The organism is Natrinema sp. 74 (assembly GCF_046097095.1).
Classification (GTDB): Archaea; Halobacteriota; Halobacteria; order Halobacteriales; family Natrialbaceae; genus Natrinema.
This window is the reverse complement of sequence record NZ_CP175698.1, coordinates 3,402,950-3,620,763: the sequence shown is the minus strand read 5'-3', so window position 1 is coordinate 3,620,763 and position 217,814 is coordinate 3,402,950. Positions and strand designations below refer to the sequence as shown.

209 protein-coding genes, 3 tRNA genes and 1 pseudogene (1 of these 213 cut by a window edge) are annotated in these 217,814 nt (G+C 64.0%); 103 read left to right on the top strand and 110 right to left on the bottom strand.

Annotated elements, in window-relative coordinates:
* Positions 1-88 precede the first annotated feature (88 nt).
* From ACJ70B_RS18025 to ACJ70B_RS18005, 5 genes are all read left to right on the top strand, one after another.
* Positions 89-385, top strand: coding sequence for a hypothetical protein (locus tag ACJ70B_RS18025; protein WP_408958369.1), 297 nt, complete (start codon positions 89-91; stop codon positions 383-385).
* A 107-nt stretch (positions 386-492) separates the two neighbouring features.
* Positions 493-1,890: a M14 family zinc carboxypeptidase gene (locus ACJ70B_RS18020; RefSeq protein WP_408958368.1), complete on the top strand. Its 1,398-nt coding sequence runs from the start codon at positions 493-495 to the stop codon at positions 1,888-1,890.
* A 145-nt stretch (positions 1,891-2,035) separates the two neighbouring features.
* Entirely contained in the window at positions 2,036-3,763 is a 1,728-nt protein-coding gene (locus ACJ70B_RS18015; protein ID WP_408958367.1) for an alkaline phosphatase D family protein, read from the top strand.
* A gap of 187 nt (positions 3,764-3,950) precedes the next feature.
* Positions 3,951-4,958 (top strand): TIGR04024 family LLM class F420-dependent oxidoreductase, encoded by a 1,008-nt coding sequence (locus ACJ70B_RS18010; RefSeq protein ID WP_408960135.1) that lies wholly within the window; start codon positions 3,951-3,953, stop codon positions 4,956-4,958.
* Between the two features lie 124 nt (positions 4,959-5,082).
* Positions 5,083-5,472, top strand: coding sequence for a hypothetical protein (locus ACJ70B_RS18005; protein WP_408958366.1), 390 nt, complete (start codon positions 5,083-5,085; stop codon positions 5,470-5,472).
* A 55-nt stretch (positions 5,473-5,527) separates the two neighbouring features.
* Here ACJ70B_RS18005 and ACJ70B_RS18000 read toward each other — a convergent pair whose 3' ends face one another.
* Entirely contained in the window at positions 5,528-6,493 is a 966-nt protein-coding gene (locus ACJ70B_RS18000) for an NADPH:quinone reductase (protein ID WP_408958365.1), read from the bottom strand.
* Between the two features lie 162 nt (positions 6,494-6,655).
* Here ACJ70B_RS18000 and ACJ70B_RS17995 point away from each other — a divergent pair, with 162 nt between their 5' ends.
* On the top strand, positions 6,656-7,216 hold the full coding sequence (locus ACJ70B_RS17995) for a DJ-1/PfpI/YhbO family deglycase/protease (RefSeq protein WP_408958364.1): 561 nt from the start codon (positions 6,656-6,658) through the stop codon (positions 7,214-7,216).
* Between the two features lie 137 nt (positions 7,217-7,353).
* Here the strand turns inward: ACJ70B_RS17995 and ACJ70B_RS17990 are convergent, their stop codons facing one another.
* The 4 genes from ACJ70B_RS17990 to ACJ70B_RS17975 all read right to left on the bottom strand — a co-directional run bounded on the left by ACJ70B_RS17990 (position 7,354) and on the right by ACJ70B_RS17975 (position 12,218).
* Entirely contained in the window at positions 7,354-8,475 is a 1,122-nt protein-coding gene (locus ACJ70B_RS17990) for a pyridoxal phosphate-dependent aminotransferase (RefSeq protein WP_408958363.1), read from the bottom strand.
* Between the two features lie 87 nt (positions 8,476-8,562).
* Positions 8,563-10,137: an aldehyde dehydrogenase family protein gene (locus ACJ70B_RS17985; RefSeq protein ID WP_408958362.1), complete on the bottom strand. Its 1,575-nt coding sequence runs from the start codon at positions 10,135-10,137 to the stop codon at positions 8,563-8,565.
* A 671-nt stretch (positions 10,138-10,808) separates the two neighbouring features.
* Positions 10,809-11,324, bottom strand: coding sequence for a hypothetical protein (locus tag ACJ70B_RS17980; protein WP_408958361.1), 516 nt, complete (start codon positions 11,322-11,324; stop codon positions 10,809-10,811).
* Between the two features lie 84 nt (positions 11,325-11,408).
* Entirely contained in the window at positions 11,409-12,218 is an 810-nt protein-coding gene (locus ACJ70B_RS17975) for an RIO1 family regulatory kinase/ATPase (RefSeq protein WP_408958360.1), read from the bottom strand.
* A 159-nt stretch (positions 12,219-12,377) separates the two neighbouring features.
* Here ACJ70B_RS17975 and ACJ70B_RS17970 point away from each other — a divergent pair, with 159 nt between their 5' ends.
* Both ACJ70B_RS17970 and ACJ70B_RS17965 read left to right on the top strand, forming a co-directional pair.
* On the top strand, positions 12,378-13,550 hold the full coding sequence (locus ACJ70B_RS17970; RefSeq protein WP_408958359.1) for a hypothetical protein: 1,173 nt from the start codon (positions 12,378-12,380) through the stop codon (positions 13,548-13,550).
* Between the two features lie 62 nt (positions 13,551-13,612).
* The gene (locus tag ACJ70B_RS17965) at positions 13,613-14,755 is read left to right on the top strand and encodes an acyl-CoA dehydrogenase family protein (RefSeq protein WP_408958358.1); all 1,143 of its coding nucleotides are present in this window, start codon (positions 13,613-13,615) and stop codon (positions 14,753-14,755) included.
* Positions 14,756-14,807: 52 nt separating this feature from the next.
* On the opposite strand, the gene ACJ70B_RS17960 is transcribed toward ACJ70B_RS17965, so the two are convergent.
* From ACJ70B_RS17960 to ACJ70B_RS17945, 4 genes are all read right to left on the bottom strand, one after another.
* Positions 14,808-15,629, bottom strand: coding sequence for a DUF6517 family protein (locus ACJ70B_RS17960; protein ID WP_408958357.1), 822 nt, complete (start codon positions 15,627-15,629; stop codon positions 14,808-14,810).
* 125 nt (positions 15,630-15,754) lie between these two features.
* Entirely contained in the window at positions 15,755-17,011 is a 1,257-nt protein-coding gene (locus ACJ70B_RS17955; RefSeq protein WP_408958356.1) for a Glu/Leu/Phe/Val family dehydrogenase, read from the bottom strand.
* 107 nt (positions 17,012-17,118) lie between these two features.
* Complete coding sequence (locus ACJ70B_RS17950) at positions 17,119-17,979, bottom strand: HpcH/HpaI aldolase/citrate lyase family protein (protein WP_408958355.1); 861 nt, start codon at positions 17,977-17,979, stop codon at positions 17,119-17,121.
* A gap of 81 nt (positions 17,980-18,060) precedes the next feature.
* Positions 18,061-18,273: a hypothetical protein gene (locus tag ACJ70B_RS17945; protein WP_408958354.1), complete on the bottom strand. Its 213-nt coding sequence runs from the start codon at positions 18,271-18,273 to the stop codon at positions 18,061-18,063.
* A 120-nt stretch (positions 18,274-18,393) separates the two neighbouring features.
* Between ACJ70B_RS17945 and ACJ70B_RS17940 the strand changes: the two genes are divergently transcribed.
* The gene (locus tag ACJ70B_RS17940; protein WP_408960134.1) at positions 18,394-19,794 is read left to right on the top strand and encodes an NAD-dependent succinate-semialdehyde dehydrogenase; all 1,401 of its coding nucleotides are present in this window, start codon (positions 18,394-18,396) and stop codon (positions 19,792-19,794) included.
* A gap of 55 nt (positions 19,795-19,849) precedes the next feature.
* On the opposite strand, the gene ACJ70B_RS17935 is transcribed toward ACJ70B_RS17940, so the two are convergent.
* Both ACJ70B_RS17935 and ACJ70B_RS17930 read right to left on the bottom strand, forming a co-directional pair.
* Positions 19,850-20,242, bottom strand: coding sequence for a hypothetical protein (locus ACJ70B_RS17935; RefSeq protein ID WP_408958353.1), 393 nt, complete (start codon positions 20,240-20,242; stop codon positions 19,850-19,852).
* Between the two features lie 169 nt (positions 20,243-20,411).
* Complete coding sequence (locus ACJ70B_RS17930; RefSeq protein ID WP_408958352.1) at positions 20,412-21,761, bottom strand: erythromycin esterase family protein; 1,350 nt, start codon at positions 21,759-21,761, stop codon at positions 20,412-20,414.
* 152 nt (positions 21,762-21,913) lie between these two features.
* Between ACJ70B_RS17930 and ACJ70B_RS17925 the strand changes: the two genes are divergently transcribed.
* The 3 genes from ACJ70B_RS17925 to ACJ70B_RS17915 are packed head-to-tail and all read left to right on the top strand — an operon-like array spanning position 21,914 to position 23,325.
* On the top strand, positions 21,914-22,090 hold the full coding sequence (locus tag ACJ70B_RS17925; RefSeq protein ID WP_408958351.1) for a hypothetical protein: 177 nt from the start codon (positions 21,914-21,916) through the stop codon (positions 22,088-22,090).
* 7 nt (positions 22,091-22,097) lie between these two features.
* Positions 22,098-22,700, top strand: coding sequence for a PH domain-containing protein (locus ACJ70B_RS17920; RefSeq protein ID WP_408958350.1), 603 nt, complete (start codon positions 22,098-22,100; stop codon positions 22,698-22,700).
* Positions 22,681-23,325: a PH domain-containing protein gene (locus ACJ70B_RS17915; protein ID WP_408958349.1), complete on the top strand. Its 645-nt coding sequence runs from the start codon at positions 22,681-22,683 to the stop codon at positions 23,323-23,325. Before ACJ70B_RS17920 ends, ACJ70B_RS17915 begins: the two co-directional genes overlap by 20 nt.
* Positions 23,326-23,343: 18 nt before the next feature.
* On the opposite strand, the gene ACJ70B_RS17910 is transcribed toward ACJ70B_RS17915, so the two are convergent.
* Positions 23,344-24,474 carry a hypothetical protein gene (locus ACJ70B_RS17910; protein ID WP_408958348.1) on the bottom strand — a complete coding sequence of 377 codons (1,131 nt, stop codon included), beginning with the start codon at positions 24,472-24,474 and terminating at the stop codon, positions 23,344-23,346.
* 59 nt (positions 24,475-24,533) lie between these two features.
* Positions 24,534-24,884, bottom strand: coding sequence for a DUF5658 family protein (locus tag ACJ70B_RS17905; protein ID WP_408958347.1), 351 nt, complete (start codon positions 24,882-24,884; stop codon positions 24,534-24,536).
* A gap of 759 nt (positions 24,885-25,643) precedes the next feature.
* On the opposite strand from ACJ70B_RS17905, the gene ACJ70B_RS17900 reads away from it, so the two are divergent.
* The gene (locus tag ACJ70B_RS17900) at positions 25,644-26,819 is read left to right on the top strand and encodes a hypothetical protein (protein ID WP_408958346.1); all 1,176 of its coding nucleotides are present in this window, start codon (positions 25,644-25,646) and stop codon (positions 26,817-26,819) included.
* 42 nt (positions 26,820-26,861) lie between these two features.
* Positions 26,862-27,098, top strand: a complete 237-nt coding sequence (locus ACJ70B_RS17895; protein WP_408958345.1) for a hypothetical protein — start codon at positions 26,862-26,864, stop codon at positions 27,096-27,098.
* Between the two features lie 27 nt (positions 27,099-27,125).
* Here the strand turns inward: ACJ70B_RS17895 and ACJ70B_RS17890 are convergent, their stop codons facing one another.
* From ACJ70B_RS17890 to ACJ70B_RS17880, 3 genes are all read right to left on the bottom strand, one after another.
* Positions 27,126-27,995: a class 1 fructose-bisphosphatase gene (locus ACJ70B_RS17890; protein ID WP_408958344.1), complete on the bottom strand. Its 870-nt coding sequence runs from the start codon at positions 27,993-27,995 to the stop codon at positions 27,126-27,128.
* Positions 27,996-27,997: 2 nt separating this feature from the next.
* A complete protein-coding gene (locus ACJ70B_RS17885; protein WP_408958343.1) occupies positions 27,998-28,792 on the bottom strand; it encodes a class I fructose-bisphosphate aldolase in 795 nt (264 codons plus the stop codon).
* Between the two features lie 127 nt (positions 28,793-28,919).
* Positions 28,920-29,657: a hypothetical protein gene (locus ACJ70B_RS17880; RefSeq protein WP_408958342.1), complete on the bottom strand. Its 738-nt coding sequence runs from the start codon at positions 29,655-29,657 to the stop codon at positions 28,920-28,922.
* 153 nt (positions 29,658-29,810) lie between these two features.
* Here ACJ70B_RS17880 and ACJ70B_RS17875 point away from each other — a divergent pair, with 153 nt between their 5' ends.
* Positions 29,811-30,668, top strand: a complete 858-nt coding sequence (locus tag ACJ70B_RS17875) for a 3-hydroxyacyl-CoA dehydrogenase family protein (RefSeq protein WP_408958341.1) — start codon at positions 29,811-29,813, stop codon at positions 30,666-30,668.
* A 59-nt stretch (positions 30,669-30,727) separates the two neighbouring features.
* Positions 30,728-32,059: a hypothetical protein gene (locus ACJ70B_RS17870; protein WP_408958340.1), complete on the top strand. Its 1,332-nt coding sequence runs from the start codon at positions 30,728-30,730 to the stop codon at positions 32,057-32,059.
* A gap of 21 nt (positions 32,060-32,080) precedes the next feature.
* On the opposite strand, the gene ACJ70B_RS17865 is transcribed toward ACJ70B_RS17870, so the two are convergent.
* Positions 32,081-32,503, bottom strand: coding sequence for a thiol-disulfide oxidoreductase DCC family protein (locus ACJ70B_RS17865; protein WP_408958339.1), 423 nt, complete (start codon positions 32,501-32,503; stop codon positions 32,081-32,083).
* Between the two features lie 82 nt (positions 32,504-32,585).
* Positions 32,586-33,632 (bottom strand): phytoene/squalene synthase family protein, encoded by a 1,047-nt coding sequence (locus ACJ70B_RS17860; RefSeq protein ID WP_408958338.1) that lies wholly within the window; start codon positions 33,630-33,632, stop codon positions 32,586-32,588.
* A 165-nt stretch (positions 33,633-33,797) separates the two neighbouring features.
* On the opposite strand from ACJ70B_RS17860, the gene ACJ70B_RS17855 reads away from it, so the two are divergent.
* From ACJ70B_RS17855 to ACJ70B_RS17845, 3 genes are all read left to right on the top strand, one after another.
* Positions 33,798-34,439 (top strand): SDR family oxidoreductase, encoded by a 642-nt coding sequence (locus ACJ70B_RS17855; protein ID WP_408958337.1) that lies wholly within the window; start codon positions 33,798-33,800, stop codon positions 34,437-34,439.
* A 156-nt stretch (positions 34,440-34,595) separates the two neighbouring features.
* Positions 34,596-35,789 carry an acyl-CoA dehydrogenase gene (locus ACJ70B_RS17850; protein WP_408958336.1) on the top strand — a complete coding sequence of 398 codons (1,194 nt, stop codon included), beginning with the start codon at positions 34,596-34,598 and terminating at the stop codon, positions 35,787-35,789.
* A 302-nt stretch (positions 35,790-36,091) separates the two neighbouring features.
* Positions 36,092-36,937 (top strand): hypothetical protein, encoded by an 846-nt coding sequence (locus ACJ70B_RS17845; RefSeq protein ID WP_408958335.1) that lies wholly within the window; start codon positions 36,092-36,094, stop codon positions 36,935-36,937.
* A gap of 40 nt (positions 36,938-36,977) precedes the next feature.
* On the opposite strand, the gene ACJ70B_RS17840 is transcribed toward ACJ70B_RS17845, so the two are convergent.
* The 3 genes from ACJ70B_RS17840 to ACJ70B_RS17830 form a co-directional block, all read right to left on the bottom strand.
* Positions 36,978-37,808 carry a hypothetical protein gene (locus ACJ70B_RS17840; protein WP_408958334.1) on the bottom strand — a complete coding sequence of 277 codons (831 nt, stop codon included), beginning with the start codon at positions 37,806-37,808 and terminating at the stop codon, positions 36,978-36,980.
* Positions 37,809-37,912: 104 nt separating this feature from the next.
* Entirely contained in the window at positions 37,913-38,212 is a 300-nt protein-coding gene (locus tag ACJ70B_RS17835; RefSeq protein ID WP_408958333.1) for a helix-turn-helix transcriptional regulator, read from the bottom strand.
* A gap of 61 nt (positions 38,213-38,273) precedes the next feature.
* Positions 38,274-39,182: a DUF3267 domain-containing protein gene (locus ACJ70B_RS17830; protein ID WP_408958332.1), complete on the bottom strand. Its 909-nt coding sequence runs from the start codon at positions 39,180-39,182 to the stop codon at positions 38,274-38,276.
* Between the two features lie 135 nt (positions 39,183-39,317).
* Between ACJ70B_RS17830 and ACJ70B_RS17825 the strand changes: the two genes are divergently transcribed.
* Positions 39,318-39,617, top strand: a complete 300-nt coding sequence (locus ACJ70B_RS17825; RefSeq protein WP_408958331.1) for a hypothetical protein — start codon at positions 39,318-39,320, stop codon at positions 39,615-39,617.
* Positions 39,618-39,620: 3 nt separating this feature from the next.
* Here ACJ70B_RS17825 and ACJ70B_RS17820 read toward each other — a convergent pair whose 3' ends face one another.
* Positions 39,621-39,890, bottom strand: coding sequence for a hypothetical protein (locus ACJ70B_RS17820; protein ID WP_408958330.1), 270 nt, complete (start codon positions 39,888-39,890; stop codon positions 39,621-39,623).
* Positions 39,891-40,148: 258 nt separating this feature from the next.
* Between ACJ70B_RS17820 and ACJ70B_RS17815 the strand changes: the two genes are divergently transcribed.
* Entirely contained in the window at positions 40,149-41,576 is a 1,428-nt protein-coding gene (locus tag ACJ70B_RS17815) for a heme o synthase (RefSeq protein ID WP_408958329.1), read from the top strand.
* A 396-nt stretch (positions 41,577-41,972) separates the two neighbouring features.
* On the opposite strand, the gene ACJ70B_RS17810 is transcribed toward ACJ70B_RS17815, so the two are convergent.
* The 3 genes from ACJ70B_RS17810 to ACJ70B_RS17800 form a co-directional block, all read right to left on the bottom strand.
* Positions 41,973-43,592 carry an SLC13 family permease gene (locus ACJ70B_RS17810; RefSeq protein WP_408958328.1) on the bottom strand — a complete coding sequence of 540 codons (1,620 nt, stop codon included), beginning with the start codon at positions 43,590-43,592 and terminating at the stop codon, positions 41,973-41,975.
* Between the two features lie 70 nt (positions 43,593-43,662).
* Positions 43,663-43,908, bottom strand: a complete 246-nt coding sequence (locus tag ACJ70B_RS17805; RefSeq protein ID WP_408958327.1) for a hypothetical protein — start codon at positions 43,906-43,908, stop codon at positions 43,663-43,665.
* A 134-nt stretch (positions 43,909-44,042) separates the two neighbouring features.
* On the bottom strand, positions 44,043-45,110 hold the full coding sequence (locus tag ACJ70B_RS17800) for a M42 family metallopeptidase (protein ID WP_408958326.1): 1,068 nt from the start codon (positions 45,108-45,110) through the stop codon (positions 44,043-44,045).
* 174 nt (positions 45,111-45,284) lie between these two features.
* On the opposite strand from ACJ70B_RS17800, the gene ACJ70B_RS17795 reads away from it, so the two are divergent.
* From ACJ70B_RS17795 to ACJ70B_RS17780, 4 genes are all read left to right on the top strand, one after another.
* Positions 45,285-46,454, top strand: a complete 1,170-nt coding sequence (locus tag ACJ70B_RS17795) for a thiolase C-terminal domain-containing protein (protein WP_408958325.1) — start codon at positions 45,285-45,287, stop codon at positions 46,452-46,454.
* On the top strand, positions 46,451-46,843 hold the full coding sequence (locus tag ACJ70B_RS17790; RefSeq protein WP_408958324.1) for a Zn-ribbon domain-containing OB-fold protein: 393 nt from the start codon (positions 46,451-46,453) through the stop codon (positions 46,841-46,843). Before ACJ70B_RS17795 ends, ACJ70B_RS17790 begins: the two co-directional genes overlap by 4 nt.
* A gap of 484 nt (positions 46,844-47,327) precedes the next feature.
* Complete coding sequence (locus ACJ70B_RS17785) at positions 47,328-48,167, top strand: hypothetical protein (RefSeq protein ID WP_408958323.1); 840 nt, start codon at positions 47,328-47,330, stop codon at positions 48,165-48,167.
* Between the two features lie 308 nt (positions 48,168-48,475).
* Entirely contained in the window at positions 48,476-49,120 is a 645-nt protein-coding gene (locus ACJ70B_RS17780; protein WP_408958322.1) for a DUF502 domain-containing protein, read from the top strand.
* 13 nt (positions 49,121-49,133) lie between these two features.
* On the opposite strand, the gene ACJ70B_RS17775 is transcribed toward ACJ70B_RS17780, so the two are convergent.
* From ACJ70B_RS17775 to ACJ70B_RS17765, 3 genes are all read right to left on the bottom strand, one after another.
* Entirely contained in the window at positions 49,134-50,072 is a 939-nt protein-coding gene (locus ACJ70B_RS17775) for an alpha/beta fold hydrolase (RefSeq protein WP_408958321.1), read from the bottom strand.
* 80 nt (positions 50,073-50,152) lie between these two features.
* On the bottom strand, positions 50,153-51,244 hold the full coding sequence (meaB, locus tag ACJ70B_RS17770) for a methylmalonyl Co-A mutase-associated GTPase MeaB (protein WP_408958320.1): 1,092 nt from the start codon (positions 51,242-51,244) through the stop codon (positions 50,153-50,155).
* Positions 51,241-51,657 carry a cobalamin B12-binding domain-containing protein gene (locus ACJ70B_RS17765; RefSeq protein ID WP_408958319.1) on the bottom strand — a complete coding sequence of 139 codons (417 nt, stop codon included), beginning with the start codon at positions 51,655-51,657 and terminating at the stop codon, positions 51,241-51,243. Before ACJ70B_RS17765 ends, meaB begins: the two co-directional genes overlap by 4 nt.
* A gap of 237 nt (positions 51,658-51,894) precedes the next feature.
* Between ACJ70B_RS17765 and ACJ70B_RS17760 the strand changes: the two genes are divergently transcribed.
* On the top strand, positions 51,895-52,569 hold the full coding sequence (locus tag ACJ70B_RS17760) for an HD domain-containing protein (protein ID WP_408958318.1): 675 nt from the start codon (positions 51,895-51,897) through the stop codon (positions 52,567-52,569).
* A gap of 167 nt (positions 52,570-52,736) precedes the next feature.
* Positions 52,737-53,312 carry a hypothetical protein gene (locus tag ACJ70B_RS17755; RefSeq protein WP_408958317.1) on the top strand — a complete coding sequence of 192 codons (576 nt, stop codon included), beginning with the start codon at positions 52,737-52,739 and terminating at the stop codon, positions 53,310-53,312.
* 9 nt (positions 53,313-53,321) lie between these two features.
* Here the strand turns inward: ACJ70B_RS17755 and ACJ70B_RS17750 are convergent, their stop codons facing one another.
* Positions 53,322-54,002, bottom strand: coding sequence for a LysE family translocator (locus ACJ70B_RS17750; RefSeq protein ID WP_408958316.1), 681 nt, complete (start codon positions 54,000-54,002; stop codon positions 53,322-53,324).
* 138 nt (positions 54,003-54,140) lie between these two features.
* On the opposite strand from ACJ70B_RS17750, the gene ACJ70B_RS17745 reads away from it, so the two are divergent.
* Complete coding sequence (locus ACJ70B_RS17745) at positions 54,141-57,266, top strand: Eco57I restriction-modification methylase domain-containing protein (protein WP_408958315.1); 3,126 nt, start codon at positions 54,141-54,143, stop codon at positions 57,264-57,266.
* Positions 57,267-57,470: 204 nt separating this feature from the next.
* Positions 57,471-58,139 (top strand): DUF6517 family protein, encoded by a 669-nt coding sequence (locus ACJ70B_RS17740; RefSeq protein WP_408958314.1) that lies wholly within the window; start codon positions 57,471-57,473, stop codon positions 58,137-58,139.
* A gap of 136 nt (positions 58,140-58,275) precedes the next feature.
* Here ACJ70B_RS17740 and ACJ70B_RS17735 read toward each other — a convergent pair whose 3' ends face one another.
* A complete protein-coding gene (locus tag ACJ70B_RS17735) occupies positions 58,276-59,142 on the bottom strand; it encodes a 2-oxoacid:ferredoxin oxidoreductase subunit beta (protein ID WP_408958313.1) in 867 nt (288 codons plus the stop codon).
* Complete coding sequence (locus tag ACJ70B_RS17730; protein ID WP_408958312.1) at positions 59,142-60,896, bottom strand: 2-oxoacid:acceptor oxidoreductase subunit alpha; 1,755 nt, start codon at positions 60,894-60,896, stop codon at positions 59,142-59,144. Before ACJ70B_RS17730 ends, ACJ70B_RS17735 begins: the two co-directional genes overlap by 1 nt.
* A 274-nt stretch (positions 60,897-61,170) precedes the next feature.
* On the opposite strand from ACJ70B_RS17730, the gene ACJ70B_RS17725 reads away from it, so the two are divergent.
* Together ACJ70B_RS17725 and ACJ70B_RS17720 are read left to right on the top strand one after the other, a co-directional pair.
* The gene (locus ACJ70B_RS17725; protein WP_408958311.1) at positions 61,171-61,809 is read left to right on the top strand and encodes an FAD-binding oxidoreductase; all 639 of its coding nucleotides are present in this window, start codon (positions 61,171-61,173) and stop codon (positions 61,807-61,809) included.
* 746 nt (positions 61,810-62,555) lie between these two features.
* Positions 62,556-63,434 (top strand): hypothetical protein, encoded by an 879-nt coding sequence (locus ACJ70B_RS17720; protein ID WP_408958310.1) that lies wholly within the window; start codon positions 62,556-62,558, stop codon positions 63,432-63,434.
* Between the two features lie 16 nt (positions 63,435-63,450).
* On the opposite strand, the gene mce is transcribed toward ACJ70B_RS17720, so the two are convergent.
* From mce to ACJ70B_RS17700, 4 genes are all read right to left on the bottom strand, one after another.
* The gene (gene mce / locus ACJ70B_RS17715; protein ID WP_408958309.1) at positions 63,451-63,837 is read right to left on the bottom strand and encodes a methylmalonyl-CoA epimerase; all 387 of its coding nucleotides are present in this window, start codon (positions 63,835-63,837) and stop codon (positions 63,451-63,453) included.
* A gap of 92 nt (positions 63,838-63,929) precedes the next feature.
* Positions 63,930-64,760, bottom strand: coding sequence for an aldo/keto reductase (locus ACJ70B_RS17710; RefSeq protein WP_408958308.1), 831 nt, complete (start codon positions 64,758-64,760; stop codon positions 63,930-63,932).
* A gap of 111 nt (positions 64,761-64,871) precedes the next feature.
* Positions 64,872-66,554 (bottom strand): methylmalonyl-CoA mutase, encoded by a 1,683-nt coding sequence (locus ACJ70B_RS17705; protein WP_408958307.1) that lies wholly within the window; start codon positions 66,552-66,554, stop codon positions 64,872-64,874.
* Between the two features lie 109 nt (positions 66,555-66,663).
* Positions 66,664-67,041: a hypothetical protein gene (locus ACJ70B_RS17700; RefSeq protein ID WP_408958306.1), complete on the bottom strand. Its 378-nt coding sequence runs from the start codon at positions 67,039-67,041 to the stop codon at positions 66,664-66,666.
* A gap of 56 nt (positions 67,042-67,097) precedes the next feature.
* On the opposite strand from ACJ70B_RS17700, the gene ACJ70B_RS17695 reads away from it, so the two are divergent.
* Complete coding sequence (locus ACJ70B_RS17695) at positions 67,098-67,337, top strand: hypothetical protein (RefSeq protein WP_408958305.1); 240 nt, start codon at positions 67,098-67,100, stop codon at positions 67,335-67,337.
* 45 nt (positions 67,338-67,382) lie between these two features.
* Here ACJ70B_RS17695 and ACJ70B_RS17690 read toward each other — a convergent pair whose 3' ends face one another.
* On the bottom strand, positions 67,383-67,967 hold the full coding sequence (locus ACJ70B_RS17690) for a GNAT family N-acetyltransferase (RefSeq protein ID WP_408958304.1): 585 nt from the start codon (positions 67,965-67,967) through the stop codon (positions 67,383-67,385).
* 46 nt (positions 67,968-68,013) lie between these two features.
* Complete coding sequence (locus tag ACJ70B_RS17685) at positions 68,014-68,955, bottom strand: M48 family metallopeptidase (protein ID WP_408958303.1); 942 nt, start codon at positions 68,953-68,955, stop codon at positions 68,014-68,016.
* Between the two features lie 125 nt (positions 68,956-69,080).
* Here ACJ70B_RS17685 and ACJ70B_RS17680 point away from each other — a divergent pair, with 125 nt between their 5' ends.
* The gene (locus ACJ70B_RS17680) at positions 69,081-69,545 is read left to right on the top strand and encodes a DoxX family membrane protein (RefSeq protein ID WP_408958302.1); all 465 of its coding nucleotides are present in this window, start codon (positions 69,081-69,083) and stop codon (positions 69,543-69,545) included.
* Positions 69,546-69,653: 108 nt separating this feature from the next.
* Positions 69,654-70,319, top strand: a complete 666-nt coding sequence (locus ACJ70B_RS17675) for an HD domain-containing protein (protein ID WP_408958301.1) — start codon at positions 69,654-69,656, stop codon at positions 70,317-70,319.
* A gap of 153 nt (positions 70,320-70,472) precedes the next feature.
* Here the strand turns inward: ACJ70B_RS17675 and ACJ70B_RS17670 are convergent, their stop codons facing one another.
* From ACJ70B_RS17670 to ACJ70B_RS17660, 3 genes are all read right to left on the bottom strand, one after another.
* The gene (locus tag ACJ70B_RS17670) at positions 70,473-70,682 is read right to left on the bottom strand and encodes a hypothetical protein (RefSeq protein ID WP_408958300.1); all 210 of its coding nucleotides are present in this window, start codon (positions 70,680-70,682) and stop codon (positions 70,473-70,475) included.
* Positions 70,683-70,771: 89 nt separating this feature from the next.
* Positions 70,772-71,701, bottom strand: coding sequence for a hypothetical protein (locus ACJ70B_RS17665; RefSeq protein WP_408958299.1), 930 nt, complete (start codon positions 71,699-71,701; stop codon positions 70,772-70,774).
* 59 nt (positions 71,702-71,760) lie between these two features.
* Entirely contained in the window at positions 71,761-72,411 is a 651-nt protein-coding gene (locus ACJ70B_RS17660; protein WP_408958298.1) for an HAD family hydrolase, read from the bottom strand.
* 108 nt (positions 72,412-72,519) lie between these two features.
* On the opposite strand from ACJ70B_RS17660, the gene ACJ70B_RS17655 reads away from it, so the two are divergent.
* Positions 72,520-74,199, top strand: a complete 1,680-nt coding sequence (locus ACJ70B_RS17655) for an aldehyde ferredoxin oxidoreductase C-terminal domain-containing protein (RefSeq protein WP_408958297.1) — start codon at positions 72,520-72,522, stop codon at positions 74,197-74,199.
* Between the two features lie 30 nt (positions 74,200-74,229).
* On the opposite strand, the gene ACJ70B_RS17650 is transcribed toward ACJ70B_RS17655, so the two are convergent.
* The 3 genes from ACJ70B_RS17650 to ACJ70B_RS17640 form a co-directional block, all read right to left on the bottom strand.
* Positions 74,230-74,511 (bottom strand): MoaD/ThiS family protein, encoded by a 282-nt coding sequence (locus ACJ70B_RS17650; RefSeq protein WP_408960133.1) that lies wholly within the window; start codon positions 74,509-74,511, stop codon positions 74,230-74,232.
* A 115-nt stretch (positions 74,512-74,626) separates the two neighbouring features.
* Complete coding sequence (locus ACJ70B_RS17645) at positions 74,627-75,130, bottom strand: ferritin-like domain-containing protein (RefSeq protein WP_408960132.1); 504 nt, start codon at positions 75,128-75,130, stop codon at positions 74,627-74,629.
* A 115-nt stretch (positions 75,131-75,245) separates the two neighbouring features.
* Entirely contained in the window at positions 75,246-75,818 is a 573-nt protein-coding gene (locus ACJ70B_RS17640; RefSeq protein WP_408958296.1) for an FAD-dependent oxidoreductase, read from the bottom strand.
* Between the two features lie 160 nt (positions 75,819-75,978).
* Between ACJ70B_RS17640 and ACJ70B_RS17635 the strand changes: the two genes are divergently transcribed.
* Positions 75,979-77,562 (top strand): FAD-dependent oxidoreductase, encoded by a 1,584-nt coding sequence (locus tag ACJ70B_RS17635; protein ID WP_408958295.1) that lies wholly within the window; start codon positions 75,979-75,981, stop codon positions 77,560-77,562.
* A gap of 28 nt (positions 77,563-77,590) precedes the next feature.
* Here the strand turns inward: ACJ70B_RS17635 and ACJ70B_RS17630 are convergent, their stop codons facing one another.
* The 7 genes from ACJ70B_RS17630 to ACJ70B_RS17600 form a co-directional block, all read right to left on the bottom strand.
* Positions 77,591-78,337, bottom strand: a complete 747-nt coding sequence (locus tag ACJ70B_RS17630; protein ID WP_408958294.1) for a hypothetical protein — start codon at positions 78,335-78,337, stop codon at positions 77,591-77,593.
* Positions 78,338-78,450: 113 nt separating this feature from the next.
* Positions 78,451-79,044, bottom strand: coding sequence for a DJ-1/PfpI family protein (locus ACJ70B_RS17625; RefSeq protein ID WP_408958293.1), 594 nt, complete (start codon positions 79,042-79,044; stop codon positions 78,451-78,453).
* Positions 79,045-79,186: 142 nt separating this feature from the next.
* Positions 79,187-80,173 (bottom strand): sugar-transfer associated ATP-grasp domain-containing protein, encoded by a 987-nt coding sequence (locus ACJ70B_RS17620; RefSeq protein ID WP_408958292.1) that lies wholly within the window; start codon positions 80,171-80,173, stop codon positions 79,187-79,189.
* 220 nt (positions 80,174-80,393) lie between these two features.
* Positions 80,394-81,572 (bottom strand): molecular chaperone DnaJ, encoded by a 1,179-nt coding sequence (gene dnaJ, locus ACJ70B_RS17615; RefSeq protein ID WP_408958291.1) that lies wholly within the window; start codon positions 81,570-81,572, stop codon positions 80,394-80,396.
* A gap of 341 nt (positions 81,573-81,913) precedes the next feature.
* Positions 81,914-83,863, bottom strand: a complete 1,950-nt coding sequence (dnaK, locus tag ACJ70B_RS17610) for a molecular chaperone DnaK (protein WP_408958290.1) — start codon at positions 83,861-83,863, stop codon at positions 81,914-81,916.
* Positions 83,864-84,049: 186 nt separating this feature from the next.
* Positions 84,050-85,183, bottom strand: a complete 1,134-nt coding sequence (gene grpE, locus ACJ70B_RS17605) for a nucleotide exchange factor GrpE (protein ID WP_408958289.1) — start codon at positions 85,181-85,183, stop codon at positions 84,050-84,052.
* Positions 85,184-85,350: 167 nt separating this feature from the next.
* Positions 85,351-86,136 (bottom strand): hypothetical protein, encoded by a 786-nt coding sequence (locus ACJ70B_RS17600; protein ID WP_408958288.1) that lies wholly within the window; start codon positions 86,134-86,136, stop codon positions 85,351-85,353.
* Between the two features lie 140 nt (positions 86,137-86,276).
* Here ACJ70B_RS17600 and ACJ70B_RS17595 point away from each other — a divergent pair, with 140 nt between their 5' ends.
* The 3 genes from ACJ70B_RS17595 (at position 86,277) to ACJ70B_RS17585 (ending at position 89,988) form a co-directional block, all read left to right on the top strand.
* Positions 86,277-86,669, top strand: coding sequence for an ArsR/SmtB family transcription factor (locus ACJ70B_RS17595; RefSeq protein WP_408958287.1), 393 nt, complete (start codon positions 86,277-86,279; stop codon positions 86,667-86,669).
* 78 nt (positions 86,670-86,747) lie between these two features.
* Entirely contained in the window at positions 86,748-88,193 is a 1,446-nt protein-coding gene (locus tag ACJ70B_RS17590; protein ID WP_408958286.1) for a DEAD/DEAH box helicase, read from the top strand.
* 214 nt (positions 88,194-88,407) lie between these two features.
* Positions 88,408-89,988 carry a trypsin-like peptidase domain-containing protein gene (locus tag ACJ70B_RS17585; RefSeq protein ID WP_408958285.1) on the top strand — a complete coding sequence of 527 codons (1,581 nt, stop codon included), beginning with the start codon at positions 88,408-88,410 and terminating at the stop codon, positions 89,986-89,988.
* 93 nt (positions 89,989-90,081) lie between these two features.
* On the opposite strand, the gene ACJ70B_RS17580 is transcribed toward ACJ70B_RS17585, so the two are convergent.
* Complete coding sequence (locus ACJ70B_RS17580; RefSeq protein WP_408958284.1) at positions 90,082-90,657, bottom strand: hypothetical protein; 576 nt, start codon at positions 90,655-90,657, stop codon at positions 90,082-90,084.
* 142 nt (positions 90,658-90,799) lie between these two features.
* Between ACJ70B_RS17580 and ACJ70B_RS17575 the strand changes: the two genes are divergently transcribed.
* The 4 genes from ACJ70B_RS17575 (at position 90,800) to ACJ70B_RS17560 (ending at position 94,602) form a co-directional block, all read left to right on the top strand.
* Positions 90,800-92,389 (top strand): DUF790 family protein, encoded by a 1,590-nt coding sequence (locus ACJ70B_RS17575; protein ID WP_408958283.1) that lies wholly within the window; start codon positions 90,800-90,802, stop codon positions 92,387-92,389.
* 446 nt (positions 92,390-92,835) lie between these two features.
* A complete protein-coding gene (locus ACJ70B_RS17570) occupies positions 92,836-93,288 on the top strand; it encodes a response regulator (RefSeq protein WP_408958282.1) in 453 nt (150 codons plus the stop codon).
* 219 nt (positions 93,289-93,507) lie between these two features.
* Positions 93,508-94,185 carry a DUF4396 domain-containing protein gene (locus tag ACJ70B_RS17565; RefSeq protein ID WP_408958281.1) on the top strand — a complete coding sequence of 226 codons (678 nt, stop codon included), beginning with the start codon at positions 93,508-93,510 and terminating at the stop codon, positions 94,183-94,185.
* 69 nt (positions 94,186-94,254) lie between these two features.
* On the top strand, positions 94,255-94,602 hold the full coding sequence (locus tag ACJ70B_RS17560) for a four-helix bundle copper-binding protein (protein ID WP_408958280.1): 348 nt from the start codon (positions 94,255-94,257) through the stop codon (positions 94,600-94,602).
* 54 nt (positions 94,603-94,656) lie between these two features.
* Here ACJ70B_RS17560 and ACJ70B_RS17555 read toward each other — a convergent pair whose 3' ends face one another.
* Together ACJ70B_RS17555 and ACJ70B_RS17550 are read right to left on the bottom strand one after the other, a co-directional pair.
* A complete protein-coding gene (locus ACJ70B_RS17555; RefSeq protein ID WP_408958279.1) occupies positions 94,657-95,205 on the bottom strand; it encodes a hypothetical protein in 549 nt (182 codons plus the stop codon).
* The gene (locus tag ACJ70B_RS17550) at positions 95,202-96,113 is read right to left on the bottom strand and encodes an NOL1/NOP2/sun family putative RNA methylase (protein WP_408958278.1); all 912 of its coding nucleotides are present in this window, start codon (positions 96,111-96,113) and stop codon (positions 95,202-95,204) included. Before ACJ70B_RS17550 ends, ACJ70B_RS17555 begins: the two co-directional genes overlap by 4 nt.
* Positions 96,114-96,288: 175 nt before the next feature.
* Here ACJ70B_RS17550 and ACJ70B_RS17545 point away from each other — a divergent pair, with 175 nt between their 5' ends.
* From ACJ70B_RS17545 to ACJ70B_RS17525, 5 genes are all read left to right on the top strand, one after another.
* A complete protein-coding gene (locus tag ACJ70B_RS17545) occupies positions 96,289-97,032 on the top strand; it encodes a proteasome assembly chaperone family protein (protein WP_408958277.1) in 744 nt (247 codons plus the stop codon).
* Positions 97,033-97,547: 515 nt separating this feature from the next.
* Positions 97,548-98,972, top strand: a complete 1,425-nt coding sequence (locus ACJ70B_RS17540; RefSeq protein ID WP_408958276.1) for an amidase — start codon at positions 97,548-97,550, stop codon at positions 98,970-98,972.
* A 125-nt stretch (positions 98,973-99,097) separates the two neighbouring features.
* Positions 99,098-99,940, top strand: coding sequence for an aldo/keto reductase (locus ACJ70B_RS17535; RefSeq protein ID WP_408958275.1), 843 nt, complete (start codon positions 99,098-99,100; stop codon positions 99,938-99,940).
* A 112-nt stretch (positions 99,941-100,052) separates the two neighbouring features.
* Complete coding sequence (locus ACJ70B_RS17530) at positions 100,053-100,823, top strand: hypothetical protein (protein WP_408958274.1); 771 nt, start codon at positions 100,053-100,055, stop codon at positions 100,821-100,823.
* Between the two features lie 82 nt (positions 100,824-100,905).
* Positions 100,906-101,103, top strand: coding sequence for a hypothetical protein (locus tag ACJ70B_RS17525; protein ID WP_408958273.1), 198 nt, complete (start codon positions 100,906-100,908; stop codon positions 101,101-101,103).
* Between the two features lie 138 nt (positions 101,104-101,241).
* On the opposite strand, the gene ACJ70B_RS17520 is transcribed toward ACJ70B_RS17525, so the two are convergent.
* The 3 genes from ACJ70B_RS17520 to ACJ70B_RS17510 all read right to left on the bottom strand — a co-directional run bounded on the left by ACJ70B_RS17520 (position 101,242) and on the right by ACJ70B_RS17510 (position 104,221).
* Positions 101,242-102,213, bottom strand: coding sequence for a phosphoadenosine phosphosulfate reductase family protein (locus tag ACJ70B_RS17520; RefSeq protein WP_408958272.1), 972 nt, complete (start codon positions 102,211-102,213; stop codon positions 101,242-101,244).
* Positions 102,214-102,485: 272 nt separating this feature from the next.
* A complete protein-coding gene (locus tag ACJ70B_RS17515) occupies positions 102,486-102,812 on the bottom strand; it encodes a zinc finger domain-containing protein (protein WP_408958271.1) in 327 nt (108 codons plus the stop codon).
* Positions 102,813-102,949: 137 nt separating this feature from the next.
* Positions 102,950-104,221, bottom strand: a complete 1,272-nt coding sequence (locus tag ACJ70B_RS17510) for a PQQ-dependent sugar dehydrogenase (RefSeq protein ID WP_408958270.1) — start codon at positions 104,219-104,221, stop codon at positions 102,950-102,952.
* Between the two features lie 354 nt (positions 104,222-104,575).
* Between ACJ70B_RS17510 and ACJ70B_RS17505 the strand changes: the two genes are divergently transcribed.
* Positions 104,576-105,940 carry a glycosyltransferase gene (locus tag ACJ70B_RS17505; protein ID WP_408958269.1) on the top strand — a complete coding sequence of 455 codons (1,365 nt, stop codon included), beginning with the start codon at positions 104,576-104,578 and terminating at the stop codon, positions 105,938-105,940.
* A gap of 86 nt (positions 105,941-106,026) precedes the next feature.
* Here the strand turns inward: ACJ70B_RS17505 and ACJ70B_RS17500 are convergent, their stop codons facing one another.
* The 5 genes from ACJ70B_RS17500 to ACJ70B_RS17480 form a co-directional block, all read right to left on the bottom strand.
* On the bottom strand, positions 106,027-107,013 hold the full coding sequence (locus tag ACJ70B_RS17500) for a patatin-like phospholipase family protein (protein ID WP_408958268.1): 987 nt from the start codon (positions 107,011-107,013) through the stop codon (positions 106,027-106,029).
* A 117-nt stretch (positions 107,014-107,130) separates the two neighbouring features.
* The gene (locus ACJ70B_RS17495; protein ID WP_408958267.1) at positions 107,131-107,715 is read right to left on the bottom strand and encodes a hypothetical protein; all 585 of its coding nucleotides are present in this window, start codon (positions 107,713-107,715) and stop codon (positions 107,131-107,133) included.
* A gap of 154 nt (positions 107,716-107,869) precedes the next feature.
* Positions 107,870-108,214 (bottom strand): glutaredoxin family protein, encoded by a 345-nt coding sequence (locus tag ACJ70B_RS17490; RefSeq protein WP_408958266.1) that lies wholly within the window; start codon positions 108,212-108,214, stop codon positions 107,870-107,872.
* 312 nt (positions 108,215-108,526) lie between these two features.
* A complete protein-coding gene (locus tag ACJ70B_RS17485; protein WP_408958265.1) occupies positions 108,527-110,098 on the bottom strand; it encodes a hypothetical protein in 1,572 nt (523 codons plus the stop codon).
* Between the two features lie 483 nt (positions 110,099-110,581).
* Positions 110,582-111,379 (bottom strand): succinylglutamate desuccinylase/aspartoacylase family protein, encoded by a 798-nt coding sequence (locus tag ACJ70B_RS17480; protein ID WP_408958264.1) that lies wholly within the window; start codon positions 111,377-111,379, stop codon positions 110,582-110,584.
* Between the two features lie 381 nt (positions 111,380-111,760).
* Between ACJ70B_RS17480 and ACJ70B_RS17475 the strand changes: the two genes are divergently transcribed.
* The 8 genes from ACJ70B_RS17475 (at position 111,761) to ACJ70B_RS17440 (ending at position 118,126) form a co-directional block, all read left to right on the top strand.
* The gene (locus ACJ70B_RS17475; protein WP_408958263.1) at positions 111,761-112,321 is read left to right on the top strand and encodes a hypothetical protein; all 561 of its coding nucleotides are present in this window, start codon (positions 111,761-111,763) and stop codon (positions 112,319-112,321) included.
* Between the two features lie 135 nt (positions 112,322-112,456).
* Positions 112,457-112,951 (top strand): DUF309 domain-containing protein, encoded by a 495-nt coding sequence (locus ACJ70B_RS17470; protein WP_408958262.1) that lies wholly within the window; start codon positions 112,457-112,459, stop codon positions 112,949-112,951.
* Positions 112,952-113,393: 442 nt separating this feature from the next.
* Positions 113,394-113,476: transfer RNA gene (locus ACJ70B_RS17465), tRNA-Leu, on the top strand.
* Between the two features lie 219 nt (positions 113,477-113,695).
* Positions 113,696-114,286, top strand: coding sequence for a protoglobin domain-containing protein (locus ACJ70B_RS17460; protein ID WP_408958261.1), 591 nt, complete (start codon positions 113,696-113,698; stop codon positions 114,284-114,286).
* 231 nt (positions 114,287-114,517) lie between these two features.
* Positions 114,518-115,321, top strand: coding sequence for an inositol monophosphatase family protein (locus tag ACJ70B_RS17455; RefSeq protein WP_408958260.1), 804 nt, complete (start codon positions 114,518-114,520; stop codon positions 115,319-115,321).
* 86 nt (positions 115,322-115,407) lie between these two features.
* Positions 115,408-116,535, top strand: coding sequence for a DUF63 family protein (locus ACJ70B_RS17450; protein WP_408958259.1), 1,128 nt, complete (start codon positions 115,408-115,410; stop codon positions 116,533-116,535).
* Positions 116,536-116,619: 84 nt separating this feature from the next.
* A complete protein-coding gene (locus ACJ70B_RS17445; RefSeq protein ID WP_408958258.1) occupies positions 116,620-117,501 on the top strand; it encodes an NOP5/NOP56 family protein in 882 nt (293 codons plus the stop codon).
* Positions 117,494-118,126, top strand: coding sequence for a fibrillarin-like rRNA/tRNA 2'-O-methyltransferase (locus ACJ70B_RS17440; protein ID WP_408958257.1), 633 nt, complete (start codon positions 117,494-117,496; stop codon positions 118,124-118,126). The genes ACJ70B_RS17445 and ACJ70B_RS17440 overlap by 8 nt, the downstream gene beginning before the upstream one ends.
* 66 nt (positions 118,127-118,192) lie before the next feature.
* On the opposite strand, the pseudogene ACJ70B_RS17435 reads toward ACJ70B_RS17440, so the two are convergent.
* Positions 118,193-119,176, bottom strand: a pseudogene (locus ACJ70B_RS17435) (S1C family serine protease).
* 580 nt (positions 119,177-119,756) lie between these two features.
* Here ACJ70B_RS17435 and ACJ70B_RS17430 point away from each other — a divergent pair.
* The 3 genes from ACJ70B_RS17430 to ACJ70B_RS17420 all read left to right on the top strand — a co-directional run bounded on the left by ACJ70B_RS17430 (position 119,757) and on the right by ACJ70B_RS17420 (position 123,310).
* A complete protein-coding gene (locus tag ACJ70B_RS17430) occupies positions 119,757-121,349 on the top strand; it encodes a fatty acid--CoA ligase (RefSeq protein WP_408958256.1) in 1,593 nt (530 codons plus the stop codon).
* Positions 121,350-121,444: 95 nt separating this feature from the next.
* Complete coding sequence (locus ACJ70B_RS17425) at positions 121,445-122,527, top strand: glutamate--cysteine ligase (RefSeq protein ID WP_408958255.1); 1,083 nt, start codon at positions 121,445-121,447, stop codon at positions 122,525-122,527.
* Between the two features lie 54 nt (positions 122,528-122,581).
* Positions 122,582-123,310: a helix-turn-helix domain-containing protein gene (locus ACJ70B_RS17420; RefSeq protein ID WP_408958254.1), complete on the top strand. Its 729-nt coding sequence runs from the start codon at positions 122,582-122,584 to the stop codon at positions 123,308-123,310.
* A gap of 21 nt (positions 123,311-123,331) precedes the next feature.
* On the opposite strand, the gene ACJ70B_RS17415 is transcribed toward ACJ70B_RS17420, so the two are convergent.
* The gene (locus ACJ70B_RS17415; protein WP_408958253.1) at positions 123,332-124,432 is read right to left on the bottom strand and encodes a M24 family metallopeptidase; all 1,101 of its coding nucleotides are present in this window, start codon (positions 124,430-124,432) and stop codon (positions 123,332-123,334) included.
* 187 nt (positions 124,433-124,619) lie between these two features.
* On the opposite strand from ACJ70B_RS17415, the gene ACJ70B_RS17410 reads away from it, so the two are divergent.
* The gene (locus ACJ70B_RS17410) at positions 124,620-125,498 is read left to right on the top strand and encodes a cytochrome oxidase assembly protein (RefSeq protein WP_408958252.1); all 879 of its coding nucleotides are present in this window, start codon (positions 124,620-124,622) and stop codon (positions 125,496-125,498) included.
* Positions 125,499-125,519: 21 nt separating this feature from the next.
* Here the strand turns inward: ACJ70B_RS17410 and ACJ70B_RS17405 are convergent, their stop codons facing one another.
* On the bottom strand, positions 125,520-126,011 hold the full coding sequence (locus ACJ70B_RS17405) for a metal-dependent hydrolase (RefSeq protein ID WP_408958251.1): 492 nt from the start codon (positions 126,009-126,011) through the stop codon (positions 125,520-125,522).
* 217 nt (positions 126,012-126,228) lie between these two features.
* Between ACJ70B_RS17405 and ACJ70B_RS17400 the strand changes: the two genes are divergently transcribed.
* The 4 genes from ACJ70B_RS17400 (at position 126,229) to ACJ70B_RS17385 (ending at position 131,005) form a co-directional block, all read left to right on the top strand.
* Positions 126,229-126,861: a uracil-DNA glycosylase family protein gene (locus ACJ70B_RS17400; protein ID WP_408958250.1), complete on the top strand. Its 633-nt coding sequence runs from the start codon at positions 126,229-126,231 to the stop codon at positions 126,859-126,861.
* Between the two features lie 295 nt (positions 126,862-127,156).
* Positions 127,157-128,518, top strand: coding sequence for an NAD-dependent succinate-semialdehyde dehydrogenase (locus tag ACJ70B_RS17395; protein ID WP_408958249.1), 1,362 nt, complete (start codon positions 127,157-127,159; stop codon positions 128,516-128,518).
* 85 nt (positions 128,519-128,603) lie between these two features.
* Entirely contained in the window at positions 128,604-129,686 is a 1,083-nt protein-coding gene (locus ACJ70B_RS17390) for a S1C family serine protease (RefSeq protein WP_408958248.1), read from the top strand.
* Between the two features lie 161 nt (positions 129,687-129,847).
* The gene (locus ACJ70B_RS17385) at positions 129,848-131,005 is read left to right on the top strand and encodes a multicopper oxidase domain-containing protein (RefSeq protein WP_408958247.1); all 1,158 of its coding nucleotides are present in this window, start codon (positions 129,848-129,850) and stop codon (positions 131,003-131,005) included.
* Between the two features lie 83 nt (positions 131,006-131,088).
* Here the strand turns inward: ACJ70B_RS17385 and ACJ70B_RS17380 are convergent, their stop codons facing one another.
* Together ACJ70B_RS17380 and ACJ70B_RS17375 are read right to left on the bottom strand one after the other, a co-directional pair.
* A complete protein-coding gene (locus ACJ70B_RS17380) occupies positions 131,089-131,355 on the bottom strand; it encodes a MarR family transcriptional regulator (RefSeq protein WP_408958246.1) in 267 nt (88 codons plus the stop codon).
* A complete protein-coding gene (locus tag ACJ70B_RS17375; protein ID WP_408958245.1) occupies positions 131,352-132,326 on the bottom strand; it encodes a transcription initiation factor IIB in 975 nt (324 codons plus the stop codon). The genes ACJ70B_RS17380 and ACJ70B_RS17375 overlap by 4 nt, the downstream gene beginning before the upstream one ends.
* Before the next feature lie 224 nt (positions 132,327-132,550).
* On the opposite strand from ACJ70B_RS17375, the gene ACJ70B_RS17370 reads away from it, so the two are divergent.
* Positions 132,551-132,973 (top strand): DUF5830 family protein, encoded by a 423-nt coding sequence (locus tag ACJ70B_RS17370; protein ID WP_408958244.1) that lies wholly within the window; start codon positions 132,551-132,553, stop codon positions 132,971-132,973.
* Here ACJ70B_RS17370 and ACJ70B_RS17365 read toward each other — a convergent pair.
* On the bottom strand, positions 132,970-134,130 hold the full coding sequence (locus tag ACJ70B_RS17365; RefSeq protein WP_408958243.1) for a hypothetical protein: 1,161 nt from the start codon (positions 134,128-134,130) through the stop codon (positions 132,970-132,972). The genes ACJ70B_RS17370 and ACJ70B_RS17365 overlap by 4 nt on opposite strands.
* A gap of 101 nt (positions 134,131-134,231) precedes the next feature.
* Here ACJ70B_RS17365 and ACJ70B_RS17360 point away from each other — a divergent pair.
* From ACJ70B_RS17360 to ACJ70B_RS17345, 4 genes are all read left to right on the top strand, one after another.
* Positions 134,232-134,383 (top strand) — tRNA-Met (locus ACJ70B_RS17360).
* Between the two features lie 320 nt (positions 134,384-134,703).
* Positions 134,704-134,862 (top strand): hypothetical protein, encoded by a 159-nt coding sequence (locus ACJ70B_RS17355; protein WP_408958242.1) that lies wholly within the window; start codon positions 134,704-134,706, stop codon positions 134,860-134,862.
* Positions 134,863-135,451: 589 nt separating this feature from the next.
* Positions 135,452-135,844, top strand: coding sequence for a ferritin-like domain-containing protein (locus tag ACJ70B_RS17350; RefSeq protein WP_408958241.1), 393 nt, complete (start codon positions 135,452-135,454; stop codon positions 135,842-135,844).
* 64 nt (positions 135,845-135,908) lie between these two features.
* Entirely contained in the window at positions 135,909-137,225 is a 1,317-nt protein-coding gene (locus ACJ70B_RS17345; RefSeq protein WP_408958240.1) for a cation:proton antiporter, read from the top strand.
* Between the two features lie 297 nt (positions 137,226-137,522).
* On the opposite strand, the gene ACJ70B_RS17340 is transcribed toward ACJ70B_RS17345, so the two are convergent.
* From ACJ70B_RS17340 to ACJ70B_RS17310, 7 genes are all read right to left on the bottom strand, one after another.
* Positions 137,523-137,846 carry a hypothetical protein gene (locus tag ACJ70B_RS17340; RefSeq protein WP_408958239.1) on the bottom strand — a complete coding sequence of 108 codons (324 nt, stop codon included), beginning with the start codon at positions 137,844-137,846 and terminating at the stop codon, positions 137,523-137,525.
* A 186-nt stretch (positions 137,847-138,032) separates the two neighbouring features.
* Positions 138,033-138,788, bottom strand: coding sequence for a proteasome assembly chaperone family protein (locus tag ACJ70B_RS17335; RefSeq protein WP_408958238.1), 756 nt, complete (start codon positions 138,786-138,788; stop codon positions 138,033-138,035).
* A gap of 282 nt (positions 138,789-139,070) precedes the next feature.
* Complete coding sequence (locus ACJ70B_RS17330) at positions 139,071-139,379, bottom strand: hypothetical protein (RefSeq protein WP_408958237.1); 309 nt, start codon at positions 139,377-139,379, stop codon at positions 139,071-139,073.
* A gap of 240 nt (positions 139,380-139,619) precedes the next feature.
* The gene (locus ACJ70B_RS17325) at positions 139,620-140,717 is read right to left on the bottom strand and encodes a glycosyltransferase (protein WP_408958236.1); all 1,098 of its coding nucleotides are present in this window, start codon (positions 140,715-140,717) and stop codon (positions 139,620-139,622) included.
* Entirely contained in the window at positions 140,718-141,701 is a 984-nt protein-coding gene (locus tag ACJ70B_RS17320; protein WP_408960131.1) for a glycosyltransferase family 4 protein, read from the bottom strand.
* Between the two features lie 114 nt (positions 141,702-141,815).
* A complete protein-coding gene (locus ACJ70B_RS17315) occupies positions 141,816-142,676 on the bottom strand; it encodes a hypothetical protein (RefSeq protein ID WP_408958235.1) in 861 nt (286 codons plus the stop codon).
* 129 nt (positions 142,677-142,805) lie between these two features.
* Complete coding sequence (locus tag ACJ70B_RS17310; protein ID WP_408958234.1) at positions 142,806-144,401, bottom strand: sulfatase; 1,596 nt, start codon at positions 144,399-144,401, stop codon at positions 142,806-142,808.
* Between the two features lie 124 nt (positions 144,402-144,525).
* Here ACJ70B_RS17310 and ACJ70B_RS17305 point away from each other — a divergent pair, with 124 nt between their 5' ends.
* Both ACJ70B_RS17305 and ACJ70B_RS17300 read left to right on the top strand, forming a co-directional pair.
* Positions 144,526-145,545 carry a YbhN family protein gene (locus tag ACJ70B_RS17305; RefSeq protein ID WP_408958233.1) on the top strand — a complete coding sequence of 340 codons (1,020 nt, stop codon included), beginning with the start codon at positions 144,526-144,528 and terminating at the stop codon, positions 145,543-145,545.
* Between the two features lie 97 nt (positions 145,546-145,642).
* On the top strand, positions 145,643-146,131 hold the full coding sequence (locus tag ACJ70B_RS17300) for a metal-dependent hydrolase (RefSeq protein WP_408958232.1): 489 nt from the start codon (positions 145,643-145,645) through the stop codon (positions 146,129-146,131).
* A gap of 23 nt (positions 146,132-146,154) precedes the next feature.
* Here ACJ70B_RS17300 and ACJ70B_RS17295 read toward each other — a convergent pair whose 3' ends face one another.
* Positions 146,155-146,607 (bottom strand): metal-dependent hydrolase, encoded by a 453-nt coding sequence (locus ACJ70B_RS17295; RefSeq protein ID WP_408960130.1) that lies wholly within the window; start codon positions 146,605-146,607, stop codon positions 146,155-146,157.
* Between the two features lie 180 nt (positions 146,608-146,787).
* On the opposite strand from ACJ70B_RS17295, the gene ACJ70B_RS17290 reads away from it, so the two are divergent.
* Positions 146,788-147,309: a DedA family protein gene (locus ACJ70B_RS17290; protein ID WP_408958231.1), complete on the top strand. Its 522-nt coding sequence runs from the start codon at positions 146,788-146,790 to the stop codon at positions 147,307-147,309.
* A 63-nt stretch (positions 147,310-147,372) separates the two neighbouring features.
* Here the strand turns inward: ACJ70B_RS17290 and ACJ70B_RS17285 are convergent, their stop codons facing one another.
* From ACJ70B_RS17285 to ACJ70B_RS17260, 6 genes are all read right to left on the bottom strand, one after another.
* Entirely contained in the window at positions 147,373-148,779 is a 1,407-nt protein-coding gene (locus ACJ70B_RS17285; protein ID WP_408958230.1) for an arylsulfotransferase family protein, read from the bottom strand.
* Between the two features lie 126 nt (positions 148,780-148,905).
* Complete coding sequence (locus tag ACJ70B_RS17280) at positions 148,906-149,790, bottom strand: universal stress protein (protein WP_408958229.1); 885 nt, start codon at positions 149,788-149,790, stop codon at positions 148,906-148,908.
* Between the two features lie 127 nt (positions 149,791-149,917).
* The gene (locus tag ACJ70B_RS17275) at positions 149,918-150,217 is read right to left on the bottom strand and encodes a HalOD1 output domain-containing protein (protein WP_408958228.1); all 300 of its coding nucleotides are present in this window, start codon (positions 150,215-150,217) and stop codon (positions 149,918-149,920) included.
* Between the two features lie 110 nt (positions 150,218-150,327).
* Complete coding sequence (locus ACJ70B_RS17270) at positions 150,328-153,486, bottom strand: PAS domain S-box protein (RefSeq protein WP_408958227.1); 3,159 nt, start codon at positions 153,484-153,486, stop codon at positions 150,328-150,330.
* A gap of 113 nt (positions 153,487-153,599) precedes the next feature.
* A complete protein-coding gene (locus ACJ70B_RS17265; RefSeq protein WP_408958226.1) occupies positions 153,600-154,652 on the bottom strand; it encodes a DNA-methyltransferase in 1,053 nt (350 codons plus the stop codon).
* A gap of 142 nt (positions 154,653-154,794) precedes the next feature.
* The gene (locus ACJ70B_RS17260) at positions 154,795-155,364 is read right to left on the bottom strand and encodes a hypothetical protein (protein WP_408960129.1); all 570 of its coding nucleotides are present in this window, start codon (positions 155,362-155,364) and stop codon (positions 154,795-154,797) included.
* 477 nt (positions 155,365-155,841) lie between these two features.
* Between ACJ70B_RS17260 and ACJ70B_RS17255 the strand changes: the two genes are divergently transcribed.
* The gene (locus ACJ70B_RS17255) at positions 155,842-156,486 is read left to right on the top strand and encodes a hypothetical protein (protein ID WP_408958225.1); all 645 of its coding nucleotides are present in this window, start codon (positions 155,842-155,844) and stop codon (positions 156,484-156,486) included.
* A 42-nt stretch (positions 156,487-156,528) separates the two neighbouring features.
* Here the strand turns inward: ACJ70B_RS17255 and ACJ70B_RS17250 are convergent, their stop codons facing one another.
* Both ACJ70B_RS17250 and ACJ70B_RS17245 read right to left on the bottom strand, forming a co-directional pair.
* Complete coding sequence (locus ACJ70B_RS17250) at positions 156,529-157,122, bottom strand: NADPH-dependent FMN reductase (RefSeq protein ID WP_408958224.1); 594 nt, start codon at positions 157,120-157,122, stop codon at positions 156,529-156,531.
* A 178-nt stretch (positions 157,123-157,300) separates the two neighbouring features.
* Positions 157,301-157,696 carry a hypothetical protein gene (locus ACJ70B_RS17245; RefSeq protein WP_408958223.1) on the bottom strand — a complete coding sequence of 132 codons (396 nt, stop codon included), beginning with the start codon at positions 157,694-157,696 and terminating at the stop codon, positions 157,301-157,303.
* 226 nt (positions 157,697-157,922) lie between these two features.
* Here ACJ70B_RS17245 and ACJ70B_RS17240 point away from each other — a divergent pair, with 226 nt between their 5' ends.
* The 3 genes from ACJ70B_RS17240 (at position 157,923) to ACJ70B_RS17230 (ending at position 159,508) form a co-directional block, all read left to right on the top strand.
* Positions 157,923-158,141 carry a hypothetical protein gene (locus ACJ70B_RS17240; RefSeq protein WP_408958222.1) on the top strand — a complete coding sequence of 73 codons (219 nt, stop codon included), beginning with the start codon at positions 157,923-157,925 and terminating at the stop codon, positions 158,139-158,141.
* A gap of 130 nt (positions 158,142-158,271) precedes the next feature.
* Positions 158,272-158,520, top strand: coding sequence for a hypothetical protein (locus ACJ70B_RS17235; protein WP_408958221.1), 249 nt, complete (start codon positions 158,272-158,274; stop codon positions 158,518-158,520).
* Positions 158,521-158,812: 292 nt separating this feature from the next.
* On the top strand, positions 158,813-159,508 hold the full coding sequence (locus tag ACJ70B_RS17230; RefSeq protein WP_408958220.1) for a TMEM165/GDT1 family protein: 696 nt from the start codon (positions 158,813-158,815) through the stop codon (positions 159,506-159,508).
* Positions 159,509-159,577: 69 nt separating this feature from the next.
* Here ACJ70B_RS17230 and ACJ70B_RS17225 read toward each other — a convergent pair whose 3' ends face one another.
* Both ACJ70B_RS17225 and ACJ70B_RS17220 read right to left on the bottom strand, forming a co-directional pair.
* Positions 159,578-160,288 (bottom strand): twin-arginine translocation signal domain-containing protein, encoded by a 711-nt coding sequence (locus ACJ70B_RS17225; RefSeq protein WP_408958219.1) that lies wholly within the window; start codon positions 160,286-160,288, stop codon positions 159,578-159,580.
* 281 nt (positions 160,289-160,569) lie between these two features.
* On the bottom strand, positions 160,570-162,636 hold the full coding sequence (locus ACJ70B_RS17220) for a PAS domain S-box protein (RefSeq protein ID WP_408958218.1): 2,067 nt from the start codon (positions 162,634-162,636) through the stop codon (positions 160,570-160,572).
* 343 nt (positions 162,637-162,979) lie between these two features.
* Here ACJ70B_RS17220 and ACJ70B_RS17215 point away from each other — a divergent pair, with 343 nt between their 5' ends.
* The 9 genes from ACJ70B_RS17215 to ACJ70B_RS17175 all read left to right on the top strand — a co-directional run bounded on the left by ACJ70B_RS17215 (position 162,980) and on the right by ACJ70B_RS17175 (position 174,582).
* Entirely contained in the window at positions 162,980-163,432 is a 453-nt protein-coding gene (locus ACJ70B_RS17215; protein ID WP_408958217.1) for an ester cyclase, read from the top strand.
* A gap of 296 nt (positions 163,433-163,728) precedes the next feature.
* The gene (locus tag ACJ70B_RS17210) at positions 163,729-164,580 is read left to right on the top strand and encodes a TatD family hydrolase (protein WP_408958216.1); all 852 of its coding nucleotides are present in this window, start codon (positions 163,729-163,731) and stop codon (positions 164,578-164,580) included.
* A gap of 201 nt (positions 164,581-164,781) precedes the next feature.
* Positions 164,782-165,360, top strand: a complete 579-nt coding sequence (locus tag ACJ70B_RS17205; RefSeq protein WP_408958215.1) for a DUF2150 family protein — start codon at positions 164,782-164,784, stop codon at positions 165,358-165,360.
* Between the two features lie 78 nt (positions 165,361-165,438).
* The gene (locus ACJ70B_RS17200) at positions 165,439-166,941 is read left to right on the top strand and encodes a hypothetical protein (protein WP_408958214.1); all 1,503 of its coding nucleotides are present in this window, start codon (positions 165,439-165,441) and stop codon (positions 166,939-166,941) included.
* Between the two features lie 108 nt (positions 166,942-167,049).
* On the top strand, positions 167,050-168,387 hold the full coding sequence (gene hmgB, locus ACJ70B_RS17195; RefSeq protein ID WP_408958213.1) for a hydroxymethylglutaryl-CoA synthase: 1,338 nt from the start codon (positions 167,050-167,052) through the stop codon (positions 168,385-168,387).
* A 168-nt stretch (positions 168,388-168,555) separates the two neighbouring features.
* Entirely contained in the window at positions 168,556-169,758 is a 1,203-nt protein-coding gene (locus ACJ70B_RS17190) for an AI-2E family transporter (protein WP_408958212.1), read from the top strand.
* A 150-nt stretch (positions 169,759-169,908) separates the two neighbouring features.
* A complete protein-coding gene (gene gcvPA, locus ACJ70B_RS17185; protein WP_408958211.1) occupies positions 169,909-171,246 on the top strand; it encodes an aminomethyl-transferring glycine dehydrogenase subunit GcvPA in 1,338 nt (445 codons plus the stop codon).
* Positions 171,243-172,799, top strand: a complete 1,557-nt coding sequence (gene gcvPB, locus ACJ70B_RS17180) for an aminomethyl-transferring glycine dehydrogenase subunit GcvPB (RefSeq protein WP_408958210.1) — start codon at positions 171,243-171,245, stop codon at positions 172,797-172,799. The genes gcvPA and gcvPB overlap by 4 nt, the downstream gene beginning before the upstream one ends.
* A gap of 268 nt (positions 172,800-173,067) precedes the next feature.
* Positions 173,068-174,582 carry an aldehyde dehydrogenase family protein gene (locus ACJ70B_RS17175; protein ID WP_408958209.1) on the top strand — a complete coding sequence of 505 codons (1,515 nt, stop codon included), beginning with the start codon at positions 173,068-173,070 and terminating at the stop codon, positions 174,580-174,582.
* 79 nt (positions 174,583-174,661) lie between these two features.
* On the opposite strand, the gene ACJ70B_RS17170 is transcribed toward ACJ70B_RS17175, so the two are convergent.
* Positions 174,662-174,838: a hypothetical protein gene (locus tag ACJ70B_RS17170; protein ID WP_408958208.1), complete on the bottom strand. Its 177-nt coding sequence runs from the start codon at positions 174,836-174,838 to the stop codon at positions 174,662-174,664.
* A 138-nt stretch (positions 174,839-174,976) separates the two neighbouring features.
* Between ACJ70B_RS17170 and ACJ70B_RS17165 the strand changes: the two genes are divergently transcribed.
* The 3 genes from ACJ70B_RS17165 to ACJ70B_RS17155 all read left to right on the top strand — a co-directional run bounded on the left by ACJ70B_RS17165 (position 174,977) and on the right by ACJ70B_RS17155 (position 176,857).
* Positions 174,977-175,510, top strand: a complete 534-nt coding sequence (locus tag ACJ70B_RS17165) for a cob(I)yrinic acid a,c-diamide adenosyltransferase (RefSeq protein ID WP_408958207.1) — start codon at positions 174,977-174,979, stop codon at positions 175,508-175,510.
* Between the two features lie 224 nt (positions 175,511-175,734).
* Positions 175,735-175,809 (top strand) — tRNA-Val (locus tag ACJ70B_RS17160).
* 265 nt (positions 175,810-176,074) lie between these two features.
* The gene (locus ACJ70B_RS17155) at positions 176,075-176,857 is read left to right on the top strand and encodes a thermonuclease family protein (protein ID WP_408958206.1); all 783 of its coding nucleotides are present in this window, start codon (positions 176,075-176,077) and stop codon (positions 176,855-176,857) included.
* Positions 176,858-176,913: 56 nt separating this feature from the next.
* Here ACJ70B_RS17155 and ACJ70B_RS17150 read toward each other — a convergent pair whose 3' ends face one another.
* The 3 genes from ACJ70B_RS17150 to rdfA all read right to left on the bottom strand — a co-directional run bounded on the left by ACJ70B_RS17150 (position 176,914) and on the right by rdfA (position 180,450).
* Positions 176,914-177,330 (bottom strand): hypothetical protein, encoded by a 417-nt coding sequence (locus tag ACJ70B_RS17150; protein WP_408958205.1) that lies wholly within the window; start codon positions 177,328-177,330, stop codon positions 176,914-176,916.
* Positions 177,331-177,792: 462 nt separating this feature from the next.
* Positions 177,793-179,760, bottom strand: a complete 1,968-nt coding sequence (locus ACJ70B_RS17145; protein ID WP_408958204.1) for an archaea-specific SMC-related protein — start codon at positions 179,758-179,760, stop codon at positions 177,793-177,795.
* Between the two features lie 63 nt (positions 179,761-179,823).
* Positions 179,824-180,450 carry a rod-determining factor RdfA gene (gene rdfA, locus ACJ70B_RS17140; protein ID WP_408958203.1) on the bottom strand — a complete coding sequence of 209 codons (627 nt, stop codon included), beginning with the start codon at positions 180,448-180,450 and terminating at the stop codon, positions 179,824-179,826.
* 1,009 nt (positions 180,451-181,459) lie between these two features.
* On the opposite strand from rdfA, the gene ACJ70B_RS17135 reads away from it, so the two are divergent.
* Complete coding sequence (locus ACJ70B_RS17135) at positions 181,460-183,715, top strand: NADP-dependent malic enzyme (RefSeq protein ID WP_408958202.1); 2,256 nt, start codon at positions 181,460-181,462, stop codon at positions 183,713-183,715.
* A gap of 51 nt (positions 183,716-183,766) precedes the next feature.
* Here the strand turns inward: ACJ70B_RS17135 and ACJ70B_RS17130 are convergent, their stop codons facing one another.
* From ACJ70B_RS17130 to ACJ70B_RS17115, 4 genes are all read right to left on the bottom strand, one after another.
* Positions 183,767-185,275, bottom strand: coding sequence for a family 43 glycosylhydrolase (locus ACJ70B_RS17130; protein WP_408958201.1), 1,509 nt, complete (start codon positions 185,273-185,275; stop codon positions 183,767-183,769).
* A gap of 274 nt (positions 185,276-185,549) precedes the next feature.
* Entirely contained in the window at positions 185,550-187,088 is a 1,539-nt protein-coding gene (locus ACJ70B_RS17125) for a family 43 glycosylhydrolase (RefSeq protein ID WP_408958200.1), read from the bottom strand.
* 146 nt (positions 187,089-187,234) lie between these two features.
* Complete coding sequence (gene gfo6, locus ACJ70B_RS17120; protein WP_408958199.1) at positions 187,235-188,308, bottom strand: D-xylose 1-dehydrogenase Gfo6; 1,074 nt, start codon at positions 188,306-188,308, stop codon at positions 187,235-187,237.
* 655 nt (positions 188,309-188,963) lie between these two features.
* Positions 188,964-190,403, bottom strand: coding sequence for an aldehyde dehydrogenase family protein (locus tag ACJ70B_RS17115; protein WP_408958198.1), 1,440 nt, complete (start codon positions 190,401-190,403; stop codon positions 188,964-188,966).
* Between the two features lie 110 nt (positions 190,404-190,513).
* Between ACJ70B_RS17115 and ACJ70B_RS17110 the strand changes: the two genes are divergently transcribed.
* Entirely contained in the window at positions 190,514-191,380 is an 867-nt protein-coding gene (locus ACJ70B_RS17110) for a fumarylacetoacetate hydrolase family protein (protein ID WP_408958197.1), read from the top strand.
* 228 nt (positions 191,381-191,608) lie between these two features.
* Entirely contained in the window at positions 191,609-193,018 is a 1,410-nt protein-coding gene (locus ACJ70B_RS17105) for a GntP family permease (protein ID WP_408958196.1), read from the top strand.
* 101 nt (positions 193,019-193,119) lie between these two features.
* Here ACJ70B_RS17105 and ACJ70B_RS17100 read toward each other — a convergent pair whose 3' ends face one another.
* From ACJ70B_RS17100 to ACJ70B_RS17070, 7 genes are all read right to left on the bottom strand, one after another.
* Positions 193,120-194,256 carry an ABC transporter ATP-binding protein gene (locus ACJ70B_RS17100; RefSeq protein ID WP_408958195.1) on the bottom strand — a complete coding sequence of 379 codons (1,137 nt, stop codon included), beginning with the start codon at positions 194,254-194,256 and terminating at the stop codon, positions 193,120-193,122.
* 1 nt (position 194,257) lies between these two features.
* Entirely contained in the window at positions 194,258-195,403 is a 1,146-nt protein-coding gene (locus tag ACJ70B_RS17095; RefSeq protein WP_408958194.1) for an ABC transporter ATP-binding protein, read from the bottom strand.
* Between the two features lie 2 nt (positions 195,404-195,405).
* Positions 195,406-196,338 carry a carbohydrate ABC transporter permease gene (locus ACJ70B_RS17090; RefSeq protein WP_408958193.1) on the bottom strand — a complete coding sequence of 311 codons (933 nt, stop codon included), beginning with the start codon at positions 196,336-196,338 and terminating at the stop codon, positions 195,406-195,408.
* A 2-nt stretch (positions 196,339-196,340) separates the two neighbouring features.
* Positions 196,341-197,294 (bottom strand): carbohydrate ABC transporter permease, encoded by a 954-nt coding sequence (locus ACJ70B_RS17085; protein WP_408958192.1) that lies wholly within the window; start codon positions 197,292-197,294, stop codon positions 196,341-196,343.
* A gap of 88 nt (positions 197,295-197,382) precedes the next feature.
* On the bottom strand, positions 197,383-198,684 hold the full coding sequence (locus ACJ70B_RS17080) for an ABC transporter substrate-binding protein (protein ID WP_408958191.1): 1,302 nt from the start codon (positions 198,682-198,684) through the stop codon (positions 197,383-197,385).
* Positions 198,685-199,031: 347 nt separating this feature from the next.
* Entirely contained in the window at positions 199,032-200,261 is a 1,230-nt protein-coding gene (locus ACJ70B_RS17075) for a mandelate racemase/muconate lactonizing enzyme family protein (protein WP_408958190.1), read from the bottom strand.
* Positions 200,262-200,419: 158 nt separating this feature from the next.
* A complete protein-coding gene (locus ACJ70B_RS17070) occupies positions 200,420-201,463 on the bottom strand; it encodes a zinc-binding dehydrogenase (RefSeq protein ID WP_408958189.1) in 1,044 nt (347 codons plus the stop codon).
* Between the two features lie 102 nt (positions 201,464-201,565).
* On the opposite strand from ACJ70B_RS17070, the gene ACJ70B_RS17065 reads away from it, so the two are divergent.
* Together ACJ70B_RS17065 and ACJ70B_RS17060 are read left to right on the top strand one after the other, a co-directional pair.
* Positions 201,566-202,339 carry an SDR family NAD(P)-dependent oxidoreductase gene (locus ACJ70B_RS17065; protein ID WP_408958188.1) on the top strand — a complete coding sequence of 258 codons (774 nt, stop codon included), beginning with the start codon at positions 201,566-201,568 and terminating at the stop codon, positions 202,337-202,339.
* Between the two features lie 64 nt (positions 202,340-202,403).
* Positions 202,404-203,372, top strand: coding sequence for an MBL fold metallo-hydrolase (locus ACJ70B_RS17060; RefSeq protein ID WP_408958187.1), 969 nt, complete (start codon positions 202,404-202,406; stop codon positions 203,370-203,372).
* A 69-nt stretch (positions 203,373-203,441) separates the two neighbouring features.
* Here ACJ70B_RS17060 and ACJ70B_RS17055 read toward each other — a convergent pair whose 3' ends face one another.
* On the bottom strand, positions 203,442-204,206 hold the full coding sequence (locus ACJ70B_RS17055) for an IclR family transcriptional regulator (protein ID WP_408958186.1): 765 nt from the start codon (positions 204,204-204,206) through the stop codon (positions 203,442-203,444).
* Positions 204,207-205,742: 1,536 nt separating this feature from the next.
* Here ACJ70B_RS17055 and ACJ70B_RS17050 point away from each other — a divergent pair.
* From ACJ70B_RS17050 to ACJ70B_RS17040, 3 genes are all read left to right on the top strand, one after another.
* Complete coding sequence (locus ACJ70B_RS17050; RefSeq protein ID WP_408958185.1) at positions 205,743-206,804, top strand: zinc-dependent alcohol dehydrogenase family protein; 1,062 nt, start codon at positions 205,743-205,745, stop codon at positions 206,802-206,804.
* A 636-nt stretch (positions 206,805-207,440) separates the two neighbouring features.
* A complete protein-coding gene (locus ACJ70B_RS17045) occupies positions 207,441-208,451 on the top strand; it encodes a Gfo/Idh/MocA family protein (RefSeq protein ID WP_408958184.1) in 1,011 nt (336 codons plus the stop codon).
* 359 nt (positions 208,452-208,810) lie between these two features.
* Positions 208,811-209,026, top strand: a complete 216-nt coding sequence (locus ACJ70B_RS17040; protein WP_408958183.1) for a hypothetical protein — start codon at positions 208,811-208,813, stop codon at positions 209,024-209,026.
* A 56-nt stretch (positions 209,027-209,082) separates the two neighbouring features.
* Here the strand turns inward: ACJ70B_RS17040 and gvpM are convergent, their stop codons facing one another.
* From gvpM to ACJ70B_RS17000, 8 genes are all read right to left on the bottom strand, one after another.
* A complete protein-coding gene (gene gvpM / locus ACJ70B_RS17035) occupies positions 209,083-209,406 on the bottom strand; it encodes a gas vesicle protein GvpM (protein WP_408958182.1) in 324 nt (107 codons plus the stop codon).
* On the bottom strand, positions 209,403-210,344 hold the full coding sequence (gene gvpL / locus ACJ70B_RS17030) for a gas vesicle protein GvpL (protein WP_408958181.1): 942 nt from the start codon (positions 210,342-210,344) through the stop codon (positions 209,403-209,405). The genes gvpM and gvpL overlap by 4 nt, the downstream gene beginning before the upstream one ends.
* Entirely contained in the window at positions 210,341-210,685 is a 345-nt protein-coding gene (locus ACJ70B_RS17025; RefSeq protein WP_408958180.1) for a gas vesicle protein K, read from the bottom strand. Before ACJ70B_RS17025 ends, gvpL begins: the two co-directional genes overlap by 4 nt.
* Positions 210,682-211,131: a gas vesicle protein GvpJ gene (gene gvpJ, locus ACJ70B_RS17020; protein WP_408958179.1), complete on the bottom strand. Its 450-nt coding sequence runs from the start codon at positions 211,129-211,131 to the stop codon at positions 210,682-210,684. Before gvpJ ends, ACJ70B_RS17025 begins: the two co-directional genes overlap by 4 nt.
* Before the next feature lie 71 nt (positions 211,132-211,202).
* Positions 211,203-212,099 (bottom strand): hypothetical protein, encoded by an 897-nt coding sequence (locus tag ACJ70B_RS17015; protein ID WP_408958178.1) that lies wholly within the window; start codon positions 212,097-212,099, stop codon positions 211,203-211,205.
* Positions 212,096-212,641 (bottom strand): Hsp20/alpha crystallin family protein, encoded by a 546-nt coding sequence (locus ACJ70B_RS17010; RefSeq protein WP_408958177.1) that lies wholly within the window; start codon positions 212,639-212,641, stop codon positions 212,096-212,098. The genes ACJ70B_RS17015 and ACJ70B_RS17010 overlap by 4 nt, the downstream gene beginning before the upstream one ends.
* On the bottom strand, positions 212,641-212,895 hold the full coding sequence (gene gvpF, locus ACJ70B_RS17005) for a gas vesicle protein GvpF (RefSeq protein WP_408958176.1): 255 nt from the start codon (positions 212,893-212,895) through the stop codon (positions 212,641-212,643). Before gvpF ends, ACJ70B_RS17010 begins: the two co-directional genes overlap by 1 nt.
* A 2-nt stretch (positions 212,896-212,897) precedes the next feature.
* Entirely contained in the window at positions 212,898-213,521 is a 624-nt protein-coding gene (locus ACJ70B_RS17000; protein ID WP_408958175.1) for a GvpL/GvpF family gas vesicle protein, read from the bottom strand.
* Between the two features lie 409 nt (positions 213,522-213,930).
* Between ACJ70B_RS17000 and gvpA the strand changes: the two genes are divergently transcribed.
* From gvpA to ACJ70B_RS16970, 6 genes are all read left to right on the top strand, one after another.
* Positions 213,931-214,194 carry a gas vesicle protein GvpA gene (gene gvpA / locus ACJ70B_RS16995; RefSeq protein ID WP_408958174.1) on the top strand — a complete coding sequence of 88 codons (264 nt, stop codon included), beginning with the start codon at positions 213,931-213,933 and terminating at the stop codon, positions 214,192-214,194.
* A gap of 8 nt (positions 214,195-214,202) precedes the next feature.
* The gene (gvpN, locus tag ACJ70B_RS16990; RefSeq protein ID WP_408958173.1) at positions 214,203-215,225 is read left to right on the top strand and encodes a gas vesicle protein GvpN; all 1,023 of its coding nucleotides are present in this window, start codon (positions 214,203-214,205) and stop codon (positions 215,223-215,225) included.
* Between the two features lie 54 nt (positions 215,226-215,279).
* Entirely contained in the window at positions 215,280-215,846 is a 567-nt protein-coding gene (gvpO, locus tag ACJ70B_RS16985; protein ID WP_408958172.1) for a gas vesicle protein GvpO, halophile-type, read from the top strand.
* Positions 215,847-216,357: 511 nt separating this feature from the next.
* Positions 216,358-216,699, top strand: a complete 342-nt coding sequence (locus ACJ70B_RS16980) for an ArsR/SmtB family transcription factor (protein ID WP_408958171.1) — start codon at positions 216,358-216,360, stop codon at positions 216,697-216,699.
* Positions 216,700-216,732: 33 nt separating this feature from the next.
* On the top strand, positions 216,733-217,038 hold the full coding sequence (locus ACJ70B_RS16975; RefSeq protein WP_408958170.1) for a hypothetical protein: 306 nt from the start codon (positions 216,733-216,735) through the stop codon (positions 217,036-217,038).
* Positions 217,039-217,330: 292 nt separating this feature from the next.
* A complete protein-coding gene (locus ACJ70B_RS16970) occupies positions 217,331-217,669 on the top strand; it encodes a CHY zinc finger protein (RefSeq protein ID WP_408958169.1) in 339 nt (112 codons plus the stop codon).
* A gap of 29 nt (positions 217,670-217,698) precedes the next feature.
* Here ACJ70B_RS16970 and ACJ70B_RS16965 read toward each other — a convergent pair whose 3' ends face one another.
* On the bottom strand, positions 217,699-217,814 hold the final stretch of the coding sequence (locus ACJ70B_RS16965) for a winged helix-turn-helix transcriptional regulator (protein ID WP_408958168.1). It continues 1,156 nt past the right edge of the window; the window shows 116 of its 1,272 coding nt (coding positions 1,157-1,272); the start codon falls outside the window, past its right edge — the gene reads right to left on this strand; it ends in the stop codon at positions 217,699-217,701.

Here is a 217,814-nt window from a genome sequence, read left to right as displayed (position 1 = left end):
CGTTGGTCAGGACCGGCATCAACGTTTCCCACCGGTTCGACGGCTGCTGACGGGAACCACTACGGGGCCCGCCGCCGTACCAGCGCCTATGACTGACGACTCGCTTCCAGCGCAGACCCGGCGACTCCATCGCCACCTCGAGGCGACCGCCGAGGTGCCGATCGATCGGACGGCGAACCGCTGGCTCGGCGAGGCCGAAGCAATCGCGGGAGACATCGCGAGCAACGATCTCGACCGGGAGACTACCCTCGAGCGTGTCGCGAAGATCCGCGGGCTGCTGGCGGAGATCGATGTAACCGGCCACGAGGGAGCCGACGAACACCTCGAGGCGGCCAAAGGAATCTGCGCGACGATTCTCGAGGGCGACGGGCCGACGCCTCCGTAGTCGCATTCAGTCCCATTCCGGCGCGATCCGACCGTACGACGCAGCATTCCTTTCTTTCATAAATTTCAGGTAGCACTTATGTCGGGACTCGTCGAACTCGAGTCTGCATGACAAGTCCTTCGTCGGCATCGTCGCGCACGTTCGAATGGATCGACGACGCAATTCCCCGCTACGAATCGTTTCTCACGGTCGACGAGCACCGCGATCGCGACCGAGCACTTGCGGCCGCCCACGACCACGTCGAGTACCGAGAACGCGGCGAGAGTGCGAACGGCGAGACGATCTGGACGGTGACCGTCGGCGACGGCGACCGGAGTGCGCTCCTGCTCGGCGCTCCCCATCCGAACGAACCGATCGGTTCGATGACGATCGACTTTCTGCTTCACGAACTCGCGACGAACGACGAGTTGCGAGCGTCGCTCGACTACGAGTTTCACTGTCTGCCCGTCGCCGATCCGGACGGCGTCCGGCTCAACGAAGGCTGGTTCGACGGGCCGTTCACGCTCTCGAACTACGCGCTGAACTTCTACCGAACGCCGCCGGACGAGCAGGTCGAGGCCACGTTCCCGGTCGACCACGAGGGTTACTCCTTCGACGAGCCAGCGCCGGAAACGCGAGTGCTGATGGATCTGATCGAGGCCCATCGCCCGGAGTTCGTCTACAGTTTCCACAACGCCGCGTTCGGCGGCTGTTATTACTACCTCTCCGAACCTCTCGAACCGCTCTCCGACGTGCTCTCGTCGCTCCCAAACGAGTACGATGTCCCACTACATCGAGGTGAACCAGAGTGGTTCACCATGGAGTCGTTCGACGACGCCATCTATCGGCTTCCGACCTTTGCAGATCAGTTCGACGATGTGAGAAATCACGACGATATCGACCCCGAAGAAGCGCTCCTCGGCGGCAACGTCTTCGATTACGCCAGGCGGTTCAACGACGATGTCGTCGAATTCGTCGTCGAACTACCGTACTTCCACGACCCGCAGATTCAGGACCGGACCGAATTGGACCGCACCCGAACGGATGTCATTCGCGAGGGCGTCCGAACTCAGCAGGCGCTCCTCAAGGAGATGCGAGACGGGGTCGAGGCCGTCGCTGCATACCTGCCGGACACGCCGATGGCTCGAGAAGCGGAGGGTGCCGTCCCCCACTTCGAGAACGAACTCGAGTCGAAACTCGAGTGGGTGGAATCGACTGTGGAGACAGACAGATCGGCAACCGTCGCCGAGCACGTCGACGAACGCTACCTCAGACAGTATCATCTACTGACCTACCTCGGCATGTTGTTGCGGTCGATCGACCACGCCGCGATGAGCGCCGACGAGGACGCTCGCGAGACGCTCACGGAGACGAAAGCATCGCTTGAGGGGACTTTCCGCGAGCGAATTGGAGCGATACGAGACCAGTTAGACTACGAGACGATTCCAATTTGGAAACTCGTCACGATCCAGGCTCGCGCTGGACTGCGCTGTCTAGACTACCGCCAGAACTGTTCCGAGGAGTGACGTCGCCCAGTCGTCGTTTTGCGCTTCCGCCCAAGACGTTCATCTGAACGCAAGCGTATATATACACAACTTATACAATACAAATATATTCTCCTAAATATATGAAATATAATATTTCATCACTGTTTTCTGCGAGTACTACCGTATGCCCGGACAAGATGGCACACGGCAACGGACGAACCGACGGGGAGTACTCGAGAGCATCGGCACCACCTCGGTCGCTGGCGGCCTCGCAGCGATCCTCGCCCAGCGCCACATCGTCCAGCCGGTGGCGGCACAGACGACCGACGATCGACGCGGCTTCGTGATCGACGAGACGGCCGATCCCGACGCGATCTTCCCGCAGTCGGTGGCCAGCGGCGGCCCGACCGAGAGCGGCGTCATCCTCTGGACGCGAGTCGCTCCCGACGCGGTCATCGCCGGGGAGCCACTCGGCGTCCAGGTCGCGGTCGACGACGGCTTCGAGACCGTTGTCTACGAGGGAACGGTCCCCGCCGACCGACTCTCGAGCGCACACGATTACACCGTCAAGGTCGACCTCGATGGGGCTCTCGAGTCGGCTCGGCGCTACTACTATCGGTTCGTCTACGACGGCGTTGCGACGCGGACCGGCCGCTGTCAGACGCTGCCGGCGGCCGACGCCAGCCCCGACTCGCTGTCGGTCGCGGTCCTGACCTGTCAGGATTACCAGAACGGGTATTACGGAGCCTACCGCCATATCGCGGCCGAAGACGTCGACTTCGTGGTCCACCTCGGGGACTTCATCTACGAGTCCGCCAACGGAGCCTACACCTCGCCGACGACGGACGTCAAAGACGGACGAGATTTCGACCTCCCCAGCGGAGCCGAGCTGGCCGAATCGCTGGCCGACTTCCGGACGCTCTACCGCATCTACAAGGGCAACGAGCACCTCCAGCGGGCCCTCGAGCGACACACCGTTATCCACGGCTGGGACGATCACGAGATCGGCAACAATCGCTACTGGGACGCCGACACCGACGCGCCGGTACTTCCCGATAAGGACGGCGGCGAGCGGCCGGAGACGGCGATGGAGATCACGGCTGACGGCATACAGGCCTGGATCGAGTACATCCCGGCCCGCGTCGAGTTCGATTCGACGGAGCCGGATTTACAGGACCAGCTCCGCCTGTGGCGAGACCTGCAGTTTGGCGACCTCGTGGATCTGACCGTCACCGACGAACGCCTCTTCCGCGACGGCCCTCCCTGTGGCAACGCACGACTCACCTGTACGGATGAGGAAGCACAGGGACGGACGATGCTCGGCGACGAGCAAAAGCGCTACTTCAAAGACTGGGTCGACGACTCGAGTGCCGTCTGGACGGTCTGGGCCAACGAGGTGCTGACGATGCCCCTGACCGTTGGCGACGGCTGGTCTCAGGCCGAACTGTTCCACGACTCGTGGGACGGCTTCCAGCACGAACGCTGGGAACTCATGCAACACGTCGCGGACGCCGAGCCGCGGAACTTCGTCGTGTTGACCGGCGACCTCCACGCGTCGCTGGCCGGCTACGTCGAGGCGGGCTACGGCGAAATCGAACCGTCCGAGACGGCCGACCGCATCGGCGTCGAACTGATGACGCCCGCGATCACGAGTGTTAACGCCGCTGATGTCGTCGACTTCCCCGGCGGCTGGGCGGCCGACGCGCTGGGCGAACTCGCCAAATCAGCCAACGACCACCTCGAGTACGTCGACTGGCACCGCCACGGCTACGCCGTCGTTGAGTTCACGCGAGATCACTGCACGTACACCGTCTGCGGCGTCGACAAGGACGCGGATCCGCTCGATGCCGACCGAACGACGGTCGCGCGCTATCGCACGCCCGACGGTGACTCGCAACTCGAGGACGTATAGCCTCTGATTGGCCGCTCGAGCGTCGCACCGGCGCTACCGCGAACGGCCTGCGATCGATCCGCGACCGCTCGAGCGCGCGATTGGACGGAAACGCTACCATTTTATGCGAATACGTGCCACGCTAACAGGTGATGGCAGCGAATCGATCGATTCTACCGACACCGATACCGACGCGGAGGGGAGCGCGATGAACGCCGAACTGGACCTGCTGATTCGCCTCGGCGACTACGACCGGCCTCAGGACGTCGGCGACCGTGCCGTTCAAGCGGAGGAATTGGGGTTCGACCGGCTCACGGTCGGCGAGACTACCGGCTGGAACATCGTGCCGCCGCTGACGCTGGCCGCCGACCGAACTGACGACCTCGGCATCTCCACCGACGTGATCTCGCCGTACGGGCGGACGCCGGCGATGCTCGCTCAGACGGCGCTGACGTTGCAGGCCGCGGCCGACGGCCGGTATCGGTTCGGGATCGGCCCGAGTTCGCCCGCGATTACCGAGCGCTGGCACGGTATGGAGTTCGACCGTCCGCTGCGCCGGACTCGCGAAGTGATCGAGATCATGCGCGCGGTCTTCGAGGAGGGTTCCCCCGCCTACGAGGGTGAGATCTTCGAGATTCCGGGGCTGGGCTACGAGCGCGGCCCGACCGAGAATCCGCCGCCGATCGATCTGGGCACCCTCGGCCCGAAGGCAACCGAGATGGCCGGTCGATTCGGCGACGGCTGGGCTCCCCAGCTGTTCACCGCTGACGGGCTTCGGACTCGGCTCGAGGACTTAGAGCGCGGTGCCGGACTGGCCGACAAGGACCTCGCTGACCTGCGGGTGGCCCCGATCGTCCGCTGTATCGCCGCCGAGGACCGCGAGGAGGCCCGTGCGAAAGCCCGCAGTACGGTCGCGTTCATGCTCGGAGCCTACGGCCCCTACTACGGCGACTCGGTCGCCGAACAGGGCTACCCCGACATCGTTGAGGAGATTCGGGCCGCCTGGGACGACCGCGATACTGACGCGATGGCCGCGGCACTGCCCGACGAACTGCTCGACGAGCTGGCACCCGCGGGCACCCCAGCAGAGGTCCGCGAATGGCTCGAGGAGTACGGCGAAATCGACGGGGTCGACGCCGTTCGAATCGGCTTCGTCGACGGGATGACCGAAGAAGACAAGCGGACGACGATGAAAGCGATCGCCGACCTCGCGTAGGGGATCGAACGCCGACCCTCAAACGGTCCTTCAGGCGCTCTCGGCGGCTCTCAGCCGACGAAGCGGCTTGTGTTTCGATTGCACTCACACGCCGTATAAGTACTCCGCGACCCCAACTGATGGTATGATCCCGCTACTCAACTCGCCCGAACGTCTCACCGCATTCGGCGACTCGGACGACATCGACACGGCGATGGATCTATTAGCAGATCGCCGACGACGCGCGCTGTTGCAGTATCTCGAGGATGTCGGCGGCTCGGCCCCTCTTCCGGAGGTGGCCGTCGTGATCGCGACGGAGGAAGCGGCCTCGGAGCCGAACGCAATCTCGGATCACGGCGACGTGTCGCCGCGAGACCGCCGTAAGGTACAGATTTCGTTACACCACACCCACATCCCGAAACTGACCGCAGCGGATGCAGTCGAGTTCGAGTCTGCGACGAAGACGGTCACGCTCACCGATCGCGGTCGAACGCTGCTCTCGCGCCAACCGGCCGTCTGCGACACGCCACAGTAGCCTCGGTTTTCGTTTCATCACCCACAGCGGAGCGCGGAAGTCGGGGTTCGAGGGATTATGGCACTACCACTAACTTCCCGAGGATGCTATCTTCCATGACCGCGCGCTGGGCGTCGGCGGCCTCCTCGAGGTCGTACGTCCGCGCCGCGTCGATCGAGAGGTCGCCCGTGTTCATCAGGTGGGCGACGCCGCGAAGCGGCACACGCAGATCCGGCGTGTTGAACATACTCATGAACTGATAGGAGACGTCCTTCGACCGGGCCACACCGTCGTTCGTAAAGCCCGGATCGGGGCTGTTCTCACCGATGCCGACGACGCGCGCGCCAGTCGCCGCGACCTCGGCGTCGAACTGCAGATACTCGTCCAGCCGGTGGTCTAACACGGCGTCAACGCCGCCGCTCGAGGCCTCGAGCACGGCGTCTGTCAGGTCGTCGCGGCCGTAGTCCAGTACCGTCTCGGCTCCGTAGTCGGCCAGCGCGTCGTGGTACTCCTCGGCCGCAGTGGTGATCACGCGTGCGCTGACCGCGGCCGCGATCTGGACCGCGACGTGGCCGACGCCGCCGGAGCCACCGTGGACGAGACAGTACTCCGCGGGCTCAAGGTCGGCGTGGTCGATCAGCGCGCGCCAGGCGGTGACGGCGGCGACGCCCGCCGCGCCCGCCTCGGTCATGTCGGCCCCATCGGGCAAGTGGACGACGCGGTCCGTGGGGACCGTCGCGTACTCGGCGTAGGAGCCCTGAAAGCCGCCGTTGCCGATTCCGGTCCCGAAGACACGGTCGCCCTCGTCGAACTCCTCGACGGCCGTGCCCGTCTCGGTGACGGTACCCGCGAAGTCGACACCGGGTGTAAACGGCACGTCGACCGGCGTGTACGAGCCGTCCCGGAAGTAGGTGTCGACCGGGTTGACGCCCGCGGCGGCGATTTCAACGAGTAGTTCGTCCTCGTCGGGTTCGGGGCGATCGATCTCGTCGACCTGCAGCACGTCCGCGTCACCGTGTTCGTGAAGGCGTACAGCGCGCATATCGTTCGAGACCACGGAACGGGGCGGCATAAGGGTACACGTGACGGGTCCGGAGACGAGCCGCCGTCGACCCGGTCTCGTCGCTCGCCGCGTCCGCGAACGCCGGCCGCTGTTGCACCAGCAAGTAGAACCCTTGTCGGCGCTCCGGCCGTCCGACTCGACATGAGTGACTCCGACAACCAGCCACTCGAGGGCGCGACGGTCGGCGTCTTCCTCGCGTCGGCGGGCACCGAAGAGATCGAGTTCACCGAATCGAGAGACGCCGTCGCCGACGCCGGAGCGACGGTCGACGTGCTCGGCAGCGAGTCGGGCGAGGGTCAAACCGTCAATAACGACCTCGAGGAGAGCGAGAGCTACGAGATCGATCGAACGTTCGATGCGGTCGCCGCAGACGACTACGACGCGCTGATCGTCCCCGGCGGCACCGTCGGTGCGGACACGCTCCGAACCGACGAGGACGGCGTCGAGTTGCTACGAGAGCACCTCGCAGACGGCAAGCCGGCGGGCGTGATCTGTCACGGCCCGTGGACGCTGATCGAAGCCGACGCCGTCGAGGGCCGCCGGCTGACCTCGTATCACAGCCTGCAGACCGATCTCCGCAACGCCGGCGGCGAGTGGGTCGACGAGGAGGTCGTCGTCGACGATGGACTGGTGACGAGCCGGAACCCGGACGACCTCGAGGCGTTCTGCGAGACGATCATAGATGTATTCGCCACTGAATAGGAGTTTCAGTCGACATAGCGAAGTTGATCGTAGAGGACAGTGGCATTTGGGAGACGTACAAGAGTATGTGTCGTCCCATCTGTCGCGGATACAATAGAAAGTCGACAACGATAGCACATTACGTGAGAGCTAAACGCCTACTGAACGGCTCGAGTCGCGTCGTCGATGATCTCGAGCGCTTCCTTCAGTTCCTCGGTGCCGGTCGCGTACGAGAGGCGGGCGTAGCCCTCGCCGTTTGACCCGAATGCGTCGCCGGGGACGACGACGACGCCGCGATCGATCACTTCGTCACACCAGCCCTCGGGGACCTTCGGCATCGCGTAGAAGGCTCCCTCTGGCGTGGGCACCTCGAGACCCGCATCCGTGAGCCCGTCGAGCACGAGATCGCGGCGCTCTTCGAACGTCTCGACCATCTCTTGGACCGGTTCCTGTGGTCCCGTCAGGGCGGCCTCGGCGGCGAACTGTGCGGGCGCGGAGGCACAGGCCTGCCCGTACTGGTGGACCCGGAGCATGCGCTCGATACGCCGATTTGATGCGACGACCCAGCCGAGCCGCCAGCCGGTCATCGAGTAGGTCTTCGAGCAGGCGCTGATGACGACCACGTTATCGGTCTCGGCGAACTCGAGCGGAGAGTGATGGTTCCCATCGAAGACGATGTGTTCGTACACCTCATCGGAGAGACAGAGCACGTCGTGTTCGTCCGCGATACGAGCGAACTCGCGCATGTCGGCCTCGCTCTGGACCGCGCCCGTCGGGTTTGCGGGGCTGTTGACGACGAACGCCGCCGTCTCCTCGGTGATGGCGTCCTCGACCGTCGCGGGGTCGAGGGTGAGATCCTCGCGCAGCGGGACGGGCTTCGGCGTCCCGTCGGCGAGCCGGGTCAGCGCGTCGTAGGAGACGAAGCCGGGATCCGGGAAGATCACTTCCTCGCCGGAGTCGACGTGGGCCTCGAGCGCGATGTGTAAGGCCTCACTGCCGCCCGAGGTGGCGATCACGTCCACGGGGTCGACCTCAAGGCCGTAGTCGCGGTCGTACTTCGCCGCAATCGCCTCTCGAAGCTGCGGGGTCCCTTTGTTGGAGGTGTAGGCGTCGACCTGTCCGGACTCGATGGCTTCGATCGCCCCTCGGCGGGCGTGGGCCGGCGTCGGGAAGTCGGGCTGGCCGAGCCCGAGGTTGATCGCGTCGTCGCCGGCGGCCTCGAACACCTTACGGATGCCGCTGATCGACACCTGCTCGACTCGCTCTGCGAACTCGGTCATGGCTATACGGGGGGTGTCGACCCCGATAACTCTTGATGTGTTCGACGGGTCGCCGACGCGGTCGGCGGCGGGTTCGATCGAACGCGCTCAGTCCTCGGACGTCTTGATGTCCGCCGACAGGCCCTGGGCCATCTCGATCTCGTCGGCGTTGTTCAGCGTCCAGGCGGTGCGCTCGGTGACGGCCTCGATGGCCTCGCGAGCGCTCGGATAGCCGTTGCCCGACTTCTTGACACCACCGAAGGGAAGTTGGACCTCCGCGCCGATACACGGCAGATTCGCGTACGCCAAGCCCACGTCGGCGTGGTCCCGGAAGTAGTTGAGCTGCCGGTACTCTTCGGAGATGATCGCGCCCGCCAGTCCGTAGGGGGTGTCGTCGTGGATCTCGACCGCGTCCTCAACGTCGCCCGAGTACTCGATGAGGGCGACATGGGGACCGAAACACTCCTCGTTCAGACAACGCAGGTCCGGTTCGTAGTCGATTTCGTAAACGAACGGGCCGACCCAGTGGCCCTCGGCGTGACCCTCCGGAATCTCGCTCTCCTCGAGTTCGAATCGGTCGACGAGGACGGTCGCGCCCTCCTCGCGGGCCAGTTCGTTGTACCGGCGGATCTTCTCGACGTGGTCGGCCTCGATCGCCGGTCCCATGAAGGTGTCTTCCTTGAGCGGGTCGCCCACCGAAATGTCCGCGGCGATGTCGACGAATCGCGCTTTGAACTCGTCGTAGATGTCCTCGTGGACGATCAGGCGCTCGCTCGAGACGCAGCGCTGGCCGGTCGTCTTGAAACTCGACATGATCGCCGCGTGAACCGCGGTGTCCATGTCGGCCTCTTCGGTGATGACGATCCCGTTCTTGCCGCCCATCTCGCAGGCCGCGAGCTTGCCGGGTTCGCCGCCGACTTTGCCCGCGATCTCGTGGCCGACTTCGGCGGAGCCGGTAAAGAGCACCGTATCGACGCGCCCGTCGTCGGTGATGGCCGCGCCGGCGTCGCCAAAGCCCTGAATCATGTTGAAGACGCCCTTGGGAACCCCAGCGTCGTCCATCATCTCGGCGATGATCTGGCCACACCACGGCGTCTGCTCGGCGGGCTTCCAGACGACGGTGTTGCCCTCGACCAGGGCGATGGCCATGTGCCAGAAGGGGATCGCGACCGGGAAGTTCCACGGCGTGATGCAGCCGACCACGCCCCGCGGCTTGCGCCGCATGGAGGAGTCTTTCCCCGCGACTTCGGAGGGAACCACGTCGCCGTGGGGGTGGCGCGCGTTGCCCGCCGCCCACTCGACCATGTGCCAGGCCTCGGTCACGTCCGCCTTCCCCTCGGAAATCTCCTTGCCACACTCCTTCGAGACGATCTCGCCGAGTTCCTCGTGGCGGTCCCGGAGTTCGTGGTAGATCTCCCAGAGATACTCTGCGCGGTCGATATACGACAGGTCGCGCCATTCCTCGAAGGCGTCATCGGCGGCCTCGAGTGCGGCGTCGACGTCCGCTTCCGTGCCGCGCTCGAACGTCGCCAGCGCCTCCCCGGTAGCGGGGTTCTCGCTCTCGAAGGTATCCCCCGTGCTGTCGTCGGACGTCGTCCGACTGCCCGCGGGACTCCGTCCTGTGTCGGTCCACTCGCCGCCGATGTAGTGACCGCGCCCCTGTTCGGTGACTTGCTGGCTCATACTGAGAACAAGGGCCGGCGCGCTGAAAATCTTGCTGGTAGTTCACATAGAACGAATACGGTCGCGGGGTTCGGGCGTCGAACCGGGGACTGACTAGTCGGCCACTGCCGAATGGCGGGAGATGGATGCCCAACGGGGGTCGGAATCAGGGCTAACTGGGTTCGACAGGTGACCGACGCGGACCGAGCGGACCGTCGCCTATCGGACACCGTGGGCTGAACTGTCACTCCATCGCACACAGCCAATCTGGCTAGCGATTCGCCTTATTTCGATCCCTGTTTAGGTCATCGATATGGAGGAGGATTCGTGTCCGAACTGCGGAGAACAGAACGCCAGCTGGCTTCTGGAACCGGGCGTCGAAGTCGAACTTACGTGTGTTAACTGTGGGCACAGCTGGACGACAAGAGGCTGAGCCGTCTCGCCTTCGAACGGACCGACAGGTTTCGGTCTTCAGTTCGGATCGCGACACGCGTCATTCGATGACCGAGATAGCGGCTCAGCTCTCGTTGAACGGTTCTCGATTCCAGTCGCGCAACGCCCGCTCGAGCCGCCGCTTTCGGGCCGACGGCGGTGGCAGTGTCGCCTGTCTGTCACTCCGACGACGGTGGCAGTGTTTTCTGTCTGTCACTCCCGCTATCGGGCCGGTCCGACCGAGTCCGTGGGTACGCGTCTCACTGATCCTCCTTCTCCCCACGCTCCGTCGTGACGGTTCGGTCTCCCTCCGGCGGTGCGTCCTCCTTGTCGGCGTGGCGCTCTTTTCCCGCCTCGTCCATCTCCTCGGTCGACGGCTCCATGTCCTGCCCGGACCGCCCCTCCACGCGCTCGGCCGGCTCGCCGGGATCGCCCGGCTCCGTCCCAAGCGTCCGCTGCTCGTCGCTGTCGACCCGGCCCTCGGTGCCCTCGTCGCGCTCGATGACCGGCTCGGTCCCGACGGCGTCGTCCGGCGACGCGCGCTCGTCCGTCAGTCGGATCGCCTCGTCGGTGATCTCGCTGACCGCGCTCTCGTCCATCGGAACGACCTTCTCGCCGGCGTCGGACTCGAGGATCGCCTGCACCGCACTCGCCGCGTCCTCGTCGGTGTCGACGTACGCCGTGTCCCCCTCGGTCATCCTGACAGCGCCGATCGGCTCGCCGCTTTCTGTCTCGACCCGCTTGCCGACGTCGTCGTCGGTGAACGTCGCGCACATACGTCGGCGTAGCGCCAGTCCGCGAAAACCGCTGGTGCCTGCAGTGGCCTGTGGGACGGCGTTCGGCGGCGCGTCGCGGCCACGTCACTGCTCGGTCAGGTCCGCCGCCTTCTCGAGTTCGCTACGCAGCGTCGTCGAGTCGAACTCGTGGTCGGGTCGGAGCCGGACGAAATCGAGGAACTCCCGCGCCGAGAGCAGCGTATCGCCGTCGTAGACGGTCGCGGCCGCGTCGACGGCGTCTCGCGGACCGATCCGGGGCTCGAGGACGGCCAGCGCGCAGGCCAGGTCGTATGCGGTCGTCTCTGGAACGCGGTCGTCGTGAACGCTGGTGGCATCGATGAAGTAGAACTCGTCGTCACAGAGCAGGATGTTCTCGGCCCGCAGGTCGCCATGGGCCAGCCCGTGATCGTGCAGCGTCGCGAGCATCTCGAACAGTTCCGGCGCGCGCTCGGCGACCACGTCGTCGGAGACATCGTCGAGCGACTCGAAATCGGGGAGGTACTCGAGGACGAGGACGCCGAGCCCGTTGACTTCGAAGGCGTCGATGGGCCGAGGCGCGTTGACGCCGATTTCGCGCATCCGCTCGGTCGCCGCGTACTCGTGTTCGACCATCTCGCGTGGCGTGTCGAACCGGTCGAAAAAGCCCTCCGTGCCCGAGGAGAACGCGCCGACATTCCGGCCCGTCGTCAGGACGGCGTGGACCAGCGCGTTCTGTCGAGAGACGATCTTGACGAACCACTCGTCGTCGATGACACAGGGTGTCGAGAGCCAGTTGTCCGCCTCGAGGAACTCCACGCGGACCCCGTCGCGGTCGTACCGATCCGCCAGCGTGCGAACGACACGCTCGATGCGGCTCCACTCCACGGTGCCACGTGCGAGCCGGCGGATGTCCATACATCGGAATCACGGCCGGCGGCGTTAAATGCGTCTCGAAGTGACATCGACTGAATGTGACATAGCATGTGACATATTGGAGCGAGAAACTGCCGTCCGCCGAGCGACTTGCGGGACGATACAACACTACTATCACCGCTGACATGGTATCTGAGGGAAATGTTTGCGATCGATACCCTGAGCGATGCGATCGACGTAACGCGGGAGTTTTTCGCACCGATCGATGCGGCCCAGTGGTTGCGCCTCGCGATCGTCGTCCTGTTCGTGACATCGTTCGGGTTCGGCGCACCGGCGTTGTCCGGCGGGAACGTCGGCCCGGTCACCGACGGCCCCGTACAAGACGATGGGCCATCCGAGATCGAAGAGCCCGCTCCGACGTCGCAACTACTGCTCTGGGGGCTCGTCGTGCTCGCGATCTTCCTCGTCCTCTGGCTCGGCTACGAATTTCTCTCCGCCGTCATGACGTTCGTCTTCCTCGAGTCGCTTCGGACGGGCGAGGTCCACATCAGACGCTACTTCGGGACCAACACCGGCCGCGGCCTGTCGCTGTTCCTATTTCGACTTGGACTCGGGCTCGCGGCGCTGCTCCTCCTTGGCGTGCCGATTCTGCTCGTCGTCTTTTTCGCGATGGGCGGGCAGGTCACGCTCTTGGTCGGCTCCGCTCTGGCGTTTCTCCCGTACGCGATCATCGTCGGATTGCTCTACGGGCTCCTGTCGCAGTTCACCTCCGCGTTCGTCGCGCCGATCATGCTGCTCAAGGATCGAGGCGTCCTCGGAGCCTGGCGTCGGTTCTGGGGGACGCTGCGTCCGAACTGGACCGAGTACCTCGTGTATCTACTGGTGGTCTGGATCCTCCAACTGGTCGCCGGGAGCGCGGTCTGGATCGTCGCCGGACTCGCCGCGCTCGTCCTCGTGGTCCCGTTCGTCATCGTCATCGCGCTCCTCGTGTTCGCGCTGGGCTCGCTCGGTGCGCTGCTCTCGATTCCCGTTGGCCTGCTCGGTGCGCTGCTCGGGTTGCTCCTGTTCGGCGCAGTCTGGGCACCGGTCGCCGCCTACTTCCAGTACTACGCGCTGTTGCTACTCGGAGACACGAACACAGCCCTCGATCTGATTCCCGATCGGCGCGCGGCGGCCCGCGAGGGGGCGGCAAACTGGCGTGCCCGTCCGAACGACCGCGATCCGACGAGTCGGCCCGACGAGTTCGATGACGAAACCGGCTGGGACGATGACCGCGGTCGGGACGACCCTGACGACGAGACGGACTGGGGTCGCTCGAGCGGCTGGGACGACACTGACGACGAGGACGACGACCAAAACGGCGGCTGGCGATAGCCCCGACCTCGGCGACCGAGTATCGGCAGTGGGCTTATCTCACAGACGATCGAGTATCACGTATGGCCGCCGATCTGCCCGACGAACACCGGATGATCCGGGAGACTGTCAGGGAGTTCTGCGAGACGGAGATCGAGCCGATCGCCCAGGAGATCGAGGACGAACACCGGTTCCCCACGGAAATCTTCGACCAGTTGGCCGAACTCGACATGATGGGCGTGCCGATCGCCGAGGAGTACGGCGGTCTCGGCGGCGAGACGCTCATGTACGCGCTGGTCGCCGAGGAACTCGGCCGTGTCTCCGGCGCGATCGGGCTCTCCTACGTCGCACACACGTCTCTTGCGTCGAAACCGATCGAACTGTTCGGCACCGAGGCCCAGAAAGAACGCTGGCTGCGCCCGCTCGCCGAGGGCGAGTACGTCGGCGGCTGGGCGCTGACCGAACCCGACAGCGGCTCCGACGCCTCCGATATGGATACTCGAGCCAAACGGGACGGCGACGAATGGGTGCTCAACGGGACCAAGCAGTTCATCACGAACGCCTCGGAGGCGGGCTCGGTCCTCGTCAAGGCCGTCACAGACCCCGACGCGGGCTCCGACGGCATCTCGACGTTCATCGTCGACCCCCGCGAGGACGACGGCTTCGAGGTGACGACGATCTGGGACAAGATGGGGCTCAACGCCTCGCCGACCTGCGAAATCTCGCTCGAGGACGTGCGCCTGCCCGCAGACCGCCTGCTCGGCGATGAAGGCGACGGCTGGGAGCAGACGAAGACGACCTTAGACGGCGGCCGAATCTCGATCGCCGCGCTCTCGACGGGGCTCGCACAGGGTGCGTACGAACACGCGAAAGCCTACAGCAAAGAGCGCGAGCAGTTCGGGCAGCCGATCTGTGAGTTCGACGCGATCCGGGACACGATCGTCGACATGTATCGCAAGACCGAGCGCGCGCGGCTGCTCACTCGGCAGGCCGCCCGGACATACGATCGGGGCGAGCCCGTGACTAGAGAGTCCGCGCTCGCGAAACTCGACGCCAGCGAGGCCGCTCGCGAGGTCGCAGAAGACGCCGTCCAGGTGCTCGGTGGCTACGGCTACACCACCGATTTCGCCCCCCAGCGCTTCTATCGCGACGCGAAGCTCATGGAGATCGGTGAGGGGACGAGCGAGATTCAACACCACGTCATCGGGCGCGAACTCGGTCTCTGATCGCTCGTGGCCCGTGGCTCGCAGCTCACGGCGGCTCCGGCACCGCGCGAACTCAGCCGAGGACGCCGCCGTCGCTTTCGTTCCCGTCGCTTTGATTGCCGTCCGAGTCTTGCTCGTCCGTACTGTTCGATTCACTGCTGCTCTCGTTTCCACCGCTATCGCCACTGCTCTCGTTTCCACCGCTATCGCCACTGCTCTCGTTTCCGCTGCCATCGCCGCCCGCGGTGCTTTCGTCGATCTCGGTCGTCACCGCTTTAGCGAGCGCCGTGACGTTTGGCTCCTCTTGCATCCGGAGCTGTTCGGGATAGACGCCGATCGTCACGATCAGGTCGCCGTTGGCCTCGACCGCTTTCGTGATGTGGAGGTCGACCGTGACGCTCTGGCCGTTGAATTTCGCGTCGGCGGTGAACCGCGAGCGGGTCGTTGTCTCCTCGAGGATCGTGATCTCGGTGTCTTCCTCGTGAGAGATGTTTCCGATGCCGTTGTAGTTGTTCTCGACGAGTTCGACGAGTTCCTTGGTCGACATCTCCTCGACGGGGTTGAACTGTTTGCCGAGGAGTTTGACTTTCGGGGTCGTCAGGACGTTGAAGACGGCCCCGCGCTTGCGCCCGAGCGGCCCCATGTCGACGGTCTTCTCGTGTTTCGTCATGTGGTTGGTCACCGAGACCGTTCCGGTGATGCCTCCGCCGGGAACCTCCTTCTTGACGCCGATCTCCTCGACGGCGGTCTGTTCGTAGCCCGTTTCCGCGCGGGTACTGCTCTTGACGCCCGCGGGTGCGGACTCGTGTTTGGCCATGCCGACCAGTCCAAGACAACCGGACAGGCTGGCGAGACCGGCGGCCCCGATCCCTGCCAGGACGCGTCGTCGATTCATTTCCCTGTAAATGACGGTCCGGTTGGTAAGTGTTTATTGGAACGGCGACCGTCTGTCAATACGAGAATAATCGGGCGCTCAGCCGGGAATCGGCCGGTGCCGCGAACCGACGGGCGGACGAGCGATCAGGGCCAGCTGCCGGCTTCCGCGAAGGCGTCGGCGACGCGCTGGATGGCGACGACGTAGGCCGCCGTTCGGGGGTTGTCGAGGTCGTTCTCCTCGTAGGCCTCGACCAGCGCGTCGAAGGCGTCGACGATGACCGTCTCGAGTTCCTCGTTGACGCGCTCTTCCGACCAGTAGAAGCGCTGGCGGTTCTGGACCCACTCGAAGTAGGAGACGGTGACGCCGCCCGCGTTCGCGAGGATGTCCGGGATGACGAAGACGTCCTTCTCCTTGAGGACTTCGTCGGCCGCGGGGGTCAACGGCCCGTTTGCCGCCTCCGAGATGACGTCGGCCGACACGTCCGCGGCGAGGTCCTCGTCGACCGCGTTCTCGAGTGCCGCGGGGATCAGCAGGTCGACGTCGAGCGTGAGCACCTCGTCGTTGGTGATCTCCTCCTCGCTTTCCTCGTAGCCGACGACGCTGCCGGTCTCGTTTTTGTGGTCTTTAGCCGCGACCGGGTCGAAGCCGTCGGGGTTGTAGATGCCGCCACTCGAGTCGCTGGCGGCGACGACGGTCGCGCCCATCTCGTCGATCAGTTTCGCAGCGATCCAGCCGGCGTTGCCGTAGCCCTGCACGGCGACGGTCGCGCCCTCGAGGTCCTTGTCGAGGTAGTCGAAGGCCTCGCGCGCGGCGATGACCGTCGAGCGGCCGGTGGCCTCGACGCGGCCCTCACTGCCGCCCGAGTCGAGCGCCTTGCCCGTGATGACGCCCGGTTCGGTCGTGTTCTCTAAGGTCTCGTAGGTGTCTTTGATCCAGTTCATCTCCCGCTGGCCCGTGTTCACGTCGGGCGCGGGCACGTCGCGGTCCTCGCCGATCATCGGTCGCAGTTCCTTCGCGAACGAGCGGGTGAGGCGCTCGAGCTCGCTCTCTGAGTAGTCGTCCGGATCGAGGATGATGCCGCCCTTGCCGCCGCCGAGCGGAATGTCGACGATCGCAGTCTTGTAGGTCATCCAGCCGGACAGCGCCCTGACCTCGTCGCGGGAGACCTGCGGGTGGTAGCGGATGCCGCCCTTGTACGGTCCGCGGTCGCCGTTGAACTGCGATCGGAAGGCTTTGAATCGCTCGAGGGTGCCGTCGTCGCGTTCGATCGTGAGGTTCGTCTCGAGGACGCGCTCGGGATATTTGAGGCGCTCGATCACGTCGTCGCCGATGTCGAGGTAGGTCGCGGCCTCGTCGATTTGCGACTGCAGGCTCTCGAACGGATTGGCTTCCTGGCTCATACGATAGGGGTTTCGTCGACTCGGGATAAGCGTAGCGAATGTCTACCATGGAAGGGTATGGGTGTCAACCTATGCGGATTTAATCACTATTTATACTGACTGTTTGGTCAGTTTTCGTCGGAAGCGGCATCGGCTCGGTCGCGGATCCGTTCGGCCCGGGCGATCAACGGTGCGTCGATCATCTCGCCGTCGACCGCGAAGACGCCGCGTCCTTCGGCATCGGCCTCGCGCTTGGCCGCGAGAACGCGCTCGGCCCATTCGCGGTCGTCGGCCGAGGGCGTGAACGCCTCGTTTATCGGGCCGACCTGTGCCGGGTGGATCGCCAACTTCCCGTCGTACCCGAGTTCGACGGCAAATTCGGCGTCCTCACGGAGCGCGGTCTCGTCTTCGAAATCGGAGACGATGGTGTCGATCGCCGCACAGTCGGCGGCCGCCGCCGCGAGCACGACGCGTTCGCGTGCATAGAGCACCTCGGTTCCGTCGGCGGTCCGCGTCGCGCCGATATCCGCCGCGAGATCCTCCGCGCCGAACACCACCGCGTCGGTCGCGGGAACGGCCGCGATTTCGGGCGCTGCAAGGATTCCGGCGGCGTTCTCGAGCAGCGCCAAGATCGGCAGCGATGAACCCGCGGCCTCGAGGTCGCTCGCGAGGTCGCGAACGTCGTCGGCGGAGCCGACCTTCGGCAGCATGAGGCTCTCGAGCGCGTCGGGAACTCCATCCGCGAACAGCGTCTCGAGGTCGTCGGCCCGTCCATCGTCGGCGGCGTTGACGCGAACGCAGACCTCACAGTCCGGGTCGAAGTCGGGCTCGGACAGCACGTCACGGACGGCCCCGCGGGCCTCGCCCTTGGACTGCGGGGCAACGGCGTCCTCGAGGTCGAAAATAATTACATCGGCCCCCGCCTCGGGAGCCTTGCGGCACATCTCGGGCCGGTCACCGGGTGTGAACAGTACACTTCTGCGGGCCATACAAACGGTCGTTTGTCCGGGAGTAAAGCCGTTGGCTCGATGGAACCTGAAACGCGATCGGAAGAGCGGACCGCGCTCGAGTTACGCCGCTTCGGCCGGATCGCACCGGGTCCGAGACCGGCGGTCGACAACGGTCCCGCAGGCGGGACAGACGAGCAGTCGATCGCCACGTTCCGTCGTCGCGTCCCAGTCGTCGGTGAGCGGGCCCTGATGATCACACTCGGGACAGAAGAGAACGGTCTTTCGCCGCTCGGGCGGCGGCTGCGAATCGTCGCGGTACGTGTACGTTGGCATGGGAGTTCCTAGGAATTCTGCGGATTTAGTGGTTGTGTGGCACGAACGACCGTGACGAACGGACTCATCCCGGAGTGGGCAGCCCCGCGTACTAAGCAGTTCGTCGTGGTCACTCGCTGCATGTCCATCGAGAGTACGAATCCGGCGACGGGAGACGTAGTCGACCGCTTCGAGGAAACGTCGGCCGACGAGCGAGACGACCATATTGCGCGGGCGGCCGAGACCTTCGAAGAGTGGGCCGAAACGCCGATCGAGACGCGCCAGCGGCTGCTCGCGAGGGCGGGCGAGGTGCTTCGAGAGAACGCCGACGAATACGCCGAACTGATGACCGAGGAGATGGGGAAACCCATCGCACAAGCCCACAGCGAGGTCGAGAAGTGCGCGTGGCTCTGTGACTACTACGCCGAAACCGCCGCCGAACATCTCCAGGACGAGGTGATCGCGAGCGACGAAGACGCGCGGACGGTCGTGGCCTACCAGCCCCTGGGACCGATTCTGGCGATCATGCCCTGGAACTTCCCGTTCTGGCAGGTGTTCCGGTTTGCCGCCCCCAACCTCGCGGCGGGCAACGTCGGGCTGCTGAAACACGCCTCGAACGTCCCCGGCTGCGCGCGGGCCATTCAGGACGTCTTCGAGGAGGCCGGCTTCCCCGAGGGCGCGTTTACCACGCTGTTGATCGGCTCTGACGAGATCGACGCGGTGATCGAGGACGATCGCATCGCGGGCGTCACCCTCACCGGCAGCGACGGTGCAGGCCGAGCGGTCGCCGAGAGCGCTGGCAGCCGGCTCAAAAAGACCGTCCTCGAGCTCGGCGGGAGCGACCCGTTCGTCGTGCTCGAGGACGCGCCGATGGACGAAACCGTCGAGACGGCGGTGCAGGCACGGCTGATCAACAACGGCCAGTCTTGTATCGCGGCCAAGCGGTTCGTCGTGGTCGACGAGATCTACGACGAATTCGTCGACCGGTTCGTCGAGGCAATGGACGCACAGACCGTCGGCGATCCGATGGACGAGGACACGGATATCGGGCCACAGGCCCGCGCTGACCTCATGGAAGACCTCCACAAGCAGGTCGAGGAGACCGTCGAGAAAGGCGGCGAGATCGAACTCGGCGGCGAGCCGATGGACCGCGAAGGCGCGTACTATCCGCCGACGGTGCTGACCGACGTGCCCGAAGATGCGCCCGCCGATCAGGAGGAACTGTTCGGCCCCGTCGCGACCGTCTTCCGGGTCCCCGACGAAGATGCCGCGATCGAGAAGGCCAACGACACCCGCTTCGGGCTCGGCGCGAGCGTCTGGACGGAAGACCTAGAGCGCGGCGAGCGCGTCGCCCGCGAGTTCGAGTCCGGGCTGGCGTTCGTCAACGAACTCGTCAAGTCCGATCCCCGACTCCCCTTCGGCGGCGTCAAGGACTCGGGCTACGGTCGAGAACTCTCGAGACACGGCATCCGGGAGTTCGTCAACACGAAGACGATCTGGGTCCAGCAAGACGCCGGCGAGGAGACAGGGATGGTCGAATAAGAACGGGAGTTCGACGGCCAGCGTCGAACTTGAGGAAGAGCGCAGAGATGCGGCCCTATCCGTCACTCCGCCGAGCGTCGCGGTAGCTGGCGACCGTTTCGGTGACGAGATACCCGCTGACGACGAGCGCCAGCACCGCGAACCCGATCGTCTCGAGCGTGACGGTCGCGATCGTTCGGTCGCCGCCGTAGACGAGCGCACCGCCACCGAGTAGCCCGCAGAGCATCGCCACGTAGCGCCACCGCGCCGCGACCGGAACCATCCCGTCGTCGCCCCGAAGCGCGAGATAGAGGTGCGCCCCGCCGAAAAGGACGCCGTTGAAGAGCAAGGTCACTGCGATCGCGGCCGGTCCCGTCCCGGTTCCAATGTCGAAGTACGCGGCGACGAGCAACACGATGACCGCGACGGACGCGGCACCGAGTTGGGCGGACAATTCTCGAGAGATCATGACGAGTCTTAGTGCGGGACTAATATCAAACGTTTCGAAAACGAAACTATTCGGGCCGTCGCACGGGTACCTACGAACCGTTGCGCTGTACGAACACTTACGACTAGTTCGCTCGAAAGGAGCACCGAGCCGTGGACTCGCGACGGTCGAACCGCGAAACCGACGGCTTTCAGACGCCCCAGGGATACGTCTCCGGCGGCGTCTCGCCACCCTCGATATCGAACGGGTGCAGCGCCTCGGTTTCGTCGACGTGGATGAACGCGTCGTAGCGGTCCGGTAACACCGTCCGGACGTAGTTGCCGCCCTCGTACGTAGGGTCATAAACCACGCCGATCGCCCGGTGGCCGCGAGGATCGGCCAGGGGGTCGTGATCCGGGTCACCTGCCGCGCCGTAGCCGCGATCGAACTCGAGGACGCAGTCTCCGATTCCGGCCCGATGAAACGCGTCCTCGTAGCTGTCGGCTTTGGCCTCAGGGACCCGCATCTGCTCCATCGGCGCGCCCCACTGGTCGCCGGCAACGACGCTCCCGCGGTGGGAGCCGAAGCCGATGACGGCGACGGCGGCGTCGTCCTCGCAGACCTCCTCACGGGCCAGCTGCCCGAGGTTGAGCTTGCCCCGATCCTGCATGGTCGTCGCGCGGGCGTCGCCGACGTGGGTGTTGTGCGCCCAGACGATCCCCGGCGCGTCGTGAAACTCGAGCAATCGCTCGAGGGTCTCGCTCATGTGGCGATCCCGGACGTTCCACGATTCGTCTCCGCCGCGGGCCATCGTGCGGTAGTAGGACTCGGCGTTTGTCGCAACGAGTGCGTTCTGCTCGGCGGCGAAATCGGCGACCGGATCGTCGCCGTCGTAGTCCGCGTAGCGGTCTGTCATTTCCTCGCGGAGTCCGCGGAGCACCTCGAGCACCTCGTCCTCGCAGTCTTCTGGCACCAGCCGGATCGAACTGGCGTACTCGCGGGCGTCCTCGCCGTACGGTTCGAAGCAGTGGTAGGCGTCCCGCGCGCGGTCGGCCAGTTCGGGATCGAGGTCCTGCAGGTAGTCGATCACGGCGGCCATCGACTCGTAGAGGCTGTAGACGTCGAGGCCGTAGAACCCCGCACGCTCGCCGACGGGACGGTCCGCGTTGTAGTCGGCCAGCCAGTCCGCGAACTCGGCGACCTCCCAGTTGGCCCACATCCACGTCGGCCAGCGCTCGAAATCGGCGAGCGCGTCGGCGGCGCTGTCGGCGTCGGTCCGACCGGTGACGTACCGGGTTACGTCGAAACAATCCGTCCAGTCGCCCTCGACCGCAACGAACTCGAACCCGTGGTGCTCGAGCAGGCGCGCCGTCAGCCGCGCCCGTAGCCGGTAGTACTCGGACGTGCCGTGAGAGGCTTCGCCTAACAGGACCACGTCCGCGTCGGCGACTCCTTCGACGAGCCCGTCGAACCCCTCTTCGAGCCCGGTCGCGCGCTCGGCGATCGCGTCCGCTACCCGGTCCGGGCCGGTGTCGGCCGTCTCGGATTGATGTGTGGTCACGTGACTCACCTACTCGGAGGTCACGCCCGAGTCAATTTCGAATTGACCCTTGCGTGCGTCGGTCGAACGGCGTCCGCCGCGTCTCGATGGAACGGATCGGCGGGACTCGAGCACTCGACGTGTTTTTGTGGTCGCTCTGTGACAGGACAGCCGTGACCGAACTGAACTACGAGGCGTTCGCGGGCGACACCGGGCTCGGCGAGCGCGAGGCCGTTACCATGCGCGTCGAGGCGTTCAAAACGAACGAGTCGGGCGAGCAACTCGTCTGCGAGTTCAATCGGACCGTCCGCTCGTTGAAACGCGACTACGCCGCGGGTGGCGGAGCGTGATCTCGCGATGAGCACGGACCCCACCGTCGACGCGGACTACGAATGGCTCTCGCTCGAGGATGACGAGGAGCTTCTTTGGGCCGGCGGCCCGGACCGGCGAGCGCTCATCCCTGGCATCGCGATTGGAATTCCGCTCTCGATCATCCTGATCGGGCTGGTCATCATCGCGAGCGAGTACCTCCGGGTGACGAACACCCACTACGTCGTGACGAACCGGGCGCTGTACAAGAAAACGGGCATCCTCTCACGGGACGTCAAACGGATCGAACACGAGAAGGTCCAGGACATCTCCTACAGCCAGAGCGCGCTCGGCACCCACTTTGGCTACGGGGACGTCGAGGTCAGCACCGCCGGCGGCTCCGGGGTCGAGCTGTCCTTCGACGCGGTGCCCGATCCGAAGGGCGTCCAACAGCGGATCAGCGAACGGATCGACCGCAAGCGAGGTGGATCCACGGCCGGCGAGTCGAGCGAGGACGTGCTCGACGAGATCCTCACCGAACTGCGAGCCATTCGCGTCACGCTCGAGGACGACGACCGTGTTCGATCGCACGCCGACGAGGCGGCCGACGACGACACCGGTGGCTCCGCCTATGAGCATGACGAGAACTGATGGATCCGAGTCGGCGACGGGAGTCGACTCGAGGGCGACTACCGGCGACTCGGCCCCCGATGACGAGCGATCGACCGCGACTCCGAGTCCGGCCTGGCTCCCGCTCGAGGACGAGGGGATCCGCTGGCAGGGTGGCCCGCGCATCCAAACCGTGCTGCCGTCGGCCGCGGTCGCCGTCATCGGGACGGTCGCGCTGTTGGCCGCGATCGCTCTCAAGGTAGTGCCGGTCGTCGCCGGCCTCAGTGTTCTGCTCGTCATCGTGCCGGCGCTGTGGCAGTACGCCCGCGTCTCGAATACGGCGTTCGTCATCACGGACGCGGTGGCTGCGACTCGTCACGGCGTGCTCGGGCGGACCGTCCGGACCGTCTCGCTCGACCGAATTCAGAACACGACCGTCGAGCAGGATCCGATCGGTCGATTCGTCGGCTACGGCACCGTCACGATCGAGACGGCCAGCGGCACCGAGATCACCTTCTGGAACGTCGAGGAGCCCGCGACGATTCGGGACCGACTTGAGGCCGAGCGCGAGCGCCTGACCGGCGGTGAGGTACCGGGATCGCGCGAGCAGTGGACGGCGGTCCTCGAGGAGGTTCGGGCGTGGCGACGGCACCTCGAGCGGCAGTGATTTCGGACGGGATTTCGGTTACCTGATCTCGATATCGCCGTTCATCGTCGGTGCGTGCGGTTCGCAGGCGTACCCCGCCAGTTCGTCGCTCGCGACGAATTCGAGCCACTGTGCTCCCGCCGGATCGGTCGTTAGCTCTGTCTCGAGTCCGCCGACGACCTCCTCGGTTTCATCTCTGAGCGCGAGATTGTGTACAGCGCCGTCGCCCTCGGACCAGCCGATCGCGTACGACTCACCCGACTCGAGGGCGAGTGGCGGGTTTTCGAGCCCCGCGATCGGCTCCGGTTTGAGTCCGACCCAGGCCGATGTCTGTGCCGACAGATCGATCCGCGTTCCGGGCTCGAGTTCGACGGCCGTGACGCCGGCTCGCTCGAGTTCGTCCACCCACTCGGGTTCGTCGACCGTCGTCTCCCCGAAGCCATGACACGTGAACCGAACCTCGAAGGTGACGAGCGTGTCCGCACGCGTTTCCGACTGTCGCAGTCTGACGCTGCGGAGTCGACCGTCCTCGTCGACGAGAAGCGTTCCCTCGTCGGTGACGCCGTCACCGGGGACGCCCGCAGCGTCGATCTCGGTCACGCGGATGCGATGTATCCGTTCGCCATCGATCGTCCCGATACCGTCGTACTCGCTCTCGACGCATCGGAGCCAGTCGCTAAGCGGATCGAAGGCCGTCTCGATCACGCCCTCGGCGGTCCGTTGCGTAACGGGTTCGTTGCCGCTGGTCGCACCCCGGTCACCGTCGATGTAGATGCCGCGGTCCATTTCGCGGTCGCCGCTTCCGTCGTGGTCGTACGTGACCTTCTCAACGCGTTCGGCGTCGGGGTCGGCCCAGAGCTCGAACGCCGCCATCAGCTGCGTCGTCGATCGCCCACCTCTGCTCGTCCAGCGGCGCCGTGTCGTATAGTCGGCGGTAAACGATGTCGCCGTGAGCGCGTTTCTGTGGCCCTCGAAAAGCGCCGCCGGATCGCCGATGCCGTCGGCGGTCACCCCCGCCGGAAACGTAAGCGAGCCCGACTCGAGATCGTCGGTCTCGTCAGCGTCCGGCCCGTCGGTGGAATCGCCGAGACAGCCGGCCAGCCCGACGGCTCCCAGCGAGCCACAGCCACGAAGCCACCGTCGCCTCGTTGCAGTGCGGTTGCCATCCATACACAGTTCTTCTAACAAAATATTAATAATAGTGCCGGTTTGATGAATCGGCCACGAAATCAGAGCGTCAACGAGATCGTATAGAGGTTCAACAGCGCGGCGACCAGCCACGGTACCGCAAGTCCAGCCGGGACGATCGACCGATACGCCTGCTCGAGTAAGCGCCGACAGATCAGTCCGACGCCGATCGCGAACGCCTTCAAGCCGACCATCCCGGCGACGCCGAACCCCTCGATCGCCCCGCGAGCGGCCGGATTGGATTCTGACAGCCCCAGGCGAAGCCCAACGAACGTCGTCGCGATATCGGCGAGCAGGGCGACGGCGACGAGCACCCACAGCAATCGCTCGAGACCGGCGGGTGTCACGTCGCCGGGCAATCGGCGGTGCAGGAACGCGCTCTCGGAACTCATACCCTCCCCACCGGAGTCGAACCGGATCACCGTGCCATCGGGAGCGAGCGTCGGTTCAACCACCACGGGTATTGTTATGGGAGTCGTAGAGACCGTTCCGTTACTGGTAAGACATTATAACCGACTGAAACGGTCCCAGATAGCCGCCAACTCGGTCGGCGACGAGTCGACCGGGCGACGTCGGTCCGGGCGTATGCAGTGCGTCTCTCCGGCTGTAATCGGAACGTACCTCGACGGACGGCCTCGAGTACCCCGCTCGTCGCCGGCCGCGGTCGCTCGAGCGGTCGGTCGCGGTCGGCCGGACACAGGGAAAGAGGAGACATCGGCTCGCGCCGAATCGATCGTCACCGATCGTTGGAGCTCGCCGCGAGGGATGAGGAGGGAGCGGATCGCGGTCGCGGCGCGGGCCGATCGAGAGTGCGTTTTGCCTCCGTGGTCACCAACACGGAGACAGCTATCAGTCGACGACCGTGGACCACGAACGCTCGCGTTCAGTCGTACAGTCTTTATCTCTGACTGCTATCGGGACGTGGGTCACGCTGGAACGAGGTCGACTCGATCGCGTCGAGCCGGTCGAGACCACGTCCACAGCATGTCGTCTGTCTCGTCAGTACCGGCGGGGATGACGCCCGGCGGCAATTGCAGGCAGAACCGCTTTCATCAATTTCGCCGTTCCATTCGACGGTAACCGATCCCGTGTCCGTAAACGGGTGTGTCGGCGGACCGGGGATAGTGGCGGCCGAACACCGATATCGCAGCATGGAAGACGAGTCAGAGATCGATCATCTCGTCCAGCGACTCGCAACGCTCGGCGACCGGGTCGAGACGGGAATGGATCGACGACGGTTTCTCCGAACTCTTGCCAGTGGCGGCTACGCGCTCGGCATGGCCCAGTGGCTCGGCGTCGACGACTTCCTCGCCGCCGACGACGGCACGGTCCCCGTCGTCACCGCACTCGTCAGGGACGACCCCGACGACCCGTGGTCTGTTCGCGAACAGACTCGAGACGTGCCCGCCGAATGGTACGCCGCCGTCACGAACGCCTTCGAGATCAACGAACGCCTCGCCGACATCGCCTTCACCGGGTATCTCGGCAGCGCCGTCGTCCCCGGCGACTACGACAGCGGGACCGCCGCCGTCTCCGTCGGCGTCTCGAGCGAGGGCCACTCCATCGGCGAACTGCTCGCGGACGTCGCAGAGGGGATCGATATCGACGTCAAGACGATTATCGAGATCGAGGACTTCGAGGACGGTGCCGAGGCCAGAGAACCGCGATTCGCAACCGGCGTCGCGGACGGCAACGTTCCCAGCGGCGTCGCCTGCGAGACCCCCTCGAGTCTGGCGACGCTCGCACCGGCGCTGTACCAGCCGGACGGCGAGCGACGCTTCTTCGTGACCGCCGAGCACGCCTTCGCCGAGGATCGCGAGACGACCGACGGCACCCTGATGCTCCCGCGAGAAGACGCAGACGCCGTCGAACTCGGGACGGTGACGACCTACCATCCCGTTCTGGACATCGCCGTGATCGAACCAAACGGCTTGCTCGGACCCGCCAGCAGGATCGACGCGCCGTCGCTGCCGCGCGTTCGCGGCCAGTTCACCAGGTTCGGCCTCGCCGATCTCATCGCACGGGACCGCGACCTCGAGAAGGTCGGTGCGCTGAGCGGTCACACAACGGGGAAGATTCAGGGCATCGACGCGGTGACCTGTTTCACTGACGAGTTCTGCCGCCGGGGACAGATCCGCTGGGGCGGCGAAATGGACCTGATCGACGGCGACAGCGGCTCCGTGAGCTACCACCGCGATCCTCAGGGCGAAGACGACGAGGTCCTCGTCGCCGGCTTCAACAACGCCCGCACCTGGTGGCCCGGACAGAGCTACGTCTGGGGCGTCGGCGCGTATCGACTGACCGAGGAATATGGCTACCACTTCTGACCGCACGAACCGCACTCGACGACAATTCAAACCACGACCACTATGAGTAACGATTCCGCCCACCCCTCACGAACCGACGCCGAGTCCGACTACAGCGTCCTCGCCGCGTTCACGAACGGCAGCCTCCGCCTTCTCGCTGACCTGCTCATCGTTTCACTATGGGTCCTGTTCCTGACGCTGCTCTTTCTCGAGACTGCCTGGCCGCGATGGGCGTTCTACGCGCTGTTGCTGGTCGGCGTCGGTGGCTACGTCAGCGTGACGGCGGAGTGGCTGGACTGACTGCGAAAACAGGCCCGGAACCGCTGGTTACTCGAGTGCCGTCTCGAGGCGCTCGATCAACTCCTCATTGCCGACGTGGAACGGCGCCCGGCCGTGGAGTCCGTCGGGATCGACTGCCAGCAGCGATCGATCACCGTTCGAGGAGTGACCGCCGGCCTGCTCGACGACGTAGCCGATCGGATTCCCCTCGAACTGGAGTCGGAGCTTCCCGTCGGGGTGTGACTCGAGGGCGGGATAGGCGAACGTTCCGCCGTACGTAAGCACCTGGTGTACGTCGCCGATCAGCGCGCCGCCATAGCGGAGTTTGAGTTCGCTCTCGATTTCGCGGGCGTACGCGCGGAAGTCGTCGGGCCAGTCGGGGACGCGGCCGCCGAAGCCGTAGACGACCGGTTCGTCGGGGATGGTCACGTCGTCGTCGACGATCGCCCGCTCGCCGCCGGAGAGTTCGTACTCGGCGACGGTCTCGTCGGTGGCGATCACCATCGTCGTGATCGGCCCGTAGAGGACGTAGCCGGCGGCGACGAGGGTCTCGCCGCGGGCGGGTAGCGCGTCGTCGTAGACGCCGAAGATCGTCCCCATCGTGTTGTTGGACTTGAGGTTCGACGAGCCGTCGAGTGGGTCGACCGCGACGGCGTAAGCGTCCGCGTCGGCGGGGTCGTCACCGCAGTCGATCACGTCGGCGCGCTCCTCGCTGGCGTACTCGCCGACGCCGTCAATCTCGGCGAGTCGGTCGGCGAGCAGCTCGTCGGCCCAGACGTCGGCCTCGGCCTGGGTCTCGCCGCTGGGGTTCTCCTCGTCGACCGTCCCCCGGCGGCCGATCAGCCCCTGCCGGATCTCGGTCGCCGAGCGGCCGATCGTCGACACGACCTCCTCGACGACTGGGTCCGAAACCGTCATCCCTATTCGGTCGCCTCGAGTGCGGCGTCGGCAGTTGCCTCCTCGTAGATGACCTTCTCGAGTGCGTCGAGCAGTTGCGTGGGATCCTCTCGCTGCCAGACGTTGCGGCCGACGGCCAGCCCCGTCGCGCCGGCGTCGATGACGGCCTCGACGGTCGAAAGGAACTCGTAGTCGGAGGTCTTCGACCCGCCGGACATGACGACGTTCATGTCGCCGGCACACTGCACCGCGTGGGCCATCGCGTCCTTGCTGCCGGGGTACTTGACCTTCGCGATGTCAGCGCCCAGCTCGAGGGCCAATCGGGTTGCGTAGGAGATCGTACTGGGCTTGGTGTCGTTTTTCAGCCCCTGTCCGCGCGGGTACGACCACATGACCATCGGGAGGTCGTATTCGCGGCCTTTCTCCTGGGCGTCGCGGAACTCCTCGACCATCTCGATCTCGTGGTTCGAGCCGCCGTAGACGGTAAAGCCGAGAGCGTCGGCACCGATTTCGGCCGCGTAGTCGACCGAGCAGTTGACCGCCGAGTCGGGCTCGCCCATCCAGAGATTCGAGGTCCCGTTTAGCTTCAACAGGAGGTTCACGTCGTCCTCGTAGCTAGGATAGTAGCCCTCCGCAATCCCCTTCTGGACGGCCATCGCGGTGACGGCATCGTGGGTCGCCGTCTCGAAGACCGTCGACGGATCGAGTTTCTCCGGGACGTCTTCGAAGTCGACCGGACCGTGCTCAAGTCCGTGGTCCATCGCCAGAATCAGTGACTTGCCGTCGCGAACGATCGGAGAGTCGTCGATCGGAATCATCTGTTAGACGGTCCAACAGTGCGCTATATATCTCTGATGGTCCTGATTACCGATATTACGTACAAGAGTAGTAATTACATTCGGCAGAAAGCGGCTGCGTGAGCGTCGAGCGACGGCGGTCGGGTCTTCACTCGAGTAACTCGCGGGCGTTGTGTCGCCACATCCGTACGTGTAAGACGTTCAGATCGAGCAGGTCAGCGACGGTCATTGCGTCGATGGTCGCCAGACGCTCGGCCGACTGAATCCCCGCGTCTGCCAGTGCGTCGGCGTCGTCGGGACCGACGCCCGTCACCGCCGTCGCCGGCGTCGGTTTCGGATACGGGCGCTCCGACGGGCGCGATCGCCCCGTCGAGACGGGGGCGGCGTGTTCGTACTCGAAGGTCTGCCAGTCTTCGTCTTCGCTGACGGCGATCCACTCGCGTTCGGCGTCGTCGAGTCCGCGCACCTCGCTCGAGCGCCGGTCGAGATCGCCGTCGGACGCGAACGACCACGGCAGCGAGAACCGTCTGCGGAGAGCGGCCGCGACCGATTCGTCGATGCCCTCGTCCAACAGGCAGCGGTAGGAATACTCCTTCTCGGCGACGGCCTCGGGATCGATGTCGCAGTCTGCGAGGGCCTCGCGTTCGTCGGACTCGATCGTCGATTCAGTCCGCCGGTCGGGGATGCCGTCGGTGTCGCACTCGGTGTCGGCCGCCTCGAGACGGTCGGCCTCGTCGAACGCGAGTTCGATATCGGCGTCAGTGTCGGCATCGCCGTCGTCCGTCCCGACATCGACGGTGATCCCGATGTCGACGATGCGGCCCTCGCCGGGTTCGGTGTCGCTCGCCGTCTCGCTCGAGTTGCGGGCGACGTCGTTCTTGCTCACACAGTTCACCAGTTGCCGATAGCTCTCACTGTCTCGTCTTGAAAGTTGTCCTCTTCGGTCGGTGACATTCCGACGGGGTCGACCCGATCGAACCGTCGGACAATATCCGAAAATCACCAGCACGCTTACGGCTTAGACGGCGAAAGCGTCCGTATGGTTCGCACCGAGATCGACCAGATCGGCGTTGTCGGCGCGGGAACGATGGGCAGCGGCATCGCACAGGTCGCGGCGACCGCCGGCTACGACGTGGTGATGCGCGACATCGAACGCGAGTTCGTCGAAAACGGGTTCGACACCATCGACGATAGCCTCGGACGCCTCGCAAACCGGGAGAGCCTCGCAGAAGAGCCCGACACAATCCGCGACCGGATCGAGGGAACGACGCTCCTCGACGACCTCGCGGACTGCGACCTCGTGGTCGAGGCGGCCCTCGAGGAACTGGACGTGAAACGAGAGGTGTTCGCCGACTTAGAGCGGGTCTGTGACGACGATATCCTGCTCGCGACGAACACGAGCACGCTCTCGATCACGTCGATCGCGGCCGACCTCGAGCACCCCGAGCGCGTGATCGGACTGCACTTCATGAACCCTGTGCCGATCATGGAGGGCGTCGAGGTCGTCGTCGGCGAGAAGACGGCCGACGCGGCGACCGAACTGGCCCACGGCCTCGCCGAGGAGTTAGAGAAGACGACCTGGGAGGCCGACGACAAACCCGGATTCGTCACGAACCGCATCTTGATGCCGTGGATCAACGAGGGAATTCGGGCCTACGACGAGGGCGTCGCCACGAAGGAGGACATCGATACGGGAATGGAACTCGGGACGAACGTCCCGATGGGACCGCTGACGCTCGCCGATCACATCGGGCTGGACGTGTGTCTACACGCCTCCGAGACGCTTCACGAGGAGTTAGGCGACCGCTATAAACCAGCCTACCTCCTCAAGCGAAAGGTCGAGGCGGGCGACCTCGGAAAGAAGACGGGAGCCGGATTCTACGACTACGAGGAGTAGCACCCCGTCGTTTCATACCGTCGTAATTTATTTGTCGCTGACATCCGTTCCCGTGGACGATGCGCCCCGCTCGCCCCACCCGCCTTGTCCGCCTCGCCGCGATCGCCCTCTGTTGTAGCCTCGTCGGTGTCGCCGCCGTCACCGCCGTCGTCGCCGCCCCTCCGCCGGCACCGGTCTGTGGCGTCTGCGGTTCCAGCGTCGAAAACGTCAGCGTTTCCGGCGCGACCGGCTCCGGGACACTCGATATCTACGTCGACGAGACCGGCGACTCGCTGTGGCACGCTCGCGTTCCCGTCACCGAGTCGGCCGCCGAACGGTACCGGACAAACGCGACCGCACTCAAGGCCGCGGTCGAACGTGCGTGGCCCCGGTATCACGTCGCCGACGGCGATATTCGAACGGTCGAGACGGCGCTCGAGGATGGAACCGTCGTCGTCAACTACACCGTCGACGACATCGCCCGACGCGGCGTCGGCGAGTCGTGGGTCGTCGACTACTTTCACGAGAAGGACCTGGCGACCAATTACGACCAGCAGGCCCGACGAGTGACGCTTCACACGCCAGACGGGACGGTCGTGACGAATCGTCCGACCGACGCAAGCGTCGACGGAAACGCCGCGACGTGGACCAGAGACAGCACGGGCGCAAGCGATCGCGACTTCGACGAAGCCGTGTACGTCACCTACGGCGAGGACAGCCTTCTCGGCACCGCGAGCGGCCACGCGACGATTGCACTCACTGTCGGACCGCCGGCGTTGCGGCAGGGGCTGATCGCCGGCACCGGCCCTGGACTACTGATCGGGATCGTCGGCGTCGGGATCGGCCGATTCGTGGCTGGGGGTCGTGCTGATGTCGACACCGCAGCGCTCGAGCGAGCCATCGCCGTAATTGGTGTCGTCGGTGGCCTCGGCTTCGTCCTCGTCGGGACGCTCACGTCGGCCCAACGGGTTCCGCCCGGCGTTGTCACGCTGGCGATGCTCGGGTTCGGCTACGCCTCGCTGGGAAGCGCGGCCCGCCGAGTCGGCGGTCGACTCGAGACGGGCGGCCTGACCGGGCTTGCAGTGCTCGCGACGATCGTCACCGGCGGCGTCACCGTCGCGCTTGCCGGGCCGCCGATCTACGCGTCTCCGCTGTTGTTCGGCCTCGCTACTGCGCTCTTTCTGCCGATCGGATACGCCATCGAACGCGGCCGAACACCGGTCGTTCCGCTCGCGATCGGCGCGATCACCCCAATCGCTGCGGCGACGATGGCGTTCCCGGTCTCGCGACTATTACATCGATTTTACGTCCCACTCGCCGTTTTGCAACTGCTCTCGTGGGTCGCCGTCGTCGCCGTATTCGGGTTCCCGCTCGCGTTGCTCGGCCGGGAACTCGCTTCCGAAGGCGGCTGACGGCGACTGCCGTATCGATCGCTACTCGAGAAACCGCGCGTTCACGTCCACGTCGGCAGGTGGCATTGCACACTGGTCTTTCTCGCCGAACCAGCGGTAACGCCGGGCGGCGACGAAGTCGTACGCGCGGTCTCGAATCGCGCGCGGCAGAAACCGGCACGGGCCGAGTAGACCGTAGACGCCGCCGAGCAACTGGGCGATGCGGATGACCGCGCCCGATTTCACGTACCAATCGTCGCCCTCGATCAGGACGATCGACTCGAGTTCGTCGGTCGGGAGCCCGTGGTCGGCGAGCAGTTCCTTGCCGACGTCGGACTGAAGCGAAGCGAAGCGGAAGATACCGTCCGTGTCCCGCGGGAGGAGAAACTGGACGAACCCGTTACAGAGGTTACAGACGCCGTCGAAGAGGATGACCGGGTTGTCGCCCGAGGTCGCATCGCTCATCAGTGCGGAGACGGTTGGGACCGACCGTAATTCAGCGTTCCGGTCGCGTTACCGCGACCGACCGGCGAGACTTACCGATCGCTCACTGGTGCAGCGGCTGGTTCGACATCGTTCGCCGGAGTTCGTCGAGTCGCGAGCGCGGGACGCCGTCCTCGAACTGCTGGAGGAGGGCGTACACCTCCGCGCGGGAGACCTTGACGTCGCCCTCGCGGACGACGTCTTCGGGCCGTTCGCGCAGTTCCCGGAGGGTACCGACCGCAAGCAGGTAGGGGATCGCCCACGCCGAGAGCCGATTGCCGTGGTGTTCGGGCACGACCTCAAGGTACCGCTGGGCGTCGTCTAGGTAGCGCTCGGCCCGGCCGGTAACTCGTCTGATGACGTTGGTGACGCCGCAGTGGTGGGCCTCGTCGGTGACGGACTCGGCGTCGACGTCCTCCGCCGCGAGCCACTCGGCGGGGAGATAGACGTTGTTCTCCTGGTGGTAGTCGTTCTCGACGTCCTTTGCGATGTTGACCAGTTGGAGGAGCAACGCGAACGACCGGGCGTTCTCCCGCATCTCGTCGGCCCGCTCTCGGGAGGTGCCGCGGGCGACCAAGCCGGTGATCAGCGTGCCGACGGTGCCGGCGGCGTACCAGCAGTACTCCTCGAGTTCCTCGACGGTCTGGAGGCGCAGTCCGCCCTCGGTGGCGTATCGGCTGGTGAACATCGCCATTCCGTCGACGAGTTCCCGGACCGGCTCGCGCATGATCTCGCGGGGCTCCTCGTCGAGCGACTCGAACGTGCGCAGGATGCGGGGCGTCTCGGCGACGACCTCCCAGTCCTCGTCTCGATCCTCGGGGATCCAGGGCCCGACATCGTCCATGAACGTCCCGACCGATTCCGAGACGGCCGGATCGAGCAACCGATCGTACTGCTCGAGCAGTTCGGTCTGTTCGTCCGGGGGAATGTGTCCCGCATCCTCAATCGTATCAGCAATTCTACATAGGAGATAGCCGAGACAGATATGTCTCGCCATCGGCTCTTCGAGCCGATCAATTGTGATCGAAAAGGTCCGCGAAACGCCGTGAACCGCATCGTAACACCACTCGAGATCGGCGTCGGTGGGGGGTTCGGGCTGGCCCGTGGTCATCTACTCAAGTTAGTTTCGTTACCATCCGGGAAAAACGCCGCGGTCGCGGCGTGATCTTCCGACCAGTAACGAAAGCGGTCTACGGGTGAGTTGACACAACGGATCGAGAGTAACGCCGCACGCCCCACCCAAACTGGTATCCCGGCGTATGGCGAACCGGCATTCATGACCGAATCCGTACTCATCGCCGGCGCACACGGCGGCGTCGGCCAGCACGTGACGTTACTGCTCGGGGACAGCGACCGGACCGCTCGAGCGATGGTCCGCGACGAGTCCCAGGTCGACGAGATGGAAACACTGGGCGGGGAGCCGGTCGTCGCGGACCTCACCGCGGATGTCGACCACGCGGTCGAGGGTTGCGACGCGATCGTCTTCGCGGCCGGCTCCAGCGGCGACGACGTCTACGGCGTCGACCGGGACGGCGCGATCAACCTCATCGACGCGGCTGTCGAAGCGGGCGTCAACCGGTTCGTCATGTTGAGTTCGATGGGTGCCGACGACCCCGAATCCGGCCCCGAACCGCTTCGAGACTACCTGATCGCCAAGGCCGAGGCCGACGAGTACCTCCGGAACAGCGGGCTGACGTACACGATCGTTCGCCCGGGCGAACTGACCGACGAAGAGGGAACCGGAACGATTCGAGCGAGCGAGGGGCTCGAGCTCGGTGAGGGTGACATCCCCCGCGAAGACGTGGCCCGAACGCTCGTGACGGCGATCGACTGCGAGCCGGTCTACGGCGAGACGTTCGAGATCCTGTCCGGTGACGACGCTATCGAGGACGCGCTCGAGGCCGTCAGTTCCCCCTGAGGCACCGCGCGTGGAACCCGAGCCGTTGTGACGCGGCTTATCTGCCGTCCTACTGCGCTCGATACCGTTCTGTCGCGTCCTCGAGCACGGGCTCGTCTCGCGGAACGATCGCCCGAAGAGAGAACAGTAAAGGAACGAGGTACCGAACCCCGTGGTATGGACTTTGCACTCTCGGCCGAGCAACGACAGATTCGAGACATGGTGTCGGAGTTCGTCGACGAGGAGGTCGTCCCCGTCGCCGACGAGATCGACCACGACGACGAGTTCCCCGCCGATCTCGTGAGCGAGATGGCCGATCTCGGGCTGATGGGGATGCCCTTCCCCGAGGAGTACGGCGGTGCCGGGCTGGATTATCACTCCTACGCGATCGGGCTCGAGGAGATCGCTCGCGGCTCGGGCGGGCTGGGAACGATCGTTGCCGCCCACACGTCGCTGGCGGGAAACATGCTCTACGAGTTCGGCGACGAGGCCCAGAAGGAGGAGTTCCTGACGCCGCTGGCCGCCGGCGAGGACATCGGCGCGTTCGCGCTCTCGGAGGCGGGTGCAGGAAGCGACGTACCGGCGATGGAGACCACTGCGGAGAAGAGCGAGGCGCAAAGCGCCTCGGAACGGAGCGGCGCAGCCGCAGAGAAAGAGGGCGACGAGTATGTCATCAACGGCGGCAAGCTCTGGATCTCCAACGGCTCTGTGGCCGATACGGTCACGCTGTTCGCGAAGACCGACCCCGACGCGGGCAACAAGGGCATCTCCTCGTTTATCGTCCGTCCCGAGGAGGACGACGGGTTCATCGTCGAGGGAACGGAGGACAAACTCGGCGATAAGGGCTGTCCGACGGCCGAACTCCGGTTCGACGACCTCCGGATTCCGGAGTCGCGGCGGCTCGGCGAGGAGGGCGAAGGCTTCGTCCACGCGCTGAAGACCTTAAATGGCGGCCGCATCACGATCGCCGCCCGCGGGGTCGGTATCGCTCGCGCGGCCTTCGAGGAGGCCCGCGACTATGCGAACGAGCGCGAGCAGTTCGGCCAGCCGATCGGCGAGTTCCAGTCGATCAAGCACAAGCTGGCGGACATGGACACGAAGATCCAGGCCGCCCGGATGCTCATGCACAAGGCCGCGGACAAGAAGATCCGCGGCGAGAACTACATCAAGGACGCCTCCCAGGCGAAGCTCTACGCCTCCGAAGTGAGCCGCGAGGTCGCCAACGAGGGCATCCAGATCCACGGCGGCTACGGCTACACCAAGGACTTCGCCGCCCAGCGGTTCTACCGCGACGCCAAACTCAACGAGATCTACGAGGGCACCAGCGAGGTGCTCCGGAACACGATCGGCGACCAACTGCTCGAGGAATAGCACAGACGGAAATCGAGTCGCGGACTTCTTCTCGCTCAATCACGCCGACGACAGGAACGTGACTTTCGCTCTTCCCTACTAAAGTCACTCCAAGAAAACGGGGGAGGTGCATTGATGCACACTGTGGAGACAGCTGTGTGTCGAACCTTCGGCTCAGAATTCCGCCTCCGTGACCGTATCTGCCAGCCCTTGCCAACCCCTGTGGAGTTAATATAAAATTCATACAAGAAGGTTTATACTGTATAGTATTACATTTAGTATTGATATCCAAAGATAATGACATCTCACGGAGAAAGGTACTGGTGACTAGCACAGGGATTAGTGGTAGTATAATCGGGGTTTCCGGCACTGCGGCAGGCAGTACGCACGGCGATGCAGAACCGAATAACCTGACGCGGGAGGAGGTGGAAGCGGCGCTTGACGACATGGAGGTACGGCCAGAGACGGGGCTGACTGGCGGTAAGTCAGATGCCGTCGAGTCCGGGACCGGACGAAGTGCTCAGCAGGCCAGCGTTCTCGACGATGTCAAGATATACGTCGGTAAATACCGGAACTCGGAACCACCAGCCGGTAAGCCCTTTGCAATCGAGAGTTACGAGGAGTACCTCGAGCGCGATGCTCCGCCAGGCTTCGACCCCTATCACGGACGCTACGCCTCGCAGCAGGCGTCAGCCGAAATCACGAATAGCGGAACGGAAGCCATGGCAACTAGTGCATCCGGCGCCATGGATTTCTTCTACCTGAAGGAGGATATTGGGGCGGTTAGCCTCGCCGGCTACGAGTTCTCCGTGGGTGTCGGTCTCGGTGTCAGGATACACGGCACTACCGCAGCAAGTCTCGAAGCGGAGCTCTCGGTCGACGTCTACATCGGCGGGGCATCGTTCTCCCTCTCCAGCTTCACCGTCGGATACGGCATCTCGGACCGGGGATTCTGTATTGGTCCTGTCAAGATCGATTACGGACAGATTCCGGGACTAACGGTCGAGATATGCGGAGAAGCCGGGTTCACGAGCGTAGGTGGGGACGAACTCGAAGTCCGCTTCGGACCGACGTTGGACGTGTGCGTAGATCCCTGTCCGGTGATCACGTGTTCGTACTGCCAAAGTCAGTCCGTTTCCACGTCGGTTTCGTTCCCGAATCCGATCTGATCTGGTATCCGATGCCGGTGGTTTGAAAAGCAGACTGCGATTACCCGCGCTCTGAGCGCGGATCCGTCGGCACGACCCACGCTGCGAGTCCGTCGGGATCTGTCGACCGCTCCGCACGGAATCGCTCCCGTTCGAGGGCGATTCTCATCACGAAAAAACCGCTCAGGACGGTTATGGTGCCGACCCGTTCGGCGTTCGATTCGGCGACGGTCGACTCCGCGAACAGGAGAATCGAAAGCCCGACGAAAAAATACAGGGTGACGAAGCCGCCGTACAGCAAGACGAAGCGAACTGGGAGTTCGAGCGTGGTGTACGCCGACAGGGCTTCGTGGCGACGGCGCCGAAAGTAACCGCGAGGAACGGTGACGAGGTGAGCGGCAACTATCGCCAGCGCCGCGCCGAGTACCAGGGGGGAGGTAAACTCCGAGAGCGCCGCCAGAAACGGCGATATCGGTACGGCCGGCCGGCCTCCGCCAGACCAGTCCGCTTGCCCCGTCAGAACGACTCCCGCCGAGAGTACGAGGAAGACACAGAAGAGCACCGGGGGGACGACGATCCGCAGATTCCGCGGGTAGATCGAGGGCAGTGACCGGTGGAGATCAATTGTCCACGGCTCATCGCTCTGGTTGGTGCCGCCGCCGATGACGGGAAGAAGGGTTTCCTCTCGCTCCTCGACGAGACTGTTTCGCTGTGCGAACATGGCACAGCCACCGTATACGACGAGCAACGTTATCGCGTCGAGACAGTAGAGTTGCACGACGGTAATAAATTCCCAATCGAGCACCCCGTAGCCGGCGAGCGGCAGTAGATTGGCAATCGCTACCAGCCAGAGTTCGAACCGATCATCACCCCACTCTGGGTTCCTGAACACCGTCGTATAATTTATCGGTATCGTGCCGATGCTAAATGTATCGGTCCGTTGATCCGCGTGACAGCAGTCGATCGGTCGCCGCCTCGAGCGTCGAGGCGCTCGTGCTATTCGCTCGCCACGTCTCCCTCCAGACACTCCCGAACCCACTCGCCGTGTTCCCGCGTCCGCCGTTCACCCGCGTCGGTCAGCGCGTAGACGTCGTGCAGTCCCTCCGTCCGTTTCTCGACGAAGCCCGCGTCCTCGAGCGCCGACAGCGAGCCGTAGAACGATTTGGGTTCGAGCCGCTCGTCGTAGTGGGCCTCGAGGCGCGATTTCAGCCGCTGGCCGCGCAGTTCGCCGTCCTCGGCGGCGGCGAGCAGGAAACACAGATCCCGACGGCGGCCGCTACGGAGCCACTTGCTCATGAGCCGAGGTGGACGTGACAGCCCTCGAGCGTTACGGTTTCCACGCTTCCCTGTCTCGCGCTCACTCGCGCTCGAGCCGCCGCCGGACGGTCGCGACGAGTGTCCACACGAGTCCGCCGACCGCTGCGAGCGCAAGCAGCGCCCCGTCGCCGATCTCGAGGAGGGCGCTGCCGTCCGGCCGACGGTCGTGGCGGACGAGCAGCCAGCCGGCGTCCGGATCGCCGAGGACGACGTCGCCGGAGCCGAACGCGAGCGAGACCATGACGGCGACGAGTGCGTACATCGCGATCGCGACGAGGGTCCCGACGCTGCCGGTCACGAACCGCGAGACGAGTGGCGTTCCCGGCAGTCGGTCGGTAGTCCGCTCGCTCGAGCCGTAGATACCGAATCCTCTCCCGTCGTCACCGGGGAGCCCGCCGACCCGAACGTCGGCGGGGTACTGACAGAGCACGGCGGCCATCCAGAGGTCGCCGATCGAGCCGGCCGCGTTCGCCGCCAGCGGGACGACCAACAGCGGCGACGGAACGATCATCATCGCGGCGAGCCCGATCGCCGTGATTCCGACGAACGGCGCGAGCAGGGCGACGAGCAACTGGTTTCGCGCGTATTCCGTCCCGCTAGTTTCGGCGTACGCGTACGGAACGACGAAATGCGAGACGCCCACGCCGTACGACGGGGAGCCGCCGTATCGGGCCATGACCGCGCCGTGGAGCAGTTCGTGCGGGACGATGACGCAGACGAGCAGGCCGAGCGAGACCGCGACCCCGTCCGAGATCGTCGGGGGCGATGGGGCCGCGATCACGATCGGCTCGAGAGGGACTCCGCGAATCCACGCGAGGACACGCCCGAAGCAGTAGGCGAAGCCGAAGAAGGCGACGGCGGCGACGACGAGCCACTGGAGGGCAACGGTTCGCGTGAGTCGAACCGTCGCGAGCGGCTGGCGGGCTCGAGTGAGGTCCGAACGGCTCACGGACAGACCTCACAGGCGACCGAAAAATCGGTATCGGTTTCGCCGTTCGCGAGATCGTCCGAAGCCGGCTGCGACGGGCCGGCGCGTTCGGCCGGAACCGACAGCTTCCCGGTGCTCGACCTGCGAGTACCGTCTATGACCGACGAGCGGACCGCCGAGGAAAACGGCATCAGGGCGACCTATGACGAAACCGAAACGGAACGCGTCCTTACGTTCGAGCGCAGCGGTGCGGACGGGGCCGAGTCCGGCAAAACGGCCGTGATCGCACAGAACATCGAGGGGTACGCGATGCTGAAGGTGCGGCCGTCCGCGGACGGTGACGAACTCGAGCGCTACTACGGGTTCGACATGGCGCTCGATCACGTCGGCGAGTTGCTGGGCGTCTCGCCCCACGACCTGCCGGTACCGGAAGCGGCGGGAGACATGGGGATGTGACGCTCAGACGACGAACGCGGCGATAATCAATAATCCGAAGTACAGCAACACGAGGACGCCGAGCGCGTACAGCCGAAACCGGCGAATCTCTACGCGCTCTTCGCGGACGGCCCGCTCGAACGCGGCGCGCTCGCGGTCGGAGAGACGGTCGACGTGTGCGAGGCCGCGGTGGAGCGTCTCGGCCCGGTCCCGTCGGAACGGCCGCTCGCAGTACGGACAGCGGTCGGGAGCGTCGTTCGCGCAAACGTCGAACGTAGACTCGACGGTGGACACGTCCGTTATCGTGCACTCGTCCGCGGGAGGCGTGCGACCGCGACCGTGCGATTCGCCGGACACGATGTCGGCTACGACGAGCGGCCTGATTGTTCTTCGGTCGGCTCGCGAGCGCTGTGGCGGTGCCGACACTGGACTCGGTTAGGGCCGGCCGTCACCGTCCGCGATCCGTCGCCGTCGCAGGGTCACAGTTCAAAAACACGGGACGAAGCGGGAGCCATAAATACGCGGAGTCGAACGCTAGAGACGAGAATAGCCGTGGCAACTGAGTCCTTTCCCCGCCCGATCGGCACCCGCCGACGGTTCTCCGCACTGCTCGCAGCGACTGCGCTGGGCGTCTATCTTCTCCTGATCGTCGGTGCAACGACATCACTGACGAACGCGGCTGCGTCGTGTTCGACGTGGCCGACCTGCCACGCGCCGGTCGACCCGCTGAACCAGACCGAACTCGCAATCGCGTGGGCCCACCGACTCACCGCCGCTGTCGTCGGCCTCCTGGTCGCCGCGACGACCGTCGCCGCTGTCCTCGGCGACGTCTCGAGGCGCGTCCGCGCGACGCTTTCGGCCGCCGCCGTCCTCTACGTCGTCCAGATCGGCGTCGGAGCCGCCACCGCCACGACCGGCTCCGTGGCGATCCTCCCCGGACTCCACCTCGCGCTCGGGCTCACGATCTTTTCGGGGATTGTCCTCGCGCTCGCCTGGGACCTAGAGCTCGCGACAGGCAGCGAAGACGACACCATCGATTCGCCGGCCCCACTCGACGACCTCGCAGGAGACACGCCGGCCGCGGCCGAACGGACGCTCCCTGCGAGTCGGCTGGCCCGCGCCAAGCTGACCGCGTTCGCCTACTTCCAGATGATGAAACCGCGGCTGATGTGGCTGCTCTGTCTCGTCGCCGCCGCCGGCATGGCGCTGGCCGCCGGCCCCGGCCTCGAGATCCGGACTATCATCGCGACGCTCGGCGGCGGCGTCCTCGCGATCGGCGCGAGCGGAACGTTCAATCACGTCCTCGAGCGCGACGTCGACCAGCAGATGTCTCGCACCGCCGACCGGCCGCTCGCCGTCGATCTAATCCCGGTCCGGAACGCACTGGCGTTTGGCCTCGCGTTGACCGTGCTTTCGCTGGCCGCCTTCCTGACGATCAACCGGCTCGCGGCGGCGCTCGGACTGGCCGCGATCGTGTTCTACAGCGTCGTCTACACGCTATTGCTCAAGCCGAACACGGTCCAGAACACGGTCATCGGCGGCGCGGCGGGCGCGTTGCCGGCCCTGATCGGCTGGGCCGCCGTCACGAACGAAATCGGGGGGCCGGGACTCGCACTCGCCGGCGTTATTTTCCTCTGGACGCCGGCGCACTTCTATAACCTCGCGCTGGCCTACAAGGACGACTACGCCCGCGGCGGCTTCCCCATGATGCCGGTCGTCCGCGGCGAGACCGTCACTCGCAAGCACATCATTTACTATCTCGCCGCGACGCTTGCGAGTACGATCGCGCTGGCCTGGATCACCGACCTCGGCGTGTTGTACGCCGGCACCGTCGTCGTCTTCGGCGGCATCTTCCTCTGGGCCGCCGTGCGACTCCACTTCGAGCAGACCGAACGCGCGGCGTTCCGGTCGTTCCACGCCTCGAACGCCTTCCTCGGCGCGGTACTGGTCGCGATCCTCGTCGATGCGCTCGCCTTCTGACTGATCTCACCTCGCGCTGGCGGCTGTTCTACTGTCGTCAGTCACGACTGCGGCCAGCGTGAGGTCGAACGTCGCTGCGTCGGAATCGGTAACCGTCGACCGATGCTACGGCCGGCACAGGACGGTGGCTATTGGCGACCGAACCGCGTACGCGTTCTCGAGGCCGCTGTCCGAGTTACGGACCGAACCGGCGTAACTCGAGTCCGACGCGAGACGGTGGTCCCGGTCGTGCGGTCGAAAGGAGAGCGGTCGTCGCTTCGCAGACCGTACTCGCCACAGGCTCGCCCACAGCCGTCGACGGTCGCGTCCCAGCGCCGACACTCGGGGACGAGACGCCGTCGGTTTTCGAACGCGACTCGAGCCATCGAAAACGGCTGCACTACAAGCTGCGCTCAGTCACCACAGGAGGTGGGGCCAGACGAAGGTAAAGAGGGCCCAGATGAGCCCCGTTAGCACCGCGGTCATGATGGCGTTCAAGATCATCCCGGTCCGAAGCATGTGGCGCTGCTCGATGTAGCCGCTCCCGAAGACGATGGCGTTTGGCGGCGTTGCGACCGGAAGTGCGAAGGCGAAACTCGCAGCGATCGTCCCGGCGACCGAGAGGAACAACGCCGTCGAGAAGTCGCTCAATCCAAGCGTCGCTGAGAAGACGCTGCCGAGGCTGATCAGGATGGGAACGATGATACTGGTCGTCGCGGCGTTCGACGTCATCTCGGTGAGGAAGATGACCAACAGGACGACCGCGCCGATGACGAGCACGATCGGTGCGCCGACAAGTCCGGCAAACACGGTGTCCGCGATCCACTTCGTCGCGCCCGTATCGGCGAGCCCGTTCGCGAGCGAAATGCCACCGCCAAACAGCAACAGCGTTCCCCAGTCGATGTCGACCATCTCGTCCCACTCCATCGTGTCGGTCAACACGAGTGCTGGCACCGCGGCCACGCCGACCATCACGTAATAGAGCACTCCCTGATGGCCCTCGACGCCGAAGACCGTCATTCCATCGCCGCCGAACAGCGTCGTATGCCAGACGCTCGAGAGGTACGGCTCGAAGAACTTGCCGAGGCCGCCGAGTATCCATAGGCCAGCCGTCGCGGCGAAAATAGCTGCGACCCGCTTGCCGCGCGGGCCGAGTTCGCCCTCTTCCTCGAGTTGCTCGCGTGCGGCCTTCCGGGCCTCGGTGACGTCCGGAACCTCGGGTGGATACAGCACGTACGTGAGCAGGAACCAGACAAGCGGGAGCGTAACGACGACGATCGGAAGCCCGACGAAGAGCCAGTCGGTGAATCCAACCTCGTAGTTTAGAACGGCGTTGAGCTGTCCGACGAGGATCGCGTTGGGCGGCGTTCCGATAATCGTGCCGACGCCGCCGACGCTCGCCGCGTACGCGGTCCCGAGCAGCATCGCGATCTGTATATTCGTGAACGCGTCCTCGGTCGCTACGGTCCCGCCGTCCGACGCCGTCTCGGCCGCGGCGCTATCTGTGACTTCCTGTTGTGCCGACGCGAGTTCGTCGCGATCGAGGACCTGCGTGAGAACGCCGACCGCGATGGGCGTCATCATCGCGGTCGTCGCGGTGTTCGAAACCCACATCGACAGGCCGGCGGTCACGAGCATGACTGCGAGAATGAGCCGCCGCGGTGAGCTCCCCATCTTGGCCATCGCCCAGAGCGCGATCCGCCGGTCGATATCGTACTTCTGAATCGCGTTCGCGAGCATAAAGCCCGCCAGAAACAGGAAAATGAGGTGATCGGCGAACGCGGCGAGTGCCGTGTCCATCTCGTCGTAGACGCCGGTCGCGGTCAGCAATACGGGAATCGTCAACGCGGTGACCGCCAGCGGAAGCGTGCCGGTCACCCAGAGGAAGCCGGCGAAGAACATGGTCGCGATGGCGTACTGGCCGGCCACTGAGAGCCCCGACGGAGACGGCGCAGCGGCGATCACACCCATTCCGACGAGCGCAATGAGAAAGAGGCCGATCCGTCTTCCAGACTGGCTTAAGCGGCTGTGTATCATTGATACATCGTGAGATAATCATTATCATTATTAAATCTTGCTGTGTCATACCGTCGCTTGAAATCCGATGTCAAAAGTGGGTGACGATGGCTTCGATCTGTTCGTCGGTGAGCTCTGCGCTATAGAGGTCGAACAAGGTTTGTCGACGAGACTGGGACAGCGAACGGTTTCCGTTCTCGAGCATCGAGATATGTGCCTGCATGAGATCGTCTATCTCTCGTTCGACCGTCCGCTGCTCGTATCCGGCAGCCACTCGGAGCAGTCGCCAAGCGAGCGGGGAAACCTCGTTCGGATCGTATATATCAGAAGGAGCCATATGCCGGAAGAAGCGTGATGAATAAAAGGCTTTGTTGAATTTCACTCTCCGAGGGCGGTCGTCTACTCACCTTCGCTACCGAACACGCCGGCAGTGTTTTGCGAAGGCGCTAGCCACACGTGATACGGGTCCGTTCAGAGCGTGTAGTCGTACTCTCCGTCTTCAGTCTCGAGGAAGGCATGGAGTAGGTCGATCGTCGCCGCAACGTCGTCAACGTGGGCGGCCTCGGTGACGGTGTGGAGATAGCGCGTCGGGACCGAGATCGCGCCGACGGGCTTTGCGCCGGCGGCCTGCTGAAATCCCGCGGTGTCGGTGCCACCCGACGGGAGGATCTCGAGTTGGTAATCGATCTCCTCGTCCTCGGCGAGCGACTGGAGCCGGCCGTGGAGTTTAGGATTCGTGATGACGCTCGAGTCTTTGAGTTTGATCGCGGTACCGTCGCCGAGTTCGGTGACGTGTTCGCCGGCGTCGAAACCGGGGATATCGTTGGCGACGGTGACGTCGAGGGCGAGTGCGAGGTCGGGGTCGATGTCGACGCCGAGGGTGCGAGCACCGCGGAGCCCGACTTCCTCCTGGACGGTCGCACAGAAGTGAATCGTCACGTCGGGGTCGGCGAGTCGGCGGGCCGCCTCGAGCATGGCGAAGAGGCAGACTCGATCGTCAAGCGCCTTACCGGTGATCGTCTCGCCGACGCGCTCGGTGGTCTGGGCTGTCGTGACGAGATCACCGGGAGAGACGCGCTCCTCGAGTTCCTCGTAGGGAAGTCCGGGGTCGACGATCACGTCCTCGACGTTCGGCTGCTTTTCGCGCTCGTCGTCGTCCATCGTGTGCGGCGGCGGCGAGCCGATGACGGCCGGTACGTCCTCGTCTTCGGCGTGGATTGTCACTCGTTGGGCCTTGAGCACCCGTGCGTCCCAGCCACCGAGCGCGTCGAGTTCGACGAAGCCGAAGCCGTCTTCGTCGCCGCGAACGTGTCTGACCATGAACCCGATCTCATCCATATGGGCCGCGACGGCGACCGAATAGTCGCTGTCGCCCTCGAGTGTCCCGACGACGTTGCCCATCGCGTCGGTGCGAACGCGGTCGACGGTCTCCTCGAGTTCCCGGACGACGAGGTCGCGAACGCGGTCCTCGTAACCGGGGACGCCACTCGTCTCCGTCAGTTCCGTCAGGAGTTCCAGATCGAACGGAACGGCTGTCATACCCCTATATGAAGCGGGATATCATATAAGGACGCGGAAAGGGAGAGTAGGCCGTCACGCCCACTCACCGGTACGGTCGGTCCGAACGTATCACTCGATATTAAATATAATTAAAAATTAGTATGGATTCGTAATCGCGAGGTATTAACGGGTCCATCCACTACAACCATGCATATGAGTAACGTACGTGTCGCAGGCACAGGGCTGACGCCGTTCGGGAACAGCCCCGAACGGACCGGCCGTGATCTCTTCGCCGAAGCGAGCATCGCCGCCTTCGAAGATAGCGGCGTCCCCCGAGACGACGTCGAAGCCCTATTCTACGGTAACTTCATGGGTGATCTCTCCGAACATCAGGGCCATCAGGGTCCGCTGATGGCCGAAGCCGCCGGCGTGCAGGCTCCCGCCACTCGCTACGAATCCGCCTGTGCCTCGAGTGGCACAGCGGTCCGCGAGGCGGTCAAACGGATCCGTACCGGCGAGAACGACGTCCTCCTCGTCGGCGGCGCAGAGCGGATGACCAACCTCGGCACCGTCGGCGCGACCGAAGCGCTCGCAATCGCCGCCGACGACCTCTGGGAGGTGCGGGCCGGCGTGACCTTCCCCGGCGCATACGCGCTGATGGCGCAGGCCTACTTCGACGAGTTCGGCGGTGAGCGCGAGGACCTGGCCCATATCGCCGTCAAGAACCACGCGAACGCCCTGACCAACGACAAGGCACAGTACCAGCGTGCAATCGAGGTTTCCGACGTCCTCGAGGCCCCGCCGGTCTCCGAACCGCTCGGCCTCTATGACGCCTGTCCGATCTCCGACGGCGCGTCGGCGCTCGTCCTCACGAGCGAGGAATACGCCGAGGACCACGATCTCGAGGCTCCGGTCGCGATCACCGGCACCGGCCAGGGCGGCGACCGGATGGCGCTGCACGATCGCGAGCACCTCGCGCGCTCGCCCGCGGCCCGCGAGGCCGGCGAAGAAGCCTACGCCGACGCCGGCGTCGACGCGAACGATGTCGACTTCGCGGAGGTCCACGACTGCTTTACCATCGCCGAAGTGCTCGCGCTCGAGGCGCTCGACCTCGAGCCGATCGGCGAGGGCATCTCGGCGGCCCGTGACGGACGGACCACCGCGAACGGCGAGACGCCGATCAACCTCTCGGGCGGCTTGAAGGCAAAGGGCCACCCGGTCGGCGCGACCGGCGCATCCCAGATCGCCGAGGTCACGAAACTGCTCTCGGGGAATCACCCCAACAGCGACCGCGTCGCGGACGCGACCACCGGCGTCGCCCACAACGCGGGTGGCACGGTCGCCAGTGCGACGGTTCACGTTTTGGAGGTGATGGAGCAATGAGCGACGCAAACGACGTCGAGGACGCCGGCTTCGACGGGTGGCTCGCCGACGCCGAGGAGGGCGCGGCCTACTACCTCAACTGCGACAACGGCCACGGCTCCCTCCCACCCCGTCGGGTCTGTCCTGACTGTGGCTCGACTGACCTCGAGGAACTCGCCCTCCCCGACACCGGCGAGATCCAGACGTTCACCGTCACACACGTCCCGACGCCGGCCTTCGAGGAGGACGCCCCCTACGCGACAGCCATCGCCGATTTCGGCCCCGTCCGAGTCACCGGCCAGGTCGTCGGACTCGACCCCGCAGCCGTCGAGACCGGGCTCGAGGTCGAACTCGAGATTTCGGTCTCCGAGACGACCGGCGAGCGCGTGATCGGCTTCCGACCCCGATAGCGGTCGCACGAAACCGGAATTCTTCTCTCAGGCCATTGGCGGTTCGGAAAGATCGCCGAAGGCATCGCGGAGACCCCGATACTGAGCAAATTTGTGAAGGGCACTGGCGTCGCCTGATTTGCCGAGATTTCGGGATTCACGCAGGGCGTGAACGTCTTCAAAAAGACGGAGATCAGTACGTCACCCAACGGCTGAAACACAACGGAAAGAAAGTTGAGGCAATAGTTTAGATGGCATTGTCTAGATAAGGGAAACTGCAAGACGTGGAAACGGTGAAGACGTGATGAATCCTGTGACATCGTTATATATCCCCTGACATAAATAGGACTCAATCGACGAGCAACGAACATTCAGCTACTTCAGCACACTTCTCACAAGGAGTACATATCTCATTCTTCAGTAGTAGTGCTGCGACAGCCGTTAAAGCATCGATCGACACCAGAAGTGCTTAACTAGACAGTGCCGTTTAGACCAGCATATCAAGATGGGAGAATGTAAGATAGCGGATCGCATCAACGCCATCGAGTCGAGGGTACTGACTGACGAAGCACGGTACGAGCGAGGAGAGTATAGCTCGATTGCCGAGGTTGGGGTTCCGTCAGCGCGTGACGCAATGCTCATCGGCAATGGGTATCTCACATTGGGGGAGTGTAGCCGCGCGCAAGTATGGTACGATGATAGTGCCGATGGATGGACATGGAAATTCGAGACGGCGATAGATATGGCGCTAGACAAAGGGGATACGATTAGTGGAGTGAAATGGAGGCACGGCCATAAGGTACTGAGAACTGCACTCCTCTCTGGATCGGAAGAACGACTGTCCGAGACCTGTGCGACCGTGATGGAGGTGCTTGATACCATTCCCGAAGATCTTCGTGGAAATGCTTCCCATTTCCACTTTTGCCACGCTTTGATAGCGTTCAGTGCGGACGCTCTCTCAATCGATCAGGAGGTGGGTCTTCCCAAGCACAGGGTTATCGAGTGGTTAGCTGAAGACGCAGACGATTCCGAGGAGCTTTCGGAAGTATTCTATCGTTCCTATCACACCGTCTTGTCCGGAATCACGTCTGGGGATGTCAGTCAAATCGAACGCGGGATCGAAAGGCTCACCGAATATCACGAACCTGTATACGTGGAGGACCCGTACACCGACCTATCCAACGACCCAAACGCTGTTCTCGAGCATTGTCTCGCTCTCGACGCATGCACGGCTATGGTGCTTGCACGATTACACGGATTTGATCCTACCGTCGAAAGTGAATATCTCCCGTCGAGTATCAGCGACGCTGAGTGCTATCCAATTGGCTCTCTCGAATCGCCATAGAGCGGCGGAATTCGAGTGATTCGTCTCACTTCCTCTTGGAGACAATAACAGTAGTGTGATTTCACGATACCATGGTCGACGGGACTGTCGAGCGGAAGGTAGTCGTCCATCAGCCTCAGTCGAGTCATCACCTCTTCGACGAATCCTTCCGAGACGTCGACGTGGGCGAGGTGGAGTTCATCAGGACGTAAGACGCCGGAAAAACGAGTTCTCCTGATCCTCGTGGCGAGAATCGATACCGTTCGGAAGCTTCTGACGACACGTCAAGTTGGCAGTGAGTATTTTTACTTTCGAGAATACAACGGGGTATGACGCTCTCGTCTCGCATCAAGAGCAGTTTCGTGGCGGGGCTGATCCTGGTCGCACCGCTGGCCGTCACGCTGTACATTCTTCGGTTTCTCGTCAACTGGTCGCTGCAGTTCGTCACGCCGGTCGTCCGCGCCGTTGGACTCGCACAGTACACGCGGAACGTCGAGGTCGTCGCCCAACTGCTGGCCGTCGTCCTGATCGTCGCGGCGGTCGTCGTCCTCGGCTTTCTCGCCCAGCAGAGCGCCGGCCGGCACCTGTTCGGCAACATCGGCCGTCTCATAAACGTCGTCCCGCTGGTCAGTACGATCTACGGTAGCGTCCGGCAGGTTGCGGACTCACTGGTCGAGCGCAAGACCGGCTATGAGAGCGTCGTCCTGGTCGAGTACCCCCGTGAGGGCGTCTACATGATCGGCCTCGTCACCGGCGAGAGCCCGCGACCGGTCGAGGACGTGGCTGGACAGGACGTCTACAACGTCTTCCTGCCGAACAGCCCGAACCCGACCGCCGGCCGACTCGTCTTACTACCCGAGGAGCAGGTCCACGAGATCGACATGAGCGTCCGCCGCGGAATGCGACTGGTGGTCACGACGGGGATGGGCGACGAACGCGAGCAGGCGGCGGTGTCGCCGCAACTGTTCGAGTAGGTCCAGCACTAACTTACTCGCCGGTACCCGCCCGCGGTAGCTCCGCGCTCAGGTATTCGACGAACTTAGCGGGGTGTTCGGCGTGGGGCAACTGCGTCGCGTAGTCGATGACGACCAGATCGCAGTCGGCCGCCTCCGCGAGGTCACGGCCCTCCCGGAGCGGGACGAGGGCGGCGTCGCGGCCCCAGACGAGCGTTGTCGGCGTCTCGAGGCCCGCCAGTTCCGTCGCGAGGTCGAACTCGGGGTCGAGGGTACCCGCGGCGAAGGAGGCGGGCGCGTAGCGCGACCCGGGCTGGTGGGCGCTGTCCCAGGCGTACTGGACCTCGTCGGAATCAATGCGGTCGGCGTCGTAGTAGCCGTCGCGGTCGTAGAAGTGTCGGATCGACGGCTTGCTCGCGAGCAGGTTGTACAGCGTTGTCCCGACGATCGGCGTCCGCAGGAGGGTACGGACCCACGGGCGCACGTCGGTCGTCTCCTCGGTCGGACAGATCAATACCAGCCGTTCGATCTCGGTCTCGTCGGCGGCGTCGACCGCGAACGCACCGGTCAACGAGGAGGCGACGACGATCGGGTCGTCAGTGACGTCGTCCACGAAGTCGCGGACGAATTCGGCGTAGAGGGAGGCCGAGTAGACCAGCGGCGGCCGCTCCGAGCGGGCGAAGCCGGGGAGGTCGACCGCGTAGACGTGATAGTTCTCGGCCAGTTGCTCCACGATCGGTTCGAACTCGTTGCTGCTCGCCCCAGCATAAATCCCGTGGAGCAAGAGCATGTCGGGGTCGTTCGGATCGCCGGCGACGGTGTAGGTCGTCTCGATCCCCCGCCAGCGGTAAGTACGTTCGATGCCGGGGAGTGGATTCTCGAGCTCGCCCGCGCGCCGTTTCAGGAGGCGGTTGCCGACGACCGCGCCGCCGACGGTTCCGAGCGCTGCACCGAGGACTGTTCGGGCCTTCATACGGGAGTGTAGGACGGCACCGGCCTTAGACCTCGGGTTCGGGTTCAGAACCTGCTGCGAACAGTGGGGCCGGCGAGGCGCTATCGCGAGTCGGCGTCCGCATCGGTCTCGAGGTCCGACAGACAGGCCGCGACGGGCTCGAGTACGTCGGTCGCGATCGAGTAGGGATCGGTCTCGCCCTGTCGGACGGCCTCGGCGAGGTCGTCGACTCCGCCGGCGGCGGCGAGTTCGTCCTCGAGCATCGCGTGGACGTCTTCGCGCAACAGGGTGCGAATCTCCTCGGCGTAGCGCGTGCGCGCCTGCTCTGCGTGTTCGCCGGAGTCGACGAGGTACTCCCGATGGGCGGCGAGTTCGTCGATGAACTCGTCGACGCCGGTGCCGTGGACGGCGACGGTCTCGACGATCGGCGGCGTCCAGCCCTCGTCGGCCGCGCCGTCCGCGTCGGGCTCGTCGTCCCAGTCGTCGTGGGCGTCGATGACCTCTTGGCTGTGGTGGCCGCCGCCGGCGAGGCCGCTCTCGTCGCCGAGTTGGACCATATCTCGGAGCTCCTGGACGGTTCGAGCGGCCCCCTCACGGTCGGCTTTGTTGACGACGAAGATATCGGCGATCTCGAGGATGCCGGCTTTCAGCGTCTGGATGTCGTCGCCCGAGCCCGGCGGGACGAGGACGGCGACGCTGTCGGCGGTCCGGACGATGTCGATCTCGTTTTGTCCGGCACCGACGGTCTCGATGATGATCTTGTCCTTGCCGAACGCGTCCATCGCCTTGACGGCGTCCGCCGTGGCCGTCGAGAGACCGCCGAGCGTGCCGCGGGCGCTCATCGAGCGGACGAAGACGTCCATGTCGCCCACCGTGGAGGCCATCCGAATTCGATCGCCCAACACGGCCCCGCCGGTAAAGGGTGAGGAGGGGTCGATCGCGATGATTCCGACGGTCTCGCCCTGATCGCGGTAGGCCTCGGCGAGCTTGTCGACCAGCGTCGATTTGCCCGCGCCCGGCGAGCCGGTGATGCCGATCACGTCGGCGTCGCCCGTGTGCGCGTAGAGTTCGGAGACCAGCTCGCGGTAGCCCGGCGACCGGTTCTCGATCTTCGAGATGATCCGGGCGAGCGCACGGTGTTTGCCCGCCAGCAGTTCCTCGAGTAGCGATTCGTCGGCGGCGTCCATGCTCATCGCTGGGGCGCGTTCTCGCGGACGAAGTCGATGGTCTCTTCGATCGACGTCCCGGGGCCGAAGATCGCCGCGACGCCCTCGTCTTTGAGCCCCGCGCGGTCCTCGTCGGGGATGACGCCGCCGGCGAGGACGAGCGTGTCCTCTTTTGCGCCGTACTCCTCGAGTCCGTCCATGATCTTCGGGACGAGCGTATCGTGGGCACCGGAGAGGATGGAGATACCGAGGACGTCGACGTCCTCTTGGACGGCGGCCTGAACGATCTCGTCCGGCGACTTGTGGAGTCCGGAGTAAATGACTTCGAACCCGGCGTCGCGGAACGCGCGTGCGATAACGTGGGCACCTCGATCGTGACCGTCGAGGCCGACTTTAGCGACGAGACATCGGATCGATTCCGCTTCCTGTTCGCTACTCATACACACCCCTTCCCGAGCCGACTGTTTGACTTTAACGGAAGACCGTGGTAGTTTCCGCGGAGCAGGAGATTTTCGACGTGAGCGACACGCCACCGTGGGACGAGCGACTGGACGCGGCGTTCAAATATAATATAACCGCCATTTCTCACCGAAACCGTTCCGAACCAAAGGCTAAAGAGCGAAACGACCGAAGATTCCGGTAATGACTATCGTTCGTCTGCTGCGGAGGGATCTATCGTGGGCGTTGAAATAAAAGAGACCGGAGTGTCCGACGCCGAGTTCGAGGCGATGAAAGGCTTCGTCTTCGAGTACCTCTCGGCCAGCGTCGAGAAAGAAGAGGAAGGCGGCCGCATGCGCTGGTACCCCTGGCACTCCGCCGAGTACCGGCACAACCACATCCTCAACGTCGTCGACCTCGCGACGGAGATCGCCGAACAGGAGGGCGCTGACGTCGACGTTACCCGCGTCGCCGCTCTCTTTCACGATGTCGCCAAACTCGAGACCGACCAGGAACTCCACGCTGAGGCCGGCGCTCGCGTCGCCCGCGAGTACCTCGAGTCTCGCGGTGAGTACCCAGAGTCGTTCGTCCAGCAGGTATGTCGCGCCATCGAAGATCACTCCTATCAGGGCGACCTGACCGACCTCGCCCTCGAGACGCAGTGTCTCATCGAGGCCGACCTCCTCGATAAGATCGGAGCCAACGGCACCGCGCTCATGTTGCTCCGGATGGGTTATGAGGCCCGCACGCACATGGACGCCGACGAGATGGTTGAGCGCGTCTTAGAGCGCGGCTACGACGCCGCAGCGCGCGTCCGGAGCGACACCGCCGAGAGCATCGCCCACCAGCGCCTGAAACGCGTCAAGTGGTTCAGCGAGTGGCTCGAGGACGAGATCGCCGCGTTAGGCGAGTAGCTCAGCACCGATCACCGTCACCGACATCACAACGACCGCGACTGTCGTGAGGGCCAATCGGTCCTTCTCGAGCGACCGCAGCGCACCGCTATCGCCGATCGGTCCTCAGGCCGGCCGTCGTGGAACGGCCAATGCGTTCATAGCAGTGTGGGATCGAGACGGATGTGATGGAACGTGCTCGCCGGACGAGAATCGTCGCTATCGCGCTGTGTTGTCTCCTTCTCTTCGCTCATATCCCGGTCGCGACGGCGACGCCGCAGTCGATCTCGAGTGTACAGAACGAAAGCGATACCAGCGGTGCAAGCGACGCGCCCGAACAGCGGGTCTCGACGTGTTTCGCGGGGTCGGGAACGGAGTTCACCATCGGTGCCGAAAACGGCACCAACATCTGGATTCGGCTGCACGCAGCGATGCTGACGGAGTCCGGCGGTGCGATCGGTGCCGAACTCGTCGGTTCGACCAACGGGAACTCGGTCATCGAAGTCGTCGCCGGCATTCAGTTCGTCGGCGACGGTCTCCTCGATCTCTTCTCGGAACCGATGGCGTCGTTCGAACTCGTCAAAGGATTCGATTTCCAGTTGCCGATGCTCGAAAACATCGGCACGGGTCTGACTCAGGCCGAGAACAGCCTGTCAGCCGGCGGGACGAGCAATCAGTCGGCCGACGACAGTGGGGAACGCGACGGCGATGAGAGTCGGCACGCGCGGTCGAACGACAGCCCGTTCGAACTCCTCCGGTGTTGAGGTCGATCCTCAGACGATTCGGAGCGTCCCCATCGCCAGAAAGAGCAGGCCGAACCCCGCGAGGACGGCGGCGCTCAGCCCAGCGACTACCGGCGCGAAGGCGTCGACGCGGCGGCCGGCCGCGGCCAGCGCCGCGGGATAGACCGTGACCCAGCACGCGATCCCGGCGAAGAACCCGAGCAGCAGCGTCGGCGATCCGGTCTGGACGACGAGCGTTCCCGAAAGCGCCTCGCCGACGGCCGGCGCATGTGCGAGGACGTCGAGCGTGCCCGGCTCGAGGAGCCCGACGCCGACCGTGAGCCAGAACCCGATCTGGTAGGGGTTGGTCAGTGAGAGGACGAACGTCTTCCGAAACCCCGACACGGCGTTCTGGCCGCCATCGGTGAACGACGTGGCGGTCCTGAATTCCTCGAGCGCACCGACCGCGAAGTAGAGCATGAGACAGCCGCCGGCCAGATAGAGCGTCGGCCGAACGACGGGCACGCGGTCGATCACGGCCACGATGCCCGCCAGCGTGAGGACGAAGAAAATCGCGTCCGCGAGCATGGCCCCAAGCCCGGCCCGAAAGCCGGCGGCCCAGCCGCGAACGACGCTCTCCTCGGCGATGATCGCGTTCATCGGTCCCGGCGGGGCCGCGAGGGCGAGTCCGAAGACGCTGCCGGCGAGCGCTGTGACGATGAGCGAGGACACGGCTTTCGCTCTCAAATGGGGGCGTGGCTGCGAAAAGGATAGCGACTTCGCCGTAACCGAGAGACAGCGCTCGGTCGAACGGACGAGACCCGTCTGACCAGTGGTTTCTTACGGCGGCAATCCGACTGGACTGATACTATGGACCCCGGCGGGGACCTCGAGGAAAACGCGCTGGCGGCGTGGCAGGTGCTCGGCCGCGGCCTCGTCGCGGCGACCGACCGGGAGATCGAGTCGGGTGATCGCGAGGAACTCGCCGCGCTCGAAGCACAGGCAACCGTCGTCCTCCTCCGGTTGCTGGTCGTCTCCGTCGCCGAATCTCGCGGCCACATATCACAGGCCGATGGCGATGCGGTCGCGACCGACGAGGTGGACGACGAAGGGGACGCGGCCGAGACCGTCACTTCCCTCGAGCAACTCCAAACGGAGATCCAAGCGGAACTCGACGCGGCCGACGGGGGGTTCGCGGACGCCTACGATACGCGGTCGACGGGGATGTGGCGGCGGCTCGAGACACTGTTTCGCCTGTTCGACGAGGGGGCGGAATCGCTCGGCATACCGCCGTACGGCGGCGATCTGTTCGATTCCGCGAATCGCGACGTCTGGGCGGCCGAGCCGATCGACAATCGGCAACTCGCCGAGGCGATCCATCGGCTCTCGACGACCGCGGCCGACGACGATCGGATCGAATCGATCGAGTTCGGAGCCCTCGAGACGCGCCGGCTCGGAAGCGTCTACGAGACGCTGCTCGAGCACCGGTTTCGGATCGCGCCCGAGGCGTACGCGGCGGTCGCCGACGACGGTGAGACGGTCTGGAAGCCGGCGACGGCGGTGGCCGCTGGGGAGCCCCTCGACACGGTTGCCGCGGGTGAGCCCTACGCCGCCACCGACGACGGCGAGCGAAAGGCGACGGGGTCTTACTACACGCCCGAGAGCGTGGTGGATTACGTCGTCGAGGAGACGGTCGGGCCGCTGATCGACGACATCGAGGCCGATCTCGAGTCACGGGGGCTCGAACCGGGAACCGATGCGTACCAGACCGCGCTCCACCGGACGGTGACGACGCTGCGGATCTTGGACCCGGCGATGGGGTGCGGTCGCTTCCTCGAGCGGACGCTCGAGTTTCTCGTCGCGCGGGTGACGGACGCGGCGGGCGAGGCCGGGTCCGAGGCGATGCTTGACGAACGGCGGATTCGCCGCGATATCGCCACGTCGTGTCTCTACGGCGTCGACCGGGACGAACTGGCCGTCGAACTCGCGACGAGTTCGCTGTGGCTCGAGACGCTGGCGGCCGACCGGCCGCCGACCGGCCTCGACCGACATCTGAAGGCGGGCAACGCGCTGGTCGGCTCTGACGCGACGGCGGCCCGCTCAGGAGAGAGTGCGGCGGGAAGCGCCGAGACGCCGTCTACGCGCAGGCGAATCGAACTGGCGAACGTCGACACGGCGCGTCGGTTCGGCCTCGAGCTTCCGGACGACGCCCTCGAACGACTGGAGCGCGCACTCGATGACGACGACGCGTGGGCCGAAGTTCGAGCCACCGACTGGTTTCAGGCTGCGCAGTCGACGAGCGACGAGCGGGGAGCCTTCCACTGGGAGCTCGAGTTTCCCGAGGCGTTCCTCGACGAGCGGGGGCGACGGCGACCGGACGCCGGGTTCGACGCAGTGCTCGGCAATCCGCCGTGGGTGGCGACCGCGGGGCGAGCCGAGATCAGCGCGACCATGGACCGATCGCTGCGGGCGTATCTCGAGGACCGGTACACCGCGACTCGCCAGCAGTTCGACCTCTACGTCGCCTTCTGCGAGCGGTTTGTCCGTCTTGCCGCGGACGCCCGCATCGGGATCGTCGTCCCCGACGCGATACTCGCCCGGGAGCAAAACGCCCACATCCGTCGCTATCTGCTCGAGCAGACGACCCTCACGACCGTGCTCCACATCGGCGCGGCGTTCGAGGGCGTCGAAAACGGCGCGGCGATCGTCGTAACCGGGGCCGACGAGGGGCCGACGAGATGCGGGACGCTCGAGGACAGGGTGGGCATCGAACCGATCGACTACGCGGAGATTCCCCAGTCGGTCTTTCGAGAACAGGACGCGTGTCGCTTCCTGTTGCATCTGGATCGACCCACGCGCTCGATCCTCGCGAAGCTGGCGGGCCACCCCCGGCTCGGCGAGCGCGTCGATATCTCGCGGGGCGAGGAGATCGGGAAGCACGCCGAGTTCCTCGCCGAGACGAACGAGCGCGACGGGTTAGACGAGATCGTCTCCGGATCGGCGGTCGTGCCGTACGGGTTCGACGACGCGGAGACGAAGTACGTTCCGGCCGACGAGGTCGAGAAAGATCGCGAACGCTATCGGAGCCCGAAGCTCGTCTTTCGGCAGACGGCATCGACACCGATCGGCGCGCTGGATACGGACGGTCGGATCACGATCAAGTCGGCGTACAACGTTCGCTCGAACGGATCAGAGGCCGAGCTCTGTCGGCTGCTGGGCGTCCTCAATTCGTCGCTGCTCGCGTTCTATCACGAGGTGAACCACGCCGCCTACCGGTCCGTCTTCCCCCAGATCAACCAGGCGACGCTCGAGTCGTATCCGATCGCCGTCCCGGACGCCCACGAGTTCGACGACCTCGTCGGCGAACGGATCGAGCTGACCCGCAAGCGCCGCGACCTGACGCTCGATCTCCGAACACAGCTAGGACACTACCGTGACGGCGACGCCCTCGGAGAGATCGGACCGTGCCGTCCGGTGGCCCCGTCCAACTCACCGCTTCGAAAGGTCGGTGACGAACTGCACGGCCTCCGCCTCGGACGCGCGTCCGTCGACCGCTGTGCACCTGGAACGGTCCGTATCAACGCGACCGCTCGGTACAAGCCCGCGGCCGACAGTGACCGCGACACCGATCGGTGGGGATACACGGAGACCGACGCTCTGCCGGCGCTCCGGCTCTCGGCGCTGGACGAACCCGAGGCCGACCTGATCGAGGCGTTCGTCCCCGTCGCCGTCGACGAAGCGGGCGGCTTCGCGAACCTCCGCGAGACCGCGACGAAGACGATCTCGCCCCTCGACCGACTTCGCGCCCTCGTGGTCCCCGTCGTCGACGACGTCCGCGAGGGGCTCGAGCGCTATCTCGAAGCGCAGACTCGCGCCGAGGACCTCGAGGCCCGGCTTGCGGCGATCGACCGGCGGATCGACGAACTCGTCTACGACCGATACGGACTGACCGAGACGGAGATCGAGACCGTCGAAGCGGCCGTCGACGAGGGATAGCGATCGGCGATCGCCGCGTGAATCGCCGTTGCTCATCTCCGGCTCCGTCGTCGAGTCGGCGACGCGACGGCCGCGTCCGCGCCCGCGACCGACGCGAACGAGACGGAACGGCGACTCGTTACGGCTCCGATGGATCAAACTGCACTGACGACCCAACGAACGGAGCCGCAACTAATATGACGATCCTGACGAACCTCTCCAGTAATGACTCACTCTCGACGATCGGTTCTCGCCGCGGGCGCGACCGGCACGCTCGCGCTGACGGCCGGCTGTCTCGACTTCGTCCTCGGGAACGGGCCGCTCCAATTCAACTCCGACCGCGCCGCCCCGACCGACGGGGCACTCGAGGAGACCGGCTACCAGAAACAGAAGGTCCGCGAAAAGGACCTCGATCGGACGATCAATCTCCCCGGCGGCATCGAACGCGACGTCAGCGCCTCGATCTGGGCGTCGGCCTACACCAAAGAGGTCGAATACGCGGGTCAGAAGCGCGACGGGGCGGCCTTTGCGGCCGTCTCAATCCCCGGCATGAAGGTCGCCGGCCGATCGGTCAACCCGATCGACGATCTGTCGAACAAGAAGTTGCTCGAGCGGTTCATGAGTCAGATCGAGACCGATCAGGGTGCGATTAGAGATATCAAACACGAGAGCACGTTCAAACTCGGGATTCTCGGCGATGGGCGGACGGTCGATACCTTCGTCGGGAAGTCCGAGGTCGAGGGCCAGACGATCGACATCGAAATCAAGCTCACGTCGTTTGACCACGAGGGTGACCTGCTCGTCCTGCTCGGCCTCTACCCGAAGATGCTCACCGAGGAGTCGGCGAACGTCGAAGTGCTGATGGAGTCCGTCGAGCATCCGGTCGAGGGCTGACGGTCGCGAGTGCGGACGGAAGACACGTCGGTTTCGGAGCGGCCGTCACGAACCACCAACCGATCGGGCTCGACGACCGGGTTGCGCGTTGCTCACCGGAATACGTCGCGAAAAAGGAACGAGAACGGCCGAGTCGTCAGTAGAACTCGCGGACGAGGTCCATCGCGTCCTCGGGCGCGCCCTCGGGAATCTCGGACATGTCCTCTGTAACGCCGTGTTGTTCGTGGTACGGTACGGAGTCCTCGTCTTGGTACATGACGCCCTGGTACTCCTTTTCGCTATCGAGGATGACTTCCTTGGCGGCCTCGTAGTCGTTGGGGTCGTGATCCTCGTCTTCCTGCAGGTCGACGAGGTTGTCGCGGAAGTAGTCGTAGGTGTCGACGTCGTTGAACGTGACACAGGGGCTGAAGACGTTGACGAAGCCAAAGCCGTCGTGTTCGACGGCTTTCTGGACGATTTCCTGATGACGCAGGGCGTCCGATGCGAATGACTGGGCGATGAAGGAAGCACCCGAAGCCAGTGCGAGCGCGAGCGGGTTGACCGGCGGCTGTTTGGGCCCTTCGGGGGTCGTCGAGGTCTCGAAGTCGGAGCGCGAGGTTGGCGAGGCCTGTCCCTTCGTCAGCCCGTAAATGCGGTTGTCCATGACGACGTAGGACATGTCGACGTTCCGGCGGACGGCGTGGACGAAGTGGCCGGCACCGATCGAGTAGCCGTCACCGTCGCCGCCGGCGACCATCACTTCAATGTCGGGCCGGGCCATCTTGACGCCGGTGCCGACCGGGAGCGCACGGCCGTGGACCCCGTGGAGGGCGTAGCTGTGCATATAGGTCCCGATCTTGCCGGAACAGCCGATCCCGGCGACCACGAACGTGTTATCGGGGTCGTTACCGGTCTCGGCGAGGGCTTTCATCATGCCGTTCATTGTCCCGAAGTCACCGCAGCCGGGACACCACGTTGGTTGCTTGTCGGATTTGAAGTCGGTGAATCGTACGTCGGAGCTCATTATGCTGGTACCTCCTCGGAGAGTCGCTCGGTGATCTGTTCTGCGAGTTCGTCGGCCTTGAATCGAACGCCCGTGTACTTGTTAATGCGCTTGACGCGGCTGAGCACGTCGTGTTCGATCACATCGGCGAACTGCCCGGTCGCGTTACACTCGACGACGACCGTCTCGTCGGCGGCCTCGATCTCTTCGGTCAGGTCCGGCCGCGGGAAGATGTAGGGAACCGAGATGACGCGGACATCGATGCCGTCGTCCTCGAGGTACTCGAGGGCTTCGACGAGTGCACCCTCGTTGGACCCCCACGAGATGATGAGGTTGTCGGCGTCTTCGTCGCCGAACTCGCGGTAGTCCCAGTCTTCCTCGTTCCGTGCGGTTTCGACCTTTCGGTTTCGCTTGTCGACCTGGTGGACACGCTCGTCTTCGTCTTCCGTCCGGCGGCCGAGTTCGTCGTGCTCGAGGCCGGTGGACATATGAGCGCCGTCGGTCGTACCGGGGATGGCACGCGGACTGACGCCGTCCTCGGTGACGGCGTGGGCGCGGAACCGGCCCTGAGCGTCGAGCCACTCATCGACCTCGTCCTCGTCGACGAGTTTGCCGCGGTCGATCTCGACCTCGTCCATGTCGAAGGCCTCCGGCGGGAACGTCTGTTCGGTGACCGACATCGCTAAGTCGGAGACGAGGAAGACCGGCGTCTGGTACTTTTCGGCGAGGTTGAACGCCTCGACGGTTTTCCAGAAACACTCAGTGATCGACGTGGGGGCGACGACGAACCGCGGCACTTCGCCGTGGCCGCCGTACAGCGCCATGTTAAGGTCGCCCTGTTCCTGTTTCGTCGGCATCCCCGTCGAGGGGCCGGACCGCTGAACGTCGGTGATGACGAGCGGCGTCTCGCTGGTTGCAACGAGTCCGAACGTCTCGGTCATGAGGTCGATCCCGGCACCCGAGGTTGCGGTCATCGATCGGGCACCGGAACGTGCGGCACCGAGTGCCATATTAACGGCCGACAGCTCGTCTTCGGCCTGAACGACGTGGCCGCCGTAGTCTTCGATACGCCCGGTCAGGTACTCCATGATGGACGTCGCGGGCGTGATCGGATAGCCGGCGTAGAACCGACAGCCGGCCGCGAGTGCCCCCATCCCGATCGCCTCGTTGCCATTAAGCAGCACGTAGTCGTTGTCGGTCGTTTCGACGCTGTAGCCGAGGTGATCTAGGTCGTAGTTGTCTTGAACGTATTCCTGGCCCAGCCGCGCGGCTTCCTTGTTGTTCTCGACGATCTTCGAACCCTTGCCGCCAAAGCGCTTCTCGAGAGACTCGTCCAGGTATTCGACGTCGAAGCCGGTGATCTCACACGCGGCACCGAGCGCGACGATGTTGCGCATGATCGCGCCGCCGGCGTCTTCGGCCAGCGACTTCAGGGGGACGTCGACTGCGGTTATCTCGTCGGGAATCTCGGCCTCCCACGAGCGCTCGCCGTCGTAGATGATGGCACTGCCGTCGTGGAGTTCGTCGAGATTCTCGTCGATGGTCCGCTGGGTGAGCGCGACCAGGATGTCGAGTCGATCGACGACGCTTTGGACGCGGTCGACCGACGTGCGGATCTTGTAGGCGGTGTAGCCACCGCGGATCCGTGACGCGAAGTCTTTCGACGTGAATACGTGCCGTCCGGCTCGGGAAAGTGCCTGAGCGAAGATTTTACCCGTGGAGTCGATACCGTCGCCGGCCTCGCCTCCGATCGCCCAGTTAAGGTCCTCAGCCATGTTATGCTGAGCCTTGCCCCCCATAAATGAAAAGGCTTCTGAAACCCCAACCGAGCGACCGCAACAGGAGGCAATGCGTTCGGTATCAAAGGACAGCTCAGGCTAATCGTTAGTAATTGTGGGATCTCGCTATGCGAGGTGAAGAAACCGCAAACGTTGCGCTATCATCTACATTTATTAAACCTCTATCGCGACGCCGTGTCGGAGCCGAAAGTCGCTGACCGATCACGGCGGAACGGAACGCCTTTTCAGTCGGCGTGCGAACCCGTCCGACATGGATGGGACGCCAGTCACGGTCGCATCGGTCACCGACGTCGGTCCCGACACCGTCGCGCTCGAGCTCGAGACGCCTGCGGCGTTCGACGCCCTGCCGGGACAGTTCGTCCTGCTCCGAGCCAGCCCCGACGGCGAGGAGCTCGCTCGCCATTACACGCTCTCCTCGCCGGCGGTCGGCGAGACGTTCGAACTCACGGTCGGGATCGACCCCGACGGTGACCTTTCGCCGTGGCTCGCCGACCTCGAGGGCGGCGAAACCGTCAACGTCGAAGGGCCCTTCGGCCGGGTCACCTACGACGGCGAGGGCGACGTGGTCGCGGCCGCCGGCGGACCGGGTGTCGGTGCGGCGGTCGCGATCGCCGAAGCGGCCCACGAGGCGGGCCACGACGCGACGGTGATCTATCAGGCCGCCGAGCCCGCCCACGTCGATCGGCTCGAGGCGCTCGAGGACGCCGGTGGGACGGTCGTCATCCTCGAGGAGGACGCCGACGACGAACTGGTCGACGCGGTCGCAACCCACCGCGAGGCGGGCCAACTGTACGCCTTCGGCTTCGACGACTTCGTCACGGCCGTCGCCGAGGCGATCGAGGCCGACGGCGGCGACCCGGACGACGCGCTGATCGAGAACTTCGGCTGATAGCGAGGGAACCAGCGGGTAACCACGGGTCCGTTCTCGAGTTCCTGACTGGAACTCGAACCCACGTATTCGATGAACGGATGTGCCAAGGGACCGGATCAAACGGCATTTCACTCACAAATGTGAGCACTGAACGAATGAAAGAGTCGCTTCGATCTTCCGTAGAAATCTGCCTCCGACCTCACCATCTGAAGCGAACGATGACGATCACGGTGCTCGTTGGAACGTGGCTCACCCTCTACAATCAGGGTGATGTACTGCTGGCCGGGAGACTACCCACCGCGCTCGTGAGCAAGATATTCCTCAACTATCTCACTCCCTTCCTCGTTTCGAATTGGGGGTTGATTTCGCGGGGCTCGGACGCTGATCACTGACGATTCTCCGTCTCTCTGTACCGTGGTTTTGGGACGGGTGACGACGATCGCTCGGCTCGGATTAACGGGACCGCTCGAGTCGCGTGAAGGCGAGACTGACACCGAACTGCGCGAGACAAACCGTGGTGTTCTCGGCGACCGCCCGCTCGTTCGCTGTTTACCGACGGATCTGCGAGCGTACCACTGATCGACGGTTCGACCCGTTGGCGTCGGGTTCGCGCCGTGAGAGCGATTCAGCCGCTCGGCGTTCGCGCCGACCGACCTCGTTCTGACCGCGACGGACGCGTGCGTCTCGCTCCGCGACAATCACGCGAGGTGACCGGTCAGCGCGGCTGATAAAGGTGTTTATGGCACATCGTCGTGGCTTCCGGTATGCGACGGCGCACCCTACTCGGCGGCACGACCGGCGCGCTCTGTGGCCTGACCGGCTGCGTCGGGTCGGCGTTCGATGACTCGACTCCCGACGGTGCTGCGACCGAGCGTACTGGCGAGTCGCGGCGGACGATCGTCGTCGGCGATCTCGAGTCGGTCCCGTTTCCGGCCGCACATCCACCCCACGAGCTCGTTCTCCGAAACGAGAGCGACGCGAACCGAACGGTCACGGTCGCGGTCACGACCGGCGAAGACACCCTGCTCGAGCGTGACGTCACCGTCTCCGCGGGCCGGTCGCTCGAGGTCGTCCTCGCCGAGCCGCGATCGTACGCGGTCACCGTAACGACCGCCGGCTCCGGTGGCGAGTCGAGCGCGACTGTCGGGGTCGATCGCGAGCCGTTCGACTGTACGCGCTCGTCGACGACCGCAACGCTACGCGGGTCCGGAATCGGGATGAGATCGGTCTCGGAATCGATCGCGTGCCCCGACCTCCGGATCGTGGCGCGATCGATCGAGGCCGTAGCGCAGGGGTGTGCGGACGAGCGCGACGATGACAGCGCGACCGTCGAATTCGCGAACGAGGCGGTGGCCGTGGCAGGGCAGATCACGACGCCGACGCCGTGTTACGAGCCGTCGATCGCCGACGCGACCTACGACGAGGCCGACGACGCCCTCGTGCTCACCGTCGATAGCGGCGAACAGTCGGCCGCCGGCTGTGTCGATTGCCTCGGCGTCGTCGATTACGAGGCCCGGATCGAACTCGAGGGACGCTATCCCGGCCGCGTTGTCGTTCACCACGCATCGCGTAGCGAGGCTCAGCGGGTCGCGACGGTCGCGTATCCGTCCGACCAGTCGGAAACGGAGCGAGCGAGCGGTTGAGCCGTCGACCGCAGACTCAGTGTTCGACCAGTTCGACCAGAATCCCGCCGGTGTCTTTCGGATGCAGGAACGCGACCGAGTGGCCCCACGCGCCCGGCCGCGGTTCCGCGTCGATCAGCGTCACGTCGTGGTCGCGGGCCGTCTCGAGTGCGGCCTCAATGTCGTCGGTCGCGAGCGCGAGATGGTGGATGCCCGCGTCGGTGTCCTCGAGGTAGCGGGCGATCGTCCCGTCGGTCTCGAGGGGCTCGAGCAGTTCGAAGTAGCCGTCGCCGCAGTCGAGGAAGGCGACGCGCATGCCGTCGAACACTTCCTCGTGGGCGACCTCGAGGCCGAAGAGATCGCCGTACAGCTCCGCGAAGTCCTGTGCGTCGTCGACCGCGATGCCGGCGTGATCGAAGTGCATCAGATGATACTCCTCGGACCGGCGGCCTTATTGTTGTGATTTTTCGTCGAGGATTTGCGTTCGCGGCTGACGAGACCGGTCCGGCGTGCCCGTTACAGACCCAGATGGCCGGCCAGCCGGTCCGAGAGCCCGCCGTCGAGTTCGAACACCGCGCGCATCTCTTCGTCGGTGAGCTGGAAGCCGAACACGTCCGCGTTCGCCTCGATGTGTTCTCGGCTCGAGGCCTTCGGGATCGCTGCGACGTAGGGGTGCTGGAGGAGCCAGCGCAGCACCACCTGCGCTGCCGATTTCCCGTAGTCTTCCCCGATCGCTTCGAGCCGGTCGTCGCCGACGACGCTCCCCTCTGCGAGCGGGCTGTACGCCGTCAGGAGCACCTCGTTTTCGATGCAGTGGGCGACGAGGTCGTCCGGCTGGTGGTAGGGGTGGTACTTCACCTGATTTGTGACGATCGGCGTCTCGGAGTAGGTCATCGCCGCCTCGAGGCCGTCGCTTCCGAAGTTGCTGACGCCGATGTGTTCGGCCAGTCCGTCGTGCTGGCAGTCGTTCAACGCGGTAATCGTCGCCTCGAGCGGTGCCTCGTCGCTCGGGGCGTGTAACAGGAGGAGGTCGACGGTCTGGAGTTGGAGTCGGTCGAGGCTTCGCTGCGTCGATTCGCGCACGGCCGCGGGAGCGGCGTTGCTCGGATGGACCTTCGTCACAACGAAGACCTCCTCGCGGTCGATCTCGCTCTCGGCGATTGCCCGGCCGACCGCGGCCTCGTTGTCGTACATCTGTGCGGTGTCGACATGGCGATAGCCGACCGACAGCGCGGTCTCGACGGCCCGCTGGCAGTCATCGCCGGTTATGCGGGCGGTGCCGAGACCGAGCGCCGGTACGTCCGCCCCCTGCGCGATGACCGTTCCGGTCGTCGAATCGGTGCTCATGACCGTGCGTTCGAGACGGGCCGTCATCAAGACCGGCCCGGCGAGTGACGAGCGGTCCATCACACGACGATGAGTGACGGAGAACCGATATCGTGGAGCGAGCCCGGCCGATCAGACCACGCTGCCGGGCTGGTACTCGCCGAACTCGTCGCGCATGACGTTACAGATCTCGCCGACCGTCGCGTAGGCCTTGACCGCGTCGATGATGTACGGCATCAGGTTCTGGTCGCTCCGGGCGGCGTCGCGCAGCGCCTCGAGGGCGGCGTCGACCGCCTCGTCGTCGCGCTCCTCGCGGGTCTCCTCGAGGCTGTCGATCTGGCGCTGCTGGTCCTCCTCGGTGATCTCTTGGACGTCCATCTCGGGGTCCTCGTCAACTTCGAACTCGTTGACGCCGACGATGACGCGCTCTTTCTCCTCGATCTCCTTCTGGCGGTCGAAGGCGGTGTCCTGAATCTGGCGCTGGACCCACTGCTGTTCGACGGCCTCTAACATGCCGCCGCGGTCTTCGACCTCGTCCATGATCTCGTAGGCCTCCTCCTCGACCTGATCGGTCAGCGACTCGACGTAGTAGCTGCCGGCCAGCGGGTCGATGGTGTCGGCTGCACCGGACTCGTGGGCGAGAATCTGCTGGGTGCGCAAGGCGGTGCGGACCGATTCCTCAGTCGGCAGCGCGAGCGCCTCGTCCTTGCCGTTGGTGTGAAGGCTCTGGGTACCCCCGAGGACGGCCGCCAGCGCCTGGTAGGCGACGCGGACGACGTTGTTCTCGATCTGCTGGGCGGTCAGCATCGAGCCGGCAGTTTGGGTGTGGAACTTGAGTTGCTTGGACTTGGGATCGTCCGCGTCGAAGCGCTCGTCGATGATGTCGTGCCACATCCGGCGGGCTGCGCGGAACTTCGCGACCTCCTCGAAGATGTTGTTGTGGCCGTTGAAGAAAAAGGAGAGCTGGGGCGCGAACTCGTCGACGTCGAGGCCGGCGTCGATGGCCGTCTCGACGTACTCGATGCCGTTCCCGAGCGTGAACGCGAGTTCCTGGGCGGCCGTCGAGCCGGCCTCGCGGATGTGATAGCCCGAGATGGAGATGGTGTTGAACTTCGGCGTCTCAGAGGCGCAAAAGTCGAAGATGTCCGTGATGATTCGCATCGACGGCTCGGGCGGGTAGATGTAGGTGTTGCGCGCGATATACTCCTTGAGGAGATCGTTTTGGATCGTCCCGCGAAGCTCCTCGCGGTCGACGCCTTGCTGGTCGCCGACAGCGATGTACATCGCCAACAGCACCGACGCCGGCGCGTTGATCGTCATCGAGGTCGAGACCTCATCGAGCGGAATGCCGTCGAAGACGGTCTCCATGTCGGCCAACGAGTCGATCGCGACGCCGGCCTTGCCGATTTCGCCGGCGGCCATCTCCGCGTCGGAGTCATAGCCCATCTGCGTCGGCAGGTCGAAGGCCATCGAGAGCCCCGTCTGACCTTGATCGAGCAGGTAGTGATACCGTTCGTTGGTGTCTTCGGGCGTCGAGAAGCCGGCGTACTGACGCATCGTCCACAGCCGCCCGCGATACCCCGTCGAGTACACCCCGCGCGTGTACGGCGGCTCGCCCGGATTGCCCAGGTCCTCCTCGTAGTCGATGTCACCCACGTCGGCGGGCGTGTAGAGCCGATCGACCTCCTGGCCGCCCGTATCAGTGGTAAATGTTTCCTTGCGCTCGCCAAAGCGCTCGAGGACGGGTTTGACTTCCTCGTCGTGCCACTCCTCCTTGCTGGCACGGATCTCCTCGAGTTCATCGGGATCGAACATTATGATTAGCGTAGACGGGACGGGGCTTGAACTTTGATGAACGGCGTGACGGTCTGCCACGGTTGTGTCCGGCGGCGCGTTCGCGTCGCGACTCCGTCGGCGAGCCGTCTCATACGCTGTCGGCCGGGTCGTGTCGGTCGGCCATCCGCGAGGCCTCTGCCGCGTAGCGCGCCCGCGTCTCCGGATCGTCGACGGTGCCGACCTGATCCGGGGAGACGGTCAGGCCGGCGCGAGTCGCTCGAGCGGGGCCGGTAAAGCTCGTCAGCGCCCGCTCGCGGCGGTGGTACCGCGTCCCATCCTCGGTGGCGTAGACGAGGATGATGAGGTTGAGTTCGTCGTCGCCGTAGGTTCGTTCGACGAGCCAGACGGGAATTTCGCCGTCCGACCCGCCGGCGTCGCTATCGGTGCCGCGCTCCGTCGTCGCGTCAGTATCGCCGGCTGTCGAATCGATACTACCGGCCGTCGAATCGGATTCGTTCGCGTTCATGACTATCACGTCGATCGTCGCAACCGCTTATGGTTCGTCCCGTCGACGCTCCGCGTATGGCATCGGAGTCGACGGTGACGAGCGATACCGGGGCTGATCGTCGCCGCGCTGCCCGCTACGTCGCGCCGTTTCTCGTCGTCGGGCTGGCGAACCTCGGCCTCTTGCTTCGATGGGGGCTGGATCCGCTGTGGGCCTTCGCCGTCCTGCCGCCGATGCTGTTTCTCTCCGGCATCGCCTGGATCGCGTTCCGCCACGGCTTCCACGAGCGGCCGTCCGAACCTGGGCGGAACCGGTGACGCGGACTCGAGCGCCTACTCCGTCGGTACCGGCTCGTTCCGTCGTCACCGACCGGTATCGTACTTGTACGTCGCCGATTCAGGATCGATCCCGAAGTCCTCCGGCGACTCCTCGTCGCCGGCTTCGTCGCGGCCCTCGGGGGCGCGTTTGAACGCCTCGCGGAATCGATCGGGCATCCGAAACTCGGCGACGTCGATCGACAGCGACACCGCATCCGGGTCGGAGCCGTCGCGTTTGGCCTCGAGGCGCTCTCGTAACACGTCGGGCAGTTCGGATTCGTCGATCCGCTGGAAGCCAAACTGCGCGAGGTACGCGCCTTCGCCGGTCAGGGAATAGACGGTGTCGAACCCCTCGTCGCCGGCGTATTCCACGAGTCGCTCGACAACGTGTGCTCCCACGCCCTGTCCACGCCAGCCCTCGAGGACGCCGATGCTCGTCAGTTCACAGACGTCCGCCGCGTCGTCGGGTTTATGGACGCGGATGCGACCGAATCCGGCCTTCTCTCCGGATGTCTCGTCGACCGCGACGACGTAGTCGCGCGAGCGGAACGCCGTCTCGTCGAGCCCCATCGACTCGATGTGGTCGAGCAACCAGACTTCCTCCCTGTTTTTCGCGTCCCGCACGTACATGGGTGGAGATAGGGCGTGTGCGGCCAAAAGCGTTTGTGAGGTGCTATTATCGGACCGCGTCGGACTCGCGCGCCTGCGCTACCAACCGCTCGATCCGTTCATCGGTCGACGGATGGGTGGAGAACAGCCGATTCAGCGTCTCTTCCGTCTCGGAGTGGACGTACAGCGTCGCGAGCAGCCCGCGGGGTGGCTCCGCGGCGCGCTCGATCGTCCGCAGCGCGCGAGCGAGCGCGATGGGTTTTGCGGTGACTGCGGCGGCGCGGTCGTCGGCGGCGTACTCCCGTCGGCGCGAGTGGGCGCGGACGACCAGCGTCACGAGCAGGAAGCCGACGACCACCCCGCCCTCGATCAGCGCCAGCAGCCGGCCGAAAGCCGTCTGCGACCACGACGCCGGATTGCCGCGCATCCAGGCGATCGCGCGAGCGATCCCCGCGATCGGCAACAAAAGCGGCGCGAGGACGAGAAAGACGAGTCCGGCCACCGTCCGAAAGCCGCTGTAGGCGAGCGTCTGAACGAACGCGTCGTGGCGCTCGAGGTGGGCGAGTTCGTGGGCCACCAGCGCCTCGAGTTCGTCGGGCGACAGCAGCCGGAAGAGCGAGCGGTCGAGGACGATGACGCCGTTGTGGGCGCTACCCAGCGCGAAGGCGTTGGGCATCGGCAGCCGGGCGATCAGGACGGTCGGGGTGTCGACGCCCATCTGCGACTCGAGGGCGTCGAGTCGGCGGTAGAACCCGGGCGCGTGCGATTGCGGCAGTTCGACCGCCTCGAGGCGCGAGAGCAACTGCCGCGTCCCGAACCGATAGCTCAGAACGCCGGTGACGAGAGCGATGACGGCGATCAGCACCAGCGTGGCCGGAAGGTCGGGCGCGGAGCGCCGGAGGACCGACACCGCCCAGTAGCTGACGGCGGCCAGTCCGAGATACCACAGGAGGAGGAGACAGCCGACCAGCGCCATCAGGAGCCGGGTTCCGGTGCGACGTGCGGACATCGTACTCGGTTCAAATAGGGACGGTCGCCTGAAACGGGTATCGGACGCGGCGGTCGCCGCCCGTTCGACGGGGCAGTGCACTCGCCGGTGTGGTCCCTAAGTGCGTAGCGATCGATCGGTAGCGTATGCTAGAGGCGCTCGAGAGACATTCGACGAGCGAACCGGCTTCGGAGTCCGTGATCGCCGGCAATGGGTCGAACGGCGACGCTGGGCTCGGTTCGACGGCGTTTTTGGTCGGCCGGTTGCTGTACGGCGGGATACTTACCATGATGGCGGTCGACGGGCTTCGAAACGCAGACGAGCGCGCCGAGTACGCGGCGGCGAAGAACGTGCCGATGCCCGAACTCGCGACGAACGCCTCCCACGCGCTGTTGCTCGGCGGCGGTATCGGGATTACCCTGTGGCGCGCGCCCGCACTCGCCGCGAGCGCCGTTGCGACGTTCTTCCTCGGCGTGACGCCCGCGATGCACGACTTCTGGACGGTCGACGATCCCGAGCAGCGACAACAGCAACTGACACACTTTCTCAAGAACGTGGCGCTGCTGGGGACCGCGCTGGCGCTGCTCGGGCTCGCCGAGGGAGAGACGTGACCGAAACCCAGGACCGTCGAAACCGTCATCCTCGACCGCCCACGTCGGTATTCGGATGAATATTCCATAATCGCTATAATGTTCGGTAGCTGACTCCTGACACGTCAGATGACGCAGGAGTTAGGTCCCCGCGCTCGAGCGCTGTCACTACCGTATTACGAAGCCGCCCTCCCGGCACACGATCGGTTCCATGCAAAGCGAGTGCGCGACGTCTCGATTCGTCTCGCGGACGAATGTGCCGAACCCGTCGACAGGGACGTTCTGTCGGCAGCGGCGTGGCTACACGATATCGGTCGGCCACTGGAGCGAACGGGCGAGATCGATGAGCACGACGAGTGGGGTGCGAGCGAAGCGGCGGCCCTGCTCGAAGCCGAAGGGGTGGCGGCCGACCGCATCGACGCCGTCGAGCGCTGTATTCGGACGCACAGTATTCGATCCAGTTCGCCGGAACCGGAGACGATCGAGGCGCAGTTGCTCTTCGACGCGGACAAACTGGATGCCGCCGGCGCGCGCGGTCTCGTTCGGTTGGCCTGTATCGTCGGCGAGCGGTCGGGACGTGCGGGCGAGAAGTACGCGCTAATCGACGACGCCTCGAGTTCGACGATGGAGTCGGCCGGCCGGCCGGACGTCACGCTCCTTCAGGAGTGGGCGCGGGAGCGGCTGGACGAACTGTATACCTCGCCCGGTCGCCGTCTCGGCGAGTCCCGATGGGAGTTCATGAACGACTTCTTCGCACAGTTCGAGCGCGAGCGCGGAATCGAAGGAGAACGATAACTCGTTCGAGCCGTGACGGACAGTCGGTCACTCGGCGTTGCCGTTCGAACCCTCTACTGTCCCTCGGTGTCACGCCAAGCGGCCGATCCGGAAGCAAGACTCGAGCGGGCGTTCCGTGGCGATCTCGAATTCGGTCGTGAGGGCCTACACCAGTCACGAGTCCTGTAGAGCGCCAACGGACCAGTCCGTCCTCGAGGCGGCCCGCTCGCCGAGCCACAACAGCGACCCAAGGATCACGCCGACGGCAGCCGCCGTGAACGCGGCACCTTGTGTCGCCCAGAGCCCCCAGAATGCGAGGCTCGCGGCGTACGTTGCTACGACGACGCCCCCCAACACGATCCACTTCCGATCGACGGACACCATAACGGGACGTCGCCGTAGAGCCCCATTACGGACGGGGCTTCAACAGAAAGGCGGCGTCCGAGCTCCCGGTTCTTCCCCACTGTGGACGTTCAATCCGCCGACAGCGCCTCCTCGAGTCGGCTTTCGATGTCGTCCAGTTCGGCGCGCAGGTCCTCGCCCTCGGCTCCCTCGAGTTCGTCGATCCGGTCGGCGATCCCCTCGAGCCGGGAGTATTTCTCGTCCTCGTCGGTGCCGACCTTCTGGACGTAGACGTCTTCGTCGACGTCGTAGACCTCGTCTTCCTCGAGATCGGTCACCGCGAGGACGACGTCCAGTTTGTCCCGGTCGATGCCGGTGACCCACTCCCGGGGGATGCCACGGTCGTCGAGGGCGGCGAAGACGGTCTCCTCGTCTTCGGGTTGACGGCGCTCTCGCGTCGTCCGCCGGACGGTGCCGTATCGGCCGTGGAGCCGCTGGTCCGGACCGAGCCGTTCGAGCAGCGCGTCACAGACCGAGCGGCGGACGCGGTTTGCGCCGCGTTGGACGTCCGACGCGAGGACGTAGAGATCGGTCGCGTCCTCTGTCTCGAGCGCCGAGGGGTCGTCGGCGTCGGCCCGCTCGAGTTGCTCGGCGAGTAACAGGGCGTCGTCGTGGACTCGTTCGGGCGTCGAGCGAGCCGCGGCCGCGGAGACCAGAAACGGGCTCTCGCCGGCGGTGGCCGCGTCGGGGTCGTATCGAATCTCGCCGTCGTCGGCCGCGTACTCGTCCGTGAGCGTAACGACGGTCGCGTAGGGTTCGACGCCCGGCGGGAGGTCGTCGGTCGGGACTGACCCCGCTGCGAGTCGCTCCAAGAAGACGACGAACTGCTCGCGCCAGAGCGGCCGCCGCTCGCCGCTGTCGCCGAACCGGACGACGATCCGATCGTCGGCGGTCTGCGCGATTCCGAACGGTCGCTCTGAGACGGGCGTGAGCAGTTCCGCGCCCGGCTCGAGGGCCTCGCACTGCCGTCGCAGCGTAGTCCAGGTGTTGTCGGGATCCATACGCCCGTTACGGCGGGATGCGCAAAAAACCGCGCCCACGAATCTGCCACCGGCTCGAGCTACGCGAGGATCGTGGGGAGTCCCGACAGCGACGCGAGCCGGTAGGTCGGGTCGGCGTCTACCGGTGTGTCGTCCTCATCGCGAGCGAGCAGCGCCGAGTCGATCCCCGCGTTATCGGCCGCTCGCACGTCGACGGCCCGATCGCCGACGTACAACGCGTCGTCCACCGCGAGGGCGTCCATCGCGGCCTTGATGTTCGTCGGATCGGGCTTGCGCCGGGCCAGCCCGTCGGGAGTCAGCGGGCACCCGAAGACGGTCTCGAACAGCGATCGGAGCCCGAACCGGTCGAGCAGTGTGGAGACGACGGTCGGATGGTTGTCGCTGACGATCCCGAGCGGGACCTCGAGCGAGCCCACCGCGGCTACGTCGTCGTAGGCCGATCGCAGCCCGCGCTCGACCTCCTCGCGCTGAGCGCGGACCATCTCTCGCGCCGCTCGAGCACAGAACACGTCCGCCTCGACGTCGAGACTGCGACACCGCCGGGCGATCGAGTCGAAGTCACCACGCAAAAACGCCTGGAGCGTCTCCGCCGTCGGCCCCGAGCGCTCGAGGGTCTCGTACGTTCGGGCGAGCGCGTTCGAGAGCCGTTCGGCGGAGGGAGTCTCGACCACGACCCCGTCGAAGTCGAACAGGACCGCATCGTACTGCATCGCTCGGTCGTCTCGTCCGAAGGATAATAACTCTATTTGGCGGTTGCAGCGTCGACTCGCCGTTCGGCGGGTACCACAGCTAAGTTCCTTCGATAGGTATTGTATGCCATGCTCCACGCGGAAGGGCCTCTGCTCACCGTCGACGTCGGCGAGCGAACGGCGACCGAGACGACCATCGACGACGTGCTCGCGGAGTACGTCGGCGGGCGGGCCGCGGCGACGGCGCTGGCACACGACCGCATTCCGTTCGACGCGGAGCCCTTCGGGCCGGAGAACCGGGCGTATCTCTCGACAGGGCCGTTACAGCAATCGCGGATGTCCTTTACCGGTCGGACGAACATGACCAGTCTATCGCCGCTGACCGACGGCCTCGTCTCGACGAACGCCGGCGGCTATCTCTCGCGCAACGTCGTTGGGACGGGAATCAGCGTCCTCGAGATCGCCGGCGCGAGCGACGAGCTACTGACCGTCCACGTCACGGACCGCGGCGTCGAATTCGAGGCAGTGCCGGAACTCGAGGGCGCGACGGTACCGGAGGTGTCCGCCTATATGGACGATCGCCACGGCCTCGGCCCCGACAACTGCATCGCCATCGGCCCGGCGGGCGAGAATCGGGTCCGGTTCGCCTCGGTGATGACCTTCGACTCGCGGGCGTTCGGCCGCGGCGGGCTCGGTGCTGTCCTCGGTTCGAAGAACGTCAAGTGCGTCACCTTCGAGGGCGACACAGCGCCACCGGTCGACATCCCGAACCCGCCCGAGATGGACGTCCACCGCGAGGCGGCCCAGTCCGACGACCTCATGCGCCGGCAGGGGACGACCGGCAGCACCGAGTTCATCAACGACAACTTCTCGCTGCCGACCCGGTACTTTCGGGAGTACGGCTTCGAGCACGCCGCGGACATCGGCGGCGACGCCGTCGAGGAAAAGAAGTACAAGAAGGGCGCGTGCTCGGCCTGTGCGTACGCCTGCAAGCTCCCGACGCGGGACGAGGAGACCGGCGTCGAGACCGAGGGGCCGGAGTTCGAGACCGTCTACGCCTTCGGCTCGAGCCAGGGCGTCGGCGACATCGTCGACGTGATGAAGGCGAACGACCTTTGTGACACGCTCGGGATGGACACGATCTCGGCGGGCGTCACCGTCGCGGCTTACCTCGCGAGCGAAGAGGCGTTCGGCAACGCGGAACTCGCCCGAGAGGTGACCGAGCAGATTGCCTATCGGGAGGGGGTCGGCGATATGCTCGCCGAGGGCGTCGCCCGCTGTCACGACGACCTCGGCGTCGATAACTACACCGTCAAGGGCATGGAGTTTGCCGCCCACGACGGGCGCGTCCTCCACGGGCAGGGCCTCTCCTACGCCGTCGCGAACCGCGGCGCAGACCACATGTACGCCGGGATGCTCTCCCTCGAGTACAGCGGCGAACTCGACCCCGAGGGGACACTCGGCAAGGCTGAGACCCTCGTCCACGAGGAGAACGCGGCCGCGTTCCGCGATACGGGAATCGTCTGCGCGTTCGGCAGCGACTACCTGACAGCAGCCCGTCTCGAGGCACTGTTCGACGCCGACTACGAGGATCTCATGGAGATTGGCGCGAAAACGGTCCGCCTCGAGCGCCACTTCAACAACCGACGGGGATTCGACGGCGGCGACGACGGACTGCCATACGAGATTCCCGACCTCGAGGACGCGATCGCCGAATACTACGCGGCGCGGGGCTTGAACGACGATGGGACCGTTCCCGAGGCCGCGATCGACCCCATCGCGCCGCCGGCACAGTCTGCCGACGACTGACGGGCACGGTTCGGCCGTTCGATCCGCCCGTTAGCCGCCGTAGACCGACGGCACGAGTCGGATCACGTTCTCCGCCGACACGCTCGTCTCGAGCCCCTCCAGATGCGTGACGTGTATCGTGTCCTTCGTGACGACCGTCTCCCCCGCGAGCCCGCCGCCGTCGTCTGCCAGCAACCGTCCCTCGAGATCCGGATACCCCGCCTCGAGCTCGGCCAGCAACTCGCCGACGGTCTCGGCGTCCGTCTCGCGGACGACCGTCTTTTCGCCGACGGCGTCGCGAAACGGCCCGAAGAAGACGCACTCGAGTTGCACGCGTCGATAGTCGATGCGACGGCTCTTGTAGCCGGCGGTCACGGGCGATCGCCCGCGGACCGGACGGCCGCGCGGCCGCCGAGAGCCGCCCGATCTCACCGACACTCGCGGCCGTTCAGGACGGGGTCAAGCGGTCCCACAGTGATTTCATGTCCTTCGCCGTCGCCAGCGCCTCGAGCTCGCGGAACGTGGACTTCTCCTCGTCGTAGTTCGACTCGAGAGGTGTCTGGACATCGTTTCCGAGTTCGAGTTGCTCCGCAATCGTCGTCAGTCCCTCGTAGGCGGTCATCTCGATACGCTCGGTCATCATCCCGGCGTTGAGATAGACCATGTTCAGCAACTCGTCGTCCTCGATCTCGGCCTCGAGTTGCCGACGGTCCTCCTCGAGGCCGTCGAGGATCGGGGCGTCTTGTGCCTCCGCGGGCCGGTCCATCGCCGCAAAGACGTCCTCGAGGCGCTGGACCTGCGTCCGCGTCTCGTCGCGGTGATCGGCAAAGCCCTGACTCATCCGGTCGTTGGTCGTGTTGCGGGCCATCTCGTCGAGCGTTTCGACGAGCTCCTGTTCGACGTAATACTGCTGTGCGAGTTTATGGACGAACAGCTCGTGGAGGTCGTTCATTGGCATACGAACGTATCGACAGCGACCAGTCGCTTAGTCGCGTGGCCCGAACTCGCAGGCGCGGCTACGGCTCCCGGTTTCGGCGTCGAGTCTCGGCGTCGGCCGAGCGGCCGGCCTACTTCGACTCGAGCCCGGGCACGTCGTCGGGCACGTCGAAGTCGTGGTAGTGTTCGCCTTTCTCCTCGCTCAAGATGTTCAGCGCCGCCGACGCGCCGTCGCCCGCGGCGATGACTGCCTGCCACTCCTCGGCCCGAACCATCGCGCCCGTCGCGTACAGGCCCTCGACGCTGGTCTCCATGTCGATGTCGACGTCGACGGTGTCTTCGTCGTCGAACGCGACCGCGAGATCCTCGGCGATCGAGCGGTCGGCACCGGTCGCGAGCACGACGTAGTCGGCCTCGTACTCGCCACCGTCGGTCTCAACCCGGAACCCGTCGTCTCCGGACTCGACGTCGGTGACCGCCTCGCCCTCGCGGATCTCCGCGCCGCGGTCGCGGACCTGCCCGCGCGTGAGTTCCATGAACTCACCGCCGCCGATGCTGCGAATGCCGGGGTAATTAAAGAGGTGGGCCTTGTGCATCCACGTCTCGTCCGTGTCAAAGACGATCGTCTCGAGGCCGTTCTTTCCGGTGAACAGCGCCGCGCTCAGGCCGGCGGGGCCGCCGCCGACGACGATGACGTCTACCATGAACGGGCCGACCACGAACGACCAGATAAACATTCCGACGGTTATCGTGACAGTCACGGCCCGTCGACCCTCGTCCGTGCGAGAAATCGGTCCGAGTGCAGGCGAGCGCACCCCGCGAGTCCTTTTCCCCGGGTGTGGATAGCCCGACTCACTGTTCCCCATGTCGAACCAGAACGCACCCGAATCCCCGCGCGAGGAGTCGCTGTGGCTCGCCACGACGCCGACGACCGACTACGGCCCGCTCGAGGACGGCCTCGATGTCGACGTGGCTGTCATCGGCGGCGGCATCACCGGCCTGAGCACGGCGATCAACCTGAAAGAAGCCGGTCGGACCGTCGCCGTGCTCGAGGCGGATCGGATCGTCGAGAGCACCACCGGACACACGACGGCCAAACTCACCTCCCAGCACGGGCTGATCTACGACACGCTCGTCTCCGAATTTGGCGAGGAACGAGCGCGGCAGTACGCCGACGCGAACGAGGTGGCGATCGACGAGGTCCAGCAGCGCGTCGAGGACGGCGACATCGACTGTGACTTCCACCGGACGCAGGCCTACACCTACGCCGCCTCGGCGGACGACCGGGAGACGATCCGCGACGAGGTGGCGGCCGCCCAGCGGGTCGGCCTCCCCGCCTCGTACGCCGAGGCGACGCCGCTGCCGTTCGACACCCACGGCGCGGTCCGCTTCGACGAGCAGGCCGAGTTCCACCCGCGGAAATACCTGCTCGCGATCGCCGAGGCGGTCCACGGCGACGGCAGTCACGTCTTCGAGGAGACGCGTGCGCTCGAGGTCGAGCCCAACTCACCGTCTCGCATCGAGACGGAGCACGGCGACGTGACCGCGGACGACGTGGTCGTCGCGACGCACTTTCCCGTCCTCGATCGTGCGGGCTACTTCGCACGGATGCACCCCCATCGGGCGTATCTGCTCGCCGTCAGAATCGACGAGACGCCGCTCGAGGGGATGTTCTACAGCACCGAATCGCCGCCGGCGACGATGCGAACGTACGCGCCGGACGCGGCGGACGGCGCGGATGGCGAGAACGGCGGTGCTGGCGAAGACGGCGAGCTGCTGCTCGTCGGCGGCCAGAGTCACAAGCCAAGCGTCAGCGGGGTGCCGACCTCAGAGCGGTACCGGCGCTGTGAAACCTTCGCCCGCGAGCACTTCACCGTCGAGTCGATCGAGTATCGCTGGTCGACGATGGACTACGAACCGGTCGATCAGGTGCCCTTTATCGGGACGATCGATCCGCTGGCCAGCAACGTCTACGTCGGCACCGGGTTTGGCGGCTGGGGAATGACCACCGGCACCGCCGCGGGGATGATCCTCGCCGATCTGATCGTCGAGGGCTCGAGCCCCTGGGCCGACGTCTTCGACCCGCAGCGGCTCACACCCGGTGCCTCGGCGAAGAGCTTCCTCGGGGAGAATGCGAAAGTCGGCGGCAGCTTCGTCGGCGACCGGATCAAGTCGCTGCTCGCCGGCCTCGAGCAGGGAAGCACTGCAGATCTCGCCCGGGGCGACGCACGCGTCGTCCGGCGTACGAGTCAGCCGGTGGGGCTCTACCGCGACGAGAACGGTGCGACCCACGCCGTGTCGGCGACCTGTCCGCACATGGGCTGTCTCGTCCGGTGGAACGACGCCGAGCGGACCTGGGACTGCCCCTGTCACGGCTCGCGGTTCACCTACGACGGCGACGTGCTGTCGGGGCCCGCGCTCGAGGGGCTATTGTACCGAGAGCTCTGACCGACTCGAGCGAACGAGACTGCTGATTTCAGAGCGAAACCGCGTCGAGGTCGATCCGGTTCGGTTCGGGCACGGACTCGACTCCCTCGCTCGAGACGGCGTAGGTCCCGCGTTCGCCCTCGGCCGCGTCCTCGTCGCCCGGGAGCACGGTCACGCCTCGCGCCAGCAGCGGCGCGAGCACGCCCGCAGCGACGGCCCGGAGATCCGACAGCGGGGCGCGGACGACGACGCGGTCGTCCGCCTCGAGCCCCGTCTCTTCGACGACGCCGCGTGCGGCCTCGAGAACCTGCCCGTGGCTCACCGTTCGCTCGCCGTCGGTCAGAATCGCGGTTTCAGGATCGATCGACAGCGGCGGGAACGACGGGTTCTCGCTCCATAGTCCCGCGTCGAAGTGGTGGACGTCCGGCGCGTCGGGCGCGTCGCCGTAGCCGACGCGCTGTGCGCCGCGTGGCAGGTCATACTCGTCGAGGGTTTCGACGGGTGCGACGAGCGCCCGGAACTCGTCGTCGTCCGCGAGGTCGGTCGGCGGGTCGAATCGGGTCGTCCCCTCAAGTAGCGTCGTCCCGAGGAAGGCGAGCAGTGCCAGCGGACTGTCGCCGACGACGCCGACGGTGACGTCCTCGCGGACGCCCGCGTGGCGTAGGAAGTTCCCGGCCTTCCAAGACGAGGTACACAGCCAGTGATAGTCGTACTCCCGGCCCGTCGCATCGACGAGCCCAGTCCGATCGTCGCGACGCTCCCGGGTGAGCAGGTCGTCGACCGTCCCAGCGTTCATACTCGAGCGTGGGACCCCGGGCGGAAAAAGCGCGCCGACTCGCGGCGGCGGACTCCTTTTTCTCACCCGCCATACGGCGGGATTCGCTGCCGTATAGCCGCAACTGCCGGCCCTCAGTCGTCGGCGGCCGCCGGCTCTGCGTGGTCGACGTCGGTCCCGAGGACATCGAGGAATTCGGCGAGCCACTCGGGGTGGTCCGGCCACGCCTGTCCGGTCACGAGATTGCCGTCGCGCGTGACGCCGTCCTCCCACTCTCCGCCCGCGATCGCCACGTCGGCCTCGAGCGCCGGGTAGCCGGTGCAGGTCCGGCCCTCGAGCACGTCCGCGGCCGCGAGGATCTGGACGCCGTGACACAGCGCCGCGACGGGTTTGTCTTCCTCGAAGAAGTGGCGGGTGAACTTGAGGACCTCGTCGTAGGTCCGGAGGTACTCGGGCGCGCGGCCGCCGGGAACGACGAGCGCGTCGTAGTCGGCCGAATCGACGGCGTCGAAGTCGTGGTTCACTTCGAACTGGTGGCCCGGCTTCTCGGTGTAGGTCTGGTCGCCCTCGAAGTCGTGGACGGCCGTCGGACAGGTGTCGCCGGCCTCCTTTTCAGGACAGACGGCGTGGACCTCGTGGCCGACTGTCTGGAGCGTCTGAAACGGTACCATTACCTCGTAGTCCTCGACGAAATCGCCCGCGAGGAGCAGGATCTGTTTCGCTGGCATGGTTATCCCGGGCTGACCGTTCGGTCGCAGCGGCCATAATCTATGTTGTACGATATCGTGACACTCACCGAAGTGGCCGAACCGCTCCGTCGACTGCTCGCGGAAGTCCGCTCAAGCCAGATCTCGAGCGCCGTCAGGCGGGTCAGACGACGCCGTGATCCCGGTAAAACCGTCGCGTTCGGTCGTCGGTCAACAGCGGTCGGTGAACCTGTAGCGAGGTGACGCCCGGGTAGCTATTGGCCTCGATAATCCGAAACTCGCCCTCGTCGGTGACGACCAGATCCCAGCCGACGTAGGGGACGTGAGAGAGCGTCTCCGCGATCTCGAGCAATCGGTCGCGAATGTCAGCCCAGCCGGGAATCGTCGTCCCCTTGATACGAGCGTCGGTCTCGGGATGCGTCTCGTGCCAGCCGACGGTTCCGTCATGCGGATACTCGGCTCCGGCACTGAGAGCGCCCGTCTCGCGGTCGATCTGCGCACTTAACCCTCCGTTAGAAAAGTTGTCGACGGGGACGGAGTCCCGCGTTCCGATCCGGTGAATTGCGATCGGGACGAACGCCTCTCTCGCTCGGTCGTCGTACATCGTCAGGACTCGAAGCGTGTTCGCCGTGTCGGGGAACAACTCGTCCGCGTAGTCGGCTTGTTCGACGAACTCGCAGACGAGGTAGTCCTCGAGGCCCGCGAGCGTCTCGACGAGGTCGGACTCGCTCGTCCACTCGCCGTCGAACCGGTACTTGCCGTCCACTCGCTCGAGGAAGTGGACGTTGTTCCCACCGCCGCCGCTGAACCACTTCAACACGAGCCGGTCCCCGTCCGAGAGGATGTCGTCGAGCCAGTCGATCGGCTCCTCGGTCGGCTGTGTCGTTGCCGAGCCGGGCGACCGCTTGCATTCGATGCCGCCATCGGTCAGTGCCAACTGTTGGGCGGGGTCGAACGCGTGAAGACGCCCGTTTACGAGTAACCCATACACGGTCGGACGGTGAGCCGGGAACTCTCCGAGGACTCGGTGGAAGGCGAGCTTGTTGTCGATCAACGCGTTCCAGTGACCGTTGATCCGCTTCGTCCCGACGAAGCGCTGGTAGTCAGTGAGGTACGCGGCGGGATCGTTCGACTCGAAGTCATAGATCACGCCGGACTTGCTCAGAAAACCGCGCCGATAAAGTTGGAGTCGGCGACCGGGCGAGAGATCAAACGACGACCCGGTTCGTCGTTCCACCCGGAGTAGCTTCCGCACCTGATTTGCCGACCGATAGGTTCCAACGATATCCATCACCGACGACTGACAGGGTGCGACCCATATTTACCGGTGCGATAACAATTGCGTCCATTAGGGCGGACAGTCCCGCTCGCTAGAACGCCCGTTTGATCTTCTCGAAGAACCCGTCTTTCACCTCGATCTCGTCGCCGCCGGCCTCGGCGAACGCCTCGAGTGCCTCGCGTTGTTCCTCGTTGAGACTCTCGGGGGTGACGACCTGCACCTGCACGTAGAGGTCGCCGTGGCCGCGCCCGCGCAGTCGGGGCATCCCCTTCCCCTCGAGACGGAAGGTCTCGCCGCTCTGGGTTCCGTCGGGGATTTCGAACTCGGCGGCCCCGTCGAGGGTCGGGACTTCGACGGTGTCGCCGAAGGTCGCCTGCGGGAACGAGACCGGGAGTCGATAGTGGAGGTCGTCGCCCTCGCGCTCGAACTCGTCGTGCTCGCTGACGGTTACGTCGATCAGCAGGTCACCGTGCGGGCCGCCTTCCGGGCTGGGCGCGCCCTCTCCTTCCATTCGCAGCGTCTGGCCATCCTGGATACCGGCCGGGACTTCGACGGTCAGCGTCGCCTCCTCGCGGACGTAGCCCTCGCCGCGACACTCGTCGCAGGTCTCGGAGTAGAGCGTCCCCTCACCCTCACAGCGGGGACAGGTCGTCGTCTGCTGGACCCGCCCCAGCGGCGTCTGCTGGACCTGCGTCACCTGCCCGCGGCCCTGACACTGGGGACACGTTTCTGCGTCCGCCTCCGGTGGGTGGCCCGCACCCTCACAGACGTCACACTCCTCGGGGCGCTGGACGGTGAACTGCTTTTCGGCCCCCTCGTAGGCCTCCGCTAAGTCGATCTCGAGTTCGGTTCGCATATCCCGGCCCTTCCGGGGCCGGCGGCGACCGCGACCCCCGCCACCGCCGAAGACCTGTTCGAAGAGGTCGCCGAGTCCGCCACCGCCGCCCATGCCGCCACCGCCCATTCCGCCGCCCATGCCGCCGAACGGACCGCCGCCCATGCCGCCGGCACCGCCCGCGTCACCGGCGTCGAAGCCGTGCTTTTCGGCCTGCTCGTAGCGGTCGTGACCCATCTGGTCGTAGGCCTGCCGCTTCTCCTCGTCGGTCAGGACCTGTTTTGCCTTCTGGATCTTCTTGAACTTCTCCTCGGCGTCGGGGTCGTCGCTGACGTCCGGATGGTACTCCGTGGCCTTCGTCCGATACGCCTGTTTGATCTCCTCGGTAGACGCGTCGGAGCTCACGCCGAGAACGTCGTAGAAGTCCTCGCTCATTCGTTGTGTCCCCGATAGTCGGTTGAGCCACTTGAAACGACCGTTCCACCCCAACCTTTTACTCTGCAGTCTGTCGCAGGCGCGACATCGGCGCGCCTGCGACGTCCTTCGGTAAAAGGTTGATCAAAAGCACTCCTCCCTCCGTTTCGGCTCGCGTAGCGAGCCTTCACATCGGTCGTCGGCCCGCTCGCTCACTCCGTTCACTCGCGGTGAGTACGCTTTTCCCTCCGCATTTCGAAATACCGCGTTCGTCTTCCGATCGCAGAAGACAACATCGACCGGTTACTCGTCTTTGTCGATAGCGAAAATCGAATCTCCGTCCGTGAATTGACGAAGACCCGTTACTCGTCGTCTTCGTCCTCGTCGAAGTCGACGTCCTCGAAGTCGGCGTCGACGTACTCCTCGTCCTCGCCGCCGGCAGCGCCCGCGCCGGCGTCGGGGCCGGGGTTCGGACCGCCGCCCATGCCGCCCATACCGGCACCGCCGGCACCCGCTGCGCCGCCGGCCGCACCGCCAGCGGCACCGCCGGCCGCACCGGCACCGGCCTCCTGTTGATAGACCTGCTTGCCGATCTCCTGCAGTTCCTCGCTCAGGGTCTCGGTCGCGGCCTCGATGTCCTCCGCGTCCGCATCGTCGTCGTCGATCGTCTCCTCGAGCTCATCGATCGCGCCCTCGATGTCGGCCCGGAGGTCGTCGTCGACCTGCTCGTCGTTCTCCTCGAGCAGGGTCTCGGCGCGCTGGATCGTGGCCTCGGCGGTATTACGAGCCTCGATGCGCTGGCGCTTTTGCTGGTCTTCTTCGGCGTGTTTCTCGGCCTCGCGCTGCATCTTCTCGATCTCCGAATCGGAGAGGCCGGCACCGCCCTCGATGGTGATCTCTTCGGTGGTGCCGCTGCCTTTGTCCTCGGCGGAGACGTTGACGATGCCGTTCTCGTCGATCGAGAAGGTGACTTCGATCTGTGGGGTTCCCGCGGGGGCCGGCGGAATGCCGGTCAGGTGGAACTCGCCGAGCAGTTCGTTTTCCTCGGCCAGTTCGCGCTCGCCCTGGAAGACCCGGACCTGCACCGTGGTCTGGTTATCCGCCGCGGTGGTGAAGATCTTCGACTCCTCGGTCGGGATCGTCGTGTTCTTCTCGATGAGTCGCTCGAAGAGGCCGCCCTTGACCTCGATACCGAGCGAGAGCGGCGTCACGTCGAGCAGGACGATGTCGTCGACCTCGCCGCCGAGAACGCCGCCCTGAATCGCCGCGCCCAGCGCGACGGCCTCGTCGGGGTTGACGTTCTTCTGGGGCTCCTTCCCGGTCAGCTCCTCGACCTTCTCTGCGACCTGTGGCATCCGGGTCGAGCCGCCAACGAGGAGGACCTCGTCGATGTCGTCCTCGTCGTAGCCCGCGTCCTCGAGGGCCTGCTCGGTCGGATCGACGGTGCGGTCGATGAGGTCCTGGGTCAGCGATTCGAACTTCGCGCGGGTCAGCGATTCCTCGAGGTGGATCGGGCCGTCGTCGGTCGCGGTAATGAACGGGAGGTTGATCTCCGTTTCCTTGCGCGAGGAGAGCTCGATCTTGGCCTCTTCGGCGGCGTCTTTGAGCCGCTGGAGGGCCTGGCGGTCCTCGCGGAGGTCGATGCCGTGTTCGTCCTCGAACTCGTCGGCGAGCCAGTCGATAATGGCCTCGTCCCAGTCGTCGCCGCCGAGGTCGTTGTCACCGTTGGTCGCGACGACCTCGTAGACGCCGCCGCCCAGATCGAGAATGGAAACGTCGAACGTGCCGCCACCGAGGTCGTAGACGAGCACGGTCTGGTCGGAATCGTCGTCGAGACCGTAGGCCATCGACGCGGCGGTCGGCTCGTTGATAATGCGCTCGACCTCGAAGCCGGCGATCTCGCCGGCGTCTTTGGTCGCCTGGCGCTGTCGGTCGGAGAAGTACGCGGGGACCGTAATAACGGCTTTTTCGATCTCGTCGCCGAGGTAGTCCTCGGCGTCGCGTTTGATCTTCTGGAGGGTCATCGCCGAGATCTGTTCGGGCGTATACTCCTCGTCCTCGATCTCGACCGTATAGTCCTCCTCGCCGATGTGGCGCTTGATCGAGGAGATCGTCTTTTCGGGGTTCTGGATCGCTTGATTCTTCGCGGGTTTACCGACGAGCCGTTCGTCGTCGTCGGTAAACGCGACGACGGAGGGCGTCGTCCGTTCGCCTTCCGCGTTGACGATGATCTCCGGATCGCCACCTTCCATCACCGCGAACGCGCTGTTCGTCGTTCCGAGGTCAATTCCGAGAATCTTGTTGCTCGCCATCGTGGACGGGTATTGTGCGCACTTTGTTTTAAAGGTTACTGGCTCGAGGACAATCCGGATAAAACGCCGTTCGGGCGGTGTACGCCCGCGTTCACGGCAGTTGTGTGCGAGTAAAAACGGGTCTGCATCAGCTCACGTCGATGGACTCTCGACGGAAAAGTTCGGGCGATCAGTGGCTCCAGTTCCTCACTCGTCGGCCTCGTCAGCCGGGGCGTCGTCGCCGGCGACCTCACCGCCGAGTTCGATCGCCTCACCGTCGTCTCCGTCGCCATCTTCGTCGCCGTCTTCGGCTGCTGTCTCAGCCGTTTCGTCCCCTCCCGACGGCTCATCACCGGCGGTGGCATCCGCGGAGTCGCCCTCGTCTGCGCTCTCCGCGTCTCCCGTCTCCTCCTCCTCGTCGGCCTCGAGTTCGCCGTTCGAGACGGTCACCTGCGCGTTCTGGATGACCTTGTCACCCATTTCGTAGCCGGGCGTGTAGACGTCGGCGACCGTCCCTTCAGGCTGTGCGCTGTCGACCTGCATCATGACCTCGTGGCGCTGGGGATCGGTCTCGGTGCCCGGCTCGGGATCGACCTCGGAGACGTTCTCGTCCTCGAGGATGCGGTCGAACTCCCGGAGCGTCATCTCGACGCCGTCTCGTAAGCTCTCGGCGTCGCCGTTTTCCTCTTCGAGCGCGCGTTTGAGGTTGTCGCGGACGCCGATGAGCCGTTCGACTAAGTCCTCTGTCGCGCGGTCTTTGATCTGCTGCTGGCGCTTTTTCGCCCGCTTCTTGTAGTTCTGGAAGTCGGCCTGTTTGCGCTTGAGCCGACTTTTGAGGTCCTCGATCTCCTCGTCGCGTTCGGCCAGCGCCTGCTCGTACTCCTCGCGTTCGTCCTGTAGTTCGCCGATGGTCTCGGCCTGTGACTCGACGCGTTCCTCGAGATCCTCGAGTTCCTCGCGCTGGTCGGTGACGGTCCCGTTGAGGTCGCGGGCCTCCTCGACGATCGAGCTGACCTGCCGCGCGAGTTCGTCGTCGTATTCGGTCACCTGGTCGAGCAACTGTTGGATATCGTCGCTCGTTTCCGGCGCCGCATCAGTTGCGTCGCCCGTCTCGGTACCGGACGCCGCCTCAGCGGTCGTGTCGGACTCCCCCTCGGTCTCGTCCGGGCTCGAGTCGGCGGTTTCAGTCGGCTCCGAGTCAGCGGCTGACGGCTCGGCGTCTGCGGCCGAGTCTCCGTCGTGTCGCTGGTCGGGCTCGACGTCGACCGTCTCGCCGTCGTCGGATTCCTCCTCGGACGGGACACCCTGGGCGGACGCGTTCGTGCCCTCGTCTTCGCTCATGTGCCAGTCAACGAACAGCGGTAATAAAAGGGTTGAGGTACGGCGGGTCGGCCGGACGGACGAGCGGTCGGTGATACGATGGACCCGAGAGAATTGGTCGAGCGGTATCGCAGCCATTGAACGTCACTGCTCACCTGATCGCTGGGAGGACCAGTGTGTGATTCGTTTCAGCGGCTACTATAGCCGTCCGAACCGGCCGAATAGGTGTCGCCGGGAACGAAAACGGGGAGATCTGTATCGCGGGCCTCGCGCTCGAGGCCGTCGAACCAGTTGCGGACCTTTCCGTGGAGGTCACGCTTCGAGCGAAAGCGATCGTAGCGGACGTCGTAGCCCTTCGGCAGTTCGTCGATCGTTGCGCTGCTGAAGTCGTCGTCCAGGTAGAGGCCGATTCGCTGGCCGGGCTTGTGAGTGAGCGCGGGGTTTCCGCGACGGAGGTGGAACTCGCCGAGAATTCCGCCGGTTTCAGCGCCGACGCCGGTCGTGAGGCCCCCTCGCGTAAACAGGAAGAGGACGGCGTCGCTGTGGGCAGCGAACGCGACCGATTGGGCGAGCGGATCCATTCCTGTTGTGAAATCACCGCCGTTGCGACGGGGCTTGGTCCCGGGAGCCGCCTGTTCGTGCGTCGGGATATCGATATCAGTCGCAATGAATGCCCGGCAGTCGTGTTCGGCACGGAGTTCAGCACAGAAATCCCGAAGGGCTCGTTCCATGTCGCCCGTCCCATCGTCGGTGACGTGGCTGTCCGGGTCGAAAAGCGGATCCGCCTGAAACGGCGTGCGAAGTTCGTCGGCGTCGTCGTACGCTCGTTCGGCGTTAAACGCGGTGTACGGCCCCATCACGTAAACCGTGAAATCGTTGTGAGCGTCGAACTTCGGCGGCTCGGGCGCCTGTTCTGAGAGAATATCCGCGATAGGACGGCCGTCGTACCGAAACCTCGTCTCACCGTCAAACATTATCTCACGCATTCGACTCGAGCAGCAAAGAAATGTCCATCGGTCACGAACGACTCACGAATATCGTCAGCCAAAAACAAAGAAAAATATCTCTGTAATCGCCATCCTGATGTAGGTGCGCGTCCTACGGCCAGTCACCGATGGCCGCTGAAAGCCCGCACGCGCCGCCCGCTCCCGACGACGGAGAACTCGAACAGTACGTCGATCAGCGGCTCTTCGACGACAGTATGGGGACGCTCGCCGACCACGCCGCCCGCAAAGCTGCACTCGGCGACGAACGCCGATACGCGATCTTGTTCCTGCTCTGGGAACGAGACGAACTCGCCCGCGCGGACCTCGCCGCCGCGATCGACGACGAGAGCTTCGATCTCAGCCACCACCTCGGAACGCTCGTCGACGTCGGACTCGTCGCTCGAACCGGGGCACCCGAAGACGCCGACGGCCGACAGACGTTCTACGAAATCACCCATCTCGGCCGGCAGGAGATCGAGTCGGACTATCGCAACGTCACCGGCTCCGAGCCGACGGAGTAGCCGATCCCGACACGGACACCGTCTCTCCGGTCGGCGAGCATCCCACCGTATATGTATGGCCACCCCTGACAGCTAGCTGTGACACAGACGCCGGCAGACGAATCGACGGCGATCAAACTCCGGTACGAAGACGGAACGGTTCGTCTCGACGGCCTCGAACGATCCCCCGTCTCCCCGTCGTCGCTCCGGCAGCGGCTTTCCGACTTCGAGCCTGACCGGCGAACCGACGGTTGGCGCACTCCCGCCTATCGGTACGCCGAGTTGCGCGCGGCGCTGTCGGAAACGGACGCCGCGGTCGACGACCGCGTCCTCGATCTCGCCTCCTCGTCGTCCCTCGAGTCGGCGTACGACCTTCGCGACTATCAGGAAACGGCGCTCGAGGCGTGGCTCGAGACCGATCGCCGGGCCGACGGCGACGGCTCAGTGCTCGAATCGGTCGGCCGAGCGCCCGCCGGCGTCCTCGAACTCCCGACCGGCAGCGGCAAGACCGTCATCGCGCTGAAAGCGATCGAGCGGCTCGCGGTCCCGACGCTCGTCGTCGTCCCGACCATCGATCTGCTTGAGCAGTGGCAACGCGAACTTGAGCGCGAGTTCGGTGAGCCGATCGGTCGCTTCGGCGGCGGCGAGCAGCGCCTCGAGCCGATCACCGTCTCGACGTACGATTCGGCGTATCTGAAAGCCGATTCGGTCGGCGACCGGTTCGGCTGCGTCGTCTTCGACGAGGTTCACCACCTCGGCGGCGAGGGCTACCGCGAGATCGCGCGCCTCCTGGCCGCCCCGGCGCGGCTGGGGCTCACCGCGACCTTCGAGCGCCCCGACGGCGCACACGAGGTCATCGAGGAGATCGTCGGACCGCTGGTCCACCGCGTCGACGTGGACGAACTCGCGGGCGACCACCTCGCAAACTACGACGTGAAGCGCCTCGAGGTCTCGCTCACCCCCGAGGAACGCGAGGAATACGAACGAAACCAGGAGGTGTTCACGACCTACCTCGCGCGCTCGAACATCGATATGCAAAGCGGCTCGGACTACCAGGAACTGGTCAAGCGTTCGGGCTCCGATCCCGAAGCGCGCGAGGCGCTGCTCGCACGCCAGCGCGCACGCGAACTCATGCTCGGCAGCGAGACCAAACTCGAGGCCCTCGCCGAGGTGCTGGACGACCACCGCGACGAGCGGCTCATCGCCTTCACGGCCCACAACGACCTCGCGTACGACGTCAGCGAGCGGTTTCTGATCCCGACGATCACCCACCAGACCGGAGCCACAGAGCGCCGGGAGATCTTAGAGCGGTTCCGCGAGGGGACCTACACGCGGATCGCGACCTCGAACGTGCTCGACGAAGGCGTCGACGTGCCCGACGCCTCCGTCGCCGTCGTCCTCTCGGGCAGCGGTAGCGAACGGGAGTTCACGCAGCGCCTCGGCCGAATTTTACGGCCGAAGTCCGACGGCAGTCGCGCGATCCTCTACGAGATCGTCGCGGCGGAGACGAGCGAAGAGGGAATCGCGGATCGTCGTCGAGACTGACGACTGACCGAACCACGTGCCGGTTGCCGCTTTGCGTCCGGTCGGTCACGTCTACGCGGTTCGAGTTGCCGAACGCGAATCGTGCGATCGGCTCGCTGGCATGTAGCGGGCGTCCGCATCGAACTACGACCGGCTCGAGGCATTCGAAGGTCGGACGATAACCGTGAAGCGGCCGAAGGTAACTTATCCCTTACTTCGAAAGTGGCCGTATCTTATGTATACGGAGGACGGGCCGATCGCCCGGCGTCGGCTATTGCGAGCCGCGTCGGCTGTCGGAACGGCTGCCATCGCAGGCTGTAGCGGATCATCAGATACCGAGTCTGATCCGGAGACCGGGAACGAAACGACCAACGGTGAGTCGGCGTCCGACGCAGTGCCGGACCTACCGAACGTTGAGAGCCGGATCATTCAGCGCGACGAGGCCGCGATAACGAACGTTCGCCACGTCGTCGACGGGACGGTCACGTGGCCGTCGGTCCGATGGATCGACGTTGTCGACCCGGCCCTCCTCGGCGTCTGGGAAACGACGAACAGACGGGTCCACTTCTCGTACGATCGACGGTTCGTTCTGGAGAACTCGGGGACGACCTACCGCGGCGGCTACGCGACGCGGGATAACATGCTCTTTCTCGAGTACGACTCGGGGTCCTCAGCGAGGATGCAGTACGCGATCCAGAGCGGGAGATCACCGCCGGCTCTGGAGTTTTACGAGGGCGGAGAGCGCCAAATCACCTATCAACAGACGAAAGCAGAATCCGATCAGCGCGGCCCCGTTGCGGTGGCCGATAGCATGATCGCGGTTTCCAAACAGAACGGTACGACGAAACGCGAATCCGTCAAGAGCGGGGCGGTGGGCTCCGGCTTTATCGTCTCGCCTGATGGCATCGTTGTGACGAACGCACACGTCGTCGGAACGCATCAAAACCCCAAAGAAACGGTTTTCGAACGATTCGCAGTGAGCCAGAGCGAAGCGATCAAGCAAGAACTGGCCGCGAGTGAGAACCTGTCCGCAGATCAGCGGGAGAAAGCGAGACAGAAACTCTATGAAGAGATCATGGAGTACTATCGAGAGAACGGCAGTCTGGGCACCGTCTCCGAATCGGTGTCTGTCCTGAACGGACGGGCGACGACCGACGACGATCTCAAGGTCGAAAGCTGGTCCGCAGACGTCGCGACCGAGGGGACCGTCTACAAGGAGGTCAGTGGCGAGCCGTCTATGGGTCGTGACATCGCGATTCTGGATATCGACGGCGAAAACCTCCCGACGGTGACGCTCGGAAGCGCAAACGATCTCAACACCGGTGAGGAACTCTACGTCGTCGGATATCCCGACATCGGCATCGACGAATTCTTCGCCGATAAGAGCACCACTCTCGAGCCGACGATGACGACCGGGATCGTCAGCGCACGACGGACGCTCAACACCGGCGTCAACTCGATTCAGACCGACGCGGCGATCAACGGCGGCAACAGCGGCGGTCCGATGTACAACAGTGACGGCGAAGTCGTCGGCGTCGCGACGTTCAGCCCGACCGACGTACAGATCCAAGACATTCAGTTCGGGCTTCCAATCGAGATCGCCAAGGGGTTCCTATCCGAACGCGGTATCAAAAACGAGACCGGCGAGATGCAGGCCGCCTACGAGGCCGGCCTCGAAGCCTACTGGCGAGGCGACTGCGAGACGGCCACAGCGAAGATGGAGACCGTCTTGAACCTCTATCCCGACCATCCGCAGGCACAGGGGTATATCACGGACTGCGAGAACGGCGAGGCACCGGGACAAGACTCGTCGTGACGGAACGCCGACTTGTCGGTCGCCAAGCAGACGAGCGTGTACACAGCCGACCCTCGAGGAGGTGAGAGTCTCCGGCAGCGGTTTCCCCACCAATCACGAGTACGTACGGGGGTTCCACTCGCCGCCGAGTTCCGACCGCTCGGCGGTGTCGAACGAGCCGCGCTTGAAAATCGTCACGCGGCCGGTCTCCTCGCTCAGCGTCACCGTCGCGATCACGTTCGCTCGTTGGGAGGTGTCTAACGCGCTCATGTGTCGCGACCCCATCCAATCTTCGTACTCGGTGCGTCCGCTGTCTTCGTCCTCGAGGTCGCCGAAAACGAGATCACGAAACCGAACCATCTGCTCCTGAACGACGCCGTCGACGCTGACGACGATCGCGCCGTCTCGCGTCATCGCAACGTCCTGGGCCGTCCGAAAGAAGGTCTCGAGATCGAGACAGACCGCCCGACAGCGGTCCGTCGGCCACTTATTGTGGCCCATCGGATCCGCGAAGTCCGCGACCGTCGGCCCGGTGACGACGGCGACGTACATCCCGGGCCCCTTGACGTACCGGTCGTCCCACCGGTCGAAATCGAGGCTGATCCCCTCGAGGGTGTACCGGATGCAGTCGATCAGTTCCCGAACGCCGTCGTGGGTTTCGTACGCGATTCGGAGCTCCGAATCGTCCATAAAGTCGTTCGGGGCTGGTCGGCCGTAACCGCGTTGCCTGAACGACGGGATTCCGACGCGGCCGCGTTCGATCGACCCGTCACATCCGAGCCTCCACCGCCGTCCGGGCTACTTTTGCCGACGGCGCGCCGACTCGAGATAGATGCTGACGAAGGACCTGTTGCGCGTCTCGCGGGCCGGCGGGGGGTACCACCCGCAGTTCGCCGCCCGCGAACACCGCCCGCTCGCGGCCCGCGTCATCGGCACGTATCAGGGCCACGTCGGCGAACCGCGCGCAACTCTCGAGGCGGCGCTGACCGACCTCGAGCGCGACGCGGACGATTTCAAGCTTGCGCGCGGGCTCGCGGCCCTGCTCGAGCGAGAAGCGACCGTCGAGACGGACGCCGAACTCGAGCCCGAGCGGGCTCGAAAGGCCGTATTCGAGGCCGCCGAGGCGGTCGGCGTCGTCTCCGAGGATGAGCGGGCGATGGCGCTCGTTCGCGCGGCCGAGTCACTGGGTGTCCCGGTGGACGACCTCGAGACCGCGCTCTACGCCGATCTCGAGGAACGGCAGGTCCTGACGGCGGTCGAGCCGCGCTGGGACCCCGACGGACTCATCGCGCAGTACAACCTCTCGCTGGCGCAAACGGCGCTGTTCGACGCCACCGAGGTGCGCGTTCGATCGAGCGATCCGAAAGCGCTGATCTCGGCGATCAAGCGCCTGCAGCTAATGTACGAGATCCGGCGACTCGAGGACGGTTCTGCGGCCGGAAACGATCGCATCCCGGAGCGCGACGTCGTCGTCACCGGGCCGACGCGTCTCTTTCGCGCCAGCCGACGATACGGCACCCGCTTCGCGCGGCTCCTGCGGACGGTCGCGAGCGCCGACGAGTGGCGGCTCGAGGCGACGATCGACGATCGGGGCACCGAACGGACGCTCGAACTGTCCGACGGGGATCCGATCCGGGTGCCCGACGCCGAGCCGGTTGCGGACGTGTCGTTCGACAGCGGCGTCGAGGCCGACTTCGCCGGTCGATTCTCGCGGCTGGACCTCGACTGGGACCTCGTGCGCGAACCGGAGCCGCTCGCGACGGGGACGCGGGTGATGATCCCGGACTTCGCCTTCGAGTACGCACACGGCGTTCCCGATATCGACGGTGCCGACGCGGGAGCAGGGAGCGCGACGCGCGACCGTGACTTCCGGGTCTACTTCGAAATCATGGGCTTTTGGACGCCCGAGTACGTCGAGAAGAAGCTCTCTCAACTGGCCGATCTCGAGGACGTGGATATGCTGGTCGCCGTCGACGAATCACTGGGTGTCGGCGAGGAGATCACCGCCCGCGACCACCGGGCGATTCCCTACTCGAAGTCGGTCCGAGTCAAAGACGTCGCGGACGTCCTCCGGGAGTACGAGCGCCAACTGGTCGCCGAGAGCGCGGCTCGGATCCCCGACGCGTTGCGACCGGACGAAAACGCGATCGCGCTCGACGCGCTGGCCGAGCGCTACGGCGTGAGCGCGGACGCGCTCGCGGACAAATCCTTCCCCGAGCACGAACGCGTCGGCCGGACGCTAATCCGACCCGCCATCCTCGAGTCGCTGGCCGCCGCGATCGAACCCGGGATGGACCTCGCCGACGCTGACGCCGCGTTCGACGAGTACGGCATCGCCGACTCGAGTGCGGTCCTCTCCCGACTGGGCTACCGGGTCGACTGGGACGGGCTCGCCGGCGGAACGATCGCAAAACGGGACTAACCGGGCGTCTCCCGCCGGCGGGGTGGTGACTCGGCGATCGATTTTGGCTCGGCCTCGAGCCCCGGTTCCGGTGATCGTGTAGCAGGCCCAACTCCCACGTCTTCAGTCGTGGGATACGCACCGCAAAGTGATTGTATTAGTGCCACTGTTGGTGGTTTGAAAGGATACCTGGCAGTTGACCCGGTGTCTGCCTCATCGAACAGTGAGCCGTCCGTTCCGGCTGTCGTAAACCGCCCAGACAACTTGAAGCCTACGACGGGTACGAGTATCGGCCTCGTGACAGGGCCAGTGGGTGACAACACGCAACCCGCTGATTCTCCCCCATCTGGACTGCGGGAGTGACAGACGAACCTCGGGAAGCCCACGGCGTGCGTCGTAGGAGGATGTCACCCAACGTGCTTTGCAACCGGCCTTATTGGCCCGACGTCCCACTGATAAAACGTATCGTGTCCCAACAGTCTGCTCGCGATTCGGTCGACGTTCTACTCGTCGAAGACAACCCCGGCGACGTTCGCCTGATACGAGAAGCGTTCGAATCAGTGGAATTCACAGTGACGTTTCATACGATGACCGACGGCGACACTGCCCTCGAGTTTCTGCAGAATCAGGTCGCCGCCGATTCGGGGCCGGATCTCGACCTGATGTTGCTCGATCTGAACCTCCCACGAACGAGCGGGTTCGACGTACTCGAGGCGATCAAGGACGATCCGAAACTGGCATCGCTGCCCGTCCTCGTCCTCACGAGTTCGGAGGCGACGGAGGACATCGTCAAGAGTTACGATCTCTGTGCGAACGCGTACCTCACGAAGCCGACCGACCCCGACGAGTTCGCCGACATCGGCCGTGCCGTCGAAGCGTTCTGGATCGACGAGGTAACGCTGCCACCTGTGCCGTCGTAATGGAGAGCCACTGAACGTCACTGTACAGCTGATCGCTGAACGGCATTGCGAGCAGTGTACAAATCGTTTCAGCGGCACCTCTGTCGGTCGTCTTCGCTTCCGGTTGTCGCCTCCGTTCTAAGCGGACACACTTGGCGGTCGGTCCCCCACCTGCACTGCTTGCGAAAGCCGAATCACGCAAGCCGAATCGCCGTCCCGCTCGAGTGCCTGGTGACGAACATGGCGCTCCAGCAGACGCTACAGAACCTCCTGACGAACCCCACGTATCTCGTAGCGTGGGGAGTCATCGTCGCCGTTTCGGTAGCCGTTCTCGCGTGGGACCTTCGGACGAACAACTCGGAGCTCAAGAGCCTGATGATGTTCGTCTGGGGCTTTACCGTGTTGTACTCCGGGCCGATCGGTCTCGCCGGCTACTGGTGGTCGGGGCGGACGCAGATCGACCACGACTCGTTCTGGCGGAAAGGGTTCCGGTCGGTCAGCCACTGCTACTCGGGCTGTGGCACCGGGGAAGTCCTCGGCGTCTCTATCGCGGTCGGGTTACTGGCGTTCAAGACGACCGGCACCGTCGTCCTCACGTTCGCGCTGGCGTATCTGTTCGGCTACGCGCTGACGGTCGGGCCGCTGATGCAGGAAGGCGTCGGCCTGCGCGAGGCGATCTGGGACGCGTTTTACTCGGAGACGGCGAGTATCACCGTAATGGAAATCGTCGCCATCAGCGTCGACATCTGGCTTGCCGGCGAGGCCGGGATGGGAGAGGTGCTGTTCTGGACCGGTCTCGTCTTCTCGCTCACGATGGGGCTGATCGCGGCGTATCCGGTCAACCTCCTACTCATCTACGCCGGCGTCAAGGAAGGGATGATGAATCCCGCGAAGATGGGCTCCGAGATGGGGGCCTAACGCCAATCTGATCGAGGGTGAAATCGAAGGCACAACACCCTTTCTCGTAGCTACTGTGGCGTTCGTGCGATGGCACTAGCCGAACTCGAACTGACTGACACCGAGCGAGAGTGTATCGACAACTGCTTCGAAGCCGTGCAGGCCTGCGAATGGTGTGCCGATCAGTGTCTCGACGAGGACATGGACATGTCCCGGTGTATCCGCCTCTGTCGGGACGTGGCCGACCTCGCCAGCGACCACGCTCGCTTCATGGCACGCAACTCCAACTACAGCGACGAACTCACCGAAGCGACCGCCGGCGCCGCAGAGGAGTGCGCCGAGGAGTGTCAGCGCCACGACCACGACCACTGTCAGGTCTGTGCCGACGTCGTCGAAGAGTGCGCCGAATCGTGTCGCGAGATGATGCAGGCGTCCTGACGCGTCGGTTGCCGGTGATCCGCGGCCGGGATCGATACCGACCTCGTCGCGTCGTTACGCCTCGAGGTCGCGCTGTCGGCCCTTTGGCACCATCGAGCGCAGTTCGCCATGGACGTAGAGGCCGATACCGAGGGGTTCGCGTTCTCCTGCAACGCTGTGAGCCGCGACGAGATACCCCCAGTCGCCGTCCCACCGCTCGAGTTCCTGATCTTCGCCCGCGGCGAACCGGCGGGCCTCCTCGCGCTCGAGGTCGATCACGCACTCGGTGGCAGCCCGGCCGAAACGCTGGGCGAAGTCGGTCGTGGGCTTCCAGTGTTCCTGTCTGGTACGGAGACAGGTCATTCCGATCGCTTCGATCTCGATCGGCGTCGGGGCATCGCCCGCGTAAATCCAGATTTTGCCCGCGCCCTTCTCCCAGAAGGTGTAGTCGTCGAACGTTTCCGGCGGAATGGCGAACCGATCCGCGAAGTAGTCGACGACCGCTTCGCGCGTGGCCCGGCCTTCGACGGTCCGCTCGGCCGCGGTCGCGGGCAGTCGATCGAACCGCTGGCCGTCGTTCGTCTCCGGCTCGGAGCCGCCGTCCCCGTCGCGTCCGCCGCTCATTCGGCGGTCACCTCCAGTTTCGCGACGAAGAAGCCGCCGGTGTCGTTCTGGTGCGGGTAGATTCGGGCGGCCCGTTCGAGACTCGAGTCGAACTCTTCGCCGTCCCACGCGGTCAGTCCAGGGGCGTGCTCGAGCCCCAGATCGAAATCGACGACGCGACAGTCCTCCTCGTCCAGTGCGTGCTGGACGACGGCCTCGTTCTCCTCGGGCGCGAAGGTACACGTCGAGTAGACGACCGTGCCGCCCTCGCGGGTGGCCTGGATCGCTCGCCGGATGATTCCCTTCTGAATGCCCGCGACCGAGGAGATGTGGCCCTCGGACCAGTTGTCCAGCGCATCGGGATTCTTCCGGATCGTCCCCTCGCACGAACAGGGCGCATCGACGAGGGTGCGGTCGAATTCGTCGAAGTCGAACCGCCCGAGCGAGTAGTTGCGCGCGTCCGCGTTGGTCACGGCGAGACTGGTCGCGCCGAGGCGCTCGGCGTTAAATCGGAGCGCCGAGATGCGCCCGAGGTTGTTGTCGTTCGCGACGACCGTCCCGCGGTCGTCCATCAGCGCCGCGAGCTGGGTCGCCTTCCCGCCGGGAGCCGCACAGCAGTCCCAGACCCGCTCGTCGGGCTCGGGATCGAGGACGACCGGCGGCACCGCGGAGACCTCCTCCTGGCCGTGGGTGAAGCCGTGGAAGGAGGTCCACGTCGACCCCGGCGAGTCGGTCTCGAGGTCGAGTACGCGGGGGTTCCAGTCGGCCTGCTCGTAGCCGACACCCTCCCGCTCGAGGGCCTCGAGCGTCCGTTCGACCGAGGCCTTGATCGTGTTCACGCGGACGGCGTTGCCAAGCGGCCGCTCGCAGGCCGCGAGAAAGGCGTCGAAGTCGCCGATGATCGATCGATACCGCTCGAGTGGCTCCATTGACCGCGGATTCGGGCGGCCGGTGTTTGTGGGTTTCGAAGCGGTCGGCACGGGATCCTCATCGCAAATCGGTCTACAGGTCTCGAATTCGTAAAATCGCGATTTAGATAACCGAGTATGACTCGTGTTATCACCTGCCCTCGAGCTTATGCGTCCCACGCTCCTCTCTCGAAGCATGGCAGAAGTTCGCCTGCAGGGGCCGGACGTCGACCTCGAGAACCCGATGCTCGTCGAGGGATTCCCGGGGGTGGGCCTCGTCGGGAAGATCGCGACCGACCACCTCGTCGACGAACTCGAGATGCGCTACTACGCCAGCGTCCACTGCGAGGGACTGGCCAAGGTAGGAGTCTACCGCGGCGGCGACCGGACGGCGCGGCCGCCGGTCCGCCTCTACGTCAGCGAGGAACATGGCCTGCTCGCACTCCAGAGCGACGTGCCGATCGCGTCTGCGGCGGTCGAGCGCGTCGCCGACTGTCTGACCGGCTGGATCGTCTCTCAGGGAGCCACGCCGATCTATCTCAGCGGCCTCCCCGCCGAGCGCGACGACGACCGACCCACCCTCTACGGCGTCGCGACCGGCGACGGCGGCGACCGACTCGAGGCCGGCGAGATTTCGATCCCGCCGGAGGACGGCATCATCACCGGTCCGACCGGTGCGCTCATCAATGCCGCCGCCCGCGAGGACCACGACTCGCTCGCGCTCGTCGTCCAATGTGACCCGCAGTTCCCCGACCCCGAGGCCGCGAGCGTCCTGCTCGAGGACGGGATTGGGCCGCTCGCCGACCTCGAGGTGGACGTGGGTGACCTGATCGATCACGCCGAGGAAATCCGCACGAAACGGGAGCAACTGGCCCAGCAGATGCAGGCGATCGATCGGGACGAGAGTTCGCAGGCTCAGCCGCTCCGAATGTACCAGTAGTCGGTAATACGCTTTCTTTAGAGCGTGCTGCGAAGTTCGCGCTCGGTATAGGTGACAAACATGAAATAGAAACGGTCAAAATCCAATTAGCATGAATACTATAATATAGGATATTAATCCAAAGAGGGCGACGGCCCCATCCAGACGAGGATTATGAGCCCCGCCTGCTTTCCGGTTATCCTGTCTCCTTCGAGGAGTTTACTAAATTGGGCAAGGGCATCGTCAAGCGCCATAGGTGGTCTACATTAGTAATCTGTAAAAGGGTGACTCGATTCTTGAACTAGAGACGATTGTTCAGTGCGCACGTATAATTACCAAGCTCGCTAATTCGGTTTCACACCTACTGTTGCATAACGAAGCCGTGCTCTTCTCTGCTGGAAGCGGGTTCCGCTTCGATCTATCGCCGAACGCTCGATGTCGCGCTCGAACGTCGACCGACGACGAGCTACGATTCACGCCACGTCATCCCGAAAGTCAAGCTAACGTATATCACGACATCGGGTGGTCCTAGCGGTATGTCACGCGAAACGGACCTCACGCGACTCTCCGCAGCGACGCTCGCCGACCGAATCCGAGCCGGGGACACGACGGCCACCGAAGCCGTCGAGGCCCACCTCGAGCGGATCGACGAGCGCGACAACGAGATCAACGCCTACGTTACGGTCTGTGAAGACCACGCGCTCGAGGCCGCGGCCGAGGCCGACAGAAAACTGGAAGACGGCGACGACGTGGGGCCACTCCACGGCGTCCCGCTGGCGCTGAAGGACCTCGGCGCAGAGAAGGAGGGGATCCGCCACACGTACGGCTCGGCGCTGTTGTCGGATCACGTCGCCGATCGGACGGCGGCGATCGTCGAGCGACTCGAGGATGCCGGCGCGATCGTGATCGGGAAGACGAACACGCCGGCGCTGGGCCACAAGGGGACGACCGACAACGAAGTGATCGGTGCGACGGCGTCGCCGATCGACACCGACCTGAACGCGGGCGGCTCCTCCGGCGGCTCGGCGGCGGCCATCGGTGCCCGTATGACACCCATCGCGACGGGCAGCGACGCAGGCGGCTCGCTTCGCATTCCGGCCGCGGCCTGCGGCGTCTACGGCTTCAAGCCGACGTTCGGGCTGGTCCCCGACGACGGCCGGCCGAGCGCGTTCGGCCGGGAACTCCAGCACACGACGAAGGGGCCGATGACCCGCACCGTCGAAGACGCCGCGCTCATGCTGTCGGTGATGGACGGTCCGCATCCCGCCGATCCGAACAGCGTTCCGATCGAGATCGATTACCGCGGCGCGCTCGAGCGACCGATCGACGACTACCGGATCGCGTACAGTCCCGATCTCGACGCTTTTCCGGTCGCCGAGGAGGTGCAAGCGGTCGTCGATGAGGCGGTCGACGCGCTCGACGCAGCCGGCGCGACGGTCGAGGAGATTTCGGTCGACCACGGCTACTCGATGGCCGACCTGAGCGAGGCCGCGATGCCGGCGTACACGACTTCCGTCCTCGAGAGCGCGACGGTCGTCGAGGAGGCCCACGAGGTCGATTTCCGTGAGCGATCCGACGAGGCCTCCGACAGCCTGCTCGCGATGCTCCACGTCGCCGACGAGCACGGCCCCGCGGACGTCGCTCGCTCCGGAATCGTCAGGACGGGCGTCTACGACGCCGTCCAGAACGTGTTGACCGACTACGATCTGCTCGTGACGCCGACGCTCTCGCGTGCCGACGTGGGACTCCACGCCGACCTCGGGGCCGAGGCCTGGGAGTGGCCGATGACCTGGCCGTTCAACTGGACCGGCCATCCCGTCGCCTCCGCCCCCGCGGGGCTGACCGATCGCGGCCACCCCGTCGGCCTCCAGCTCGTCGGTCGCCGATTCGACGATGACGACGTCCTCGCGGCGAGCGCGGCCCTCGAGCGCGAACGACCCTGGGACCACCTGTACGAGTGACGGCCATCCCCGTTGAGTGGCGTTACCAGCCACCACGAAACGTCTATTCCGGGATTTCGGTGTCGTAACCCGAACCCCTGACCGGTACCCAAACCCATTTTCACGCTCTCCCCCTCCGGTCGCACATGGCAACTGAAGACGCTGATGCGATCGCTCCAGGGACGTGTCCGACCGCCGGCGGCATGCCGATGCTCGGACTCGGCACCTGGCAGAACGACGACGCTGAACAGTGCGCCGAGAGCGTCCGAACGGCCCTCGAGACGGGCTACCGCCACATCGACACCGCGCAGGCTTACGGCAACGAGGAGGCCGTCGGCGAGGGCATCGCGGCGGCGGACGTCGACCGCGAGGATATCTTCCTCGCGACCAAGCTCTGGATTTCGAATCTCTCCCACGACGATGTCCTCGAGACGGCCCGTGCCAGCCTCGACCGCCTCGGCGTCGAGTACCTCGATCTGCTGTACGTCCACTGGCCGTCCGGCGAGTACGACCCCGAAGAGACGCTATCGGCCCTCTCTGAACTGTACAACGAGGGGCTGATCGAGAACGTCGGGGTCAGCAACTTCCTCCCCGAGGACCTCGAGGTCGCCGTCGACGTCTGCGACGCGCCGATCTTCGCGAATCAGGTCGAACTCCACCCGATGCTTCCCCAGGAGGAGATCCGCGAAACCTGCGACACCTACGATATCGAGGTCGTCGGCTACTCGCCGCTGGCCCGCGGGCAGGTGTTCAACCAGCCCGAGATTCAGGAGATCGCGGAGAAACACGACGTCACCGAGGCGCAGGTCAGCCTCGCCTGGGCACGCGAAACGGGCGTCACGACGATCCCGAAGGCGACCGGCGCGGAACACATCCGCGACAACTGGGAGTCGCTGACCGTCGAACTCGACCGGGAGGACATCAACGCGATCGACGCGATCGACGAAACGAACCGCGAAGTCGACCCCGACTTCGCCCCCTGGAACTGATACTTCGCCGTCGCTCGGCGATCGAGACGCTCGTTTTTCGATTGGCTACCTACCTGTCGGTTGCGAAGAAAAAGCAGGAAAGTTTACGGTACACCGGCCGTTTGGCTCGCGTATGTCTACCCGCTCACAACGAGGTGGCAGTGGTGGGTTCGTCGGCGCGATCAGGGCCGACGTTCAGCGGTTACACGGTGCTTGGATGGAGATCGTCTTCCCCAGGCAACGCGGCCGCGGCCACTCCGTCATGGGCAAGTGGAAGCCCGAGACTCTCCCGCAGAAGATCGGCTATCACGGCTGGAGTACGCTCGGACTCATCGGCTTGCTCGTCCTCTATCCGCTGACCGTTCTCGGCCTCGCGACCCGCTTTTACGCGGCGAAGCTCGATTCGACCCGAACCCGCCTCGGCATCGTCGGTGTCACGGCCGTCGCGCTGCTCGGCTGGGGCCTGCTGACGATCGCCTGGGGCGCGATGTCGTACATGAGTCAAGTCGACATCCCCCTTAAGGCCGTCATCGCGGTCGCCGCGGCCAGCGGCGTTGCGACGGTGTCGACCGCACTCGCCGCGACGTGTGCCAAGAAAGGCGGCCGCGCGGTGACGGTCACCTTCGCCTACCCCTTCGCGATGACGGCGCTATTCCTGCCGCCGGTCGTCGCCGCGCTCATGACGCCGTCGCTCCACCCGTACGTCCTCGATCCCAGCTACGACTTTGCGGCCTGGGCCCTCGACAACGTACTCGTCGTCGGCGGCGTCAACGACTACCTCCGGGGCAACTTCAGCCTCGAGGGGCCGGCCTACGCCGCGATGTGGCTCGGCATCTCGTTCCCGTTGGGCTGGTTCCTCGGGACGATGGTCGCGCTGGCGAATCTCGTTCGGCCGTCGGAGTAACTCCCCCTTTAGTTTTGCCCCAGCGTTGGAACGGCCTGCCGATTCCCGATATCATTAGGCCTCCGACTCCGAACTGTCGGCTATGGAATTCGACCTTCCCACGACGGCCGCTGCGTTCGTCGCCATTATCGCGATCGGTGTCGTCGGTCTAATCGCCGCACCAATGGGTATGAGCACGAACACCGTGTTGATGATGGTCGCGCCGTCGATGATCGTCTTCGCACTTATCATGTTCGGACTCGGACTCAAACACGGAGAGTACCGCGCAGTGGGCCGGTAACGACGGATCGGGTTCAGGACCAACGGTCACAGCGCTTACGGTCAGATGATAGTCGATGAGCGACGGAGCCGTGGCTCTCGAGTCGGTCGAACCGAGAAAACCGGGGTAGCTATCGAGCGATCCTCGTCTACGGGCGGCCTACATGTAACCCAGATCGCGCAGGCGCTCCATCAGGTCCTCCTTGTCCTGGGCGCGGCCCGCGCGCTCGGTCGTCCCCTCGAGGTCCTGGAGCCACGCGGGGTCTTCGTCGCTCTTTTCGGTACTCACTTCGCTGCCCAGCGAGCGGAAGCCGGCGAAGTACTTCGGCGAGATCGGAATGTCGTCCTGTGCGACGCCCTCGGGGAGGTCGTCGTCGCTCTCGGGGACGTAGCCCTCCTCGGGGAAGTTCTCGACGGTGTCCGGCACCACGAAGTTCCAGAAGGCCTCCCAGACGGCGGCCTCGTCGAACTGCAGGATGGGCTGGATGCGGTCGTGGGGCGGGTAGATGTCGGGGTCGTGACGCGGCGAGAAGAACGTCTCGTCGGCGCGGGCCTCCTGCTCGTCCCAGCGGACGCCGGAGATGACGCCGTCGATGTCGTACTCCTCGAGCGCGTCGTTGAGCGCGACCGTCTTCAGCAGGTGGTTGCCGACGTAGGTGTCGAGCAGGAACGGGAACTCGTCTTCCTCGTACTCGAGGATGTCGCGGACGTGGTGCTGGTTGTGTTCAGAGAGTTCGGAAATGTCGATGTCGTCGCCGGGCTCTAAGTCGTGTTCCTCGGCGTAGCCGCCGACGTCCTCGTTGCGCGCGTAGATGACCTCGAGGTCCCACTCGTCGGCCCAGTGGTCGACGAAGTCGTGGATTTCGTCGAAGTGCTGGTAGTGGTCGATGAACACCGCGGGCGGTACCTCGAGGTCGAAGCGGTCGGCGACCTCTTTGATGAAGTACAGCGTGAGCGTCGAGTCCTTGCCGCCGGTCCACATGACCGCCGGGTTCTCGTACTCCTCTAGGCCCTCGCGGGTGACCTCGATCGCCTTTTCGATCTTGTCCTGGATGTGCGGATAGTCTTCGGGGTCTTCGCCGTCGCCGTCCTCGTAGTCGACGTCGATGTAGTCGGGGAAGTTCTCGGCCATCTCGTAATTAGATATAATTAGGGGATGTAAATTCTTTGGGTCGCCGGAAAGGACTGTCGAGAGTTCGGACGCCGCGCGAGATCGGAGAGCACGAAGGGAATTCGGACGGACGTGTACCCGACCGTGAGACGACCGACGACGGCATCGTATTCGAATCTATCGGTCGGTCGCCGGTCGAGACGGAGAAGGGCGCGAGATCGAAGCACGGACGTCAACGGCGTCCGTCTGTTTTCGAGTGCGTCCGCGAGTCGAGGACCAACGCCCGGATCAATCTACGGCGACGAGAGTCGGGACTGACACCCGTGACAGTGACTCACACTGGGCCGGTTTACCGTTCCACAGGCCGAACACCGGACGGTCGACGAGCCGTCGGCCTCGACGCCAAGTTCGGTCGCGAGCGCAGAGTACACGTCGTCTGAGGCCGTGATTTCGCGGTCGCCGTCGTACCCCCGTTTTCGCGCCCACTCGTTGACGAGGTCGTCGTCGCGCAGGCGCTCGAGGCCCCGAACCAGCCCCAGAAAACACAGCGTCGGGGCAATCATCACGAAGGCCGCGACGGCGAGGCGGCCGACGAGCGCGTACGGTCCTGGATCGGTCATGACCGTCGTTCGGCGTCGGGGAGCAAACGTCTATCGACGGCTGGATCGGTCGGAATCGGCACGATCCAACACCCGTCGGCGACGGTGTCTCGTGAGCGAATCAGAGAGCGCGACGGCGGAAGGCGGACGAGCGGCGCTCACGCGGGGGCGACGCGAAAGACACCGCCTCCGTCGGGTCCGGCTCCGAGCGCGTACAGTTCGCCGTCGTCGTCGCGGCCGAACGAAAACAGATTCTCGAGGCGCGCTTCGTCGGCAATTTCGAGGGTCGTCGTCGGCCATCGCCCACCGTCGTCAGGGCGGACGGCGGCGAACAGTCGCCCCGCCGGCGCGAGGTCGCCGAACACGTATGCGCTCTCGAGGGCTGGCAGTGCCGTGCCCCGATAGACGTGGCCGCCGATGACGGAGACACCGCTTACGGCGGCGTCGGCCGGCGCATGTGGATATTCGATGATCGGATCACGGAACCGTTCGCCGATCCAACCATGCTCAGCGGGGACCGCCGAACACCCGTCAGACCGACGGCAGTGTCGTCCTTCCCACGCGTTCCAGCCGTAGTTTCCGCCTTTCTCGACGAGATTCACCTCTTCGTAGTCGCTCTCGCCGACGTCGGCGACGAAGCAGTCGTCACCGTCGAACGACAGCCGCCAGGGGTTTCGAAAGCCCCACGCGTAGTACTCGTCAAGCCCTTCGCGGCCGACAAGGGGGTTGTCCTCGGGAACGGCGTAGGCCAGGTCCGTCGTCCGCTCGTCGACGTCGAGACGGAGGACGCTCCCCAGAAAGTCCGTCGTAACGTCTTGACCACCGCCGCCGCCACCACCGCCCGCGCCGACGCCGACGTAGAGAGCGCCATCCGGCCCGAACGCGAGTCCGCCGCCGTTGTGGAACTCCGCCGGCTGGGGGATCTCGAGGACGATGCGGCCGGAGTCGCGGATCACTTGCCAGCCGTCCTCGGCCACCTCGAACGCCGCGAGGATGCCTGTATGGTCGAAATCGACGGGCGTATCGGGACGACGCGCCGTGCTGAAATGGACGAACAGTCTGCGGCTCTCGGCGAATTCGGGGTGCAACGCCATGCCCAGCAGTCCGCGTTCACCGCCGGTCAGTACGATCTCGCGCAGATCGAGGAGCGGCTCATCCCGGAGTCCGTTCGACTCGTGAACGAGAACCCGACCGTCGCGCTCGGCGACGTACCGCCGCTCTGCACCGGCGTCGAAGTCGATGGCCACCGGAAACTGGACCCCGTCGATCACCGACTCGAGTTCGACTACCTCCGGCAATCGGTCGGTCGCGCTCGATCGGCCGCGAGACTCCGGGTCGACCGCAGCCGATCGAAGTGCGGATCCAACGATCCCCGCCGTACCAACGGCCGCGGTCGCGAGGAACCGCCGCCGACTGTGAGGGGTTTCCATAGACGGCTCGTACGGTCTCGAGGGAGAAATATGTCAATCGGACTCAGCGTGACTGAGTCGATATCTAACCGGATCTCACCCGGATCGCTTCGACATCCCTATCGATCGGTACTCATTCGATGTAATAAATACAGCATTTATGCGGAGAGCGCATTTCTTGTCGAGCGATCAGGGAGCTATATATAGGCCCATATGACAGGATAGTATCTTATAATATAGTATGCTTACTAATTTCGATAAAATAAACCACGGTCCTTCCGCCTCCTTATTTCTCTCCTGTACCCCCCGAGTCCGCGGCCGAACCATCGCGTTTATATCAGTATGCTTTTGTGGGAAAGCGACACCATCAACGGTATGGACGTGAAAACCGTCGAGGACTCGAGCGTTTCTGCCGGGATGATCACGCTCTATGCGTCGATCACCCTGCTGCTCGTGGCCGTGGTATTATCGCCGACGCTCGTCTATCGGAGGTTTCCCCGGCTGTTGAATACGCTCTTGTTGCTCGGGCTGCTCGGACTCGTCGGGCGAACGCTCGTCTCGGCCGTGCTCTCGTTTCGACAGCCGGATACGCCGTCACTGTCGCTTACCGACGACGAATTGCCGCCGGTGAGCGTCGTTATTCCGGCCTACAACGAGGAACCGGTCTTGCCGGCGACAATCGAGGCCTGCAAGAACCTCGACTATCCCGCCGAGAAACTCGAGGTGGTCCTCTGTTACGAATCGGCGTCGACGGACAGAACGGGCGAGATCTGCCGTACGGCGGCGGCCGACGACCCCCGATTCAAGGCCGTCGAACGCGACGAACCCGGCGGCGGAAAGGCAAAGGCAACCAACTACGCGCTTCGATACGCGTCCCACGATATCATCTCGAGTATCGACGCCGACCACTGCTTCGATCCGGGCGCGATCCGCCGTGCCGTCGCTTGGTTCGAATCCGACGACGAGATCTGGTGCGTGAAAGGGCGGTGCTACGGCGACAACCCCAACGATTCGCTGCTCGCGCTCCACGCGACCGTCGAGCGCCACATCGCGGAGAAAGCGGACCTCTTCGCGCGCCATGTCGCCGGCGGATTCACCATCTTCGGCGGCGGGCAGGCGTTCTTCCGGCGTGACGTGTTCGACGAACTCGGCGAGTTCGACGAGGAGGTCCTCGTCGAAGACATCGATATGTCGTCGAAGATCCACGCGGCGGGAAAACGACTCGTGGTCGATCCAAGCATCATCACGTACGAGGAAAACCCGGCGACGCTCGACGCGTGGTGGAGCCAACGCAAACGGTGGGCTCGAGGTTGGATGCAGGTCGCGGTCCGGTACATCGCACGACTCCCCCGAAACTCGGCAGTCTCGACGCGCGCCAAGATCGATGCCGCGTACACGTTCGCATACGCGATCATTCCCGTATTCGTCGTCGTCGGCATTCCGCTGGCCGCACTCCGGTTCGTTTCCGAAATCGAGACGGCACCGTATGTCCCGAACGCGTGGCTGTTCTGGATACTCCTCGCCATCGCGCCGCTGTCTATCTCGGGACTCGTCTTCCTTCAGGACTGGCGGGACGGCTTTTCCCACGCTCCCCGGGAATACCTCGCAGCGGGGACGCTCTGGTTCTATCTATCGTTCCAGACGGCGGTGTTCGTGACCGCGTTCATCGAGGAATTCATCGTTCAAAAACCGAGCGTCTACGTCACGACGTCACGAAGCGACGCCCCGTCCGACGATTGACGCTGACGAGACCGATGCGAGCACTTCCCGCTCAGAGAGATGGCGGATAGACAGCGGGAATCCGGCATTGGAGCGGGACCACGTCCTCATTTTCGTCCTGCACAAAACTGCTCGGCGCGGCGCTGACCGCGTTGCATCAGCCGGTCGATAAACGCCGGATCGCGGTCGACTTTCGACGATGCGCTCAAGTCGCTTCCGAGATCGATGAACTCGACGGTGATCGGTTTGTACTCGTCGGGGAGGCTCCCGGCCTCGATCAGTTTATTGATCGTCTCGATGAAGTAGACCTCCTGATACAGCGAAAGATTGCCCGCCAGTTCGTTGCGCCGGTCGGCGATCTCCTCCAGCGATTTCGGGACCTCCTCGCGGTGCCTGGGATTAATCTGGACGATCCAGATTTCGTCCGGTTTCTCGGCCGCTCGCCGCGGCGTCGTTAGGAAATCCCGGATCGGCGGATTCTGTGAGAACAACCCGTCCCAGTACCAGCGGTCGTCGATTCCGACCGCCTCGAACAGCGTCGGAATCGCCGCCGACGCGAGGACAGTCTCCGCGGTGACCGCCTCGTTACGAAAGGTGTCGAACTCGCCTCCGGTCACGTCCGCCGCCCCGAGGATCAGATCCACCGACGCGACGTCCGCGAGTGTGGCAAACTGTTCGAACTCGATGTGCGCCTCGAGCGTGTCGACAAATTGATCGCGGCCGACGTCGGTAACCGGGAGTTCGTAGGGGCTAAATACCGGTAGCGGCCCACCGCGTGCGGCGAATCGCGCGACCGCGACGAGCCAGGCGTTGGTGACTTGTTCGAACGGTGACCGTGCCGAGATGTCGCGCCACACCGCATCGAGCGTCGTGATGGCGCGTTCGGTCCCGTCTGCGGCCAGTCCGTACCAGGCGGCGGTGGCACAGACGGCCCCGCCGGACGTTCCACTCAAGCCGACGAGTTCGTATGCGTTCGTATCGCACTCTCGAAGGAGACGTTTGAGCACGCCTGCGGTGAACGCGGTGTGGCTACCGCCTCCCTGACAGGCAATCGCGACACGAGTGGAATCGCCGGCATCGGCATCGGTCGGCATAACCGACCGCGTCAACGCCGGTCGTGATAGTGGTAGGGGTTCAGACTCCGGAGAACGGACACGCGATTCGTCACGGGAGCGGCCCGGCCGTGGCTCCGCCGGCGGTCCGTCTATCCGTCAGTCCGAGATGAACTTGTTGTCCCGCCAGTTGACGCCGCCCTGTCCGGAGCCGCGGTCACGCGGCCCTTCGACGACTTCGATGTCGGCGGGACGGGCCTCACCGTCGACGATACGAGTCGCCTCGAGGTCACCGTCGTGTTCCGAAATCGCCGTCAGAGTTCCTTTCTCGGCGGCTTCGGCGATGCCACAGAGGACGAGAAACATCTGATACTGTAACAGCGAGTTCTGGAGGACGGTCTCGCGGTCGCCTTTGAACGCGGCGAACTCGACGAGTTCGGATTCGATTTCCTCTTCCTCCTCTTCGTCCCAGCTGAAGGACTTCTGTCGCCGCTCGTCGGGGTCTTCCTCGTAGACTCGATTCTCCGTGACGCTGGCTTTGAGCTGGGCCGTCGGCGTATACTTGCTGACGGATTGGTCCTCTGCGACGGCCTTCAGGATGAGCGTGTTGTTGCGTCGAGTAATCTCGACATCGTCGACGCCATCAGGAAACGTCGCGTCGTCGATGTGGTCGCGGAGGTCCTCGAGGGGCAGTTCGAGCGTCGAGTGCAACCGATATACGTGTCTGGATTCCTCTGTTGACATAGTGGGGAGGTGTCTACGGCGACAGTCGTGGTCACCTAGTACGAGGGCGTGACTTATATGACCTGCTATTAGATCCGTGAAATATCAGCCGATATAAATATGGGAGCGGTTTCGACCGTGCGTCGTCGGAACCGAGACGACCGTACGCGGCTGATCAGGCCGTGTTGAGCGTTTCTGCGAGTTCGTCGCGTTCCTCGAGTTCCTCGAGCACGTCGGAACCGCCGACGAACTCGCCGTCGACGAACGTCTGTGGAATCGTCTCCCAGTCGCTGCGTTCCGACAGCGCCTGTCGGAACTCGTCAAGCGAGTCGAGGACGTCGACGGTCTCGAACTCGTCGCGGTGGTGGTCGAGCAGGCCGAGCGCCTTGCGAGAGTAGCCACACTGGGGCATGAGCTCCGTCCCCTTCATAAAGAGGACGACCTCGTTTTCCTCGATCGCCTCGGCGACCCGTTCGTTGACCTCCTCCTGATCGAGACCCTGATTCGGTGGGAATTCCATGCCCACACATACGGCAGTGACGGGGATATGCTTTGCGTCATCGGCACTCGACTCCGAACACGGAACAGTCAGAGACGAACCGCGAGGCAAGTCGGTGTTTTGCGAACTCGGCCGGAAACTGTACTACCAGCATACGAGAACCGCGAGCACTGTTAGATGTCCTTTCCGGTGAAAGAAGGTCGTGGTGAGAGCGGATAACCGGATTGGCAGTCTATATCGACCTACCCTTTTTCGCGGACGATTTCCGCACTGCCTCGATATGGACGTGCTGTTCCATGCCACGCCACGGATCGATAGAAGGGAAATGTGGGACTATGTAGACGAGTTGGTCGTCGTTTCGTCGTTTACATTCACTTCGAAGTTGCCTCCTTTCGGAACCGTAATATTTCGTGTCCCGACGATCTCACCGTCTGCATCGGTGACAACCACCGTTACCGCCATGCCACCGCCTCCATCTCCGCCCTCGGTTTCGTTCTGTATATCTTCGACCTCCGATTCTGTTAGGAACGCATAGATCGGTTCAGTACCCTCTAGAAGCGTCACATCACCACTTCCGGCGTTCACGAACGCGGTATAGATCACTCCGGACCGACTCTGAGAGACTACCTTGACGTGCCAGTAGAGTGTTTTATTTTTCACAACCGGTACCGGTGCGATCGCTTCGGCGTTCGACAATCGATTCACCTCCGACCGTCGTTCAGTGAAGTCAACCGCTTTCTGTGGTCCGATCTGTGATTCACTATACGTTCGAACGGCGGCTTCCCCGCTCTGTCCATCGATCGTCCAGATCTCGTAAACTCCGTTGCCAGATCCCGTTGGCTCGGTTGCGATAAAGTACGTGAGGCCGGGAGAGTCACCGTCCGTCGGAACGGCAATCGGCCAATCGTTCCCGTCTTCTGGAAGGTCAGCGACCTGCAAAACGCCTTCTTTCCAGAACCACTTATTGAGGGGGCCGTTAATATACTGCATTGACTTTACCTTAAACATCGCAATATCGTATGGGTAGAAATTTTGACCCCGAAGGAGACTCGACTGCTGTGCTTCCGTTGGAGTCAGACTTTTGATTCCATCATTTGGAGACATCACCTCAACTGACCCGTGCTCCGGGATGGCATAGAACTGGGGGATCGGGCCCAGTCTGAACTTCCATTTATACGTGGTCGTCGAGTGGACGATATACGATTCGCCGTCCGCTCGAGCGTTGAACGTCGTATCCCAGTTGTGTTTTTTAAACGGAGACTTGAGGATACTGCGATACCGATACGAGTCGAAGAATCGCTGGCCGCGGCCGTTCGAGAACTCGGTCTCTTCGACGTTGACTTGCTTTTCGGTACCGGTCATGTTCACGTACAGCGCGCCTTTCTGCTGCCCCAACAGAGACACCATCGGGTTATCAGGTTCGAGAGCATATGACCACGCATATGATCCGTTCCGATAAGCGATATCTGAGGAACTGAGCGTGTACTGGGGGTATTGCATTGACGATTGGGCGTAGTTGTCTGCTACGCTCCGCGGGAGAACTCTCACGTGCTCCGTTGAGGTATTGGGGAGCGTGTCTACCTCCTTGGCGTCGGTCTGCAGCTGATTTGCCATATCAGTGTGCGCATACGTGCCACCGACTACCGGGCCGATGAGAAGGCCAAGGAAGAGAAACACGGCACCGGCGAGGATGAACAACGCATAGCTCTGTCGCTTTATCGCGACTCCAGCGATCAGTAGCGACACGAATCCCCACTGAAGAATACTCGGATTACCGAAAACCACCGAGTAGAGAACGCCCTGAATCAGCGGTAAAGCGAGAACGGCAACGACGAGTACCAGTAGTCCGAAGGCCGCGATCTTCACGCGGGACACTTCCACGTCGAGGTCGTCCGTCGCACTCATAGTCCCACCGTCAATCCGTTCGGATAGTCGGCGTCCCGCAGTCGGCTATCCGCTTCCTTTCCGTCTGCCATTTTAAACCCTCTATTACCAGATGGTAATCTATTCTATAAATACATTTCTAGTTGTATTTTTCTGATAGTCTAGTGTATGGACCAGGGCGGGGGAGGAAAATCGTGTTACCGAATCACCACATGAGTTACCCGCGCGGATAAGTGTCTCTGCACTCTCGGGACCGATGTCCAAAACCGAGTTCGCTTGCAGCGGAACCTCGATTACTCGCGCCAGTGTATCCACCAGCGGCTCCGACTCTCGGTCGTAGTAGAACGACCGATGCCGAATACAGACCCTGCAGGCGCGAAGAATCGTCTGCCGAACCTCCAGCGTTCCGAAGATGGAACTGAGAGGACGAGATCTCGAGCCGAGAAGCCACTCGTTAGGTTCAATGAACGTTCATATACGACAGCCTCGGCGCTCTCGTGTCCGCTAATCGGCCGTCGCCGGAGTCTCGAGCACGTCGAGTTTCTCGGCGGTGTAACCGAAGACATCCTGATACCCGTTGGGCGACATGAGGACCGGATAGAACGACTCCTCGGCGATCTGTTCGTCGCCGTCGGCCGCGGCAAACGGCGAACCGGCCTCGACCTCGGTGAAGTTGTCGACGAACACCTCGTAGGTGTCAGCCTGCTCCTTCCAGATGACATCAGTGAGTCGATAGACGGGTAGCTTCCGGCGGACGGTGTCACCGGGGAGGACGCCGACCGCGGTAAGAAACGCCCGCGTCAATCGGTCGGCGTTCTCCGCGGCCGTCTCCGATCCCTGGAGTCCACACTCGACTTCGACGGTATTGATCGCCGAGAAGAGTCGTCCCTCGGCGAAGTTGCTCGTCTCGACCATCGCCGTGACGGGGAGTTGCGGAACGATCTCTTCGGCCGTCTCGGTGACACCCTTGACGATGGCAAACGGGTCCGCGTGACTCTGCGTCGAGTGCATCGAGAAGGTCAGACAGTCCTCAAGTTCGGTGATGAGTTCGTGAGCGAGTTGGCCTTCGTGGGTCATCGCATCCGGATCACCCGGGAACGCGCGGTTCAGGTCTTCGTCGACGAACCGTACCTGTCGCTCGAGGGCCGCCTCGTTGGCGACGACGAGCTTGACGGGGCGCTCGACGGTCGGGCGTTCGTCGAGCAGTCGCTGGACGGCTCTGACGCCACAGGGTTCGTCTCCGTGGATGCCCGCGACGACCGCGATTTCCGGCGTTCCCGACCCGAGCTGTGCAACTCTCATTACGTGACAGTTGGGTTGGGGCGGCAAAGGCGATTCGGTCTTTCGCGGCCCAGGAGGGCCGGGAACAGGTCACACGTGAACGGGCGTCTCCTTCTGGCGTTCCGACGAACCGCTTCTCGACCGAGTCGGCTCTCGTTCCGTGCGAACCGCGTCTGTGCTCCGCTTAGTAGATCGGCATCAGTTTTGGCTCGCTGTCGGAAGTCCGCGAGCACCGTCACACGTACCAGTCACCACGCACGTGACAAAGAACGCAGCCTCGTACACTGTCTCGAATCATCATATAATATCTCTTCCCGGCTCCCTTGTGCGAATTAGATCCTCTCGAGAATGTTATATAGGGCCAGTAAATACTTGGTACATGTCTCTATAGAGATGGGTACTATGCAACGTCGAACGATTCTGAAGCGAACGGGAATCGGACTCTCTATCGGCACTACCGCTGCGCTCGCCGGCTGTACCGGTAGCGGCGGAACCGACACCAATAACGGAGGTGATGGCGGCAACAGCGGGCCGTTCTCCGCGACACTCTCCTCGACGGCGCTCTTCGAGCGGGACTACCAGGACAACCTCGTATACGTCACCCTCACGCTCGAGGGGAACCCGAATACGTGGCCAGAGTTTACCGTCCTCGGAACGACCTACCGCGGCTACCGTCCGAAGATCTCCGAAGGGGCGGACGGCAACGTCGAGGACGTATCGATACTCTACAAGAGCGATTACGGCAACTGGACGACGTCGGAGAGCTGGATGTTCGCGAAGTCCGAATTCGAGAACGACCAGTCGGAGACGGAGTACGTCGTTCTCGGCTCGAGCGGTGACCTCGAGGCGGGGACGGAGTTCGTGTTGTATATCAAGGATCCCGAGACGGGCGAAACCACCGAACTCGGCTCCGTGACGTACGAGGGCGATCCGGCCGTTCAGAAGCCGACGGAGCACTCCTGAGCGGGCGGAACGAGCGCCCGTGAGCCCGATTTGCACGGTCTTTCGGCTCGCCGTCGTCTGCGAAGGCGGCGCATAATCGTCCGGTAGGCAGGCCCGTCCGACGCGGTTACGTGACTGGGAACGCTACAGAGCCGTATGGACGACCACACCCGAGACGACTCCGTCGGTCCGCCGACGTCCGGTACTCCGACCGGGTGGGACGCCGACCGCGGGCCGTCGAACGGGTGGGAGCACGGGACGCTCCGGCGGGCCGTGATTCACGGCGTGCGACTCTACAATGCCGGTGCGTTTCACGAGGCCCACGATTGCTTCGAAGCAGAGTGGTACAACTACGGGAACGGAACCACGGAGAGCGCCTTTCTGCACGGCATGGTCCAAGTAGCCGCTGGCGCGTACAAGCACTTCGACTTCGAGGACGACGCCGGGATGCGATCGCTCTTCGAGACCGCACTCCAGTACTTGCAGGACGTGCCGCGGGATTACTACGGCGTGGCCCTGCTCGACGTACGGACCACGCTCACTAACGCGCTCACCGACCCGACGGTGCTGCACGGGTGGGAGATCGAACTCGACGGGGCGTATCCGACCGCGAGCGAGGCGGACCGCGAGTATGCGGCACAACTCGAGTGACCGGTCGAATCCAGTAGTGCCTTTCAACCGGTTTCGAAACGATCGATCGTGCTCGAGCAGCGACGACCGCGCGGAACACCCGTCGGTACGGGAGAATGTGGAGCGTGTAAGCACCGCCTTTATCCCGATACGACTCCCTACAGTCTCGTATGACGCAGCCGTACGGCCGGTGTCAACACTGCGGGGAACGCCTCTATGCCCACATCGAGGGCGGGTACCAGTGCCTAAACTGCGACCGCCGCTACTCCGAGCGAGACTTCAGGACGCAGGCGGCCTGAACAGTCGAACAGGGATCGACTACTCACGGAGCACGGGGCTCAAGCGAGCGGTAGCTCAATCGTACCGCCGGCCGTCGCCTGATACAACGCTTTTCTCTGTCGGTTCGTCGCCGAACGCGGATCGGTCGATTTAACCACCGGGAGGACCTCAGTCGGAGATGCGTGCGAGGGTAGCCAAGCGGTCAACGGCGGCGGACTCAAGATCCGCTCGTGTAGACGTTCGTGGGTTCGATTCCCTCCCCTCGCATCGCAGTGAGGCGCATGCGCGCCAAACGAGATGCGGAAGATCAGCACGAAGCGATCTTCCCTCGCAACCTTCTGCCGACGATGCCCGAGTAGCGGCGCGTACTCGAGAAGTAGGTCTGGCTCGATGAGGAGACTGCGCGTGTGTTCCTCGAACCAGTCAGATTTAATTGACTTCCCTGTCACGTTTATCCCCTCCCGTGGTGGAGGTCGCCCCGGACTCATGAGCAACGATCAGATTCCCGGCTACGCGTACGGAGCGGACGACGTTCCCGATGCGCCGATCAGTACGGCGGAATTCGACCGGCTCAAGCAGACCGTGTTGTTCGACGAAGACGATGAGCAAGCCCTCGAGCGGGCCGGCGATGTCCTCGAGGACCAGATCGACGACGTGCTCGAGTTGTGGTACGGCTTCGTCGGCGATCACGAGTTCCTGCTGTACTACTTCACGGACGGCGAGGGGAACCCGGACGAGGACTACCTGGAACGAGTGCGCGAGCGATTTGGCCAGTGGATTCGCGACACCTGCGATACGCCGTACGACGAGGAGTGGCTGAACTACCAGTTCGAGATCGGCCGCCGTCACACCCGTGAGAAGAAAAACCAGGCCGACGACGCCGACGCGGTCGATCACATCGACATGCGATATCTCGTCGCGTTCATCTATCCGATCACGGCGACGATTCGAGAGTTCCTCGCGAACGGCGATCACTCCGACGCGGAGGTCGACGAGATGTATCACGCCTGGTTTAAGTCGGTCGTACTGCAGGTGACTCTCTGGAGTTACCCGTACGTCCCCGAAGAAAACTGGTAAGCGGTGTGGCCGCGACCGGGATCGAGTCCGAGTCATGAACCGCCCTGCGTAGGTCTGTATACCGAGGTTCGCCTCACGATGTCGACGGCTCGGTCGACTCCCCTGCTTTCCGTGACATCTGGGTGACCATCTGTAAGTCGGTGGTTGACGTGGCTCGGCGCGGTACTCGGGCCGCCGCCTCGGCGACCGCCGGCAGGACCACTTTTCCGTCCGTGCCACCGAAGTGGACCAATGAGCGACGCTGAAGTCGACGCCGACCGGGCGACAGTCGCCCTTCGGGCAGCCAAGAACGGTGCCGCCGTCGCGGCTGACTCGTTCCGAACGGACCTCACGGTGGAAGCGAAAAACGGCAAGACGGATGTCGTAACGCAGGTCGACCGGGACGCCCAGCAGACAGTCATCGAGACGGTCCGCGACGCGTACCCGGAGGATCCGATCGTCGGCGAGGAGGAGGGCGCGCTGAAGGAGGTCCCGGAATCGGGGCCGGCCTGGATCGTCGACCCGATCGACGGAACGAACAACTACGTCGACGGCACCCGCGCGTTCGGGACCGCTGTCGCGGCCGTCGTTGACGGCGAACCCGTCGGCGCAGCGTTCGACTGTCCGGCCCTCAGTGACACGTACCGCGTCGGTCCTAAGGGGCCGTTCCGAAACGACGAACCGCTGTCGGTCAGCGACTGCAACGATCCCGAGGTCGCGACCGTCTGTCCGACCTTCTGGTGGGACTTCGACCAGCGCGACCGGTACGCCGCGGCCACCCGCGAGGTCGTCAAGCGGTTCGGTGACATGCGACGCTTTGGCTGTGCCCAACTCGAGTTGGCGATGGTCGCCACCGGCGCGCTCGAGGGAGCGATGACCGACATGGCGATCAACTCGTGGGATTCAGTCGCCGGCGTCCAGTTGATTCGCGCGGCCGGCGGCGTCGTGACCGACCTCGAGGGAGACCGCTGGCGACACGATAGCACGGGGCTGGTGGCCTCGAACGGCGCGATTCACGACGAACTGCTCGCAGCGGCCCGGGCGATCGAGGGCTGAATCGCGGCGCGGATCGGGCGGCCGATGGGACAGTCAACCGCGCTGAAATCGGAAACGGTAAGCGCTCCCTCCTACGGGGTTCGGATATGGATGACTTCATCGACCGGTACGGGGCCGAGCGCGTCTGGGCCGCGACCGTCGCAAGTCTTGCAGCCGCCGTGGTCCTCGGCGCCGTCCTGTTCCCCCAGCGCGTATACGTTGATATCATCTGGCAGTACTTCTGGGGTCCCGTCGTCGCCGACGCCCACAGCTGGCGCTGCGCCGCGTGGGCCGACGGCCAGACGGTCAAATGTAGCCAGGTACCCGCAAACGCCGGCCCGACGGCCGAACCCGGGTACACGTTCGTCTCCTATGCGGGCTACATCCCCACCCTGGTCCTGTTGCTGATCGGGATCATCTTCCTCGTCCGCCGGCTCGAGATCGAGCGCTACCGCGCGGGCTTTTTCGCACTGTTCCCGTTCATGCTCTTTGGCGGCGCGCTCCGGGTCGTCGAGGACGCCAACGCGGCCGCCTTCGAGGCGACCGGCGAGATGGCTATCCACCTCCCGTGGTCGGGCTTTATCATCAGTCCGCTGATCTACTTCACCGTCTTCGCCATCACCCTGCTCGCGGTCGTGAGTTCGGTCTGGCTCGAGCGTGAGGACTACGTCTCGGGCTACGAGTACCCGCTGGCCGCGATCGGCACGACCCTACTGACGGCTTCGATCATCTATCTCGCGTACACGGCGGCGACGGAGCCGTATGCGGAATTCTATCCGCTGATCCCGCTGGTCATCCTCGTCGGTGCGACGCTGACGACGGCGATCACCTGGGTCGCGATCGACCGCTTCGCGCCGGAACTGAACCGCGGCACTCGCTACATGGGGATCGTCGTCATCTGGGCTCACGCGGTCGACGGCGTCGCGAACGTGGTCGGCCTCGACTGGGCGACGACGCTCGGCCTGCCCGCCAATCTCGTCCCCAAGCACCCGATCAACCGGGCGATCGCGAACACGACGGCCGATATCCTCCCCGCGAGCGTCGTTTCGGCAACCGGCTCTGCCTGGCCGTTCCTCCTCGTGAAAGTCGCTGCCGCCATCTTCATCATCTGGATCTTCGACGACACCGTCTTCGAGGAGAACCCCCGCTACGCCGTCCTCCTGATGATCACCGTCGTCGCCGTCGGCCTCGGCCCCGGCACCCGCGACATGCTGCGGGCGACGTTCGGCGTCTGAAGTCCCTCTTTTCGACTCGAGTTGCCCGCGACCGGCAGCGACCGGAACGGGGGCTTTAATCGCACCCGGCGGGAACGGGCGACCATGACTGACACGGACGGGTGGTTCGCGGACGGCGACCGCGACGACCCCGACGCTTTGGCGACGGCGGTCCGCGAGGGCCGCGCCAACGAGCCTCGTGACTGGCCCACCGTCGCCGTCGAGACGGGCTTTGCGAGCGACGAGGACGATTACTACGATGCGCTCACGGAAGCGACGACGGCCGCGACGCGAGCGGCGGTGACCGAACGCGAGCGGGCCGACGACCGCCAGGTAGTTCACGCGGTGCGGGCGATGGACGACTGCAGCCGGACCGCGAACGAACTCGCCGAGCGACTCGCCGAGTGGGCCGGCACCGTCGACCCCGAGGCAGGGACCGGCGTCGAATACGCGCGGGAACTGGCCCGCGGCGAGGCCGGCGACGCGCTCGAGGAGCCCGCCATCCGATCGCTCGCCGAACGGGTGGCCGACCTCGCGGACGAGGCCGACGACCTGCGGTCGTTCCTCGAGCAACAGACCCCGGCCGTCGCGCCGAACCTCTCGACGCTGGCCGATCCCGTCCTGGTGGCCCGGCTGCTCTCGCTGGCTGGCGGCTTGGAGGAACTGGCGAAGAAACCCAGCGGCACGATTCAGGTGCTAGGCGCGGAAGACGCCCTGTTTGCCCACTTACGGGGCCACGCCCCGTCGCCCAAACACGGAATCATCTACACACACGACGCGGTGCGGGGGACCCATCCCGAGAACCGCGGCTCCGCGGCGCGAGCGGTCGCCGGCAAATTGGCCATCGCCGCGCGCGTGGATCACTACTCGGGAGAGGTAAAGCCCGAACTCGAGGCCGAACTCGCCGAGCGGATCGAGACGATTCAGGCCCGGAACGCAGGCGACGGCGACGACGCCGCGACCGACGGGGGTGCCGACGATGAGTGACCTGCCGGCGGGCGTCGAGCGCCGCGAGTTCGACGGCACCGAGCGACTCGCGACTCGAGGGGAGCCCGTCTACGGCGAACCGACCGAGGGGGAGTGGCGCGCGTGGAACCCCAACCGATCGAAGCTCGGCGCGATGCTCGAGTTGGGGATGGACACCGGCCTCGCAGGCGGCGAGACCGTCCTCTATCTGGGTGCCGCCAGCGGGACGACGGTGAGCCACGTGGCCGATTTCGCCGGGCCGACCTACGCCGTCGAGTTCGCCGCGCGGCCGGCGCGCGACCTGCTCGAGGCCGCGGAATCGCGCGACCGGCTCTTTCCGCTGCTGAAAGACGCCCGGAAGCCGGAGACCTACGCCCACGTCGTGGAGTCCGACGTCGACGTAATCGTGCAGGACGTGGCGACGCGCGGGCAGGCGCGGGTGGCGCTCGAGAACCGGCGCTTCTTGGCCGAGGACGGGCAGTTGCTGTTGGCCGTGAAAGCGCGGAGCGAAGACGTGACTCGAGAGCCGGCAGCAGTGTTCGAGGACGTTCGCGAGGAGTTAGCTGAGGGGTACGAGATTGTGGAGAGTAGGGGGCTCGAGGCGTATCATGCGGACCACCTCGGAATTATCGCACGACCGCGGTGAGTTCACTGCGGCCAGACGAGCCCGTTCTCTCGTCTGAGGGCGTCTATCGAGCGCGAAGAGACGGGATTATCCGATTCCTTGCCGCGTTTTAGCTGGGTCGGTAGCGCGGCGAGGGCGTTCGGCGAGCACGACCGGCTCAGTCGCCCGTTGGTCCTTCCGAAGTACGTCGATCTCGATCGTTTGACCCGGACGCGTTTCCGTCAGCAGATACCGTTGTAGTTCTTCGTGAGAGTCGATCTCGTGGTCATCGATTCCAACGATTACGTCGCCGCCAACGGGGATTTCCCGGCCGCGAACTCGTCGGATTGCGCGACATCCGTGTAACGCGGCGCTCGCAGGTCCGAGCGGAGCGTCCACGACAAGGACGCCTTGCGGACTCGCCAGATCGTTGGCTTCGGCGACGGTCGGCGAGACGTCAACCGTCCGAACCCGCAGATACGGATGGCGGAATCGACCGCGTTCGATGAGTTCCGGAACGACTCAAGCGACGACGGCGGCGGAGATGGCGAACCCGATGTTCTCGCCGGCCTTCGCTCGGTTGACGCCGACCACGTCCCGCTCGAGCGTGACGAGCGGGCCGCCGCTGTTGCCGGGATTAATCGGTGCGTCGGTCTGGACCGTATCCGGGATGGTGAAGCCGCTCCCCGTCGGCGATGACCGGTTCACGCCGCTGACGATTCCCGTCGTGATCGTTCCGTCCAGTCCCATCGGATTACCGAGCGCCGCGACTGGTTCGCCCGGATTCGGAGGGTTTTCCGCGGTTGGCAGGGGAACCGCGTCCGCCGGGAGGTCGTCGACGCGGATCGCCGCGAGGTCCGTGTGGGGATCGGTGCCGATGACTCGGCCAACGCTCCACGAGTCGTCGCTGAACCGGAGGTCGACCTCCTCGACGGTCCCGACGACGTGCTGATTTGTGATCACGTGCTCGGCGTCGTAGACGAACCCGGAGCCGGCCCCGCCCGGCCGTCGGTGATCCGAGTCGACGTAGATCGAAACCACCGAGGGAATCGTTTCGTGATACAACTGCTCGAACGTGGTTGGTATGCTCATTCGGTTTCGTCAGCGGCAGTGCTGCGCCGCCGCATTCACTCGAGGGTAAGGCGTGTGATAGCATAAGGCAGTCGGTGCCGAGCGACGGCTCGCACCGAAAACACAGTGGTATCCTTCGTCAACTCGATTGACGAGGTTGTAGTCGACTAACGTGGAGAGCCGTCGGCTGTTCCCGGTCCTGTCGCGATCGATGGGTCTTCTCGATCGTCGTTGGCTCGAGTTCTGACTCGGTTTTCAGTCGTATCGACTCGCGGCCAATGGCCGTGAGAACTAAGGGACACAGCGGATGCTCTCACCGGAATATCCATAACCCATTCTCTCCCATCCACACGCTAGATGGTCCGCTATGCCGACGAGCGCTGCGCCGACTGCAGCGGAAAAAAGATCGTTCGAGCAGACGGGTCGGTCTGGTGCCCGAACTGCGCGCTGTTCGACCCGGAGCAGACGGCCAAAAATTCGAGGTCGTGATGCCCAGCCCTATCAGGCTGGGTTCGAGCGTGAGACGACCGTCTCGAGTGCACGTTGAGAGACGTTTCGCGCGATAAGAATAATAAGGCCGTTCGTGGTACATTATTGTGGTATGACATCACACCCCACGATCTGCGACACCCTCGAGGGGGCCATCGAGCGCCATCCCGACCGCGACGCGATCGTCTACCCGCGCAAGGACCAGCGCTGGACCTACGCGGAATTCGACGAGCGCGTAAACCGGCTCGCGAACGCGTTGCTTGAGGCCGGCATCGAGAAGGGAGACAGGGTCGCGACCGTGCTGTACAACGGCTCGGAAATCGCGCTCACCGTCTACGCCTGCGCGAAGATCGGGGCCGTCTTCACCCCGCTGAACTTCCGCCTGCCGGCCGGCGAGATCGAGTACATCGTCAACGACGCCGAAGCGAAGCTGGTCCTCTTCGAATCCGAGACGCGGGAAGCGGTCGAGGGTGCGCGCCCGAGCCTCGAAACCGTCGAGGCGTACGTCTACATCGACGACGACCGCGAGGAGGTCCCCGAGTACGCGACCGGCTTTTACGACATGCTCGAGTCGGGCACCTCCGAGAAACCCGACGCCTACGTCACGGAGGACGACGTGTACGCCTTCATCTACACGTCGGGGACGACGGGCCGGCCGAAGGGTGTCGTCCACGAACACCGAGACATGGTCGAGCACAACCTCCTGTGCATCGCGGAGGGACAGATAACGCGCGACGACGTCGGCCTGTCGATGATGCCACTGTACCACTGCGCCGAACTCCACTGCAACCTCTTTCCGCGGATTCACCGCGGCGCGGCTACCGTGATCCACCACGAGTTCGAACCCGACGCTGTGCTCGAGGCGATCGAAGACCATGGCGTTACGCTCGTTTTCGCCGCGCCGACCGCCTGGAACGCGCTCTCGATGGCCGCCGCCGAGATGGACGCCGACGTTTCCTCGCTTCGACTCGGTCTCTACGGCGCGGCTCCGATGCCCGAACAGGTCCTCGAGAACTGCCGGGAGCACCTCTGTGAGGACTACCTGCAGGCCTACGGCATGACCGAAATCGGCCCCGCGGGCGTCTTCCAGCCGCCGGAAGATCAGCTCTCGAAACAGGGCTCGGCCGGCCTCCCCGCGCTCAACCACCGGCTGCGGATCGTCGAACCCGATGCCGACCCCGATCGAGCGGTCGACGAGGGCGAGATCGGCGAGATTCTGCTCTCGAGTCCGTGTACGATGCGCGAGTACTGGAACCGGCCGGAGGCGACCGCGGAGTCACTGCGCGAGGCCGACGGGACGACGTGGTACTACACCGGCGATCTGGGCTATCGGGACGACGACGGCTACCTCTACGTCGTCGACCGCAAGGACGACATGATCGTCTCCGGCGGCGAGAACGTCTATCCGGCCGAAGTCGAAGACGTGCTATTCGCACACGACGCCGTCGCGGAGGCGGCCGTCGTTGGCGAACCCGACGAGGAGTGGGGCGAACGGATCGTCGCGTACGTAGTCGCCGACGGCGTTGACGGAGCGGATCTGGACGCGTTCGCCCTCGAGAGCGACCGGCTGGCCGACTTCAAGCGCCCGCGGACGTACTACTTCGTCGACGAACTCCCGAAGAATCCTAGCGGCAAGATCCAGAAGTTCAAGCTCCGCGAGGGCGAGGCGGCCGTCGAGCCCGAGGCCGAGACGGTCTCGTCATAGCGTGGCGGAGACAGCGAGTCTCGTCTCGGCCGGGACTCCGGTCGTCCACATCGACTCCAAACCGTATTTACTATCGGGGCCGAAAACACGGTATAATGGACCGCGGGTCGCGAGAATCGTTTACGCGCATGGGAACGCTGGGAATCGAGGAGGAGTGTTTCGTCGTCGGCGAGGACGGCCGTCCCACCAGCGGGACCGACGAACTCGTCTACGAATACGACCCGCCCGAGATCCTCGAGGGGCGACTCGATCACGAACTGTTCAAGTTCGTCATCGAGACCCAGACGCCGCTGATCGAGGACCTCGGCGATGCCCGCGAGTCGCTACTTGCGATCCGCCGGGCGTTGGTCGACCACGCCGAGACCCACGGCTTTCGGATCGCCGCCGCCGGTCTCCACCCGCTCGCGAAGTGGCAAGAACTCGAGCACGCAGAGAAACCGCGCTACCGCGCGCAACTCGATCGCATCCAGTACCCCCAGCACCGCAATACGACCGCTGGCGTCCACGTTCACGTCGGCGTCGACGACGCCGATAAGGCGGTCTGGATCGCCAACGAGCTACGGTGGTACGTCCCGGTTATGCTCGCACTCTCCGCGAACTCGCCGTACTGGAACGGGTTCGACACCGGCCTCCAGTCAGCGCGCGCGAAGATTTTCGAGGCGCTGCCAAACACCGGGATGCCGACCCACTTCGAAGACTTCGAGGCGTTCGACCGATTCGAGCGTCGAATGCTCGAGACCGACTCGATCAACGATCGGGGTGAGCTCTGGTACGACGTCCGACCCCACACCGCCCACGGAACGGTCGAACTCCGGACGCCGGACGGACAGGCCGACCCCGAAATCGTGCTGGCGTTCGTCGAGTACGCCCACGCGCTGGTCGAGGCGCTCGCCGAGGAGTACGAGGACGGCGCCAGCGGCCACGAGCACCGCCGCGAGCTACTCGACGAGAACAAGTGGCGAGCCATCCGGTACGGTCAAAACGCCGCCTTCATCGACCGCGACCTCGAGGGCACCGTCGAGCTGGGCGAACTCGTCGACCGCGAGTGCGAGCGGCTGGGCATCGACGGCATCAAAGCCGTCTACGAGCGCGAGAGCGGAGCTGACCGCCAGCGGCGTCTGCTCGAGGAAGAGGGGCCCGACGCGCTTTGTGAGTCGCTGATTCTGCAGACGGAGTGACTGCCCCGCAAAGGTTTAACTCCGCGCAAGGCCTCATCCTGTACGAGAAGCCACATGAGCTCCGACGACACTGACGAGCACCCGGTCGACGGCACAGACGACCGAGACGAATCGCTCGAGGGATCGGCCGACTTCGTCGAGAGCGACGCGGGCGACTCCGGCCGAAGCCCGGCCGTTGAGGAACTCGACCAGCGGATCGTCGACCTGCTCTCGTGGATCCTCGATACGGAAACCCGCGCGAAGATCTACGTGTATCTGCTGGCGAACCCCGGAAGCACCTCCGAGGAGGTCGCGAAGGGGACCGGTCTCTATCCGAGCACCGTCCGCGAAGCGCTCGCAGAACTCCACGACGAGGACCGCGTTACGCGCGAAAAGCGCGCCAGCGAGGGTGCCGGTAACAACCCCTACGAGTACACGGCGATCCAGCCCAGTGACCTCGTCGGTGGCGTCGTCGATCAGGTCCAGCGCGAACTCAACACGATCTTCACGCTCGATCGCGTCCTCGACAGGGAGGACGACCGCGAGTCACGCGCCGAACTCGAGGAGGAGGTCGAACCGGTCAAGATCACCGTCGACGACACCGCGCCGACGCCGGGCGATGGGCCGGACGCAGACGCCGAGCCGGAGTCCGAGGCCGACGCCGAGGCCGATCCCGACGTCGATGCCGACGCCGACGTCATCGAGTTCGAAGACGACATGCAGATCGACACCGTCGAGACGGAGGCGGACGACCCCGCTGACGACGAACCCGGCGATTCCGAGACGGAAGCGACCGACGAGTAATCAGGTGCCGTCGAAGCGCCGTTACTCCTCAGGTTCGAGCACAGCGGGCCGCTCGAGTTCGAGATCTCCGTCGACCGCGTCGACGGCGACCGTCGGCCAGCGGCCCGTCGCCGTCAGAGGTTCGATCTCGTCGTCAGTGACCAACACGGTGTCTTCGCTTTTCGCGCCCTGTACGGTCGGATTCCATGCGTAGGCCATCGGCGCTTCGACCGGCGCGTCGTGGTCCGGCGTGGCGATCCACTCCCGGCCGGCGAAGCCGGCGGCCCCTCCCTGATGGTGGTGTTCCCACTCGCCCTCGTACCCAACTGCGGCGTAGGCGTCCTGTACGGCCGCGAACACGTCGCCCGCCGTGCCGCCGCTCGTCGCTTCGTCGCGAGTCGCCGCCAGCGCCGTCGTCTCGACGCGTGCCGCGGCTTCGTGGCGCTCGAGGAGCCATTCCGGCGGGTCGAAGGCGACGGTTCGGGTACAACTCGCGTGGAGGCCGTTCCGCTCGGCGGTGACGGAGACCAGCGCGTAGTCGCCGAGTTCGGCCCGCGTCGGCGTGTAGTGTCGATACGTCTGGGCTCGCGTTGCACCGCCGACGAGGACGACCGGGGCTTCGATCTCTCGCGCCGAGAGCGCGACGCGCAGGGCCGAGGCGACCTCATGTTCCGTGTCCTCGGCCTGTAGCTCCCGACAGACCGACTCGACGGCGGCCGCCGTCTCCCGACCGAGTTCGCGGTATCGCTCGCGGTCGCGCTCTGTCAGCGGCTGGCGCAGCGGCGTCGGATCGACGCGCTCGAGGCCGGGGACGTCGATATCGGCCGCCGCTCGCTCGTCGCCGACGTGTTCGGCAATGGCGTCGGACAGTGACGATGCGTACCAGGGGAACTGCTCGATCTCGACCGCGCTCGCTTCGATATCCGGCAGCTCTTCGGCGGCGATACGGTCGGCCTCGATGGAGTCTGTCAGGATGATCGCGTCGCTCCCGTCGTAGCCAATCGCGGCGACGCCGGCGTCGGTCTCGCGGTCGATGACGTTACTTCCGCCCGTAAGCCAGGCGAACGAGTTCGGCCGGGCGAACCAGACCGACTCGAGATCGTGGGACTCGAGGGAGGCCTCGAGTCGCGCGCGTTTGTCCATATCGGGTGCTGGCGGGGGTGGTCCTTGAATCCGACGACCGAGGGCGTCGAGCCACTGGACGAGCGCCGACACTGGCCGACGATCGTCGCGTTCGATTACGGGGACGGAGTCGGGGTCGACGATTCCCGCCAGAGTGGACGACTCGGGCAACCTAAGTACGGCCCGTCCCAACTCCCGCTGAACGACCGTGTCGTACGACAATCACGCGCCCGACTCGAGGTTTCGATCGCTGATCGGCCGATTCGGTTATCCGCACCTGCTGACCGCCACGCTCGCGCTGGTCGCGGCGACGATCCTGCTGGGCGTCGCGGCGAAGGCGACAGGATCCGGGCTGGCCTGCGAGGCCAACTGGCCCCGGTGTGACGGCGGACCGTTCAACCTATTTCCGGCGAATCTCCCCAGTTTCTACGAGTGGTTCCACCGCTTCGTGTCGATGTTCGCCGGGTTCGCCATCATCGGCTCCGCGCTCGCCGCCTGGCGGCTTCCCGATGTCGACCGCCGCATCACCGGCCTGGTCGTCCTCGGCATGCTCCTGACGCCGGTGCAAGTCGCACTCGGCCGGCAGACGGTCAAGCAGTACACGATAAACATCCTCTCGCTACACTTCTGGACGGCGGTCACCATCTTCACGCTGTTCCTGATCGCGACCGTCCTCGTGTGGTCATCGCGACTGACGGCCACTCACGTCACTGCCGCGCTCGCACTCGGGATCGTCGCGCTGCCGGCCCATCTCGTCCTCAGCCCGGCCATCGAGGCCGGGATCGCGACGTACTCGCCGACCATGCAACTGACGATGTACGCCGTCAGCCTCACGCTGCTCGGCGCGGCCATCGTCGCCGCGATGGTCGGTCGCCGGCGCTTCGCCGGCCGTGCCGTTACCACGTTACTCGCTGCGCCGCCGATCGCGATCCTCGTTCTGTTCTTCGGTCGACGGGCGGTGAACCCGACGGTCGAGGTGCCCTACCTCGTCACCGTCGTCGCGTTGTTCGTGACGTTCGTCGTCGGACTGGTGTTCACCCGCCACGACGAGTCCGCGAGCGGGAGAGCCGACGCGCACTCGCCGTAAGCGACCACTCATCTCTGCGAATCAGCCGAGTGCGAAAACGAGCGACAGTCCTGCGAGCACGGCACCGATACCCAGGCCAAACAGTCCGTAATTCGCGATCGGATTCGCCGCGGTCGTTAGCTCGAGGGAGTACCGACGGCGCGAAAGTGGCCAGAGTGGTTGAATTCCCATCGGCGTCAGCGCGTCCGCGAGAAGGTGCGACCCGATCGAAACGACGCCGACAAGAAACGCAAAGGAGGCCACGCTGGCACCGACGAACGCCGATGCGGCGTCGACGACGACGGCGGTCAGGGCGGCGAGACCGGCCCCGACTAACAGCGCGAACGCGACCGTGTGTGTCGGACCGCGGTGCTCGATCAGCGGCAGCCGGTGATCGTAGTCGGGCAGCGTCGACAGCGCCACACAGACGAGGCCGCCGACGATCGCGATGTCCCCGCGTCCGCCGAGGGAGACGACGGTGCCAAGCGGCGCGTACGCCAGTAGTGCACTGCCGTAGTGGCCCACCTGATACATTCGTAACGCGAAACGAGCAACCGGGCTATAAATCCACCGTCCTCCAGTCGGTCGCGACCGCCGCTCGGCCCCCGTAGTCGCCGTTGGCCGTTTCGACCACTGCTCATCCCCGGTAGCTGCCGTCGCCGGCAGCGACGAGGGCAGGGCCGAGCCACCGACGGCGAATCGATCTGGGCCGACCACTGCCGTTTTGACTGTTCGTTCCCTTCCGGGTACCGTGGAAAACATCACTGACAGGACGAGCAACCCGTTCGGAATGCGCCCGCCGTGGGACCGCTCTGACCCCGGTGATCGGACGGCCGTCTTCGGCTACGGTGACGCCAACGCCGATTTTCACGTCATCGGCGACTATCCCGGCGTTCACGGCGGCGAAACCACTGGCGTGCCCTTCACCGAAACTGACGGCGGAGCCGCGATTCAGACCGTCTTCCGTGAAGTCGACTTCGCGAGCGGGCCGTCGGACGCGCCCGTCCTCGAGAACTGCTTCCTGAGTTACGTCCACATGTGCAGCCTCCCGGACGGCGAAACGCCGACCCCGGACGACTACGCCGACCTTGAGCGGTTCTTCGACGCCGAACTCCGCGCGATCGGTGCCCACGTCCTGTTGCCGGTCGGCCGCCACGCGACGGACCACGTGCTCCGGGAATACACGACACAGCGGGACCGACTCGAACTCGACATGGACGCGCTTCACGCGAGTGAAGTCCGCGGACGCGGCTTTCTGGTCGTTCCGATCGCGGACCCCGAGTCGTGGACCGATGGCGACCGCGCGGCGATCGTCGCCCGACTCGAGGCGCTGCTGGCGAGCGATTACCGACAGACGAAAGGCGTGGCGACGACGGTCGGCTAACGGCCGTTTTCGACACACCACCACACACGCGCCGTACGTACCACGGTCGCGTGTAGAGAGACGTCTTGACCGCCATCGAATTGGACGGTGCCGCCCGACTCGAGTGTGCCCAATGGCGTGAGTGCATCCAGCGGTGTGAGTGTGCAGTGGGCGTGTACCGATATGAACGCCGGTCGGCAACTACCGTCGACGCGAGTATACTCGCCGCCCAAACAACAACCTTGGACATATATCGGATGTAGTTCTAAACACTATCCGAAAGTTAGATTAGGTCCATCATTGTACGAGTGTCCGTATGGAGGTCATCAATCCGGCCACCGGCGAGCGAGAGGAAACGGTCGAGGAGCACACCGAAGCCGACGTCGAGGAGGCCCTCGAGCGGGCGACGGCGGCCAGCGAGGAGTGGCGCGATCGGCCGATCCGCGAGCGCGAGGAACTGCTCGCAGCCGCGGGGGACGTGCTTCGCGAGAACAAACGCGAGTACGCCGAGACGATGACCCGGGAAATGGGGAAACCGATCTCCCAGTCGATCGCCGAGATCGAGAAGTGCGCGTGGGTCTGTGACCATTACGCGGAACATAGCAGCGCCTACCTCTCAGCCGACGGCCACCCGAGCCCGCCGGGGTCGGCGGTCGAGACGGTCTACGAGCCGCTCGGGCCGATCCTGGCGGTGATGCCGTGGAACTTCCCGTTCTGGCAGGTGTTTCGGTTTGCCGCCCCGCATCTCACCTCGGGCAACGTCGGGCTGTTGAAACACGCCTCGAACGTCCCCGGTTGTGCCCAAGCCATTGAGGACGTCTTCCGAGAGGCCGGGTACCCCGAAGGCGTCTTTCAGACGCTGTTGATACCCTCTGATCTGGTCGACGATCTCATCGCGGACGAGCGCGTGAAAGCCACGACCGTCACCGGCAGCGGGCCGGCCGGCCGGGCCGTGGCCTCGACGGCGGGCGACCATCTCAAGAAGTCGGTCCTCGAACTGGGCGGGAGCGACCCGTTCGTCGTCCTTGACGACGCCGATATCGAGGACGCCGCCGAGGCGGGCGCATGGGCGCGCAACCAGAACGGCGGTCAGTCCTGTATCGCCGGCAAGCGGTTCCTCGTCCACACCGACGTCTACGACGAGTTCCTCGATCGGTTCGTCGACGAGGTCGAAGCGCTCACCGTCGGCGATCCGCTGGACGAGGAGACCGACGTGGGACCACAGGCCCGCGCGGACCTCATGTCGGAGTTGCACGAACAGGTCGAAGCGAGCACCGAGGCCGGTGCCGAGGTGCTCACCGGCGGGGAGCCGATAGATCACGACGGCGCGTACTACCCCCCGACCGTCCTCGCCGACGTCCCTGAGGGCTGTCCGGTCGACAGCGAGGAGACGTTCGGACCCGTCGCCGCCGTCTACGAGATCGACGACGAGGACGCGCTTATCGCGAAGGCCAACGACACCGAGTTCGGTCTCGGCGCGAGCGTCTGGACCGACGACCGCGAGCGCGGCCGACGCCTCGCCCGCGACATCGACGCCGGCTGCGTCTACGTCAATCAACTGGTCACGTCCGACCCCCGCGTGCCCTTCGGCGGCGTCGGCGACTCCGGCTACGGCCGCGAACTCGCACGCGAGGGCATGCTCGAGTTCGTCAACCGGAAGACGGTCTGGGTCGAGTGACGACCCGCCGGACCGATCGGCGGTCGTCCGGACCCTCGGATCGGTAACGTATACGGGGAGCGAGTCGAAAGAAGTAGAGTACGCCATGGTACCAACGCCGACCCGCAGGCGACTGCTCACGTACAGCGGCGGCGCGTTACTTGCCGGACTCGCCGGCTGTACGGCGAATCCGTCGAACCCGGAGTCCGAATCCGGCGCGCCGAACGAGACGGCGTCCCCGGCGACGGCAGACAGCGCGTACGCGGACGTATATCAGCAGACGGTCGATTCGGTCGTCATGGTTCGGACGGCACAGGGACAGGGTTCCGGATTCGTCTTCGACGATTCACACGTCGTCACGAACGCCCACGTCGTCGGCCGATCGACCGCGGTCGACGTGCGATTTACCGACGGCCGGTGGAGTTCGGGAACGGTCGCCGGGACCGACCCGCACAGTGATCTGGCCGCAATCGACGTCAACGATGTGCCGTCGTCGGCGACGCCGCTTCCGTTCGTCGACGAACAGCCGAGTGTCGGCCAGAAAGTGGTCGCGATCGGTAACCCGTTCAACCTGAACGGGACGGTCACGACGGGGATCGTCAGCGGCACCGACCGCTCGATTCCGGCCCCGACAGGCTACAGCATCCCCGACGCGATCCAGACCGACGCCGCGGCCAACCCCGGTAACAGCGGCGGTCCCCTGATGACACTCGAGGGTCGCGTCGCGGCCGTCATCAACTCCGGCGGTGGGGACAACATCGCTTTCGGCATCTCCGCCGCCCTGACAGAACGCGTCGTCCCGCGGCTCATCGAGACCGGTGACTACGATCACTCGTTTCTCGGCGTCTCGTTTACCACCGTGACGCCCGACGTCGCGACGGCGAACGACCTCGAGGAACCCGAGGGACTGCTCGTCGTCGAAGTCGTCGACGGCGGACCGGCCGAGGGCGTCCTCGAGCCGAGCGACGACGTTCGCTACACCGGCCGGGGCGGAGTGCCCGTCGGCGGTGACGTCCTGCTCGCCGTCGACGGGACCGAACTGACCACCGAGGAGGACCTCGGGAGCTATCTGGCACTCGAGACGCGGCCGGGAGATACCGTCGAGCTCACGGTCTTACGTGACGGGTCAGAGCGGACAGTGACGGTCGAACTCGGGACGCGGCCGACACGGCGCGGCCCGTTCCGGTAAGAGCCGGCCGTCGATGGCTCTACGGCGAACTGACAGCCGTCCACTCACGCCGGTCGCCGTCGATCCGTTATATACTTTCGGAGAACATGTTCTCGGGTGTTCCCACCCTTCAAGAACTTACTTTGCCCATTATACACCGCCCCTTCTTAGACTCAGTTGTCATGAGCGATCGAATCGGTGCACCCGGACTGGGGATATCGCGGCGCGAATTCGTTGCGGCGACCGGCGGTGTCGCGGCGCTGACCGGGTTGGCCGGCTGTACGGGCCAGCGTTCCGAGTCGGACGCCCAGCCGGCACAGTCAGACGAACCCGAAACGACGTCGTCGGACTCGAGTCTGCCGTGGACGAGTCCCCCGGCGGTCGTCAACGTCGACGAGCAAGGCGGCAGCGTGACGCTGTCGTCGGTGAGTTCCCGTCACGCCGTTCACCCGATGGACTCGTTGGGCGGCCCGGTCGAACTCCCGAAAGTCTGGGCGTTCACGGCAGATGACGGCCAGCCGAGCGTTCCGGGGCCGATCCTCCGGACGACCGAGGGCAACGACATCGAGGTGACTCTCGACAATACTGACGTCAATATGCCTCACACGCTACACTTTCACGGTGTACGCAAGACGTGGAAGAACGACGGCGTCCCGACGACGACGGGCATCACGGTCAACCCCGGCGAGAAACACACCTACACCATTCCCGCGAACGTCCCGGGAACGCACCTCTACCACTGCCACTACCAGACCCACCGCCACATCGATATGGGAATGTACGGCATCTTCCGCGTCGATCCGAAGGGGTACGAGCCCGCCGACAAGGAGTACTTCTTCACGCTCAAAGACTGGGACTCCCGGTTGAACCGGCAGTCTGCCGGCGAGGATGTCGATTATAGCCCGCGCAGTCGGAACCCTGACATGTTCACGATAAACGGCAAGAGCCTCCCGCGGACGCTCCACCCCGAGGACGGCTCGCCGATCATCGTCGACCGCGGCGACACCGTCCGCCTCCACATGGTCAACGCGGGGTACATGTCTCACCCGATGCACACGCACAACCACCGGTTTCGCCTCGTCGAGAAAGATGGCGGTCAGGTCCCCGAAGCCGCCCAGTACGAACAGGACGTCACGAACATTGCTCCCGCAGAGCGCCACACCGTCGAGTTCGAGGCCGACGCGGACCCCGGTATCTACCTCATGCACTGCCACAAAGTCAACCACGCCATGAACGGCAATGTCTACCCCGGCGGGATGGTCAACGGCATCGTCTACCGCGAGGCGATGGCCACCGACGTCTTCGCGAACCTGATGGAGTACGCCGGCTACACGGAGTAGTCGGCTCGAACCGAATCCTGCGGTAGCGATTTACACAGGACAGCAGACGGGACGACCGTAGCGATGCCAGCGACGATCTCGGCCTACGTCCAGCCTTCTCGTCTCGAGCGACCGTCCGACTCGCCGGCCAGCTGATTCGTCTCGGCAAGTCGAGCGTGGCCGGTGCCGGTAATCTCGTACCGCCGGCAGCCGATCGAACGGACCTCGTTCGCCCGCCGGAGGTGGTCGCACGCGTCGTCGACCGTGAGCGGATGTTCGTCGATCTCGGCGGCGAGGTCGACGACGTACAGCGGGCCCACGTCGGCGAGCGCCTCGAGAATCTCGCGTTCGATAGCGATCCGAGACGTCATCGAGAACCAGCCTCGTCGTACGCCTTAAGCAGCTCTCGATACCGGTTTCGGACCGTCACCGAACTCACGCCGGTCTCCTCACCGATCGTCTTCTGGGTCAACCGTTCGTTGGTCAGCCGCGCCGCGCCGTAGATCGCCGCGGCCGCCAATCCCGCCGGACTCCGGCCGCTGTGGAGGTCGCGGGCCTTTGCCGCTTCGAGGATCTCTCGGGCGAGCCGTTCGGCGTCGTCGCTAACCTCGAGTCTCGAGGCATACTGCGGGAGGTAGTGAATCGGATCGGCGGGTTCGATTTCGAGCCCCAGTTCGCTCGAGAGGTACCGATAGGCCCGCTGGACGGGCAGCTTCTCGACGCGGCTCACCGATGCGAGCGCGACGAGCGTCCGCGGCGTGCCGTGCTGGCGAGCGGCGGCGTACAGGCACGCAGTCGTCATCGCTTCGATCGACCGACCGGGCAGCAGGTCTTCGTCGACGGCGCGGCGATACAGTACGCCGGCCGTCTCGCGGCACGGTTCCGGGAGGCCGAGCGCCGACGCCATGCGCTCGAGTTCGCCAAATGCCTGTTTCAGGTTCCGCTCCTTGGCGTTCTTCGAGGTAAATCGCTCGTTCCACGTCCGCAGCCGGCGAAGTTGGTCGCGCTTTCGAGACGAGAGACGGTTGCCGTGGGCGTCCTCGTCGCGCCACCCGATCGTCGTGCTGAGCCCCTTGTCGTGTCGGCGCGCCGTTACCGGTGCGCCGACTCGCCGTCGGTCCTCCGTCTCGTCGTCGAACGTCCGCCACTCCGGTCCATAATCGATCTCGTCGGTATCGAGGACGAGTCCACACTCTTGACACGTTCGCTCGCCGCGTTCCTCGTCGTGACGAATCCGACCCTCGCACTCCGGACACGCCGACCGCTGTCGCTCGGGCTCGAGCGCGGTCGCGTCGTTCCGGGTCGATCCCTCGTCAGCCGTGTGAACGGTCGTCCGAGTCATGGTGGGTAGTTACCGGAGCTCGCTCCGGTCAGTCCTGTTCTCGCTCGAACTACGGCAGACGACCTGTATCAACAACAGGCGGATTCCCAGCGCGTGAGAACCGGCGGCCGCGTTCTTGCCGTCCCGACGGGGCCGCGGTGGAACGATCGAGGTCGCCCCGCCTGACGGTGATCGTTCGCCGGGAGGAACAACGTTTATTCGCTTTAGTCCGACATCACGAATCAATGACCCGCGACGGTGATCGAACCGGCGGCGAACCAGACCGCGACCGAGAGCCGGACCTGCGCGCCGAAGACGACCGCGTCGAACTCGGCCTCGCACTCCTCGCTCGCCTCGAGCACGAGTCGCTGTCGCTTGCCGACGCCGTCGACCGGATCGAGACGGTCACGACCGATCCAACGGTGACGCGGACGATCCTCGATCAGGCGGCACTCCGCGGCATCATCGAGCGCGAAGACGGGATCGTCCGCCCGAAGAGCCGCCAGTACGTCCGCTTCGAGCAAGACGTGATTACGAAAGAAGGCGACTTCTCTTGCCGGCGCTGTGGCTCCGGGCTCTCGACCGGTTACTTCATCGATCTCGAGGCAGGCGAACTCGGTCCGTTTGGCTCCTCGTGTATCCGAAAAGTGACCGGCCGGGACGACTAACGGCCCTGCCGGAGTTCCTCGATGAGCCGGTCGATCGTCTCTCCCTGTTGCTCGATGAGCTCGCTCTGGCGCTCGACCGTCTCCTCGAGCGCCTCGATGCGCTCGAGCAGTTCGGGATCGGTCTCCGGTGCAGGCGCGGCCGCGCCTTGACCGGTCTCCGCGGCGGTGGGAACTTCGTCACCGGCGCTGCTCGAGGCCGCTGCGTCGGCAGCGGCGTCTGCGAGGATCGCTTCGGTCTCCGTCGCCACCTCCTCGGCGTCGTAGTCTCCTCCCGTCGCCGAGACGGACTGCGACGGCGTGGCAGCCGATTGGTCGTCGCTCTCGGCGGCCGAGGGCGTCGCGGCCGCCGAGTCGTCCGCCCCGATGTCCGCGAGCGGATCCGCGGCGTCTGACTTGCCCGCAGCACTCGCCTCGTCACGACGCTCGTCGCCTTCCGGCTCCGGCGGATCGGCATCGAGCGGATCGACGCCGCCGCCGAAATCGACCGCTCCGTTGCTGTCGGCCGCCTCGTCACCGTCGCCGCCGAGAGTGTCGTTGAGTTCCTCGAGCGAGCCGACGCCGTGGTAGTCGAACAGCGCCCGCTGGAGTCGCTCGCGGAGGTCGTTGGCCTCCTCGTTGGGCGCTTTGATCCGCTGCGGTCGGCCATCGACCGTGAGGACGATCTGGGTTGCGACGCTGCCGTCCTCGAACGAGAGGTTAGTTACGTCGTCGAAGTGATACTCCTCGTAGTCGTCGTCCCAGACCGCGCCGCCGATGTGCTTGACGAGCCGATCGCTCGTGATGATCAGCGTGAGTTCGCTGAAGCGATAGGTCTTGGCAACCGTCTCGCCTGAATCGGTAATTTCGTTGCCGTTCAGGACGCCCGCGAGGACGGGATGGAGGACGGCGTCGGTCTTTCCCGCCGGAATCGTGAATTCACGGGGCCCATCGAGGGCGTACTCGAGGGAGAACTTGGTCTTGCGTCGGCCCTCCGAGAGGGTGAGTCGGTCGGCGTCGTGGGGGTATTTGTCGGCCGATTCGTCGCTCAGGAGACCGTCAGCGCGGTAGACGATGGTTCGCGTCGGGGTGATGAAGAGCTCGTCGTCGCTGCCCAGAGAGACCCGCGCCGCGATCTCCTCGCCATCGAGAGTAGAGTGGACGATGCCGGGAACGCTCATAGGCGCTCTTCGTATCACCGTGTGATAAATCCGTGGGTCCACATTACACGGCAATCCCGAATGGGAAGGTTAAAGAAACAGACTGCACTATCCGTAACTGAGCCCGGGTGGCTTAGCTGGACATAGCGCCGCACTCATAGGGTTCAGAGATTCGGTGCGGTTTCGCCTTGGAAGCCTCCGTGTCCCACAGAGGACTGCCGAGCCTCGGACCTGGGACATGCGGAGATCGAGGGTTCGGAGCCCTCCCCGGGCACTGGCTTTCTACGCGACGTCACAAACGGAGTGAGCGACGAGTCTGAAAGGAACCGCCCAGAATGGGGCGACGACCCGTAGTCCTCGAGAGTGAATGGAGTGACGATTGCGGACACAGAAGAGCGAAGCTCTTCCGGAGGGTCGGAGCTCGGCCACTTATCAAGTCATTGGATGCGTAATCGACAATGCCCCGTATCCGGTTACGGTATCGAGTTCGGTCAGCGGGAGCTGGTTCCAACCGACAATCTCGCTGCGGTTCCCGATATCTGAGCGTGCGACTGCCGGCCATTTCCTTTTGGAGGCGAGCGATCTGACCACAGTATGGCAACGAAACCAGCTCTCGAGTGTCCCGTGTGCCGTAATGAGCTCGAGTATGGCGAGCAACTCGAAGACCACCTGCTTCGTAACCATCCAAAGAAAGAACTGGCCACGTTCGTCGCCACTGAGGCGGTTGCCATGGAAGAAGACAGTTCCGAGTGAGTTGGTTCTCTGGGATGGTGTACGCAGATGGTTCAGTCACCACACACTCCGTTTTCGCTTCTGTAGACCCTCTACGTCTTTCCACGTTCCAGTGGATGGTTCTACGGGGAGATCTCCGAACGTTACTCAATCGATGTCGTCTCCACCGATTTCGGCTCGGTCGACGAATCCGGTAAGCGTGACACGATCGAACTCAACTGCCTCAATATCGACGAGTGAGCATAAGAACGTACCATGCAGTCAGTATGCGGGCGGCATCGACCGGACCGTCGTGTACTCTCGTAGGCTGAAAACAGGTGTCAGACAGCGCTGAACCACTCTATAGAAGCCAGAGCCAATACTGGCATACGGCTCACGTAGCAAGCACAATTGGACCTACCGCAGCCGTTCGGCGGTCGTTTTCCGTTGATCGCCGATCCGATCGAACGAAACGGACAACCGCGACGAGCCTGCGTATTCGAGGGGAGTGGCTATGCGACTGGTTGGCGCGATATCATCTACATGGCAATAACCGACCGTCAGGATCTGTTCATCACGAACTGGCCCAACAGCACTACGTCGGCAAAACCCCATTGAAACGCTCGACGAGATGGCCCGCTACACGATCAACGACCGGATGAGCGAGGGATTCGCCGATCACCGCGACGAGACACGGACACAGATCCAGCGCCTCAAGGATGTCTTCGCGGCGCTGGACCAACCCGCGGAAGGCCAGAGGTCGCTAACCCCCGCCGGTCTCGAGAACAATCGGCGAGAACTCGAGGCCCAAATCGTGGACGACGACCTGTTAAACGCGGCCTCTCTCAACCCGGGGCTGATGACCGAGCGCGTGGAGATGACGGCCTACGAAGGACTAACAACCATCGCAGCGCTGGTCGATCTCGGCGGCGATGTCCAGCACCCGCTCGATTCGACGTACGACGAGGCGAAGTCCAGGTTCCGCGACCTCGAGTTGCTATGGGACCGACTGTCGCCGTCGTAATCGATCCTGATACGCAACGCTACTAGACTCCACCAGCGGACCGTCTATGTGAATATCGGTAGTCATGGGCGCCTACGAAATCGGGTTAGTGATTATTGCCCTCGCGCTCTTAGGGACGGCTGTCTTACCCCGGCTGCTGGAACACCGCCCGCTCTCATTTCCGATCATATACGTCACACTCGGATTCTTCCTCTTTGCATCCGTGCCCGGAGCTCCTGCCCTCAATCCGATCGAGAATGCCGATCTCACCGAGCGGATCACCGAACTCGTCGTCATCGTCTCGCTCATGGGGGCGGGTCTGAAGCTCGACCGTCGGTTTACCCTACAAAATTGGTCCGCCACGTGGCGACTACTCGGTATCGCGTTGCCTCTTACGGCCGGACTAACGGCGATCCTCGCGTGGAGGGTCCTCGGACTATTGCCAGCGACGGCCATTCTGCTTGGGGCCGTACTCGCGCCGACCGATCCAGTACTCGCATCTGGAATCGACGCGGGCGCACCGCTGACCGAACTCGAGGAGGAAATGGATCCGCGGTATCAGTGGGGGACGGTCCGGTTCTCACTCACGTCGGAAGCCGGTTTCAACGACGGACTGGCCTTTCCACTCACGAATCTGGCAATCGCCGTTGCTGGGGCGACGGTCGCAGAAAGCGGGGTCTGGCTCCTCGACTGGTTTCTCGTCGACGTTCTCTATAAGATCGGAGTTGGAACGGGACTCGGATATATAATCGGCCTCGCCATGGCTCGCGTCCTCTTTCGACTCCCACCTTCGGAGAGCGTAGCCGACATGATGGGGCGCGGGGAGGAGGTGATGGCGGGCGTCGAAGCGCTAGCCACGACGTTCATTGCGTACGGAATTACCGAACAACTGGCTGGATACGGATTCATCGCCGTTTTCGTGGCCGCGCTGACGCTACGTCACTTCGAATGGGAACACGATTACTACGTAGAATTACACGACTTCGCCGTTATCGTCGAGCGATTGTTGATGGCGGCAGTTCTCGTCTTGTTCGGTGGTGCCATCGCTGGTGGGTTGCTCACACCGTTAACGTGGGTCCAGGGACTGCTTGGGATAGCGCTCATCGTCGTTATCAGACCGATCGCGGGTATTCTGAGCTTCGTTGGAACCGACGCGTCGTGGCCAGAGCGTGCCGTTATCGCTTTCTTCGGCATTCGAGGAATCGGATCATTTTATTATCTCTCCCATGCTCTCGCCGAAGCGGCATTTGAAGAAGTAGAGCTTCTGATCGCCGCAGAAGAACTCTGGGCCATCATAGGGTTTGTTGTCCTGCTGTCGATCGTCGTTCACGGTATAAGCTCGAGCCCAGCAATGGACATCCTCGAGCGCTGGCGTGAAGGGACGGCGGGTAGCGAGGGATAGCCAGTGTCTCCCGCGCGTTTCCTAATTGATTGGTCGCTATCCTGCTTCGCGTTTCGTTTCGTCGCGTATCCGTTACTCCTGTAGCGATGGTGTTCCCGTTTCGATGAACGAGCCGCCACCGTCACTCGTTCGCTCGATCGGTGACTAACTGAAACCGGGCGAGACGTTCGGTCGCCTCTGGTTGGTCGGTCGCTTCCGGTTGCTCATCACTCTCGCTAGCGTCCAATCCGTTCTCCGCTGCTGCCATGTTCATTTTCTCGGGAGGTCAGACAGACGGCGGCTACCGTTTCCATCGCATCAGGCGTGATCGCTACCGTGATCACGTTCAGCGATCTTCGCTTCTCCAACTTTTCCTACGGATACCCATTTATCTTCTTCAACACCGTACTTGTATCTTCGAACTCGAGGGTGTTCCCACTCTCCGTTGACGTACGCTGCACTGATCTCATATCGAGTCGTTTCCGTGTCGTCGTCCTCCTCTTTGATCTCGATCCGGAGGTGATCTTCAGGTACATAGTCGACAGGACTGGCCCTCCCTTCAACCGAGGTTCCGTTGAGAAGCGTCACTCGGAGTTCGTCGTAAACGTTGACTTCCGCTAGCGTAGCCATGGGGTCAGCCATAAGTATCTAGAAGGGACGTCTGAAACCATAATTTCAGACGGTGACATAGCATGGGATTCCCGTTCTCTCGTGACTCGGTACGACTGCCGCACGGAACTATTCTCGTGGCTACCGTTAGCTTGAATCACACTCTGGTATCTTAGCAGTCGTTCGCCACCTCGGAGGGCCTTGCGTGATCTTCGGCGGTCACATAAACATACGGTCTTCGGGAAAGTCACGATTTTGCAGTGATTGCTCGCCGCCGTGAAGTTGCTCCATCCGCGTTGCGAGCTCGTCGTAGTATTGTTGTACCTCTTGTGCACGTTCCTGCAGTTCCGTCTCCTCGATTGTGAGACCGTGATTTTCTTCCAGAGCCTCGAGGAATCGGAGAGCCGCATCGAAATCAGGCCCGGGTGGGTGAGTCGGAGTAACGAGCGTACCGACCGGTGGCGCAGACTGGGTAAGGGTTCGAGTCATGAGTTCGCCAGCAACACCGTCAAGATACCCACCGGTCAGCGGCTTGAGTTCGGTGTCGGTCAGCCGATCGCGATAAGACGAGGAAGCGACATAAAAGACGTCGTGTTCGTCCGGTCCGTGTGAAAACGGCACGCCGTGAAGAAACGTGATCTCCTCGATCTCGGACGACGATGCCCATTCGACGATGGCGTTTACAAACGGATCCGCAGCCCAGACTGGAATGAACATCTCACCGACTAGAACTGTTAATTCGAAGTCCGGGAGGTTATAGAGCCGTAGCGGTAAACGGGGCTTTCCCTCTTCGAACGGCGTTATATCCGGGAGATTGGTCGTAGTGATATGGCCGATCGGGTCGGAGTCATGCTGTTTCACCAGATAATCGACGGCGGTGAGGCTGGAGAGCCCGATAGTTGATACCCCGATGAGAAGCGTACTGTTCGGTGATTTGTCCGGCATCGAAACCCGAAACGCGGGCTTTTGGTTCATGAAGAACGGTACCACCGCCTGTTTCTATAGACGTTTTTGAAGTATACCTACCAGTACGTTCTCACGAATGATCGATGTTCGAGGAGTCAGCGAGAGACCGAAACCGATCAATATCCGTGATGCGCCTTCTTGGCGGTTTGGGACAAATTGGGGAGGTTACATACGATGTATACGAAGCCAGTCAGCCGACTAGAGCGACACCACCGCCGATAACTCCTCCAGACACTCCACAGGTATGACCGCGAGGTCGGTCAAGGTCGACCGCGATCGATGACGAACTGGTCAGACGTCGTCGCTCGTCTCACCCCAGTCTGTGAAGCAATCCGCGGGTTCGACGTCACGAATCGCGTCCATCCCCTCGCTCGGGATATGTTTGAAACAGCGCGGCTCGTCCTCCGTGATAGCGACCCACGCCGCTTCGTCCCCACAGACCGCACAGCGAGGTGCGCCGCCGATTCGCAGCGCGTACCACCAGCGAAGTCGCTCGAGCCGATTTCGAATCCTCGATTCGACACGGTTTCTGATCCGCGACAGACGACCGTCAGCTGCGGGCGATTTCCCCTCGGAGTCGGTCCCCTCGTCGACAGTCATTATACGTCTAGTCACGTAGCGTGCGGGTTACGCTTTGGCATCCGATTACCCGAGAGCCGTCTCAGGTGACCGAACTTCGCTCGTCCGACGCGGCCGCGAAGCGCGAACGCCCGCAGTCGCGCAGCTCCTCGATGACGAACTCGAGCGATTCGCCAAGTTCGGTCGCGAGTACTCGACGCGAACGGCGTTCTTACTGACGATATCTCGAGCGACTACGTGCTGTCATCAAGTGTGTCTTCCTTAGCTCCCCTCTTCCTCGGAGAAGCGCCACGGACTATCGGCCGTGACGGCCGCTTCCTCCCTCGAGAGCGGTACGTCGTGATACAGTTGCTCCAAGTAGTCCATCGTGTGTTCGACGGAGTAGCGCTCGACGGCCGCTCGGGTCTCGCGCTCGGTGGCCAAACAGGTCTCGATGGCGTCGACCATCGACTCGAGGTCGCCGTATTCGAACCGCTCGCCGTTGCCGGGGCCGATCGTCCGGTCGAACGGCGGCACGTCGGCGGCGGCGACGGGGGTGCCACAGGCGTTTGCCTCAAGCGTCGACAGCCCGAGCGTGTCGGCAGTCGAGGCGGTCAAGAAGGTATCGATCGAGGAGTAGAAAATCGGCAGCTCCTCGCGGGGGAGGAACCCCCGGAGTTCGACGTTCTCGGGGGCGTTTCGTTCAAGACAGTCTCGATAGGGGCCGTCGCCGACGACGACGAAGTCGTACTCGGGACGCTCCGCCGCGGCCCGCAGAATTTCGCTGACGTTTTTCTCCATGCTGAGCCGGCCGCTGTAGCCGATCACCGTTCGGTCGGGGTACCAGTTCTCGTCGGTCGGCCGGAAGAAGTCCATGTCGATCCCGACGGGGAGCTGGACGTGGTCGACGTCCCGCTCGATCCGTTCGGTCGAAGCAGTGACGATGTCGAAGCTCTCGAGAAACGCGTTCTCGAGGGGTACGTACAGCCTCGAAAGGGCGGCGGCGACGGACTCGAATCTGACGTTCTGGTGGAAATACTCCTCGAGGGGCGTGTGATGGGTGTAGATCGATGGTAGATCGTGTTTCCGGGCGTAGTATCGGCCGAGCAGGCCGATCGTCGCGGGGCCGTGGCAGTGGACGACGTCGAGGTCCGGGAGCGTCGACGGCCGGCGGATGAGTGGTATGCGGTAGCCGGCGTAGAACGGGTTCGGCAGCGATCGGACGGGAATCTCGCGGTCGCCGGGTTCGTAGTCGCCGTCGGGGTAGATCACGTACACCTCGTGGCCCATTCGTTCTAGCTCTTCGCGCCAGAGCTTGATCGTGTACGTTACGCCGTCTATCTCCGGGAAGAAACTGTCCGTGAAGAATCCAATCCTCATTCAGCTCACCTCGTCGTACAGCGACTGATAGCGGTTCGCGACCGTCTCGAGCGAGAACGCTTCGCTTCGTTCGGCCGCGTTCGATCCGAGCCGCTCCCGGAGATCGGGGTCCATGAGTCGCTCGAGAGCGTCCTCGAACGCGTCGACGCTCGATCCCGACGCCTTCAGACAGTCCGTACCGTCCTCGAGCCACGAGAACGTGTCGATATCGCGGACGAGGACGGGTTTGCCGGCGGCCATCGCCTCGAGTAGCGCGATTCCTTCGTTTTCCTCGTGCGTGGGAAAACAGAAGATATCGCCCGCCGCGTACGCGCCGCGGACGTCGTCGACGTAGCCGGTGAACGTGCAGTTGTCGGGCGAGTTCTCGATCAGCGCCGTCGTCTCCCGCCCCTTCAGCGAGAGGTCGAGCGGGCCGAACCACGCGAAGTCTATATCGGGCAGCCGCCGGGCCAGTTTGACGAACGTCTCGAGGCCCTTGCGTTTGATGACGTGACCGACGAGAAAGACGGTCGGCGGGCTGAGATCGTAGCGTTCGCGATATTCGTCCTCGAGCGATTCGAACCCCTCGAGTTTCTCGCGGTCGACACCGTTCGAGATGACCGTCGTCGGCGCGTCGGTGTACGTCTCGATCAGCCGTCGGTTGTACTCCGAAGGACAGACTAGGGCGTCGGCCAGTCCGTACGCCCGCTCGAGATACGGCTTGAGCGGCTTCGCAAGGGCGTTCGTGAACCGAAAACTCTCGCCGAAGTCCTCTGCGGTCACGTGGGTGTGCGCGATAACGGGGATACCTCGTCGTCGCGCTCGCATCGCGTACCAGATCGACCGCGGCCCCATGAGGTTACAGTGAACGATGTCGGCCTCGAGAGTCGGCTCGGTCGTATACGAGAGGTCGAGTCGGTCCAGCATCTTCCGCTGGTGGACGACGGACTCGTGAATGCCGCCGGTGACGTGATCCTCGAGTTCGAAGTAGTGGCTGATCTTCATTTCGGACACCGTCGCGTCGTTACCGTCTGACGTACCGAGTCGCCGACCGCGGTCGGCGACCATCATCGCTCGTCTCGGTCTCTGTTTCGGTTGCGCTCTCGCTCGCTCGCGGCGTTACTCGACTTCGAGCCACGGCACCTCCATGAGCGCCGGGATGTAGGTCTCGATGTGATGTTCCCAGACGCCCTCCTCGCCGAAGGCTTCTCCGTGGTCGGCCGTTACGATGACGTCTCCGTCGAGTTCCGCCACGACATCGGCGACGGACTCGAGAGCGATTCGGAGGTTCTCTTCGTAAAGGGCCATCGCGGCGTCGCGGGTGCCGTTCTTGACGAGATCCGCCGGATCGAGTTCGAGCCAGAGGCCGGCCTTCTGGGCGAGTTCGCTCCCCTCGAGTTTGTTCTCGACTTTGGGCCGGATCGCATCACCGAGCGACGAGAGCGCACCGCCACCGCCGTCGCCGTCCTTTTCGGCCTCCTCTTGCTTTCGGATCCCCTTCTGGATCTGCTTGAGCTTCTGGCCTTTCCCCCGGGCGAGGTAGGGTGCATGTGGCTGCATGTAGTGTAGCACCGTCCGATCGGCCGCCTCGACGGCGTCCCGATGCTCGCGGAACGCCTCTCCGAGGCTGTCCGGCGGAACGGTACCGAGGTCGTCGTCCCAGCCCGATTTCCAAACGTCGAAGACGTTGCTGATGTGGTTGGATGCAGACCACTCGTAGTCGCAACTGGCGCCCCACTTGAGTTCGTTCAGCGGGATGCCCAGATCGTTGATAAAGGGATTTCCAGAGAAATACGCGATATCGTGCTCCTCGGTAAACGTCCGGTAGGCCCACTCCGGCGTCGACGATCCGACACTTCGGCGCTTCTCCAACGTCCCGTCAAGGTACTCGTCGTACACCTCGCTGAACACGTCGTACCGACACGCATCCAGCACCAGACAGTAGTCCCAGTCCGATTCGAGGAAGTGCTGGTCCTGCATTAGTTGTGGCTCTCTTTCGAGTCGACCTACGTATTCTTATTGGTTCCCGGAAAGTCACGTTATCCGGTTTGTTGTGCCGATACGCCGGCAGTGACACCGAATTTGCAGCGGTCGGTACTACCCGTTTCGTTACTCGAGGTAGCCGAGTTCGCGCAGTCGGTCGCGGGTCTCCTCGTCGGCGTCGGCCAGCGCATCGTTGGCGTCGGCGACTCGCTCGTCGGGGTTGTCCCATGCGCCGCCGACGGCCTCTTCGAATCGGGCGAGTGCCCGTTCGGTCGCGGCGACGGTCTCGTCGTCGGCCGGATCGATCGGCGACGTCTCGGCCGGGTCCTCGTCGAGCCGATAGCCCTCGTCGGGGATGCGGTCTGCACGGACGTACTTCGCGTCGGTACGACGGGCGGCCCGCAGCCGGGAGTACGCCCGGTGGTCGTCGGGGAGGTCGATCCCGGCCTCGCTTGCTTTCTCCTCTAGGTGGTGGAGTTCGATGACCGGCTGGGCGTACTCGACGAACGCGTAGTCGCCGTCGACGTCACTCGTGTCCTCGGCCTCGTTTCCGAGAACGGCCCGCTGACCGGGATCGGCCTCGCTCGCACCGTCGAACGATCGATACTCGCTTGAGAGCAGCGAGCGCGTCGGATCGCGGTCGACGGCACCGTCTGCGCCGGCGGTCGCACCGACCGCACCGGGGTCGACGCCGGTCGCATCAAGCACCGTGTGGTAGCAGTCGAGCAGTTCGACGAGGTCGTCGCGCCGATCGGCCTCGAGATCGGGGTGTTTGACCAGCAGCGGGACGTTGATTAGCTGGTCGTAGAGGGCGAACTCGTGGCCGTAGAGGTCGTGTTCGCCGTGGAGTTCGCCGTGGTCGGCCGCAACGACGACGGTCGTATCGTCCCACTGGCCGGTCTCGCGCAGCCACGCAAACAGGCGGCCGAGTTCGGCGTCCATGTGGGCGATCTCGGCGTCGTACAGGCTACGGATGGCTTCCCATTCCTCGTCGTCGATGTCCCGTGCGCCCGAATTGAACTCTTTGGAGTTCTGGCAGACCTCGTCCGGATCGACGCCGGGGGCAAACTCCTCGCGGTACTCCGCGGGCGGGTAGTACGGCAGGTGGGCGTCCATCAGGTTGACGAAGGCGAACCAGCCGTCGTCGCTGTCGCTGTCGTCGATAAAGGACTTCGTGCGGTTGATGACCGACGGCGTCTTCGAGTCAGCACCCTCACCGCTTGCGAGTTTAGAGTGGGCCATCGCACCGAGGTGGACGAGCTTCGATGCTAGGCTGTGGAGGTAGTCGTTGTCGTTGACCGCCTGCCATGCGCTGGCCAGCGGCCCCGAGAGGACGTCACCCGGGAGCACCTCGAAAAACGAGTCCTGCTCGTCGAAGCCGTCGGTGAGCCCGGTGTAGGGGGTGATCCAAGCGTTCGAAGAGTAACACGCCGTGTCGTAGCCGGCCGCCGCCAGGGTCGACGCGAGGGTCGTCTCGCCCTCGAGATACGGACTCCCCTGGTCGGCCCCGTGTTGGCTGGGATAGCGGCCGGTAAACAGCGAGGCGTGTACCGGCAGCGTCCACGGCGCTGGGGCGACCGCCGACTCGAAGACGGTCGCCTCCTCGGCAAACCGCGAGAGTTCGGGCGTCGTCCCCCGCTCGTAGCCGTACGGGCCGAGATGGCCCTTCCGGACTGTGTCCAGAACGACAAAGAGGACGTTCGACTGACAAGCCCTGTCCATTACTGACGACACTCGGCTCCACGCCAATAAATCGATTGAACGGTGGCGGACGCAGCGGTACCGGACGCTGCTACTTGCAAGCGTCGATCAGACGTTTCAAGTTTGCTGGTGATCGATATCGGTTATGGACGAGCGAAATCGGCGCGCATTTATCATCGGGGGCGTCGGGACGATTGCGGTTTTTGCCGTCCTGTTCTTCGCCGTCGGTGCCCGCCGGATACTCAACTCGCTGCTGTCCGCCGATCCGTCGCTGATCGCCGGCACGTTCGCTCTCGCGCTCTGCTGGCTGGCCGCTTGGAGCCTGATGCTCCGAACCGTTCTCGCGGCCCTGGGCGTCCACGTACCGCTCGTCAGGTCGTTTTTCGTCTACGCCGGTGCCGTCTTCGCGAACAACGTCACCCCGTTCGGGCAGGCCGGCGGCGAACCGGTCGCGGCGCTGCTCATCTCGAAGACGTCCGACGCCCGCTACGAGACCGGCCTCGTCGGCATCGCCAGCGTCGACGTCCTCAACGTCGTCCCGTCCATTTCGCTCATTCTCATCGGCGTCGGCTACTACGCGACCACCGCCGCGCTCGGCGACCGCCTCGCAACGGCCGTCGGCTCGGCGGTCGTGCTGATCGCGGCGATCGTCATCGCCATGGTGCTAGTGTGGCGGTACCACCAGCGGATCATCGACCGGCTTCCCGGCATCATCGCGCCCCGACTCGGTAAGCTCGGGCTCGAGCGCTTCGAGTCCGAGACGCTCGAGGAAGACCTCCGGGATCGGCTGGGGCGGTTCTTCGAGAACATCGAGCGCGTGGCGACCGATCGGTGGCGGCTCACCGCCGTCGTCGGTCTGTCGCTGTGTGGCTGGCTCTTTCAGACGGCAGCACTCATGGTCGCGTTCGCCGCGCTCGGCCACAGCGTGCCGCCGTACGTCCTCCTGTTCGCGATTCCCCTCGCGAACCTCGCGGGTGCGGCCCCGTTACCCGGCGGGCTCGGCGGGATCGAGGCCGCGTTCGTCACGCTGCTCGTGCCGACGACCGGAATTCCGGCGTCGGCGGTCACCGCGGCCGTCCTCATCTTCCGCGGCGCGATCTACTGGATGCCGGTACTGATCGGCGGCATCTCGGTGTCCGCGTTCGGCGTCCGCGCAGTACGGTAAGCGCCGTCACGGCGACGAGGCCGTTCCGTCGCGACGAACGCCTCGATCATCCGACAACGTAATCCCCATTCGAACCGGACGAGCGATCGGCTACCGTATGTATCAGGAGGGACACTCGGGGTTCAACGCCCTGCTGTACGCACCGTTTCTGCCGGTCGTCGCCGGTGCCGCGTCGATCGAGGTGGCGCTGCTGGGGGCGCTGATCGCCGTTGGCGTCGCCAACGTCCCGGACGTCGATCAGCGGCTACCGCTGATCGACCACCGAGGGCCGACGCATACCGTCTGGTTCGCCGTGCTCGTCGGACTCGCCGTCGGCGTCGGGACCGCACTCGCGTTCCCCGCGATTCCGGGGGCGTTTCGATTCGGCTTCCTCGTCGGGACCGGCGGCATCCTCGCCCATCTCGCGGGCGACGTCGTGACGCCGATGGGAATCACTCCGTTCGCACCCGTTTGGCGGCGACACGTGACGCTCGACTGGTTCAAATCCAAGAACTCGCGGATCAACCGCGCCGTCTTGCTCGTCGGCTCGAGCGCGCTGGCTACGTCGTTGGGCATAGCGACCGTCTGGCCGGGAGCGATCCACTGAGGCGCGCGGATTCGCGGCGATCCTCACCCAACCAACGGGTAATCGTCGGCCCGCCAGACGAGAATCGCGATCGCCGCCGTCCAGAGCAGCGCGGTCGCTTCGGGGCTATGAACCGCCAGACCGGGGCTCCATCCTGTCCGCTCTGGGAACAGCCAGTCGATCCCCTTCGGTGAGAGCGAATCGATCGCGAGGTGTGAGCCGATCGCCAGCGAGACGGCGGCCGCGAGGTCTCGGTCGCGAGCGGCCGCGTAGATTCCGGCGACGACCGCCAGCGCGAACAGCGGCGTGTGCGTGATCCCGCGGTGGACGAACGGCCAGTCCAGCGCTCCCGGAAAGAGGAAGTCCGCGTCGGGGAGGAGACCGAAGGCGAGTCCGAGCCGGGGATCGGCATCGGTAAAGCCAGAGACCAGCGCGTAGCCGACGACGGCGTGGGTCGCGAACGCGCCCGTGAGAAACAAGATTCGGCCCGTCTCCATCGACCGACCGTTCGGCCAACTACCTGACATACCTTGCGGTTCGGCTCGAGCGGTCCAAACGGTCCGGTCCTCGAGCGGTAGCGGTCGACCGCGATCGTCGCCCGTCGACGCGCCCCTCGAACCGCAGTTCAGCCCGTCGAACCAACAATAATTACAAGCGGGGCGAATTACGAACGGGGCATGAGTCCGTTGCAACTCGAGGGGACGCCGCCCTGGCTCGAGTCGATGTTCGCGTCAGAGGTCGCGTTCGCGGTGTTCTTCGGGATCTGTATCCTCGAGGGTGCGATGCTCCTGCGATTTATGCCGAGCGAACTCGTCGTGCCGGCCGCGCTGGCGCTGATCGGCTCGACGATCACCCAGGCGCTCGTGATCGTCGTCCTCGCGGTCGTCGGCACGACGATCGGCCAGTTCTGTCTCTTCTGTCTCGTCCGTCGCGGGGGTCGAGAGTACGTCCTGCAAAAGCGCTGGTTCCCGGTCACCGAGTCACGCCTCGAGCGGTTCGACGGCTGGTTCGATCGGTGGGGTGCGATCGCCATTCCGGTGAGCAATACGATGTTGTTCGTTCGCGGCCTACTGACCGTTCCCGCCGGGCTCTCGGAGATGGACGCCCGGACGTTCGTCGCCCTGTCGGCCGCCGGCTCGCTCTCGTTCGAGTCGATCCTCGCCGGGCTCTATCTGTTCGGCGGCCATCTACTGGCATGAGGAACGGCAACGAGACGGCGGAAAAGAGCAACTCAAACCAGACGGGACGCGTTCTCGCGGCGATCAGTCTCCCTGTCGGTAGACTGGAAGGCGAAGTCTGATACCGGCGTCGTGGAGTCGCCACTTGAGTTCCGAGCCGGCCCACGCCAGCCCGGTCAGCAACGCGATGCCGACGGCGGCGAACTCCGAGGCCCCCATCCAGACCGGACTCACGAAGAGGAGGGCGTTGTAAATCCGATGCGGGAGGACCGTCTCGACGAGCCCGCCGAGGAACTTGAGCGGCTTGAAGCCGAACAGTCCGTCACTTCCCTCGCCACCGCTCTCGGCCGCCGTGTTCGACTCGAGGCCCAATGCGGCCGCGCTTTGTCCGCCGGTGCTCTCGTCGCCGGTCTCGAGGCGCTCGGCCTCGTAGGGCAGCGACGACGCAACCTGCCAGACGATGTCGCCGGACTCGTTGACCTCCAGCACGCGGTTACCGTGGGTGTCGGCGATGAGCGTGTTGCCGTTGGGCAGACGATCGGCGTCGCGGGGCCACTGGATCTGATCGTCCTCCCAGGTCCAGGTTCGGTTCCACTCCCCGTTCTCACGCTGGAATTCTTTGATCTGGGCGTTCTCCGAGTCGGCGACGATGACGGCGGGGCCGCCCTGACTCTCGGGGATGTAGTCCGGGTTGTGCTGTTCGTTCAGGATGTCGTGTTCGTTTTCGCCTCCGACCGTCCAGTTTTCAAGCAGCCCCTTCTGTCGGTCGAGAAAGACGACCTGGTCCTGATTGCGCAGACTGACCATGATCCGTCCTTCCATCTGCCCGCTCTCGATGTACTCGACGTCGTTGATGTGGGCCCAGTCGCGGGGGTAGGAGTGGCCGCCCTCGAGCGGGAAGTCGCTCTGGGCGTCCCAGAGCCAGTCGACGATCTCCGTCTCGGTGTTGACGATGAACACCTGATCCGAGACCATGTCGGCGACGGCGAAGTGAGTCTCGTTGATGCGGTCTACGTCGTGCCACTCGGCGGCGAGTTCGTTCGGGTCGTAGCGCTTATAGAGCACCTCGACCTCGCCGGTCGAGAGGTTAGCGCGCTCGATGACGTTGCGAGTACACGGCGGCGAGCCACAGGTCGGCCCCTCCGTGTGGATCGTGTCCGTCGCGGCGTATTCGACGGTCAGAGGCTGGCCCTCCACGGGGTCGACGTCGAAGTACTTCGTGCGCGTGTTGTTGTAATAGGCCACGTCGCCGTCGGGCGCGTAGGCGGTGATCGTTCCCGCTCGCCCCGATTCGGTGACGACCGTGTGGTTTGTCGTCGTCGGCGCGTTCGGAACGTCCTCCTTCGACGCCGTCGAGAGACCGCCCGACGCCGCCGCACTGGCGACGACCGCGGCCGAGAGGAGAATGAGAACGACGAACGCGGCTCGGAGTCGGGTCCTCGTGATCTCGGAGCGAACCCGATCGATCGACGGAAGCGATTCTGCGGTCACGGGTCGATCACCATCGAACGCGAAAACACCGTCTGGGCAGTCATCTTATATCGATTTCGGATCGCAATATTAGTACTTTTTCTAACGTCATCGACAGATTGAGACAATCGATGTGGTCGACTTGTTTCAGTCGAACCGGTCGCTGTCGGCTCGCGTCGTCGTGAGAACGGGAACCGGAGACGTCCGGATCACGCGCTCGGTAAAGCCCCCGAGCAGATATCGGTCGAGACCGGTGTGGCCGTGTGTCCCCATGACGACGAGGTCGATTCCGTTCTCCTCGGCGTAGGACGTCACTTCCCGCGGCGTCGAGCCGGCCGCGAGCGTGGTCGTCACGTCTTCGACGCCGGCCTCTCTGGCGGCCGCCTCCGCCTCGTCTAAGATCTCTTGAACGTTCGCCTCGAGTTGTGCAGAGAGCTGTGCCGTCTCGGCCTCGACCACCTCGGGGAGTTCGTCGACGACGGAGAGGAGATGCAGCCGTGCGCCGTGGTCGGCGGCAACTGTCGCACCCAGTTCCAGCGCCGCCGTGGCGTGGTCGCTGCCGTCGGTCGGAACCAGGATATCTGCATAGGGGTACGTCGACGGCGCGTCGTCGACCGGTCGAACCGTCAGCACCGGCACATCGCTTCGGTTCACGACGTGGTCAGTGACGCTCCCGAGGACGTACTCGCCGAGCCCACGTCGACCGTGCGCACCCATTACGACCAGATCGAACTCGTCGGTCGTGGTGTACTCGACGAGTGCCGAGCGGGGATCGCCCTGGACGACGTCCGTTACGACCGAGACGTTCCGTTGCTCGGCCAGTTCGGCGGCATCCGATACGATTTCGTTGCTCTCTCGCTCGAGAACGTCGACGACGTCGCCGCCGAGTCGCGTGAGGCTGGGCTCGTTCGTGTCGGCGACGGTGAGCAAGTGGACCGTCGCTCCCACGTCGGCGGCGACGTCCAGTGCGTGTTCTAGCGCCGCCGTCGCGGGGTCGCTCCCGTCGGTCGGAACGAGGATCCGTGCGAACATGCCCCGGCGTTCAACCCCGAGGCGCTTACGTCTATGGGACGGTGCGAACCGCCGACCGAGCGCCGCGGCTCTCTCGGAAGCCGGGTCAAAAATGAACGTGGCGAGTGATGCGCTGGCAGTAGCGTCTTCAGGCCGATTCGATGCGGATCTCGCCGTCGGCGGTGATCGTCACTAGACAGTCGCTGTACTCGAACGTTATCGAGCCGCTCGAGCGGAGGCCGTTTGGCCGCGGTTCGAACAGCCGCTCGAGCGCGTCGGCGTTGATCGAGTGGTGGAGCGGTTCGAGGTCGGTCACGTCCTCGTTTTGAAACGTTGCGACGGCGTCTGCCACGGCAACGCTGAGCGGTTCGTCGTTGAGTCGATCGTACTGCACGGAATAGTGGTCCCCCATCGCGGTCGACGGTGATCGTGAAGTCATCTCTGTCATATATCGTACGTACCCCCAGTACGTTCAGTGGGAAGTCATCCCTTCCTTCATGGTTCGTTGCAAAGAGCCTGATCGTTAACTGTGTAACAGCCGATTCAGACGATGGTTAATCAGTTAACGTCACCGGCGGCCGACCCCTCGAACAGCGCCGCAAACAGCTTCCGCTCGGCGGACCGAACGTGTTTGTGAAAGGCGGGCGAGGAAATCGCCAGCGAGTCGGCGATCTCCTCGCCGGTCGCCCGTCGCGGCCACTCGAAGAAGCCGCCGTGATACGCCGTCTGCACGACCTCGCGTTGGCGGTCAGTGAACGTCTCGAGTAACGCGTTGCGCGCGGGGCCGCCGAGCGTCGAGCGGTCCGACGTGGCCTGCTCGCGACGAGCGACCATCGAGACCGACGGCCCGCTCCGGTTGATGCCGGCGAGGACTTCCCGGATCTCGATCGCGTCTGGCACGTCGATAATCGCACGACCGCCCGATTCGTGGGCGGCGAACTCTCGTAACCGCGCGCCGTGCGTACCGACGAGCGACCCCAAGAAGGGGCCGCTCAGTCGAAGCTGAAGTAACGTTTCGCCCTCGTAGTTGGCGATCGTCGATAGGTCGCTGATTCCCTCGACCGTCGAGTGATCACCGATCTCGGCCGCATCGTCGACCGGTCCTTCGACGGCGGCGAAGACGAGCTGAGAGCCGTCGGCCTGCGCCGTCGCACCCTCGTAGGTCACGGGTTCGCCGAGGGAGGCGGCGAGCCGACACAGCGTCGCGTCGGCCGCGACCTCGAGTTCCACTTCGGTTCGGGTGTCGCCCAGCAACGCGTTCTTGCGCTTGACGGCGTCGATCGCGTAGGCGATCGTTTCGCCGAGTTCCGCCAGAATTTCGCGGAACGTCTCGTCGAACGCGTTGCGCTCCTCGCCATAGATCGAGAGGACACCGTAGAGGAAGCCGTCGTAGATGAGCGGCACCGCGTACACCGACTGGAAGTTCTGCGAGAGCGCCGTCCCGCGCCACTCGCCGTCGCGGACCGACTCCGCGACGTTCTCGACAGAGACCGGCGCTCGCGTGCGGGCTGCCCGACCGGTGGGCTCGGCGGCCGATTCGTCGACCGTCGTCACCGTCACCGCGTCGAGATAGCCGCGGTCGGATCCGGCGTGAGACCGCGGCTGCAGTCGGTTACCGCTCGGATCGGGCTCGCCGATCCAGGCCATCGAACACGCCTCGAGGTCGGCGAGGCGCTCGGGGACCCCGCGCTCGATCTCGGCCCGGGAATCGGCCATCAGGAGGAGCTGCTCGATCTCCTGTCGCATCTCGTTTGCGTCGTTGAGGCGCTCGAGATGGCGGTTCTGCCGTTTCAGTTCGCGCTCGCGGTCGTGGAGCCGGCGGGTCCGACCGATCCGATCCAGTGCAGCTTCGGCCGCCGTCGCGAACAGCCGTGCGAGTTCGACGGTGTCGGTGTCGTACCGCCCGGCGTCGGTCGAGAGCGCGACGAGAACGCCGTGTTCGCCAAGCGGAACATAGAGACCGCTTTGGGCGGCTGTCTCACCGTTATAGACGGCATCTTCGGTCTGGACGTCGTCGAAGACGGCCGCCTCGCCGGTGACGAACGTCTCCCAGGCGATGCTGTCGTTCGGCCCCAACAGCGGCGGCGAGCCGAACGTCGATTTGAGGGCCGGTGAGTGCGCCGCCGGCTCGAGTTCGTTGTTCTGATCGTCGAACCGGTAGACAACGCTGTCGAGGTCGAGGACATCGGTCGCGACGTCGACGATGTATTCGCAGGCCGCTTGCTCGGACTCGACGGTCAGCAGGTGCCCGGTCGCCTCGTGTAACGCGTTGAGCGCGTTCTGGTACTGGACGCGTTCGGTAACGTCGCTGGCGACTCCGATCACGCGATCGACGTCGCCGCCGTCGACGATCGGGCGGTACCAGATCTCGAAGACACGGTCGTCAATGCGGCTCTGGGCATGGACCCGCTCCCCGTCGAGCGCCGTCTTCGCGTTTGTACGGACGTCGGGATAGTCGTCGAACAGATCGAAAAACGACGCGCCGACGACGTCCGCCGAGTCGACGGCGACGTTCTCGAGCCCGCGTCCCTCTAGCAACATGACAGTGCCGTCCTCGTCGAGGACGAACAGGACGACGGGCACGTTCTCGACCAGCGTCTGCAACCGCTCCGTCCGCTCGGCCAGATCCCGCTTGCGCTCGACGCGCTCGGTCACGTCTCGCCAGTAGACGGAGAGCCCCGAGGGCGACGGATAGAGCCGCGCCTCGACCCACGCGTCGTATGATTCGAGGTATGCCTCGATCGTGCGCGATTCCTGGCTGTCCATCGCCTCGAGGGCTTCGCGCTGGAACACCGTGCCGTCCATCTCCGGGAAGACGTCGAGTATCTCTCGACCGAGCAGGTCTGATCGCTCGAGATCGAGTCGCTCGAGGGCGCGGTCGTTGACGTACGTAAAGCGCCAGTCGCGATCGAGGGCGTAAAACGCGTCGGTCACTCGCTTGAAAGACTCGGTCAGCTCTCGTTCGATGCGGTGGTACTCGGTGATGTCTCGAACGGACGCGATGACGCCGTCGACGAGGCCGTCATCGAGGCGGTTCGTGAGGGCGGCCTTGTGAACGTACCAGGAGCCGTCCCCGTGCCGGCACGTGTATTCGACGGTCCGCGTCGTACCGAGGTCGCTCGATGTAACGGCCTCGAACTCGTCGGTTACCGTCTGCTGGTCGTCGGGATGGACGTACTCGAGAATGTCCGAGCCGCGCAGCTCGTCCCGGTCGAATCCGCCGACGCGTTCAATGTCCGGGCTGACATACGTTATTTCGCCGGTATCGTCGATGACGACCAACAGATCTGACGACTGTTCGATCACCGTTCGATACCACGCCGCCTCGCGGTCGGTCGGCGGCCGCACCGACGCGAGCTGGACCGTCCGCCGGAGCCGGTGGGCTAACAGCGGGGGTTCCCGAATGGACGTCTTGGCGACCACTTCGTCGGCACCGTCGTTTTGGAGCCGGTCGATCGATTCGTCAGCTGCCGGATCGACGGCGTAGATGACCGGACAGATTCCGTCGACGGCCGTGAGCACGTCCCGATCGTCCGTCAGGACGCAATCGGCCGCGTCGAGTCGGTCCGCCGTCAGTTCGGCCGCAGTCGAGACGGCTTCGAGTACGGTCACCGACTCGTCTGCGAGCCCCGCCGTCACCGTTCGGATCCACTCCGACGAGCCGACGGCGAGTGTAGATACTGGAATCGCTTCGGATTCCTCGAGACCGCGAACCATACCCCCTGCTGCGGTCGGCACGAGTAAAAAGTTCGCGTCGGTTTCAGTTTCAGTGGGTGAAACTGATTACCGATCGTGAGCGTGTCGGCCGGCGTCGCGGCGATCGAGCCCCGTTACTCGCGCGCCAGCGGCGCGTGCCCGACCTGGTAGCCGTCGTCAGTTCGGTCGATCGACCGCACTTCGCGGAGTCGGATCCCGCGTTCCATCTTCGTCACGACCGGCATCTCGTAATGGTCGGCCTCGTACTCCAGGGACTCGCCCTCCGCTTGGCGCTGCTCGACGAACGACCGGTGGCGTTCGAGGCGCGCGCGGCCGACCGATCGCGACAGCGCGGGCACCTCGTCGACTCGCTCGTCGAACAGCTCGAGGAAGGCGTCCTCGAGTTCGACGCCGACCGAGTGCCGGCCGGCGCACATGGCCGCGAGCGTGGTCGTGCCGGTCCCCCAGAAGGGGTCGAGGACGGTATCGCCGTAGGCGGAGTACATACAGATCAACCGATAGGGGATTTCGAGCGGGTAGGCTGCCGACCGCTCCCGGAGCTCGTCGTCGACGATATCGATCGACTGTAGCTCTCCCGTCACGTCGGTCCAGACGTCCGAGAACCAACGGTTGCGCTCCTCCCAGAAGTAGGCCGCCTCGTACCGCCGGTCGGCGCGTGGCTCGAACGTGCGGCTCGTTTCGCCCTTCCGAAAGATCAGGACGTACTCGTGTTCTAGCGTGACGTAGGCGTTCGGCGGGATCATCCCGCTGCCCATGAACTTGGCCGCGCTGTTGGCCGGTTTGCGCCAGAGGACGTCCGGCAACGGCTCGAATCCCCGTTCCTCGAACGCCTCGAGAACGCGAGCGTGGTTCTGGTAGACCCGAAAACTGCCGTCGATCGAGCGAGTCGCGTCGCCCACGTTGATGCAGGCGATCCCGCCGTCGACCAGCACCCGCTCGAGTTCGTCCCAGACGGCCTCGAGCTGGGCGTGCATCCCCTCGAACGCGCCGCGACCGTCACCGGACGCCAGCGCGTCGCCGATGGCGGGATCGAGCTCCGCGAAGAGGTCGTCCCACATCTCGATCATCGGATACGGTGGGGACGTGACGACGAGTTCGACGGAGCTGTCAGCAACGCACGAGAGGTCGCGAGCGTCGCCGACGAACGCGCGGTGGGTCGTCTCCATTGAATAGATACTGTCAGCGTAGCGCCCTTAGCTCCTTCGTCAGCGTCGCGACGCACACCCATTACTGCGAACCACACGGATCACTGGGACGAACCCTGCAAAATGGAGCGGATCGCGTCAGCGGCTCGATCGAAACCGGTCGCTACTCCTCGGACTCGTCTCCGAGTTCCTCAGGTTCCTCGGGTTCGCCCTCCATCTCCCCGACGTCCTCGACGTCTTCCTCGTCCGTCTCGTCGACGTGTTCGTCGGGTTCAGTGCTCGTCGCCGGTTCGAACTCCTCGATCGGCTCCCACTCCTCCTCGTCGCCACTCGAGAGGCGACGCCGGAGGAAGACGGCCCCCGCGAGGACGCCCAGCGCGAGCAGCGCTTTCGGCAGCCGCGAGCCGGAGTCCGTTTCGACGTCGACTTCGACCGTCTCGGTCTCGGTGGCCTCCTCGGCCGTCTCCCGAACGTTCTCGATGATCTCAGGCTCCTCGATGTCCTCGATCGATGTCTCCTCGAGTTCGGACTGTCGTCCTACGAGGTACCCGACGGCCGCACCGAGACCGAACAGCGCCCCGGCGAGCGGGAACCGGCCGCCCGATCGCGATTCGCCCGACTCCTCGACGGCCTCGAGGATCGAATCGCGCATCGGGGAGTCCATGCCGCGTTCGACCGCTTCTTTCACGATGAGCTCGGACAGCGTCTTGTCCTGTTGTTCCATCTCGGGCATAATCCGCCACGACCACACCGCCATACATAGTTCTATTCACCGTTTCGGCCACGGCCCCCGCTCGACGGGCGTTATCGGAGTACTAATCTATCGGCTGTCCGTCAAAACGAGTCGTTTACTCGGCGGCCGCCGGAACCGAAGCCGATTGCGCGACGCGACGCTCGATCTGATGGGGAGCACGTCACGCACTGCTGAACGGGTCGACGAGGCTGAACCCGACCTACTTCGTCGTTTCAATCGGCTGCTACTCGAGGCGTGACCGTTCGCCGTGATCGCCGCGTTCATACAGATAGACGAACACGGATACCGGGGCGATCGGCCCGACCGTCACTCGCCGTCGGCGGTGATCGGCACAGAGCAGCGGCGATACGAACGGGCCGTTTCCGTCTTATAAGGATTCAGCGGCGGAACGAGCGCTTCTCGTCGGCACGGAATGCGTTCCATAACGAAAAGGGTGCCGCCGAAACGGGATCGGTTATGAGCGTGCTCCGCCAGCCAGGAGTGCTCGGTCGAACGGCCCACCGTCGCGTCGTGGGCGTCACGGCCGCACTGTCGGCCGCGGTCGTCGAAACGGTCGCGGTCGGCCTCTGGTTCGGCCTGGTCGTCGGCTCGCCGACATCGTCGACCGCACTCGCCGGACTCGGCCTGCTCTTCTGTGGCTCGCTGCTCAGAACGGGCATCGTCGGTGCGACGGTCAGCACTCTCGGCGATCTCCTGCAGCCGCGTCGACTCGGCGTCGCGCTCGTGCTCACCGCCGGCTGGGTCGTCTGGTTGCTCGTGGCCGAACTGCTCGGCGGCGTCCTCGGCGTCGGCGTTGCGACCGCCGTTCTGACGTGCGTCCTCACCGGTCAGTTCATCCTTGAGCGACGCGTCTTTAGACGGCCGGCCAACCATCGGATCACGTTCACGCCGATCGCTCCGGGACTGTTACTGGCCGCGGGCGCATCGACGCTGCTCGTCGCGACCCGGTTCATCGATTGGGGGCTCTCTTCACCGCCGCTCCCGCTCGGCGTGACGACGATTGTCCTCCGAATCGAGGCCCTACAGATCGCCGTTCTCGTCTTCGGCCTCTCCGTCTTCCTCGCGCACCAGCGCCGGTTTCAGCGGATCCTCGACCCCTAATTTCGACCCCTGATCCGCGACCGAGTCGCGATCAGCCGCCGGTTATCGTCCCTGTGCCCCGACGTTCTGATCGCTCTCGAAGGAGTCCGGATCCGGTTCGATGGCGGCGTACTGCACCGCCCGCCGACCCAGTGTCGCGACTCGTTTCTCGAGTTTCGGATCCACGAACTCGCCGTCCTCGAGGGCGGCGCTGGCGTTTGGAATCGCGGCCTCGTGAGGGAGCACCCACGCGTTCAGCGCTCGACAGACCGACCGCATGTGCTCGAGGGCCGTCACGGGGAACGCCCCGCCCGAGACCGCGAGCAGACCGACGGTCTTGTCCTCGAACTCGTCGAACCCGCAGTAGTCTAACGCGGTCTTCAGCGGTGAGGCGTACGAGCCGTGGTACATCGGCGAGCCGAGGAGGATCGTATCGGCCGCGCGAACGCGGGCCGCCAACTCGTCGGCGTCGCCCGCGTCCTCGCGGTCGCGGTCCGCGTCGAAGATCGGCAGTTCGTACTCCCGGAGGTCGAGCAGTTCCGTGGTCGCCCCGGCCCGTTCGGCGGCCGAGAGCGCGCGCTCGAGTGCGACCCGGGTATGGCTACCGTCGCGGAGGCTCCCACAGAGTGCAGCAACGCGGACATCGTCGTCGCTCATGGCCGTTTGAACGGCCGGAAGCGGGAAAAGCCATCCGAAGAGCACGGCAGCCGAGACGAGACATCGGTCGAACGGTTTGAAAAACGAGCGGCGTTCGAATCGAGATCGGCGGCGCTCCGTCGGTTGCAGCGCCACCGACGAGCCCGGAAAACGGGATCGCAAAAAACGGCGAGAAGCGTTACGCGCTCAAGGGCGTTGCATTACCGGACGTGCGGACGCTACCGTAAGCGCTGGCAAGCGATAGGATCGCGATGATAGCGCCACCGAGGCTGTTGATCCCGACCACCAGCGCACGGTCAATACCGAGGACGTATGGTGCCGCCGCGATCCAGACCCCGAGCAACAGGAGGATCACCGCGAGGACGATACTCGGAGACGTCTCGCTGGTCCGATATGCGTGGAACGCGGCGACAAACGCAGTCACGGCACCGACGATCACGTTCTGAATTCCCATGAAATCCGTGATCGTGAAGATCGGCGTCGAGATCATGATAAACGAACCGATCACGGCAGTGAGTCCGGCCGCACGTTCGACCAGCACTGCTGCACCGTCGGCGGATCGTGTCCCGCTCATACTCCGACAATAGTGAGCGCCAGATATTTGAGAGTGTCGACAGTGTATATATTTTTATATGTTCGCGAACCCTCGAGTCGACCGAATGCGGCCGGAGAGGGGTCAACAGCGGGCTACTGCGCAAGAAGAGAACGGCAAGCGGCTGATCGCGGACGACACGTCCGGGGACTCGAATCAAGCCAATTCAGGCTGGCCGCTTATCGTATTCAGAAACCTCCGCTCGACTATGGGAGAGTTCACTGACCGCCTCATGATACTGCTGATCGCCGTTGCAGGCCTCGGAAGCCTGATCATCGCGTGGTTCGGCGGCTTCATCGTCTCCGGAACGGCCGGTTGGATAGAAAACGTCGGTCTTGCCGTCCTCGTCTTGCTCTTCGTGGGCGTTCTCGTCGGCATCTGGCACGAGTTTAATACCACCGACACGGAACAGAATCAGATCGACTGAGTACACGCCCAGATACCGACGGCAACTTGGGCGCGAGCGGCTGATCTATCGACGGTACGGCTCGCCGATCGTCAGTCCCTTGCAAGTCACCCTCCTCACGTTTATCCCCGAACCACCGGTGTGTCCCGGTATGCCCGCTGGAGGGCGGTCGATCAGAACGAAACAATGCCTGCGTATCCAGCGACGGCTCGCTGCTCTCGAGAGCGAACTCGAGACGACGAGAGAGCGCGTCCGACGGCTCGAGAACACGCTGCGCGAAGCGGTCAGAACCGCGGACGACGTGTCGATCGGCGGTCCCTGTTCATGCGGGGAGAGCCTGTTGTTGGTTCGCGATCGGACGCTGTACTGTCCGGAATGCAGGTATCGGCGGACGGTGTGAGCGATCCAGTATGGGTGACTGGACAGCCTCGACCGCTGAGAAGTGCGGTATCCGTCTCGAAAGCGCTCGCACCTGACGGTGCACACGCCGTTCGAGAGCGAGATCGAGAGTCCCGTTCCGAATACGGTGCCGTGTTTGACACAGCGGACGAACGAATAGCGCATGTCGGGTCACGGTCAGCAATCGTCAACCGCACACCGTTTCGCCCCGCAAATATTATAAGTTAGACGCATCTAAAACATGGCATGAGTAGTGTCGTCGACCGACGCGCGCTCGCCGGGATTGACGAAATATGACCGGCTGGCTCGAACTCCTGATTATCGCGTTTGTCCTCCAACTCTCGGTGTTGCCCGGCGAGAAGGTGCAGTTCATCATCGCGGGGCTGGCGACCCGCTACAATCCCTGGATCGTAGTCGCTGCCGCGGGAAGCGCCTTCGCCGGGTGGACGGCCCTCGAGATCCTCTTTGGCGCGGCGATCAAGGGCGTGCTCGCGCCGGTCTACCTCGACGCGATTACGGCCGCGTTGTTTCTGATCTTCGCGGTGCTGCTCGTCCGGTCGGCTCCCGAGCGAAACGAACGGGCCGTCGCGACTAACGGCGGCGTGCCGGCGACCGAGTCGATCGACGTCTCGATCCGCGGGTACGAGATTCCAACGTATCTCCGCGGGTTCGTGCCGATCTTTTTTCTGATGACGGCCGGAGAGTTCGGCGATAAGACCCAACTCGTTACTATCGGGCTCGCCGTCCAGTACGGGGCGCGCCCCGCCATCTGGGCCGGCGAGATGCTCGCGATCATTCCCGTGAGCATCGCGAACGCCCTCTTCTTTCACTACTTCTCCCACCGGTTCGACGCCAGACGAGCCCACTTCGCTGGCGCGGGTCTCTTCCTGTTTTTCGGACTCGATACGATCCTGCAACTCCTGACCGGCTTCTCGGTCTGGGAGACGATCATCGAGGGCATCTCGTCCGTGCTTCTGGCGCTGCTCTGACCTCACATCGGAACACGATCGGGCGCTTACGGGTGAAAAAACAAGACCGATCGAGTTCGGCCTGCGAACTCAGATCTCGGTTACGTCGACGTGCACGTCACCGTCTAGGTGCAGGTACGCGGGACCGCCTTCCTCGTATGCCGCTTCGTACGTGTCCGTATACTGGTGACCGCTCACCTCACCCGTCCCGAACTTGTACTCGCGCGTAGTACCGTCGCTGTACGTCACCTCTCCGGTGACGACACCTTCCGTATCGAACTCGCACGTGAGCTGTGGATCGCCGGTCATCGAATACGTCGGATAACACGTCTCGACGTCGCCGCTCTCGAGGTTCGACCCGGAGAGGCTGTTCCAGTACCCGACGGTGTAGCTACCGTTCCCGCTGATATCGAGTTGGACGGTCGGCGGGACGGCGGACACTTGATTCCCACAGTCGCTCGTCGCCTTGATCACCGCCTCGCCGTCGACCTGGACCGACTGGAACGTCGAGCCGTCGTAGCTAAACGAGTCGCGTTTATCCGCGTTGACGTTCCCCGAGACCGTGCTGCCGCTCGCGCTGTCGCCGGACGATTCGGCGTTGTAACCGAGCGAGGGGTCGTCCCACGACTCGAGTTCGATCGAGTAGCTGGTTCCATCCTGTTTCCCCTCCACGGTAATGTAATGACACTGGCTCGCCGAGGCCGTACCAGCGCCCGCAACGAGTCCGGTGCCGACCGCACCGGCGGCCGTCGCTTTCTTGAGGAAGCTGCGCCGATCGAACGCGTATCCGTTTGATCTCATTGCGACCAAATTTTGTCCTTACAGATTGGAATAAAAATCTTTCTAGGAGACAGGGACAGTCGTACAGAGAAGACGGTAACGGGCCCTGTTCCGAACAGAGCGCCCGAGACGGACTTGCGACGCTCCGGAGGCCATCGATCGCTTCGCGAGCGTCGTTTCGCCTGCTTCGCTTACGCCGACTCGGCAGCCTCTTCCCTCCCCGCGGCGGGACGCGGATACCGGGCACCCTCGATACGTCCGGACATAGCTTCGAACCTCGATTCGGGTCGGAGGCCGACTCGCTATCCGTGTGCAACGTCGGTGATCTCGAATCTCGTGCCACCATCGCTACTTGCCGTCACGCTGATGTCCCACCCGTGGGCATCGACTACCTGTTTGACGATTGAAAGTCCGAGCCCCGTCCCTCCCTTGGCAGTCGAGTAGCCGGATTTGAACATGTTTTCACGGTCGGATTCGGAAATACCGGACCCGTCGTCTTCGATGTAGAAACCATCGTCGAGTCCGCCAACGGCGACCGTCACATCCGTACCGCCGTGTTCGACTGCGTTTCGCATGAGGTTTTCTAACAGTTGCTGGAGGCGGCTTCGATCAGCGTGGATCGTTTGGTCGAGGTCGTCAGCGAGGGTCGCCTCACCGGTCGCGACGTGGTTCCAACTGTTCTGGACGACGTCTCCGAGGTCGACTACTTCCACGTTCCGTTTCCCCTCGCCTTCGGACGCCAGCGCCAGCAAATTATTGATCAAGACGCTCATCCGATCGTGTGCCCAGGAGATTTCGTCGAGATGGTCACTCTCACACTCTTCGCGGGCGAGTTCCAATCGACCTTGGGCAACGGTTAACGGGTTCCGCAAATCGTGACTGACGATCGAAGCGAACTGCTCCAGCCGTTCCTCGCGTTCCTTGCGATTCGATATATCTCGTCCGATGCTCAAGATTGCTGTCTCGCCCTGATAGGACACCAAACTAGAGCTGATTTCGACAGGGATCCGTTCACCCTCCTTCGTCTCGTGGACCGTCTCGAAAACTTGTATCTCGTCTTCCGGCATCTCTTGGACGAGTTCCGTGATTTTGTCGTCGTCGAGATCCCCGTCAATCGCGTGCGGAGTCATCGAGAGCAGTTCCTCTCGCGAATAGCCCATTGTCTCTACGGCAGCGTCGTTGACTGCGAGAAACGTACTATCGGTATCGATTACCCAGGCCGTATCGTTCATCCCGTTGATCAACTCCTCGTACTCCTCGCGTGCCCGCTTCAGTTCGCGTTCGCGCCGTTTCCGGTCGGTGATGTCCCGGGCAAATCCGACGATACGGGAAACGGTATCGGCGTCATCGAAGACCGGTCTAGTCTCGGCGCGAATCCACCGTCGTTCTCCATCGGGGCGAAGTATGCGGTATTCGATCTCGTCCGCGTTACCGTTCGAAACTCGGTCCATCGATCGGCGCACTTGCTCCCGGTCTCGGTGATGAATCCGTTCCAAGAAGGACTGGGGGTTCTCTCGAAGCGCAGTGATTGACCCTCCCCAGACCTCTTCGTACGCGGAATTGACGAACAGGAGTTCGGTCCAGTCGGCGTCGAACATGAAGAAGACATCGTCCGTGTGTTCTGAGAGTTGAGACAGTTTCTGTTCGGCGGTTCGAACGGCTCGCCTCGCGTGATGCTGTTCTACTGCGTCATCGATCCGGCTCGCGAGCGCCGTATACTGGTCGGCGCTCGACTCCTTTTGAAGGTAGTCTGTGATGCCGGCCGAAATGGCATCGCTAGCGATCTTTTCGCTTCCCTTGCCCGTAAACAGGATAAATGGGAGGTCAGGGCGGTCACTACGGACGGCTTCGAGAAACTCGATTCCGTTCCGGCCGGGCAGATCGTAGTCCGAGACGATACAATCGACGGCGGACTCGGTGAGTCGGTCGATCGCTCCACCGGCATCGGTCGTCGTTTCGACGGCAAATCTATCGTCTTCGCGTTCGAGGGAAGTCGCAGCTAGATCGGCAAAATCAGGATCATCGACGAGGAGGATTCGGACGGTATCTTCCATTACCACTATACTCGCCTCGGATTCCAAAACCGTTCTGGCAGCCATTCTCTCGAGATACAATCGTTCTAACCGGCCGTAATAGCCACGACCAAATATCGCGTCGCTCTGCGATGGAAACCTCCCACTGCCACATATGACAAGAGGGTCCCTTGAGCCGCACTCGGTCGTCGTCCATCTCTGTGCGCGTTCGTCGGTGATACCGCCGGCGAAAGCCCCGTCATTCGACGGACTGCGAACCTCGAGAGGGTCGTCGGTCCGAGACGCCCCTCTATGACGAACGGGCGTACCGACACCCCCGACGCTCGAGCCACTCAAACCGAACGAAACGAAGGGCAAGATTCGGTTAGCCGCTGGCGACTTTACGTTCCTCGGCGGGTACCCCTCTCTTCGAAGAGCCCAGGAAAGCATCCGCTGACCGGGAGGTGGGTATCGGCCCGTCGGGTGGAACTGGCTGGCTCCGGCGGACTTACCGATCTGATCGTCGAGCGGATGCTGAGAAGATCGCCACCACCCATCTCTTCAGCGCCCCTTGCCGGTCTACTTCGGTCGGCTTACAGGTATCCCAAACGGAAAGTGAGCGGAGTTGGGTGGCATACTATTAGTTATAAGCAATTGCTAGCCGTACTCCGGAACGCCCGTCACCGGGTACGTGAATAGTATGAGCACACAAGAAGACACTGAGACGATCGCTCGGCGGATATTCGAGGAGATCTGGCAAAACCACGACTACGACGTCATCGACGAACTCATCGCCGAAGAGTACGTTCTCCATGATCCCTCGATGCCGGAAGCGGCTGAGCAACCCACTGGCCGCGATGGCTACCGCCAGATGGCCGAAATGGGGGCCGAAATCATCGACGGATCGCTCGAGATCGAACAGATCGTTCCGGCAGGCGATCACGTAGTAGTCCGCTGGAAACAAACGGGCACGCACGTCGGAGAGATGGAGGGGATCGAACCCACGAACGAGGAGGTGACCGTCACGGGTATCGAAATAGACCGCTTCGAGGACGGACAACTCGTCGAGACGTGGCAGGAAGTCGGCATGCTCCCGATGCTTACGAAGATCGGAGTCATCTCGGAGGATCTGTTCTCTCCAGAGGCGTCCTGAGATCGCGGAAATCTCACCGTCTCGAACCTCGTCACGGCGGCTGTATCCTGTTCAGACGACGGAACGGACCGGCCCGTGTGAAACGCCGAGACGGAAGAGCGCTCGAGAGTTCAGTTCGAGACGGTCCGAAGCGGCCCAGAGACCGGGGTGGCAAAATTCGGCTCTCGGGCTGTCCGCTGTCGAGTGGGACTCGCTCGGCCAATCGACCGGTCTGCTCGTAACGGATAGTCTCCGACGCTGGTTCTCCTTCGCGCCGAAATCAGTGACTTTTCGAGCGCGGCCCACTCAGTACCGGTATGATCGACGATCGGCCGGTACTGGACGATCATCTCCACCTCGATCCGGACCACCACCGCGGCATCGACGCCGTCAGGGACTTCGCCCGCGTCGGCGGCACCCACTTGCTCGTGGTGAACAAACCCTCCTGGCACCTCGGCGTCAAGGCCGAGACCGGCGACGACTTCCATACAGTTTTCGAACGCACGATCGAAATCGTCGAGGAGGCCTCGAGCGAACTCGAGGGGCAGGCCTGGCCCGTCCTCGGCGTCCACCCGGGGCTGATCTCGCGACTGGTCGACGACCGGGATTTTTCGCCCGAGGAGGCCCGCGACCTCATGCAGGCCGGAATCGACGTGGCGGCCGAGTACGTCAGCGCGGGCGAGGCGCTGGCGCTGAAATCCGGCCGCCCTCACTACGAGGTCGACGACGACGTCTGGGCGGCCTCGAACGCGGTCATGCGCCGGGCGTTCGAGCACGGGGCCGACCTCGAGTGTGCCGTCCAGTTGCACGCCGAGGCTAGTGAGGACATGACCGCGGTCGCCGACTGGGCCGAGGACGCCGGCATGCCGGCCCACCGCGTCGTTAAACACTACGCGAGCGGCCGCCTTGAGGGGCCGACCCCGAGCGTGATGAGCGACAAGGACCGCCTCGAGACGGCGGCCGAACGCGGCGAGCCGTTCCTGATGGAGACCGACTACATCGACGACCCCGACCGACCGGGGGCGGTGCTTGGCCCAAAGACGGTTCCGCGACGCGTTCGCTGGCTGCTCGAGAACGGTCACGAGGAAGCAGTCGAACTGGCGCATATCGAGACGCCGGCGGACGTCTACGGGATCGACACCGAGGCGACGCTCGAGTCGGAGCAGTAACGGCAGGCAACCCGACCGGCGAGGGCGCGAATTGCGCGCGCCTCGCCGATCGGTACTCGAGGCGGCTCCGAGAACCCGTGTGCGACGCACCCCTCAATCGGCGTCTGAGCGCCTGATTCGCTACTGTATGGGGAATAGAACGGTCATCGAAACCGGCTCATGTAGAGAAAGGCATTTCAAGCGGCCGGTGTAGGTGTCTGTATGAGCAATCCCCCGACCGAGTTCTACTCGGAGGAACGCTGGCAGAACTGGATCGATCGCATCAAAGACGAAGACATCGATCCGGAGGACGAGTCGTCGGCGCGGCTACTGCTTAATCTACAGGACGACACGGCGATCGCGATCGCGAAGATCGTCGCCGCCTACGACGACGGGGAACTCGATCAAGAAGCGGCGCTCGAGAAGATCAATGACGTCCGCGAGATCGTACTCGGCGAGGTCGACATCGAGGACGAGGAGAAGCTGATCCTCGTCGACGGCGTCCAGACCAGTCTGGTCTGCGTCTTCTTTGCCGCCGAGGAGTACATCGCCAACGGAGCGGCCGCGGACGGCAGCATCGCCGACTATCTCGGTGCTGCCGCCGATGCCGAGGCCGAAGAAGACTTAGATGCCGCGCTGGGATATGCGGCCCAGGCCGGGACGCTCATCATCGACGAGGAAGAACTCGACATGACCGTCGCCGAGGACTTAGAGTACGGACTGGTCACCGAGTGGATCAACGGCCTCGACAGCCTCCAGAGCGCGATGAGCGATCCAGAAGTCGTCGAAGAGGACGAGTAACGACCGTTGTGGCTCTATTCCGGAAGTCCGCACCTCGAGAGCCATCAAACGTTTAAGCGACGGCGACTATCCTCGCGTATGTCACGGTGGCGAGACGACCGAGCGGTGACCGTCCAGATCGGGGCGGTGCTCCTGCTTGCGATCGTCTTCGCCGCACTCGCGCTGTATCAGGTCAACGCCGTTCCGGCGGAAAACCAAGCGATCGAGAGCGAACATAACCGGCAGGTCCACAACGAGCTACAGGAGGTACGAAACGCGATTCGAAACGTAGGCATCAACGGTGGCTCCGCATCGGTGTCCGTCACGCTCGGCACCCAGTACCCCACTCGGACGTTCCTGACGAACCCGCCCGACCCGACGGGGTCGCTCGAGACGACGGGCACGGCGAACGTGACCCTCGAGAACGCGACCTTCTCGGGCGACCGCGCCGCGTACGACGGCGACCCGTCGAGCCTCGTTCGGGAAAATTACACGACGACCTCGCTCGTCTATCGGCCCGACTACAACGAGTATCGGAGCGCACCGACGACCCGAATCGAACACGGCTTCGCGTACAACGAGTTTGCGAACGCGACCGTCTCGCTGACCGATCAGGGGCTCATCAACGACGGAACGATCAGGCTGATCCTGTTAAACGGCAGCCTCTCGACATCCGGACAGGAGGCCGTCTCGCTCGATCCCACTATCCTGAGCGGTCCGAGCGATCCCGTTCCGATCACCGGCACCGAAGGCAGCGGGAACATCACGCTCGCGATACCGACGCAAGCACCCAGCGCGTGGAACGAGACGATCGGAACCGCGTTCGATACCGGCGAGGAAAACACTCGAGTCGTCGGGTACGCGGACGGAACGCTTCGGATCGAATTCGCGGACCAGGGCGAGCCCTACGACCTGCAGCTGGCGCGGGTCGGTATCGGCGATTCCAGTGAGTCGAGCGACGAGTTCGATATCACGACCAGCGAGACCGGGGGCGGTGCGTACGACGTCTACTGGGCCTCGAGTCACGATACCGTCCGTCAATGTGCCGATAGTGATCCCTGTGACTACGCGGTCTACTCGGGGGAAACAGCCACATTCAACACCAATTCGTCTGCCGAGTCGGCCGATCTCGACTTCGCGTACCGGCCAAACGACTCCGCAGAGGTGACGGTTTCCACCTTCGACGAGCGAAATCAGTCAGTGGACTTTCAGGCCGACGGGTCGGGGCTCGTCGATCTCTTCGTCTCGAGCGGCGGCAACAGCGATACGATCACTGTGCGGGTTGAACACGACGAACTCCCGCCGTCGATCGATCGGTTCGATGTGACGAGTCAGAATCAGGGCACGCACGCGAGGTTCACCGTGGACTGGAAGGCGACGGCCGGTGACGCCGGCATTACTCGGGGGCGCCTCGAATTGATCGATTCGTCCGGCACCGTCGTCGATTCGTGGCAATCGACGTATAGTGGCGCATCCTCCGTCACTGAAACGGGAATCTCCCTCGAGGACAAACACGGTGCTGGCAACGACTACGACATCAGACTCACCGTCTCTGACAGTAACGGGAACGATCGCTCCGAGACGGTCACTCGAACCGGGTAACCGGTCGAGAATCGGCGGTATCGGGGAATACCACCGTGAGTCCGCTACTAGACGATCGTCGAAACATCGAACGACAATACCTTGTACTATCACCCGTATTGGGCAGGTATGACTGCAGTCGGCATCGACGCCGTCGAGATCTGGACCGGACATCTCAAACTCGATCTTCCGGGAACGTTCGCCCCGGAGAAGGGCGAAGACCCGGAAAAGTACACGAAGGGACTCGGTCTCAACGCCAGTTCGTTCCCCGACAGCTACGAGGACATCGTCACGATGGGGGCAAACGCCGCCCACCGACTGATGGAGCGCAAAGGTCTCGAGCCTGACGATATCGGCCGGATCGACGTCGCGACCGAGAGCGCGTTCGACAACTCGAAACCGGTTTCGACGTACGTCGCTGGTTGTCTCGAGCAGGTCTACGACGGCGACTTCCACCATGCCAACAAGGGCGAGCGGAAGTTCGCCTGCATCGCCGGGACGCAGAGTCTTGACGATGCGTACAACTGGATCCGCGCGGGCCGCAACCGCGGCCGCTCGGCGCTGGTCATCGCGACCGACACCGCGCTCTACGCGCGCGGTGACGACGGCGAGGCGACCCAGGGTGCCGGTGCCGTCGCGATGCTCATCAGCGAGGATCCGAGCCTGGTCGAACTCTCCGCCGAGCAGGGCTACGGTTCGGCCGACGAGACGGACTTCCTCAAACCCAACCAGCAGTTCCCCTCCGTCGACGGCAAGCGCTCCGTGCAGGTCTATCTCGCGCGAATGCGCGAAGCGCTCGAGGACTTCGAGAGCGTCGCGGGCGAGGTCCACGAGGACGACTTCGTCTACGCGCCGTTTCACACGCCGTTCCCCGGGATGGTCCGGAAGGCCGCCTTGCTAGCCTACCGCCACGTCATCCGTGACACGCAGATCGAAGACGACCTCGCCGACGAAATCGGCCGCCAGCCCCGTTCCGAGGCGTTCGACGATGACGAGGCCTACCGGGAGGCCCTCCGAGAGTACATGGACGCGCTCAAGGACACCGATCGCTACGCCGAGTGGTACGACGCGACGATCGACCCGACGCTGACGGTCTCTCGCGAGGTCGGCAACTGGTACACCGGCTCCGTCCACGTGGCCCGCGCGAGCGCGCTCAAACACGCCCTCGAGAACGATCGTGATCTGACCGGCGAGAACCTGCTCATCGGCTCCTATGGCAGCGGCGCGCAGGCGGAGATCCACGCCGAGACGGTTCAAGAGGGCTGGGAGGACGAGATCGAGGCTCTGAACGTCGACGAACAGCTCGCCGAGCGATACGAGATGGCGTGGGCGGACTACGAGGAGATCCACGACGCCCACAATCACGAGATGGATGTCGACGTCGAGGAATTTACGACGCCGAGCGAGGAGTTCGTTTTCGACGGCTGGGGCCGAATGGGCGAGCGGAAGTATCGATACGTCGAGTAGCGGTTTTTTGGTGGAGATTTTTGCGAGCGAGCGCGTCGGCGCGAGCGAGGAAAAAGGTCCGCTGGTATGGTCGAGCGGACGTATCGATACGTCGAGTAGCGGTTTTTGGCGGTCTTATAGCGCGGTCATATCAGTGGACTAATTTATAGGGCGTTCTCAGTACGGGACATGGCAGACCGCTCTGGGCCACCGGATTGGCTCGTCGAGCAACCCGGATTGACCACGCTCGCGCTGTTGAGCGGCGTCCTCGCGCTTTTTGTCGTCCTGCCGTATCTCCAGTATGTCCTCTTCGGCGTCGTTCTCGCCTACATTCTCATGCCCGTCCAGCGACGCCTCGAGGCGTTCGTCAGACCGACGGTCGCTGCGATCGGCATCGTCATCGGAACGATACTCGTGGTCTTGCTCCCGCTCGTCTACGTCGCCATGATCGCGTTTCGGCAGTCGCTTCGCGTCGTCCGCGCCATCAGACAGGGCGAACTCGACGTCGAGACGATCGAACAGGTGCTGGCGACGAACGGCTATGCCGTCGATCTCGCCGATCTGTACGCGTCGAATCAGGACCGAATCGCGACAGGCCTACAGGGACTCTCGAGTGGTGCGATCGACATCGTGGGCGGCCTCCCGGGAATTTTCATCGGTCTGACCGTCACGTTGTTCGTCCTCTTTGCGCTGTTGCGGGACGGCGATCAGCTCGTCGCGTGGTTCCAGTGGGTGTTGCCGATCGAGGACGACGTCATCGAGGAGCTCCGCGTCGGCTTGGATCAGCTCATGTGGGCCTCGGTGATGGGGAACGTCGCCGTTGCGGCCGTGCAGGCGGTGTTGCTCGGCGTCGGGTTGGCGATCGCTGGCGTCCCCGCCGTGATCTTCCTCACCGTGGCGACGTTCGTCCTCACGCTGCTCCCGCTGGTCGGTGCGTTCGGCGTCTGGATTCCCGTGGCGGTCTATCTCGTTGCAATCAGTCGGCCCACCGCCGCCGCGGCGGTCACCGTCTACGGGCTGGTCGTTAGCTTCTCGGACTCGTATCTCCGCCCCGCCATGATCGGCCGGACGAGCGCGTTCAACTCCGCAATCGTCGTCGTCGGCATCTTCGGCGGGCTCGTCGTCTTCGGGGCCGTTGGGCTGTTCATCGGCCCGGTCGTCCTCGGCGGCGCGAAGCTCACCCTCGACTGCTTCGCTCGAGAGCGCAGCGGTGATCTGCCGGCCGAGACCGACTCCGAAGGGACTGTGACTGACTCCGTGCCGTCGGACGCGCCCGACGAATCGGAGCCGGCGGGCGAGACGGACGCCGACGCGGAGTCGACGACCGATGCGAACGGCGACACGGAGTCGGCGGCCGACGTCGACGATACCGGCGCGGGCTCTGACGAATAATCGGACGCGGCGGCGGGGCCGCCGACGGAGGTCCGAAACGGGTGCGTTCATAATCCCGTGCCCGTTAGAAGTGTGTATCGTGTCTCGGACCGAACGCCGCGGTCGGCGGTGGGGACCACACGGATCGATCGGCCGGGACCACGTCTAGTCATGCACGGATCACACACCTCGGGGAGTCCGTACGCTCCCCACACGGAGGAGGACCGCACGGCGATGCTCGAGGCGGTCGGTGCGGACAGCGTCGAAGCACTCTTCGACATTCCGGCCGACGTTCGGTTCGACGGCCGCTTCGATATCGACGCCCGAACAGAGCGGGAGACGCGCCGACTGGTCCGCTCGATACTCGGGCGCAACGACGACGTGACCGAACTGCTCGGCCGGGGCCACTACGGCTACTACGTGCCGTCGGTGGTCGACCACCTCGCCGACCGATCGGAGTTTCTCACGTCCTATACGCAGTACCAACCCGAAATTTCGCAAGGGTTCCTGCAGGCGCTGTTCGAGTACCAGTCGCTGTTGGCCGAACTGACCGGCCTCGAGGTCGCGAACTGCTCGATGTACGACGCCGCGACGGCGCTCGGCGAGGCCGCCACGCTGGCCGATCGTGTCCGCGACACGACGGGCCATCGCGTGCTCGTCCCCGAACTGCTGCGCGAGGAGCGCCGGAGCACGCTCGAGAACTACGTCGCCGGCACCGATCTCACCGTCGAGTCGTACCCGGTCGACGACGGCAACGTCGATCTGGCGGGGCTCGAGGAGTGCGTCGACGAGGACGTCGTCATGTGTTACGCAGAGAACCCAACCGTTCGCGGGACGATCGAAGAGAGCCTGACGGCGGTCGGCAACCTCGCCGACGACAACGACGCGCTGTTCGTGCTCGGCTCGGACCCGATTGCGCTGTCTCTGCTCGAGCGACCCGTCGACGTCGGTGCCGACGTCGTCGTCGGAGACGCAAGCGTCCTCGGGCTTCCGACGAGCTACGGGATGGGCCTCGGCCTCTTCGCGACGCGCGAGGACTACCTCCGGCAGGTTCCCGGCCGGTTAGTCGGGGCCAGCGAGGACGCGACCGACCGGCGCGCGTTCACCCTCACTCTCCAGACGCGCGAACAGCACATTCGACGAGAGCGCGCAACGAGCAATATCTGTACGAATCAGGCCTGGGTCGCGCTCCGGACCACGATACACGCCGCCGCCCTCGGCCCGAGCGGGATGGTCGACCTCGCGGAACGCGGCGTCACGCGCGCAGCGGACCTCGCCCAGCGGGTCGATGACCTCGTCGGCGTGAACGCGCCGGTCCACGACCGACACCACTTCCGCGAGTTCGTCGTTCATATCGACCAGCCCGCCCGCCCCGTCGCCGACGACCTCGAGAAACGCGGCTTCGCGGTCCACGTCGTCGGCGACCACGAGATCCAGGTCTGCGTCGCCGGCGTCCCCGACGACCGCCTCGATCGGTTCGTCGCCGCCCTCGAGGAGGTGGCCCGATGACCGACGATCGCGCCGCGGACGGCGATACGCCGTCATCGCGGTACGATCAGGCCCGGTACGTCGAAAACGGCGAGTACGAACCGCTGCTCTCGGAGAAGGACCTGACGCGGGTCGAGATCGGCGGCAGCGACGGGGGAGGCGGCAACGATGGAGACGACGGTGCCGACGGCGACGGCGGCGCAGACGACGGCAATGGTGAGCCGCCGCTGCCCGACGACCTGACGCGAGACTCACTCGAGTTGCCCGCCCTCTCCGAGCCGGAACTCGCACGCCACTACACGCGGCTCTCGCAGATGATCTACGGAATCGATAGCGGCCCCTATCCGCTGGGCTCCTGTACGATGAAGTACAACCCCAAGTTCACCGAGGACGTGGCGGCGCTGCCGTCGGCGGCCGTCCACCCCGACCGGTCCGAGGAGTCGGTACAGGGGACGCTCGAGCTCTTGTATCGGCTGCAGGACTACCTCGCGCGAATCGGCGGGATGGACGCGGTGACGCTCCAACCGCCCGCCGGCGCGGCCGGCGAATTCGTCGGCATCCGCGTCGCCGCGGCCTACCACGAGCACAACGGCGAGGGTCACCGCGACGAGGTCATCGTCCCCGAGAGCGCCCACGGGACGAACTTCGCCAGCGCCGCGCTCGGCGGCTATGACGTGGTCTCGCTGCCAAGCAACGACGAGGGCCGGGTCGACCTCGAGGCACTCGAGGCCGCCCTCTCCGAGAACACCGCGGCACTCATGCTAACCAACCCGAACACGCTGGGGCTGTTCGAGCGCGACATCACGGAGATCGCCGAGATGGTCCACGACGCGGGCGGGTTGCTCTACTACGACGGGGCGAACCTGAACGCGCTACTCGGCCGTGCACGGCCGGGCGACATGGGCTTCGACGTGATGCACTACAACGTCCACAAGACGTTCGCGACGCCCCACGGCGGCGGCGGACCGGGGGCCGGGCCGGTCGGCGTCGTCGAGGAGCTGGCACCCTTCTTGCCCGCGCCGCGCGTCCGCGAGCGCGACGAGCGGTCGAAGGCGGGCGAATCGCTCTACGAGCGCTTCGAGCCCGACCACACCATCGGCAAAGTCCACGGCTTCGACGGCAACTGGCTGGTGCTCGTCAAGGCCTTCGCCTACATCGCCCGACTGGGCGACGAGGGGCTCGCGGACGCCAGCGCCTCGGCGGTCTTGAACGCGAACTACCTCGCCGAGCAGATCGAGTACGACGTGCCCTACGGCCCGTTCCACCACGAGTTCGTCGCCAGCGCCGGCGATCGAGACGCCGCCGACGTGGCAAAGCGGATGCTCGACCACGGCGTTCACCCGCCGACGACCAAGTGGCCCGAGATCGTCCCCGAGGCCCTGATGACCGAGCCGACCGAAGTCGAGAGCAAGGCCACCTTAGACCGGCTCGCCGCCGCGTTCGACGCCGTCGCGAGCGAGGATGCAGAGACCATAGCGGCCGCCCCCGAGCGAACCACCGCGCGCCGGATCGACCAGACGAGCGCCGCGCGAACCCCGCGGCTGTCGTGGCAGGCGCTCGAGGACGATTCCTGATCACCCAGCGCCGTCGCTCGAGGGCGCGTTCACTGCTCGCAGTCCCGTCTCGCCGACCAGCGTGAACCGAGAGCACACGGAACCGACGAATCCATCGTCGAGTGCGGCCGTGGGGACGACCGCCTACGGAGTAACTGATTTTGGTTTCGACGAACACGGCTTCGGTCCAACGTTACGGGCGTTACAGCTTACGTGGTAACCGCATTTAGGTACGCCCAGATCGCCGATAGGCAAAGACTTTCCACGTGATTGACCAGTAGTATCGCTTATGGCCAGCCAGCCAGATGCAGCCGACGATCGCCAGAACGACGTACTGCAGCGCCACCGCGAGACGGCCGATGCGGTCGTCCCGGAACGGACGTCGCTGTATATCGGCGGCGAGTTCACGGATGCAGCGGGCGGCGAAACGTTCGCGACGACCGATCCGACGACGAACCGAGCGCTCGCGTCCGTCGCCCGCGGTCGTAAAGCGGACGTGAATCGCGCGGTAGACGCCGCGTGGGAGGCGTTCGAAACGGAGTGGTCGGGATACTCGGCCGGCGATCGCCAGCGCGTACTGACCGAGATCGCCGACGTGATCAAGACCAACGCCGACGAACTCGCTCGGCTCGAGACGCTCGATAACGGCAAACCGATCACGGAGGCGACGGTCGACGTCCACTCCGCCGCAGCACAGTTCCGCTATTTCGCGGGGATCGTCCGCGAGAACGGCGGCGAGACGATGGCAGAGGGCTCGAGGTACGGGCAGGTCATTTCGGAGCCCTACGGCGTCGTCGGACAGGTCATCCTGTGGAACTTTCCGCTGTTAATGGCGTCGTGGAAGCTCGCACCCGCGCTCGCCGCCGGCAACTGCACGGTGTTGAAACCCGCCGAACAGACGCCGCTGTCGGCGCTTCGGCTCGCCGAACTGATTGATGAGATCGTCCCCGACGGCGTCGTCAACGTTGTTACCGGGTTCGGCGAGGAAGCCGGCGATCCGCTTACCCGACATCCCGACATTCGGAAGGTCGCGTTCACCGGCTCGACCGCCGTCGGTAAACAGGTCATGAAAAACGCGGCCGAGACCGTCACCGACGTGACGCTCGAACTCGGCGGCAAGAGCCCCGTCGTCGTCTTCCCCGACGTCGACGTACCGAACGCCGTCCAACTCATCACGGCCGCGATCTTCTATAACACCGGCGAGTGCTGCGAAGCCGGCTCGCGGCTGTTCGTCCACGAGGACGTCGCCGACGACGTCCTCAACGGGCTCGTCGACGCGATCGACGCGATGGAAATCGGGGACCCGCTCCGCGAGGAGACGGACCTCGGGCCGAAGGTCTCCGCGGAGCAGGTTGATCGCACGCTCGAGTATCTCGAGGCGGCCCAAGACGCCGGCGGCCGGTTCCTCGCCGGTGGCGATCGCCCCGACGACGACGTCCTTTCGGAGGGCTGTTACGTCGAACCGACACTCATCGACGGGCTCGATCACGACCACGACGCCGTCCAAGACGAGATCTTCGGCCCTGTACTCGAGGTGTTCCGTTGGGACGAGTACGAAGCGATGATGGAACTGGCGAACGACGTCGACTACGGACTCGCCGGCGGCGTCATCACCGACGATATCACGCAGGCCAACCGAGCCGCGAGGGATATCGAGGCGGGGTATATCTGGATCAACAGCTACCACGACCTCGCGCCGGGGCTCCCGTTCGGCGGCTACAAACAGTCCGGGATCGGTCGGGAACTGAGCGCCGACACGCTGGATCACTACCGGCAGACGAAGACGATCAATCTCTCGCTGTAGTGAACACGACTCTCGCGAGCGAGCGTCGGTTATCGCCCGATCACGCCCGCTCACGAGCATCAGGTCTCGAAAATGTGGGTTAGGCGGCGCTCGAGTCGAGGACGGTCCCGTTGTCGCGGATCTGAACGAAACCGTAGTCGCAGTCGGGGCAGTGCCACTTGATCTTCTCGCCGAGGTGAAGCGTCGTGCTGGCAGCGCGGTAGAACGTCTGTTCGCCACCACAGTTGGGACACTCGTGGTCGAGTTCCATAGCCATACGCGACGGTAGCGAGCGAAGCGAGTTTAACGTACTGATTGCGGTGGCCGCGAGACGGGGTCCGCTCACCGTCGGCGACGGCCCCCTCGCGTCTCGAGCGACGCGGAAGTTAAGTAAACGCCGTCCGTCGGGTCGGCCATGTCAATCTATACCGGTCGCGGCGACGAGGGAGAGACGGACCTCCGAGATATGACCCGGGTCTCGAAGGCCAGCACCCGCATCGAGGCCTACGGCACCGTCGACGAACTCAATGCCCTCATCGGCACTGTTCGGCCGACCGACTACGACGACATCGATAACCGGCTCGCTGATATCCAGAATCACCTCCACGTCGTCCAGGCCGACTTCGCGAACCCCGATCCCGACGAGGGCGACCCCGCGATCGAGGACGACCACGTCGAGACCGTCGAGGACTGGATCGACGAGTACGACGAGGAACTCGAGCCGCTGACCTCCTTTATCCTGCCGACCGGCAGCGACCGCGGGGCGGCGCTGCACCACGCCCGAACGGTCTGTCGACGCGCCGAGCGACGCGCCGTCGCGCTCGCCCGCGAGGAGGAAATCAACGAGGACGCGGTCCAGTACCTCAACCGACTCTCGGACGGCCTGTTCACGCTTGCACGCGTCGTCAACGCTCGAGACGGGGAACCGGAGGACGCTCCCGAGTACTAACGGCCTTGTCGCTCGTGATTCGGCCACAACGCCGCCCTCGAGTCGGCGGTGAGTCCGGCTGACCGCGTCCACGAGGTCGTGACCGCGCTCGAGCGCCGGGCCGAACCGTCGGTCCGTGCGGCCGTCGAAACTGTACGCGGCCGAACGGGCACACCGATCGGGCGAGGTCAGTGACGATCGCTGAAAGGAAGCCTTAAGTCGAACGCACGGCTATCGCCTCGTGCGGGTTGGTGATCTAGTCCGGTTATGATACCTCCTTCACACGGAGGAAGCCGGCGGTTCAAATCCGCCCCAACCCATTTTCGCGACGTAACACTCGAGCGAAGCGAGCGGTCAGCATCGCGAAATGGTTACCAAGGATTTGAAGCAGACGAGACGAACATAGCGAGTCTCGGCGAGGTTCAAATCCGCCCCAACCCATCACTTCTCGAGTCGGCATCGATAGAAGTAGTCCCCATTTCATTGGCTTTCGGCGGACTCTTCCAGCCTACACGAATGCTATCGCGAAGGTACCTACCCGACTAGCGAATAGTTTATTCCGACGTCTCACCGAACGACGAGCCAATGCCGCCGTCGAACCGTCTCGTCACAGCGCTCGTGATCGCGCTCGTCCTCCTCGCAGGGTGTGGATCAGTAGGAGACGACAGTGGAATCACTGGCGATTCGGCGCTCCGGTCGGACGACGAACGCAACGGGCAGACGTGGAACGTGACCGTTACTCGAGTGATCGACGGAGATACGCTCGAGGTCCGATTCCCGAACGGAACGATCGAGACGCTTCGCCTCCTGGGCGTCGATACGCCGGAGACGACGCTGAGCAGGGTATCGCCAGATGAATTCGAGGGGATTCCGAACACGGCCGTGGGGCGAGAGCACCTCTACGACTGGGGTCGGAACGCGACGGCTTACGCGACCGAGACACTTCACGGCGAGACCGTTCAAATCGCGGTCGACCCGCAGGCCGATCGCCGGGGGACGTTCGGTCGACTCCTCGTCTACGTCACACACGACGGCGAGAATTTCAACGAGCGGCTACTCAGTAAAGGCTACGCGCGGCTATACGAGAGCCCCATCTCAAAACGAGACGCGTTCGAAGCCGCGGAACGGAACGCTCGAGCGAACGCCACCGGGCTCTGGGGGTTCACAGGGGCGCGAGCGGTCGGTTTGGACCAGCGAAACAGCGCTGACCGGAGCGGTTCACGCCCGCCACTGCCAGCGGACGGCGAGTACGACTGTGAACACTTCGATACCCACGAGCAGGCGCAAACGGTTCTCAAGCGGGACCCGATCGATCCGCATCGTCTCGACGCTGACGACGATGGCATCGCCTGCGAATCACTGCAATGACGGTTGCCCCGCCATTTCCGATTCGTCCGACCGGCTACGTGACCGAAACGGGAGACTCACTGCACTTCGCGAGCGGCCGATTCAGAGAGGTAGGCCGACAGAATTCCTGTCTGCACCGTCCGGAGGTCCGCGTCCTGGATCGTTGCGGCCGCCTGAAACAGCTCACGGGCGTCCGCGATCGTTTGCGGATCGGCGGCGAGATGGGCAAGGACGAAGGCGTCGGGAGCGACATCTCGAGCGGCGTCGAAATCCGCCGCATCGTACCAGTCGGCAAACTCAGTGACGATCGTCGAAACGTGCTCGGCGGTCGCGTCGGCACCCGGGTCGCCCACGGGAACCGTCGACGCGGACGGATCGAAGTATCCGTCGTAGTCGACGACGCCGGCCTCTGCGTAGAGGACAGCGGCGAGCGCGTCGAAGACGTCAGCCGAGACGTAGACGCCGAACAGTTTGTACCGCTCGTCTCGAGTCATCACGTCGGTGTTTGATGCCGGTCGCCTCAAAGGTATGGCCTTTCAGTTCGATGTCGATCGGTCGAGTCACCGCGCCAGTGGTCGCGCCACTGATACTCAGCCGGCGACTACGTTCTCACACATTACCGAGCAAAGAGTACAGGAACTATCCGTTCGAACCTGCCTTCTTACTATTATTGTATTCTTATGTTTCATTTGCTTAGAACGACGAGGATATAGTTTCACTAATATAGTTTTATAGAATACACATTAAGAGGAAATATACGCATGAATGTTTGTCTATAGCTGCCCCATCATTAGATTCCTATTTATAGTTGTGTGGTGGTGGAAAATTATATCTGATCGTAATACGAATGTGAGTGGTGTTTGATGGGTTTTCAGAGCGGCGATCGAGGGCAACTATTCCGTCGCTCATTTCGAAACGGGTATCGGCTCGCGGACGCCATCGACTGTGAATCGAGATTAGATCTCACGAACGTACGCGTGGTCGTCGGAAAGCGCCTCGGCGTCTTCCCGCAGCAACGCGACGACGAGACAGTCGACGTACTCCTCGAAGTAATCGACGAGTTCGGCGATTCGATCCGAATCGATCGCCTCGAGGGAGTCCAACAGCATGAACGGGACGATTTCGTAGACGTCGTGAACCAGATAGCCGGCGAGTGCGAAGACCAGACCCGTGACTTCGCGTTCGCTCTCCGAGAGGTGGTCGACGGTGTCCTCGTAGGTCGCTCCGTCCTCGGTCGTCCGGACGATATGGAGGTCGAACGCGGGGCGGGTCACCTTCCGACGCCCCTCCCGGACTGTCTTCTCGCGGCGTTCGATCCAGATTCGGTCGATATTTCGGTACTCGAGGATCGAGAGGATCGATTCCATGTGATCGTTGAACGCGTCGACGGCGTTTTCCTCGATCCGGTCAACGCGCGTTCGGAGGTCGGTCAGTTCTGCCTCGACGGTCTCACGGCGATCCTCGAGCTCGTCTCGTTCGTCGAGTTTCGCTTCGATTTCCTCGATTCGGGCGTCGACGTCGTCGCGTTCGGCTTCGAGGTCGTCGCGCTCGAGTTCGAGACGGTTCAGCTCCCGGTGGGTCTCGATGACCTCGTCGTAGGCCGCGTTCTCGACGGTGCCGGCGTCGTCCTCGAGTTCGTCGACGCGGGCCTGCTGGGCCTCGAGTTCCGCTTCCAGTTCCTCGATGCGCTGAGACCGGCGCTCGAGTTCGTCGTCGATCGCCTCGAGTCGCGTTTCGGTCGCCTCGCGTTGCTCGCGTTGCTCGCGGAGGTCCTTCTGTCGGGTAGAGAGCTCGTCTATTTGATCCTGCAGATCGCTTCGCTCCGTGAGCTTCGACTGACGGAGCGACCGCAGTTGGTCGAGGGTCGTTTCGATCCGCTCGCGGTCGACCTGTGACCCGCACGTCCAGCAGACGACGTCAGACGAGTCGGCGAGCAACTGGTCGGTGATGTCGCCGCCGGTGTCAGTATCGCCGTCACTGTCGCTGTCGATCGAATCGCCGAGTTCGAGATCGAAACCGTCGTCAGCGAGGCGCTCCTCGTTGAACCGAATCACGCTCTGTAATTCGCTCACCGTCGTATCCAGCGAGCGCTTTCGAGCGCGAAGCTCCTGGACGCGGCCCTCGAGGCGATCGGGCGACTCGAGGTCGTCGTCGAGGCCGTCGAGTTCGGCCTCGAGGTCGTCGCGTTCGGCCTCGAGTTCGGCGTGGCTCTCCCGTTCGGTCTCAAGGTCGTACTCGATGGACTCGAGTTCCGTTCGTGCGTTTTGCAGGTCGGCGAAGGCCGACTCGATTTCCTCTTTTCGGGCGCGACTCGCCTCGACGCCGAGATCGAACTCCTCGAGGTCGTCCTTGAGGTCGGCGATCCGCTCGCTCGTCGTCTCGATCTCGTCTTCGAGCGAGGTCCGTTCGGCCTCGAGCTCGGGGAGGTCGTTCCCGAGTTGCGAGAGGTGGTCGAGCCGATCGTCGAGGTCGCGTTTCTCGGCCTCGAGTGTGCTGATTTCGGCCTCGATCTCGTCGGTGTCGATCGGCTGCATAATGAGTTCGCGGAGGTCATCGCCGCGTCTGACGGCCCGCCGGGCCTCATTGGACTCGAGCAGGAACGCGAAGAGATCCGCGAGTTCGGAATCCTCGAGGTACGGGTCGCCCTCGAAGACGATCTCGCCGTTGCGGCGCTCGAGATAGCGGGTATACTGCTCGCCGTCGAACGCGAGTTCGACGTGGCCGGCGTCCGCATCGCCTTTCAGTGACGATCGGCGGCTGCCAAGCGCTGCCATGATCGTCTGTAGAAACGAGGTTCGGTTCGTCGCGTTCCGGCCAGTCAGAACGTTCACGCCGGGCTCGAGCGTTACCTCGGTACTGTCGATGCCGCCGATATTCTCCGCTAAGACGGTGATCGAAGAGGTGACTGACTCTGGAGATGACACGACGGTTACTTCTCCCCGCTGGTTATAAAACTATTTGGTTACGGCGGGGTCCGTTCACGGTCGTCACGTGGCGTCCACGTCGCAGTCACAGCCGCCCTGATCGAGCAGTTCGGCAATCGGATAGTCGGCCCCGCAGTTGCCACAGATCGTCCGGACATCGACGAACACCTCGTAGTCGCGGTCCGTGATTTCGCCCGCGTTGCTTAACTCCGTAAGCGTCGACTCGGTGACGACCTGTGTTCGGCCGGCAAGTCGCTGGACCGTCTCTTTCTTACGGTCGACTCTGTCCTCGGGGCTCTCTTCCGGCAGGGACGCCTCGCGAACGTTCGTGAGGTACGTATATATTGTCTGATGCGTGACGAAGTCGGACCGAACGCCGTCGATGTCGACGCCCGAGCGCTCGAGTTCGCGTCGTTTCCGGACCGCATCGGATCGCGACACGTCGCCGTCATCCGTCAGCGTTCGGTAGAGGGATTCGATATCGGTATCGATCACGGACGCCCCCGCATCGCGAACGGCGGCGCGGAGCACGGCCTGGTTGAACTCGGTCGCAAGGTCCCGAAGGCTCGTTCGTTCCGTCCCATCCCCGGTCCACTCGGCCTCCAACCGGTCACCCCACTCCTCAAGCCCGTACTCGTCGATCACGCGCTCGACCTTGGTCCGTCGCCCGCCGCTCGAGTCGGCTGTCATATCGGATATCTCCGATGCCGACGGTACAAGTGTTATGGTTGGACGCGGTCGAAACTCGCGCTGGCGCTGTTCAGTCGCCGACGATCGAATCGATCTAATGACAGATATCATGAAACTGGCCGGAATTAAAATCCGTCTGACAATACAATAGGGAGAGATCGTACAGCGGGCGGAAAGCGGAGGAGAGGGGGGTATAGGCCCAATCAGACGCGAAAGAAAGTGAACATTTGCCGAGAGATCTGTGCCATGGAACCTGTTCAACCATACGTATTATGTTGTCTGCATTCCGAAACGTTTCGTGGCTCCGACGGAAGCGCGCTCATAGTTACAAATCTATGTCTGTAAATCATCCGATTCAGTCGTCCAGTTCCAGTCTCAGAACTCGGCTTCGCGGTCGTGTGTGCGCTTTTTCCTCTGACACCGTCCGTTTCCGATCCCTGAACTGGTTCCCGATCTCGTTTCGGCGGCGGGCCAATCGACCGGCCCGCTCGAGCGGCCGATTCGCCGTCGTTCGACCGATTTCATGCTGTTTCTCGATTGGAACGCCCGTACTTGGGCTTCGAGTCTCGATTCTCCGTTTTTCATTACGGAACGCATTTCTCGTCGCATACTGGCCGAGTGACGACCGACGACGGCTCGGTTCGAGGCCGAGATCGAGAGAGGGATCGGGTCCGGATTCGGCGGATCGGTACATCGATACCGGATCGGCCCCACCGATCGCCGTTCGGCGATGGCGATTCTGAGCGGCCCCGTCCCGGGGAGAAGGCTTAAGAGCAGCCCCGTTCAACCGGGAATATGGCAGCCCAGCAGCTAGTCGGTCAGTCGTATCGATGTCCGGACTGTACGGGAACACTCACGTTCGAGGGACAATCGTGGCAGTGTGTCGACTGCGGGCACGTTCCTCGCCACGCGGCGGACTGACCGCTTCCGACCGCGGGACGCGTTGCCGGGTACCGATCGAACGCGACCGCACGCTTTTGTTGATCCGCTCGAGACGTACGGGCACACAATGGACGAAGATGCGCTCGAGTATCACCGGACCGATCCACCAGGCAAGATCGAGATATCGACGACGAAACCGACGAACACGCAACGCGACCTTTCGCTTGCGTACTCGCCGGGTGTCGCCGCGCCGTGTCTCGAGATCGACGAGGACGCGACCGACGCGTACAGCTACACGGCCAAGGGCAACCTCGTCGGCGTAATTTCGAACGGGTCGGCCGTCCTCGGCCTCGGCGACATCGGCGCGCAGGCCTCAAAGCCCGTCATGGAGGGTAAAGGCGTGCTGTTCAAGCGCTTCGCCGACATCGACGTCTTCGATATCGAACTCGACCACGACGACCCGGACGCGTTCGTCGAGTCGGTCGCCGCGATGGAGTCGACCTTCGGCGGGATCAACGTAGAGGATATCGCGGCACCGGAGTGCTTCGAAATCGAGGAACGGCTTCGCGAGCGCCTCTCGATTCCCGTGTTCCACGACGATCAACACGGAACAGCCATCATCAGCGGTGCGGCACTGCTTAATGCCGTCGAGATTTCCGGCAAAGACCTCACCGACCTCGAGGTCACCTTCGCCGGCGCGGGCGCGGCCGCGGTTGCGACCGCGAAGTTCTACGTCTCGCTTGGCGTTCCCAGAGAAAACATCACGATGTGCGATATCGACGGCATCCTGACGACCGGACGGGCGGAATCCGGTGAGCTGAACGAGTACAACCGCGCGTTTGCACAGGACCGTCCCGAGGGCGACCTCGCGGACGCGATGGCGGGAGCCGACGCGTTCGTCGGTCTCTCGGCCGGCGGTATCGTTTCACAGGACATGGTGCGTTCGATGGCCGACGATCCGATCATCTTCGCGATGGCCAACCCCGACCCCGAAATCGGCTACAAGGCGGCCAAAGCGGCCCGCGATGACACGGTCATCATGGCAACGGGGCGGTCGGACTATCCAAACCAGGTCAACAACGTCCTCGGGTTCCCCTTTATCTTCCGTGGCGCACTCGACGTCCGCGCTACCGAGATCAACGAGGAAATGAAGGTGGCGGCGGCCAGCGCGCTCGCGGACCTCGCCAAGCAGGACGTGCCAGACGCGGTCGTCAAAGCCTACGGCGACGAACCGCTGCAGTTCGGCCCTGACTACATCATTCCGAAACCCCTTGACGCCCGCGTGCTCTTCGAGGTCGCGCCGGCCGTCGCGCGCGCAGCCATCGAGTCGGGCGCGGCCCGCGCCGAACTCGAGGCCGACGAATACGTCGAACGACTCGAGGCCCGACTCGGGAAATCCCGCGAGATGATGCGCGTCGTGATCAACAAGGCCAAGTCCGATCCAAAGCGGATCGCGCTGGCCGAAGGGACCGACGAGACCATCGTGCGAGCGGCGGCACAGATGGCTGACCGAGGGATCGCAGAGCCGGTCCTGATCGGCGACGAGGACGACATTCTGTCGACGGTCGCGAACCTCGGCCTCGAGTTCGATCCCGAGGTCGTCGACCCGGAACACGGCGAGTACGAGGCCTACGCCGACCACCTCTACGAGCGCCGGAACCGAAACGGCGTTACTCGACGCGAGGCCGCGTCGATGGTCCGCGACGACACCGACTACTTCGGGAGCGTCATGGTCGACCGCGGCGACGCCGACGCGATGCTCACGGGACTGACGAACCACTATCCGTCGGCCCTGCGACCCCCGCTGCAAGTGATCGGGACGGCCGACGACGCCGAGTACGCGGCGGGCGTCTACCTGCTGACGTTCAAGAACCGCGTCATCTTCGTCGCCGACGCGACGGTCAATCAGGCCCCCGACGAGGACGTCCTCGAGGAGGTCACCCGTCACACCGCCGACCTGGCCCGCCGGTTCGACGTCGAGCCCCGCGCCGCCTTGCTCTCGTACTCGGACTTCGGCAGCGTCGACAACGAGGGGACGCGAAAACCGCGCAAAGCGGCCCAAAGCCTGCGCGAAGACCCCGAAATCGACTTCCCCGTCGACGGCGAGATGCAGGCCGACACCGCCGTCGTCGAGGAGATGCTGACTGGCACCTACGAGTTCGCCGATCTGGAGCAGCCGGCGAACGTATTGGTCTTCCCGAACCTCGAGGCCGGCAACATCGGCTACAAGCTGCTCCAGCGACTCGGCGGGGCCGACGCTATCGGCCCGATGCTCGTCGGGATGGACGAGCCGGTCCACGTCCTCCAGCGCGGCGACGAGGTCAAAGACATCGTCAACCTCGCGGCCGTCGCGACCGTCGACGCACAGGACGACGGGGTCTGATCGGCGCTTTGGCTGCCGCCGGCGCTCGTCGTCCGTAGCAGGGCCGGCCGATCACAGCGGTTCGAGGCTCCAGCGCTGGCTTGCAGAGTCGTTCGGCGTCGCCTGAATCACGTCCGCGCCGTCGCCTGACGACGCGACGTCGAGAGCGAGGCCGCTGTTGACGTTCTCGATTGTGTAGGTGCCGTCGCCCAGTGCGCTGAGCGTCCACTTCTGCATCGGACCACCCCACCAGCCCCACTGGTGGATGCTCTCGCCGGCCACCGTCGATCCGTCGGGAACGTCGGCCGCTTTATCGCTGTTCTCATTTATCAGCCGATACTGGCCGCTCCCGAGGTACTCGACCCACCACCGCTGGTTCGCGCCGCCGTTCCAGGCCCACTGGACGACGTTTGCGCCGTCGGCTGTCGACGACTCATAGACCTCGAGTGCCTTTCCCGTCGCCGCGTTCTCGATTCGGTAGATGCCGTCCGAAACGGGGCCCGCGTCGGCGGTATGGGGCATCCGGCTCTGGTAACTGGGCGTCCCATCGCCGGCCACGACCGGCCAGCCGTCGTCCCACTCGATGCGGTCGGTCATGAGGATGCGGTTCCACGTGCCGTCGACGAACTCCGGCTCCTGATCGTCGTAGGCGTGGTAGAGCATCCACCAGTCGCCGGCGTCGTCTCGTATGGCGGTGTTATGCCCCGGAGCTGTGAACCGGTCGTTTCCGGAGAGCACCGCGACGCCGCTGTTGTGCTCGTTCAAATCGCGGAGATCCGTTCCGTTCTGGTTGTAGTAGGGCCCGGTAAACGACGTCGACCGGCCAACTTCGACTGAATACGTGCTGTCGTACCCCTCACAGCAGTAGCCGGTCGAATAGAACAGGTAGTAGTAGCCGTTCCGCTCGAGGAGGAACGGCGCTTCCCGATGGTCGCCGGCGAGGTGGAACGTCGTCCCGGGGATGTAGTCCGTGCCGTCGGCGGTCAGTTCGACGCCGTAGAGCCCGTACCAGCTCCCCCAGACGATATACGGCGTGCCGTCGACGACGCGAAACTCCGAGTCGATGGCGTTGGTCATCCCGAGGTCGCTCTCGCGGAAGACCGGCCCCTGATCCGTGAACGGCCCCTCCGGCGAATTGGCCGTCGCCAGGCCGATACCGGGATCGTTGTTGCTTCCCCACACCGAGTACGAGTAGTACAGGTAGTATTGGCCGTTGTAGTAGTTGATGTCGGGTGCCCACAGTGACGCGTCGTCGCTGCGCCAGTCGGGGTAGCTCTCGAAGGCCTCGCCGACGTAAGTCCAGTCGACGAGATCCGTCGAACGGAGGATCGGAACCATCTCCTCTTGGGACTCCGAGTCCTTCTCCATGTTGGATGCGTACGCGTAGTACGTCCCGTCGGCGGTTCGAACGACAGTCGGATCGGGGAAGACGCGATTCGGGTACGTCGGGTTGTGGTAGTGGCCGGGGCTATCGTCGGCCGCGACGGTCCCGGTCGCTCCGAGTGCACTGGCGGCGATCGAGCCGGCTCCGATCGTTTTGAGAACGTCGCGTCTGCTGCGATCGTTGCTATCGAATGGCATGCGTGATGATAGTCAACCAGATCTATAATAAATGTTTTTGGATATATTGATCAGTCGTCGACGGCACTGGGACGCCGTAGCTATTCGACCCGGGCCGATTCCAGCGATATCGGCCCACTCGAGGAGCGGGACGGCAGGCAGCGGTCATCGAGTAGTCGCTCGGATCGCTCGCGTCTATTGTGGGATGACCGTCCGTCGCTGGCTCGCAGCACCGGTCGGCGTCGCCCGAATCACGTCGTCTCGCGAGGAAACGGCACGTGGAGGGAGACCGCCGCTACACCGGATCGAACGTCCACTTCTGGTTGTTGCCGCCCAACCAGTCGTACTGAAGTACGTTCGCGCCGTCGGCCGTCGAGGAGTTCTCGACGTCGGCGACCCGCCCGCTGTGTTCGGCCACCAGCCGGTACGTGCCGTCGCCGTTGTCTACGACGTTCCAGCGCTGGCACGGGTGACCGGAGCGTTCCCACTGCTGGACGTTCGCCCCGTTGCCGTAGTCGGCGTTGGCGACCTCGAGGTACAGGCCGCTGTTGACGTTCGTGATGTCGTAGGTTCCGTCCCGGTTCTGCGAGAGAGTCCACTGCTGGCAGGTACTGCCGGTATCTGCGTACTGGCGGACGTTATCGCCGTTTGCAGTGCCGGCGTTGGCGACCTCCAGCAACTTCCCGCTGTTGACGTTCGCGATGTGGTAGGTTCCTTCGGCGAGGGGGCCGGATACCGGTCCGCTGCAGTCGGTCGCGTTGCCGGGCGCTTGGGCCGTCGTGCTCGGCGTGTTCGTACACCCGACGACCGGCCAATCGTTCTCCCACGTGATTCGGTCGGTCATGAGGACGCGCCGCGGGACGCCGTCGACGGAGCCGCCATCTTGTCGGTCGTAGGCGTGGTAGATCGTCCACAATGATCCGTCGTCGTACGTGATGACGTCGCCGTGCCCCGGCCCCGGGAAGCGCCGGTTTCCGGTCAGGATTGGCACCCCCTTGTTGTTGACATCGCGATCGAGCAGGTCCGTCCCGTTCTGATTGTAGTACGGGCCAAAAAACGACGTCGACCGCCCGACCTCGTACTCGTACGTACTGGAGAGGCCGTCACAACAACCACCGGTCGAGACGATGAGGTAGTGGTAGCCGTTCGCCTCGAAGTGTGTCGTCCCCTCGTAGGCGTTGCCGGCCACCTGCGTCTGCGTCGACATATCGTAGCGCTGCAGGTCCGAACTCAGTTCGCCGACATAGATGCCCTGGAAGCTCCCCCAGAACAGGTACGGCGTGCCGTTGTGCTCGGCGAAGTACGCGTCGATGGTGCCGCCGCCCGTCTCGTTGTCGCCGATGATCTGCCCGTGGTCGGTAAACGGTCCGGTCGGCGAACTCGAGGTGGCCAGCCCGATGCCGAACTCGCCGCTTTCCCACGGCCGGGGCGACAGCGAGTAGAACATCTTCCACTCGCCGTCATAATAGTGGATGTCGGGTGCCCAGATCGAGCCGTAGGTCCACCCCGGCCGGGACTCGAACGCTTCTCCCTCGTACGTCCAATTGACCAGGTCCGTCGACGAGAGGATCGGAATCAGCAATTCCTCGGAATCGTTGGACCCGTCGTCCCGGTTCATGTTGGTACCGTAGGCGTAGTAAGTGCCGTCGGGTGCCCGGTGGATCGTCGGATCGGGGAAATGGGGCTCGTACTGTGGATTATGATAGTGTGTCGCACTCTCGTCGGCGGCGACGGAGCCGCTTATGCTCGCCGTGCCAGCCGTCGTAAGCGCACCGATACCGATCGTTTGCAGGACTGTCCGTCGATCGAAATCGACCTTGTGACCATCCGTCATGGCGGCTGGTAAATTGCTACTATCGAACTTATATCTTTTGTTGAATGGTATCAGCAAACACAACTCGTGTTCAAGGACAAACCAAACCATCTCAATCGGTCTGGACTCCTATGCCGAATATCGCGTCCGCAACGGCCCGTCGTGCGTTACTCGAGTGCGACCGGGTCGCCTCGCTCCGCGGAGTCGTGGATCGCCTCGATGATCCGCATGTCCCGCAGGCCGTGCTGGCCGTCCGGATAAATCTCGCCGTCGCCGAGGAGCCGATCCGCGAAGTAGTCGAACTCTTCTTCCATCTCGCGCTCGGCGTCGAAGCTTCCGTGTTCGACGGTGACGGATACATCGCCACGCGAGAGGTGCAGCGAACACTCCCCGTGGAACGCCGGCCGGAGTTCGATCTGGCCCTCGGTCCCCGTGAGTTTGAGATGGGTGTCTTCGTGGGCGTGCTGGCTCGAGGTCGAGGTCATCTGGACGTCGTCCTCGAAGACTAAAAGCGACGAAGATCGCTCGTCGGGCACGTCGCCGAACGCCTCGTGGTTCGAGACCATCTCGGTCTGTACGCTAACGGGGTCGCGCCGGAGCAGGAACCGAGTCGTATTGATCGAGTAGATACCCAGATCCATCACCGAGGTTCCGTAGCCGCTCAGGTCGGCGTCGAGCCGCCACTGGTCGGGATCGGGGATCATCTCGAGTAGGGGTTGACTGTTGTGGCCGTAGACCGACACCGGCTCCCCGAGGAAGCCGTCGGCGATCAGTTCGCGCGCTCGCTGGATCGCCGGATCGGTATGCATGCGGTAGGCGATCATCAACGGTACGTCGGCGGCGTCACAGGTCTCGACCATCGCCTCGGCCCGGTCGACGGTCGCCTCCATCGGTTTCTCACAGAGAATCGCCTTGTCCAGTTCGGCCGCGGTCTCGGCGTACTCGAGGTGGTAGGCGTTCGGCGTGCCGACGTAGACGGCGTCGTACTCGTCGGCGGCCGCGCCGTCGTGGAACTCGTCGTAACTAATTCCGCGTGCAACGTCGTTCTCGTCGGCGAGTCGCGTCGCTTTGTCGGTCGAACTACTGATGAGGACCGTCACCTCGCCTAGATCGGACGATTCGATCGCCGGAAGAGCGACGTCGATTGTCCACCACCCCAGACCGATCAGCGCATATTTGACGGTCCCGCTCTCGGTTGTCTGCCATGCTCGCTCCTCGTAGCTGTCGATCCAGTCGCGCATACGCGGTTCTATATTCCGATCTGATAAAAAACGACCGATGCCAACGTGTGGCGACCGCGCTCTCTGCGGTCGCGACACACCGATCGAAGCGGCTTGCGGGGCAGTAGGAACGTGATTTGGTTCGCCAATGATGAACAGCGGTTCGCTTTTGCGTAGTGGCCGTTCGCCCCGTCCGTCGAGGGGAAGACCGCAGGACGCTGAACCAACTCCCGTATGCGAGAACCTCCGTTTTGGACTCGAGAAGCTCCCTGATCCGTCCGCGATTGGCGAACAATCGAATAATCGACACGATACGCTGCAATCTGCGAAACGAGCGGAGAACGTCCCGCAGAGCGCTCCCTTACTGCCGATACGAGTCGATGTCTGGATTCGTCTCGTACCGCATCTCGTTACGCGCATATGCATGTAATCCCGGTCCGAACTCGTGGGATATCTGAACACGATGTTCGTTATTGTGGGATAGAGCTGTGTCCCGGAGACGATAACGGCGGAGGCGCTCGGCATCCGGTAGGTTAGCCGTCTCGCATGCCGATAGGTATCCGTCGCAGCGGACTCGAGCGTCGTAACTCATCGGCGTCCTCGTCGGGCGAGTCCGGTCGACCGAACTCGTCGAAAATCGCTTCCGAAGACGGTTCGAGTCGTCGATCGCGGGTCGTCAGTAGTTGTCGTAGACCGTCTTGCTGATGGTGTAGAAGTCCAGTCCAGCGTCGCCCTGTTCGCGGTAGGTCTCGCTCGAGGAGTCTTTCATTCCGCCGAAGGGGACGTGGAGTTCGAGACCGGTCGTCTTCTCGTTGACCTTGACGACGCCGGCTTCGATTTCGTCGACGAACCGGTTGGCCTCGGTGTGATCGTCGGTGACGACGCTGGCCGAGAGACCGTAATCGACGTCGTTGGCGACGGCAAGCCCCTCGTCGAAGTCGCCGACGGGAATAATGGCGAGTACCGGTCCGAAGACCTCCTCTTGGGCGATGCGCATCTCGGAATCGACGTCCGAGAAGACCGCGGGCTCGACGAAGTAGCCGTCGCGGTCGAGTGGCTCACCGCCGTACTCGAGGGTCGCGCCCTCGTTCTGGGCGATATCGACGTACTCGAGTGTGCCCTCGAGTTCGGAGTCGCTGACGTGGGGCCCCATGCCGGGGTCGTCGAGCCCGTGGCCGTGGTCGATTGCCGCGGCGCGGTCGACGACGGCATCGACGAACTCGTCGTAGATGTCCTCGTGGACGATGGCACGGGAGGCAGCGGTACAGGCCTGACCGGTGACGCCGAACGCGCCGTCGGCGACGATCTGGGCCGCCTCCTCGACGTCCGCGCTATCGCTGACGACCGTCGGGTTCTTCCCGCCCATCTCGAGTTGGACGCGCTTGCCGTCGGCGGTCGCAGTGTCGTAGACGGTGTTTCCGACCGCCGTGCTGCCGGTAAAGGAGACGGCGTCGACTGCCTCGTGGCTCGCGATCGTATCGCCGACTTCGCTTCCGGGCCCGGTGACGACGTTGAGCACGCCGTCGGGGAGCCCCGCTTCGGCGAGCACCGCTGCCATTTCGTGGACGACGCCCGGCGCGAGCGAGGCGGGCTTGATGACGACCGCGTTACCCGCCGCGAGCGCGGGGGCGATCTTCCAGGCCGGGATGGCGATGGGGTAGTTCCACGGCGTGATCAGTCCCGCGACGCCGAGGGGCTCGTTTTTCGTGTAGAGGTTCGTCTCCTGTGCGCTCGAGCCCTTGACCGTGCCGCCGAGGTCGCTGGCTTTCGCGCCGTAGTAGTGGAAGATGTCGATCGCGCGTTGTACTTCACCGCCGGCCTCGCTTCGGGTCTTCCCTTCCTCGCGGACGAGGAGTTCGGTGAGGTCGTCCTTTCGCTGGTCCAGCAGTGAGCCGGCCGTCGTGAGGACTCGCCCGCGCTCGGGGCCGGGCGTCGACCCCCACTCGTCGCTCGCATCGCGGGCCGCCTCGATCGCCTGCTCGGCGTCCTCGGCGTCGGATTGCGGGTAGGTCGCGACGACCTCGTCGGGGTTTGCCGGATCGATCGTTTCGAACGTCTCGCCGGTATGTGATTCGGTCCACTCGCCGCTCACGTAGTTCAGCCGCTGGTCTGGCATACAGGAGAAGGTTGTTCCGTTCGCTCATAATTCTTGCCGTTCCGACGCTTCCCTCGGCCGATCCGTCCGCGGACGAGACATTTATAACGGATTAGGGAGTTCATAATCGCATGCGGTATCAGCGCCAATCCACTGGCGACCAGTATAGACTCATCGCTGTCGACGACGAGACGGCGTACGATCTGACGGCCGTTAAACCGCGGTTAGACGGGTTCGGAGAGCTCGCTGCGGCGGCGGACATCGCGGGAGTCGGGATCGACGAGATGGCGAGTGACCTCTCCGACGAGGCGCCGACGGTCTCGCTCGATTCGCTCACCGACGGACCCCTACCGGTCGTGCCGGAGGAAGTCTGGGCGGCGGGTGTCACCTACGAGATCAGCGAGGAGGCGCGGAAGGCCGAAAGCGGGATGCCGGAGATGTACCTCCACGCTTACGAGGCCGAGCGACCGGAGATCTTTTTCAAGGCGACGCCGAGCCGAACGGTAGGTCCCGGCGAGTCGGTCGGCATCCGCGCGGACTCCTCGTGGGACGTCCCCGAGCCCGAACTCGGTATCGTCCTCTATGACGGCTCGGTCGTCGGCTACACGATCGGCAACGATATGAGCAGTCGTGAGATCGAGGGCGAAAACCCGCTGTACCTGCCGCAGGCGAAGATGTACGAGCGCTGCTGTTCGATCGGCCCCTGTATCGTCTCCGCCGACGACGTCGGCGACCCCCACGAACTGACGATGTCGATGGCGATCACTCGAGACGGCGAGACCCTCTACGACGATCAGACCTCGATCGGCAACATGGCTCGCACCTGCGACGAACTGGTCGAGTACTGGCGGGACCACGATGTCGTGCCCGAACTCGGCGTCCTGCTCACCGGCACCTCGCTGGTACCGGACGACGGCTTCACCCTCCAACCCGACGACGAGGTCCGCATCGAGATCGACGAAATCGGCGAACTCGTAAACCCAGTCGTCGAAGTCTGATCGAATTCGTGTCCCAGCGACGCCGTCGGACGCCCCGTAGAACCATCAGACCGAACGAGTCGAATACGTAGCCTGCGAGTATTCCGTTCACGGTCGATCGCTCGAGATTCACTGCCGTGGCCGGTCTCGGTGCCGTTTTTATGGTTTCATGAGTGCCGTATCGCCGACCGTCCCACCTACCGTTTCTATCCCTCTACATCTGATGGCAATTATTAATGAAAATTAAATATGGTAATAGAATATGCGGGAACGATGTTTGGGCAAATACTACAGGTAAGCGGACAAGCACCGCTCGTATCGCTCGTCGCAGGCGTTCTCGCGATCATACTCCTGCTGGTCGTCCTCGATCTCCCGGCGTTCGTATCGCTCGTCATCGCCGGGTTCACGGTCGGTATCGTCACCCCGTCAGTCGTGTTCGCCGACGTTCCCGGCGAGTTCGCGACGGCGTTCGGTGAGAAGATGGCCGATATCGGTATCCCCATTCTGATGGCCGCGATCATCGGCAAGGCAATGGTCGAGAGCGGTGCGGCAAACCGGATCGTTCGGGCCTTCACAAGTATTTTCGGGGATGAAAACACGGAAATCTCGCTGTTCAGCAGCAGCTTCGTCATGTCGATCCCCGTGTTCTTCGACAACGTCTTCTACCTGCTCGCGCCGCTTGCGCGGGCCGCCCGGTCGCGCGACGGACAGAACTACGCCCTCTACATCGTCGCCGTCGGCGCTGCCGGCGTCGTTACCCACGGCTTCGTGCCGCCGACTCCCGGACCGCTGCTCGCCGTCAAGGAGTTGGGCGCGAATCTCGGCAGCACCATCCTCGTCGGCGTTCTCGTCGGCCTGCCGACGGCGCTCGTCTCGGGGCTAGGCTATGGCTACTGGATCAATCGGCGCTTAGAGATCCCACTCCGAGACGCGATGGGGACGACGGTCGATGAACTCGAGTCACAAAACCAAATTCCGACGAGGCGACTACCGGGCGTACTCGAGTCGCTGCTCCCGATCCTACTTGCTATCCTGCTCGTGACAGCCGACACGACCGTGCAGACGGTGTTCGGCTCGGACCTGGCGGTCGGCGGCGTTACGGGGTTCTTCGGCGATCCGAACGTCGCCCTCACGGCCGCCGCGCTCGCGGCGGCGCTTACGTACTACCGGATGAGCGACCTCGAGAATGAGACGTTCTCCGACGAACTCACCGAGGCGCTCAAAAGCGGCGGCAACATCGCTGCCATCACCGCTGCCGGGGGCGCGTTCGGTGTCATGCTCCAGGCGGCCGGCGCGGGCGAGTACATCGCGGGCAGCCTCGAGGGGATCGGTCTCGGCCTGCTCGTGACGGCGTGGGTGATCGCCGCCGGCGTCCGCGTCGTTCAGGGGTCGGCGACGGTCGCGATCGTCACCACGGCGGGCATTATGGCACCGCTGGCGAGCGGACTCGAGGTCAACGTCGCGTACCTCGTCATGTCGATCGGCGCGGGCGCGTCCTTCTGTTCGTGGTACAACGATAGCGGGTTCTGGATCGTCAAGGAAATCGGCGGCCTCACTCAGGCGGAGACGCTGAAAACGTGGACGGTCGCGACCATCCTTATTGGCCTTACGGGTCTGCTGAGCACGCTCATTTTCTCGACGATCCTGCCGCTCAGTTGAGGCTCACCTTCGATTCCGGTCGTTACGATGCCGAGCGAAAACGGCCCGGCGGCTGCTCGGAGACCGTCTTGAACCACTCCGCCGAAAACGGTGATCGGCGCTTACGGCCGTATTTCGGTGGTCGACTCCGTGAAGGACAACTGTCGGTTCTTCACTGCCGCCCCCGATTCGGCGTCGAAGAGGTGAATCGCGTTCGTAGGGAACGCAACGTCGACGCGGTCACCGTCGCTGACGTTCGGGATCCCCTCGGTGGTCGCGGTGAACTCAGTTCCGTCGTCGAACCGAAGATGGACGAGGTTTTCGTTACCCATTGGCTCGATAACATCTACTGTGGCCGAAAAGCGCTGTTCGCCCGCGGCCGCCTCGTCGACTCGAATGTCCTCTGGCCGAACCCCGAGGACGAGGTCGCTCTCGTCCTCGAGGTCGTCGCTCGTCGCCGGATCGAGCGAGTAGTCGAACGCGTCGGTTGCGATTCGATCTCCCTCGAGGTGCCCGTCGAAGAAGTTCATCGACGGCTCGCCGATGAAGCCCGCGACGAACAGGTTGTTTGGCTCGTGATAACACTCCAGCGGCGTGCCAACCTGCTGAAGTTCTCCCTCGTTCAATACGGCGATCTGATCGCCCATCGTCATCGCCTCCGTCTGATCGTGCGTGACGTAGACCGTCGTTACGCCCAGCCGTTCTTGCAGGTGCTGGAGCTCCGTCCGCATCTCCGCCCGCAGTTTCGCGTCGAGGTTCGATAGCGGCTCGTCCATCAGGAACACGTCGGGGTCGCGGACGATCGCCCGGCCCAGCGCGACCCGCTGTTGCTGACCGCCCGAGAGCTCGCCTGGCTTGCGATCCAACAGATCGTCGATGCCCATCAGCGCCGCCGTATCTTCGACCGTCTCAGCAATCTCTGCGCTGGAGAGCTCCGTCGACTCCTCGAGCCCGAAGCCCATATTATCGCGGACGGTCTTGTGCGGGTACAGCGCGTACGACTGGAAGACCATCGCGATGTCGCGATCCTGTGCCGAGACCTCGTTGATCGTCCGATCGCCGAGCCCGATCTCGCCGTCCGTGATCGTCTCGAGGCCGGCGATCATCCGCAGCGTCGTCGACTTACCACAGCCCGAGGGGCCGACCAGGACGAGGAAGTCACCGTCGGGGACCTCGACCGAGACGTCTTCGACCGCAACGACACCGGAATCTCCGTCTCCGTACACCTTCGTTACGTCGTTGAGTTCTAAGCCCGCCATGTTACACCTGTGTGAGTTCGCGTTCGGTTTCGAAGCGACGGTTACAGAGCGCGTCGCCGCTGGTTCCGTCGAAGAGGTGGATCCGCTCGGGATCAAGCGTCACCACGACCGACTCGCCCGCGTTCACGACGTGCATCCCGTCGGTTACCGCCTGTAGGGCGTCGTGGTCGTCCGCTGCGTCGGCGTGCGTGAGGTGGACGACGTTCTGGTCACCGTGAGTCTCCGTGACAGTGACCGTCATCCGGAACTCGTGGTCGCCAAGCGTCGCCGACGCATCCTCGGCTTGCTGGACATCGACCGCCTCCGGACGGATCCCGAGGACGAGTTCGTCCGTGTCGCCGACGGCATCGGCCAGCCGGTCGTCGAACGGGTACTCGAGGAAATCGCCCTCGAAGCTGGTTTCGGACCGCCGGCCCTGGATGAAGTTCATCATCGGTTCGCCGATGAAGCCCGCGACGAACTGGTTTGCGGGCTCGTGGTAGAGCTCCAGCGGTTCGCCGACCTGTTGGAGTTGACCGTCGTTGAGCACTGCGATCCGATCGCCCATCGTCATCGCCTCGGTCTGGTTATGCGTGACGTAGACCGTCGTTACGTCGAGTTCGGTCTGCAGGTTCTGGAGCTCCGTCCGCATCTGTGATCGGAGCTTCGCGTCTAAGTTCGCCAGCGGCTCGTCCATCAGGAACGCTTCGGGATCGCGGACGATTGCTCGGCCCAGCGCGACCCGCTGTTGCTGGCCGCCCGAGAGCGCGTCCGGTTTACGATCTAGCAGGTCCTCGATGCCGAGGTCGGCGGCGACCTCCTCAACTTGTTTGTCCATCTCGTCGGCGGTGTATCCCGTTTCCTCTTCCAGTCCGAATCGGACGTTCTCGCGGACGGTCATGTGCGGATAGAGGGCGTAGTCCTGAAAGACCATCGCGATGTCTCTGTTCTGCGGGACGCGGTAGTTCATGTGATCGCCGTCGATGTAGAGATTCCCATCGCTGGGCGTCTCGAGGCCGGCGATCATCCGCAGCGTCGTCGACTTACCACAGCCCGAGGGGCCGACTAGGACGAGGAACTCGCTGTCCTCGACGTCGATGGTCACGTCCTCGACGGCGACCGTGTCTCCGAACCGCTTCGTCAGGTGATCGAGTTGAATTTGTCCCATCGTTATCCACTCTCCGTGCGCAGTCCTTCCGCGAACTGTTCGGCGAACGCAACGTATATGATAATCGTCGGCAAGGCGGCGAGGAACGCGGCCGACATCCGGATCCCGAAGTCGATACCGGAGGTCGACGCACCGATCGCCGGAAGAATCAGCGTCACCGGCGCTGCCGGGTGATTCGCTCCCGTGATGAGGGTAAATGAGAACAGGAATTCGTTGTAGATCTGGGTGAACTGGTAGATGAACACCACGGCGAACATCGGCTTCGAAAGCGGCAACACGATACGACGGTAGATCTTCGTGATGCTCGCCCCGTCGATTTTGGCCGCCTCAACCAGCGAGTTGGGGAGGCTCATATAATACGAGCGAAAGAGGACCGTACAGATCGGAATCCCGTATGCGGCGTGAGTGATTATCAACGGGATAAGCTCTGAGTGGTGGCGTTGGAAGAGCGGCATGGCCCCGAACATCGGTGCGAGCATCCGCGCGAGCGGGAAGAGGTTGTTCCAGAACCGTGCCAGTGGCACTAACACTGCCTGATACGGGACAAAGACTCCGACCAAGAACAGCGAGAGCACCACTACCTGGCCGCGCCAGTTGACCATCGTGAGGCCGTAGGCGGCCATGCTCGCCAGCAACACGTTGAGTATCGTCGCCGGAACCGCCATGAGCAGTGAGTTCACGAACGAATTCGAGAGTTGGTTGAACGCGTACTGAATGTTCCCGAACGTGAACCCTTCCCCAACCGGCGGGGCAAACGGCAGCGAACGGGCGACGGACCCGTTAGTCTTCAGTGCGGTCATGATTCCGGTCTCGAGTGGGACGAGGAAGAACCCCAGAAAGAGCACGACCAGCGTGTACTGGCCGACGCGTCTGAGGTCGACGTCCTCGACGAGCGATGCGACGTCGACGTTCGTATCCGAAGTGGATCGTGACATTGTCAGAGACTCCCCTGTCGATGCTGATAGACGAGATACGGTGCGATGACGCCGAGCGCGAGTAGCAGTAACATCGTTGCGATCGCGGCCGCGTAGGCCCACTCTCCGAACTTGAACGCCTGTCGGACCATCAACGTGGCCAGAATGTCAGTACCGTTTGGCGGCCGGTACTGACCGACGAGCGCGTAGAGGAAGGTAAACGCCTTGAGGGCGAACACCATCAGGACGACGGCGGCGCTGACCGACGATTCCTTTAGCTGTGGGATGATGATCCGCAAGTACGTTCGGATCGTACTCGCCCCGTCGACTTTCGCCGCCTCGAACTGGTCGGACGGGATCGACTGAAGTCCCGCCAGATAGACGACCATCGCATATCCGCTGAACTGCCAGACCAACGCGAAAATGACCGACGCGAGCGCGATCTGGGGATTTCCGAGCCAGTCGATCGGGTCGAGTCCAAACGTCGTCACGAGGATTGTCAACACCCCGTTATCTTGGTTGTACATCCACAACCAGAGTTGGGCCGTCACGACGAACGAAAGGGCCATCGGGAGGAGATAGACCGTCTGAATCTTGTCCTTGTAGCGGATCCCGTGATCGAGGAGGACCGCGAGGAAGAGGCCCAACGCGAGTGATATCGTCGTAAAGGCGACGAGTAAGATGAGGTTGTTTATCGCGGCCTCTCGAAACGCGGCGCTAGAGAGGGCAGTCCTGTACATCTCGAAGTCGAGATTTGAAAACGTCGGTGGATCGATGCCAGAGTAGTCGGTAAGCGAAATCACGACGTTGTATCCGATGCCACCATAGACGGCGATCCCCATCAGAACAAATGGAATCCCCCAATACGGTGACGACCGGACGAAGTCGCTGTTCAGGAAATACCTGAGCTTCGTCTCCCAACCGACCACCTCCTCTGTCGGTGCTGTCGTCGATTCGGTCGTGTCTCCTGTTGCCATCGAACTAGCCAATACTCGCCACCGTAATAAAAATTGAGTTATGATACGACGCGGCTCGTCTGTGCCGTCGAGCGCTCGCGTGACGATACTACTGCGAGACCGCGTTGAGCAGACCGTCTGCCGCCGCTTGAGCGTCGTACGGGTCCGAGAAGTTGTCCCCGAACGTGCTCTTGCAGTCGCCGAGAGTTTTGGGCTTGACGGCAAGGCCGTGTGCGATCGTCGGCGGATACGCCTCGGAGCTGGTGAGGTCCTCGTAGTTCATCGCGAGGAAGTCCGATAACTCGTTCGGATCGATGTCAGTTCGGAGCGGCACCGATCCCTTGAGGTTGTTGAACGTGATCTGCGCTTCCTTCGTCCCGACGAACTTCTGCCACGTGATCGTCTCCTCCTGACTCGGGTTGTTCGACGTTGCGACAAACGAGTCGACGTGGTAGAAGTAGAGCCCCTCGGTGCCGGGGAAGGGGATCCAGTCCCACTCCTCGCCGTAGTTAAACTTGTCGTCGTCACGAAACATGCCGTAGAGCCAGTTGCCGCCGTGGATACACGCTGCGTCCGCCGGATTCTCGCTATCGCCGATGATCTTCTGGCCGGCCTCGGTGTACCCGATCGAGGACGCGTCGGCGGGGATGTAGTTCTGCTGAATCTCCTGTAGCGTCTCGAGCGCGTCGATTATCTTCCCGCGGTCGCCGTTGCCCTCGATGAAGTTCGTGTACGCGTCGACGCCGCTCTGGCTCGTGAGGATCTGCGCCCACGTCTGGAGACCGAGGAACGACGCTTTCATCCCGTGTGAAAAGGGCGTGTAGTCGGTGTCCTGATCGATCGTCTCGAGTGCGTCCATGAGGTCGGAAACACTGCCGAGGCTTTCGGCGTCGACGCCCGCCTCGTCGAAGGCCGTCGTATTGTAAAACAGGTTGTTCATCCGGTGCGATCCGATCGGCACCACCGGCATCTTATCGTTGAACTTGCAGATGTCGATGACCCGCTCCTGCATGGTGTCTTTGTACCCCTCGGCTTCCCAGACGTCCTCTTCGAGGTCCATCAGGGCACCGTCGTATCGGTTCAGATTTTTCCCCGGCCAGTTCGCGAAGGAACTCATCGGGTTCGAGTTGGCCAACCGACGGAGCACGGTGGCGTTCAGACTGACGTTCCCGCCACCCCCGACTGCCCGAAAGTTCGTCGGTGCGTCCGGGTGTGCATCTTTGAACGCACTCGTCAGCTCGTTGATGGCGTCCGCGCCGTCGCCGCCCGTCCAGCCGTGCATCACCTCGAGTTCGCCTGATCCGCTGCCACCGCCCATACAACCCGCCATTCCGAGCGCAGCGCCCGCCGCGACGCCACCGAGGTACGTTCGCCGATCTATACTCGTGTCCGAATTGTCATTGTCAACCATACGGGTTGTGAAATACCCCCATATATTTATAAATTTACCGGTTGGGAGCAGTCAGGCCGTTCGAGACACCATCGAGGAGGCAACTAATACGCGTGTGTTAGGCCGATAGCAGCCCAGATTAGCGGTCACTGAACGAACGCGGCCGTGTGCGTCTCGAGAAGTGGGACGAGAAGTGCGTTGGGAGCAGACTCTCGCTTGGTTCGGCAGCCGGTCGGCATCGGTCCGTCGGCGCGACTCGCGGTGTCAGTCGAACGGATAGCAGCTTCGTCGACCGAACGGGTGATACGACGTGTCCGACGATCCTCGTTGCTCGACGCGGGTCGGGACGATACGTACTCGAGTTTGGCTCACGCTTCGTCGAACATCTCTGCACCCTCGGCCAGGTGCTCCTCGACCGCATCGAGATCCAACGTCACGCCGAGCCCCGGCCTCTCGGGAACCTCGGCGTACCCTTCGCTGATGATGTCTTCCTCGACTAAGTCCGACCACCAGCCGAGTTCGTAGGAGTGGTACTCGACCGCCAGCGCGTTCGGGATCGCCGAGCCGACATGGATACTGGCCATCGTCCCGATCGGCGAGGAGACGTTGTGCATCGCGACCGGCACGTAGTACATGTCGGCGAGATCCGCGATCTTCCGCGTCTGTCGCATCCCGCCGACGCGGGGCACGTCCGGCGCGACGATGTCGGCGGCCTGATTCTCGAGCAGCCGACGGTTGCCGTGGTTGCGGTAGACGTTCTCGCCGACGGTGATCGGGGTCGAGGTCCGCTTGGTGACCTCCTCCTGGACGTCGTGGTTCTCCGGCGGGATCGGGTCCTCGAGCCACCAGACGTCGTACTCTTCTAAGCGCTCGGCGAGGCGGTGTGCGCTGCCGGCGCTGAACGACCAGTGGCAGTCGAAGGCAACGTCGGCACGGTCGCCAACGCGCTCGGTGACCTTCTCGACGATCTCGGCCTTGTGTTCGATCTCCGGGTTCCGCAGATGGCGGTTCGCCCGATCCTTCTCGTGGCCCGAGGGAACGTCGAGGTCGAACTTCAGGGAGTCGTAGCCCAGGTCCTCAACGACGCGTTCGGCCTCGTCAGCGCAGGCGTCGGGGTCGGCCTCCTCCTCGGTGTGGCAGTCACAGTAGACCCGCATCTCGTCGCGGTACTTGCCGCCGAGAAGCTGGTAAGCCGGCACCTCGAGGATCTTGCCGGCGACGTCGTGCAAGGCGAGTTCGATGCCGGAGATCGCCGAGATCGCTTTCCCGGAGATCGATCCCTCGCCCGAGAGCTTCTGGACGAGATGTTCGTAGAGCCGATCGATGTCCAGCGGGTTCTCGCCCTCGATGAAGGGGGCCATCCGCTCGATGATCTCTCGTTCGCCGGCGCCCCAGTAAGACTCGCCGTTACCGACGAGTCCTGCATCGGTGTAGACGCGGACCAGCGTCCACGGATAGTTGCCGTCGACGATGGTCGTCTGAACGTCCGTGATCTCGACGTCGCGCGGGCCGCGGTCGGCGGAGACGCCCATCGTCTCCGCGGAGAGGTCGCGCATCGTATACTCTGCGTTCGGGTCGGACAGCTGTCTGTAGTCCATCGACAGTCGTGAATTACGGTAGGTACTACTAAAACTTCCGTCTGAAACGGTACCGCATAACAACGCTGGGCGAGGGCCGCATACGGTCTGGAGTCCCTGTTACCGGCGTCCGTCGGCAGGGGTCCCGGAACGCCGGAACTGACGACCAGTGGCCCGTCTCAGTCTCGGAGGACCGATACGTCGAAGACGGGCTTGCAGGTCCCGCCCTCGAGGAACGTCTCGAACGCCTCGTCGGCCTCAAGGAGGCTGAAGCGATCGTCGAGGAACGTCGCGTGATCGACGTCGCCCGAGGCGATCAGCCGGAGCGAGCGCTCGAAGTCCTCGTACATCGAGGCGTAGGAACACTGGAGGTCGATCTCTGCGCGCACAAGCGGGGAGTAGGGCATCGTCGTCTCGCCGGTCTGCCCGACGAGGACGATCTGGCCGCCCTTCCGGACCTCGTCGACCGCCATCGTCAGTCCGGAGGGATGGCCGGTCGTGTCGAAGACCACGTCGTAGCCGACGCCGTCGGTCAGTTCGTCCCGACGCGCCTCGAGGTCGTCGTCCGCGACGTTGACCGTCTGGAAGCCGAGGTCCTCGGCCAGCGGCAGTCGGTAGTCGGCGTCCTGTCCGACGCCGGCGACGACGACCTCGCCACCTTGCGCCCGCGCGATCTGGGCGGTCAGCTGGCCGATGGGGCCGGGACCGGCGACCATGACGCGATCGCCGGGGCTTACGCGCGAGTTCTGGATGACCGCTCGAGCGCCGATGCTCGTCGGTTCGACGAGCGCGGCGTGTTTCGGGTCCATGCCCTCGGGAACGGGATGGAGCGCCGTCTCCGGCACGGCGACGTATCCCTCGTACGCGCCGTCGTGGTCGACGCCGGTGATCACGGCGTTCTGGCAGACGTTCTCTTGGCCCATCTCGCACTGATAGCAGTCGCCACAGCCCCGAATGGGTCGCTCGACGACGCGGTCGCCGACCGAGAATTTCGTGACGTCGTCACCGACCTCGACGATTCGACCGGTGTACTCGTGACCGATGACGGTCGGCAACTCCATTCGCTCGAAGGCCGATTCGAACTCGTAGATACCCGCATCACTGCCACAGAGGCCCGCGTAGTCGACCTCAATCAGCGCCTCGTCCGGCCCGGGTTCGGGCCGCTCGAGGTCGACGAGTTCCATGGCTCCGTGACTGCGACTGGTCTTGGCTAATCCGCGCATGGTGTCGGGTCGTTCGCGAGCAGTTATAATTCTGTGGGGTTTCCCGATCCGGAGCGGGCCGGGACGGTAAACGTAATAGGGGCGGACGGTTACGATATCCGTATGGTCGACTACGATCACAGTCCAGTGACTGTCGACGGCAAACGAGCCGTCGTCGTCGGTGGGACCAGCGGTATCGGACAGGCGATCGCTCTCGGCTTCGCCGAAGAGGGTGCCGACGTCATCGCGACGAGTCGCGACGAATCGAAGGTCGCAGAGACCGCGGCGGCGATCGAGGACCGCGGCGTCGAGACGGCGCAGGTCACCTGCGACGTGACCGACCCCGACTCGCTCGAGGCCGTCCGCGAGACGGCCGTCGACGAGTTCGGCGGCATCGACATCGTCGTCGCGTCGCAGGGGGCGATTTCCCGAGCGACCGTCGAGGGTATCTCCGACGAGGAGTGGGAGTTCGTCACCGACGTCGCGCTCGACGGCGTTCGCCGCGTCACGCAGGCGTTCGCGCCCGCGATGGATGACGGCGGCTCGATCATCAACATCTCCTCGCTGTCGGCCCGGCTCTCGATGGCGAACCTGCCGGCCTACAGCACCGCGAAGGGAGGCGTCGAAGCGTTCACCCGCGCGTCCGCAAAGGAACTCGCGCCCGACGTTAGGGTCAACGCGATCGCGCCGGGCTTCGTCATCACCCCACAGAACGCCGAAACGTACGCCGAAGGGACCGAGAAGCGAACGCGCATCGATGAACGGACCCCGCTCGAGCGAGTCGCCGAGCGCGAGGAAATCGTCGGCGCGGCGGTCTACCTCGGCAGCGACGCCGCCTCGTTCGTCACCGGCGAGGTCGTTACGATCGACGGCGGGTTCGCAGACAGCGCGTTCTGACCGGACCAACGGTTCTACTCGGACCAACGTTTTTGTGGTCTCCGCGAGACTATCCAGTCACCGAATGCGAGAGCTCACGACGCAGACGGTAGCGCCCGGCATCCACCGGATCGAGACCGTCATCGACGACAAACTGCACGGCTACCACGTCCTCGAGGGCACAGAGGGACCGATCATCGTCGACCCCGGCGTCGTCGACGCGCCGACGACGGTCTACCGCCCCTTTCTCGAGGATCGAGGCTGGTCGCTCGAGGACGTTTCGCTCGCCGTCATCACTCACGCTGACGCCGATCACCACGGCGGCAGCCGCGAACTCCGCGACCACGCGCCGTCGGTCACGCTCGCGGCCCACGACGCCGACGCGGACCTGATGGAGAGCACCGACCGCGTCATGCGCGAGCGCTACGGCATGTTCGCCGACGAGCACGGAATCACGTACGACGACGACACGACCGAGTGGCTCGAGGGGATGATGGGGCCCGGCGAACAGATCGATCTCCGACTCCGGGGCGGAGAGCGTGTGGCGCTTGCGGACCGAGAGCTCCAAGTCCTCCATACGCCCGGACATACGCGCGGTCACCTCGCGCTCTACGATCCCGCCACTGACCTCGTGATCGGTGGTGACGCGGTCTTCGGACGGGGCGTCTTCACCGTCGACGGCGACTACATCCAACCGCCGCCGTACTACCGCTATCCCGAGTACGAGCGGACGATCGAACTGCTTCGGGCTCTCGACGCAGACGCGCTGTCGCTGACCCACTACGAACTCTTCGAGGGTGCCGACGTCGGTGACTTCCTCGACGAATCGCTGGCCTTCGCGTCGGAACTCGACGCGCTGATTCCTGCAATCGTAGACGAGCACGGCACGGTAACCCTGCGCGAGGCGATCGACGCCATCGTCGACCGTCGCGGCAGCTACGGACTCGACGTCGACCTCGCGTATCCGCTCTCCGGGCACTTCGCCGCCTACGTCGACCGCGGAACCCTCAAGCGGACGACGGCGGACGGCGTCGTCGCGTGGCGTTGGTCGTGAGACGGCCGTTCGTCATTAGTGAACACGCATTCGGTAGATCAATTGGTAATCACCATCTCTGCAAAATGGTCATGAATACGTCATGTTGAGTTCGATCACGTTTGCGGCACTCTCGAGTAGGTCGGGGAGTTCGGTCTCGAACCGATCGCCCCGCATGCGACTCGTCGGCCCAGCGACGCTGAGCGCGCCGATCGGCCGGTCGTCGCGGTCTAAAATCGGGACGGCGACGCAACAGAGGCCGCCGATTCGCTCTTCGCGGTCGAACGCTACTCCGCGGTCTCGAATCGTCTCGAGTTCGGCCTTGAGCTCGTCGCGGTCGGTGATCGAGCGCTCGGTGTCGGCTGTCATCCCGTGCTCGTCTATGATCGTGTCGACACGGTCCTCCGGAAGGTACGCCAGGACCGCTTTTCCCAATCCGGTGTTGTGCAGCGACACGCGGTGTCCGGTACTTGCCGCGACGTTGACGGCCTGGTCTCCTCGCACTCGACAGACGTAGACGCCCTGTCCGTGCTCCTCGACCAGGAGGTTAACCAGCTCCCCCGTTTCGTCTGCGATCGACTCCATTTCGGGACGAGCCGTCTCGTAAAGGTCGTTGCGCTGGCGCACGTACCGACCGAGATCGAGAAAACGGAGCCCGAGATAGTACGTGCCGTCCATTTTGACGACGTACTCTTCTTGCTCGAGAGTGCTGAGGTAGTTGTAAACGCTGCTTTTCGGCAATTCGAGTTCATTTGACAATTCAGTAACGCCAGCACCGTCGAGTCGACGCAACGTCTGGAGAATGTCGAACGTCGTGACGACCGATTTGACGGGATTGTTCGCTCGCTTGCCCATACATTGCCTAGTTAGCGTTTGGTATAAATATCTATGCGTTCATCATTTCCGAACAGGCTGTCTACAATGTGAACCACGCTTTCAGACGAGGGGTTGCCGAGTGGAGACCGCTACTCGGTAGTGAGTAAAGTTTATCGTTCACACACCTCAGTTCGCTACATCGACTATGTTCCCCAATGACAAACAATTGTTTACTATTCTAGATTCGGTCGTCTTTCGGGAGCAGCGCCGATAAGCGAGCTAATCTCGCTATTGTCCGTTGAGACGACTATCGATCGGATCACCGATAGTCGTATCGCCGTCTTGGATTATGACGGTCGATCGTTGTAGTAACGACGCTTCCGACGCTGTTCGTTATTAGATAACGAACAACTCATCCGAGCTAATGACGCTCTCCGCCGACCCCAACAGCGTCCGACCGGCCGGACATCACCGGACTATCGAGGCGAACGGTTCAGCACGGCCTCAACTGCGCCATCCATTACACACATATGGTTGTAATCTTCCGGCAGGAGGACCGAGATGTGAGTGCCGATTGAACCCTCTTTCAGCGGATCATCCCCGAGGCCGACCGACGTGACACAAATGAGATTGCGAACGGCCCTGAGCTGGTTTCTATCCCTACCTTTCGGTTATCGATATATCATAGATTCTCGACAGAAGAGCGTACTAGTGGTCTCGCGGCGGCTCGAGTTTTGGCGAGAGACGGTGTGGCCATTAGCTCGTAGTAATTCTCGGCAGTGTCAATACTCGTGTGGTCGGCTCAGTGACGACACAGGCCCCGATTATAGAACGACTGAGATGGACCATCCAACACAAACTCTATTGGCGACAGGTATTTCGGTCTTCTCAGGCCAGACAGTCGCTCATTTCGAATTGATCGAGACAGTTCGGTGGTCGACCGGATCGACGTGACCATAGCGCCCGAAATCGCGTTCTCTTGTGAATTTAACGCAGAATACGGCTGTTAGACTGGGTCAGCACCGGCTGACCAGCCCGACGTCGAAAATCGCCCCTATCCCGATAATATTGTAGAATACACACAAGAAACTGCAGTTATATCCGCAACGACTCACAACGTCAAACGCCCCAATGGGCGCGCTATCCGTCCGATCTCCGAACCGCTTCTAGACTCTCCTCGAGAGCCACACTGATGGATTTAGATCATTTCGCTCGATTTACTCACCGATTCGCTCGCCCCTCAACTATATTACCTGCTTTCCAATATATCTGAGCTAGTATCAGATATAGAATCAAATGTTCGATAACACGGTGATAGCATCGATTCCTTCGGCCGTCCGACTAACCGAGGGAGTGACGCGGAGATTGTTCCTAATTAGCTATCCACACATTCTTTGACTACGACACATCGTTCATGCGTTTCTGGTTTTAATCCCGAACAACGAAGAAAGCAGCCGGCATAGCGGGCCTACACCGCTAATACCGTTACCAACGATGTAAAACTCGAGAAAAGTTTGTGATACGTTACGAACGTACCTCATACACTTTTATACTGACTATCCCTATTGTTGAGATATGCGAGCAGCCGTACTCGAAGAGCACGGGGAACCGCTGGCGGTCAAAGACGTCGACTATCCAGAGCCGGCTCCGGACCAGGTCATCGTCGAGACCGAGGCGTGTGGCATCTGTCGTAGCGATTGGCACGCGTGGCAGGGCGACTGGAACTGGATCGGCGCGGGCGTGCCGGAAGGCCAGATCCTCGGCCACGAGCCCGCCGGCGTCGTCTCGGCGGTCGGAAGCGACGTTGAGACGTTCGAGGAGGGCGACCGCGTGGCGGTGCCGTTCCACCTCGGCGACGGGGCCTGTCCTCACTGTCAGGAGGGACGGGCGAATAACTGCGAGACGGTGCTCCCGCTGGGTCTCTCGGAGTACTCCCAGGGAGCGTTCGCGGAGGCGTTCCCCGTCCGCGAAGCCGATTTCAACTGCGTGGCGATGCCCGACGACGTCGGCTTTACCGAGATGGCCGGCCTCGGCTGTCGCTTTATGACGGCCTATCACGCGCTGGCCGACCGCGCCGACCTCCGACCCGGCGACTGGGTCGCCGTTCACGGCTGTGGCGGCGTTGGTCTCTCGGCGATCCATATCGCGCAGGCACTCGGCGCACACCCGATCGCGATCGACGTCCTCGACAGCAAACTCGAGCGCGCCGAGGAGCTAGGTGCCGTCGAGACGATCAACGGTGCCGAGGTCGACAGCGCACCCCAGGAAGTGAAGGCGATCACCGACGGCGGTGCCGACGTCTCGATCGACGCGCTGGGCATCGCTGAGACCTGCCAGAACTCGGTCAACAGCCTCGGTACGCGGGGCAGCCACGTACAGGTTGGCCTGACGACCGGCGAGGAACAGGGACAGATCGACCTTCCCGTCGATATCATGACGATGCAGGAGATCGACTTTCACGGCTCCTTCGGGATGCCGCTGGTCCGCTACGAGGAGCTGTTCAACTTGATCGCTCAGGGCACCCTCGAGCCCGACAAGATCATCGGCGAGACGCTTTCGCTCGAGGAGGCTCCCGAAACGCTGGCCGCGATGGACGAGTACGAGACGGTCGGCATTCCAGTCATTACCGAGTTCTAAGCGGCGACCGGAGTCTGGCGAGGCGAAGTCGGCGACCGTTGTTAGAACGCTACTACGTCGGTTTCGAGCTGCTATCCGCCGTGAACTGCCGCTATCGACGAATCGTGAACCCCGGGCGGGCGGGAACCGCCCTGGGCGTGAGAGACATGAGCGTACTCGAAGTGGGGCGAGTCCACGTCCGAGCGATCCGGGCACGAACGCACGCGGTCGGCGTATGAGTTGGGTCAGGTGCGTACCCGACGGGGTCGTTCAGCCCCGCAGGTCGGCTGATGCACGGCTCGCCTATTGTTATGCGGAAGCTTGGCACCGGTAGCGGCCCCGAACCGGACACAGGCGGCGTATAATTGACCGGTAGCGGTCCGCTACGGTCGGTTCGGCGTGGCAGTTTACGGTCAGACCGCGTGTCGCACTCGCGATGGAGACTCTCGTCCCGACCTGCATCGCTCGACGCTCTCGGGCGAGCGGCCGACCGACGTCCTCGAGGACGGGGTTCGGACTCCGCTATCGTGACGTTGGCGTAGCGTCGCAGACGGGAAACGCTGGGGTGGCCCGGCCATCGGTGCCGTCCTCGAGTGGAACGGGGTGCTTGCCTGCGACGCCTCCAGAGGAATAGGGATGGGGGCCGTTCGAGACGGTATGAGCGATAGCGCCACGTCGCGCTCGATTCGCGTCGGTATCGTCGGACTGGGATACATCGGAACCACTGTGGGCGGCGGGTTCCACCGCCACCCGGACGCGACCGTTCACGCGATCTGCGATCTCGACGCCGAGCAACGCGAGGCGGTGGGCCGCGACTTCGCCGTCCCCGCCGAGCGGCGGTACGCCGAATACGCCGCGATGCTCGAGGAGTCGACCATCGACGCAGTCCTCATCGGGACGCCGCATACGCTGCACTACGAGCAGGTTCTCGCCGCCCTCGACCGGAATTGGCACGTCTACTGTGACAAGCCGCTGACGACCGACCTCGAGCGGGCGCGGGAACTCGCTTCGCTAGCTGAGCGAAGCGACCGGACCGTGATGGTCGGCTACCAGCGCCACCTGCAGACGGCGTTCCGAACGGCCCGCGAACGGTTCGCCGACCGGGAGCCGACCTGGCTGACCGCCGCGATAACGCAGGACTGGATCGACGACTCTCGGGGGACGTGGCGGCTCGATCCCGAGCTATCCGGTGGGGGGTTCCTGTACGATACGGGCAGCCACGTCCTCGACGGCGTCCTGTGGACGACCGGTCTCGAGCCGGCGTCGGTCGCCGCGAGCATGGACTTCCACGACGAAGCGGCGCGAATCGACCGTCGCGCCCACCTCGACGTGCGGTTCGAAAACGGCGCGACCGGAACGTTCTCCTTCCACGGCGACGCGCCCTCCGTCCGCGAACACCTCCACCTGTGGGACGACAAGGGCGCGGTCTATCTCGAGGGAACCCAGTGGGGATCCCGCGAGGTCATCGAGATTGATTCCGATGCCGGCGAGTACGCGCCGTACATCGATCCGCGCGACGAGCAGTCGCGAGCCGATGCCTTTCTCGAGAGCGTCACTGCGGGGACAAACCCCCCGGCGACGGTTGCGGATGCCCGTCGAGTAACGGCGCTGACCGAAGCGGCATATGAGGCGGCACGGACGGGCGATCGAATCCCGGTTGAGACGTGACTCGGCGGCGGCAATCACGGCCCATCGTCGCAGCGGTGTGGCCTGGTATCGTTCACGGGGCCCCATCCCGTGATCCACGGCGATAACACGCGGATTTCTCCGTTCGCTCCGTCGGAAAAGATCGTTTTCGACAACCGTTCAGACTGCAATCGACCACCGATGATCCCGACGCCGTCACTCGATTTCAATGGAATTACGCACGTACTACATCGTTCGAGTGGGTGGGAGTGACGGGTAAAGCGGCACACCTGTCTGCCGACGACCTAATGTGGGGTGAAATCAGGTAAGACTTCCATAGTCACTCATCCCGCCTGGTTACAAGCCGGATAACTACGGTCGGTGCTGGCTATCGAACCGATATGATCACCTGCACTAACTGCGAGACCGCCCAGTTCCTGCAGATCACGCAGAGTCGCGTCTACTTCGAGGACGGGGAGATGATCAACGAAATCTCCGAGACGTACGAGTGCACCCTCTGTGGGGCGACTGGCAAGTACATTTACGACGACGACTCCGACGAGGAGACCGTCACCGGCGAGGTCGAACACACCACCGAACGCCCGAAATACGCCTGACAGGCGCTCTGCCAGAGCCACGACCCGTCGGACGACGGCCAGTGCTCTCTTCTCGTTTACTCCTCCGCGTGGTTTTGGTCTCGCGAGCCGTCGTGGGAACTACCGACGCCGAGTTCGGTCACCGCTTTGGGGTCCGCGTTCGAATCGGGATCGTCGTACTGCCGTCTCCGTACCGCGGCCGACCGACGAGTCGCGTCCCACTCCTCGAAGAGGCCGTATTCGGTCATCGTCTCCATCCCGGCGATCGCGGCCGTCAACTTAATTCCCACGAGCGGAATCTCGGCCACCGAAACGATCACGTCGGCCCGGACGACCGCGCCGTCTCTGAGCAACACGTCGAGTACGTCGACGAGCGCGTCGTCGTCCTTTTGCGGTCTCATGGCTGTGGGTTTTCGCGGTCGTTCGCCGCGGGAGTTCCGTCGCCACCGCCCAGTTCCGGCGCGAACGTATACGGCGGCCACGGCCCCGTGAACCGGACCTCGAGGCCGTCGGTCGCGGCCACGTCGTCGAGGATCGAGCCGATCGCCCCCTCGTCGTCCTCGTGGGCCAACAACGTGAGCCGACAGAGAGTTTCGCCATCGCTCGCGTCGTCACCGCCAGCGGAGCCACCGGTCAACTCGTCGGAGAGTTGCGCGCTCGGCGAGCGCTCGAGCGCGTGTACCTCCCGCGCCTCGGCGGCCAACCGCTCCTCGAGATCGGCGGTCAGCGAGTCGCGGCGGGCGGCCCGCAGTTCGGTCAACCGCTGGTCGAACCGCTTCTCGAGCAGGAACGCGGTTCCCTCCGCCGAGTCGCCGATCCGTTCGTCGAGTTCGCGCAACTGGTCGTCGCGCTCGATCAGCGCCTCGTCGCTGACGCGGTCGACCTCGACGACTTCGACGCGGTACTCCCAGTGACCGGCTAGCCCGGAGAGGGCGCGCTTGAGGGTGGCTTCCTCCTCGTGGAGCCACTCGCGGACGCGGTCGTCATCGCCTCGGAGGATCGTGTCGAACTGAAACGGGATCGGCGTGCCAAACGCTCGTCCGGCCTCGTCGACAACCGTCTGATGCCGGACGAGCCAGCGGCGGATCTGAGCGAGATTCGCCGAATCGTAGATACCGTCGCAGGCGTGGACAACGGCTCCGATTCCGCGTTCGACGATGACCGAAACGGGTTCGCCGTCGACGCCGGTCGTCTCGAAATCGCCGTCCGCGTCGGCCGGGACGATACAGTAGAGGTACCGACCCTCGTCGATCGCCGGCGCATCGGCCGGGTCCGCGGTCGCCTCTCCCTGAGGCATCTCGAGGGCGTCCGCCGGCCCGTCGGCTCCGCGGTCGCTCATTCGCCCTCACCTCCGAACACGGAGTAGCCGGGTTTCCGGGTAGCCGTCGGCTCGCCGCGGAACTGTTCGATCGCGTCGTCGACCAGCCCGTCCAGATCGCCCCGGAGATCGTCGACGCCCGCTTCGATCCCCTCGTCGGCTTTGAGCCGCTCGATTTCGGCTTCGATCGTCGCGAGCTGGCTCCCCAGCCGTTCGACCTCCTCGTCCGAGAGGGTCCCCGACTCCATGCGGCGGACCGCCTCCCGCTCGAGCGCCTCGATCAGGAGTTCGACGACGGTGACGACCAGCGTCATCAGTCCGTCGCGCGCGTCCTCGCCGTCGCCGACGTCGATCGCTGTCACGGTCCGTCACCTCCTGATTCTGACTCCGCTTCCGGGGCAGCCTCCTCGGTTTCGGCCTCCTCGCCGGTCTCGCCGGCCGGTTCCGTCTCGTCGCGTCCGTCGCTGTCGGCGCTCCGCTCGTCGTCCGCGTCGCCCTCAGCGGTGGTGGAGACGCCTCGAGCCGGATCGATCACCGGATTCGGCCGATCGGCCGTCGCGACCTCGGGGTCGTCGACCGCCTCCGCGACTCGCTGCATGTCCGTTCCCTCGGGAAACTCGAGGCCGTACTTCGCCGCGGTCTCGAAGGAGGCGATCGCGGCCCGAAGCTGGACGCCGAGCAGTTGCGTGTCGCCGATCGAGACGGCGATATCGGCGTTGATAACGATGCCCTTGTCGAGCAGCATCTCGACGACCTCGGCGAGGTCGGCCTTCTGGCGACTCGGCTGGAACTCATCGACCATCTCCATCACCCCGGAGGCGGCGTGACCGCTGTTCGATCGTCGATCCCACACAGCCGTTCGGTCGCCGCAGTGGTCGGTCAGTCATTGGAGTCTCTCCGTCGTCGTTCCCGCTCGAGTTCGAACCGGCGGCCGTAGATCCGTCGTCGCGTCGGCGCGGTCGACAGCTTCACCGCTTGCGGTACGGTCGAGTACCGAGCGCCGCCGAGGTCGCGCCGCTGGGTCGGGATCGTCGCCGCGGCCGTCGGATTTCGCGAGTTCGTACTCGTGTCCTCTCGGCGCATCTTCTCGCGGTTGTACTCGTACAGCCGTTCGAATTTCGCGTGTGTCTCGAGTAACGCTGCACGGAAGGCGTCGATGCCGTCGATGGCCTGGCGCTGAATGGCCGCCTGATAGGCTTCGGGATCGTCCGTGATGTCGATGTCGCCGAGCGCCTCCGTTGCGGCCTCGGTCGCGTCGACGTCCGTCTCGAGGAGTTCGCCCTCTTCGCCGAACAGCCGTTCGTCGCTGGACGCGATCTCTGCAACGGCCTTTTCGACCGTGCCGGCGTCGGCGCTGTCCTCCAGTTCCTCGAGGGCGGCGTCCAGTTCGCGTTTCTCCTGCCAGAGCCCGGTCAGGTCCGCGGCATCCCACGTCTCAAGGAGATCGATCGCGTCGAACAGTTCCCGAAACGAGATCAGATCGGTCGCGTCCGCGTCCTCGTCGGCCAGAACGGCGGGAAGCTCGCCGGCCTCGATCGCATCGAGGAGTTCGTCCTCGTTGACCGCGTCCGGGAGATCGGTGAGATCGATCTCTTCGAGCAGTTCGCCGACCTCTTTGGCGACACGCGCGAGCGCGTCGAGGTCGCCGATCACCGATTCGACGGTCTCGTCGTCGAGTTCGTCGATCGCCTCGACGTCGTCGACGACCGCGTCGAGATGCTGGAGGCTCTCGGTCGCGTCCTCGAGCAACGCGTCGAACGGCTCGGTCTCGGTCATCTCTCACCCTCCGTCTCCGGCACGATCTCGACCGTGAGCACGCCGTTTTTGATCGTCGCCTCGGACGCGGTCTCGTCCCAGGGAACGTCGATACGATCGAGTTCGCGCTCCTCGACGGCGATGACGAGCGTCGACTCGTCGAAGCCCACGGTGACGTCCTCGGGATCGACGCCGGCGATGTCCGCGGTGACGAGCAACTCGTCGTCGTGCGTTCGGATCGCCACGTGGTGATCGCTCGACGGCCCCGACGACCGAACTCGACGCGTTCGCGGTCGGCCGCGGTCTCGCTCGGCGTCGCTGGGGCGGCGAGCAGGCGGCGATTCGTCCGCCGAGAGCCCGTCGGCGGTCCGAATCGAGATGTCGTAGTCGAAGACCGTTCGATCGCCGCGACGGCGACCCGACCGCGATGTCGAGCCGTTCTCGAGCGATTCCAATGCGGCGAACAGGCTCGAGAGCCAGTGATCGCTCTCGTCGGTGCTCTGTTCGTCGGCCCGGTCATCGTCCGATTCGTCGCGGTCGTCTGTCGGTGGGTGTTCGCTCATTATCGTTTCACCTCCACGCGGCCGCTCGAGAGTCGCTCGTGGACGTCGCGAGCGGTCTCGAGTTCCGCCTCGAGTTCCTCTTTCCGTCGCCGGTACTCTGCTTCGGGCCGTTCGCCGAGTTCGTACAGCAGCTGGTTCTCCTTGAGTTCGTCCTCGATGGCCTCCACGTCGTACAGTTCGTCGAGCGCGATAGAGTGAAGCGCGTTGACGATACCCATGAAGGGCCGGAACAGGAGGTCGTCGAGGACGAACATGGTTACTGTTTGGCTCCGATTTTCACGTCGACGAAGCTATACGGCGCAAACGGTCCGGTATACTGGACCAGCAGGTCGTCGCGGTCGGCTTCGAACTCGGCGACCGCCTCGTCGAACGCCTCGCGCTCATCCTCGTCGACGAGATACGAGCGGTTCAAGACAAGCCGATCGCTGAACAGGTCGTTTTCGACGGCCTGCGTGGCGATGGAATCGAACCGGGCTTCGACGTCGTCCTCGAGCGCCTCACGGTCGACATCTGCGTCGTCCTCGCGGACGAGTTTGAGGCCGAGTTCGATCTTCCCTTCGATGTCGTTCATCGCGCGTCGGAACGCCGGTCGCGCCCCGCGTAAGACGTTCTTCAGTTCTCGGTCGCCCTCGAAGGCCATCCCGAACTGCATGGGAACGACGGTCGTCCCGCCGTCGTAGGCCATGATCTCTCGAAGCACATCGTCGTGGAGTTGGGCGTCCTCGTCGGTCTCTTCGGGATCGGTGGTGTCGATGTCGGAGACGACCGCGCCGAGTCGACGATGGGAGACCGTGTAGACGCTGTCTGCGCCCGCGACCGCATCGGTTTCGAACGCGACGTCGTCCGACTCGACGACGCCGTAGACGTATCGGTTGCTCATCGCGGATCACCCGCCGACCGCGGCGGAGCGCCGGCTGAAGACGGCGATCGTCTTCCGACGGACACGGGATCACCGTCTGGGAGTTGACGCCCGTTACGAGCCGATCGACGATACCTATGGGTCGATAAACGCGTGCGTGCTTCGTCTCGGTCAGCGATGGGACGGATCGGTAGCATGAGGTATGTGGCAGAGTGTAAGCGCCGCGGTTTTCGCGGTCTGGCCCGTAACGAGCCTCGGATCGAGTATCGTCACGAACTGTTCGTCGCGCCCGCCAGTTATCGTGGTGCTTGCAGTCGCAACCCCGAATGCGCTAAAAGCGACGCCGATCCGAGAACGGCGACCAAAGATAGTGAGACTTGCAAGTGCAGACCGAGTCGAATTACGAGGAGGCGGCCAAGAAGCAGCCGTTATGACACAACGAACTCCGAATTCCTCGAGTCTGGCGGAAGTACTGGACCGCGTCCTCGATAAGGGCGTCGTCATCGACGTCTGGGCGCGGATCTCAGTCGTCGGAATCGAGTTGCTGACGGTCGAGGCCCGCGTCGTCGTCGCCTCAGTCGACACCTTCCTGCACTACGCAGAGGAAATAGCGAAAATCGAGCAGGCCACCGCCGAGGGCGACGTCGAAGAACTCGAGGAACTCGAGGTCGAGCCCCGCGCCGAACCGTCGTAACCCTTCATATGGCCGACGACGCCTCGCGAAAGCGTACGGTCCGTGGCCGGAAGATCACGGCCAGCCGCGAGCAGAAAGCGACCCGAAAATCGAAGAAGGATCTCGCCCGGAAGTCGCCGAGTGGCGACCGCAACGGCGACAGCCTGCTCTCCGACCCCAAGGCGGTCGTCCCCGAGCCGTTCGTGGAAACGGACGCCGTCGAATCCCTTCAAGAGCGGATCACGGGTTGGCTCGAGGCCGACCAGCCGGTCCACCTGATCGGGCCGACGGGGTCGGGCAAGACGGCACTCGCGCTGTCGGCTGCGGCGAACCGCGGTCGGCCGGTCGTCCGGCTCAACGGCGACGAGGCGATCGATACGGCCTCGCTCGTCGGCACCCACGCCGGCGGCGAGCGCTACGAAGAGAGCGATCAGTTCGTCAGCGGCGTCAGCAAGAAGACGGAGATCGTCCGCGAGCAGTGGGTGGACAACCCCCTCTCGGTCGCCGTTCGCGAGGGTGCGACGCTCGTTTACAACGAGTTCTCGCGCAGCGACCCCACCGCCCACAACGTCCTGCTCTCGGTCTTCGAGGAGGGCGTCTTGGAGCGGCCGGGCAAGCGCGGCGAGGATCGGACGATCGACGTCCACCCCGAATTTCGGGCGATTCTCACGTCAAATGACGTGGAGTACGCCGGCGTCCACGAACAGCAAGATGCGCTGCTCGATCGGTTCGTCGGCGTTCACGTTGGCTTCTACGACGACGAGACGGAACGCGAGATCGTCGCGTCCCACGTCGACCTCCCGGCGGACGATATCGACACCGTCGTGGCGACGACGCGGGCGCTTCGCGACGAACTCGAGATCGCCGTGGGTACGCGGACGGCGATCACCGCCGCGGCGGGGCTGGCGGTCTTCGACGGCCACGACGCCGACGGTGAATTCGACGACGAGACGCTGTCGAACGTCTTCACGGACGTTCTCGCGCCGAAGATCGCGGGCGAGGGCGGCGGTGATATCGACGAGTTGCGATCGCGAATCGCGGAGACGATCTGACCGAGAGCGGGATCGATCGACCCGGACGATCCATATCGAACTGAATCCAGACCAATGGCCGAAGCCGACGTGCAATCACACGAGCAATGCAGGGCTATAACCGAGGATGGCGAGCGCTGCTCACGGCGGGCTCGAGACGGCGGCTTCTGCTTCCAGCACGACGAGAGTGATCCAACAGTGAGCGACAGTCAGCAAACCGATCGGGAAGAACAAACCGAACAGACGGACGAGGCGGCCGAGCGCGAGACGGGGGACTCCGAATCGAACGAGACCGAATCGCGCGAAACGGTCGACATGACCGCCGAGGAGGAGACTGACCCCGAAGAGACGGACGCGGAGTCCGACGCCGACCGCGAGGAGATCGCCGGTATTCTTGCGGTCCGAAAGACCGTCCAATCGACCGCGAGCGAACTCATCGGCCACGAGTTCGACGGCGTCAGCGAGATTACCCCGACCGACGACGGCTGGCGCGCCGTCGTCGAGGTCGTCGAGCGGCGAGCCGTCCCGGACACCCAGGACATCGTCGGTCGTTACGAGATCGAACTCGATACCGACACCACCGTTCACGGCTACCGCCGACTCGATCGCTACCGCCGCGGCGACACCGCCGAGTTCGAGTGACGCTCGAGCGCGGATTCGAATCGGGATCGGTCCCGGCGTGAGTGGCAACGCCATCCGTCGTCGCTGTCGCCGTCTCCGCTGTTGCCGTCTCTCCTCGCCGCAAGGGGGGCTATCGGTCGAGTCCGAAGAGAAGCGGTCGAGCCCGCTTTTCGCCTCCTTCGACCTGTCTCCGTCAGTTTAATCCGCGTTCTCGGACGAAGAAACGCGCTTAGCGTCCCCGTCGTCTACCGGCACGAGTGTAACTTGATCGAGACGGGCGTTGTTCTCTTGAAACTGCCGCACTAGCTGCTCGTCAACGTCGTCAATCACGCCCTCGATGCTAATTCGGATTTCGTTCTCTTCGAGAGATGGTTCGACTCCCCACACGAGTCGATCCCAGTCATTCTTCATGGAACGTGCCTCCGTTCCCCGGTAGGGGCGTGCCACTGATAAACTCGAGCGGCGTTTGCAGCCCTCGCAAACGGGCCCCCGCAAGGTAAAGTAGCGGCGAGTACTAGCACGCTATAGTCAAATGGCTATCGATCCCCAGGAGGTCATCGAGGCAATCGACAGCGAATCGTCGCGACGAATTCTTGCAGCGGCGAGTCGCGAACCGATGACCGCCAGCGAACTCGAGCAGGCGCTCGACGTCTCGCTCACGACGGTCTACAGGCAGACGAACGACTTAGTCGAGGCCTCGTTTCTCGAGGAGGAGACCGAAATCTCTCCAACGGGGGACAATTACACTAGTTTCAAGACCGCAGTCAGGCACATCGAGTTCACCGTCGAACATGGGGAGTTTCGCGTCGACATCCAGTTTCGAAACGATACGATCGACCGATTCGGCCAGCTGTGGCGATCGTTAGGAGGGTGAGATCACCCGGGTGAGTTCCATGAGGGGGATTGGATGACCCAATCGGCGAGTTCGTGGCTGTTCCTGCTCTCGAACGTCGTCACGTTCGGTCTGGGGGTGGTCCTCACCGTCATCGCCTACAAGGCGTACAAGCGCGAGGGGCTTCCCTCCCTCTTGGTCGTGACCGTCGGCTTCGCGATTCTCACGCTAGGAACCGTCACGGAAGCGTTGTACGAGTTCGGCGTTAACGGCGGCATCACGGCGTTCGGACGGGAACTCTATCTGCTCCGGACTGCGGAAGCGATATTCATCGCGGTCGGACTGTTGCTCTTTATTTATTCGCTACGCCTCGTCTCGTGACCCTGATAGCGGCCGATTCATCGGTCCAGCAACGCGGTGCACCCTGCACACCGTAGTTCTCTGTGGCACGGCTACGCGACCGTTCGCGAATCGAACGAACCACGACTCGAGGCGCTGGACGACGGTCACGGTCGACGATCCCGCCCTCAAGACGCCCCAGCACCCACACTCCCGGAGCAGCCGCCGTCCTAGCGGTATCCTCTCCCGGTGTGCCAGAAACCGAGTGACCCGAGGGCCAGACCGTTCCCGTGCGATCGCAACACCGAAGCGTCCGCCGGCCGTCGATCCGCGCGTGCAATCGATCGGGAAACAGACCGTCCGCGGTGTCGATGTCGGTCCGGAAACGCGGTGTGCCCATTACCACACCGACCGCGATGTCGTCGCGTTCAAGTTCGCCTGCTGCGAGCGCTACTATCCCTGCTTCCGGTGTCACGAGGAGCGCACGGACCACGAGGCCGTCCCGTGGCCCCGCGACCGGTTCGACGAGCCGTCGGTGCTGTGTGGGGTCTGTGGGACGGACCTCACCGTTCCGGACTATCTCGAGGCCGACTACCGCTGCCCGGCCTGCGACGCGGCGTTCAATCCCGGCTGTGCGAACCACGCGGCGCTGTACTTCGAGACCGATGCGTAACTCGACTGGCAAGTGGACGGTCACGACGCTCAGTCGTCGGCCGGTGCTGGCGCTGAGTCGGCCGCTGACGCGGTCTCGTCGACCAGTGCCGCCGCGACGCGTGCCGGTAGTTCGTTGACCATCGACCGGCCGTCCTTCTCGCGGA

Coding starts and splice junctions, on each gene's coding strand:
- ACJ70B_RS18025 (WP_408958369.1), top strand. CDS start 89: ATGACTGACGACTCGCTTCCAGCGCAGACCCGGCGACTCCATCGCCAC.
- ACJ70B_RS18020 (WP_408958368.1), top strand. CDS start 493: ATGACAAGTCCTTCGTCGGCATCGTCGCGCACGTTCGAATGGATCGAC.
- ACJ70B_RS18015 (WP_408958367.1), top strand. CDS start 2,036: ATGCCCGGACAAGATGGCACACGGCAACGGACGAACCGACGGGGAGTA.
- ACJ70B_RS18010 (WP_408960135.1), top strand. CDS start 3,951: ATGAACGCCGAACTGGACCTGCTGATTCGCCTCGGCGACTACGACCGG.
- ACJ70B_RS18005 (WP_408958366.1), top strand. CDS start 5,083: ATGATCCCGCTACTCAACTCGCCCGAACGTCTCACCGCATTCGGCGAC.
- ACJ70B_RS18000 (WP_408958365.1), bottom strand. CDS start 6,493: ATGCGCGCTGTACGCCTTCACGAACACGGTGACGCGGACGTGCTGCAG.
- ACJ70B_RS17995 (WP_408958364.1), top strand. CDS start 6,656: ATGAGTGACTCCGACAACCAGCCACTCGAGGGCGCGACGGTCGGCGTC.
- ACJ70B_RS17990 (WP_408958363.1), bottom strand. CDS start 8,475: ATGACCGAGTTCGCAGAGCGAGTCGAGCAGGTGTCGATCAGCGGCATC.
- ACJ70B_RS17985 (WP_408958362.1), bottom strand. CDS start 10,137: ATGAGCCAGCAAGTCACCGAACAGGGGCGCGGTCACTACATCGGCGGC.
- ACJ70B_RS17980 (WP_408958361.1), bottom strand. CDS start 11,324: ATGTGCGCGACGTTCACCGACGACGACGTCGGCAAGCGGGTCGAGACA.
- ACJ70B_RS17975 (WP_408958360.1), bottom strand. CDS start 12,218: ATGGACATCCGCCGGCTCGCACGTGGCACCGTGGAGTGGAGCCGCATC.
- ACJ70B_RS17970 (WP_408958359.1), top strand. CDS start 12,378: ATGTTTGCGATCGATACCCTGAGCGATGCGATCGACGTAACGCGGGAG.
- ACJ70B_RS17965 (WP_408958358.1), top strand. CDS start 13,613: ATGGCCGCCGATCTGCCCGACGAACACCGGATGATCCGGGAGACTGTC.
- ACJ70B_RS17960 (WP_408958357.1), bottom strand. CDS start 15,629: ATGAATCGACGACGCGTCCTGGCAGGGATCGGGGCCGCCGGTCTCGCC.
- ACJ70B_RS17955 (WP_408958356.1), bottom strand. CDS start 17,011: ATGAGCCAGGAAGCCAATCCGTTCGAGAGCCTGCAGTCGCAAATCGAC.
- ACJ70B_RS17950 (WP_408958355.1), bottom strand. CDS start 17,979: ATGGCCCGCAGAAGTGTACTGTTCACACCCGGTGACCGGCCCGAGATG.
- ACJ70B_RS17945 (WP_408958354.1), bottom strand. CDS start 18,273: ATGCCAACGTACACGTACCGCGACGATTCGCAGCCGCCGCCCGAGCGG.
- ACJ70B_RS17940 (WP_408960134.1), top strand. CDS start 18,394: ATGTCCATCGAGAGTACGAATCCGGCGACGGGAGACGTAGTCGACCGC.
- ACJ70B_RS17935 (WP_408958353.1), bottom strand. CDS start 20,242: ATGATCTCTCGAGAATTGTCCGCCCAACTCGGTGCCGCGTCCGTCGCG.
- ACJ70B_RS17920 (WP_408958350.1), top strand. CDS start 22,098: ATGAGCACGGACCCCACCGTCGACGCGGACTACGAATGGCTCTCGCTC.
- ACJ70B_RS17915 (WP_408958349.1), top strand. CDS start 22,681: ATGAGCATGACGAGAACTGATGGATCCGAGTCGGCGACGGGAGTCGAC.
- ACJ70B_RS17910 (WP_408958348.1), bottom strand. CDS start 24,474: ATGGATGGCAACCGCACTGCAACGAGGCGACGGTGGCTTCGTGGCTGT.
- ACJ70B_RS17905 (WP_408958347.1), bottom strand. CDS start 24,884: ATGAGTTCCGAGAGCGCGTTCCTGCACCGCCGATTGCCCGGCGACGTG.
- ACJ70B_RS17900 (WP_408958346.1), top strand. CDS start 25,644: ATGGAAGACGAGTCAGAGATCGATCATCTCGTCCAGCGACTCGCAACG.
- ACJ70B_RS17895 (WP_408958345.1), top strand. CDS start 26,862: ATGAGTAACGATTCCGCCCACCCCTCACGAACCGACGCCGAGTCCGAC.
- ACJ70B_RS17890 (WP_408958344.1), bottom strand. CDS start 27,995: ATGACGGTTTCGGACCCAGTCGTCGAGGAGGTCGTGTCGACGATCGGC.
- ACJ70B_RS17885 (WP_408958343.1), bottom strand. CDS start 28,792: ATGATTCCGATCGACGACTCTCCGATCGTTCGCGACGGCAAGTCACTG.
- ACJ70B_RS17875 (WP_408958341.1), top strand. CDS start 29,811: ATGGTTCGCACCGAGATCGACCAGATCGGCGTTGTCGGCGCGGGAACG.
- ACJ70B_RS17870 (WP_408958340.1), top strand. CDS start 30,728: ATGCGCCCCGCTCGCCCCACCCGCCTTGTCCGCCTCGCCGCGATCGCC.
- ACJ70B_RS17865 (WP_408958339.1), bottom strand. CDS start 32,503: ATGAGCGATGCGACCTCGGGCGACAACCCGGTCATCCTCTTCGACGGC.
- ACJ70B_RS17860 (WP_408958338.1), bottom strand. CDS start 33,632: ATGACCACGGGCCAGCCCGAACCCCCCACCGACGCCGATCTCGAGTGG.
- ACJ70B_RS17855 (WP_408958337.1), top strand. CDS start 33,798: ATGACCGAATCCGTACTCATCGCCGGCGCACACGGCGGCGTCGGCCAG.
- ACJ70B_RS17850 (WP_408958336.1), top strand. CDS start 34,596: ATGGACTTTGCACTCTCGGCCGAGCAACGACAGATTCGAGACATGGTG.
- ACJ70B_RS17835 (WP_408958333.1), bottom strand. CDS start 38,212: ATGAGCAAGTGGCTCCGTAGCGGCCGCCGTCGGGATCTGTGTTTCCTG.
- ACJ70B_RS17825 (WP_408958331.1), top strand. CDS start 39,318: ATGACCGACGAGCGGACCGCCGAGGAAAACGGCATCAGGGCGACCTAT.
- ACJ70B_RS17810 (WP_408958328.1), bottom strand. CDS start 43,592: ATGATACACAGCCGCTTAAGCCAGTCTGGAAGACGGATCGGCCTCTTT.
- ACJ70B_RS17805 (WP_408958327.1), bottom strand. CDS start 43,908: ATGGCTCCTTCTGATATATACGATCCGAACGAGGTTTCCCCGCTCGCT.
- ACJ70B_RS17800 (WP_408958326.1), bottom strand. CDS start 45,110: ATGACAGCCGTTCCGTTCGATCTGGAACTCCTGACGGAACTGACGGAG.
- ACJ70B_RS17795 (WP_408958325.1), top strand. CDS start 45,285: ATGAGTAACGTACGTGTCGCAGGCACAGGGCTGACGCCGTTCGGGAAC.
- ACJ70B_RS17790 (WP_408958324.1), top strand. CDS start 46,451: ATGAGCGACGCAAACGACGTCGAGGACGCCGGCTTCGACGGGTGGCTC.
- ACJ70B_RS17785 (WP_408958323.1), top strand. CDS start 47,328: ATGGGAGAATGTAAGATAGCGGATCGCATCAACGCCATCGAGTCGAGG.
- ACJ70B_RS17780 (WP_408958322.1), top strand. CDS start 48,476: ATGACGCTCTCGTCTCGCATCAAGAGCAGTTTCGTGGCGGGGCTGATC.
- ACJ70B_RS17775 (WP_408958321.1), bottom strand. CDS start 50,072: ATGAAGGCCCGAACAGTCCTCGGTGCAGCGCTCGGAACCGTCGGCGGC.
- meaB (WP_408958320.1), bottom strand. CDS start 51,244: ATGAGCATGGACGCCGCCGACGAATCGCTACTCGAGGAACTGCTGGCG.
- ACJ70B_RS17765 (WP_408958319.1), bottom strand. CDS start 51,657: ATGAGTAGCGAACAGGAAGCGGAATCGATCCGATGTCTCGTCGCTAAA.
- ACJ70B_RS17755 (WP_408958317.1), top strand. CDS start 52,737: ATGGAACGTGCTCGCCGGACGAGAATCGTCGCTATCGCGCTGTGTTGT.
- ACJ70B_RS17745 (WP_408958315.1), top strand. CDS start 54,141: ATGGACCCCGGCGGGGACCTCGAGGAAAACGCGCTGGCGGCGTGGCAG.
- ACJ70B_RS17740 (WP_408958314.1), top strand. CDS start 57,471: ATGACTCACTCTCGACGATCGGTTCTCGCCGCGGGCGCGACCGGCACG.
- ACJ70B_RS17735 (WP_408958313.1), bottom strand. CDS start 59,142: ATGAGCTCCGACGTACGATTCACCGACTTCAAATCCGACAAGCAACCA.
- ACJ70B_RS17730 (WP_408958312.1), bottom strand. CDS start 60,896: ATGGCTGAGGACCTTAACTGGGCGATCGGAGGCGAGGCCGGCGACGGT.
- ACJ70B_RS17725 (WP_408958311.1), top strand. CDS start 61,171: ATGGATGGGACGCCAGTCACGGTCGCATCGGTCACCGACGTCGGTCCC.
- ACJ70B_RS17720 (WP_408958310.1), top strand. CDS start 62,556: ATGCGACGGCGCACCCTACTCGGCGGCACGACCGGCGCGCTCTGTGGC.
- mce (WP_408958309.1), bottom strand. CDS start 63,837: ATGCACTTCGATCACGCCGGCATCGCGGTCGACGACGCACAGGACTTC.
- ACJ70B_RS17710 (WP_408958308.1), bottom strand. CDS start 64,760: ATGAGCACCGATTCGACGACCGGAACGGTCATCGCGCAGGGGGCGGAC.
- ACJ70B_RS17705 (WP_408958307.1), bottom strand. CDS start 66,554: ATGTTCGATCCCGATGAACTCGAGGAGATCCGTGCCAGCAAGGAGGAG.
- ACJ70B_RS17700 (WP_408958306.1), bottom strand. CDS start 67,041: ATGAACGCGAACGAATCCGATTCGACGGCCGGTAGTATCGATTCGACA.
- ACJ70B_RS17695 (WP_408958305.1), top strand. CDS start 67,098: ATGGCATCGGAGTCGACGGTGACGAGCGATACCGGGGCTGATCGTCGC.
- ACJ70B_RS17690 (WP_408958304.1), bottom strand. CDS start 67,967: ATGTACGTGCGGGACGCGAAAAACAGGGAGGAAGTCTGGTTGCTCGAC.
- ACJ70B_RS17685 (WP_408958303.1), bottom strand. CDS start 68,955: ATGTCCGCACGTCGCACCGGAACCCGGCTCCTGATGGCGCTGGTCGGC.
- ACJ70B_RS17680 (WP_408958302.1), top strand. CDS start 69,081: ATGCTAGAGGCGCTCGAGAGACATTCGACGAGCGAACCGGCTTCGGAG.
- ACJ70B_RS17675 (WP_408958301.1), top strand. CDS start 69,654: ATGACGCAGGAGTTAGGTCCCCGCGCTCGAGCGCTGTCACTACCGTAT.
- ACJ70B_RS17670 (WP_408958300.1), bottom strand. CDS start 70,682: ATGGTGTCCGTCGATCGGAAGTGGATCGTGTTGGGGGGCGTCGTCGTA.
- ACJ70B_RS17665 (WP_408958299.1), bottom strand. CDS start 71,701: ATGGATCCCGACAACACCTGGACTACGCTGCGACGGCAGTGCGAGGCC.
- ACJ70B_RS17660 (WP_408958298.1), bottom strand. CDS start 72,411: ATGCAGTACGATGCGGTCCTGTTCGACTTCGACGGGGTCGTGGTCGAG.
- ACJ70B_RS17655 (WP_408958297.1), top strand. CDS start 72,520: ATGCTCCACGCGGAAGGGCCTCTGCTCACCGTCGACGTCGGCGAGCGA.
- ACJ70B_RS17645 (WP_408960132.1), bottom strand. CDS start 75,130: ATGAACGACCTCCACGAGCTGTTCGTCCATAAACTCGCACAGCAGTAT.
- ACJ70B_RS17640 (WP_408958296.1), bottom strand. CDS start 75,818: ATGGTAGACGTCATCGTCGTCGGCGGCGGCCCCGCCGGCCTGAGCGCG.
- ACJ70B_RS17635 (WP_408958295.1), top strand. CDS start 75,979: ATGTCGAACCAGAACGCACCCGAATCCCCGCGCGAGGAGTCGCTGTGG.
- ACJ70B_RS17630 (WP_408958294.1), bottom strand. CDS start 78,337: ATGAACGCTGGGACGGTCGACGACCTGCTCACCCGGGAGCGTCGCGAC.
- ACJ70B_RS17625 (WP_408958293.1), bottom strand. CDS start 79,044: ATGCCAGCGAAACAGATCCTGCTCCTCGCGGGCGATTTCGTCGAGGAC.
- dnaJ (WP_408958291.1), bottom strand. CDS start 81,572: ATGAGCGAGGACTTCTACGACGTTCTCGGCGTGAGCTCCGACGCGTCT.
- dnaK (WP_408958290.1), bottom strand. CDS start 83,863: ATGGCGAGCAACAAGATTCTCGGAATTGACCTCGGAACGACGAACAGC.
- grpE (WP_408958289.1), bottom strand. CDS start 85,183: ATGAGCGAAGACGAGGGCACGAACGCGTCCGCCCAGGGTGTCCCGTCC.
- ACJ70B_RS17600 (WP_408958288.1), bottom strand. CDS start 86,136: ATGTTTGACGGTGAGACGAGGTTTCGGTACGACGGCCGTCCTATCGCG.
- ACJ70B_RS17595 (WP_408958287.1), top strand. CDS start 86,277: ATGGCCGCTGAAAGCCCGCACGCGCCGCCCGCTCCCGACGACGGAGAA.
- ACJ70B_RS17585 (WP_408958285.1), top strand. CDS start 88,408: ATGTATACGGAGGACGGGCCGATCGCCCGGCGTCGGCTATTGCGAGCC.
- ACJ70B_RS17580 (WP_408958284.1), bottom strand. CDS start 90,657: ATGGACGATTCGGAGCTCCGAATCGCGTACGAAACCCACGACGGCGTT.
- ACJ70B_RS17575 (WP_408958283.1), top strand. CDS start 90,800: ATGCTGACGAAGGACCTGTTGCGCGTCTCGCGGGCCGGCGGGGGGTAC.
- ACJ70B_RS17565 (WP_408958281.1), top strand. CDS start 93,508: ATGGCGCTCCAGCAGACGCTACAGAACCTCCTGACGAACCCCACGTAT.
- ACJ70B_RS17560 (WP_408958280.1), top strand. CDS start 94,255: ATGGCACTAGCCGAACTCGAACTGACTGACACCGAGCGAGAGTGTATC.
- ACJ70B_RS17555 (WP_408958279.1), bottom strand. CDS start 95,205: ATGAGCGGCGGACGCGACGGGGACGGCGGCTCCGAGCCGGAGACGAAC.
- ACJ70B_RS17550 (WP_408958278.1), bottom strand. CDS start 96,113: ATGGAGCCACTCGAGCGGTATCGATCGATCATCGGCGACTTCGACGCC.
- ACJ70B_RS17545 (WP_408958277.1), top strand. CDS start 96,289: ATGGCAGAAGTTCGCCTGCAGGGGCCGGACGTCGACCTCGAGAACCCG.
- ACJ70B_RS17540 (WP_408958276.1), top strand. CDS start 97,548: ATGTCACGCGAAACGGACCTCACGCGACTCTCCGCAGCGACGCTCGCC.
- ACJ70B_RS17535 (WP_408958275.1), top strand. CDS start 99,098: ATGGCAACTGAAGACGCTGATGCGATCGCTCCAGGGACGTGTCCGACC.
- ACJ70B_RS17530 (WP_408958274.1), top strand. CDS start 100,053: ATGTCTACCCGCTCACAACGAGGTGGCAGTGGTGGGTTCGTCGGCGCG.
- ACJ70B_RS17525 (WP_408958273.1), top strand. CDS start 100,906: ATGGAATTCGACCTTCCCACGACGGCCGCTGCGTTCGTCGCCATTATC.
- ACJ70B_RS17520 (WP_408958272.1), bottom strand. CDS start 102,213: ATGGCCGAGAACTTCCCCGACTACATCGACGTCGACTACGAGGACGGC.
- ACJ70B_RS17515 (WP_408958271.1), bottom strand. CDS start 102,812: ATGACCGATCCAGGACCGTACGCGCTCGTCGGCCGCCTCGCCGTCGCG.
- ACJ70B_RS17510 (WP_408958270.1), bottom strand. CDS start 104,221: ATGGAAACCCCTCACAGTCGGCGGCGGTTCCTCGCGACCGCGGCCGTT.
- ACJ70B_RS17505 (WP_408958269.1), top strand. CDS start 104,576: ATGGACGTGAAAACCGTCGAGGACTCGAGCGTTTCTGCCGGGATGATC.
- ACJ70B_RS17500 (WP_408958268.1), bottom strand. CDS start 107,013: ATGCCGACCGATGCCGATGCCGGCGATTCCACTCGTGTCGCGATTGCC.
- ACJ70B_RS17495 (WP_408958267.1), bottom strand. CDS start 107,715: ATGTCAACAGAGGAATCCAGACACGTATATCGGTTGCACTCGACGCTC.
- ACJ70B_RS17490 (WP_408958266.1), bottom strand. CDS start 108,214: ATGGAATTCCCACCGAATCAGGGTCTCGATCAGGAGGAGGTCAACGAA.
- ACJ70B_RS17485 (WP_408958265.1), bottom strand. CDS start 110,098: ATGAGTGCGACGGACGACCTCGACGTGGAAGTGTCCCGCGTGAAGATC.
- ACJ70B_RS17480 (WP_408958264.1), bottom strand. CDS start 111,379: ATGAGAGTTGCACAGCTCGGGTCGGGAACGCCGGAAATCGCGGTCGTC.
- ACJ70B_RS17475 (WP_408958263.1), top strand. CDS start 111,761: ATGCAACGTCGAACGATTCTGAAGCGAACGGGAATCGGACTCTCTATC.
- ACJ70B_RS17470 (WP_408958262.1), top strand. CDS start 112,457: ATGGACGACCACACCCGAGACGACTCCGTCGGTCCGCCGACGTCCGGT.
- ACJ70B_RS17460 (WP_408958261.1), top strand. CDS start 113,696: ATGAGCAACGATCAGATTCCCGGCTACGCGTACGGAGCGGACGACGTT.
- ACJ70B_RS17455 (WP_408958260.1), top strand. CDS start 114,518: ATGAGCGACGCTGAAGTCGACGCCGACCGGGCGACAGTCGCCCTTCGG.
- ACJ70B_RS17450 (WP_408958259.1), top strand. CDS start 115,408: ATGGATGACTTCATCGACCGGTACGGGGCCGAGCGCGTCTGGGCCGCG.
- ACJ70B_RS17445 (WP_408958258.1), top strand. CDS start 116,620: ATGACTGACACGGACGGGTGGTTCGCGGACGGCGACCGCGACGACCCC.
- ACJ70B_RS17440 (WP_408958257.1), top strand. CDS start 117,494: ATGAGTGACCTGCCGGCGGGCGTCGAGCGCCGCGAGTTCGACGGCACC.
- ACJ70B_RS17430 (WP_408958256.1), top strand. CDS start 119,757: ATGACATCACACCCCACGATCTGCGACACCCTCGAGGGGGCCATCGAG.
- ACJ70B_RS17425 (WP_408958255.1), top strand. CDS start 121,445: ATGGACCGCGGGTCGCGAGAATCGTTTACGCGCATGGGAACGCTGGGA.
- ACJ70B_RS17420 (WP_408958254.1), top strand. CDS start 122,582: ATGAGCTCCGACGACACTGACGAGCACCCGGTCGACGGCACAGACGAC.
- ACJ70B_RS17415 (WP_408958253.1), bottom strand. CDS start 124,432: ATGGACAAACGCGCGCGACTCGAGGCCTCCCTCGAGTCCCACGATCTC.
- ACJ70B_RS17405 (WP_408958251.1), bottom strand. CDS start 126,011: ATGTATCAGGTGGGCCACTACGGCAGTGCACTACTGGCGTACGCGCCG.
- ACJ70B_RS17395 (WP_408958249.1), top strand. CDS start 127,157: ATGGAGGTCATCAATCCGGCCACCGGCGAGCGAGAGGAAACGGTCGAG.
- ACJ70B_RS17390 (WP_408958248.1), top strand. CDS start 128,604: ATGGTACCAACGCCGACCCGCAGGCGACTGCTCACGTACAGCGGCGGC.
- ACJ70B_RS17385 (WP_408958247.1), top strand. CDS start 129,848: ATGAGCGATCGAATCGGTGCACCCGGACTGGGGATATCGCGGCGCGAA.
- ACJ70B_RS17380 (WP_408958246.1), bottom strand. CDS start 131,355: ATGACGTCTCGGATCGCTATCGAACGCGAGATTCTCGAGGCGCTCGCC.
- ACJ70B_RS17375 (WP_408958245.1), bottom strand. CDS start 132,326: ATGACTCGGACGACCGTTCACACGGCTGACGAGGGATCGACCCGGAAC.
- ACJ70B_RS17370 (WP_408958244.1), top strand. CDS start 132,551: ATGACCCGCGACGGTGATCGAACCGGCGGCGAACCAGACCGCGACCGA.
- ACJ70B_RS17365 (WP_408958243.1), bottom strand. CDS start 134,130: ATGAGCGTTCCCGGCATCGTCCACTCTACTCTCGATGGCGAGGAGATC.
- ACJ70B_RS17355 (WP_408958242.1), top strand. CDS start 134,704: ATGGCAACGAAACCAGCTCTCGAGTGTCCCGTGTGCCGTAATGAGCTC.
- ACJ70B_RS17350 (WP_408958241.1), top strand. CDS start 135,452: ATGGCCCGCTACACGATCAACGACCGGATGAGCGAGGGATTCGCCGAT.
- ACJ70B_RS17345 (WP_408958240.1), top strand. CDS start 135,909: ATGGGCGCCTACGAAATCGGGTTAGTGATTATTGCCCTCGCGCTCTTA.
- ACJ70B_RS17340 (WP_408958239.1), bottom strand. CDS start 137,846: ATGGCTGACCCCATGGCTACGCTAGCGGAAGTCAACGTTTACGACGAA.
- ACJ70B_RS17335 (WP_408958238.1), bottom strand. CDS start 138,788: ATGAACCAAAAGCCCGCGTTTCGGGTTTCGATGCCGGACAAATCACCG.
- ACJ70B_RS17330 (WP_408958237.1), bottom strand. CDS start 139,379: ATGACTGTCGACGAGGGGACCGACTCCGAGGGGAAATCGCCCGCAGCT.
- ACJ70B_RS17325 (WP_408958236.1), bottom strand. CDS start 140,717: ATGAGGATTGGATTCTTCACGGACAGTTTCTTCCCGGAGATAGACGGC.
- ACJ70B_RS17320 (WP_408960131.1), bottom strand. CDS start 141,701: ATGAAGATCAGCCACTACTTCGAACTCGAGGATCACGTCACCGGCGGC.
- ACJ70B_RS17315 (WP_408958235.1), bottom strand. CDS start 142,676: ATGCAGGACCAGCACTTCCTCGAATCGGACTGGGACTACTGTCTGGTG.
- ACJ70B_RS17310 (WP_408958234.1), bottom strand. CDS start 144,401: ATGGACAGGGCTTGTCAGTCGAACGTCCTCTTTGTCGTTCTGGACACA.
- ACJ70B_RS17305 (WP_408958233.1), top strand. CDS start 144,526: ATGGACGAGCGAAATCGGCGCGCATTTATCATCGGGGGCGTCGGGACG.
- ACJ70B_RS17300 (WP_408958232.1), top strand. CDS start 145,643: ATGTATCAGGAGGGACACTCGGGGTTCAACGCCCTGCTGTACGCACCG.
- ACJ70B_RS17295 (WP_408960130.1), bottom strand. CDS start 146,607: ATGGAGACGGGCCGAATCTTGTTTCTCACGGGCGCGTTCGCGACCCAC.
- ACJ70B_RS17290 (WP_408958231.1), top strand. CDS start 146,788: ATGAGTCCGTTGCAACTCGAGGGGACGCCGCCCTGGCTCGAGTCGATG.
- ACJ70B_RS17280 (WP_408958229.1), bottom strand. CDS start 149,790: ATGTTCGCACGGATCCTCGTTCCGACCGACGGGAGCGACCCCGCGACG.
- ACJ70B_RS17275 (WP_408958228.1), bottom strand. CDS start 150,217: ATGACAGAGATGACTTCACGATCACCGTCGACCGCGATGGGGGACCAC.
- ACJ70B_RS17270 (WP_408958227.1), bottom strand. CDS start 153,486: ATGGTTCGCGGTCTCGAGGAATCCGAAGCGATTCCAGTATCTACACTC.
- ACJ70B_RS17265 (WP_408958226.1), bottom strand. CDS start 154,652: ATGGAGACGACCCACCGCGCGTTCGTCGGCGACGCTCGCGACCTCTCG.
- ACJ70B_RS17260 (WP_408960129.1), bottom strand. CDS start 155,364: ATGCCCGAGATGGAACAACAGGACAAGACGCTGTCCGAGCTCATCGTG.
- ACJ70B_RS17255 (WP_408958225.1), top strand. CDS start 155,842: ATGAGCGTGCTCCGCCAGCCAGGAGTGCTCGGTCGAACGGCCCACCGT.
- ACJ70B_RS17250 (WP_408958224.1), bottom strand. CDS start 157,122: ATGAGCGACGACGATGTCCGCGTTGCTGCACTCTGTGGGAGCCTCCGC.
- ACJ70B_RS17245 (WP_408958223.1), bottom strand. CDS start 157,696: ATGAGCGGGACACGATCCGCCGACGGTGCAGCAGTGCTGGTCGAACGT.
- ACJ70B_RS17240 (WP_408958222.1), top strand. CDS start 157,923: ATGGGAGAGTTCACTGACCGCCTCATGATACTGCTGATCGCCGTTGCA.
- ACJ70B_RS17235 (WP_408958221.1), top strand. CDS start 158,272: ATGCCCGCTGGAGGGCGGTCGATCAGAACGAAACAATGCCTGCGTATC.
- ACJ70B_RS17230 (WP_408958220.1), top strand. CDS start 158,813: ATGACCGGCTGGCTCGAACTCCTGATTATCGCGTTTGTCCTCCAACTC.
- ACJ70B_RS17225 (WP_408958219.1), bottom strand. CDS start 160,288: ATGAGATCAAACGGATACGCGTTCGATCGGCGCAGCTTCCTCAAGAAA.
- ACJ70B_RS17215 (WP_408958217.1), top strand. CDS start 162,980: ATGAGCACACAAGAAGACACTGAGACGATCGCTCGGCGGATATTCGAG.
- ACJ70B_RS17210 (WP_408958216.1), top strand. CDS start 163,729: ATGATCGACGATCGGCCGGTACTGGACGATCATCTCCACCTCGATCCG.
- ACJ70B_RS17205 (WP_408958215.1), top strand. CDS start 164,782: ATGAGCAATCCCCCGACCGAGTTCTACTCGGAGGAACGCTGGCAGAAC.
- ACJ70B_RS17200 (WP_408958214.1), top strand. CDS start 165,439: ATGTCACGGTGGCGAGACGACCGAGCGGTGACCGTCCAGATCGGGGCG.
- hmgB (WP_408958213.1), top strand. CDS start 167,050: ATGACTGCAGTCGGCATCGACGCCGTCGAGATCTGGACCGGACATCTC.
- ACJ70B_RS17190 (WP_408958212.1), top strand. CDS start 168,556: ATGGCAGACCGCTCTGGGCCACCGGATTGGCTCGTCGAGCAACCCGGA.
- gcvPA (WP_408958211.1), top strand. CDS start 169,909: ATGCACGGATCACACACCTCGGGGAGTCCGTACGCTCCCCACACGGAG.
- gcvPB (WP_408958210.1), top strand. CDS start 171,243: ATGACCGACGATCGCGCCGCGGACGGCGATACGCCGTCATCGCGGTAC.
- ACJ70B_RS17175 (WP_408958209.1), top strand. CDS start 173,068: ATGGCCAGCCAGCCAGATGCAGCCGACGATCGCCAGAACGACGTACTG.
- ACJ70B_RS17170 (WP_408958208.1), bottom strand. CDS start 174,838: ATGGCTATGGAACTCGACCACGAGTGTCCCAACTGTGGTGGCGAACAG.
- ACJ70B_RS17165 (WP_408958207.1), top strand. CDS start 174,977: ATGTCAATCTATACCGGTCGCGGCGACGAGGGAGAGACGGACCTCCGA.
- ACJ70B_RS17155 (WP_408958206.1), top strand. CDS start 176,075: ATGCCGCCGTCGAACCGTCTCGTCACAGCGCTCGTGATCGCGCTCGTC.
- ACJ70B_RS17150 (WP_408958205.1), bottom strand. CDS start 177,330: ATGACTCGAGACGAGCGGTACAAACTGTTCGGCGTCTACGTCTCGGCT.
- rdfA (WP_408958203.1), bottom strand. CDS start 180,450: ATGACAGCCGACTCGAGCGGCGGGCGACGGACCAAGGTCGAGCGCGTG.
- ACJ70B_RS17135 (WP_408958202.1), top strand. CDS start 181,460: ATGGACGAAGATGCGCTCGAGTATCACCGGACCGATCCACCAGGCAAG.
- ACJ70B_RS17130 (WP_408958201.1), bottom strand. CDS start 185,275: ATGCCATTCGATAGCAACGATCGCAGCAGACGCGACGTTCTCAAAACG.
- ACJ70B_RS17125 (WP_408958200.1), bottom strand. CDS start 187,088: ATGACGGATGGTCACAAGGTCGATTTCGATCGACGGACAGTCCTGCAA.
- gfo6 (WP_408958199.1), bottom strand. CDS start 188,308: ATGCGCGACTGGATCGACAGCTACGAGGAGCGAGCATGGCAGACAACC.
- ACJ70B_RS17115 (WP_408958198.1), bottom strand. CDS start 190,403: ATGCCAGACCAGCGGCTGAACTACGTGAGCGGCGAGTGGACCGAATCA.
- ACJ70B_RS17110 (WP_408958197.1), top strand. CDS start 190,514: ATGCGGTATCAGCGCCAATCCACTGGCGACCAGTATAGACTCATCGCT.
- ACJ70B_RS17105 (WP_408958196.1), top strand. CDS start 191,609: ATGGTAATAGAATATGCGGGAACGATGTTTGGGCAAATACTACAGGTA.
- ACJ70B_RS17100 (WP_408958195.1), bottom strand. CDS start 194,256: ATGGCGGGCTTAGAACTCAACGACGTAACGAAGGTGTACGGAGACGGA.
- ACJ70B_RS17095 (WP_408958194.1), bottom strand. CDS start 195,403: ATGGGACAAATTCAACTCGATCACCTGACGAAGCGGTTCGGAGACACG.
- ACJ70B_RS17090 (WP_408958193.1), bottom strand. CDS start 196,338: ATGTCACGATCCACTTCGGATACGAACGTCGACGTCGCATCGCTCGTC.
- ACJ70B_RS17085 (WP_408958192.1), bottom strand. CDS start 197,294: ATGGCAACAGGAGACACGACCGAATCGACGACAGCACCGACAGAGGAG.
- ACJ70B_RS17080 (WP_408958191.1), bottom strand. CDS start 198,684: ATGGTTGACAATGACAATTCGGACACGAGTATAGATCGGCGAACGTAC.
- ACJ70B_RS17075 (WP_408958190.1), bottom strand. CDS start 200,261: ATGGACTACAGACAGCTGTCCGACCCGAACGCAGAGTATACGATGCGC.
- ACJ70B_RS17070 (WP_408958189.1), bottom strand. CDS start 201,463: ATGCGCGGATTAGCCAAGACCAGTCGCAGTCACGGAGCCATGGAACTC.
- ACJ70B_RS17065 (WP_408958188.1), top strand. CDS start 201,566: ATGGTCGACTACGATCACAGTCCAGTGACTGTCGACGGCAAACGAGCC.
- ACJ70B_RS17060 (WP_408958187.1), top strand. CDS start 202,404: ATGCGAGAGCTCACGACGCAGACGGTAGCGCCCGGCATCCACCGGATC.
- ACJ70B_RS17055 (WP_408958186.1), bottom strand. CDS start 204,206: ATGGGCAAGCGAGCGAACAATCCCGTCAAATCGGTCGTCACGACGTTC.
- ACJ70B_RS17050 (WP_408958185.1), top strand. CDS start 205,743: ATGCGAGCAGCCGTACTCGAAGAGCACGGGGAACCGCTGGCGGTCAAA.
- ACJ70B_RS17045 (WP_408958184.1), top strand. CDS start 207,441: ATGAGCGATAGCGCCACGTCGCGCTCGATTCGCGTCGGTATCGTCGGA.
- ACJ70B_RS17040 (WP_408958183.1), top strand. CDS start 208,811: ATGATCACCTGCACTAACTGCGAGACCGCCCAGTTCCTGCAGATCACG.
- gvpM (WP_408958182.1), bottom strand. CDS start 209,406: ATGAGACCGCAAAAGGACGACGACGCGCTCGTCGACGTACTCGACGTG.
- gvpL (WP_408958181.1), bottom strand. CDS start 210,344: ATGAGCGACCGCGGAGCCGACGGGCCGGCGGACGCCCTCGAGATGCCT.
- gvpJ (WP_408958179.1), bottom strand. CDS start 211,131: ATGGAGATGGTCGATGAGTTCCAGCCGAGTCGCCAGAAGGCCGACCTC.
- ACJ70B_RS17015 (WP_408958178.1), bottom strand. CDS start 212,099: ATGACCGAGACCGAGCCGTTCGACGCGTTGCTCGAGGACGCGACCGAG.
- ACJ70B_RS17010 (WP_408958177.1), bottom strand. CDS start 212,641: ATGAGCGAACACCCACCGACAGACGACCGCGACGAATCGGACGATGAC.
- gvpF (WP_408958176.1), bottom strand. CDS start 212,895: ATGTTCGTCCTCGACGACCTCCTGTTCCGGCCCTTCATGGGTATCGTC.
- ACJ70B_RS17000 (WP_408958175.1), bottom strand. CDS start 213,521: ATGAGCAACCGATACGTCTACGGCGTCGTCGAGTCGGACGACGTCGCG.
- gvpA (WP_408958174.1), top strand. CDS start 213,931: ATGACACAACGAACTCCGAATTCCTCGAGTCTGGCGGAAGTACTGGAC.
- gvpN (WP_408958173.1), top strand. CDS start 214,203: ATGGCCGACGACGCCTCGCGAAAGCGTACGGTCCGTGGCCGGAAGATC.
- gvpO (WP_408958172.1), top strand. CDS start 215,280: ATGGCCGAAGCCGACGTGCAATCACACGAGCAATGCAGGGCTATAACC.
- ACJ70B_RS16980 (WP_408958171.1), top strand. CDS start 216,358: ATGGCTATCGATCCCCAGGAGGTCATCGAGGCAATCGACAGCGAATCG.
- ACJ70B_RS16975 (WP_408958170.1), top strand. CDS start 216,733: ATGACCCAATCGGCGAGTTCGTGGCTGTTCCTGCTCTCGAACGTCGTC.